Below are 230,686 nucleotides of genomic sequence, written 5' to 3'. Positions count from 1 at the left end.
CCAGCGTCCGTCCCCACAACGTATAAGCTCACAGGTCCCAAATTCCGGACAAGAACGCACTCTTCCGGCAATCCTTGGATGGTCATCACACGCGCTGCGTCTTCTTCCAACTCATCAGGCAGGTCGATCACCAATTTCACTTTATCCTGATCCGCCCCGCTCAAAGAATCGTATCCATCCACATACAAGTTCACCGGCCGGCTGATTGTGATTCGGCCATCCGACAGGGTCTCTGCAGAAACTTGGATGGTATCATCCTCACCGCCTGATTTCACCATCTTCTTTAGACCGGACAGGTTCTCAGGTTCGACTGCACTTGAAAAATCTACAACATCCCCATCATAGACGGAGACGACCATCTCTTGATGGTCACCGAAAGAACCCCCTTCGCCTTCCTCCGAAGCGAGCGTTGTCCCTGTCGCCACTGTGAGCAGAAGCCCCATACTCAAAATGGTGGCCACTGGTAATTTTAAAAAACGCATTTTCATTGCAACCACTCCTTCGATTGATCATAAGCATGGATCTATATACAAGATTTCAGCTTGCTTTCAAATTAATCGTCCTTTATTTGAGAATCTTCTGCATCATGTTCATCCGACGGTTCAACCAGATCCGCACTTTGCGAAGCCACAAGCTCCTGCGCCTCTGGTCTTTGTTGCTCCGACGTTTCCTCTGTTGGCCCTTCAAAATTTAGCATCTCAGCGTCCCCTGGCTCTTTTTGTAGTCCATCGGGAAGCGCCTCCTGCTCGGAAGGGGCCTGCTCATCGGAAGCATTTTCGGATTTTCCTTCTTTAAGCGCCTTCTTTTCATCCTGGTAAGCCCAAAAGTTTTTCAATAAACTAATGGATTCCACAAATAGGATGATCATACATGGCAACAACAAAAGGAAGAAGAAACCATTCCTGGTCTTCATAAAATTCAAAAGATAGCCCAAATATGGGATATGAAAGATAACGCGGCCAATGACATTCGTTGGCACAGCGGCCGCATCGTCACGATCCTCGTTCGCATCACCTTTTGTGATAAACATCCGGCCGTTGTTGTTATCAACCACTTGGATAATCCGGTGACTCACCACTTGTCCACTCAATGAAGTATCATTGGAGATAAAGGTGATGATGTCCCCCTCCTGTAAGGTCATCGGGTCTACTTTCTCCACAATAATTACGCCGCCAACATTTAGAGTCGGTTCCATACTTCCGCTCAACACGGTAAACATTTGGTAATTCTGCAAAAACGGCAACCCGTTCCCTTTTGAACCAATCGCAAGATACAATAGGATCACGATCAGCCCAATCAGCACGACCAGAAAAAAAGCATTTAAGATTTTACAAATAATTGACCATATTTTTTTTATACGTTCCATCATACGCAGCCTCTCTACTCAGACATTTCCTAAAAACGCTGTGTATGACCGGCAACCGATCCTTATTATTCCTGAACGGACTCTGCCTCAGGGATAGAAACATCTGCCGTGACATACAGCTGCGCGTCCTCCGTCCCCAAAATACTGAGATCCGAATCCGGAGCAGCTTTCAACTGCAATGTATAAGCAGTCGTGCTTGCATCTGCTTCCGCAGCATCAACCTTCGCAACAAAAGAGGTCCCATCCTCTGAGCGCTCCAAAGGCTCACCGTTATCGAGTATGGCGATCTCCCAATCCGCAAGCGCATCCTCAATTTCTTCGCCATCTGCATTTTTCACCAACACACGGAAATTGACCTCTGTCTGGATGTTGGAAACATTCTGCATTTTAAATGGGATGTAGGCCGTCTGGCCATCCTGCAAAGCTGCCAAATTTAAAACGCCCGGGTCGGACTCCTCGTTGTTCGCAAGGCTCAGCTTTACATTGACCAACGCGCTGGTAGCCGTCAACGGCATCTGTTTTTGATCTACCTGCCACGCAAACGTAGCTGTACATACAGTCGCCAAAATCACCAGTATCAAGGTGAGACTTAGCCACGACTCTTTAAGCAGTTTGAACAACTTGCCCTTCCCCCTTGTGAAATAAGATAGCCCGGCGCGCCGGGGCGGCTGCCCCGGTGCACCGGTGATTTGACCTCTCAATAACCGCAAAAACCCATTATATTTCGCTATTTCACTTTGCTATAAGACAAAGCTACTATAAATAATATTAGGCTTCGTCTGCGTACGTTGCATCTTTGTCAACCTGCTTTGCATTCACAGTGAAGTTGACATGGTACTCTTTGCCCTGATACTCGTTGTAAGCATCCTTATCCAGATAGGCGCCCAGAGCATATGTATTGTCGCCTGCATCTGCGCCTGCCGGGAGAAGCAGATCATTCCCGTCGCCGTCCTTCAGGACATAGCCGTCTGCGCCCTGCAGCTGGTCAAGAGTGATATCTTTAGCAACAACTTCCCATCTCCATGTCTGTTCAAAAGGAACCTTCTGGAACAGAACAACATGGAAGTGATCGTTCGTGCCACTATAGTTAGCCGCATCATAAGTAAGGTTGATATTGTTTCCGGTGTATCCGTTGTACGCCTTGCCCAACTCATTGTTGCATGCAACTGTTTCTCCCGTCTGGCGGATACCGCCGTTTCCATTGCTAACAATCTTCTTAATCGTATCATCAGCAGCCGGATCTGCTTCTTCGAAGGTGAGTTTAACCTTCACAGGCAGGGTGCCAACATTGCTGATAGCGAACTGCTGTACATACACCGGATTCGGATCATAGCCTTCACCGTCATACGGGCTGGAAGTCGTGCCACTCATCGCCAGTGTCTCCAATGCTTCTTTTTCGAAGGCCTCATACGTCATCGGACGCATGTTCACGAAGTTCAACTCTGTTCCATCAGATGCATCGTCATCGGAAACACTGATGTCCAGGATGCCGGCCTTAAAGTTTGCGTTGACCTTCTCGGTGTCGGTGAACCAAGCCATGGTAGCGCCAGCCACGAGGGTGAGAACAACCAGGATTGCTACACCGGACATTGCCAGTTTTCTCTTTGCGCTCATTTTTGTTTCCTCCTAATTGAATATATTTGGGTTTATGGACCGTCCCGGTCAAGGGACAATCCGCGCGGCCAAAATGTAGATAACGTTTTGTGGGTAAGAGTTTCCGCCTGTAAATGCCCAGGCGCCCCCACCTTTTGGCATGGCCAGTATTTGCATACCGCCGTCGTTTCGTGTGGCAGCCGTCTTCCTCATAAACTGCTGTCACACCGTTTCCACAGAAAGCCCTCTGCAATGCTTATGGCCTGCGAGTTCCCTCCTGAAAATCTCATCTTTCTTCTTGAACATCGTCCTGCTCATCTTTTTTCCCGCGGAAAAAGATACACAAGGCCCCGGAGCCTACCGCTAAAGTAGCTGAAACAGCGAGCAACGCCAAGGTATGATCGCCGGTCTTAGGCTTTCCACTTCTTCCGTCGGAATCTTCATTGATATTTCCTCCAGAGTACCCACCCGTAGAAGCACCGGACTCATCGTTGCCCTCTGGGGGCACGGTTGTCGTTCCGGAAGTATCTGTTCCGCCGCCTGCGGAGCCCCCGCCTTCCGACGGTGTCTCTGGAACGGTGGGCGGATTGCTGGAAGGATCCTCAGACGGCGTCGGGTCGGGACGGTCGTCACCGCCTCCACCTCCACCGCCGCCTCCGCCGCCATGGGAGGAATCCTCGCTGGAACTTCCGGGGTCGCTTGAAACATCCCCGCCGTCTACAACAAATTTCAAAGTGAAATTAAAATCGATACAATGCGGCATCCAGTTGAATGCATTTGGCGCCTGATAAGCAAACGCCAGATGTTCCAATGTCAATACATCGTTTTCATTTAGTACCGTACCGCCGAAAACGTTTTCTGCACTCTGTGTAGCCGCCGAGCCCGAATCCTTTTCCATGAAGTCCGCAATGCTCATTCCATTTGCGGAATCCTTCACACCGTCAATCGGAGACGTCTCTGCGTCAAACGTAAACCGCATGCAGTTGCTATAGAGGTAATGGTATCCCATTGCTAAGAGCTCCGGGTCCGTCTCCAGCATCTGATAATGGTTGTTCGGCTTAATAATGCCATATAGCTTAAATTGGTCAAACATGGGATCCGTCGTATTGGGATCGAAGCGCTCCGAAGGATCCTCCGAAAAGCTCTTAAACTCCATTTCGCCGCCCAAGACTTCCAATTTCTGCCGGTTGGTCAGATCTTCCAACGAATCCACATTGTAATACAGCTTCAAATAATCTGCATAGGTACGGTCCGCATCCGCAGAGACTGTACGCTCATGGCCGTCCGCATCGCGGAAGGAAATCGCTTCTTTGACGCGCGACTCCACCTGCACCGCTTCGGTCAGCGTAACATCATAGGGATCTTCTTTGCCGAACAGCCGCGCCATAGGCTTGTTGCTTGTCCGGACCGCCGCCACGGCAAACCGGATGTACTGGCCGTCAAACCCCAACACATCAAAGGAATTTGGAATGGTCTGGTATGCGGTGCCATACTGGATTTCATACGGATGTTCTTCCGTGCCATAATCCACCGATACAAATCCGGTGTACTGGCTGATATCCAGCGGGATCGGTCCACCCACCTGATAAGTATTGACCGTCGTAAAGTCATAACCGCCGGATTCCCAAACAAGCTTCTGGCCGCTTTCATTGACAAGCTTCACCTTTACGCCCGTATTGCTGCCGGGATGATAATTGTCCTCAATCAAAACATTCGGGGAAGCGATTGGGTCAAAACGGATGGTTGCAACGCCATCTTCAATATCCCCCGGCTTAATGGTATAGACATAATAGCCGTCCTCTTGCACGAGGGCGCCTTCATCATCCACATGCCATGCGCCGCTTCCCAGGAATTGCTCCGCTGCCGCCTGTGTTAAATATGCAGAAATCGCACAAAAAACAATCGTCAGCGAAAGGAAAACGGAAAATGCCCGCTTTTTCATATCTGCCCCTCCTGGTCTATAAAACTTCTAAACCTAACATCCTCTTGAAGAACTCTGCATTTCTCCATAGAGGGAGCTATCCAATCAAACGCCATTGAGACGAACTTTCTAATTCATATGGATTATACCATTTAATGGCAGAAAATTTATTCTTTTTAGAAAATATTAAAGATACAACCCCTGCTACTTCTTCCGAACAAGCGTTAAGCAAGCCATCAACGGCCTTTCGTTACTTTACCCTAAGTATAATGTACATCTGCAAAATTTTCAAGGTATAGATGAAAAAAGCCTATATCTTTTTAAAAATTTTATGTACAAAGATAAAAGATAGACAAATCCTAGTTTAAATAAAAAGGATTTTCAGGTAAAGTATATACCTAAAAATCCTAAATTATTTTTCTATCTATAAAATTAGAGGACGTTATCTTCCAAACTCGGCAAGCTTCAGCCCTTCATTGTGCTCCAACGCCCAGTTAATGCTCCAACTATTGGCAAAAATGAGCAGGCGGTTCCCTTTCAGATCCTGAATCCGCTTTGTGTCGGAGGTCAAGTTCAACGTTTTGGGGTCCAGATCCTCATTCTCAATCCAACGGATATGCTCATAGGGAAGCCGCTCCATGTGGATATCCACATTGTACTCATTCTTTAGCCGGTATTCCAAGACCTCAAATTGGAGGACGCCCACCACGCCGACGATCACTTCCTCCATGCCGCCGCCCAGCTCCTGGAAAATCTGGATTGCGCCTTCCTGGGCGATCTGGGAAGTCCCCTTGATGAACTGTTTGCGCTTCATGGTGTCCACCTGGCGCACCAAAGCGAAGTGCTCCGGCGCAAATGTGGGGATGCCCTCAAACCGGAACTTCTTCCCCGGCACGCTGATGGTGTCGCCGATGGAAAAGATGCCCGGGTCAAAAACGCCAATGATGTCGCCCGCATAGGCCTCGTCTACAATCTCGCGCTCCTGCGCCATGAGCTGCTGGGGCTGGGAAAGCTTCATCCGCTTATCCCCCTGCACATGCAGCACCTCCATGCCCTTTTCAAACTTCCCGGAGCAGATGCGCATGAACGCCACACGGTCGCGGTGCGCCTTGTTCATATTCGCCTGGATTTTAAAGACAAACGCGGAAAAATCGTCGTCGAAGGGATCGATCTCCCCAGCGTCCGACTTGCGCGGCAGCGGGGGCGTCGTCATATGCAGGAAGTCCTCCAAGAACGGCTCCACGCCAAAATTGGTGAGCGCCGAACCAAAGAACACCGGCGAAAGCCGCCCGTGGCGCACCGCCTCCAGGTCGAACTCATAGCCCGCGCCGTCCAGCAGCTCCACATCGTCCACCAGTATCTGCCGGTGATCCTCGCCGATCAGCTCCGCCAGGTTTGGGTCGCTGAGGTCGGCTTCGATGGCCGCCACCTGGCGCTGGCCGTTCGCCATTTCATCGTTGGCACGGAACGCGATGATCTCCTTCTTATTCCGGTCGTAAACGCCCTTGAACTCCTTGCCGCAGCCGATCGGCCAGTTCATCGGATAGGTTTTGATCCCCAGCTCATATTCGATCTCGTCCAAAAGGTCGTATGGGTTGCGCGCTTCGCGATCCATCTTATTGATAAAGGTAAAAATGGGGATGTCGCGCAATAAACAGACCTTAAACAGTTTGCGGGTCTGCGGTTCCACGCCCTTTGCCGCGTCGATCACCATGACGGCGGAGTCCGCCGCCATCAGGGTGCGGTATGTGTCCTCCGAGAAATCCTGGTGGCCCGGCGTATCCAAAATATTGATGCAATATCCCTCGTAATGGAACTGCATCACGGACGACGTGACCGAAATGCCCCTCTGCTTCTCAATCTCCATCCAGTCGGAGACCGCATGACGCGCCGCCTTTTTCCCTTTGACCGCGCCCGCCATGGCGATTGCCCCGCCGTACAGCAGGAACTTTTCCGTCAGGGTCGTTTTACCGGCGTCCGGGTGCGAAATAATCGCAAAGGTTCTTCTTTTCTCAATTTCATTTACATACTTAGACAAGGCTGTTCCTCCAACTGCTTAATTTTGTCCGGGCGCCGCACACTGCTTGAGCTCCAATGGCAAACCATCCGGGTCCATAAAAAAGGTGTACAAATCCCCTGTATAGGCGTCCAAGCGGATTGGCTCCACCTCGACGCCGCGGCGTTCCAATTCTGCGACGGCCTCGTGGATGTCGGCCACCCGGAACGCCAAATGGCGCAGGCCGCAGGCTTCCGGCCGGGTCAGGCGCTGCGGGCTGCCAGGGAAGGAAAAGATTTCGAGCTCGCAATCCCCAAGTTTGACATCCAGCTTATAGGAGCCGCGGTCAGCCCGGTAGTTTTCGCGGACCACTTCCAGCCCAAGGGTGTCCACATAAAATGCCTTTGATTTCTCATAATCGGAAACAATGATCGCCACATGGTGTACCGCCTGGAGCAACGACCCTTCCTTTGCCAACCGGCGGACAATCCCCTCATCCGCGGGACAGAAGGGCTCGCTGAGAAGTTCCGCCGGGCGCACCCATTTCATCGCCCGATGGACGTGGTTCTCCGGCTCCCCTTCGGCGATTTCCGCATTAAAAAACGCAAAGGAGAACGGTTCCGTGCCGTAGGTGTAATGCTCCTGCGCATAAAGGCCCTTGGGACGAATCACGATCCCCAGCTCCTCTTGGCATTCTCGGACCACACACTGCTCCATGGTCTCCCCGGCCTCCCGTTTGCCGCCGGGGAACTCCCAGAGAAGGGAGCAGTTTCCGCCCTCTTTGCGCTGGCAAATCAGGATTTTCCCATCCCTGCGCAAAATCGCTGCGGCTACCTCCGTCATGCGTGTGCCTCCTTCCAGGCCTCCCATTCCGCGGGACGGAACCCGATCAGGACAAAATCATCGCCCACCAGAAGCGGGCGCTTCACCAACATCCCGTTTGTCGCCAACCGTTCAAACTGCTCCTCCGGCGACATCTCCGGCAATTTCTCCTTTAAGTGCATGGACTTATACAGCAAACCGCTGGTGTTAAAGAACCGTTTCAGCTCCCGACCGCTGCGCGTGTGCCATTCCTTCAGTTCCTCCACCGTGGGGTTCTGTTCCACGATGTGGCGGTCCGTATACGGTATGCCGTTTTCCTCCAACCACTTTTTTGCCTTTTGGCAGGTGGTGCATTTTGGATATTCCACAAACAAATATGCCATCTGTTTCACTCCCATGTTTTCCAAATGTCCGGGCAATAGCCCACGGTCGCCTGCTTCCCGTTCCGGACGATCGGCGTACGGAAAAGCGCAGGGGACTCCAAAAGCTTTTCGATTTTTGCGTCTTCGCTGGCCAAATACCGAAGGAGCAGCGCCCCTTCCGCCTTTTCATCCACCAGCGGTTCCAGGCCGCCTACCGCCGCTTTGACGCTGGACAGCTCCCCTTTGCTCATGCCAAAGCGCGCTAGGTCCACCATCTGATACTTGATGCGGCGCTCCTTGAAATAGCGTTCCGCCTTCTTAGTGTCAAAGCACTTCTTCTTTCCAAAAATCTGTATGTTCACAAGTCCCTCCTGCCCTTCACATCAAACCGGAAATTACCAAACGGGTATAGTTTACCCCGATCTGGAGAACAAAGTCAATACAGCGGCGGAAGGAATCGCCAACTTCTAGCAAAAATCCCGAAACGGATGCCGGCAAACAGCAGTTTTTCCGCCATATCCACTTCAAGCAAACCAATGGATGCGCCCACAGCGGCCAGCCTGTTGCAGAGACTTCTAGGTATTTTTTACGAAATGCAAGAGAAACTAAACGGTGCCGGGGAAATGAATGGCCGCCGAAGGCAATCACAGGATCCGGCGGAAAGGAGCCTCGCCATGATGAACGATCCAAAAAACAAGCAGATGGCGCCGATGGACATGGAGGACGATTTTTTCGATTATGACACGGTCGCTTCCGCTACCGAATGCACCGGCTTGATCCAGACTCCGCCGGTGTCCGATGAGGAAGCGGAGGCATATACAGAGATCTATGCCATTCCGCAGCCGGAAAACCGGAATCCAGACGGTCTGCAACAAAAAGAGGGCAACAGCCGCACACGCTGATGCGCCGGTTTCCTCCTAAAACGTTTCTTATTTTCTCATCCGAAACGGGCACGCCGGTACATGGGAACAGACCGCTCCCATGCACGCCGGCGTGCCCGCTTTTTATCTGCGTGCCAATATCTTCCGCAAACTGACCAGCAGTTCCCCTGCGTTCAGCAGGATCATCAAGGCGGTCAGGAAAATCTCCATTGCGATCCAATAGGGCAGCTCCAAAATCATCACAAAGCTTTGCAGCAACAAAAGAATCATATTGATTGCCAAGCGGAGTTCGCTATAACGCATCCGTACAAAGCGCCGTGTGTCCACCGCGCGCAGCAGGAAGACCACGAAATAGCTGATAAAGGTGGCGAATGCCGCGCCGTTTACGCCAAAGCGCGGGATCAGCAAAAAATTTAAAATTACGTTGGTCACAGCGCCCACCGCTGTGGTCGCCAGGGACAGCATACTCTTCTTTTCCACCATATAGATGCTTCCCAGGAAATTGACAATACAAGTAAATACCGTCGCCATAACCAAAAAGGGGATGTACTGCCATGATGGATAGAATGCTTCGGACACCAAAAGCTTCGTGATCACCTTGCTGAATAGGATAATTCCAGAGCCAGTGATAAACAGCAGGGAGGTATAAGAACGGAATACCCTGGTAAAAAAGCTTCCACGTCCCTGCGTCTCTGTGATGGCGGACATCTGCCAGGCATCCATAAAAATGCCGGAGACCAGCACCACAATCGAAGGTACCTTATAGGCCACCGCATAGAGGCCGTTGGCGTCGTTTCCCAGCAGATAGGCAACCATATACCGGTCGGACACATTCGTGATCCACCAGAGGACATTGTTGGGGATCAGCGGTATGGCATATTTCAGCATCGCCTTCGATACGGTGCGGCGGAGCCCCTTGAACCGGATAAAGCGCCACAGCTGCGCATTCAACCCCAAAAAGAGCACCGAGAGCGTATCCGAGCACACAATGGCCAGGACATAACCGAATATGCCCCAATCCAGAGCGACCAGGAACAAAACATTGAATAAAATGGTCGTGAGCGTGCTGACAATGCCGTCCACGGCATAGAGCCGCACCTGGCCCCGCGCCCGCACAAATTGGGAACAGAGCGACCGCAGGCTGGACATCAGCACGAAGGCGTAGATCAGCACCGTATAGTCCGAAAGGAAATCCAACAAGCTCAGGAGCGGATACAGCAGAAGCATGACGCAAAAGCCGACCAGAATCGCGGAGAGCCCCGTTGTAAACACATCGCTCTTGCGGACCTGCCGGTCCAAGCCAAAGCGGATCACCGCATTGATAATCCCTAAGGACACCAGCGGGAGCAGGAGATTCCCTGTCTGTACGATCAGATCGGTGACGCCATATTCCGCATCCGTCAATACGCGCGTATACAGCGGCATCAATAGGAAAACCAGCACCTTCGAACTGAACGTGCCAATTGCAAAGATCACGGTATTGGAAATCAATCGTTTATATTTATCCAATGTGTACCCTCCAAAGACCAAATTCGCATCTTATTTGCGTATATCCGGGCACAACACCCTGTTACAGTTTTTCCAATTCGCTGGCAAAGCGCGTGTGGTTGGCCTTGTCGTAAAAAGAAGCATGCCACATCTGGCGTGCATTGCTGCGCAAAGCGGTCTTTTTGGCAGCGGGCGCGTCGGCATAGGCGGCGATCACCGCTGCAATCTCCTGCGGGGTTGGGTTTGCGCTGAGCAAAAAGCCGGTCCCTGCATTGATCATCTCCGGTATCCCGCCGACATCCGTCCCCACAGCGGGCACGCCAAAGGAAAACGCCTCCATAATGGACACCGGTGTTCCGCCTTCCGTCTCCGAAGCAGTGAGGAACAAATCCACATGCGTGGATTTATAATAAGCAATCACTTCCTCATTCGGAACAGCCCCCAGAAATGCATAGGAAACCTCTGGATTTCCACCCAATTTTTCCTCTGCAAGCCGGCGGACGGCTTCCTCCTGGCTGCCCCCGCCCGCATGGACCCAGCGGATCTTCCGCCCCGGGAGCAAGGAGAGCGCTTCCACCAAAAGGCCCACACGTTTGATCGGGATGATGTTGGAACAGGAGAACAGGCTGATCTCCTCCCCCCTGCCGGGCGGATTTAGGCCATTATCCGGTACGCCAAGATAGGCCAATTGGTAATGCCCATTGTCCTGCGTGGCAAAATGCTTTTTATAGTACGCACAGGCCCGGCGCGATACAAAAAACACCGCATCCATATGCCGGTCCATAAAGCGCTTGTACGGCTGGACGCCAGCCGGAGAGCGCTCGTTATAGAGATCATAGCCATGCGTGCGCGTGATGATGCGCATCCGCGGGTGGCGCTGTTTCTCCAATGCAAGCGCCATAGCCCCGTAATTGTACCAATAGGAGTAATAAATGGTATGTTCGATGCGGTCGAAAAAGCCCTCATCCCGCAGGTATTTTCGAAAGAGATGGGCGGACAGCCTGAAATTGCGGACCTCTGCTTCGCGGGCACGCCACGACCCCTTTGCATGTTCCCTTCCAAATACGCTGCGGTAGTAATTGCCGTCCAGGAGGCAGCCGAATAGGTTGCGGATCTTCTCCCCCATGGTCGCGTCTTTATGATAGTGATACAATTTCACACCAGGAGGAAGCGGATACTCCTGCTTTTCCGCGGGACTCTTACAGATGACGCTCACCTCAAAATGCTGGCACGTCACCGCGAGCTCCGGCTGGACAAACGGCAGTTCCCCCCTGGTATAAGGATAGTGATCGGTGATTAAAATGAGTCGTTTCATAACGATGCTCCTGTTTACACAGATTCGGGCAGGCTATCCAGCTTGTGAATCTTCTTTTCAAAGAGCGGCGCCTGGACCAGCCAATAGACCAGGGCAATGCTGTAGGCAAACGGCGGATAGGACGACGCCAGAAGCGAGGTCACCAGATAGCCCGGCATCAGCAACACCGGGAAAATGGCATACGCATCCCCTTTCCGGCGGCGGAAATAATACAGCAGCGCGCGGAAGCCGGACGCCACATTGATCGCAAAATAGAACAAAGCGGTAAAAATACCGCTGTCATACAAGATCTGTATGATGCAGTTGTGCGCGGTTGCCGCGACGCCATAATCATGCACATAGATCTGGCCGCGCTCATGGCCAAAGGGCTCAATGCGCTGCGCAAACGCCTCCCAAATCAAGGTGCGGTGCGTGGTCACCTGGTCGGCGGTCTTCCCTTCCGTATCCAAGCGGTCCATAGCCGCATTGATGGCATCGTCCAGTTTTGTCCCCTGCAGGCGCGGGTCGAGGTATTCATAGCCCTCCGGCAGCAAATCGTTGACCGCTGCATAGTAATACACCACATACGTGCCGCCCTTAATAAGCCAAAACGTGCCGGGAACACAGATGACAACCGCCAGGACCATCGGGACGATGTGCTGGACAGCGCGCAGAGCGATCGCTTTAAAGCCTTCGCCCCAATGCGCCACAATATAGTTTAAAACAAACCAAAGGACAAGCGTGACCGCCGCGGCGAGCAGCGCGGTACGCGAACGGCTGAATACGATCAGGGCGACCGAGGTGCCCAGCCCCAACAGGGAGGGGATCAGCTCCTTATGCATGCGGCAGACAAACGCCAGATACCGGAACCATGTGCCGGGACGGTGCGCGTCGAAACGCACCGGCGCGGCAACACGGGGTTTCTGGCCGATCTTGCGCCATGCCAGCGTGTAATTCATCATGAAGAGCGGAATGGTACAGGTCAGGTATTGGCCAAGGGAATTGGCATTGGTAAACAGGGCGCGGTACTGGCCGCCGGTGATCGGGCTGAACAGAACGCTCAGCACAAAAAAGACCAGGTTAAAGCTCACCAAGCCCTTTGTCACCAGGCGGAACAAGGTGCCGTAATCCCTGCGGTTATTCCAGATAAAATAGACGCACGGGAACACCAAAGTAAAGATGATCGATATGGCCGCCCAGTCGAGCGACGTGTAGATCGCCGATACGATAAAGAAGATACACATGCCGGCCCACAACAGCGTCATCATCGCATTGCAGCTCCTCCGCTGTAAGGGGCCCTTGATGGAACAGACTGCCACCACTGCCATCAGCACACAGCCGAGCAGGTCGAAAAAGACATATTTCACGACCGACGGCAGCGGAAGATGCTGCAAAATCAGGCTGGTGATGTTTGTGTGTTCCAAATAGATGATGACCATGATTCCAAAGAACGATGCGCTAATCAAAAAATTCTTCAAGCGGTCGCTCATCCTCTGCGCCAGCCCTACAAAGGGCTTGAGCACTGTTAAGAAGATGGTCTGCATCAAATCCGCAAGCAAATCTGCGGCCCGCTCCAGCAGATTGCCAGATTTCTCCGTATATTCGTTCATTCCGTATCCTCCAAACCGAAATTGTGTATTCCCTGTATCTTCCACATGGTTCGCCAAAACCATCCAGCTGTCCCTAAAATATAAGGGTTATTATATACCCTCCGTTTCTTTTCTGTCAACGCACCGGACGGTTTCTGCGTCGGGAAGGCTGGAGCAGAAAGCCCCCACACTGCCAAAACAACCATTTTCTGGCCATCGGATGTCCTTTGAAACAACAAATCGTTTCTTCAAACCATTCCCTGTATCAATCGCCAACGTTATACCTCTTCGGAGGCTGCGGGGGTCACATAAACGGTATTATACTTGACATAGATCACCATGCCGGGCTTCGCCCCGGATGGCTTGTTGACATTGCGGACCTGCGTGTAATCCACAGGCACCTGTGAGGAATCCCGCGCGCGGCTGTGCGCCGCCGCCAGCATCGCCGCCTCGCGGATGGCTGTCTCCGTCGGCTCGCGCCCATCCGTCACCAGGATCGTATGCGAACCGGGGATATTCTTGGTATGCAGCCAGATGTCGTTGTTGTTTGCCTGCTTCAGCGTGAGGCGGTCGTTCTGCCGGTTGTTCCGCCCCACCAAAATACGGAAGCCGTCGCTGGATGTAAATTCCAACGGCGCTGCGGCCGCTACGGGCTTCTGCTTCCCCTTTTGCGCGCGGATATACCCCTGCTCCACCAGCTCCTGCCGGATCTCGGAAAGGTCGCGTTCCACCTTGGCGCGGCTCAATTCCTCAAAGACCGTATCCAGGTATTCCAGTTCCTGCTGGGCTTGGCCGATCTGCTCGGTGAGCTTCTCCTCCGCCGTGCGCGCCTTCCGGTAGTCCTTGTAATACTTCTGCGCATTCTGGGAAGGCGTCTTCGAAGGGTCCAGCTTAATTTTGACCAGCGGAGCATCCGGTTCGTAAAAATTTTGCAGGGACACAACCGTGCTGCCCTTTTCAATCTGATAGAGGTTGGCGCTGATCAGGTCGCCGCAGATGCGCAGCTGGTCGCGCTCCGCGCACTTCTCCAACTCAGCGCGCTGGATGTTGATCTTCCGGCTCAGGCGGTCGGAGGCATTCGAGAGCACCCGCAGCAGATCCTGCGAGCGGGCGCGCATGCGCTCGATCCGGTCGCGGCCCGCATAAAAGGCGTCCAGAAGGCCAGAAAAGGTCTCCTGCCGGTTGACGACGGCCGCCGTCCCATACTGCGTGATATTCATAAACGAAAAATCCATCGGCTTTTTGGCCACGCTGACCGCCATGTAAGGCGCGCCCTCGGTCCCGCGCACTTCCCGGACCAGGCGGGCCAGGAAAAAGCGTAGACGTTCCCAGTGTTCCTCCGTCATCTCCTGGGTATACAGGTCGGCGCCGCGCCCGGTCAAATGCTGCAACTCCCGGCAGACCACCGGCGAAACGCCCTGCAAACTGGACAGCAGCGCCTTTGAGAGCTCCGTATCGGCGGGCAACGCCCGCAGGCGCGCCAAAATCTCCTCCGGCTCCGCTTCAAGCATGCAGAGCTTGTTCTGCGGCGGCGGGAGCTGATACGTCAACCCCGGCAGCACCAGGCGCTCAGAGGACATCTCCGCATCGACGCGCTTGAGCGCATCGACGATCTTGCCGTTTTCGTCCACTAAAATGATATTGCTGTAGCGGCCCATGATCTCCACCGCCAGCGTCAGGCGCACTTCGTCGCCCAATTCATTGATCGCGTCAAAATCCAAAAGCAGCAGGCGCTCCAGGCCTGGCTGCCGTACGGCGGCCAGCTTCGCGCCGGACAGCCTCTTGCGCAGCAGCATACACAGCATGGGCGGCACCTTGGGGTTCTCCGGCACATACTGGGTAAAATGGATGCGCGCGCTGTTTGCCCGTGCAGACAGGAGAAGTTTATAGTGATCGGTCCGCGTTCGCAGGGTAAACACCATCTCTTCCCGGTTCGGCTGCGCAATCTTCTCCACGCGCGCCCCGAGCGCGGCTTCTTCAAGTTCCTTTTTTAAATGTCTCAAAAATGCTCCATCCAGAGCCATTGGTATCCATCCTTTCCATCGCGGCGGGCTTTTACCGCCGGCATGGGATTAGAGGAATCGGGCCGGGCTGTGCGCCCGCACAGACTTGGCCATTTTCACCTCCGGGAAGCGGTTTTGAAGCCGCTCCATCAGCGGCGCAACCACCACGTCCTCCGTAAAGAAATGGCCTGCGTCCACCAGTGTGATCCCCATATCCTCCGCATCGAGAAGCTGGTTGTGCTTCGTGTCCGCGGTGACCATCGCCTGCGCCCCCTGCGCGGCAGCGTCCGGCGTGAGGTCCGCTCCAGCTCCCCCACAGAGGCCCACCGTGGTGATGGTCTTGCCCCCGTTCACATATTTCAGGCCGTCGCATCCCAGCATGTCTTTTACAAACGCAGCAAATTCTTCCGGCGTATAGGGGCGGCCGGTCTCCCCGATCAGGCCATCCGGCAGGCCGCTGTGCTCGTATTCCTTGAGCATCCGCACGTTTTTGAGCTGTAACCGCTCCGCCAAGCAGGTGTTCACCCCGCCCTGCGCCATATCCAGATTGGTATGGGCGCAGATGGCGGCGATCCCGTACTGTGCCAGCAGATAGGGCGCCGAGTCGGGCGAAAGGCTCTTCAAGGGGTGGAAAATAACAGGATGGTGGCTTACGATCAACTGCGCCCCCATTTCCGCCGCCTCACGCACCACCTGCGGCGTAATGTCCAGAGCAAACAACACCGAACGGACCTCCGTATCGCGCGCTCCCACAAGAAGGCCCGGGTTGTCAAATCCCATTGCGGTATGAAACGGTGCAAATGCATCGATAAAATCATAAAATTGTCCAACAGTCGCCATAACCAATCCTCCTTTTTCGTTGTTCGTCTCACAGAGCTGTTGCAGCTTCTCCAAAATCATTTGCAGGCTTGACGCCTCTTCCACATTTCCTGAGAGACGCATCCCCTGCGCTTTTTTAGAAAGCCGGCGCGCACATTTCGCTATGTAGGCGCGGCTTTCCGGCGTAAACCCATCCAGCTTGCCGATATAGGGGTACAGCTCGCCGCCGCCCGCCTGCGCGGGGCAGTACTCCACCAGCATGACGGAATAGACGTGGCCGTCCTCCTCGGCCGCCTGCTCGCGTAGGATCGCAAACCCCTCCCGCTCTAGGAACCGGCGCAGCTCCTCCGCCGACGTCATCGGCTGCAAAATCAGGCGCTTGTCACCCGCTTTCAGCCACGGCGCCTCCCCGATCAGGCGGATGATGAGTTCCCCGCCCATGCCCGCCAAGACGATGTCGCCTGCTTCGTCCGGGGATAACGCGCGCAGCCCGTCCGAAAGCCGGGTGGTAATCTGTTCCTCCACATGGTAGCGGCGGATATTCTGTTCCGCGGAACGCAGCGGCAAGGGCTTAACGTCCGCGGCGATGGCGCTGGAAATCCGCCCCTTGCGCGCGAGCCAGATGGGCAAATAGGCGTGGTCCGTCCCGATGTCCGCCAGCTTTGTCCCCTCCCGCACCATGGAAGCGCACAACGCCAGGCGGTTCCCCAGGCGAAACAACGGATGGGGCATACAATGGGCCTCCTTTTCTCCAAATATGGAACCGCCGCCCGCCAAACATGTTGACGGGCGGCGTGTAAACCGATCCGAGCTTATTTGCCCTCCATATGGGCATTGAGCTTTTTCACCATTTCCTCCGGGTCCACACCGTGTACCATGCAGGCCTGCTCCAACGTCTCCCCGCGGGAAGCCGGGCAGCCCAGGCAATGCATCCCCATCTCCATAAAGAAAGGAGCGGTGGTCTTGTCCATATCGAGAATATCGCCAATGATGGTATCTTTTGTAACAGCAGCCATGTTGGTTCCTCCTATCGTTTCGATTGCGCTTCATATATAGAAAGCAAAATTCTGGTTTTTATTATAATACCCCGTCCATCGGATTGCAATACGAAGATTTGACACATTCCCCACTGCAAAACGAAAAACGCCCCGGAACATTCCGGGGCGCTCGACTGGCAAATGAAAGAATGTATATAACTTATTCTTCCCTCATCTTTGCAAAGCACTCGCTGCAGTAAACCGGGCGGTCCTCACGGGGCTTAAAGGGAACTCTTGCTTCCTTGCCACAGCTCGCGCAGATGGCGGTGAACATTTCGCGCTCAGGCTTTGCAGCATTCTTGCGCGCATCGCGGCAGGCCTTGCATCTCTGGGGCTCGTTTACGAAACCCTTGGAAGCATAGAATTCCTGCTCACCGGCGGTGAAAACAAATTCAGCGCCACATTCTTTGCAGATGAGAGTCTTGTCTTCGTACATTTGATATACCTCGCTTCAGATTAAAGATATTTGCCCTTGCCGGATTTGCACCGCGCCTTTGCCATAAAACAACGCTCCTCTTGAGCTGGGCATATGAATGGGACTAAAACGGTTCTTTGAGCTTGCGGCGCACACGTTGCAGGGCGTTATCTGCGGCCTTCGAGGTAATGCGGAGGGAGTCGGCAATCTCCTTGTAACTATAACCGCCCAAATAAAGCATAAGCACCTGGCGTTCCATTTTAGACAAACCACGGCTGATGAACTGTTTGAGAAGATGCAGGTCTTCTTCCTCCACCAGCATTTTTTCGGGGTTGACCTCCTCCCCGGCGAATGCGCCGCAGGAAGTCCCCTCCTCATTGAGCGGGACGAAATTGTTCAGCGGAAGATTTTTCCGACCGGCCGCCCACCGGTAAGCCATAATGATGCGATTGGTGATACAAGTCCCCGCATACGTCCGGAAGCTTGCGCCCCCGTCCTCCCGGAAACTTCGGACTGCATCCAGCAATCCCAACAGCCCTTCCTGACACAAATCGTCCGCCTCCAGCATGGTGCCGTGAAACGGCGCCGCCTTTGCCCGGATGAGCGTCATATAACGGGAAGTCAATTCCAAAAAGGCATCCGGATCTCCGTCTCTCACAAGTGCGGCCAGCTGCTGATCGGGATAAGATTCCATTCGGTTGTTGTGCGTTTCTGCGGCCAAACCAAACACCTCATGAGACTCGCATTCCTTATGACTTTTTATATCATACTGCATTCTCTCTATAAAGTCAACAAATATTTACCCTTCAAAAAAAATATATTTGTTTTATTTCGTCAATGCGGAGGGCAAAGCTCTTTTCACAAAAGCCTTGAATGGTTTTTCACAAAGACTTTTCCGGTTTCCCGGATTTCTTTGTTTGCTTTACAGGCGAGGTACTTTGTGTTAAGATTTCCCTTACCGACATTGTCCGACATATATTGTATGAGAAAGAGGTGTCCCATGGTCAAATTTGGAAAAAAGGAAGAAAAAGTACATAGCTATACCCCCGTAGAAGGACGCAAGGATTCCTTTGCCCACGGTTTAAATTTCTATAAGTTATTCTTTATTTTTATGATCGGGTGTGTTGTCGGCTACTGCATCGAGATGCTCTGGTGTTACTTGCGCCTCGGGTATTTTGAGAGCCGCCAGGGGTTGATTTACGGCCCGTTCAGCCCGGTTTATGGAATCGGGGCTGTGATCTTTACGGTGGTCCTCTACCGCTTCCGGCATGCAAACGGCGTGGTAATCTTCCTCGCCAGCGGCATCATCGGCGGCGTCTTTGAATACCTGTGTTCCCTGTTCCAGGAGCTGATCTTCGGCACGGTATCCTGGGAATACAGCGACTCCCCCTTGAATGTCCAGGGGCGCACCAATGTCTTTTTTGCGGTCTGCTGGGGCATTTTGGGATTGATTTTCTTAAAGCACATGCTCCCGTTTTTCACCAATCTCATTGAGCGCATCCCCAACCGGCCCGGAAAGGTGATCGCCTGGGTGCTGCTGGTCTTTATGGTGTTTGATATTGTAATCTCTTCCGCGGCAATCCGCCGGCAGACCAACCGGCATTTGGGCATCCCCGCGAACAATCCCATAGCCGTTTTCCTGGACGAACATTACACAGACGAATATCTAAAGAAGGTCTATCCCAATATGCAGCTTGCCTAAACATCCACGCCCTGCCGTTTGGCAGGGCGTTCGTATTCCAAATAAAGTGGAAGGGAAAAATACCCTCAGAAATGCAGCAAGGAGGTCTGAAATATATGGAAAAACAGGAAATCACATTGGAAAACATCTTAGAACGATATAAAGATACGGCGGGGCCCGGCGACCAACAGGCCGTCATCGCGCTCCTGCGGGAAGTGCAGCAGCTCTACGGCTGCGTCCCCGACAGCGTACAACAGCGGGTTGCCCAAGCCGTCGATGCCGCTCCTTCCCTGATTACAGCGCTGGTGCGGCGGGTGCCGGGGCTCACTCCGGCGGCCTACCGCCACCGGATTGTAGTGTGTACCGGCCCGCGCTGCTCGGCAAAAGGCGGGACGGCCCTTCTGCGCGCTGTGGAAAATGCCCTGGGAATCGCCCCCGGCGAGACCACGCCGGACGGTTGCTTCCGGCTGGAAACCCGCAACTGCCTGAAGCAATGCGGCAGCGCGCCCAACCTGACGGTCGACCAAACGCTCTATGCATCGGTCCGCGTCGAGGACATCCCGAATCTGCTCAAGCGGTATCGCGAGCCGTCCTGTTAGGTGACCATTTGCCACCTTTTCCGCATTTCTTCGCTCCATGCCGTATAATTTGAAGAGACTTTCATGCAGGAGCGGGGGAAGGAACGATGGTGGAAAAAGTACACAGTATGGGGCTGTATGGGTTGGACGCCTTTGTGGTCGAGGTAGAAACGGATCTCTCGCGGGGCCTCCCCGCCTTCGAGATGGTGGGATTGCCGGACGCCGCGGTACGTGAAGCGCGGGACCGTGTCCGGGCGGCGCTGAAAAACGTGGGGTTTCAGTTTCCCGTCAGCCGGATCACCGTGAATCTCGCCCCGGCGGACAAGCGCAAAGAAGGTACACTCTATGACCTTCCAATCCTGATCTCCCTGCTGCGCGCCTCCGGCCAGCTGGACGCCGGGTTGGAAGACAGCGTGTTTTTGGGGGAACTCTCCCTTTCCGGGGAAGTGCGCCCCATCCGCGGCGCACTTCCCATGGCGATTGCGGCCAAGGAAGCGGGATTCCGGCGTTTTTATATCCCCGCGCAAAACGCTCCCGAAGGGGCGGTGGTGCAGGGATTGGAGGTCTACCCGGTCCCAAATCTCGCAGCACTCTTTGCACATCTAACCGGACGGCAACCGCTTGCCTCTGCAATTCCGGAGGAACATCCGACGCAAACCGGCGTCCCCTTGCCCGACTTTTCCGAGGTCCGCGGGCAGGAGGAAGCCAAACGCGCTTTAGAGGTCGCGGCCGCAGGCATGCACAATGTCCTGTTGATCGGCCCACCGGGTTCCGGAAAAAGCATGTTGGCCAAGCGGCTCCCCTCCATCCTGCCGGATATGACCTTTGCGGAATCGATCGAGACCACCAAAATTCATTCCATTGCAGGGGTACTGCCCGCCAGCGCTTCCCTCGTCCGGACAAGGCCCTTCCGTTCGCCCCATCACACGGTGTCCGCAGCCGGCCTTTCCGGAGGCGGAGCCCTGCCAAAGCCGGGGGAGCTCTCCCTCTCCCACAATGGGGTCCTGTTCCTGGACGAACTTCCGGAATTTTCCCGCAGCGCCATGGAGGTCCTCCGCCAGCCGATCGAGGACGGCCGTGTGACCATTTCCCGCGCGCAGGGGACGGTATCGTATCCGTGCAGCGTTATGCTGGTGGCCGCAATGAACCCCTGTCCCTGTGGATATTTCGGCCACCCCACCAAGCATTGTATTTGCAGCGCAAGCGCTGTTTCCCGCTATCTCGCCCGTGTGAGCGGCCCGCTGCTCGACCGCCTCGACCTTCACATCGAGGTGCCCGCTGTGGAGTTTGACAAACTGGATTCGGCGGAGCCCGCGGAATCTTCCGCGTCGGTCAAGAAGCGGGTGGACGCGGCGCGTGCCATCCAAAACGAACGCTTTCGCGGGACGGGCATCCCCTGCAATGCCCGCATCACGCCGGACCGCCTGCATACCTACTGCATTCTGAGCGACAGCGCCCGGGCGCTTCTCAAGCGCGCCTTCGAAACCATCGGCCTGTCGGCCCGTGCATACGACCGCGTGCTCAAGGTGGCCCGCACCATCGCAGACCTGGATGGCAGTGATCGGATCGAAGCCGTCCATGCAGCGGAAGCGGTCCAATACCGCGCTTTAGACCGCAAATATTGGATGCGGGAGCTATAAAATATGCAGAATACAAGGCCGAAACCCTCTGTGGTTCCGGCCTTTTGTCATTTGAACACAGGACGCTCTATCCCGCTTTCCTGATTAACGCTCTTCCCGGATAAAAATCTCGCACATCAGCCGGGCGCCCAATTGGAAACCGTGGCGAAACCCCGCGTAACAGTCCATGGTGTTTTCTTCCATATAGAGCTTGCCCAAATGCTCCAACTGTTTTCGCCCATCCTCGTTCAATAACACATGCAGATCCTTCTGCACTTTGTGGATTTCGCGTTCCAAAAGAGGATATTTGGGGTCCGTGGAAACAATCTTCTCCGCTGGATAAAGTTCCCCTTCATATAGGCGCTCTAAAATACTTCTCATGGTGTTTTTCCTTTCCAGATCATCTGTTACAGCCCCTTGAATGGCCGTCTCGCGCAGAAAGGCAGATTTGCGCGGCCGCCGATCGTGCGGCTGTCGTAAGGGAGGCATTTCCGTATGGAAGGAGCCGCCCCCATATGTATCCACAAAAAATGGATGACCCGTTTTCTTTCGCGCTGCCTGATCACCTCGCTTTATGCGCATTACATACGCTACAATGCAGTCCAGTTTCAAGTCAAGATTTCTCTTGTGAAATTTTCTCACACACCTACATAAAATGCAGAACAGCTACTACAACGGAAAAACGCCGGCAGCCACGCAAAACAGCGGGTGCTCCGGCGCTTTCGCTCGATCAAACGATTCTTTTCTAGGGACAGTTTTCCTTTGGAGACATCATCCTCCCGGCCTGGGAAGCCGGCATTTCTGGGAAATGCAGCCTTTATTTCCCCACTTGAGGTTCATCGGCTTTCTGAACCCGATCCGCCTCGGTGATGGCACGCAGGACGCGGCAAGGGTTCCCCAAGGCAATGACATTGGGGGGAATATCCTTTGTCACCACGCTTTTCGCGCCGATGACGCTCCCCTCGCCAATGGTGACCCCCGGAAGGATGGTGACGTCGGCCCCAATCCAAACATTGTCGCCAATGGTAATCGGCCTTGCCTGCTCCAAGCCCTGGTTTCGCTCCTCTGCCACAAGCGGATGGTTTGCCGTGTACATGCCGCAATTGGGGCCGATAAAGCAATGCTTGCCGATGGTGATCGGCGCACCGTCCATCAGGTAGGCATTGTGGTTTAGAAAGGTCTCCTCCCCGATCCGGCAATTGTAGCCGTAGTCCGTGTAAAACGGGGCCAGGATGGTGACACGTTCGCCCTTATGGGGCAAAAGTTGCTTCAGCAGCTCTTCCTTCCGCTCGGTTTCTTTCGGGCGCGTCTGGTTAAACGCAAAGCATAAATCTTCGGCCTGCAACCGCTCTTCCAGCAGTTCCGCATCATAATTGGCATCGTACCAGAGGCCCTTTTCCAGCTTTTCACGCTCAGTCATTGTAAAACTCCTCCCCATCATGGCATTGCCATCGATTTTCATTTTTATTCTGCCCGCCCTCTACAACCAAAGGCGGCCGCTCCGGCCTCCTGGCTTTAAAAAATCTCCACCAAAGAGTTGGTGGAGATTTTTCCATTCGGTTGCTTTGGGATTTACTGCGTGTCCAGATAGGCCAGCGCAGCGGGATAAGTATACCCATAGGTGTTCACACGGGAGGCGCTGTAGTCGTTGTAGTTGTAGACATTCGCCTCACCCAACCGGCGGTACAAGAGCCCCGCATAACTCTTTCCACCCGCTTGGTTCCAGCGCAGCATATCGGTTCCAAACGCATAAGCGTTTGTGTAATTGAGGTCATGGACCAGATTCGCACCGTTTAAGGTCACATAGCCGGAATTGATCCAGCCCGTGGAACCATTCGGCAGCGTCGCCAGATACCAGCCGTCCTTCTGGTTGCTGAAATTGGCCGATGTGACCGTGATGGCCGTTCCCTTTTCGACTTCACAGACCTGCGTCCCGGATAAGCTCGGCGTGGAACGCACCACTGTCGCCTTGCTGATCGTGGCAGACATACCCGTGCCAAAGTCCTGGGGCGGGACCACGGCATTCAAAATGATGCGCCGCAGGTCGATCTCCGACGACGTGCTGTTCCAATAGCCCGCGCCTACATTGTATCCGAAGCTCACCAGGCTGTCGAATTGACACTGGCTCATCAGCAAATTGTTCTGCGTGATAAACTTATTGACCTCTGTGGTATAGGACGCGCTGTTGACGGTGTTGACCAGCAGGGACCATGCCTCCGTCTTGGAGAGGTCGTTATAGAATGTATCGCCCTCTTTGAGCGTGAGGCCATAGCCGAGGGTCGGTACCTGGGTGGAAGTCAGCTTGTCCGCATAGACGGATGCGCTGTAGCCCTCCCAATTGGCGATCAGCTCGATCATCTTGTCGCTGGCGCGGCGCTGTTCGGAGGTGGTCACGGTGTAATCCTGCGAGGACACCACATAAGCGCTGGTTTCAAAGCTCTCCGCGCTGTAAACGCCGCCCTGCGAAGAGCTGACCGTCACACGGTAAGTCCCCTGTTCTGTGAGATTCATCGCCGCTTTCCAGACCTTTGTGCTGGTCTGGCCGGTCGTCTCCGTCGTGCTGGATGTGGCGGAAATCATCTGCGTCGTGCCGCTCGGGAACTGCACCGTAAAGCGCACCCCGTCGCGGGTGGTGTCCGTAATGGCCGTAAATGTCACCGCAGAACCCACGCCGGCAATGTTGGGCGACGCATAGGCGGTGCGCACCGGCTCCGCCGCCGTCACAGTGACCGTGCAGGTCTTGGACTGGGAACCCGATGTGGCCGTAATCACCGCTGTACCAGGGGAAACGCCATAGATATAGCCGTTGGTGACGGTCGCCACAGCGGTATTGCTGCTGCTCCAAGTCACCGACGCGGTGCTTGGATTTGCCGTCGCCTTGATATAGAGCGTCTTGCCCGCGGAAACCGTCCCGGAGGTGCGGGAAATCGTCAAAACATCCGCCGAAACGCCCGTCTGCCCATTGTAGAGGAATTGAATGTATTCGTTGCTGACATATCCCGTCAGATTGTTGGCCGTCTGCACCTTGGTCCACCCGGCATTGGAGGTGTCGAGTACCGTGAGGGTCGCGCCCTTGAGCAGGGTTGCCACCTGGTCGTACTGCGTACCCGGGCCGCTGCGCAAGCGCAGCGCATCCGCCGTTACCGTCGCCCCGGTGATCGTCTGCCCGTCCCCTGTGTTCCCGGTCCCTGGGTCGGTGCCCGTGGAGGCCGTCTGAATGTCGAGGTACTGCTTCATGCAGTACCCTTCCGTCCCATCCGACGTCCGGATTTTTGCCCAGGTCGCATGGGAATTATCCGTCACGGTGACGTTCTCCTGGGGGAAGAGCGCACGGATCACTTCATAGCTCGTCCCCGCCCCGGTGCGCATAGCAACGCTCTCCTTGGCCGTTGCGGGCAAGCTTTCATTTGCAGTGGACGATCCGCCCGCCGCATCCGACGGGTCGGACGGCGTACCCGAAGTGGAATTGGCCTGGATGTCCAAAAATTCTTTGGAACAACACCCCACCGTCCCATCCGCTGTGCGGACCCTGGCCCATGTCGGATGGGAATTGTCGATCACGGTGACGGTATCGCCCTGTTGCATGGTCTTGATGATCGCGTAGCTGGGACCCGCGCCCTCCCGCAGGTTTAAGTTTTCCTTCACGGTCGCGGTGATCTCCCCGCTGGTCCCAGAGCTGGAGGAACCGGTATTGCCGCCGGACGAGCCTCCGGAGATGGTCAAATACTGCCGGCTGCAATATCCCTCCTGGCCGGAGGTCGTGCGCACTTTCACCCACTCCGCATTGGAGTTATCCAATACGGAGACGGAAACCCCCTGTGCCAAGGTCAGTACACGGTCATAATTGGTCCCGGGACCGGTGCGCAGATTGAGATAATCCTGGGTGACCGCCGTCATGCCGGTGGAAGTACCCGAACCGGTAGAGGATGAGGAACCGCCCGTTGCGGCCGAACCGCTCAAATACTCTTTCAGGCAGTACCCTTCCAGCCCGCTGGCTGTGCGCACCTTTGCCCAGGTTGCATGGGAGCTGTCCAAAATCGTGACCGACGCGCCTTCCGCCAAGGTGGTGACAATGCCATAGCTGGTGCCCACCCCTTTGCGCACGTTGAGGTTTGCCGTGGTGACCGCTGTATCGCCCGTCGCCAAGGCCCCGTATGTAGCGGTGGAAAGGCTGCCAACCGCCGTCAAATATTCCTTGCTGCAATACCCCTCCTGGCCGGAGGCCAACCGCACTTTGGCCCATTCGCCCTGGGAATCGTCTAGGATGGTGACTTCCGTGCCCTTTGGCATGGTCAAAAGGACGGAATAGGACTGGCCGGCGCCCGTGCGCAAATTTAGATAATCCGTTGTCTGCGCCGTCGAAGCCGCCCATGCACCTGTTGGCAGCGCGGTGACTGCGAGAGAAACGGTGCACAATAGGGCGGCCGCTGCCGAGCCCATCCGCCGAAAATGCTTCCTCAAATCTGTTCACTCCTATTCCCCAACCGGCATGCCATACCGGGTTCCTGCCCCGCCTTTCGGCGGCGCTCTATATTATTCCGATAAATCAAAATAAAACACAAACAAAAAACGGCTATTTTTCCAAAATATGTTTTGATTATACCGTAAAAGCCCAAAATATTCAAGGAAAAATGCGTCAATTGTTTACATAATCTTTGTGGTTTTCTAACCGCTTTTTTATGGATTCTTGCTCCGCAACCAATATCCTAAAAAGGCACATAAAAAGTAGACGCTTAGATTGCTGCGGAAGCTGCATATTCTTTTTTCAAAATGAATCTGACCGGACCGGTTGGGCAAACCTCTGCAAAAATCAACCAAAGGTGCATAAAATAAAAAAAGCCCATGCCCTCGGCATGAGTTCTCGTTTGTCTGTCCCGCCGACCGGGCTGGTATTCCAGCCACCCGGTCAGCTTCAACAGTAGTATCATATGTATCAAAAATTGAATTTCCGTTTTGATTTTATGTTCCGGTCTCTCATCTCCTTTCCTGATGTTGTCTTTAGTATACTGGCGCAATGTGACCGTTTTTTGAAGACACTTTGAAAAGTTCGGAAATTTCACTGAAAAATCCGGTCCATCCATCCGCCATTCCATTGTATGCAGCAAAAAACGCTGCATGCCTATTTTTTGCAGGTTTGGAAGCGCGCCTTGTCTTTCTCCGGCTTGCGCTGTAAAATAGAAAGAAAACACCGTGCCCAAGGCGGACGCGGCGTCTGGAAAAGGAGCGAAACGTTTTATGGATAAAAAAATTGGATTTATCGGCTGCGGTAACATGGGGCAGGCGATGATCGGCGGGATCGTAAAATCCGGCCTTGTCCCCCCGGAGCAGGTATATGCCGCCGACCCCAGCGAACAAAACCTGAACCGTGTGCAGAAGGAATACGGCATCTGCGTCACGCAGGACAACCTGGTCCCCGCAAAAAAATGTGATATTTTGGTGCTTTCGGTCAAGCCGTATCTGTACGCGGACGTCATTGAAGAGATCCGTGACACGGTCAAGCAGGACGTGGTGATCGTGATGATCGCCGCCGGGCAGACCATCGCCGTCAATGAGGCGCGCTTTGGCCGCAACATCAAAATCGTCCGCGCCATGCCCAACACGCCGGCCCTCGTTGGCGAAGGGATGGCGGCGCTCTGTGCAAACAGCTATGTGACCGACGAAGAAAAGAACGAGGTCCGGGAAATTTTTGAAAGCTTCGGCAAGGCGGAGTTCGTCGCGGAAAACATGATGGACGTCGTCGCAGGGGTCAGCGGTTCTTCCCCTGCCTATGTATATATGTTTATCGAAGCGCTGGCGGACGGCGCCGTGTTGCAGGGGATGCCGCGCCAGCAGGCATATACCTTTGCGGCGCAGGCTGTTTTGGGCTCCGCACGCATGGTTCTGGAAACCGGCATGCACCCAGGGGCATTGAAAGATATGGTCTGCTCGCCCGGCGGCACCACGATTGAGGCGGTCGCTAGCCTGGAGCAGGACGGCCTGCGCGCCGCCGTCATCCGCGCGGTTGACGTCTGCACCGAAAAGTCCAAAGCGATGAGCAAATAATACGCATAAGCGCCGCTTCCCAGGGGACACTACTTCCATCCGTTCCATACGGCCGCATCCGTTGCGGCTGCACGTATTTTGAACAAAAGGAAGTGTTTCCATGGCAAAGGACATCAAAAAGGAGATCATCGCGGAACTGGACCGCCGCATGGACCTTCTGCGCGAGCACCAGTACGATCAGATTCAAATCACAGGTAACGAATATTCCGAGCTGAATCAAGCGCTCTCCAAGGTCATCGGCGCCCCCCTGCTGGAAGAGCTGGGCGACATCAAGGACTTTGTACAAAGCCTTTAAAAAAACGCGAGGGAAATCAGAATGGATTCTGGTTTCCCTCGTTGTTTTTCTGGGAATCCAGCGGGTGCGCATTGCGCACACAGCCGGTCATCTTTTACGAAATCCTTCATATACATGGAAAAGGTTCCCGCCCAAAAAGCCTTTGGAATAGGCCTGCTGCGCATACAATTCCGCGGCGATTTTCGGCCGTTTGCCTTTGAATTGTGTAAAATCTGTATCAAAATTTTCTTGACTTACCCCCAAAAATTTCTTATACTAAGCTTGAAAAGTACATAGGATGGATGAAGATACCGGGAGAGACCGCGCATTTGCGGCGCCGAAGGGGCTACGCCGAAAACTCTCAGGCAAAAGGGACCGGTATCCGACAAAACTCCGAAAAGCCGTATGCCTGCCGGTCCTCCGGCCAACAAGCGGCACCGAAGAAGCAATCCCGTTTTGGGAGAATCTTTCAGGTTGTATGACGGAGCGTGCAAAGATTTGCGCGCCCCGTCTTTTTTTATTTTCCTGGAATTTTGTTTATGAGGAGGATTGTTCCCATGGAAAAGAAAACACCCCTGTATGAACAACACGTTGCCCTCAAAGGGCGCATCGTTCCCTTTGCCGGTTACCTTTTGCCGGTGCAGTACCCCACAGGTGTGATCGCCGAACATATGGCGGTGCGGCAGCATGTGGGGCTTTTTGACGTTTCCCACATGGGGGAGGCGTTGATCGAGGGGCCGCAGGCCGAACAAGCGCTCAACTACATCCTCTCCAACCAGTTCACGGGGATGCCGGTCGGGAAGGCGCGCTATTCCCTGATGCTCAATGAAGCCGGGGGCGTGGTGGATGACCTGATCGTCTACCGCCGCTCGGAAACCTCCTTTTTCCTGGTTCTGAACGCGGCCAACACCGAAAAGGATCTCGCATGGCTTCGCGCACACCTGCAAGGGGAGACATCCCTCACCGATCTCTCGGACCGCGTGGCCCAGATCGCTGTACAGGGGCCGGAGGCGGACAAAGTCCTCTCCGGGCTGGCCGACCTGGAAGCGCTGCCTAAAAAGTATTATTCCTTCGTGGAGCACGTGACCGTGGCTAGTGTCCCCTGCATGGTCTCCCGCACCGGATACACGGGGGAAGACGGGTATGAGTTGTATATGGAGCCCAAAGACGCCCCGGCGGTTTGGGAGGCGCTGGTCCAGGCGGGGGCCACCCCCTGCGGCTTGGGCGCGCGCGACACGCTGCGGCTAGAGGCCTCCATGCCGCTCTATGGGCACGAATTGAACGACCACATGGACCCGCTCTGTGCGGGCTTGGGGTTTGCCGTCAAACTCGATAAGGAGGATTTCATCGGGAAGAGCGCGCTGATGCAGCTGGGAGAGCCCGCCCGCGTGCGTGTGGGCCTCAAAGCGACGGGGCGCGGGATTCTCCGGGAAGATCAGCCCATCTGGATCGACGGAAAAGAAGTGGGCGTCACCACGTCCGGCACCCATTGCCCCTATCTGGGGGTAAGCTGCGCGATGGCCTATATCGATACCGCCTGTTCCGCCCCCGGCACCGCCGTGGAAGTGGAGGTCCGCGGGCGCCGCGTTGCAGCGGAAATCGTCCCGTTGCCCTTTTACAAACGCACAAAGTCTAAATAAACATTCCATAGAAACGCATTTTTAAGGAGGATATACATATGAAAATTCCAAATGAATTGCTCTACACCCGGTCCCACGAATGGATTCAAAAGCTCGATGAGACATCCGCGCGCGTCGGTGTAACCGACTACGCACAAAACCAATTGGGCGACCTTGTGTTTGTCAATCTGCCCGAGGTCGGCGACCCGGTCACGCCGGGCGAAAGCTTTGCAGATGTGGAGAGCGTCAAAGCGGTCTCCGACCTGTACAGCCCGGTGGGGGGCACGGTTTCCGCCATCAACGAGGAGCTTCTCGACGCCCCGCAGCGCATCAACGAGGCTCCCTATGACGCCTGGTTCATCGAGGTGGGGGAAATCACGGAGTACGGCGACCTGATGGACGCCGCCGCCTACGAAGCGTTCTGCGCGGAAGAAGAGGCAAAGCATTGACGCCCTACAAAAACGATTGAGAAGGGAAGAATCGCCATGGGAAGTTACCTTCCGTCCACCGCCGGACAGAAACGGCAAATGTTGGAGGCTGTCGGCGTCTCACAGATCGAGGCGCTCTATGACAATGTGCCGGCATCCATCCGTCTGGACGGCCTAGACCTCGCCCCCGGCCTCTCGGAGATGGAAGTCTCCGCGCAGATGTGTGCGTTGGCCGATAAAAACCACGTGTTCCACACCATCTTCCGCGGCGCTGGCGCATACGACCACTATATCCCCGCGATTGTGGAGCGCGTCTGCAATAAGGAAGAATTTTTGACCGCCTACACCCCCTATCAGGCGGAAATCAGCCAGGGGATCCTGCAATCCATTTTTGAATACCAGACCATGATCTGTGAGCTGACCGGCATGGACGCCTCCAACGCCTCCGTGTACGACGGCGCCTCCGCCGCCGCGGAAGCCGTGGCGATGTGCCGCGACCGCAAACGCAATCGCGCGTTGGTCTCTGCCGCCGCACACCCGGCGGTGATTCAAACCATCCAAACCTATTGTGCGGGCGCGGATGCGGAGGTTGCGCTCATTCCAACTAAGGACGGGCGCACCGATCTGGACGCCCTGCGCGCCATGCTCTGCGATACGGACGCCTGCGTCTATCTGCAACAGCCCAATTTCTACGGCAACCTGGAGGATGCGGAGGCCATCGGCGCCGTTGCCCACGAAGCAGGGGCCAAATTCATCCTGGGCATCCACCCCATTGCGGCGGCCATACTCAAATCGCCGCGCGAATGCGGCGCGGACATCGCTGCGGGAGAAGGCCAGCCGCTCGGGATGCCGCTCGCCTTTGGCGGACCGTACCTCGGGTTCATGGCCTGTACACAGGCGCTATTCCGCAAGCTGCCGGGCCGCATTGTGGGCGAAACCGTGGACGCAGCGGGCGAACGCTGCTTTGTGCTTACGCTCCAAGCCAGGGAACAGCACATCCGCCGGGAAAAGGCCTCCTCCAACATCTGCTCCAACCAGGCCCTCTGTGCCATGCGCGCGGCCGTCTACCTGGCGGCGATGGGGCCCCAGGGGTTGCAAAAAGCAGCGCAGCTCAGCTATGCAAAGGCGCACTACCTCGCGGAAGAGCTGGAAAAGATCGGCTTCCCGCGCCGCTATCCCGGCGCGTTTTTCCAGGAATTTGTCACAGAAACGCCTCTCCCGGCGGAGCAAATTCTCGCCAAGCTGGAAGCGCATGACATCTTGGGAGGCTACCCCGTGGAGGGCGGCATCCTCTGGTGTACAACGGAAAAGAACACCAAAGCGCAAATAGACGCCCTGGTCGGCCTGTTGAAGGAGGTGTTCGCATGAACCTGCTGTTTGAAAAAAGCGTCCCCGGGAGGGCCTGTACGCTCCTGCCGGACTGCGACGTTCCAAATGCCGCGCTGCCCGAGCAATTCGCCCGCCAGCAACCCCTTCATCTCCCGGAACTCTCCGAGACGGACATCAGCCGCCACTATACGGAGCTTTCCAAGCGGGTCCACGGGGTGAACGACGGCTTCTATCCCCTGGGCTCCTGCACGATGAAATACAATCCCGCGCTCAACGAAGAGATCGCCGCCCTGCCGGGCTTCACGGGAATCCATCCGCTGCAGCCGGAGTACACGGCACAGGGCTGCATGGAGGTACTGGCCGAGGCGGAGCGCATCCTCTGCGCCGTCACCGGCATGGAAGCGATGACCTTCCAGCCCGCCGCAGGCGCGCACGGAGAATTCACCGGCCTTCTGCTCATCAAGGCCTACCACCGCTCTCGCGGGGACCTACAGCGCACCAAAATCCTCGTCCCGGACTCGGCCCATGGCACCAATCCAGCCTCCGCCACCATGACGGGATTCGAAGTGGTCAATGTGCCATCCTCGCCGGACGGCTGTGTGGACCTCGACGCGCTGCGCAAGGCCGCAGGCCCCGACACCGCCGGATTGATGCTCACAAATCCCAACACGCTGGGATTGTTTGACAAAAACATTTTGGAAATCACCCGCATTGTCCACGAGGCGGGCGGCCTGAACTACTACGACGGCGCCAACCTCAACGCCGTGATGGGGGTCGCGCGTCCGGGCGATATGGGCTTCGACGTGGTACACCTCAACCTGCACAAGACCTTTTCCACCCCGCACGGAGGAGGCGGCCCCGGTTCCGGCGCTGTGGGCGTAAAAGATCTTCTTGTGCCCTTCCTCCCCAACCGTCATGTGGTGGAAAAAGATGGCCGCTATACCTTTGAGGATGCAGAGCAGACCATCGGCAGCGTAAAGGCGTTCTACGGGAACTTCCTGGTGGTGGTCCGTGCGCTCTGTTATATGAAAATGCTCGGCGGCGATGGGATGCGGGATGCTGCGCAGACCGCTGTCCTGAACGCCAACTATTTGAAGAAGCTCTTAGAACCGCACTGCGACGCCGCAACGCCCGGTCTCTGTATGCACGAATTTGTGCTCACTATGGAGCATCTCAAGAAGGAGACCGGCGTCTCCGCCATGGACGTGGCGAAATCGATGCTGGACTACGGCATGCATCCGCCGACCATGTACTTCCCTCTGATCGTCCCGGAGGCGCTGATGTTTGAACCGACGGAAACTGAATCCAAGGAGACGTTGGACTGGGCGGCGCAGACGATCGCTGAAATCCTGGAGCGCGCCCACACCGACCCGGAATCGCTCCACGCCGCGCCCACCCGCACGCCCATTCGCCGGCCGGACGAGGTGCGCGCTGCGCGCACCCCGAAACTGCGGTATTCCTTCGATGCTTAATACCCTGTATATCGCCACAGCCAGCGGTACCAATCCATACGCCAATTTAGCCCTGGAAGAGGCCCTGCTAAACGCTGTCCTCCCTGGGGAATGTATCCTCTACCTCTGGCAAAACCAAAACACGGTTGTGATCGGCCGCAACCAAAACAGCCGCCGGGAATGCCGCGTGGAAGCCCTGGAACGCGACGGGGGCTTTCTGGCCCGCCGCCTTTCCGGAGGGGGCGCGGTATTCCACGACCTGGGCAACCTCAATTTTACCTTTTTGGTCCACAGGGAGGATTACAGCGTACCACGCCAGTTGGACGTGATCCTCCGGGCGGTGCAGGCGCTGGGGATTCAGGCGGAGAAATCCGGCCGCAACGACCTGACAGCGGGCGGCCGCAAGTTCTCCGGAAACGCCTTCTATTCCAGCGGCGGCCGGTGCTATCACCATGGGACCATTCTGATCGATGTGGATGCGGAAAAGATGTCCCACTACCTGCATGTTTCCGCCGGGAAACTGCAATTCAAAGGCGTTCCCTCTGTGCGGTCCCGCGTGGTGAACCTCGTGGAACTGGTCCCGGGGATCACCGTGGAAACGGTCCGGCAGGCGCTCACCGCCGCTTTTGGCGAGGTCTACCATGGGACGCCTCTTCCCTTTCCCACCGAACGCCTGGCTGGGGAAGAATTGCGCCGTCTGGAAGAAAAATTTGCCTCCTGGGAGTGGCGCATGGGGAAAGAGGCGGACTTCACCTATGCGCTTTCCCGGCGATTTTTTTGGGGCGAAATTACGATCCAATTTCACGTCTCCGCCGGACGGGTGGAGGAAGCGGCTGTCTATACCGACGCGATGGATGTTTTCTATGCACAACGTGTCCAACAAGCCTGGAAGGGCCTTCCTTTTACTTGCGGCTCCCTGTGCGCCGCGGTCAAAGCCCTTCCCATGGAAGATCAAGAACAAGCGCAGATGTCTCGGGACATCCGGTCGCTTCTGGAGGAATGCATGTTATGAATGGTTTTGATTTGATTGTCATCGGCGGAGGACCCGGCGGCTATGTGGCGGCCCTGGAAGCGGCCAAGCTGGGGAAAACCGTGGCGGTGGTAGAGCGCGACGCGGTGGGCGGCACCTGTTTAAACCGCGGCTGTATCCCCACCAAGGCGCTTTTGCGCGCCTCCCGTGTCTTTCGAGAGGCTACCTGTTCCGAAGAATTGGGAATCCACGTGCAGAACGCCTCCTGTGATCGGGCGGCGATGTATGCGCATGTCCAGAAGGTAACGGCGCAGCTGCGCAGCGGGATCGAACTGCTCTTTCAAAAGGGGAACATCACCCTGTTGCACGGTTCCGCCCAGATCGAAGCGCCGGGACGCGTCCTGGTGGATGGAACCCCCTATGAGGCGCAAAACCTTTTGATCGCCACGGGTTCCCTCCCAGCAATGCCTCCCATCCCCGGGATTCATCTCCCCGGCGTGGTAACGAGCGACCAGCTCTTGCAGGGGGACGGTGTGGACTGCAAGCGCCTGGCCATCATCGGCGGCGGTGTGATCGGGGTGGAATTTGCGCAGATTTACAGTGACCTGGGGTGCGCGGTCACCATCTTGGAAGCCCTGCCGCGCCTGCTTCCCACCATGGACCGCGAAATCAGCCAAAACCTTTCGATGATCCTCAAAAAGCGCGGTGTGTCGGTCTACACAGGCGCCTCTGTGCAGGAGATTGCCTCCGGGGACGGCGAACTCCTCTGCCGCTTTTCGCAAAAGGGCGGCGATCTGGAAACCGCGGCGGATTGCCTGCTGGTCTGCACGGGCCGCAGGCCCAACACGGAAGGGCTCTTTGCCGCATCGTTTGATTTCCCGCTGGAGCGCGGCTATATCCCGGTGGACGAACAGTATCGGACTCAAATCCCCGGAGTTTACGCGGTGGGGGACGTCGTATCCGGCGGCATCCAGCTGGCCCATGCAGCGGAGGCAGAGGCCAAAAATGCGGTTCACGCCATGTTTGGAGGCGCTCCGGTGAAGAATGTATCCGCCATCCCCGCCTGCATCTTTACAGAGCCGGAGATCGCCTCTGTGGGGCTGACGGCGGATGCCGCCAAAGCGGAGGGACGCAAGGTGACCGTGCGCAAATCGTTGACCTCTGCCAACGGAAAAGCGGTGGTGGAGGGGGCGGAACGCGGCTTTGCTAAGCTTGTGTTTGACGCAGACACGGACGTCCTTCTTGGGGCACAACTCATGTGTCCCCATGCCTCTGAGATGATCGGCGGACTGACTGCCTCTGTGAACGCCGGGTTGACGGCGGAGCAGCTCTCCCAGACCATCTTTCCGCATCCCACGGTGAGTGAAATCTTGAGCCTTTAACCTACGCAACAGAGGTAGGCTTTTTTACAAATCTAACCCGTTTTATGCTACACAAAACGCTCCCGACTGCATGGGGATTTGACCCTAAGCGATCGGGAGCGCTTTCCTTTGCTCTGCTCGGAAAATAAAAAGGACCGTATGGCACACCAACAAGGGCTTGTCCATACGGTCCTTTTGGAGCTACTGGGCAGACTCGAACTGCCGACCTGCTGATTACGAATCAGCTGCTCTACCGACTGAGCCACAGTAGCATATTTAGTACGGCTGACTTTGATAGTATACAAAATTTTTATTCAAACGTCAAGGGCTTTTCGAAAAAAAAGTACATTTTCTATAAACTTTTCTCTATATCCGCGGATACTATTTTTATCGCCTCTAATTCCGTGAAGATTATTGACATAATAATCCGAAAATCATGTAACTATATTATAATATAGCATATAGATCTAGAATTTATAAGAAAGATGGGAATAGGCCTTGACTAACAAAAAGCTTTGCGATAAGTTGCGTACTTTGCGGGAGAATAATGGATTCAAACAGATGGAAATCGCGAAAATTTTAAATTGCTCGCGTTCCACCTATACCTATTACGAAACCGGAAAAACCACACCTTCTATTTCCGTTTTAAAGCTGCTGGCGAAGATCTATAACGTTTCCCTGATGGAGCTGTTGATGGACGAGTCGGAGGCAGGGCAATTGCGGGATTCGAGTAGGAGCGATAGTTTTGACCACATCAAATACATCTATGACCTTTCGGCAGACGAACGGTTGCTGGTTGGCATTTTCCGTTCTGCCACGCCGGAAGAGCAGGAAGAAATCTTACAGAGTGCCAACGACATCTGCGGTCTGAAAAAATAAAACCCCCTCTTTCGTCTTGCAAGGCGCCGTACCATGTGTTAAACTAATAAAGAAGAAAAACAAAGTCAAAGCGTACCTGTCCAAAAGGGGGACGAGTGGCTTTGGCTTTTTTGTAACGCATAGCCCTTACCTGGGGACTTTGCAAGGTTTCGGGCATGTGGTTGTCGCGGCGTCCGCAAGGACAAAGGGAGGATTTCTCATGGAATTTGATGCTTTTACCGGCGGAGTCGAGCCGGGGGGGCTCCGCACCAAAAATCAGATCCGGATCTTAATCTGCTATCTGCTCTCCAGCGTGGACGCTCCTCTTTCCCGACAAGACATCATCGGTATTATGCAGGATAACGGGCTTGCCAATTATTTTGAAGTGACGGACGCATTAGCGGAACTTTTGGGCAATGGCAATATTACCGCCGATGAAGAGCATCCCGATCTGCTTTCCGCCACACGGCAAGCGCGCATGATCGCCAAACAATTGGATGCGGCTGTGCCGCTCTCCGTTCGTGAACGGGCGGTTTCCGCAGCGGTCAACCTATTGGCCGCCGCAAAGCGCGAGCGGGAAAACAAGGTGGAAATCAACCGGACAGAGCGCGGATACAATGTGACCTGCCACGTTTCCGGGGGCGACATGGAGCTGATGAACTTTACACTCTATGTCCCGGACCTCTTTCAGGCCCGCATGGTAAAGCGCAACTTCCACCGCGCCCCGGAAAACGTCTATCGCATGATGCTGGCGCTGGTCACCAATAACCGGGATATGGTTTCCGACCTTTTAAAGGAAATGAAGGGCTGAACCGTCATCCTTCAAATTGCTCCAGCACGCGCCGTGCTGCGGCGATTTCCCGCTCATCGGTTTCAAAAATGGTATATTCACTCATCATAGGCAGTCCCATATGCACATCGGATTTCCGATAGGCCATGGCACTGTCTTTTTCTTTTTTGGCGGACAAATGGAAGCTTTTTGCGCCCGTCTTGGCGGCAAGCTGCGCCATATTGGCGGAATGGACGCCGCTGCCCACAAGAATGTCCACTTTCCCGCCGGCAGCCTGTACCAAATCATGCAGGAGCGCCGCTCCTTCGAGCGCGCTGTCCCTCTGCCCGGAGGTTAGGATGGTATTGACCCCTAGTTCCTTTGCTTCTTCCAGCGCGCGGAACGGATCTGCGCAGACGTCGAACGCGCGGTGCAGCGTCAAGTGGCGGTCCCCGCAGAGTTCCCGGATCTGCCTCATGCGGGAAAGGTCGAGATTCCCATCCGGCTGCAAAAATCCCACGACAATTCCATCCGCACCCGCCTCCACAAAGGCTTTCGCGTCCTCCGCCATCACTGCGAATTCCTCTTCCGAATAGCAAAAATCTCCGAACCGCGGGCGGATCAGCACATGCACACGCATCCCTGTGCGTTCTTTGACCTGCCGGAAGAAGGAAAGCCCCGGCGTCAAACCGCCAACGACCAATCCGCTGCAAAGCTCCAGGCGGTCCGCTCCGCCGCGGTGGGCTGCTTCCGCCGAAGCCGTGCTGTCCACGCAAGCTTCCAAAAGAAAATCCTTCATAAGTGACCTCCCATATTTTTCTTTTTCCGATTGTATCACATCCCGGTGGAAAAATCCAGATAAGCGGTGATCCCTTCAAAATAAAGCTCTGGATGCTCAGGCCCTTCGTTAAGCATCATCCATTTTTGAAACGGCTGGCAATCCTTCTTTCCTATACAAAGATCAGGTTTAGCAAAAGCAAGAGCGTCACCCCTGGGATTCCCGCTGCGCCGGACACCCCGATCGCCAGGGGGCTGAGTGGGATGGAGACCCCGGTAAAAACGCCTGTCAAATTGACGGCAACCAAAGCGCATAGGCCCATCACAATCCCTCCTATGGCGCGCTGGACTGGATGCGCTGCCCGTACAATAGCCTGCAAAAGCACCAACAGGGCAAAAACGCCCAATCCAATCAAAAGCATCGTCCAATGATTCATGTCCCTTTCCCCTTTCCCATAGCAATCTGAAACATCTGCCCATTACACCGCGGAAAATGGCCCGGAAGATGGAACGCTTGGTGCGGCCGGGCTTCTTTTTCTCACATCACTCCTTTTCCAAAAACTCCCCGTAAAACAAGGGAAGGGACAAGCCCACCATGGACTTATCCCTCTGCCCTCTTCGGTTGAAACGGTTCGCAGCTGATCCCTTTGCGCCGCGCCGTCCCCAACAGATAACGGTACCGCGCCTGTAACGCCTCGCGCTGGTAGATGCATGCTTCGATCAAATTTTCATCGCACTCCAGCTGGAACCAAAGGTCGTTGCAGGCCATGAGCCGCGCAACCTCCCGGAGTTCCTCCAGGAGCTGCCGTTTCTCCTGTTCCTGCTTTTTATCTGTCTCCCGGCTGTCCACACGTTGTATCAGTTTCAACACCGTTTCCATACGCACACCACTTTCCATTGCCGTCCTCATGCATTAGGAAAAGGTGCTTCCTCAATGCATGAATCTTCCGCGTGTATTTTTATTTCTATGTGAATATGGTGGACATTTATTCCATCCTTTATACCAATTTGCGGTAAAAAGCTTTAAAAAATGAAAAAGCCCGAAAGGGACTCTGAAACAGAGCGCGCTCTCCGGGCATTGCCGATTATACATTTTCAGGCGTAGGCTCCACCGGGAGGAAATCAATCCGCCCGCTTGCGACGTCCGCCGCCACAGCCTTGACGCGCAGCGGCTGGCCGATGGTCAGCTTCCGGCCGGTGGTGGCGTCGTATTGCGTAATCATTCCATCAAATTCAAAATGGGCCCCTTCAAAGGAGGTGATGGGGACAAACCCTTCCACTGTATTGGGGAGCTCGACAAATACCCCCCGCATGGTTACGCCGCTGATGACACCAGTGGCCTCTTCCCCGATATGCTGCCGCATATATTCCGCCATGTAGCAATCCTCTGCACTGCGCTCCGCCGCCATCGCCCGGACCTCGCATTTGGAGGAATTCGACGCTGCTTCGCGGGCAAACTCCGTATAATGCGCGGCAATCTGCTTATCTTTCGCAAGGTACGCGGACAGGATGCGGTGGATCGCCGTGTCCGGGTACCGCCGGATCGGGGAGGTAAAATGGCAGTAGTCCTCCAAAGCCAAGCCGAAATGGCCGACCGGCTGGGTGTCATAGCGCGCCTTTGCCATGGTGCGCAGCAGCTGATGGGAAATCACCTTCTGCGCAGGCGTCCCTTCCGCCTGCTCCATAATGGCCGCAAAATCCGCCGTCTTGACGCTTGCACTGTGCCGCAGGGAGACCGGATTCAGGCCCAAGGCCCCTACCAAATCGGCCAGGGACTCCACACGGTCCGGGGCCGGCTGTTCGTGGATACGATATACAAAGGGGAGGTTGGCGCGTTTCGCCAATTGCGCCGCCGCCTGGTTTGCGGTAATCATCAATTGCTCGATCATCTGCTCCGCCTCTCCGCTCTCGCGGGGCTGCACATCCACGCAGACGCCCTGCCCGTCCAATACAAAGCGGGACTCTGTGCTGTCCAATTCCACCGTGCCACTGCGCTTCGCGCGCGCCTTCAGGATCTCCGCAAGCTCCCGCGCCGCATGGAGCGACCGGATGACCGGCGAATATTTTTTGCGCAGCGCTTTATCCGCCGTCCCGTTGAACAGCTGATTGACCTCGCCGTAAACGCCGCGCACCTTCGAATTGATGATGCTCTTCCGGAATCGGAACGAAAGGATCGTCCCCTGCTTGTCCAATTCGATGATGGCGGAAAACGTGAGTTTATCCTCCCCTGCATTGAGCGAACAAACGCCGTTGCTCAGCGCTTCCGGCAGCATGGGGATGACGCGGTCCGCAAAGTAGACCGACGTGCCGCGTTCCCTCGCCTCCAAGTCGATGGCGCTTCCCGCCTTGACATAATGCGACACGTCCGCAATGTGCACGCCCAGGCGATACCCCAACCGCGTGCGGCTGACGGAGATCGCGTCGTCCAGGTCCTTGGCATCCGGCCCATCGATCGTACAGATGCCGAGCCCGCGCAGGTCGAGGCGCCCTTTGCGGTCTTTCTCTGTGATCTTTGACTTTCGGATCTTTTCCGCCTCTGCGAGGACCTCTTCCGGGAATTCCGTCCGAATCCCATTCTGGTCAATGATGGCGTCCGCGCAAATCTTTGCGCTGTCTGAATTGCCATAAACCTTGATTACGCGGGCAGTCAGCCGGTCCGTCCCGGGGATCTGCTGGATCTCCGCCTGCGCTTTCACATGCGGGCGGAGATGTGGCAAGCTTTTCCTGGAAAGAGGAAGGTTGTAACGGATGGCGTCATCCGGCGCAAATTCCAGCCCCTCTTCGCCCTCCACCAATGTCCCAGTGAGCAGACGGCTCGCCCGTTCGGTGATCTGTTCCACATCTGCGGAAAGCCCCTTGCCGCTGCGCTCCAAATGGTTCAACACAACGGTATCCCCGATGAAGGCGGACTTCAGATGATCCGCATGGATGAACAAATCCTCCCCGCCGTCCTCCGGGCGGGCAAAGGCAAACCCCTTGCTCAGGGAGACAATCACCGCCCTTTTGACCCCGTCGATCTTCTCCACCGGACCGCGCAATTTTTCGCGGAGTGTGCCGCTGAAAGGCCGCTTTTCCCTTGGGGAACCCGCCCGTTTCGAACGCGCGGAAGACGCGGCAAGGCGCACGCGGTGCTTTTTATTGACCTGCAAAACCCCTTGCTGCCGCAGCTGGTCCATCGCCCGATAAAATAATTTTGGATCTTTTACACGCATTTTCTTCATCAGACCACGCGAAGTCATCGCCTGCGGCGTCTTTTGCACAAACTTCAAAATCTGATCTTTCATTTCTTCCAACATACTCGATACTCCTATTGCGCCATTACACAGCGCTTCTCAACAAAAATTCTTCCCAGTTCCTGTGCAATTTATCGCTTTCTCTTTTGGATTCTTTGCAGAAAAAAGCCCCGCTTATACAAGCGGGGCTTTTCGCGTCTTGATTTACGGGGCAAAGAACACAAGCGCATTCAGACCGATGACAAGGACAAAGAATCCAATTGCAAACACCTTTGTCCACCGGGCAAGGAACGCGTCAACTGTGCGGGCCTGGTTCTTCGCAAGGAATGTATCCGCACCGCCTGTAATTGCTCCGAGCCCTGCCTGATGGCCTTCCTGCAACAGAACAACAACAATGATGGCGACGGAGAACAGAATCAGGACAATCCCCAAGATAATCTGCCAAACGCCCATAGTGCACCTCCGAAAATAGAACTGGGACGATTCTCCCAATCCGCTTTTTAGCTTAGAATATAATAGCACAAACACGCCTGTATTGCAAGCATCTTTTCTCAGGCAGGCAGCATGTTTTCCGAAAATGGATATAGCGCCAACATGCGAAAGACGATTTCCCTGAAAATTCTTATGTGAAATATATTTACATTTGGAAAACAATCTTGTTATTTTTATTGACAACAAATTCTAAATCATTTATTCTTTATTTGGAAAGAAAATATTTGCAATACATGCTATTCGAACACGGTTAAAGCACTGCGACGCTTCTCCCTCTGACCTGTATCCTGGAATATATGTTTCCCATGAAAGGGTGGATGCTTATGAAACATGCCGTTTTTTGCTTCGCAATCTGTGCTTTGGTATTTACATTGTGTGCTTGCAAAAATGGCGAGAAAACCGATTTATCTCATAGCTCAAATGGTATGAGTTTGGAAGAACGGATCGCATCTATAGAGTTGACTACGGACTCCTCAACCGAATATGCCAAGGTCATTCAAGGCTATTCGCTTCAGGACATCGGTTTGACGGTGGACACATCCAAAACGTTTCACGATCCCAATCGGAACGCCGATGGCCTCTGGGGAGCGGAACACACGGCAGTCTCCGACTATTGGAACAGCGGCGAATTTTACGGAAACGTGACCCGCATCCATGTGGATACCAGCGAGCGGATGGTCGACTTTACGCCTAACAACATGTTTATTCTGCAATGTTTTAAAGAGAGCGAATGCAACGATGGAACTTGCGTCCTGCTAAACGAGCAATCCATCCCCACCGCAGACGTCCGGAAAACATGCATAGTGGAAAAAAACGGCTATTTGATTTGCGACGTGACAGGCTTTTTCTATCCGGACGAGAGCTTCGAAGACCGAATCCATGAACAGAAAGACCTCTTTCCCGACTATGATTTCGAATGGGCCCGTTCCGTCTACGATTATGTCTCCGAAAACCTGTTGGATCTCATCCAGCCCGAGGCCGCATGAAGTCCCGTGCTATTTTCCAATCTGATGCACAGAATCACGTATAAACCGAACCGGATTCGGACATTCTAACAAAGGAATTCCGGGATGTATGCGTTTGCCGTTTCGGAAACCGCTTCGGGCGCTGGCGGCTACTGGCCGCCGGCGCCCGTTTGCTTTTGTAACACATCGCAAAGCGGTAAGAAACGGTATGGATTCGCCACCCAGCGTACAAACAAAGCGGGAGAACCAATTCTTCGGTTCTCCCGCTCCATCTTTCGATTGCTATATGCCGGTTTCTGCCCCGGCGATCCTTCGCCTGCATCCGGTCTCCACAAGCGGATGCGCTGGCAAACATCACAGCGTCAACTGTTCCCCTTCGGTCTCCTCCGGGGTGGGCAGCGCGCCCAGTGCAGGGATATTCTTGCGGTAGCGGTCCGGCTTTTTCAGCATCCCCTCGGCATACGGCACCGCCCGCAGCAGACGCCCGCCCTTGCGCAGTGTCATCGCCGCAACGCCCTGCGTATTGCGCGTCGTCTTAGGCTGTATGGCGCCCGTATGCATCAGGAGCATCCGCCCCTGTGCGCTGGTGAGAAGGAACTCACAGTCCTCCTGGATATACGCGATGGATGCCGCCGGGGATTTATCGCTGTACGCGCCGAGCAGCTTCCGGCGGTTCGTCTTGGTCGCGTAGGATTCCATATTGACCTTGGCAACTTTGCCATTCTCAAAGAAGAACAGCATGTACCCGCTGTAGTCCTTTGTCACCGCCATATAAATGGCGTTTTCGCCCTCGTCCATTCCGAGCTTTGCAGGGATGTATTCGCCCAATACGCTGGCCTTGGTGTCCCCAAAATCGGAGGCCTTCGCCTTGTACACCTGCGCCCGGTCCGTAAAGAACAGAAGGTCCACATTGTTGGTGCTCTCCAATTGCTGCACCACCTCGTCGCCCTCTTTGAGCTTCTGCTCCCCGCTCATGCGCAGCGACTGCGGCGTGATCTTCTTGAAATACCCATCGCGGGTGAAAAACAAATGCACGGGATAATCGGGGATCTCCTCCTCTTCCCGGTACTCCTCCAACTCGTCGGAATAGAGCAGCATCGTGCGGCGCGGCTGGCCGTATTGCTTTGCCACCGCCTGCAATTCCTTGATGATGATCCCCTTGACCTTTGCCTTGCTGTCCAGAATCCCCTGGAGCTCCGCGATGTCCTTTTCCAGCTGGCCGACCTCTTCCGTGCGCTTGAGGATGTATTCCCGGTTGAGGTGGCGCAGTTTGATCTCGGCCACATATTCCGCCTGCACCTCGTCGATGCCGAAGCCGATCATCAGGTTCGGGACCACCTCGGCCTCCTCTTCCGTGTTGCGCACAATGGCCACGGCCTTGTCGATGTCCAGCAGGATCGCTTGAAGGCCCTTGAGCAGATGGAGCTTGTCGCGCTTTTTGCTCAGGTCAAAATGCGTGCGGCGGCGCACGCATTCGATGCGGAACGCCACCCACTCCTGCAACAGGTCGCCCACGCCGAGCACGCGCGGGACGCCCGCGATCAACACGTTGAAGTTGCAGGAGAAGCTGTCCTCCAAGGGCGTAAACTTAAACAGGCGCTGCATCAGGCGGTCCGGGTCTACGCCGCGCTTCAGGTCAATGGTGATCTTCAGCCCATCCAGGCCCGTTTCATCGCGGATGTCGGAAATCTCCTTGAGCTTGCCGTGCTTTACCAGATCCACCACTTTTTCGACAATCGCTTCCACCGTGGTTGTAGGGGGAATCTGCGTGATGTCGATGCAGTTGACGGATTTGTCGTAGCTATACCGCGCGCGCACGCGGAAGCTGCCGCGTCCGGTCCGGTAAATCTCCTGGATGGACTTTGCATCGTAAACGAGCTGGCCTCCGCCGGGGAAGTCCGGCGCCAGCAGGGTGGTGGCGATGTCGTGCTCCGGGTCGCGCATCAGGGCAATCGTCGTCTGGCAGACCTCCGCCAAGTTAAATGGGCAGATGGAACTCGCCATGCCAACCGCGATGCCCGTGTTGGCATTGACCAGCACGGACGGGAAGCTCGCGGGCAGCAGGGTGGGTTCCTTTAAGGTGTTGTCGTAGTTGTCTACGAAATCCACGGTGTCCTTGTCAATGTCGTTGAAGAGCTCCTTGCAGAGGTCGTCCAGACGGGCCTCTGTGTAACGGGAGGCCGCCCACGCCATGTCCCTGGAATAAAATTTGCCAAAGTTTCCCTTGGAATCGATGTATGGGTGCAGCAGCGCCTCATAGCCCCGGCTCAAGCGCACCATGGTATCATAGATGGCGGCGTCGCCGTGGGGATTCAGCTTCATCGTCTGCCCCACGATATTGGCCGATTTGGTGCGGGTCGGGCCGAGCAAGCCCATCTTATACATGGTGTACAGCAGCTTCCGGTGCGCCGGTTTGAAGCCGTCGATCTCCGGGATGGCGCGGGAGAGAATCACGCTCATCGCATAGGGCATGTAGTTCTCTTCCAGCGTGCGGGTGATCCGCTGTTCCACCACCTCGCCCGCACCTTCAATCACGCCGTTCGCCTTGGGACGGGCTTGGGGCGGGTCTTTGCGTTTTTTCGGCATCTGTTTCCCCTCCTTAGCTCACGTCCGCCGTATCGATGTAGCGGTATCCATTCTCTGCGATGAAATCCTTCCGCCCGGAGAGATTGTCCCCCAAAAGGAGGTCAAACATCTCCGCCGTCCGCGCCGCGTCCTCCGGCATGACCTTAATCAGGCGGCGTGTCTCAGGGTTCATCGTGGTCAAATTCATCATATCCGGTTCGTTCTCGCCCAACCCCTTGGAGCGCTGGATGGTGTACTTTTTCCCCTCCAGCTGCTTGAGGAAATCGTCCTTTTCCTTCTCCGTATAGGCGAAATACGTCTCATTTTTCGTCGTGATCTCAAACAGCGGGGACTCCGCGATGAACACCTTTCCCTCGTTGATGAGGGTCGGCGTCAACCGGTACAGCATGGTCAGCAGCAGCGTGCGGATCTGGAAGCCGTCCACGTCCGCGTCCGTGCAGAGGATGACTTTGTTCCACCGCAGCAGCGACAGGTCAAAAGTGGAAAGCTCCTTGTTGGCCTTTGCTTTGACCTCCACGCCGCACCCCAGGACCTTCAAAAGGTCCGTGATGACCTCGCTCTTAAAGATCTTATCGTAATCGGCCTTGAGGCAGTTCAAAATCTTGCCGCGGATCGGCATGATCGCCTGGAAATTCGGGTCGCGCGCCTGTTTGCAGGCGCCCAGGGCGGAATCGCCCTCCACGATAAAAATTTCCCGCTCGCTCGCGTCGCGGCTGCGGCAATCCACAAATTTGGCCACGCGGCTCGTGACGTCCATGGTGCTAGTAAGCTTTTTCTTGATATTCAGGCGGGTTTTTTCCGCATCTTCGCGGCTGCGCTTATTAATGAGCACCTGCGCGGCGATTTTGTCCGCCTCCATCGGGTTTTCAATAAAGTAGATTTCCAGCTGATGGCGGAGCATCTCGGTCATCGCCTCCTGGATGCCCTTGTTGGTGATGGCCTTCTTCGTCTGGTTCTCATAGGAGGTCTGGTTGGAGAAGGAGGAAATCACCAGGACCAGGCAGTCCTCCACATCGGCAAAGGTGATCTTGCTCTCGTTCTTATTGTATTTCCCCGTCTGCTTCAAATACGCGTCGATCTGGTAGACAAACGCATTGCGCACCGCCTTGTCCGGCGCGCCGCCGTGCTCCAGCCAGCTGGAATTGTGGTAGTATTCAATCTGCTTATTGCGGTTGGAAAAGGCCAGCGCCACATTGATCTTGGTGCGGTATTCCGGCTTGTCGGCGCGGTCGCGCACCTTGCGCTCCGTCTGCCAGAACTGCACCGAGGTCAGCGCATCCTCCCCCACCATTTCCTTCACATGATCGACAATGCCGTTTTGGTACAAAAATTCCGTGGTCTCAAATTTGCCGTTCACCTGGTTGCGGAACACAAATTTGATGCCGTCGTTGACAATGGCCTGCCGCTTGATGGTATCCAGATAGTACTCCACAGGGATATGGATATCCGTAAAGACCTGGATATCGGGCTTCCAGCGAATCTTGGTCCCGGTTGCCTTTCCGCTGTACGGTTCTTTTTGCAGGCCGCCCACATTTTCGCCGCGCTCAAAATGCAGGGTATACCGGAACCCGTCGCGGCACACCTCCACATCCATATACTCGGAGGCATACTGCGTGGCGCACAGGCCCAGGCCGTTCAGCCCCAGGGAATACTCATAGCTCTCTGCGGAGGCGTTGTTGTATTTGCCGCCCGCATACAGCTCGCAGAAGGCCAGCTCCCAGTTGTAGCGCTGTTCTTTCTGGTTATAATCCACCGGGCAGCCGCGCCCGCGGTCAATCACTTCCACCGAATCGTCGGCAAAGCGTGTGATGGTGATCTCCTTGCCATAGCCTTCGCGCGCTTCGTCGATGGAGTTGGATAAAATTTCAAAGATCGAATGCTCGCATCCCTCGATCCCGTCCGAGCCAAAGATCACAGCTGGACGGCGGCGGACCCGGTCCGCCCCCTTCAGGGAGGAGATGCTCTCATTGCCGTAAACCGGTTTTTTTGCCATTTTTGCCCTCTCCTCAATCACTCAAAAAGTCCAAATCATATACAACACGTAATTATATGTCAAAACAATACAATTTGCAAATAAAATTGTCCGCCGCTGACTGGCAAAAAAAGGACGCTGCGCAATGCAACTTCTGCATTGGCAGCGACCCCTTTGACACACATTCTATAAACAACAATCAATGTTTCTCTGTATCGAAATCGCTGACGAACGAATCGGACTGCGGCTTTTCCTCCTGGGGCTTTTCCTCCGGAGGCTGATAGGTCCCTTCCATCACGGCGCGGAATTCCTCGCCGCTCATCTTTTCGTTGTGGAAAAGGAATTCGGCCACCTTCTGCAGTTGATCCATATGCTCGGTCAGGATGCGTTCCGTCTTGTGATATGCATCCTCCACCAACATCTTGATCTCGTTGTCGATCGCGGAGGCAGTCTCCTCGGAATAATTGCGGATATGCCCCATGTCCCGGCCGAGGAACGGTTCGCTGTCGTCCGTGCCATACTGGATCGGTCCCAGCTTGTCGCTCATGCCGTACTTGGTCACCATGGAACGTGCGACCTTGGTAGCACGCTCGATGTCGTTGGAGGCGCCCGTCGAGATGTCGTCCAACGTCAGGGCTTCGGCCACACGGCCGCCCAAAAGCACCACCAGGTCCTCCTTCATCTCCTTGCGGGACTGATAGGAGCGGTCCTCCGTCGGCAAATGCATGGTATAACCGCCCGCCATACCGCGCGGGATAATCGAAATCTGATGCACCGGGTCCTGCGTGGGGCAATAGTAGGTCGCCACGGCATGGCCGGCCTCGTGGTATGCCGTCAGCTTCTTTTCGCGGTCCGTCATCACGTGGCTCTTCTTCTCCGTGCCCACCACGACCTTGATCGTGGCCTCTTCGATTTCCGCCATGGTGATCGCCTTCAAATTCCGGCGTGCCGCCAACAGTGCGGCCTCGTTCAGAAGGTTTTCCAAATCGGCGCCGGTAAAGCCCGCGGTCGATTTTGCGATTGTCTTGAGATTCACGTCCGGGGCAAGCGGCTTGCCGCGCGCATGGACCTTGAGGATCTCCTCGCGCCCCTTGATGTCCGGATAGCTCACCACCACCTGGCGGTCGAAACGGCCGGGCCGCATCAAAGCCGGGTCCAAAACGTCCGGGCGGTTCGTGGCCGCGATCATAATCACGCCTTCGTTCGCGCCAAAGCCGTCCATCTCCACCAGGAGCTGGTTCAACGTCTGTTCGCGCTCGTCGTGGCCGCCGCCCAATCCTGCGCCGCGCTGACGGCCCACCGCGTCGATCTCATCGATAAAGATGATGCAGGGGGAATTCTTCTTCGCCTGTTCGAACAGGTCGCGCACACGGGAGGCGCCAACACCGACAAACATCTCCACAAAGTCGGAACCCGAAATGGAGAAAAACGGCACGCCCGCCTCGCCTGCGACTGCACGGGCCAGCAGCGTTTTACCGGTTCCCGGAGGGCCCACCAACAAAACGCCCTTGGGGATGCGCGCGCCGAGCTCGTTGTACTTCTTCGGATTCTTGAGGAATTCTACGATCTCGCGCAGTTCCTCCTTTTCCTCGTCCGCACCGGCTACATCGGCAAAGGTCGTCTTGCGCTTTTCGTCGGCCATCTGCTTAATCTTGGCCTTGCCGAAGTTCATCTGCTTGCCGGCATCCCCCATGGTGGAATTCAGACGTTTCATCATAAACCACCACAGGAAAACGCCCAACCCCAGCACGATCAGCATGGGCAGCATGCTCACCAGCCAGGAGGTCTCGGGAGCGCGCTGGATGTCGCGCTGCATGCGCGCATTTCCCGGATGGTTGGCGTTGTATTCATCCACATAGGGCTGAATTTCCTGCAACAGATAGGTCGAATTCGGCGCCGTATAGTTGATGATCGTCTTGCTCTCGTCGTTGAGCTGCAGGCGCATCTCGCCCGTGCCCATATTGATCGAAAAAGCCGTGACCTGCTGATCTTCAAAGTAATTCACGATGTCCGAATAGACATAGCTCTTCTCGGTGGGGCGGCTGCTAAACAACAGGCCGATCACCAAAAACAGCGCAATCGGAATGCCGAGATAGATCAGCAGACGTTTCATTTTGTCTCTATTGTCCAAGTTATCCACTCCTTCACAGAGGGACGGTCAGCCGCCGTACACCTCCGGCTTTAAAATGCCCACAAAGGGAAGATTCCTATATTTCTCATCGTAATCCAGCCCGTAGCCCACAATAAAGGCGTCCGGGACCGTTGTGCCAACATAATCTGCGGTTATGTCTACGGTGCGACGCTCCGGCTTATCGAACAGCGTGCACAGCCGGATGCTCCGGGGACCACGGGATTGCAGGAGCTCCAGTATGTAGCTCAGCGTCATGCCGCTGTCCAGGATGTCTTCCACCACCAACAGGTCGTAGCCAGCCAGCGGAATGTCCAGATCTTTGACAATCTTGACGACGCCGGAGGTTTTCACGCCCGAACCGTAGCTGGACACCGACATAAAATCCACCCGGCAGGGAACGGAAATGGCCCGCATCAGATCCGCCATAAAGACGACGGAACCCTTCAGGACGCTCACCATCAGCAGATTCTTGTCCTTATAATCCTCGCTGATTTGTTTCCCCATCCGCTGGACAATGTTGGCCAGATATTCTTCGCTAAAAAGCACCTCTTTGATGTCGTTTAACATGTTCTGCCCGTTCCTTTCCTCATGAATTGTCTGAAACACGTTGATCCGCTGCTTCCTCCGGCTCCCATACGGTAATCAGAAGCATCTGCTCCGCATCCTTTGGCACACGGGCACGCTCCGACGGACCAAAGCCCTCCATCCATAGAATTTCCTTCCCATCCTCCAATAGGAGGATACGGTCCCGCAGCAGAGGCTCTATTTTGGCCTCATTAAACAACTTTTTTAACGATTTCGAAACGCCGCGCTTCGCCGGACGGAAGCAATCTCCCTCCCGGCGGTTTCGAAAGAACAGTTTAGATGTAATTGTATCATAGTTGATGCAATTATGAAATAACAAATTTTTAAATTTATTTTGGTTCTCCAGGTCTTTCTTGTGGATTTTCCTTAAAGCGGCCATGCGGCCGTCCGGCAGGCGGGTCGTTTCCCCTGTGACGGGCAGACTCCAAGGGGGAAGCGGCTTCTGCGCCACAAAGAGAGTATTGCCCTGCACGGCGAGTTGTATTCCACCCGGCGCGCTCAGGCTGCCGCGCCCCGCGCGGACCATCGCCGCCGCCTGTTCCAGATGGATTCCCTCCGGCTGGGCGCCTCCCGCACGCCGGAGGATTCGCTCCAGCGCCCGGACCAAAATGGCCGTGGGCAGCGCCGCAAGTTCCGTGCGGGAATAGCCGTTGGGGGTTTTTGCCCGTTCGACCGCCCGCTGTGCTTCCTCCTGCAAATAGGCCTCGTCGCGGGCAAGACGCGCTGTCATCCCCGCAATCTCCCGTTCCAACGCTGGGTTGACTGCTTTGAGCGCGGGCGCCACGTCCAGCCGGACCCGGTTGCGGGCAAACCCGCGGTCGGCATTGGTTTGATCCGTCACGTATGGCAGATGGTAAAACCGGCAATACGCCTCCACCTGTTCCCGCGTGACGCGCAAAAACGGGCGCACAATCTTCCCCCGCACCGGCGGGATTCCACACAGCCCGCGCAGCCCCGCGCCGCGCGTCAGATGCAGCAGCACGGTCTCCACCTGGTCCGAAAGGGTGTGCGCTGTGGCGATGCGGTCCGTCTCGCGGTCCGCCAGCTCCTGAAAGAAGGCATACCGCACCTCGCGCCCGCATTCCTCAAGGCCGAGATTGCGCTCCCGCGCCTGCTGCTTTACATCCGCATGCAGGACGCGCAGAGGGATTCCGTTTTCTTCGCACCAGCGCCGGACCACCTCTTCGTCCTGATCGGCCGCGCTCCCGCGCAAGCCGTGGTTGACATGGGCCGCCAACACCTGCAAATCGGTGTGATAAACGAGAAAATGGGTAAGCGCCATCGAGTCGGCCCCACCGGACAGGCCGACAATCACCCTGCCCTGCGGTGGGAAAAGGCCAAACTCGGCGATTACCCCTTTGATTTGGCCTAGGATCTGCTGCATCTCCTCATTCATGACGCAGCACCTCCTGGGCGGTAAAACGCATAAATTCACCCTGCCAATGCAGCGGGACCGTCTTTGTCTCGCCATGGCGGTTCTTTGCAACAATACACTCGCCGCTGTTGCGGTCCTCCGATTCGCCCGGCGCATCCGCAGAGGCATAGTAATCTTCGCGGTACAAAAACAGGACGATGTCCGCATCCTGTTCGATAGAACCGGAATCGCGCAGGTCCGAGAGCATGGGGCGGTGCGTGGTGCGCTGTTCGCTCGCACGGGAGAGCTGGGACAGCGTCAGCACCGGGACGTTGAGTTCCTTTGCCATGATCTTCAAATTTCGCGTGATCTCGGAAATCTCCTGCACACGGTTTCCGTCCCCGCTGCGCTTGGTGGAACCGGACATCAACTGCAAATAGTCGATCACCACGAGGTCCACGTCCTTGAGGCGGCGCAGCTTTGCCTTCATCTCCGGGACCGTGATGCCGGAGCTGTCGTCAAAATACATCTGCGTTTTCGAGAGGATGTCGCCGCCCTCGATCAAGCGGACCCATTCCTCCTCCGTGAGCTTGCCGGTGCGCAATTTGGTGCCGCCCACCAGGGCCTCCGTGGAGAGCAAGCGCGAAACCAGCTGCTCCTTGGTCATTTCCAATGAAAAAAAGGCGACGCGCTTGTCCGCCTTGACCGCCGCATGGCGCGCGATGTTCAGCGCAAAGCTCGTCTTGCCCATGCCGGGGCGGGCCGCCAAGAGGATCAAATCCGAGCGGTTCAGCCCCGTGATGGTGTCGTCCAGTTCCTTGATGCCGGTGGGCACGCCCTTATATTGGTCACTGTCCGGCGAATTGAGCAGATCCAGCCGGTCGAGCGTCTGGATGATGATCTCGTCAATCCGCTGCAACCCCTGCATATTCTTCCCGCGCCGGATGTCGAAGATGCGTTGCTCCGCGGAATCCAACAGGGTCGCTGCATCCGCCGTCCCGTCCGCTGCCTCTTCCATGATCTCCCGCGCGGTGGTGATCAGCGTGCGGATGTCGTACTTGTCCCGGACAATCCGGGCGTACGACTCCACATTGCTGATGGACGGCACGATCTGCGCCAATTGCAGCAGATACGTCTTCCCGCTCGCCTCGTCAAACTCCCGGCTCTCTTTGAGCTTCTCCAGGACCGTGACAAAGTCCACCGGCTTGCCCAGGGTAAACATATCCAGCATCGCGCCGTAGATCAGGCCGTTATTCGTCTGGTAAAAGTAATCGGGCCGCGGCAAAATCTCCGCCACGCGGTCCAGGCAGGAGGAATCCAGCAGGATCGCGCCCAGCACGGACTGCTCGGCCTCCGGGCTGAACGGCAAATTCAAAGCGCTATAGCCCGTTGAAAGATTGTCCATCCCGGAACCTCCTCCTTACTTCTGAATATGCAAAATCCAAAATTACTCCGCTTCGGAAACCACCGCATAAATCTTCGCGCTGATCCCTGTATAGAGCTTGATCTGGCATTCATATGTGCCAAACGCTTTAATATCGCCGTCAATTTCGATCTTGCGCTTGTCGATGTCGATGTGATAGACCTTCTTGATCTCCTCCGCGATCTCCTTCGCCGTGACGGACCCAAACAGGCGGCCGCCCTGCCCGCCCTTGGCGTACAGCTTGATGCTCTTGCCCTCGAGCTTTTCCGCGGCGTCCTTCGCATTGGCCTTCTCCACTTCGATCTTGTGCGCCTTCGCAGCCTCTGCGTTCTTCAATTCGTTCATCGCCTGCGCATTGGCCTCTTTCGCCAGCTTGCGCGGGAACAGGAAGTTGCGGGCATAGCCGTCCGAAACGCTGACGAGCTCCCCTTTCTTACCGGTCCCCTTAATATCCTGAAGCAATACGACTTTCATGATTGTTCCCTCCATCTTAAAAAAACTGTTCCAGTCCCTGATGGAAACCAGAGACGGACCGGAACCACGGAGAAAGGCAGGAAACGCCCTGTCTTTCTCCGTGATTCCGATGCAAAAAACCCTTTATTTCTGCCCAGCCGGGAGCTGCGCTTTTTCTTTGATCGCTGCCACCAGCTTAGTCCTTGCCTGTTCAATGGTCAAATTGGGAAGCTGGGTTGCCGCCATCGTGAGATGGCCTCCGCCCCCCAACACCTCCATCACCAGCTGGACGTTGATGTCCCCCAGGGAGCGCGCGGAAATATTCATCACATTCCCCGTTGGGTAGATGACAAAGGACGCCTTAACGCCCCGGATGGAAAGCAGCTCGTCCGCCGCCTGCGAGGAGACGACCCGGATGTCCGGGAATTCCTTATCGGCGCAGGCGATGGCGCAGTTCTGTTGAATCTCGGCCCCGGAGACAATTTTATACTTCGCCTTATAGCTGTCGATGGAATCGGCAAACATGCGCTTGACCTCCACCGTATCGGCTCCACGGCGGCGCAGGTAGGCGGCCGCCTCAAAGGTCCGCACGCCCGTCTTGAGCACAAAGCTCTTTGTATCCAGCATAATTCCCGCCAAAAGCGCTTCGGCCTCGTGCTGGGTGAGTGTGCTGTCCCCGATGTATTGCACCAGTTCCGCCACCATCTCCGAGGCGGAGCTGGCATAGGGCTCGTGGTAAAAGACAATGGCATTGTCAATGCGCTTGACCATCAGGCGATGGTGGTCGATCACCACCACGCGGCTCACATGGTTGAGCAACTCGCGGCTTTCCACAAAGTCCGGGGAATGCGTATCGACCACAATCAACAGCGTCCGCGGGGACAACTGCTCCATCGCGTCCATCGGGGAAAGGAACACCACGCGGTCGCCCGAATTGGCATCGATCCGTTCCACGATCTGCCCCGCAAGCGTTTGCTGGCGGTCCACCACGACAAAAGCGGGTTTGTGAAGCGCCTTTGTAATCACGCTCCACAGGCCGACCGCCGCACCCATCGAGTCGAGGTCAGAAAAGCGGTGCCCCATAATCAACACGTTTTCCGACTCTTTGATGTGGTCGGAGAGCGTCGCAGCGATGACCCGCGTGCGCACCTTGTCGCGCTTTTCCACGCCCTTGCTCAAGCCGCCAAAAAACTCATATGTATCGTTTTTCTGCTTGACGGCCACCTGGTCCCCGCCGCGCCCCAGCGCCATTTCCAGCGCTTTGCGCGCCCATTGTTCCGCCTCTTGCAGAGATTCCGCCCCGCGCGCCACGCCGATCGAAACCGTCGCGCTGCGGCGCTCCCCCGCCTTGATTTCCCGGATCTTGTCCAGGACTTCAAAGCGTTTCTCCATGGCCTGCCGGATATGAATTTCATCCGTCAGGATCAAAAAGCGCCCGCCGGAGAGCCGCCGGAGAAAGCCGCCCATGCTCTGCGCCCATTCGGTGAGCACCTGCTCCACCTCCGAGGCAATGCGCGCGTCCTCGCTGCCGCTGGAATCGCGCGCCAATTCCTCCCGGTTATCAAAATGCGCCAGCGCTACTACCGGGTGCTTTTCCACATATTCCCGGTTGATCGCCTTATAATAGGTGTCGTCCACCAAGCAGAGGATATGCCCCTGCTCCGTCTTTGACGCAAATGCAGTAAACTGCCGGTCCCCGATGGTCACATCCGTCCCTTTGGCCGCCACCACCTGCTGGATGGTGTGCGGGTACAGGAACTTCATCACATTTTCCCCGCGGCAATCGCGCGCCCTACCCGCGCTCTCTAAAAAGGCGGCGTTGGCCCAAACAATGTCCCCCGCCTCCCCCACGATCGCCATGGGCATGGTAAACTGTTCCAGAGCATCGTACTCTTTTCCGAAGAGCACCTTCTTGGCCGCTTTGACAGAGGTGTATACATAGCTCTGGAAGCGGATATGCACAATGGCAATGGCGAGGATCGCTACAACGGCTACCACCGCCTCGATGAAAAAAACCATCTTGTGGCCGGTAAACCAGCTGATCAGCGCCATAATCAGCATCGCCGCCGCCAGTACAAAGCAGATCGGCGATGCCACCCAAACCTTTTTTTTCACGGTTGATCTCCTTCAACACTCCCGTGCTTCTTGCGCATGGCAGGGCCTCAGACCTCCATAATGATGGGGAGGATCATCGGGCTGCGGCGCGTGCGCTCATACAGGAACCGGGAAAGTTCATCTTTGATGCGCGTCTTGAGCGTGCCCCAATCGTGGATATGGTGCTCGGAACAGCTCTCCAACGCCGCGGCGACGCGCTTTTTGGCCTCGTCGATCAACGGCTCCGCCTCACGCACATAGACAAATCCGCGGGAGACCACATCCGGGCCGGCCACGATCTGCCCGTTGTCGTCGATGGTACATACCACGACAATCAGGCCGTCCTCTGCCAGATGCTTGCGGTCCCGCAGCACAATGCTCCCCACGTCCCCTACGCCGAGGCCGTCCACCAGGATACGCCCGGCGGGTACGGAGGTGAGCTTCTTCATATACTCCTGATTGATCTCCAACACATCGCCGATGTCGCCGATATAGACATTGGCGGGGTCCATTCCCATAGAGATGGCCAGCCCTGCATTTTTACGCAGGTGTTTTTGCTCGCCATGGAACGGGATGAAATATTTCGGCTTTGTGATGCCCTGGATGATTTTGAGTTCCTCCTGGCAGGCGTGGCCGGACACATGCACTTCATACATGGATTCGTAAATCACTTCGCAGCCCCGCTTTAAGAGCTCATCGACCACCGCGCCCACGGTCTTTTCGTTGCCGGGGATCGGCCTTGCCGAAATAATGATAAAGTCCTCCGGGCCGACCTCCACCTTCCGGTGGTCGGCAAACGCCATGCGCGTCAAAGCGCTCATCGGCTCCCCCTGGCTGCCGGTTGTAATCAAGACCACTTTCTCGCGCGGGTACCGATTGAGCAGGTCGATGTCGATCAACACGCCGTCCGGAACCTGTAAATAGCCCATTTCCACCGCGATACCCATGACGTTCAGCATGCTTCGGCCCGAAAGCGCCACCTTGCGGCCATAGCGCACCGCACAGTTGATAATCTGCTGCACGCGGCTGATGTTGGAGGCAAATGTCGCGATGATAATGCGCTTCTTCTCCGCCTTCTTAAACAGGCTTTCGAAGGTATTGTCCACCATTTGCTCGGTCTTGGTGTAACCGGGACGCTCCGCGTTGGTGGAATCGGCCAGCAATGCCAAAACGCCCTCGTTTCCCAGCTCTGCAAAGCGGCCCAAGTCGATCATCTCGCCCCAGGCGGGCGTGCAATCAATCTTAAAGTCGCCGGTGTAAACCACCGTGCCAGCGGGCGAGTGGATGGCAAAGCCCACAGAATCCGGGATCGAATGGTTCACATGGATGAATTCCACATCCATGCAACCCAATTTCACCGTCTGGCCCGGCTTGACCACATTCATCTTGACCTTCCCGGAAAGGCCGTGCTCTTTGAGTTTCCCATCGACCAAACCAAGGGTCAGCATCGTGCCGTAGATGGGCAAATTCACCCTTTTGAGCAGATACGGCAATGCACCGATGTGGTCCTCGTGCCCATGCGTGAGCACAATCCCGCGGATCTTATCCGCATTGCGCTCCACAAAGGTGAAATCCGGCAGCACCAGGTCTACGCCCAGCATATCGTCGTCTGGGAAAGACATGCCGCAGTCGACGATCAGCATATCGCCCTCACACTCGTAGAGGGTAAAGTTTTTCCCGATCTCATTCAGGCCGCCCAAAAAGTAAATCCGGATGGACGGCTTCTTCGCTCCGCTGTTCTGCCCGCGCTTTTTTCCCCGCGGGGCCGCAGTCTTTGTTTCCTTGCTGTTCTGGTGCTGTGCCTTTTCCGGCTCCGCCTTTTTCGGAGCACGGCGCATCGTGCGGCGCTTTGACGGTTCCGCTTTCGCCGCCGGCGCCTCCGCCTGGATGGGCTGTTCCGGCCGCTGCGGCAGCGTCACTTTCCCATAAAGCGCAGGGTGGATGCCCGCCGCTATACCCATCTCGTTTTTCTCAGGCGGATTGGATGTTCCTTCATGATTCCTATTTTGTTCTATCAAAGTACAACCTCCATTGTCTCTTGGATACGCCGATAAAACGCCCGCCTGCAAACGGTGCCTGGCGGCGTTGGCCCTCCAAAAATCATAATGATATATTTTTAATCCGCACTCCATTGCCCCGCGCTGTGCCTTCCCACACGCCCCGGAACCGCGCGCATTAATTGCCAAAACAAAACCTTAACGTACACAACAGCAAAGAGGCCCGTTCCCCGGCGCCTCCTAATCGCTCTGCCTCAATTGTATGCCGACCGCGGGCTGGATGTCCATTTGGATTCGTCAGGCCCACCAGTTTTAATTGTCATTATTGTACCTTGATTCCGTATAGCTGTCAAGGTATGAACCGCCGGCCGGAATCCCTGTCGTTATCCCTATTATTGCCCCTTGCAATTTTCTTCAAACATTTCATAGGCCAAAATCGAAAAAACTCTTCTGCAAAATTATGATATAATGAGGACGATCCATACCGGCGCAGCCAGCGCTGCCATGCTTCCTGCCAGGGTCCTCCCAAGCATTTCTCAGGCTTCTCGCCTCTTTTAAGTGGACGGGACTCGGAAAAGCTTGTATGGGATACGCAATCAACCGCATAAGCGGAAACAAAGGACGGAAACTATGAAACACGTAGAAATCTTTACGGACGGCGCCTGCCAGGGCAATCCCGGCCCCGGCGGATGGGGGGCTATCCTGCGCTTCAACGGCGTAGAAAAAGAAATCAGCGGGGGCGACCCGGACACCACCAACAACCGCATGGAGCTGATGGCGGTGATCCGCGCGCTGCAATGCTTGAAAGAACCCTGCGCCGTCACGCTTTGCAGCGATTCGCAGTATGTCTGCAACGCGATCGAAAAGGGTTGGGCGGTCAAGTGGCGGCAAAATGGCTGGCGGAAAGCAGACAAATCCCCCGCCCTGAACACCGACCTCTGGGAGATCCTCCTGCACTTGCTGGAAATCCATCGCGTGGAGATCGTCTGGGTGCGCGGGCACAATGGGCATCCGGAGAACGAGCGGTGCGACCGTTTGGCCGTTGCGGGCGCCGAACGCGCCAAAGCCGCCGGTGCAGTCGTTTGACCCTTGGCGATGCAAGCGTGTGTGCCCCCTCTGTCTACACGGGCCTCCTGCAAGGATTCTCCCCTATTTTGCCATCCTTCAACAACCTTTGCCACTTTGAAACTTTTTTGCAAAAAGGGCTTGCAAAGTATACTGGAATAGTGTATATTCAATTCATAGTAAATTAGTAAGGATTAAATATTCCTGTACCGGCAATCCCTGGTACGGGGTATGGAAGTACCAATCACATTTTGGAAAGGAAAGGTGCGTATCCATGGCACGTTTTGTTTATGCGGACAACGCCGCAACTACGCCGGTTTCCCCTACCGTCTTTGCGGCCATGAAACCGTTTTATACCGACCTTTATGGCAATCCCTCCAGCCTATATTCCGTGGGCCGGGAGGCCAAAAAGCACCTGGAACTGGCCCGCGCAGACGTCGCGGCCTGCCTGAACGCCGAACCCAACGAGATCTTTTTTACATCGGGCGGAAGCGAAGCGGACAACTGGGCGATCAAAGGGATTGCCCATCAGCTTGCCAAAAAGGGGAAGAAGCACATCATCACATCCAAATTTGAGCATCATGCGGTGCTTCATACCTGCGCATCGCTGGAAAAAGAGGGCTTTTCCGTCACCTATTTGGACGTCCACGCTGATGGACTCGTCCGGCCGGAGGAATTGGAAGCGGCGATCCGCGAGGACACGGCCCTGGTGACGGTCATGTATGCGAACAACGAAATCGGCACGATCCAGCCGGTTTCGGAAATCGGCGCCATCTGCCAGAAGCACGGCGTTTTGTTCCACACCGATGCTGTACAAGCGGCCGGCACACTGCCGGTCGACGTCAAGGAGCAGCACATCGACCTGCTTTCGCTCTCCGCGCACAAGTTCCACGGGCCGAAAGGCGTGGGCGCGCTGTTTATCCGCAAAGGCATCTCGCTTCCCAATTTGGTCGACGGCGGCGCGCAGGAGCGCGGACGGCGTGCCGGCACGGAAAACGTGGCCGGGATCGTCGGATTGAGCGTTGCGCTCAAAGAGGCCTGTGCTACCATGGCGGAGCGCACCAAGCGTTTGACCGCTATGCGGGACCGGCTGATCGACGGGGCATTGCAGATCGAGCGCACCCGCCTGAACGGCGACCGGACCAAACGCCTGCCAGGGAACGTCAACCTGTGCTTTGAGGGCATCGAGGGGGAGTCCTTGTTGCTGCTGCTGGACTTAAACGGCGTATGCGGTTCGTCCGGCTCGGCCTGTACGTCCGGTTCCCTCGACCCCAGCCATGTGCTTCTCGCAATCGGCCTCCCACATGAAATTGCGCACGGCTCCCTGCGCCTCTCCTTCAGCGACCAAAACACGGAGGAAGACGTCGATTACATCTTGGAAGTACTTCCCGGCATTGTGGAACGGCTGCGCTCCATGAGCCCCCTATGGGAAGAGATCGTGAACGGGCAAAAGGCCGATTGAATCAAAACACCAGGACAGAGAAAAGAGGTTGTTTTTTATGGCATACAGTGAGAAAGTAATGGACCATTTTGCAAATCCCCGCAACGTTGGGGAGATGAAGGACCCCAGCGGCGTCGGCGAGGTGGGAAATTCCCGCTGCGGCGACATCATGCGCATGTACATCAAGGTGGAGGGCGACACCATCACCGATGTGAAATTCAAGACTTTTGGATGCGGCGCGGCGATTGCCACCAGCTCCATGGCAACCGAGCTGATCAAAGGGAAAACGATCGAAGACGCGCTCAAGCTCACCAATCAAGCGGTGATGGAAGCACTGGACGGCCTGCCGCCGGTCAAAGTCCACTGTTCGGTTTTGGCGGAACAGGCCATCAAAGCAGCGGTCGCCGACTACTACAAACGGCAGGGGATTGACCCCACCCCGCTGGTGGGGGAACTCGCAGAGTGCGAAGAATGCGCCTGCGGCCTGCACGAATAAGAATACGCAAAAAGGGGCTGTCCGTTCAGATCAAAGAATGGACAGCCCCTTTGTTTTTTATTTTTGCCGAGGAAAAACTCACGCGCCCTGCGCAACTTCCAGCGCAGAGATTCTTTGCTCAATATAGGCGGGTACTTCATCAAACGAGATGCCCAATGCGACGGACAGCTCTTCGTGTAGCAATTCTTCCGCACGTTTCCGATATTGTTGATCCGTTTTGCCCGGTTTCTTTCCGTTTTGGACCAGCTTTTTGCTCTTCCGGTAAACCGTCTTAATCAAGCGGATGAGATCCTCGCACTCATGCGTTTGCAGGGATGTGCGGTAATGCTCTGCCAACATGCGCGGGTCGCGGCACTCAAAAGAATCCTCCGAAATTTCCGGGATGCGGTCGATCAGGTGGTCCGCCGCTTCCTTTGTCATCACCGGACGCATAAACACACTGGTGTCCACCGGCGTATAAATCGTGCTGGCACTTCGAACCGGGACCAACTTATAATACAGCTTCTCCTTATCGACCCCGGGGAGGCTCTCCGGCGTGCCAACCTCTTCTACACGGCAAATTCCCGTGTTTCCATAAACAATCAAATCGCCCTTCTGAAACATTTTCTCGCCCTCCAAAAAAACAACCAACGTATCCTTTCACAACGTCAGCAAATGGGCGAACTCTGCGTTCATTCTCGTCGGGGTGGTCAAGGGAACATACCCACCGGCCATCCCACTCGCACCATGCATTCACCATTTGCTAAAACAGGCAGCGCCATCTTTGAAGCTAAGGGACTCCTTATCAAACGTTCACGCTGTATCTTTATTTTAGCACAATATTGGATGAAAATGTAAGAAAAATTTGAAAATGTTTAAAAAGAGCGCCGGTTTGGAGGGCTATTCGCTGGCCGCAAAGCACCGCTAACCTGTTGAATCACCTCCGCTAGGGAACAAAGATCCGCTATATTTCCTGCGGTTCGAAGCAGCGCTCTCGTTTGAAACACCTGATTTTGGAGTCTTTGCACAGCCAAGACGGTCCTGTGCGCAGCGTCTAATTGCCAAAGCAACTGCTGTGGATGCATACAAGTCCCTCCCTCTCCTTTATGGTATTCCAAGAAATCCGATAGGTGTCTCTTTACGGGATATTGCCTATGAAGTAAAATATGGTATACTGAACACATAGATTGGGGGAGAACTTGTAATGAAACGCAGATGTCATCACCGGAAAATCGATCGGGACCTGGAACAACTCAACCAAAATTTAAACACCATCATTCAAAATCAGAATGAACTCTATTGCAAGCTGGAGCAGCTATATGCCATCGTTACGTCTTTGGATAGCCTCGACGGCACAGACAAGCATAAAACCGGGGATTCTTAACCCTAAACAAAGAAAGGACCCTGCATCTTTCTTCCGATGCAAAAGTCCTTTCTCTTTTTTGAATTATTCTTGAATTTGCCGGCACTCCATGTAAAACCGCTTATCCCACGCATGGCCCATTGAAAAGGTCTTCCGCGGCAATGCGCCGTCGAGCACAACCGTTTTGAAGAGTTCTTTTTTCGGCATGGCTTCCAACAGGAATCCGATGTTTCCCTCCTGGGCGGAGAGCTCTTCGACGACTTCCTCTCCATGGATATAATCGACCCGTCCGCCGTTTTCTTCTATGTAGGCGTCTAAGAACTTTTGAAGCGTCCCCACCGGAAGATTGGACGATGCTTGGGAGAAATACAGCTCGGTTTTCTCTTTTCCTTTGCATACGACCACACGCTGGCCGTCCGGCGCACCGCATTGGGCCTTCAGCGCTTCCAGCAGCTTTTTCTCATCCACGCCGAATACCACCCGGTGGATCGGCTCAAATTCCAAAGAGGCGTCGTGCAGGTTGACCACCTCGACCAGCGCATACCGCGCCGGATGCACGCGGGCTTCCTCGGGCGGGAGGACTTTCTTCAAATTCTCATAGCAGGTCTTTGCCGTCGCCAAGGAATGGTTGCCGTCGCCTACGGCGAAAAGCAGGGGGGCCTTCCCGGTGAGATCATACCGGGCATTAAAGGCCTCCGGGTCTGCCAGCTCATCCAAAGCGGCCAAAATGCGCCGCGCCTCGGAATCATCGCAGAGGATTCCCTCCAGCGACCCGCTGTCCTGCATAAGGTCGAACTGATACACCTGTTCCAATTCGCCCGCGCGGTCTTCCACTGGCTCGATCACCGTCTTCATCGGATCGTCGATCAGCAGCATAATGTGCGGGCACTCCAACGCAGCGTTCTCGCGCACCTTGACGCGCGGCGGGATGCGCTCCAACACCGTCCCCTCCGTTGCGCGGATCAGGGACTGGGACCCCTTTGTGAAATCATACTTTTCCAGGTCGACCACACCGATCAGCCCGCGGCGGATTTTCCCATCGCGGAGCGTCCTGCGCACATAGATAAAATTCTCTACCGTGCGAAAGATCCCGTCTGCCAAATACCGGTCCATCGCTGCATTCACCGCCGCAATCCGCTGCTCAACCCCTGGCTGCTCCAGGTAAAGCTCAGGTACGATCATGCGCAGGGTGGAGGGGGCGTCCCCCACAAACGATTCCACCTCTTGCCAATAATCAGGCTGTGACGTGTATTGATCGCACGCGACAACGCTCCACTTGGTGAGGTCTGTTTCGGTGGGCAGCAGGACATTTGCCGGATAAAATCCCAAACTGTTCATTCAATGATTCTCCTCATGTTGGATTTCCCGCGCGGCGGCGGGGCTCGCCTTCCGGGAAGGGGACGTTCCCTCCGCCGGTATAACAGGCATATTGTATCGCGTTCTGTCGAAAAAGGCAAGTTTCAGCGCGCTGTATTTTCAAGGAGCCTCTTGCATTGCACAAAGGGCAAAAACTTCCTATAATGAGGGAGAAAACGCGAATTTTGTCAAAAACAGGTGAACGAGATGTATATTGCAGATTTACATATCCATTCCAAATATTCCCGCGCCACCAGCCGGGAATGTGTCCCCGAATATCTGGACCTCTGGGCAAGGCGCAAAGGTATCGATATCGTCGGCACGGGGGACTTTACGCACCCGGCGTGGCGCGAAGAATTGAACGAAAAGCTGGTTCCCGCGGAAGAAGGGCTCTATACCCTCCGGGAGGAATACCGCCTGCACGACGCCTGTACGGACGGGCTGCGGCGTCCCCGCTTTGTGGTGACGGGCGAAATCAGTTCCATTTACAAAAAGGGCGGCAGGGTCCGCAAGGTACACAACGTCATCCTTCTTCCCAGCTTAGAGGCGGCGGAAACGCTCGCACAAAAGCTGGAGGCGATCGGCAACATTCACTCGGACGGGCGGCCGATTCTGGGCTTAGATTGCCGTGACCTGCTGGAAATCACCTTGGAGGCGTGCCCGGACGCGGTCTTCATCCCGGCGCACATCTGGACGCCGCACTTCTCGCTGTTCGGCGCGTTCTCCGGGTTTGACACCATTGAGGAGTGTTTCGAAGACCTGACGCCCCATATCCACGCCCTGGAAACCGGCCTTTCTTCGGACCCGCCCATGAACTGGCGGCTTTCTGCGCTGGACGCTTACCATCTGGTCTCCAATTCCGACGCGCATTCCCCGTCCAAGCTGGGCAGGGAGGCCAATCTGCTGGATATTTCACTCTCCTACCCCGCCCTTTCCCACGCCCTACAGACCGGGGAAGGGCTTGCGGGGACCATTGAGTTCTTCCCAGAAGAAGGAAAATACCATTACGATGGGCACCGGAACTGCAACCTCTGCCTAAGTCCCGCGGAGGCGGAGCGTTACGGAGGGATATGCCCCGTCTGCGGGCGTAAGCTGACCATCGGTGTGCAGCACCGGGTGGAACAGCTCGCGGACCGGGGCGAGGATGCCCGTGCGCCGGGCGCAAACCCATTCGAAAGCCTCGCCCCTCTGCCGGAGGTAATCGCAGGCTCGACCGGTTTATCGGCCACCGGGAGCAAGGTCGCCGCACAATACGAATCCATGCTGCGGCAGCTCGGCCCGGAATTTCCCATCCTGCGCGAAATCGCGCCGGAGGACATCGAGCGCGTCGCCGGCCCCTGTGTTGCGGAGGGGATTCGCCGCCTACGCGCCGGGAAGGTCGAGCGTTCCCCCGGATACGACGGTGCATATGGAAAAATCCAACTGCTTCGGCCGGACGAAATCGATGCGCTGAACGGGCAGATCAGCTTCTTCCTCGGACAAACGCTCGCGAAAAAAGAACCTGCTAGAAAGCCCCAAAAGCGCGCCGCCGCAAAGGTGGAATCTGCCCCAGCCGAATCCACACCCACCGTCCCTTCTGGTCCCCTCGACGGCCTGAACGAGGAACAGCTTGCCGCTGTAACCGCGCCGGAACGCGCGGTATCGGTGATCGCTGGGCCAGGCACGGGAAAAACCAAGACACTCGTCTCGCGCATCGCCTATCTCATCCAGAACCGCGGCGTCAAGCCTTCGGAAATCACCGCTGTAACCTTCACGAACAAGGCCGCCGTGGAAATGCGCGAACGCCTGGAAAAGCAGCTCGGCGGCAAACGTGCGGTCCGCGCCATGACCATCGGCACGTTCCACGCCATTTGCCTCCAGCTTTTGACTGAACACACGCAGGGCGTCAATCTGCTGGACGAATACGAAGCGCGGGAAATTGCGGACGAAATCGGCAAAGCGCACGCCTGCAAGCTCTCCCCCTCTGCCTTCCTGCAAGAGGTCTCCCGCCGGAAAAACGGGTTGGAACCATCGGAAAGCGCGCTCTCTTCCGAGGCATTCGACGCGTATCAGGAGCGCTTGCACACGGCGAATGTCCTGGACTTTGACGATCTTCTCCTACAAGCCGTTGCGATGGCAGAAGCGGAGACGGAAAAAAACGCCAAATGGGCCAAACGGTTCCACTATCTTCTCGTGGACGAATTTCAAGACATCAACGCCCTGCAATTCCGGTTGGTGCAGGCGTGGAACCGAAACGGAAAAAGCCTGTTTGTGATCGGCGACCCGGACCAGTCCATCTATGGATTCCGCGGGTCGGACGCCCATTGCTTTGCCCGCCTGGAAGAGAGCTTCCCGGCTATGCGCTCCATCCATCTATTGAAAAACTACCGTTCCACGCCGGAGATTCTGCGCTGCGCGCTCCCGGTCATCTCGGAAAACGAAGGATCGCAGCGGCTTTTGGAGGCACAGCACCCCAGCGGAGCGCTTGTGCGCTGTGTCACGGCGGAGAGCGACCTGTCCGAGGGGATTTACATCGCCAAGGAGATCAACCGCATGGTGGGTGGCATCGATATGCTGGACAGCGACGCCGGGTTCTCCCATGCGGAGGATGCGCCGCCGCGCAGTTTCTCCGACATCGCCGTTTTATACCGTACCCACCGGCAGGCCGACCTGGTGGAAAAATGCCTCCGCCGGGAGGGGATTCCCTGTGTAATCGCCGGGCGCGACGACTTCTTGGCGGATGACGCCGTGCGTGGAGCTGTAAGCTTTTTCCACTTTCTGTTGGATGTGCAAAACGATCCCGCCCTGCGCGCCTGTTTAAAGCTCGTTTGGAACTGTCCCGCGGACTTAATCGGCAGCCTTGCACAATTTTTTGCGCAGGCGGCAAGTGGGAATCCTTCCCAGGAAGCCTTGGACGCCGCTGCAACCGAATACGCGGATGTGGCGGTCCTACAGCCCTTCTTTGCGCAGGTGGAGGAATTCCGGCAGCGCGTGGGAAAGGAAAAGCCGCGCAAGCTCTTGGATGCATGGGCCAAAGCGCAGGGACTCACCGCCTCAGAACCTTTCCAGCGCCTGCTGAACACAGCGGTATTCCACAAAGACATGGCCTCTTTCCTGCAAAACTTACTTCTCGGCCAGGAAAGCGACTTGATGCGAAGCGCAACCGGAAAACTCTACGAAGCGGGCGCGGTCACCCTGATGACCCTGCACGGTTCTAAGGGCTTGGAATTCCCCGTGGTTTTCCTCGCCGGCGTCCGACAGGGAAAAATTCCGCTGGAATCTCCCAAGCATCCGGCAAATGTGGAGGAAGAACGCCGCCTATTTTACGTAGGGATGACCCGCGCGCAGGAGGAATTGATCCTGTTGACCTCAAACGAGCCCTCCTGCTTTTTGGATGCGATCCCGGCGGACTGCCTGCATAAGACTACCACCGGAGGAAAAAAGCGCGCTTCGGAGATGAAGCAGTTGAGCTTGTTTGATTGATTCCCATCCGGGTCATTTGGCTTGTAATATGTTTTTTATTAGAAACGGATTTTCGATCGAACTTGAAAGCGCTCCCCATTGCAAAAGGCAATGGGGAGCGCTTTTTCTTTATCTGTTGGAAACAGCGGATTCCAGCGGGCCGTACTTGGGATAACAGCAATTGTCGGGCCGACTATATGAATTTCCATGGCAGCTTGCCAAAAAATACGATCTGAAATGCGTTTCTAGGGCGAAAATGGGAACCCTATCTTCCATGTGGCTTCCTACAAAATCGCTGTGGAAAGCCCAAAACGAGGTCTACTTTATTGGATTGGGGGTAAGGGATTGGAGCCATTCGCCGAATATTTGGAACGAGTGGAAAATCCGCAGTACCGGGATAGGCTACAGAATATATTCCACTGGATTACCGCCACGTTCCCCACACTGAGGCCCAAAATTGCTTGGAACCAGCCGATGTTTACCGACCACGGTACGTTCATCATCGGTTTCAGCGTTGCCAAAAAGCATCTGGCCGTCGCCCCAGAACGGGCGGGCATCGAGCGTTTTTCGGATGACATCCTACAGGCCGGCTATACGCACAGCAAAGAAATTATCCGCATCGGATGGGCACAGCCGGTGGACTTCCCCCTGCTGGAACGGATGATCCGCTTTAATCTGGAAGAGAAGGCAAACTGCCAAACCTTTTGGCGGAAAGAGCATCTCCTCACGGAGGAACTGCCGGATCACGCAACCGAGAGGCACTGATCCGAAAGACCACTCCTCCACAAATACGCACAGGAGGCCCTAAATGAATGCCCCTGTTGCGTATCCCCTAACGCGCCACAGGCTTTATATGAAAAACCTTGCATCCTTCCTATCGGGCATAAGAATTATACATCCCAGTTTGTGGAGTGTGCTATGCAAAAACAGCAACTTGCCGTTGGGAAATGTTAACAAAAAATACCCGCGATAAACGCGGGCTGAAACGCTTCAAATAGAGAAAACCTGCGGTGCGCGACTTGCTCACCGCAGGTTTGGAGCGGCTGATGGGAGTCGAACCCACCTCCGAAGCTTGGGAAGCTTCTATTCTACCGATGAACTACAGCCGCGTAAATACATCTTCTATTTGTGTAGCTTTATTATTTTACCATAAACTTGCCGCAGTTGCAAGCCTCTTTTTGCAGAAAAAATTCTTTTTCATTTCCGTAATCATTACTTTACATAATCTTTACATTTCTCCCCCTCTCCCATTCTGCAAGAATTATAGTATTCCACATTTTCCACTAAGTTTTCCACATGAACGGGCGGCATTTTCCCCTATTTCCTCCTACTTTTCCACCACCTTATAAAATCGAGCTGTGCAATTCCGTGGAAAAATCGCAAAAAAATTACTTTACATAATTTTTGAGACAAAATGCGAACCTTTCCTGAAAGCACACAAAAGGCGCTGGGAAACCCATCCATAAAAACATGTTATGGTTGGGTAAAATCCCAGCGCCTTTTAGCTTTGCCAATATTTAATTTTTGCGGAAAGGTTGGCCTACGAATGCATCAATCGCGGGCTTTCTCCGCCACTTCCCGCTGTGCCTTTTCAATGAAGGATTCCAGCGTCATCGCGCCCAAATCGCCGTCCTTGCGGCTGCGCACGGAGAGATTCCCCTCTTCCATTTCCTTATCGCCCACGACGAGCATATAGGGAATCTTGTGGAGCTGCGCCTCGCGGATCTTATAGCCGATCTTCTCGCTGCGCAGGTCGTTTTCTACGCGCAGCCCTGCATCCGTGAGGGCCTTTTCCAACTTCGCGGCATACTCGTGATGGCGCTCTGCGATCGGCAGAATCTTCACCTGTACCGGCGCCAGCCACATCGGGAACGCACCGGCAAAGTGCTCGGTCAGGATGCCGATGAAGCGCTCGATGCTGCCGAACACCACGCGGTGAATCATGATCGGGCGGTGCTTTGCACCGTCTGCACCGGTGTACTCCAATTCGAAGCGCTCCGGCAGCTGGAAGTCCAGCTGGATGGTGCCGCACTGCCAGGTACGGCCAAGGCAGTCGGTCAGATGGAAGTCCAGCTTCGGGCCATAGAATGCGCCGTCGCCCTCGTTGACCTCATAGTCATAGCCCAGTTCGCTGATCGCATCGCGCAGGGCGTCGGTCGCCGTGTTCCAATCCTCCAAGGCGCCCATGTGGTCCTCCGGCATGGTGGACAATTCGATATGATATTTGAACCCAAAGGTGCTGTACACCTTGTCGATCAGGCGCACAACGCCTTTGATCTCATCTTTGATCTGCTCCGGCGTCATAAAGATGTGGGCGTCGTCCTGCGTAAAGCAGCGTACGCGCATCAGGCCGTGGAGCGCTCCGGAGAGCTCATGGCGGTGCACCAAACCCAACTCGCCGATGCGGAGGGGCAGGTCGCGGTAGGAGTGCAGCTTTGTCTTATAGACCAAAATCCCGCCCGGGCAGTTCATCGGCTTAATCGCGTAATCCTCGTCGTCAATTACAGTGGTATACATATTCTGCTGGTAGTGATCCCAGTGGCCGCTGCGCTCCCAGAGCTTCCGGCTCAGGATGATCGGCGTAGAGATCTCCTGGTATCCCGCCTCGCGGTGAATCTCACGCCAATAGTCGATCAGCAGGTTTTTCAGCACCATGCCCTTTGGCAGGAAGAACGGGAATCCGGGCCCCTCTTCCATGATGGTGAAGAGCTCCAGATCCTTGCCAATCTTGCGGTGGTCGCGCTTTTTCGCCTCTTCCAGCATCGTGACGTATTCGTCCAGCTGGGACGCCTTCGGGAAGGAGATGCCATACACGCGCTGCAACATCTTGTTGTTCGCGTCCGCACGCCAATAAGCGCCCGTGCAGTTCAACAGCTTGACCGCCTTGACGCAGCCGGTGGACATCAGATGCGGGCCGGCGCAGAGGTCTGTAAAATCGCCCTGCTTGTAGAAGCTGATCTTCTCGCCCTTGCCGGAGTGTTCTTCGATCAATTCCACTTTATAGACCTGGTTGTTCTTCGCCATCATGTCCTTGGCTTCGTCCGGGTCAAGCTCAAATTTTTCCAGCGGAAGGTCCTGCTTGATGATTTTCTTCATCTCCGCCTCGATCTTTTCGAGGTCTTCCGGCGTGAGGGTACGCGGCAGGTCCATGTCATAATAGAATCCATTTTCAATGGCCGGGCCGATGGCAAACACTGCGTCCGGGAACAAATGCTGAACCGCCTGCGCCATGATGTGGGAGGTGGTGTGCCAATAGGCATGTTTCCCTTCGGCCGTATCAAAGGTTAGGATCTCGACGGAGCAGTCCTTCGTCACAGGGGTGCGCAGGTCCACAGCCTCCCCGTCGATTTTGCCGGCGCAAGCGGCCTTATACAGGCCCGCGCCGATGGATTTTGCAATTTCAGCGATGGTTGTGCCGGCCTCATACTCCCGCACATCGCCTTTGAGCGTTACTTTTACCATATTCTCGTCTCCTTTTTCAATTTCAACAAACAAAAAACCCGCCCCTTCTCAACAAAGGGGCGGGTTGTATAACCCACGGTTCCACCCTGATTCGACAGGAATCCTGTCCTTTCAGCGGCCTATAACGCGGCCATACGGCACGCCTTCTGCACAACGCGTTCGGCGCACGCTCCGAGGTGGTGGCCTTTGCAAATCCCGCCTGCCGCCCGCGCTTCCAGCTACTGCGCGTGCTCTCTGTTGCTGGGGATTTACGGCGTCCTCATCAACGCTTTCAACCTTTTGATCTGGTTTTATCTTATCATTCCCCCCACTGGTTGTCAAGCGGGATTTTTCTTGTGATTGTTTCAAAGCATTCCATCACATTTTATTCATAATTTATACATATTGACATCAAAATTCTTGACATCCGGGTATATATCGTAATACAATTATAACCGTGATGATTGTTTCACAGTGGATGCATTGCATCCGTAGTTTCCAAGATTTTAATTTCAAATGCAGGGTGATCGGGAATCCCGGCCACCCCATGGGGAAACGCTGAAGGAACTCGCTTTATATCAACACCGGCAAATGTTCGGCCGGATCTGTGTTAAAAATACTTTTGCTTTGTGCATGTTTGGGAAACCAATCCATATGGGAAGCAGGACCCGCTGGCGCAGTTTTTTTAGGTTGTTTGCTGCTCGGCGGTCTTTTTTCTCGGCTTTATTTATCTTGAATAACGTTTCGAACATGCCCCAGGCGTATCCGGGAAGTGTGCCAGCGGCAGAGCGTGCCTTTTCATAAATGTTGCCGCCACCTCCCATAGGGAACCGTATTTTTGCGCTTTTCCATATCGAAAGGAAGGAATCCCTGTATCCAACTACGCCCAATTGCAGGCAAAGATTCCCGGTCCTGTTTATTAAGGAAGGGCAGGCCGTAGGTTTCTTTGCGCGTTTGCGCCGTATTGGAAGGAAGCATAAAGCCCTCCCCGATGGGCTGCCACCGGATCGGTTGATCTGCGCGGTTCTGGTTCAGTGCCCCCTTGAATCAAATGGAAAACAAGGAGGTGCCAACAGAATTGTATCAAATTTCACTCCCCGTATGTATTGTCATTGCGCTGGTATGCGCTGTGATTAGTGCGGCAATTGCCTTTTTTGCTGGCGTTGCGCACCGCAAGAAGACCGCAGAATTTGCGATTCACTCCGCGGAAGACGAGGCCAAACGCATTGTGAGCGAGGCGATCAAGACCGCAGAGGCAAAGAAAAAAGAGGCTGTTCTCGAAGGTAAGGACGAGATTCACCGGCAGCGCACCGAGGCGGAAAAAGAGCTAAACGACCGCCGCAAGGAAGTCCAGCGCCAGGAACGCCGCATTCAGCAAAAGGAAGAAACCCTGGACAAGAAAATCGAGAGCTTAGAGGCTAAGGACGAAATCCTAAACAACAAAAATAAGCAGGCCGACGAGCGGTTGGCCGAGGCGGAAGCGGTAAAGAAGAGCCAGTTTGAAATGCTGGAACGTATTTCCGGTTTCACCGTTGAGCAGGCCAAGGACTATTTGATGAAAAACCTGGAAGATGAGCTGACGCACGAGAAGGCGGTCAAACTCATGGAGTTTGAACAGCAGACACGCGAGGATGCAGAGGCGTCCGCCCGCGAGATCATCTCCATGGCGATTCAGCGCTGTGCCGCCGACCATGTGGCCGAAGCCACCATTTCGGTGGTGCCGCTGCCCAACGATGAGATGAAGGGCCGCATCATCGGTCGCGAGGGCCGCAATATCCGGGCCATCGAAACCCTGACCGGCGTCGACCTCATCATCGACGATACGCCGGAGGCCATCACGCTCTCCAGCTTTGAGCCGGTGCGCCGCGAAGTGGCGCGTATCGCACTGGAAAAGCTCATTGCGGACGGCCGTATCCATCCGGCGCGCATCGAAGAGATGATCGAGAAGGCGCGCCGCGAGGTGGACGCCACGATCAAACAGGAGGGCGAGCGCGCGGTCATCGAAGCCGGCGTCAATGGCATCCATCCCGAGTTGGTCAAATTGCTCGGCCGTCTGCGCTACCGCACCAGCTATGGCCAGAATGTCCTGAACCACTCCTTGGAGGTCGCCTACCTCTCCGGCGTGATTGCCTCGGAGTTGGGGCTTGATCCCACAATCGCACGCCGCGCCGGTCTGTTGCACGACATCGGCAAGGCGCTCGACCACGAAATCGAGGGTTCCCATGTGGACATCGGCGTCGATGTGGCGCGCAAATATAAAGAGAGCGAGACGGTTATCCACGCAATTCAAGCACACCACGGCGATGTGGAGGCCAAGACGGTCATTGCCTGCATTGTACAGGCCGCGGATGCCATTTCCGCCGCAAGGCCGGGCGCGCGGCGTGAAAATCTGGAAAATTACATCAAACGTCTGGAGAAACTGGAAGAGGTGGCTTCTTCCTTCGAAGGGGTCGAGCGCTGCTATGCGATCCAGGCAGGCCGCGAGATCCGCATCATGGTGAAGCCGGATGTCATCTCCGACGATAAAATGGTCCTACTTGCGCGGGATATCTGTAAAAAGATTGAGAGCGACCTCGAATATCCAGGCCAGATTAAGGTCAACATTATTCGTGAAAGCCGCGCGATTGAATACGCAAAATAAGAATTCCAAGGGCGGGCAGCAATGCCCGCTCTTTTCATACCAAAGGAGGAGGCTTTCAAATGCCGCGCTATAGGATGGTCGTCCACGGGCGCGTACAGGGCGTAGGGTTCCGTTGGACATGCCTGCAAAACGCCAAGAAAAACGGCCTGACCGGTTGGGTCCGCAATCGGGCCGACGGCGCTGTCGAATTGGAGGCGCAGGGGCCGGACGAGGCGGTGGCGGCCTTTTCCGCTGGGATCCGCCGCGGAAATGGATACAGCTTCATCGACCACATCGAAATGCGGTCGGTCGCTGAAAAGCCATCGGAATCCGCATTCCATGTGCTCTATTAGTATTTTTCCTTCGATGAACCAAAAATCTGAACAAAGAACCACTCTGGGAGGCAACTGCTATGAATATTCTCGCGATTGGCGATGTTGTGGGCAGCATCGGCTGCAAATTTTTACGGGCACATTTGCCCCAACTGAAAAAGGTTAAGGGGGTGGACCTCGTCATTGCAAACGGAGAAAACTCCGCCGATGGGAACGGGATTACGCCCACCTCCGCCCGCTTTCTGTTTGACAGCGGCGTGGATGTGATTACCGCTGGGAACCACACCTTCCGCCGCAAGGAATCCTATGAACTCTTTGATTCCTGTGAGACGCTCCTGCGCCCGGCCAATTTCCCTTCCCTTGCTCCTGGCCGTGGTTTCTGTGTTGTGGATATGGGGCGCATCCAAGTGGGCGTCCTCAACCTGATGGGGGTCGTCTACATGGAAAGCATGGATTCTCCTTTCGACGTTGCGGACCGCATCCTTGCGGAAGGAGTCCCAAAGATCACGCTGGTCGATATGCACGCGGAAGCCACTGGGGAGAAGCGCTCCCTCGCCTATTATCTGGACGGGCGCGTCTCCGCTGTCTTTGGCACGCATACGCACGTCCAAACAGCAGACGAAGGTATTTTAGACAACGGCACCGGCTATATCTCCGACCTGGGGATGACCGGACCGAAGCGTTCCGTGCTCGGCGTGAAGCCGGAGCTTGTCATCCAAAAAATGCGCACAAAGATGCCGGTGCGTTTCGATCTTGCAGATGGCGCTTGTCAAATGGGGTGCGTTCTTTTTACAATTGACGAAAAAACGGGCAAAACCACGGCAATAGAACGCCTTCTAATCGAATAAATACTGGAAATCGCAAAAAGAATTGCTAGTTATTCCTCTTTTCCGCTTGAAACTTTGTACAAAATGTTTTATCATAAAGGGGGAAAAACCTGCGATGGTTTCGTAAATTTCCAATACAAGGGACGTTGGAGGGATGGCTTTATGGAACCTTTAAAAGTGTCGTCAAAGTCCGCACCGAACGCAGTGGCCGGCGCAATCGCCGGAGTCATCCGTGAGTCTGGAAGCGCAGAACTGCAAGCCGTGGGTGCAGGCGCTGCAAATCAGGCGATTAAAGCGGTTGCCATTGCCCGCGGATATCTCGCCCCTGCCGGGATCGATCTCGTATGTATCCCGGCGTTCGCCAGTGTTGTAATCGATGGCGAAGAACGCACGGCTATCCGCTTAATTGTGGAGCAAAGATGATGAAAAAAGGGTTCCCGCGCGGGCCGACCTGCCAGAGATATGCGGCTGGTCTTCCGTGCGGGACCCTTTTTTGCGGGTTCTATCCGCTTGTTCGCCTATCTTCGCTTTTTTATGGCAATAATATCGATTGAATCCCAGTGGGGAATATGGTATAATATGCAATAAAATCCCTAAAGTAACGAGTAGAAAATTAAGCAAAGAAACACAGCCGTGGCTATAAAAATATTACCGAGGGAGTGTTCGAAGTGATCAATGGAACCGAATTGCGGGATGCCATCATTTCTGGCGCCAACAATATTGCAAAGCATAAAACCTCTGTAGACGAGTTAAATATTTTTCCTGTCCCGGACGGCGATACCGGGACGAATATGAGCATGACGATGGGCGCCGCCGCGCGGGATTTGGAAAATGCACAGGGTGGCATTGGCGAAATTGCGCACAAAGCGGCTTCCGCCCTTTTGCGTGGGGCCAGAGGGAATTCCGGCGTAATCCTCTCCCTCCTGTTCCGCGGTTTTTCAAAAGGGATAGAGGGCTGCGAAGAAATCGATGGCACAGAACTGGCAAATGCGCTTGGTATCGGTGTGGAAGCTGCCTACAAAGCCGTTATGAAGCCGACCGAGGGGACCATTCTGACGGTTTCCCGTGTAGCCTATGAAAAAGGCAAAGCGGCCGCCGAGATCGACAACGACCCGGTCTATGTGTGGAGTGCCATCTGCAAGGGAGCTGCCGAAGCATTGGAGGAAACACCGGAGCTGCTGCCCGTCTTGAAGAAGGCCGGCGTGGTGGATGCCGGCGGCAAGGGTTTGTGCCACATCTTTGACGGTATGATGTCCGTCTTTAAAGATCACAAAATAATCGTGAACGAAGCCCCGGCGGACGTTTCCAACTTGAGTGCAGACGAATTTTTCCGCAATGCTGCGGCGGAATTCGATCAGGAGATCCATTTCACCTATTGCACCGAATTTATTGTGGGACGCGACCCGGATTGCGAAAAAGATCCGCAGGAGCTTCGCCAGTATCTGGAAGGGATCGGCGACTGTGTAGTTGTTGTGGACGATGAAGAGATCATCAAAGTGCATGTGCATACGGAAGAGCCCGGCAATGCGCTTCAAGCGGCGCTTGTATTTGGCCAGCTTCTTACCGTTAAGATCGAGAATATGAAAGAGCAGCACCGCAAGGCGGCGGAAGCCAACGAAGCGGCAAAAGCAAAAGCGGCTGCGGAAAAGGAACCGCTATCCCCGGCGGAACCCACGGAGGAAATCGGATTTGTATCCGTTGCAGTGGGCGAAGGCCTCAAGACGCTCTTCACCGATCTGGGCTGCACCCACGTGGTGAGCGGCGGCCAGACGATGAATCCCAGCACGAACGACATTCTGGAAGCGGTGCTGGCGACCCCGGCAAAGACCGTCATGGTTCTTCCGAACAATAAGAACATCATTATGGCGGCAGAGCAGACGGTACCGCTTGTGAAGGACCGCAAGGTGATCGTCCTTCCGACGCGCACCATCCCGCAGGGGCTTTCTGCGATGCTGGCCTATGACCCGGACGTTTCCACAGAGCAAAACGCCGTTACCATGATGGAAGCCGCTGGAAACGTGGCAACTGGAACCGTAACGTTCGCGGCGCGCGATTCGGAATATAACGGGCATAAGATTCACGAGGGAGACATCCTCGGCCTGCGCAACGGCAAAATGGAACTGGTGGAGAAGGACATCATCCACACATGCAGCAAATTGACCCGCTCCATGGTGAACCGCAGCACGTCCTTTATCACCATCATCTATGGTGAGGAGATCACAGAAGCCCAGGCAAACGATGCATATAACCGGATCAAGTCCAAAATCAGCAACGACATCGAGGTCACTTTGGTTAACGGCGGCCAGCCCGTCTATTACTTCATCATCTCCGTCGAATAACCAAGCTGAGCTTGGAGGCAGACAGCCGGCGCGTACCTTGCTGCTGGAAAGAACCCCTGTGTTCGCCGGACAGAAAGTACCCGCTCCCGGAGGGCCGAAAATTCAAAGCCATCTAATGCATGAACCGGTGGTTTCTTTCTGCGTTTAACCATCTCCCACTGCTGAGCTTGGAGGCAAACAGCCGGCGCGTATCTTGCTGCTGAAAAGGAGCCCGGTGTTCGCCGGACAGAAAGCGCCCGCTCCCGGAGGGCCGAAAATTCAAAGCCATCTAATGCATGAATCGGTGGTTTCTTCCTGTGTTTAACCATCTCCTATTGCTGCGCTTGGAGGCAGACAGCCGGCGCGTGCCTTGTTGCTGAAAAGAACCCCTGTGTTCGCCGGACAGAAAGCACCCGCTCCCGGAGGGCCGAAAATTCAAAGCCATCTAATGCATGAACCGGTGGTTTCTTTCTGCGTTTAACCATCTCTCATTGCTGCGCTTGGAGGCAAACATGGCCGGCGCGTACCTTACTGCTCAAAAGAAGTCCTGTGTTCGCCGGACAGAAAGCACCCGCTCCCGGGATGCTGAAAACGCCAGATTTACGAATTCATAAAGAATATGTGTGTTTCAAAAGCCGGAGAAATCCGGCTTTTGTTGATTCTAGGATGGTAAGGAAGGTGGAAAGCATGTCTTTGTTTTCTATGCCGATTCAAGAATTGAAGGGTGTGGGGCCAAAGCGCGCCAAGCTGTTTGAAAGAATCGGCGCTCCCAGCGTAGGCGCTTTGCTGCGCCTCTATCCGCGCGCCTATCAAGATATGACCGCCCCCTATCCCATCCGGCAAGCTCCGCTAAACGAGCCCTGTGCCATACGGGCAACGCTGTACCGCCCGCCCACGGAAACACGGGTCCGCGGCGGGATGCTTCTTTGTAAATGCCGGGTGACCGATGGAGAAAGCGATCTGGAAATCACATTCTTTAACAATCCTTACGTCAAAGACCGCTTGATCGAGGGAGAATCGTATCTATTTTATGGGAAGGTATCCGCGAATTTTTTGAAACGCGAAATGCTGTCCCCGGAATTCTATCCAGAAGCGAGCTGCCCCGCGATCATCCCCATCTACCGGCAGACGCAGGGGCTCAGTTCCCGAATGATCGCCAACGCTGTCAAAAATGCGTTTTTGCTCCTCCCGCGGGATCTGCGCGACCCCATCCCGGAACCGCTGCGAAGGCAGCAACAGCTTTGGCCGCTCCGGGATGCCTTGGAGACGGTCCACTTCCCCCGCACGATGGACGGCCTTCGAAGCGCACGCCGCCGTATGATCTTTGAGGAACTGCTGGTGCTTCAATTGGGGCTTCTGCGCATGAAAAGCCGGAAACGCGGAGAAAGCCCCCTGCGCTTGACAAAGGACTGCACCGAAGAATTCTACCGCCTCCTGCCCTTCACACCCACAAATGCGCAAAAACGCGCTGTACGGGAGGCAATGACGGACATGATGGGGGGCAGCCCCATGAACCGTCTGGTTCAGGGGGACGTGGGCTCCGGCAAGACCGCCGTGGCCGCTGCGCTGTGCTACAATGTGATCGAAAATGGCATGCAGGCCGCGCTGATGGCGCCCACGGAAATCCTCGCGCGGCAGCACTATGCGACCCTCTCCGCCATTCTCGCGCCAACCGGCATCCCCATTGCGCTGTTAACCGGTTCCCTAGCCGCTGGCAAAAAGAAAAAGCTGGCGGAACAGCTCCAATCCGGCGAGATCCGCCTGGTAATCGGCACGCACGCGTTGCTCTCCGAGGGCGTTGCATTCCAAAACTTGGGCCTTGTCGTCACGGACGAACAACACCGCTTCGGCGTGGCGCAGCGCGCAACGCTTTCCTCCAAGGGGAATAATCCCCATCTGCTGGTCATGAGCGCAACCCCCATCCCCCGCACGCTTGCACTGATGATCTACGGCGATCTCGATCTCTCAGTCCTGGATGAACTTCCTCCCGGCCGCCAGAAGATCGAAACCTATGCCATTGACAGTTCCAAACGCATGCGCGCTTTCCGCTATATGCAGAAGCACATCGATCAGGGGTTGCAATGCTACATCATCTGCCCCACCATCGAAGAGGGCGAAAACGACATGGCAGCGGTTACGCAGTATGCGGAAAGGCTGCGCACGGAATGGATGCCCGGCAACCGCATTGGCATACTGCACGGCCGTATGAAGGCCAAGGAAAAGGAAGCGGTGATGACGGATTTCGCCGCTGGACAGTTGGACATTCTGGTTTCCACCACGGTGGTGGAGGTGGGCGTGGATGTGCCGAATGCGGTCGTGATGCTGATCGAGAACGCCGAACGGTATGGCCTGTCGCAATTGCATCAGCTCCGCGGGCGCGTCGGGCGCGGTACCCACCGTTCGACCTGTATTTTACTCTCCGACGCGCAAAATGAAGAGGCCCTCACGCGCTTACAGGTGATGTGCCGCACCTCCAATGGATTTGAGATCGCCGATGAAGACCTCCGTCTGCGCGGCCCGGGCGATTTCTTCGGTTCCCGGCAACACGGCTTGCCCGACCTGAAAATTGCAGATATGGCGCAGGACATGGAGATCTTAAAACAGGCGCAGCAGGCAGCCCACACGATTTTGACACAGGATTTCGCATTGGAGCAGCCGGAACATCGCGGCTTGCGTGCGGAGGTCAACCAACTCTTCCAGACGCTGGTAGGCGGTTAAGCGAACTCCATTGCGCTTCCATCGGCCATTCCCGCAGTTTTTATCCATGAAAACGCAATCCCCAGGGATCCATCCATCAGGACTCCTGGGGATTTTCTGTTGCTATAAACAAACTTATGCGGTTCGAATCCGGACCGTACTGCCGCCGTCCCGGTCTTTCCCAACAATAATCTGCGCTGCGATGCGGTTTTTGAGCTCGCTGACATGGGAGATGATCCCGATGGTACGCCCCATGTGCTGCAATTGCGCCAACGCCTTCATCGCGGTGTCCAGCGTCTCCTGATCCAGCGAACCGAAGCCCTCGTCGATGAACAGGGAATCCAAATGGACCCCGCCGGAGTAGCTCTGCACCACGTCGGAGAGGCCAAAGGCCAGCGACAGGGAAGCGAGAAACAGCTCCCCGCCGGAGAGCGTCTCCACCGCGCGCGCCCCACCGGTATAGGCGTCGATGACCTCCAGGTCCAATCCGCCCAAAGCATTTCCGCTGGTCGTTCCTACCACACGGCTGAGGCTGTACCTTCCAGAGCTCAATGTGGCAAAGAACTGGTTGGCCGAAGAGAGGATGTCGTCCAGCATCACGCCCAAGACGAACTGATGCAGCGGGACTTTACATGCATTTTTGCCCGACAGGAGCGCTGCCAGACGGTTGGTGCGCCCATATTCCTCCTCCAACTTTTTCCCTTTTTCCTCCAACTTGCGCAGGCGCCCCAGCGATTCCTTTGCCGCAAGAGCCGTTTGCTCCAGCTTCCCGACGGCCTGGGCGGCCTGGGCGGCGGCCTCCTGCGCCTGCGCTTGCCTTTTCCGCTGGGCATTGAGATCCGGCTGTTCCTTACCCGACAGTTCCCTCTGCAAGCGGCTGATCTGCTGGTCGGCGCTTGCTACGGCGGCGGCGTAGGCTTGTATGGTGTGTTCCAGGGATTCCATCCGCTCCGGGGAAAGCAAGAGGGAGGCATAGTCCACCTGCTGTTCGAAGCCGGATTCCTCCAGCGCCTGTTGCAGCCTCCGCGCTGCGGCGTTCTCCGCTGCTTGCGCCTCCCGATGCGCCTGTGCAGCGCTGTCGCATACGGCTTTTGCCGTTGCCGCGGCCCGCTGCGCCGCGTTCGCACGCCCTTCGATTTTGCCCGCTGCATCGGTGTTTTTCTTTTCCTGCAAACGCACCTCCGTCAGCCGTTGATCGATCGCAGGCAATTCCCGCAGCTCGCCCAGTTTGTCCAACACCTCGCGCTCTGCGGATGCCTGTGCTTGCTGCTCGCTGCGCAGGGAAGCGATCTTTTCGTTGGACTGGGAAAGATCTTCCTTCGCCTGTTCGCGCTGTTCCCGGCGCTGCTGGAGCCGTTTTTGCGCGCTTTCCAGCATGTCCGCCGCTTTGCGCGCCCGTTTGAGTGCGTCCTGGGCCTCTTGCAGCCGCTTGCTCGGCTGTGCCGGGTGGGGATGATGCACAGCCCCACAGACCGGGCAAGGTTCCCCTTCCTCCAAGTGTACGGCCAGAGCCGCTGCAGCGTCCTGATCCATCAATTGCTGTACCTGTTCCAGCAGGCGCGGCAGCAGGGAAATTTGCTTTTGTGCGTTCTCTATGTATGCATTCCCATCGGCCAGCTGGCGGTCCGCCGTTTCCAAACGCGCCTGCGCCTCTGCCCGCTGCTTTTCCAACAAAGCCATCCGCTTCGCATGTTCCGTCCGCTGTTTTTGAAGCGCCTGCCACTTGAGCGCATGCTCCCGCAGGTTGCGCAAGCGCTCCTCTTCCTTTGCCAGCTCCGGCAATTGGGAACGGTAGCGCTCCGCCAAGGGAAGCTGCGCCTGGGCCGCCTTGCATTCGGCCTCCGCTTTTACCAGATTCTGTTGCGCCGCCGCATGTGCTTGCCGTTTTGTGAGCAACTCCTTCTGCGCCGCCTGATGCGCTGTGAAATAGGGGTATACCCCCGCGGCACGGCGGGCCTGGGCCAAACGGCGGCGATTCGCTTCCATTTCTTCCTGCTTTTGTTCCAATATCTTGCGCTGGGTCTGCTGCTGCTCCAAGGCAGCAAAGCGCTCAGAAAGTGCCTCTGCCGCCCGCAAAGCTGCATTTTCGTTTTGGAATGCCTTTTCCGCGGCCTCCTGCGCCGCCTTGGCCTGAACCAACTGTTCGCGCAGGGCGGCCTCCTTCTCTTCAAGGAGTGGAAGGGTCCCTACTCCTTCCCGTTCCAAAATGGAGCGCTTTGCCGCCTCGAGCTCGCCCGCCTGTTTGCCAAGCACGGCGGCCATCTCCTTCAAATTGCGCGCCGCACGCTCCCAGCGCCCCGTTGCAAAGAGCGTTTGGAACATCTGCGCTTTATCGCGCGAACTGGACAGGAGCAGCTTTAAAAAATCCCCCTGCGGCAACACAATGACCTGGGAAAACTGCTCGCAGGTGAGGCCCAAGATTTCCTCCGCCTTCTCCCGGACGCGGGACTCCGCACCGGAAAGCAGAAGCTCCCATTCGCCGCCCTCCATCCGGTAGCAGGCGTGCGTCTCCTTTGTCTTGAGCGCGCCGGTTCCACGCGCGGCGTATTGGGATTGCGAGCGCGTAAAACGGTACGTCGTGCCCGCCAACTGGAAGATAAAATCGACCATGGTTTCCGCGCCCTTCGGAGCTGCGGCGCAGCGCATGCTGCCCCAGCTGCGCCGTCCGCCGGTCGCTTTGCAGTAGAGGGCAAAACACATGGCGTCCAGGATGGTGGTCTTTCCCCCGCCGGTCGCCCCGGTAATCAAAAAGATGGGATTGTCCCCCAGCGCGCGGAAATCCACGGTTGTCTGCTTCAAATAGGAGCCAAACGCCTGCATGGTCACAGAGATTGGTTTCATGTTTCCTCCCCCTCCCCGCGCATTGCCTGCAAAAACAGGTTCCGATCTGCCGCATCGGGGTCCAAGCCACAGATTTGCTTGAGGAACGCTTCAAAAATGGAGGCATCGTCCGTCCTATGGTGCAGCAATTGCTCCCGCAGCCCGGCGCTTTCCCCGGCCCCCGCGCGGGAAAGCCATTGCGAATTGATCCCCAAAAGGTTGGGAAAATAGGGGCGCAGACGATCCATGGGCATGTACACCGGGGAGTCGTCCAGTAATTCTACATAGAGATAATCCTCGCTGGATGCCCGTTTTCCCAGCTCCAAAAGCTCCTCCATTGTACCGGAAAGGGTCCGCAGGTCGCGCAATGGCTCCACAGGGATGGCTTCGCTTTTGACCTGCTCCTCCTCGAATGTGACCATCGTCACCGACTTTCGGTGATGCGCCTCGTCAAAAGAGTACTTGAGCGGGGAACCGGCATAGCGGCCATTTGGCCCCGCCTTCTGCGCCCGGTGAAGATGGCCCAGGGCCACATAGGAAAAGCCCTCGAAACATGCGGGGCTGACCTCGGAGCTTCCCCCGACAAAAGTAGGGCTTTCCGAGGCAGAGGTCTCCCCGCCCATCACAAAGCAGTGTGCGGCGAGCACATTGACCGCGCCAGGGACAAAGCGCTCCCGCACCCGGTCTAATACGGCACGGTAGGCCTCCTGGAACCCCCGCACGTCCACTCCCAGCACCTGCCGCGCCTGGGCGGGCTCGAAGTAGGGCAATAAATAGCAATGTACGCGCTCGGAAAGCAAAACCGGCTGAAAGGCATCTTCCAGCTTTGTGGCGATGGCCACCCCGTTCTCGCGCAGCAGAGGCGCCCCCAGCGCCATGCGGTCGGCGCCATCGTGATTGCCGCTGATGACCGCAAGCGGTACTCCCAGCCTGTGGGTCTCCTCGATAAAATGGTCAAACAGCTGGATCGCCTCCACCGGCGCAATGGGCCGGTCAAAGACATCGCCCGCCAGCAGAATCAAATCGGGGTGTTCCCGCTCCACAAGGGGCAGGAACACCCGGTCGACAAAATATGTCTGATCCTCTAAGAGGGAGCGCCCAAAGAGCATCTTTCCCAAATGCCAGTCGGACGTATGCAGAATCCTCATAGCGGTACGACCTCGTTGAACACCGCATAGGTTTTCGCCGTAATCTTGCGGTCGATATGGAGCGAACCGAAGAACCACTTGTCGTACTGGACACGCTTGACCAGCTCGTCGAAGAAGGCATCCAGCTGGTTGGTGGTGTCCTTTGGGTTGACCTTGTGCGCCGGCATCCCGGGGGCAGGTTCATGCGTGAGGATGTAGTCCACCTGAAACTGGTTGGCGCGCAGGTTATCCACCGCTGTGCGCATTTCCTCCAGGCCGGGCATCTCCTGTTCCCACCATTTTCCCGCCTCTATGTACATCTGCTTTTCCGTGCTCTCCCCGCCGCCAAAGGTAAAGATCTTCTTGCCTTCCAGCTCGTAGACCTGGCCGCGCATCAGGTGGTACAAGTTCCCGCTGATTTGCTGTACTTTCCCGCCGTTCCAATCTGTGATGGGATATTTTTCCAACAGGTCAAAATTCTCGTGCGTCCCGTCCACAAACAAAATCTGATACTTCTTACTGCCAAGCTTTTTCAGGTTCTTTTCCTCTTTCGCCCCGCCGTCCCAAAGAAAGCCGAAATCGCCGCAGACAATCAGCGTATCGCCTTTTTTCAACTTGCGTATCCGGGAATCCTCAAACCGGGCCATCTCCCCATGCATATTTCCGGTAATATAAAGCAAAGAGCTTCCCTCCTTTGTCCTCTGTCAAATTGCCAATTGTAAAGATTTTTTGATCAGCCTTTATCTTTTGCCCAATAGCTGGTATACTTTTTTATAAGGCTATTTTATGCAATCGATGATGCATGTGCGCTGCACAACGATGCTATATATTTTATTATCATATCACATTGGAGGCAAAAGTTCCATGAAAAAAAAGCTCTTTCCCATTCTGTGTTTCTTTTTGGTGCTGTGCTCTATGCTTCCAGCAGCCCAGGCGAGCGCCGCTACCTTTAATATTGATTTTGAAACCTATTCGGCTGCTATCGAGCTGGTGAACCTGGATACGGATACGATCGTCTACCAAAAAAATGCCACAGCCCGGCGGGAGCCTGCTTCTACCACCAAGATCATGACCTTTATCATCGTCAGTGAGCAAATCCAGGATCTCGACAACACCCAAGTTACCGTGACCAAGGAGGTCGTCGACCAACTGCTGGGCACGGGAAGCTCCCTTTCCGGGATTAAGGAAGGCGATGTCCTTACGGTGATGCAGCTGCTCAATTGCATGATGGTCCCTTCCGGAAATGACGCTGCCCTGGTGTTGGCGGATTACGTGAGCAACGGCAACGTTGCCGCCTTTGTTGAGCTGATGAACCAAAAGGCACAGGAGCTTGGCTGCCAGGACACCCATTTCACCAACCCGCATGGGCTGCATGACGACGAACACTATACTACCGCGCACGATCTCTATCTCATTACCAAATACGCGATGTCCCTGCCGCATTTTACGGACATCTGTGACCAGACCCGCTATACCTATACCCCGGTCGGCGGCCCGGAGGCCGGGCAAGAGCGCACGCTGGTGACCACCAACCGCCTGATCGATCCAAACCTGGACCCAGACCTCTATTACCGCTATGCACGCGGCATCAAAACCGGCTCGCATGACCAGGCGGGGTATTGCCTGGTCTCCACCGCGACGAGGGGCGGTTATAGCTATATGTGTGTTGCCTTGGGCTCGCCCAGTGTGGATGAAAACGGCAATAAAATCTCGACCCGCGGTGAGATGATCGATTCCAAGAATTTATACGAATGGGCGTTTAACAGCCTCAGCATGAAGGATGTTTTAAACAGCGAAGACGCGGTCGGGGAAATCGACCTGAAATACGCCTGGAACAAGGATAAGCTGTTGCTGGTGCCTGCCAAAAACTATTCCACCATTATGCCGGACAGCGTAGACGTATCCAGCATCATCCTGACCAAAAATGTCCCTGAGGAAATTGAAGCCCCCGTCAAGAAGGGGCAGAAAATCGGCACAGCGACCTTGAGCTACGCGGGACAGGATCTCGCCACGGTCGATCTGGTGGCAGCGGAGTCAGTGGAGCGCAGCGAGCTGTTGCATTCTGCGGATACCGTTAAGTCGATCTTTACCTCCACTTGGTTCCTCGTGATCGCCGGCATCATTCTCTTCCTACTTCTCATCTATGTGGTCCTTGCATTGATTTATAACCGTAAGAAAAAGAATCTCCGCAAAATTAAGAAATATCGCCGTATGTAATGCATATGTATTTGCTAGAAACCTTTAAAATAGTCAATAATAACTATTTTACTCTTAAATCTCCGAGATATATTTGACATTTTTGAGTAAAAATGCTATATTAATTGTGAACAAATTGTTTAAGGGAGCATGGTCTATGAAGCCAAGTCGTTCCCGTTGCTTGCGGGCGCTTGTAGGAATTGGCGCTCCCTTGGCGGCCTTGGGAGGCCTATTCTATCTTTATCATTATGGAAGCCCGTTTGTTTGCGTGTTCTACCAGTTGACGGGCCTTTACTGCCCAGGCTGTGGGGCTGGACGCGCATTGTCCTCGCTGATTCATGGGGACATCCTTGCGGCCCTCCACTATAATGCCTTCTTCTTGCTGGTTTTCCCTTTTATCGTGTATTATCTGGTAAAGCAATACATCCATTTTGTCTTTCAAAAGGACCCACTGCCGTTTTTTCGTATTCGCCTATCGGTGTACAATAGCGTTATGCTGTTGATCATTCTCTTCTGGATTCTGCGAAACATTCCTGTGTTTCCTTTTTCCTGGTTGGCGCCTTGATAATCGTCTCCGAAAAAGCGCGGGATCTCCCCTCCATGTGGAAGAAATCGATACAGGGTATACCGGTGTTCGATTCTCTGACAGAACTACAGTACATATATGGATAACCGAAAAGCTTTTTAAAAGGGAAGCAGATTGGCTGCCGCAGACATCCGGATATCCTATTTTTTCACCTTAAGATAGTACCCAAAGGCGGAAATATCCCAATCGTCTCGATGGTACCCCACACGATTGTTGGATCTGACTCTATTTTTCGCTTAGTAGGTTCCCTATCCAGTATAAGAATCTTTTATATTTTTAGCAGGAGGAAAAGAACATGAAGAATTGTCCAAAATGTGGCAGCCCATTGCCGGAAGGCGTAAAATTCTGCCCGACGTGCTCGTATGACCTGGGGAAACAGCCCGACACCGTTGAGAATACAGCCCAAACAGAACCCTATGTAAAAGCGCCCTCGGATTCCCAGCAGCCAAATAGCAATACCCCGCCTCAGGGATACAATGCGCAGCCTTCCCAGCAGCCGCCTGTCTATACCCCCTATCCGGCGGTCCCGAACAATGGCAACCCCAAAAATTATACTGGCCTGTTGGTCTGGTCCATCGTCAATTTGGTTTGCTGCTGCCTGCCATTGGGCATCGTTGGCCTGGTTTTCACGGTCACTTCCAAGAACGAAATGACGGCGGAAGCACAGGAAAAGAAACTCAAGAATGCATTTATCTGTAACCTTATCGGCACAATCGTCGGCTTTGTTGTCGAGATCATTTGGGTATTCCTCAACATTATTCTTGCGTTCTAAAACCTGTCCCCTAATTGAAAATGGGAATTTTACAGAACTGCGGCAGAATACCTCTTTAAAGGAGGGGATTCGTCTGGGAAAGTTCCCTCATAGCCAAATCCCCGGCAAAGCCGGGGATTTTTTTGCAACAAAAAACCTGTCTGTGGAGTTAATCCACAGACAGGTTTTCTTCTTGTGAAAAAGAAATTACTTTACTTCGACTTCTGCGCCAGCCTCGGTCAGCTTCTTGCTGATTGCGTCCGCATCGTCCTTGGAAACGCCTTCCTTAACAGCCTTCGGTGCGTTGTCAACAACTTCCTTCGCTTCCTTCAGGCCCAGGCCGGTGATCTCGCGGACAACCTTGATGACCGCGATCTTGTTGCCGCCAGCGCTCTTCAGCACGACGTCAAACTCGGTCTTCTCTTCAGCAGCCGGAGCAGCGCCCGCAACCGGAGCAGCAGCAACAGCAACCGGAGCAGCAGCGGAAACGCCGAACTCCTCTTCGAGAGCCTTAACGAGCTCGGAGAGCTCCAGAACGGTGAGTGCCTTAACATCTTCAATCAGCTTAACAACTTTATCAGACATGATAATACCTCCACATTTTTCAATTTAAATTTTGTGCGCCTGCGGCGCTGGACAAATAAAAACGATTATGCATTCGCAGCCTGTTTCTCTGCGATGGCATTCAATGCGACAACCAGGCCCTTCATCGTGCCATTCAAGACCGTGACGAAGCCGGTGATCGGCGCATTCAAGCCGGACAAAGCCTGTGCGACCAAGACTTCCTTGGACGGGAGCTTTGCAAGGCTCTTAACTGCCTCTACATCGATGACCTTTCCGTCTACGAAACCAGCCTTGATTTCAAACGTCTTGCTCTTATCGGCAAAATCGCACAGAGCTTTTGCGCTGCCGGTGTAGTCATCTTTGCTGAGAGCAATTGCAGTCGTGCCCTCCAGGACGGAGTCCAGACCTTCAATCCCAGCATCCTTCAAGGCCAGCTTCAACAACGTGTTCTTGACAACCTTGTACTCGCCGGTCTCACGCAGCTGCTTACGAAGCTTTGTATCCTCCGCAACAGTGATGCCCTTATAATTGACGATCACGCCGATGCAGGAGTTCTTCAGGCTCTCGGAAAGTTCCGCAACGATTTGCTTCTTTTGTTCCAATACCTTCTCGCTTGGCAAATGGATTCACCTCCGTAACCAAAATTACATTCCCATGGGGACGGAGCAAAGAAAAAGCCCTTCCCAAACCGGGAAGGGCATAAAACACATTTTTACGCTGTACAAGCCAGCAAAACATGTTCTGTAGCTCTATCCTCGGCAGGCTGGGAAACCCCATTACGCAATGCGCCTGCTGTCTTTGAATAAAGGACAGCAACGAATTCGCTTTCCAAATTGCGGGAAAGCAGTATTTATCTTAACACAGGGAATCGCCCTTGTCAAGCACCAGCGCCAACTTTGTTCGGGTTCATCTTGACGCCCGGGCCCATCGTGGTAGCGACCACACAGGAACGGATATACTGGCCCTTTGCAGCAGCCGGCTTCGCCTTGATGATGGCGCCGATGAGTGCATCGAAGTTCTCTTCCAGCTTCTGAGCGCCGAAGGAGACCTTACCAATGACGCAGTGGATGATGTTGGTCTTATCGAGGCGGTATTCGATCTTACCGGCCTTTGCGTCTGCGATTGCCTTGCCGATTTCGCGGGTAACCGTACCAGCCTTCGGGTTCGGCATCAAGCCGCGGGGACCGAGGATCTTACCGAGGCGGCCAACCAGACCCATCATATCCGGAGTCGTGATCAGCACGTCAAAATCCATCCAGTTCTCGCTCTGGATCTTCTGCACCATCTCTTCTGCACCGACAAACTCTGCGCCAGCCGCTTCCGCGTCCTTTGCAGCGTCGCCCTTGCAGATTGCCAGAACGCGCACGCTTTTACCAGTGCCGTTCGGCAGAACGATGGCGCCGCGGACCTGCTGGTCCGCATGACGGCTGTCAACGCCCAGTTTGACATGGACTTCCACCGTCTCGTCGAACTTCGCGGTGGAAGTCTTTACGCAGAGTTCCAGCGCTTCGTTCGTATCATAGAACTTAGAACGGTCGATCAGCTTTGCGCTGTCGACATATTTTTTACCGTGTTTCATTGGTTTTCCTCCCTATTGAGTGGTAAAATCGGATTTGTTCCTCCCACCCGGGTGATCAATCTACGACTTCGATGCCCATGCTGCGTGCAGTGCCCGCGATCATGCTCATGGCAGATTCGACGGAAGCAGCGTTGAGGTCGGGCATTTTCTGTTCGGCAATCTTCTTGACCTGCTCACGGGTAATCTTTGCAACCTTTTTCTTATTCGGCTCGCCCGATGCGGTTTCAATTCCGCAGGCCTTCTTGATGAGAACAGCCGCAGGCGGCGTCTTGGTGATAAACGTAAACGAACGGTCCGCATAGACCGTGATGACGACAGGGATAATCAGTCCCGCGTCTCCCTTTGTACGCTCGTTGAATTCCTTTGTGAACGCCATAATGTTGACGCCATGCTGACCGAGAGCCGGTCCAACAGGCGGCGCCGGCGTTGCTTTGCCAGCCGGTATCTGGAGCTTAATCAAGCCCGTAACCTTTTGAGCCATTATTTGCACCTCCAAAATTTGTGGTAAATGGCGGAACAGGCGTTTCACCCGTTCCTCCCACAGGGGAAGCTTCTGTTCCTGCTCCCCAGGGGACTTCGTCCCTCATAATAAGCGGTTCCCCGCATATTACCATCTTATCAGCGCGCTGGGAGCCGCCCAGCGCCCGGACCTTCCGGAAAAGGCCCTTAATCCATTGTTTCCGCCTGGTCGAGCTCCAGCTCCACCGGCGTTTCACGTCCAAACATACTCACCGTAACGCGGACGCGGTTCTTTTCCAGGTCGACTTCCTCCACGGTGCCGACAAAGCCCTCCAAAGGACCATCGACGATCTGGACGGAATCGCCTACGTCATAGTTGACTTCCACCTCGCGCTTCTCCACTCCAAGCCGCGCCACCTCTTCGTTGGTGAGCGGGATCGGTTTGGAGGACGGCCCGACAAATCCGGTACATCCGCGGATATTGCGCACAACATACCAGGACTCGTCCGTCAGAACCATTTTGACCAGAACATATCCGGGAAAGATCTTGCGTTCCACATCGCGCTTTTTGTTATCCTTGATCTCGGTAACCGTTTCCGTGGGCACGCGGATCTCCTGGATCAGATCCTGCAATTGACGGTTCTCAACCGTTTTTTCAAGGTTGGATGCCACTTTGTTTTCATACCCGGAATAGGTATGAACAACGTACCATTTTCCTTCTTCGGGCATAACCATTCCTCCGCTTCCTGCTTAGGCGATATTCATAATCAATCCCAGCAGGTTCATGAATGCGGTGTCCAAGCCAAAAATGACCAGGCCGACGACGATGATCGTCACCAGGACAACACCTGTGTTTTTAAACACAGACTTTGGGGTTGGCCACACAATTTTTTTGACCTCGTTTTTGACATCGCGAAGGAACTTGCCTGTGTTCTTGAAAAAGCGGACAAATACATTTTCTTTTTTGTTCTCTTTCTTGTCCGACTTTTCCGTCTTTGCCGGCTTTTCAGCTTTAACAGCCTGTTCGGTGTCTTTGACGGTCTTCTCGGTATTCTCTGGCATTTTCTGTCCCTCCGTCCGGCTTACTTCGTTTCCTTATGAAGCGTGTGCTTCCTGCAGAAACGGCAGTACTTGTTCATCTCAAGTCTGTCCGGATCATTCTTCTTGTTTTTCATTGTGTTGTAGTTGCGCTGTTTGCACTCTGTGCAGGCTAATACGATTTTCACTCTCATGACGGCACCTCCCGTTATACGGAACAATTTTCAAGGACCTGTGCGGCTGCACAGCTCCCCGGACCCACTTTTTACAGGTCCACAGCCTCCCTCAAAAAAGGGTACAAAAAAAGAACCCCAATTCATGAGGTAAGATTACTATACCATACCCGCGCCCGGCGGTCAAGGGATTTTTCGAAAAACCTGCGAAAATTCCGCATGTTTCCTAGAGATTTCAGGCCTGAAACAAGGCATGCGCCGCTGGGGACATTCCAAATGTAGGTCCCCAACGGCGCAATGTTTCCGTTTTAAGGCCCTGAAAACCAGGCGCCCTTACCGCAGGTCGTTCAATGTCTCTGCAGAATATTTCTTTTGTTTCTTCTTCTTTTCCGGTTTCACCGTTTTCCCGCGGTACTTTTTACCCGCGCGGTATGCCTCTTGCAGCTCCTTGCGGAACTGCGGCACCATCTTCTGCTCCACCGTTTCCGGATCGTGTATCCCGTTCAGCAATACGATCGTGATGATCGAGCGCACATCCATGTCGCCTGCGGCATACATATCCCCCAGGATATCGCAAAGGCGCTTGATCTGCTCCGGCCTTCCTGAGGATAGGAGCGATTCGATCTTGGGCAGCACGTGCTCCTTTGCAAAGGTCACGCCGCGCACCATACCGTACCAGGAGCGTTCCTCTGTGATCTCTTCGCGCAGATCCGGGAAAATTCCTACAAGGCGGTTGTAGAAGAACAACGGGTCCGCATTGCTTTCGCCGCCCTTTGCCTTGCGCTTTGCCGTCTGCACGGCAGCCACGCGGCGGGGGCCCTCGATGGTCTCGACAAAGTCGTTGGCAATGCTCTCCGCTTCGGCGAGCGGCCGCTCTTCCGGCTCAAACAGCCACCGGGAAAGGATCTTCCATTTCTCGTCGGGGCCATCGTCCGTCATTGCGCAGGCCCGCAGCTCAAACTGCTTCTTCTCTTCGTCAAAAAAGACGCTGTACGCCACGCTCTCGCCGACAAACAGCGCCGTGGTTTCATTCTCGCCGTCCTTGTCCCGCTGGAACCCCTGCGGGGTGAGCGCTGCGCCCGTCTTCTCTACAATCAGGTCAAATGCCTTCTGATCCAACAATTATCACTCCTGCTCTATCAAAGCCGGTGTTTTCCTTCCATGCTCCGGCTGTTCTGATCCGTATTTGTGTTGATTATACTACATATTTATTTTTTTGTCACCATACTATTTATCGTTCCTACACCGCTTCCCTTGGCGAATTATGGGCGAAATACCCAGCAATTTTTCTCAGCCGCCTGCGGCGTTGGCAAATGTAGTGATTGCGCAGATGGTAGCCGTGTGTTATCATATATATTCAAGGGTCCGCGTGATCAAAAGCACATTCGAAACACGCGAGTCCCCGAACAATCAGGAGGTAATATCGTATGGAAAAACGCAGGATTGCCGTGATTTTCGGCGGATGTTCCTCGGAGCATGAGGTCTCCCGACTTTCTGCAAAATGCGTTATTGATAACATTCCAAAAGAAAAATATGAAATCATTCTCATTGGCATCGACAAGGCCGGCCGCTGGTTCCTGACCGACAGCAATACGGACGACATCGCAAGCGGCGCATGGGAGCAAAACCCTCGCAACCGCGTTGCGTTCCTCTCGCCGGACCGCTCTGTGGGCGGGCTGGTTGCCCTCGACGGCGGCCATGCCTGTGAGATTATCAAGGTGGACGTTGTGTTCCCGGTTTTGCACGGCAAAAACGGCGAGGACGGAACCATCCAGGGGCTGTTCCAAATGGCCGGCATCCCCTTTGTCGGCTGCGGCACGCTGGCCTCCGCCGTCTGCATGGATAAGGCGGTCACCCGCGCCCTGTTGACCGGGGCGCGCATCCACCAGGCAAACTACCTCTGGTTCTTCGCATGCAACTACGCCGGAGAAGGCGTGGGGAAAATCAAGCGCAAGGTCGAAGCGCGCCTCGGCTATCCGGTCTTTGTGAAGCCGGCAAATGCCGGTTCCTCGGTGGGCGTGAGCAAGGTGGAATCCGAAGCAGAATTGGACGCCGCGGTCGCCAAGGCTGCACATGAAGACAGCAAGGTGGTCATCGAAGAATGCATCGTGGGCCAGGAAGTCGAGTGCGCGGTGATGGGCAACGAGGTCCCGAAGGCCTCCATCGTGGGCGAAATCGCCCCCTCCGCCGACTTCTACGATTACGACGACAAATACAAGAACGGCACCTCCCAGCTCTATATCCCCGCGCACCTGGCGCCAGAGGTTGCCGACGAGCTTCGCCACATTGCGGAGCGTGCCTACCGGCTGCTGGGCTGCACCGGCCTGGCCCGCGTGGACTTCTTTGTGCGCGGCGGGAACGAAATCCTGCTCAATGAGCTCAATACCCTGCCGGGCTTTACCTCCATCAGCATGTACCCTAAGCTCTGGGAGGCGTGCGGGGTTTCTATCCCGGAGCTGCTGGAGCAGCTGATTCAACTCGCATTTCAAAAATAAGGCCGGAAGGGATAAGGAATAACAATGGATAACCGACCAATCGGCGTATTCGATTCCGGGCTCGGCGGCCTGACCGCGGTCAAGGAGCTTCTGGAGATCATGCCGCAGGAAGACATCGTCTATTTTGGCGACACCGGGCGTGTGCCCTATGGCTCCCGCAGCCAGGAAACCCTTATAAAATACGCAGCGCAGGACATTCACTTCCTGGAAGAAAAGCAAGTGAAAATGATTGTCATCGCCTGTGGGACCATCAGCTCCCTTGTTGGACGCCTGAAAAAGCCGCAGGACCTTCCAATCATCGACGTCCTATACCCTACAGCCCTCGCCGCTTCGCTTGCTACGCACAACAAGCGCGTCGGCGTGATCGGAACCTCCACAACGATCCACAGCGGTTCCTACCGCCGGGTGCTCGCGGAAATCGACCCACAGATCCAAGTGTTTGACCGCGATTGCCCGCTTTTCGTCCCGCTGGTGGAAAGCGGCTTTATCGAAGAGGACGAACCGGTAACCCGCCTGGTGGCGGAGCGCTATCTCGGCGAACTGCGGGACGCTGGGGTGGATACCCTCATCATGGGCTGTACCCATTATCCCATCATCAGCCGGATCATCGGTTCCATCATGGGCAAGGGGGTTACGCTGATTAACAGCGGGCGGGAAACCGCGTTTTGCTGTAGGAAACAGCTGGAAGAAAGCGGCCTGCTTTCCGGCCGGACCTCCAAAGGACAGTGTTCCTATTATGTGAGCGACCGAATGGCGGATTTCTCCAAGATCGCGGGCATTTTTCTCGGCCGGGACATCGGGCAGGAGGTCCACCAGATCGACATCGACCGCTATTGACCCATTCGAGGGGGAATGTAAAGATGCAGGAAAATTATCTGATTTCTATCTTAGGCCGCCAACAGGTGGACGGGGAAACCGGGGAAGTCCAGGTGACCACGCTCGGTTCCTATGTAAAAAAAGGGAAAAACCGATATATTACCTATAAAGAATACGACAGCGAAGTCAATGGGAAACCGGTGACCTCCGTGCTCAAGGTGGAAGGGAACGACAAAGTGACCCTCATGCGCGGTGCGGGGAGCACCCGCCTGGTGCTGGAAAACGGCAAGCGCCACCTCTGCCAGTACGACACCGGCTATGGAAACATGATGATTGGGATCTTCACCAGCCAGCTTCACTCCAACCTGACGGACGAAGGCGGCAAGCTGGAGGTGCGCTATACGCTGGACATCAATTCCAACCTGTCCAGCTCCAATGAAATTTTGATTACCATCAAGGAGGCAGAAAATAAAGATGTCGAAACTCGTGCAACAGGCGACCACTGAACTGAGGAATACCATCCGCTCGGCCATGGAAAAGGCCTGCGCCAACGGCGAACTGCCGCAGGCGGATATCCCCGAATTTTCCATTGAGGTCCCCGCGGACCGGGCCCACGGCGATTGGGCCACCAACGCCGCCATGGTAAGCGCGCGTGCATTCCATGCAGCGCCCCGCAAAATCGCGGAGGCAATCACAAACAACCTGTCCCTGGACGGCACCTATTTTGACCGCTTCGAAATCGCAGGACCCGGCTTCATCAACTTTTTCCTGAGCAAGCAGTTCTATGTAGACGTGCTCAAGGATATTGAAGCGCTCGGCACGGAATACGGCCGCAGCGACTACGGGCAGGGCAAAAAGATCATGGTCGAATTTGTCTCCGCCAACCCGACCGGCCCCATGCACATGGGCAACGCGCGCGGCGGCGCCCTTGGCGACTGCCTAGCGGCTGTGCTGGATGCGGCGGGTTACTTCGTATGGCGCGAATTCTATGTAAACGACGCGGGCAACCAGATCGAAAAATTCGGCAATTCCCTGGAAGCACGCTATTTGCAGATTTATAAAGGCGAGGACGCCGTGGAATTCCCGGAGGACGGCTACCACGGCGACGACATCAAGGAGCGCGCCGCGCAGTTTGCGGAGGAATTCGGCGACCGCTATGTGGATGCAGCGCCGGAAGACCGCCGCAAGGCCCTGGTGGAGTTTGCACTGCCGCGCAACATTGCGAAGATGAAAGCTGACCTCGCCAAATACGGCATCCAATACGACGAGTGGTTCTTGGAAAGCAAGCTGCACAACGACGGCGAGCTGGAGGAGACCATTCAGATTCTGAAAGACAAGGGCCTGACCTACGACAAGGAGGGCGCGCTTTGGTATCGCGCAACCACCTTTGGCGCGGAAAAAGACGAGGTGCTGGTCCGTCAGAACGGCAACCCCACCTATTTTGCCGCAGACATCGCATACCACCGCAACAAATTCGCCAAGCGCGGCTTTGACCGCTGCATCGACGTTTGGGGCGCCGACCACCACGGCCATGTGGCCCGTATGAAGGCCGCCATGGACGCCGTCGGGCTGGACGGCAGCAAGCTGGACATTGTTTTGATCCAGCTGGTGCGGTTGGTCCGCAATGGGGAAGTGGTGCGCATGAGCAAGCGCACCGGCAAAGCCATCCAACTGGCCGACCTGCTGGACGAAGTGCCCGTGGATGCCGCGCGTTTCCTGTTCAACATGCGCGAAGCGACCTCCCAGATGGATTTTGACCTCGACCTTGCGGTCCAGCAGGATGCACAGAACCCGGTCTATTATGTGCAGTATGCGCACGCGCGCATTTGCAGCATTTTGAAGGCGCTCAAAGCCGAGGGCATTGAACCGCGCGCCTGCACCGATGAGGAGCTCGCCCTTCTGAATACGCAGGAGGAGATCGACCTCATCCGCCATCTCTCCGCCTATACGGATGAGATCGTCGCAGCGGCCAAGGACTATGACCCCGCTCGTATCACGCGCTACGTCATCACGCTGGCCAATCTGTTCCATAAATTTTACAATACCTGCCGCGTAAAGGATGAAGAGGATCACCTCCGCGCCGCGCGCATCTGCCTGTGCGAGGCAGCCGCAACGGTCATCCGGAACGTGCTGTCCCTGCTGAAGATTTCAGCGCCCGAATCCATGTGATTCCGGTTCAAACGAAGCCTTACAGGAGAACAAAACCATGGAAGATTTCCCTTATCCGTTACCTATGTTGTTGGACGGCGCCACCGGTACTGCATTAGAAGCAGCCGGTATGCCGGCAGACATATACCGCCCCGGCGGTTCCGGCGCAGAACAGTGGATTTTGCAGCATCCCGATGCCCTGCGGTCGTTGCAGAACGCATACATCGATGCGGGCTCCCAAGCGGTCCTCGCCCCGACGTTTGGGGCGAACGCCTCGCTGCTCGCCGCCTACGGCCTGGAAGGGCGCGTGGCAGAGCTCAACGCCGAATTGGTCCATTTGACCCAAAGCGTTGCAAAACCGCGCGGGGTCCTGGTGGGCGGAAGCGTCTGTCCCAGCGGCCTGTTTGTCCCACCGTATGGGGAAGCCGATTTTGACGACATCTATGATTTATACCGCCAGCAGATCCGGGCCTTGGACAAAGCGGGGGTGGATTTCATCGCCATCGAATCGCAGACCTCCCTGGCCGACATGCGTGCCGCCGTGCTCGCGGCGCGGACGACCGACCTGCCGGTGTTTGTCACGATCGCTGTGGACGAAAGCGGCCACACGGTGACTGGGAGCTCCCTGCTCCCGGTGGTCATCACCCTACAGGCCATGGGCGTGGACGCCATCGGGCTGAATTGCCTGCTGGACCCCATGCTCCCGCTGATCGAGGAAGTCCGCCTGCATACGGCCGTTCCCATCATTGCAAAGCCGGATGTGCGAAGCTCGGACGAAACGCTCCTCACGCCGGAATCGTTTGCGCAAAAGATGCGCTTATTGATGCAGGCCGGCGCGCGCATTGTCGGCGGGCATGATGATTCGACCCCGGAACATATCGCGGCCTTAAAAGAGGTCGTGCAGGAGTTTGGCGAACCGGAAATCCCGGAGGAGCCCGACTGTTACGCCGCTACCATTGAGACGGAGGCGTTCTTCCTCGGCGACGACATTGCGTTCAGCGAACCTCTGGCCTGTACCAGCCATTTGGCCGACGATCTGATCGATCTCGAAGACGACCGCTGCAACACGGCCCTGGTGGAAGTGGAAAGCCTGGACGACGCTTTGCTCCTTGCGGAAAACAGCGGTATGACCCGCCTTCCCATCGCCGTGCATTGCGACAGTGCGCCGGTCTTGGACGCCGCCCTGCGGTACTTCCAGGGGCGTTTGATCGTCGATAGCGAATGCCAGATTGAGGATGAGGTACTGGAACCTCTTGCGGCCAAATATGGCGCCATTCTTTATTAATATCGTTTACCTAAATATAATTTTCCAAAAAATACGCCCCGAAGCCGGTGAAAAAACTGCTTCGGGGCGTATCATTTTGTAAAGCAAAGCGGCGCGCGATTTTTGTTGGGCCACCGCCTCTATATTCATTTGTTCTCCGCTTCCGGGTGTTCCATGGATGGATCTGCGGAGAAGGAATCATCCTCTAAGGGCATATGCAGGGGTTCCACCGTCTCCATTTGGGCGCTTTCCTCGGACTCCCCCTGGTTTGGCAGGGATTCCCCGCCGCCCGGCGCTGTCTTTTTCCTTACCGGCGGGACTTCATTCCAGCTACAAAACGCCAAGTAGATCCCCATACACGCCAGGATAATGGCGACCACCGAACAGGCGACAGACCAGATCTCTACCCCGACGGGCCCAAGGATCATGGCGACCACACAGAAGATCATTCCGATTTCAAAAAAGATAAACGCAAGTTTATGATCGGACATCGTTGTGCCTCCCATCATTTCGACTCGATGGCACAGCAGAGAGCGGCCAGCTGCTCCATCGAAAGCTGCTCTGCACGGGCGGTCGGGGAGATTCCCGTGGTTGCGCAGGCGTTGGACACCTGCTCCTTGGGAACCGATAAGCCCGCGGACACGGCGTTCAGAATGGTCTTGCGCCGCTGGCCGAACGCCGCTTTCACCAGGGCAAAAAAGCGTCTCTCATCCGGCACATAGATCGGCGGCTGCTCCCGCACATCCAGCCGGATGACGGTGGAATCCACATTCGGCGGCGGCAGGAAGCTTCCCCGGGACACCTGGAACAGTACGCGCGGTTCGGCGTAATACTGCACCGCTACGCTTACCGCGCCGCAGGCCCGCGTGCCCGGCGGCGCACACAACCGCTGCGCGGCCTCCTTCTGCACCATCACCGTCAATGCCCGGATGGGCAACCGCTCCTCCAGCAGCCGCATGATGACGGGCGACGTGATATAGTACGGCAGATTTGCACACACCACCACGTCCATCCCCGCGAATTCTTCCTGTAAAAGCCGTTGCAGATCGACTTTGAGAACATCATCGTTCACCACTTTTGCATTTGGGTGATTGCCCAGCGTCTCGTGCAGCACGGGCAAAAGGCGTTTGTCGAGCTCAATGGAGACCACCTTTTCCGCACGTTTGGCTAGCTCGACGGTCAACACGCCGATGCCGGGGCCAACCTCCAACACGCCGGTGCCGGGGCCAGCCCCGCATTCCTCCGCCATGCGGGGACACACGGAAGGGTTGATGAGAAAATTTTGTCCCAGCGATTTGGAAAAGGTGAAGCCGTGCCTTGCAAGCAGCGATTTCACCGCAGATGGGTCGGACAACCTGTATGTCTCCTGCAAAACGATTTCCTCCGAACGCCCTTATAAGGGCAAATATTCCATGCCGTCCGGACCCTGCGAAAAGGGCGCGCCACAACTTCCATCGCCCTTCCTTTTCACCGTCAAATCCCAAACGGCCTGCGCTTCCACTTGTTCCAAGGGATACGGCTCCCCTCGGAAGCACATAAACGCATCCCTGTTTCCGATATTATAGCATAGAAATTCCTGGAATGCCATTGATTCCTGGACGAAAATCCCCTATCATAGAAGTGGATAAAAACAAGTAGAGAAAAGAGGGAACATATGATCCGAACAGATAAAGAAAATTATTACCTGGATATTGCGGAAACGGTCTCGGAGCGCGGGACCTGCTTGCGCCGCAACTTTGGGGCAATCATCGTCCAAAACGACGAGATCGTCGCCACCGGCTATAACGGTGCGCCGCGCGGACGAAAGAATTGCATCGACACCGGCGTTTGCATCCGGGAAGCGCTCGGCATCCCGCGCGGGGAACGCTATGAAGTCTGCCGCTCCGTCCATGCAGAGGCAAACGCGATCATCAGCGCCGCACGGCGGGAAATGATCGGTTCCACCTTATACCTGGTGGGAAAGGACGCCAAGACGGGCGAATATGTGGAAAATCCCTCAAGCTGCTCCATGTGCAAGCGGCAGATCATCAACGCAGGCATCGCCCGCGTGGTCATCCGGCTGAACAAGAAGGAGTTTGTCACCGTCCCCGTGTCCGACTGGATCGAAAACGACGAATCGCTCAACGGAACCTTTGGATATTAAAAATAAGACCATAAGAAAAGTGGACGAGCCGCGCGCATCGTCCACTTTTCCCTTTTATACCGAAAAAATCCTTGTAATCTGTTCCACCAGGAAAGCCGCTGCCGTCGCTCCCACGGCGACCGTGAGCAATCCCTTGTCTTTGTATGCCAGCACCAGGGCTACCAATAACCCTGCGGCCGCACTGACGACGCTCTGCACCGTCACCGCTTCCGCGGTGGAGAACAGGATCGCCGGAAAGGTCATGGCCGCCAGTACCGCATAGGGCACGTAGGCCAAAAAGGATCGGATAAACCGGTTTTGTATTTTCTTTTTAAAAATGGCCAACGGCAATACGCGGATGATATACGTCACCACCGCCATGATCGCCACGGAGAGCAGCACCCGCTGCAAGTCGAACGTCATCCCGTCCCACCTGCCTTTTCCGGCGCTGGCTCGTCATCGATCGGATAGCGCGCCGCCGCGTAAGCGGACACCACAACCGCGCAGATGATAATCACCCAGCCCGAGGAAATCTGGTTCAGGATGGGCAGCCACTTGAAGCAGCAGCTCAAAACCGTCGCAAGCAGCACCACCATGGCGATGGGCTTTGCCTTGCACGCAGGCGGGATGATAATCGCAATAAACATGCCGTAGATCGCAATCCCCAAGGCGTTGCGCAGGGAAGCCGGCAGAAGGCCCGTGGCGGTCGCGCCGAGCAGGGTCCCAAGGGCCCAGCCCACATAGGGCGTAATCACCAAGCCAGATAGGTATTTTGCGTTGACTTCCTCCTTTTGCTGGATGGCAACCGCAAAAATCTCATCCGTAATCCCAAAGGCCAACACCCAACGCTCCAGATTCGTCATCCGCGACTCCACCTTTTGCGAAAGGGACAGCGACATCAACATGTAGCGGATATTGATGATAAACGTTGTGACCGCAATCTCCACATATGTCCCGCCCGCCAGGATCAGCTGCGTCCCTGCCACCTGGCCCGCGGACGTCAAATTGGTCATGGAGATCAGCAGCGCCACCCATACCGGCAGCCCTCCTTGCGTCGCCATGATACCAAAGGCAAAGGATACGCTGAGATAGCCGAGGCAGATGGGCATGCCGTCCTTGAGACCCTTCCGGAAGGTCAAAGCTGTCTGTTCCACTCTTTCAATCGCTCCAACTCTTTCTGTGATCCCTCTCAAAGAAGGCTGCAAACCAGATCGCCCATCTCCGTGCAGCTGACGGTGCGGAGGCCCTCCGCCGCAATATCCGGCGTACGCGCCTGCTTCAACGCAGCGGAAACCGCATCCTCAATGGCCTGCGCCGCCTCCGGCTGATCCAACGAGTATTTGAGCATCATTCCAGCCGACAGGATGGTCGCCAGGGGGTTCGCCTTGCCCGTCCCCGCGATGTCCGGGGCGGAGCCATGGATCGGTTCGTACAAGCCCGCTTTTCCGGAGCCCAGGCTTGCGGACGCCAACATACCGATGCTGCCGCTGATCATCGAGGCCTCGTCGGAGAGGATGTCCCCGAAGATATTCGATGTGACGATCACGTCAAACTGCTGCGGGTTGCGCACCAGCTGCATGGCACAGTTGTCCACATACATATTGCTGAGCTCTACATCCGGGTACTCTTCCGCGCCGATGCGGGCAACCGTTGCACGCCACAACCGGGAGGATTCCAAAACATTTGCCTTGTCCACGCTGCACAGCTTCTTGCCGCGCTTGCGGGCCATGTCAAACGCCACGCGCGCAATGCGCTCGATCTCCGGCACGGTGTACATCTCGGTATCGTACGCCGCCGGGACGCCGTTGACCTCCTTGCGGCCGCGCTGTCCAAAATAGATGCCGCCGGTCAGCTCGCGGACCACCATCACGTCGAGCTTTCCGCCGATGATCTCCGCCTTCAGCGGGGAGGCATCGCGCAGTTCGTCAAAAATAACCGCTGGACGCAGGTTGGCAAACAGCCCCAGGGCGCCGCGGATTCCCAGAAGCCCTTTTTCCGGCCTCTGGTCCCCCGGCAGAGTATCCCATTTAGGGCCGCCCACTGCACCCAGCAGCGTGGAGTCCGCAGCTTTGCATTTGTCGATGGTCTCCTGTGGAAGCGGGGTTCCTGCCGCGTCAATCGCGCTTCCCCCCAAGAGGGCCTCCTCATACTGGATCGCAAAGCCAAACTTCTCCCCGGCTTTGTTCAACACTTTGACCGCCTGGTCAACGATTTCGGGCCCAATCCCATCGCCCTTCAACAATACAATTTTGTATGTATTCATTGAATGTACCTCCTAATTATATAACATCATTCGATCGTGTATATTCCAAATCGAACACACAAACGATTTTCTTTGCATCTCTGAATCTTTATCAGATTTTTCATCTGGCAAAACATCTTTTTAAGGTTTTAGCGGGGACAAACCCGTCTCCGCTTTCCTCTTTCGAACGGAGGGTACTCCTTACTTCGCTTCCCCCTCCGGGTCCTTTTGCTCGCTGCAAGCGCGGTTGATGGCGCAGATAATGCCTTTGATGGACGCCAAACTGATGTTGCCGTCCATACCCACACCAAAGACCGTCCTGCCATCCGGCGCAGTCAGCTGGATATACGAAATTGCCTTAGAGTCCGCGCCCTCTGAGACGGCGTGTTCACGGTAGGTGACGAATTTATAGTCGTGGATGCCCACGGTGCGCAGCGCCTTGAAGAATGCGTCGATCGGGCCGTTGCCCACCGCGCTGATCAGATGGTCCTCATGGCGGAAGCGCAGATTGCCTTCAAAGTGTACCACGGTCTCGCCTTCCGTGTCGTTTTCTTCATAGAGTTTGTATTTCTTGAGATTGTACGGATATTTGACGTCCAGATAATGGGCGCGGAAAATGTCGAAGATCTCGTTCGGCAGGAGTTCTCTGCCGGCTTCGTCGCAGGCGGCCTTGACCATCGCGCCAAACTCCGGATGCATGGCCTTGGGAAGTTCATAGCCAAAGCTCTGCTGCATGATGAACGCAGCCCCGCCCTTCCCGGACTGGCTGTTGATGCGGATGATCGGCTCGTATTTGCGTCCGACGTCCGCCGGGTCGATCGGCAGATATGGAACCTCCCAATACTGGGTATCGTGCTCGCGCATGTAGTCGATTCCCTTTTTGATGGCATCCTGATGCGAACCGGAGAAGGCTGTAAACACCAAGTTGCCCGCATAGGGATGGCGGTCATGCACCTTCATGCGGGTGCATTTTTCATAAATTTCACGGATCTCACGGATGTTGGAGAAATCCAGCTCCGGGTCCACGCCCTGGGAATACATATTCATCGCGACATTCATGATGTCCGCATTGCCCGTGCGTTCGCCGTTTCCAAAGAGGGTCCCTTCCACACGCTCCGCGCCTGCCAGGAGGCCCAGCTCGGTGGCGGCCGTCGCCGTACCGCGGTCGTTGTGCGGATGCAGGCTGATGATGACGCTGTCGCGGTTTTTGATATGGCGGCAGAAATATTCGATCTGATCCGCGTGATGGTTCGGGGTGCTCATCTCCACCGTGTTGGGGAGGTTCAGGATCAGTTTGTTCTCCGGCGTGGGCTGCAAGACGTCCATGACCGCCTCGCAGATGGCGACTGCATTGTCCATCTCAGTCCCGGAGAAGCTCTCCGGCGAATACTCATAGCGGATGTTCATCCCCGTCCTGGCGACCTCTTCGTCGGTGAGCTCTTTGATGAGCTTTGCGCCGTTGACGGCAATGTCGATGACGCCCTGCATATCGGTCTTAAACACCACTTTGCGCTGCAAAGTCGAGGTGGAATTATAAAAATGTACGATCACATTTTTGGCGCCCTGGATGGCCTCAAAGGTCTTTTTAATCAAGTGCGGGCGCGCCTGCACCAGCACCTGGATGGTCACATCGTCCGGGATCAGGTTGCGGTCGATCAGCGTGCGGCAAATCTCGTATTCCGTCTCGGAAGAGGACGGGAAGCCGATCTCGATCTCCTTAAAGCCGATGTCCACCAGCGTTTGGAAAAAGCGCAGCTTTTCCTCGAGGTTCATGGGGTCGATCAGCGCCTGGTTACCGTCGCGCAGGTCGACGCTGCACCAAATGGGCGCTTTTGTGATCACTTTATCCGGCCAGGTGCGATCCGGCAACGGGACCGGTTGAAAGGGAATATACTTGTGAAAGCCTTCGTACATAGCAATGTCCTCCTATATAGAATAAAAAAAGCCCCGAACTTTCCAACGAAAGTTCGGGGCGAATTTACAAATCCGCGGTACCACCCAAATTCAGCGCTTACGCGCCCTTCAGCCTCCAACAAGGCCTTTGCTTATAACGCAGCCATACGTCCGGTCCTACACAGCGGGTCAAACCGGCAGCTCGGGGATGAGCTATACACAAGCGCCTTTGCACCAGCTCGCACCACCCGCTGGCTCTCTGAAGAAAAAACGCAAGTCTTATTCCCGTCATCGCCTTTTCTCTATAGTATTAATATTAACGTTTCTTTCCGAAAATGTCAACCCTCCGGCGGCGCATTTTTTCCATCCAATTGTTGGCCTTTGTTGCGATAGGTCCGGTCCGCGGCCTCGCGCGCTAGGTCGATGATGAATTTTTCGTCGCCGCCCTTTGCGCTGCGTCCGGCCGGGATGGTGTCGTACACCTCTGCCACCATGGAACGCATCCAAAGGCCCGGCGTAATCCGCAGGGAATAGCCGCAGCCGTTCTCGGTCATCCAGTCATAGAAGCTGGCGCGCGGAAGGCCGTACGCAGAAAGGATGGACATCAGCGTGCCTCCATGGGCCACAACCACGGCCGATGTGGTGCCGGAGCGCATCAGCTCCTCCACCAGATTCTCAAAAGCGGCGCAGGTGCGCTGCACCAGCACGCCGGTGCTCTCGCCGTTCGGCGGGGCCACGCTGTGGCTGCTCTCCATCCATTGCAAGAAGCTGGGGTCTTCCTCGGCCAATTGCTTGGCGGTCTTTCCTTCCCAATCACCAAAGTCGCACTCCCGGAAACCGTCCACCAGCACGGGCTCTGCCTCTGGATACAGGATGCGCAGGGTGTCTATACAACGGCTCATCGGGCTGCAGTAATAGGCTTGCGCCTCGGGATACTCGTATTTTTCTTTGAGATCCTGTAAAGCCCGAATCCCCTCCGCGGCGAGCGGGGAGTCCGTCCGGCCGATGTACTGCCCCAGCAGGTTCCCCTCCGTGATTCCATGCCGGATCAAATGAATGGTATAGGATTTCATAAAACAGCGGCGGAGCCTATTGCCCGCCGTCCACCACCTTTCAAAATAACATTTCCATTGCTACTTGTTCTTGTGTCTTAGCGAGCAAATCACACTGCATCTAGTGGTTTACAAAATGTTGTATTTAGTATATACTTTACTATACGTTATTCTGCAAAAAATACGCTTTTTCGACGCGCACTGCGTGTGCCCCGGCCAAATAATGGGTCGAAATGGGGCTTTTGATCTACAGCGGAAACGCAGAGCATAAAGGATTTTGGAATTTTGCGGTTGCGCGGCTCTTGCTTATGATTTGATAGGATGCACTCGCTTTGGAGCGCGTCTTGAAATACTTTCCAACATAGGGGTGGAGAACAGCATGAACAGTCATTTTCCAAGGATTATCACGCTGCTGCGCAAGGAGCGCGGTTTAAGCCAAAAAAGCGCCGCGGAACAGCTGGGTGTTTCCCAGGCGTTGCTTTCCCACTACGAAAAGGGCATCCGGGAATGTGGGCTTGAATTCGTTGTAAAGGTCGCGGACTTCTACAACGTCTCCACCGATTATCTCCTTGGTCGCTCCCCACACCGCAGCGGCGCTATGATCACTGTGGAGGATCTCCCGGAACCGGACGCCGCTGGCAAGGAAAATGTGTTTAAGGGCAGCCTTTTGCCCACCTTAAATAAGAAGCTGATCGCCAATTCCCTGAATGTGATCTATGGCATTCTGCAAAAATGCAACAACAAGCACCTGACCACAGAGATTTCGTCCTTTTTGAGCGTTGCCGTATACAAGGCGTTCCGCCTGTTGTACTCGGCCAACGGGAAAAATCCGCAGGGCTTGTTCTCCGTCCCGCAGCGGTTGAGCGACGGCCGCTCCAATGCAGCGCAGGACGTCGCCATTTCCAATGCAGAGGCGCTCGCCTGTGGGGAAGATGTGGACGAGATGGAAGGGCTAAGGAAAGACCAAGCCCCGCTTCTCTCCCCGGAGCAGCTCTCGGAGGAATACCCGCTCTTTGCCTCTTCCCTGTTTAATCTAATCCAAAACGCGGAAGGCCGGATGGGCGGCGGGAAAAAGCCCGCAGAAAAAACGCACGCCCTGCATTCGATCGTCCGGAAGTGACCGCTGGAAATCAATCCCATTATAGCAGGAACCCTTCTAAAATGCAAACAATCGTTTGAACGCCGTCCCACAGAACGTGGAACGGCGTTTTTGCGTCTTCTTTATCCCTATAGAAAAAACTGAGAGATTCCCAAAACCTCCTTTTCCGCCATCCGCATCAAGGCAATCCAACTGGGCGTAAGGCGGCCTTCGCCAACGCGCCACGTTTTTCTTCAGCCGTGCTGCTCCATACGGTGGCGGGCCAACAAGCGTCGCGTCTCTTGACGGCCGCGCGGCGTCAGCTCCGCATACCCTTTGCGCAGGACGGGCAAATTGAACAGGCACCCCTCCACCGTGCGCGACGCTTCCAACGCCGTATGGCAGAGCAGTTCGTAAATTTTACTTTTATAATAGACGATATGGTCGCCCGCCACCCAAACCGGTGCGTCAAAGTCAATGGAAATCAGGCCACGTTCCTCCAAGCCGCGCAGGGCCTCCCCGCGCTTCTTGACCAGTCCCATTTCCTCCTCGGGATGTTCCATATACACATTGTCCAGTGCGGTCATAACCAGTTCTTTTTCTGCATCGTTGTGCAATTCAAACCGCGCCATGGGGAAGCGGGCTCCCCGCATGCACAAAAGCAACTCTTCCTGCATTTCTGTCAATCGCATCTATCCTACAACCCTTTCCAATTGATATTGTGTACAGCATTTCATCGCCAAAATCCGCAGCACCGATTCGTCCAGCCGTTCCTCCGTCACGGTCCCGTCTTGCACAGCAGCCAAGAGTGCGTTGTAATCCGCCTGCAAATCGGAGGATAACAGCAGGTCGTTGCCCGCGTTGATCGCCGCCGCACAGGGGTTTTCCCCTCCGGTATATGCCGGGATCGCCTCCATCGACAGATCATCGGTTAAAATCAACCCCGTAAAGCCGAGGTCCTCACGCAAAACCCGGTGTACCTCGGGCGAAAGCGAGGCCGGATGCTCCGAATCCATGCAGTTCACGATGTTGTGCGACACCAGAACCATCGGCGCGCCCTCTTCAATGCCCGCCGCAAACGGCAAAAAGTCCGATTCCATAAACGTCTCGTAGGGACGGTGATCGACCGCTATCCCCGTGTGGGTATCCACATTGTTCCCATAGCCGGGAAAATGCTTCAATGCGCAGGCCATCCGCTGCTGGTTGTACGTGGCCACGGAGTTCTTCACATAGTCTGCCGTTTCCGCCGCCCCTTGGCCGAACGTCCGCGCATACATGAAGTCGGCGGGGGTGGTGGATACATCCGCCACGGGCGCGAGGTTGACATTCAACCCGAGCGATTGAAGCAACTGCGTCTTCTGGACGGTATCGTCTACAATGGCCTGCATACCGCCCGATTGGAACACCTGTTGCGGCGATTGGAACGGTTTTGGCGCAAGGTTCGCATTGCGGCTGACGCGCACAACCGTACCGCCCTCTTCGTCCACAGCCAAAAACATCGGGATCTTGCTGGCCTGCTGGTAGGATTCCATCTCGGCACAGACCTGTTCCGCCGTCTTGCCGTCAAAATCCTTTGCAAAGAGCATAAAACCGCCGGGCTGGTACGTCTGCACCGCCGCCAGCGCATTTTCCGAAGGGCAGCGGAACAGGAATACCTGTGCCACCTTTTCCTCCAGGGTCATGTTCTCCAGCAGTTCCTGCGCCTCCGGATATCCCTCTGCAAAAAGCTCTTGCGTCGTTGCTGGCCCAGCTGGAACAGCAGATTGTCCCGAAGATGAAGCATCGCTCTCTTCGGAAGCACTGCCCTCCGGCTCTTCTGGTCGCTCCTCTGTCTCGGCCGGAGGAGCGCTGGATTCGCTTTCCGACGGAACGGACATACTGGATGATGACGAATTCGGTTCCTCCGTTTTCGCTGGGCCCGCTGCACATCCCACAGCGAAAAGCAATAGGACGGCTATCATAAGAAATAGGACGCTTCTCCGTTTCACGTTTGTCCCTCCCGGCCTTCCGGCCCTTGTAAAGCAAAAACAACCTGCCGAAAGACCCGGCAGGTTGTTTCCTTTTGCCAGAGTGTATGTTCAAACACACTCTATCACAAATTTCATTCTTTGACAAGTTCGCGGTACAAACGGATGTATTCGTTGGCGGATTTGCCCCAGCTGTTGTCGCAGCGCATGGCGCGCTCCACGAGAATTCTCCAGCCGTCGCGGTTGTAATATCCGTCGATTGCACGATGCAACGCATGGAGCATGTCGCCGCTGTTGTAGGTACGGAACGTAAAGCCGTTGCCGTAGCCGTCGCCGCTGTCCTGGATGGAGTCCTTCAGGCCGCCGGTTTCGCGTACCACCGGGATCGTGCCATAACGCAGGGAAATCATCTGCGCCAGACCGCAGGGCTCACTCTTGCTGGGCATCAGGAAAATGTCCGCACCCGCATAAATCTTGCGCGACAGCTCCGGAACAAACCCGAAGCAGGCGCACAGCCGGCCCGGGTACTTGTTCTGCATATCGCGGAAGAAGTTCTCATATTCAAAGTCGCCCGAACCCAGAATGACGAACTGGGCGTTTGTCTCCCACATCAGCTGATCCAGCGCCTCTTTGACGAGGTCAAGGCCCTTATGGGCCACCATGCGGGTGACCATACCGATCAACGGCACATCCGGGTCCTGGGCCAGGCAGAGGCGTTCTTGCAAAGCGCGCTTGTTTTCCGCCTTGTTGCTGAAATCGTCCGCCGAATAGTTGGCGTAGATATCCTTATCCGTCGCCGGGTCATAACTGACCGTATCGATGCCGTTCAGGATGCCGGTGAGCTTCCAGGAACGCTCCCGCAGGATGCCGTCCAGCTCGTGGGAGTACCACGGGTCGAGGATCTCCTGCGCATACGTCGGGCTGACGGTTGTCACGCGGTGCGCGGTTTCAATCGCACCCTTCATCAGGTTGACACAATCGTCATATTCCAGGATATGGTTCTCCGACTTCGGGATGCCGAGCACGTCTTCGACCAATTCTTTGCCATATTTCCCCTGGTACTGGATGTTATGGATGGTGATAATCGTCTTGATGCCACGGTACCACTCGTTGTTCGCATAGAAGATGCTGTAATAGATCGGCACAAGGGCGGTTTGCCAATCGTTGCAATGGATGATGTCCGGCTTAAAGTCGATATAGGGCAGCATCTCCAATGCAGCGCGAGAGAGGAATGCAAAGCGCTCCGCATCGTCATAGTGGCCGTAAAGCCCCTTGCGCTTAAAATAATACTGATTGTCGATCAAATAGTAAATCACACCGCCGGACCGCGCCTCAAACACGCCGCAATACTGACGCCGCCATGCCACCGGCACGGACAGGCTGGTGACAAAGCGCATGTTGTCGCGCAGCTCCTGCGGGACCTCTTCATACAGCGGCATCACGACGCGGCAGCCAATCAGCCGCTCGCGCAATGCCTGGGGCAAGGACCCCGCTACGTCTGCTAAGCCGCCCGTAGCGGCAAATGGCCGCGCCTCACTGGTACAATACAATACTTTCATATTTGACTGTCTCCTCCTTCTTTTCCATGCTGCACGTCGCGCGGCCGAATCAGACCACGCTTCCTTTGCTGATAAAGACCGGATAAGACTGGAATCCCATGAGGGAACGGTCGTTCTTAATGACAACGTCCTTGTCAATCACAACATAGTTGAGTTTACAGTTCGGTCCGATCTCGCTGTCCTGCATAATCACACAGTTCTCCAACTTGCTGCCCTTATCGACCTTCACCCCGCGGAACAACACGCAGTTTTCCACAGAACCTTCGATTACGCAGCCGTCCGCCACAAGGGAGTTGCTGACGTTTGCGCCGAGGCCATACCGGGCGGGCATATTGTCACGCACCTTGGTATAGATCGGGCGGTTCGGGTCAAACAGCTGGCTGCGCACCTTGGGCAGCATCAGGGCCATATTTGCCTCAAAATAGGAATTCATCGAGCAGATATTCTGCGCAAAGCCCGTGAATTCATAGGCATAAATGCGGAACTTCTCGATATTCCGCTGTAAGAAATCACGTTTAAAATTATACAAATTGCGGCTCACACACTCGGTCACCATCTGGATCAACAGGTCGCGGCGCATCAGCAGCATGCTCATGCCAAAATTGCACTCGCCGCTCTGCCGCGGGCTGATGACCATATCCCGCACACGGCCATCCGGATCGATGGTGTATACCGAAGGATTGCTGATCATCTTCGGCAGCTTCCCATAGCGGTAAATCACAGTGATATCCGCCTGGTTCTTTAAGTGGAACGCCATCACATCGCGATAATCGATGTTGCAGATTACATCACAGTCGCTCAGAATGACATATTCCTCTTGGGAATTCGTCAGAAACCGCATGCTGGATTCCAGGGACTCAACCCGGCTGTTGTTGATCAAGGACTCATGGCCGAACGGGGGAAGCATGAACAAGCCCGCGCTTTTGCGGGACAAATCCCAAGCCTTTCCGGAGCCAAGGTGATCCATCAGGGATTGATAATTGCCCTTTGTGACAACACCGACCTTGTTAATGCCAGAATTGACCAAATTTGACAGCGGGAAATCAATCAGACGGTACCGTCCACCAAAGGGTACAGAACCCATGGTGCGTTTCTCCGTCAATTCCCGGATCTTTTCCTCGTGGACATTGGCAAACAGAATTCCCAGTATATTGTTTCCGCGAATCATTTTGACCCCTCCTCTGCAAGTGTATCCGCATCAATCATCGCCTTGGGGGGTACGGTTGTGCCCGGAGCTAGGACGCAGCCGCTACCAACGACCGCAACACCCCATTCGTCCTTATTTTCCATGTCTTCCGGCCGTGCGCCGACGACGCTGCCCTTGCCGATGACCGCATTCTCTGCGACAATGGCATATTGGACAATGGCGTTCTCTTCTACGCGCGCGCCCGGCATGATGATCGAATCCTTGACCTGTGCGCCCGGAGCAATGTACACGCCGGCAAACAGGACGGCAAAGTCGATCTCGCCATAGACATTACATCCCTCTGCCACCAGGGAATTTTGCACCTTGGCGTCTTTTGCAACATAATGCGGCGGCATAACCGGGTTGCGGGAATAGATCTTCCAGCTCTCTTCGCTCAAGTCCAGATCCACATTGGGATTGAGCAGGTCCATATTGGACTCCCAGAGGCTTTCAATGGTCCCAACATCCTTCCAATACCCCTGGAACGGATAAGCGAACATGCGCTCGCCTGCGTTCAACATGGCCGGCAGGACGTCTTTGCCGAAGTCGTTGGAGGATTTCGGATTGGCCTCGTCCTCTTCCAAATATTTGCGCAGTTTGCTCCAGGTAAATACATAAATACCCATGGAAGCCTTATTGCTCTTCGGCACCTTTGGCTTCTCGTCGAACTGATAGATGGAACCGTCCTCGTTCGTATTCATAATGCCAAAACGGGACGCCTCTTCCATGGGGACTTCGATGACGGCAATCGTACACGCTGCATCGTGCTCCTTATGGAATGCCACCATCTTGGAGTAATCCATCTTATAGATATGGTCGCCGGACAGGACCACTACATAATCGGGATTATAGCGCTCAATAAAGTTGATGTTCTGATAAATCGCGTTAGCTGTGCCCTTGTACCAGTCGGACTTGCGGCTGCGCTGATACGGCGGCAGGACGCGCACACCGGCGTTCATACTGTCGAGATCCCACGGTTGGCCGCTGCCTATGTACTCGTTGAGCAACAGGGGTTGGTACTGGGTAAGGACGCCCACGCTCTCAATGCCGGAATTCACACAGTTCGAGAGCGGAAAGTCGATAATACGGTATTTGCCACCATATGGAACAGCGGGTTTTGCCAGGTTTTTCGTGAGCACGCCCAACCGGCTGCCCTGGCCGCCTGCAAGGAGCATGGCGACGACTTCTTGTTTTGGCATCATAATGAGATTCCTCCTTGGCTTCATATTTCATTGTGAAGGGATTTCCATGTATCAACGTCCGCCAAATGGCGGTCACGCTTGTGGTTCGGCCTTCTTTTTTCTGGGGCGTGTTGTTTTGGTTCCCGCCCCGGAGGAGGTCTTGGATGCAGCCGTCTTTTTTGTCTTGCTGGCCGCAGCCGTCTTGGATTTTGCCGCAGGTTTCTTGCGGCGTACTTTCTTTTGTTTGCACCGGATAAAGACAACGGACAGAGGCGCCAGGTTGAGGCAGATGCTCTGCTCCATCCCGTGCATGGGCTCGTCGTCCTGGGTTTTGATCTCAGCGCCATTGGAAAGCCCGCTGCCGCCGTAGATCACAGCGTCCGAAGAGAAGATCTCTTCATAAACCCCCGGATACGGGGCGCCAATGCAATACTTCTCGCGCAGGACCGGCAAGAAATTGCACACCACCATGAGCTCGTTGCCCTCTTTGTCAAACCGGCGGAAAGCGATGACGCTCTGGGTGTAATCGTCGTTGGAGATCCAGGAGAAGCCCTCCCAGGAGAAGTCCACCTCCCACAGCGGGGCATGCTCCAGATAGAAATGGTTCAGGTCCTTTGAGAAGCGCTGCATTTGTGCATGGCGCTCATCGCTGAGCAGGCACCAATCGAGCTCCTGCTCATAGTTCCATTCGATTTCTTGGGCGAACTCCGTTCCCATAAAGTTCAGCTTTTTGCCGGGATGCGCCATCATATAGGAGAGGAACGTGCGCACACTTGCAAACTTTTGATCCCGATCGCCGGGCATTTTATTGAACAACGAACACTTTCCATGCACCACCTCGTCGTGGGAGATGGGCAGGACAAAGTTTTCGGAGAACGCATAGAAAAAGGAAAAGGTTATGTTGTCGTGATTAAACTTGCGGTAAATCGGGTCCAAGGAAATATAGTGGAGCATATCGTTCATCCAGCCCATATTCCACTTATAATTGAAACCGAGCCCGCCGCAGAAGGTGGGCTTGCTCACCATGGGCCAGGAGGTGGATTCCTCCGCAATCATCATGACCTCTGGGAACAGCTCAAAGATGGATTCATTCAGCTTTTGCAGGAATGCGACCGCCTCCAGATTCTCTTTGCCGCCGTTCTTATTTGGAACCCATTCGCCCTCTTTCCGGCTGTAGTCCAGATACAGCATGGAAGCCACGGCATCCACACGGATTCCGTCGATGTGGTATTTCTCCAGCCAGAACACCGCGCTGGAAATCAGGAAGCTGACCACCTCATGGCGGCCATAGTCAAAGACCAGCGTGCCCCAGTCCTTATGCTCGCCCTTGCGCCAATCCGCATACTCATAGCAGGGCGTGCCGTCAAAACGCGCAAGTCCGGCCTCATCTTTCGGGAAATGCGCCGGCACCCAGTCCATGATCACGCCGATTCCCGCTTCATGGAATTTCTCCACAAAGCTCATAAAGTCCTTTGGTTCGCCATAACGGGAGGTAGGCGCGAAATATCCCATGACCTGATAGCCCCAAGAACCGTCAAACGGATACTCGGTGATCGGCATCAGTTCGACGTGCGTATACCCCATTTCTTTGATATAGGGAATCAGCTCGTCAGCAAGCTTGTCATAGGAAAAGACATTTCCATCCGCATACCGGCGCCAGGAACCGAGATGTACCTCGTAGATGTTCACAGGCTGGTTGTAATGCGGCTTTTCTTTCTTGTGCTGGTACCACGCCTGATCGTTCCATTGGAATCCCTCGATGTCATAATAGCGGGAAGCGTGTCCAATTCCCGCCTCGAAGTGGAACGCATACGGGTCGCTCTTCATCACTTTTTTCCCATCTTTGCCGGTGATGCTGAACTTATAAATCTCATACATGGGGAGGACAAACGGCAGATAACATTCCCACACGCCGTCGCTGATTTTTTCCATCGGATTTTTTTCTTCGTCCCATTCGTTGAACGGGCCGACCAGCGAGACTGCCTGGGCGTTGGGCGCCCACACCCGGCAGGACATCCCTTCTCCTCCGTCTACGGCAGCTTTATGCAAACCCATGTATTCATAGGCCTTGACATTCGTTCCCTCGTGGAATAAATATAGCGGAAAATTATTTTCTTCCGTTTTTTTCACATCTGGCATTTGAACCGCTCCCCCTGGTAACATTTTCTTTAGGTTTATCATATCACAAACTGACAAAATAGCAAGTGTTTTTGGTTGTTTAATTGGAGATTTTGCGGATATATATAAATTTTTTTGTTGACATTGTTATAAAACGCCCAAGTTTTTCGCTGCAATGGCCTTTTTCCCAAAAATCAGTATACCATAGGGTGCTTGTCAGATTTTGCTTATTCTCCCCACAGACTTCCCATTTACATTGTTCTAACAAATATAAAACAAGGATTTAAGACAAAAATTGAACACTTCCAAAGGCACAGACCCCAACGTCCCTTGGCCTACGGCAGACGCATAGCGTCTCTCGCGCCTACGGCGGGCACACAGTGTCTTTCGCGCCTACGGCGGGCACACAGTGCCTTTCGCGCCTACGGCGGACGCGCAGCGTCTTTTCGCGCCTACGGTGTTCCCTACGAAAGCAAACTGTGAGGAGTTTGCTTTCCGCTCCATAGGGGAAGCTCTACGGAAGCAAGCGAAAACCTTCCTAAAGACAGGAAGCCATCGTTCCGCATTAGATATGAAAAAGAAAGGCGTAGAATATAGAAAAGGGCCCAGCCTTGGGAAAACTCCCGGGCTGGGCCCTCGTTGCTTATTGGGAAGGACCTCCGGTCGGGACACGCCTACGGCGGACGCACGGCGTCTTTCGCGCCTACGGCGTTCTCTACGGAAGCAAACCGCAATTGGTTTTGTTTTGTGCTCCACGTAGGAAGTCCTACGAAAGCTCTTACGCAATCGTCACGGCACAATGCTTCACTGGACGTGCAACGTCTTTCGCGCCTACGGCGTTCCCTAAGAAAGCAAACCGCAAAGAGGTTGCTTTCCACTCCATAGTGGAAGCACTAAGGAAACACTTAGCCAATCGTTACTGTGCAGTGCTTTGTAGCGTTCTGGCCCGGCAGGGTGGTGTAAACGCCCGTGCTCTGGCCCGGCGTGCCGGTGGCATAGACTCTGTAATAGTAGTCGTTGCCAACCTTCGCCACGAACTGCGTCTTCAGCACATCGCCGTTGCCGACCGTGAAGCTCGGCGTCATAGCGTTGCCGTTGACCACGGTCATCTTGAAGCAATACGCCTGGCCGTGCTTCAGCGTGAAGTTGACTGTCGTGTCGGAAACCACATAGGCATTCGCTGCCACGCTCTGGCTTGCGGATACCACGCCCGCTGCGCCGTATGCGTTGCCAACGTTTGCAGACGTGCTGCCGCTGTTCTTCGAGCTCGTGGAGGTGCTCTTCTCGACCAATCCGTCGATGCTATTCTCCAGCGCCTCGACCGCGTCTGCAACCTCTTCCTCGGTCGCTTCTGCGTCGTTCAGGACTGCTTTCGCAGTGCTCAGGGCGGCCTTCATCGCTGCGACGCTCTTCGCCGTGTACTTATTGGTGTTGATCGCTTCGGCTTGCCCGATCAATGCTTCCAGCGCATCCTTATCCGGGATCAGGCGCAGGGCGGAGATCGCCGCTGCCAAATCTTCTGCTGCGGTGTCCACCGCATCCTGCGTTGCGTTTGCATCTTCCAGCACGGTCTTTGCTTCGGCCAGGACGGTCTCAAAGCTTGTCCATGCGTCGTTCTGGATGTACTGGTCTGCATTTTCGACAATGCCGTCGCCCTTGAGGACCAGCGCTTCCAGCTCGCTGATGTCTGCGCGGTAGACCAGGCCATAAATGGCGTCATACAGCGCATCGACTGCTGCGGTGATGTCCGCTTCCAGGACTTCCTCGTCGTCCAGTAGGTCTTCCGCCGCTGCATACGCTTCGTCCAGCGCTTTCAGGCTGTCCGGCGTGAACAGGTCGCGGTTGATGGACTCTGCGATCTCCATCGGGATCTCCAGCTGGCTCTTATCGCCTGCGGCAAAGCTCAGGTAGTGCAGCGCGTCGATCAAGTCGCTCCATGCGGTGTTGATCTCGTCCTGCGTTGCGGTCTTCTTGGCTTCGACGTCCTTCGCTGCCTGCAATGCCGCTTCGTACTTCTCCTGCACGGACGGTACGGCTTCCGCTGCTTCGTCCGCCCGGCCTTCTGCAATCTCAATGGCAGCGCGCAGGTTCTGCTTGTCTACCACTGTGAAGCCAAGCTCGATCGTGGTGTCCGCGTTCGGCATGGCCGCGCTGTACACATACCCGGCAGCGTCAAAGCTGTCTTCCGCAATGGCTTCGCCGTTCACGGTGACGCCTGCAATCTCTCTGCCGTCTACTCTCGGAGTGAAGGTCAGTTCGAGCTCGGTGTCCGCCATCACGTTGGCCGAATACTTGCCCAGCAGGTTGGCAATCGTCTGCTCTTGGCCGTCGATGCTCAATTTCACCGTCTTCGGGAAGGTGACGGTCAATTCCGGCTGCCCACGCAACGTGAGATCGGCATCGGTCACATCCCCGTCCGATACGGTTACGGCAACGCTGGACGCCAGATAAGCGCCTTCCACTGCGTTGACCTGGACAAGATAATCGCCCGCTTTTACATCGGTAAAGGTAAAGTTCCCTTCTGCATCGGTCGTTGTAAGATCAATCGCTTGATCCGGATTGCCGGCCGTATACAGGTACACGGGGATTCCTCCCACGTCCACACCGGTTTCGCCGGCAAGTACGCATCCAGAGACCGTATAGACCGCAGGCACTTCGTAAACCCGCAGCTCTGCTGCGCTAGCAAAGCCACCGTATCCTTCTATGGCGGTCAAGCGGACAGCCTGTGCCTCTGTCGGGGAGAATTCCACGGTTTTCTCCGCCATATCCAGCGCCCAGTCGCTCTCCGATACCTGCGTCCATGTTCCATCCGCTGCCTGGATTTCCAAGCGGTACTTTGTAATGATACCGTTGTTCTGTCCAGGGGTCTGCCGCGGTACATATACAAATTGGTTAATCTGGCGTACGGTATCAAAGCGAAGCGTGATATCCACAGGCAGCGGGTCCTGCTGCGGGTCATAGCGGCTGTGCCAAAGGGTTTGGATGTTCCCATCGATGGCAAAAGAGGCCGGCCCATCGTAGTCGTGCTGTGGATTCGTTTCGCTGCTTGCTTCCGCCGTCATGCTGCTATTGGGAACCATGTTGCCATATTGGAAATTCGCACGGACGGATTGATCGCTATTCATAATCAAATAGACTTCCGAATCCGTACCGGTCTGGCTGCCTTCCCAGCCAATGAACGTACCTGTGGTTTCAATGGCCTCTATGGTCACCCGGTCGCCCTTTGCATATTCCTGGGAATATGGCAGGGACACCAACTCGCCATTCACGGAAATCTTTCCTCCGGGCGTCCCCTCCAAATACAGCTGATAGGTGTCTTGTGCTTCGTCGATGCGGTATACACCCATCTCAGAAAGCTGGAACATATAGTTGGTGGTCGTATCGGCTGCCAGTTTGCCAATCCGATTCACCGTGACGCGGATATACCGGGCATCTTGCATTTCATCAAAGGTATAAACCGCTGGGCGGTAATACTCGGGGGCCACAACGTCGTGGTAAGTGCCGATGACCGTGTATGTATCCTCCCCATCCTTGCGCACGGAGATGGTGAAATCCTCTGGGAAGGAACATGTGCTTCCATCGGCCGCAAAATAGTCGGAGCGTGGATACAAGTGCACGCGGTTAAACTCGGTGTTTTCCCCCAGATCCACTTCAACCCAATACGGGTCTGCGGAGACATCGGGATTGGTAGTTGCCGAGCTTGTATAGCCCTTGGAACCGCTGACATCTCCCGGCGTCAAAAGGACGCCATCCGTCAGGTTCGATGTGCTCCAATCCGGCAGAGATTCAATGGTGTTCTTCGCATTCACCGCCGCATGCAGCGCCAGATTTTCGGATATTGCCAATGCCTGATTCAACACCAGCGAATGGTCGCTGTCCATCGTCAAAGAAATGGTTTCTTCATCGGAAGAAACATCGCCGCCCCAGGAGAAGAAACCGTAGTCCGCTTCGTTGAGGATGACCGGTTCAATCGTCAGCTCCTGCCCTTCACGGAATGCGCCTGTATATGGGAGGATTTTCTCATCGCCGTCATTGATGCGCACCGCTGCATAGGCCATTGGGTCATTGGAAGCGATCTGCAACATAACCACATCATCGCTATAGACTTCCAGCTCGCCAATCTGCATCAGGTAGCCGTCTGTCTCATTCGCCAAGCGGAGCTTCGTGCCCACTACGCGGATATAGCCAGCCTCAACCGGCTCGTCAAACAGAATGGCGCGGGGTTTGCTGGTGACCGTGTCTCCCTCCACCTTCTTGACCGGCGTCCATTCGTTTCCGTCCACCGAAACCAAGACTTCATAATCCACAGGCATCATAGCGCCGTCGAGATTATCCGAAGGATACAGCAGGATCTCCTGGATGGAGCATACGCCTCCCAGATCCACCTGGACCCATTCCGTGCTGTCTTCTGTCTGATTTCTGCCCGGCATGGAACTCCAGCCGTTGGTATAGGCGCCGTCCACCAGCCCGGAGATCCCCCAGCCGTCCGCCTCATAGGAACTGGACGCGGACACTGCTGCGCCGGTGGAAATGCTCATATCTTTATTGGGCGTGTCCACCACCTGAATGGAGGTCGCCGAACGGTCGGACTGGCTCAAATGGAACGCCTCATAGATGGGCTTCAACGTGCGTTCTTCGAAGGGAAGGTTCTGCTCGCCTTCCACATCTGTTCCAGGACCGTTGAACCATCCCAAAAGGGCAAAGCCCTTGGAATAGGTGTACCCAAACATGTGGTCCTCCGCGGGCATGGTCACATTGCGGATCACCGGAATGTCAAAATGGAGTGCGATTTCGTCCACGGTTGTGGGATCAAAGGAAATCTCCAAAAAGCCGTTCTCTACGTTTGCTTCTGTCTCCATCCCATCCACAGTCAAGCGGAGTGTTGTGAGATCCACATAGGATGGAATAAACAGCCGCATCGTAAGCTCCGAAGCAGTGCTGCTTTCCACGGCAAACTGCACGTCTCCATTCTCCGGATAGCCGGATGTCTGCTGCAAAACTGTCTCCCCGCCGCCGGAAGCAAACGTCAGGCGATTGTTCGAATATTGCAGCACATACAGGCGGCCCTGGGCATCGGTCATATACTGGTATCCCAATGCTTTCCCCATGCCTTCGCCGCCGCGCATCGTGCAGCACCAGGTCGCTTCATAGGAACTTACGTCCAAGGAATCGCTGGTCACACCACAGCAAGTATCGGTACCAAAGCCACCGTTGCTGCGCTGGCCTGCGCCCATGCCATTGAGCAGAATTTTCTGGGCCAATTCCAGCCATTTTACATCCTGTGTATAGCGGAACAGCTCCATGGAGGCGATATAGGAATCAATGATCGCGCACGGTTCTGTCCATTCCGGACGCTGATACCAGTTATAGTTCATATACGTCTCCGTCATGCCGGAGCTGACATATTCCTCCATGCGCTGTACCGCATAATCGAGGTACTTCTGCTCATGGGTAGCGCCGTAGAACCGCAGGATGCCGCGTGTGGCAGACAGCGTGGCGTGCGTCTGGAATTTTAGGGTGCGCACATCCTCCTGCATAAACTTTTCAATCATGATCTCGATGACCGAACGGAGCTCTTTGTTTTTCGTAATTTGATATGCGTGGGTTGCCCCGTCCAACATGATAAACACGCAGCCGGTATCTGTGGACAACTTCCAACCGGCCTCTTCCCCGATAATCTCGCCGGACTCTCCGCCGCCCTGTCCGCCTTCGATAATGGGATACCGCGCAAAGCCGTCCTTCGCCGGGATTAAAAGCTTATTCACCAAACCCTCTATAATTTCGAGCGCACGGGGATCCTGGTTCCATTCGTACAATTCGCACATCGCACGCAGGAACCAGCTGTGCCCGGCCATCAACTGCTCATTAATCATATCGGGATTCAAGGTTTCATTAAAGAAACAGCCGTCGAGCAGCTTGTCCGGCAAAGCCTGCATCATGGCTTCCAGGTTCTGCGGGGCGCGGTCTTGGTTTGCCTTTGCCTCGCTGATGATTCCCAGCAATGCCCGGCCTTGATAATCCCCCGGCCAATTGGGGTCGCCTTCCAGAACAGAAGGCAACAGATAGGGGTCGCTCTCCAACCGGTCATAATTCTTTTGGGAACGCTCATATAGGTACCCGGAAAGCATATCCACGTTGGCCATGTCCAATACGGACAGCTCCGCATCCGGATCGGCCTGTACATTATTTTTGGCTGCAAACGCGGGGGTCAGGCTTCCCAAACAGAGCAACAGCGCTAAAACTACGCTCAGTAGATTACGGACTTTTTTTTGTATCATGCAAAATCTCCTTTCCAAAATAGCTTTTTATTCCATTTGCAAGAAGACACATGAGAAGGGCCGCAAAAGCCCTTAAAATTCCGCTCCTCCCTTCTATTCCTTTTATCATATATCCTCTTTACAATTTTATATATATTACATATTTTTAACGACTAGAGTCCGACTGTTTCATTCATTAATTATACATACATTTATCAAGGAATAATATATTATGGCGAATTTTTGGAATATTTTTCTATATTTTTTTAGGAAATCCAGCAAAACACTCGAGCGCGGTTCCAAATAAAATGAAAAGCTTAACATAATCTCAATGGAGGGCAGACGCCCTTTAAACTAGGCAACCTTTTGATCTTTTGTGCGATACAACCGCTAGGTAAACAAAAAGAGCCCCTGCCCTTTGCAATGCAAAGAGCAGGGGCTCACAGCCTTTACGTTTCGGTTTTAACCGCCGGCCAAATTATTCGTGGTCAACCTTGTACATATGCTTGATGAGGTCGAGCACCTTGTTGCTGTAACCCCATTCGTTGTCGTACCAGGATACCAGCTTGACGAAATGGTCGTTCAGCATGATGCCAGCCTTCTCGTCGAAGATGGAGGTGTGCGGATCGCCCAGGAAGTCGGAAGAAACAACCGCTTCGTCGGTGTAGCCGAGGATGCCCTTCAGCTCGCCTTCGGAAGCTTCTTTGATCGCCTTGCAGATCTCTTCGTAAGTGGTCTTGGTCGCCAGGCTTACGGTGAGGTCAACAACGGAGACGTCCAGGGTCGGAACACGCATGGACATACCGGTCAGCTTGCCCTTAACGGACGGGATAACCAGTGCGCAAGCCTTAGCAGCGCCCGTGGAGGACGGGATGATGTTGCCAGCAGCTGCACGACCGCCGCGCCAATCCTTCTTGGACGGGCCGTCAACGGTCTTCTGGGTTGCAGTGGTGGAGTGAACCGTCGTCATGAGGCCTTCCACGATGCCGAACTTGTCGTTGATAACCTTGGTCAGAGGAGCCAAGCAGTTCGTTGTGCAGGAAGCATTGGAAACAACCTTCATGTCCTTGGTGTAGGTGTCGAGGTTAACACCGCAGACAAACGTGGGGGTTTCCTTATCCTTTGCAGGAGCGGAGATAACAACCTTCTTAGCGCCAGCCTGAATATGAGCGGAAGCCTTCTCGGTGGTGCAGAACACGCCCGTGGACTCCACAACGTACTCCGCTTCAACAGCGCCCCACGGAATCTGGGACGGCTCCTTCTCAGCAAAAACGCTGATCTCCTTGCCATTGACAACGAGCTTGCCGTTCTCAGCCTTTACGGTGCCATCGAAATGACCATGCATGGTGTCGTATTTCACCATGTAAACCATATAGTCGAGGTCGATGAACGGATCGTTGATGCCAACGATCTCAAAGGTCTCCGGCTGCGCAACAGCGGCACGGAATACCAGGCGGCCAATGCGGCCAAAGCCATTAATGCCAACTTTAATAGACATAGAACTTGTACCTCCTGAATTTTATAGTGGTCTATCCTGCTATTATTTTATAGCATTCGCAGCGATAATACAAGAGTTTGATATAAATTTAACTTACATTTTTTAAATATTTTTCTGGAAAACTCTTCAATTTTCTTCTTCTGGTGTTCGGATGGCAGCGCTTACGCCCGCGGGCAGCTTACGCGCGGCGAACAAAAAGGACAAAATGTAGCAAGCCATGCACAAATTGACCAGATGAAGCCCTGCAGGGAACAGCCCCGGGACGGTCCTTCCCAGAACCGCCATCAGCAGGGTCGGCACAGAGGTCAAAAGCGCCAGCAGTGCTGCCGGAAGTCCGGTCGCAGCCAACATGCGCCCGCTCTTTTCGCCCTCCACGCCGGCGAAAAATTTCGCCTGTGCAAACAGGAACAAAAGGAGCAATACCACCGCAAACATGTCGTACACATTTTCCGACACATTGACCACTGCTGTATAGGAGATAAACAGCAGAACCAGGCAAATGCATCCCCAAACCGCTGGCAAAAGCGCGACGAGCGGATGCTCGCCCACTGGGTTCGTCCCCGTGGCAAAGCCATAGGCCGCCAGAAAAATGGCGAACGCCGCCAGGATCCCGACAATCGCCATTGCCAGGCCGATCACACCGGCAGGGGTTGTGCTCTCCCCGCTGGGAGCCGTTCCATTGATCTGCACACTATAGATAAAAATATTGCTGACAGAGTTGACCAGAAGCAGTGCGCCGGTCAAACCGGACAGGACAGCCGTGGGGATGCTCCGCAAAGGCGTGTATCCCGCCGGCATCCGCTTGCTTCCCTTCGAAATGACCACGATCGCAGCAAATGCAAGCAGCAGGACAACCACCAGCACCGCTGTGGTCGCCGTACCGCCGTTTAAAAATCCAGTATCCTCTTCCATCAGGGCAAAAAGCTGATACAGGCGAACGGGAAGCACCACAACCAGCGCAACCAGAAAAACCAACCAGGCGTGTTTCATAGACATCGGATATTTCCCCTTTTTACAATAGTATCAAGCGACATTGTATTCTATTCTACACAATTGCAGCAATCTTAATTTTCTTATTTCTCATAATAGCAAAATGTTGCCGTGAATCAAAAACCGCCAGGCAGCGCTGAAACACTGCCTGGCGGTACGAAGCCTCTTATTCCCGTTCGTCAATGGGTATGTACTGCTTTTCATGCGTCAAGGAGCGGTATGCGGGGCGCATAATGCGGCCGCAGGTTTCCATTTCCTCGATGCGGTGTGCGCACCAGCCCGCAATGCGGGATACGGCGAACATCGGCGTGTACAGGTCGCTCGGAATCCCCAGCATCTCATACACCAGGCCGGAGTAAAAGTCCACATTTGCAGAGATGACCTTCCGGTCGTTCTTCACCTTTGCGAATACATCCGGCGAGAGCTTTTCCACGCGCTCAAACAGCTCAAATTTCCGCAGCATGCCGTGCTCCTCCGCCATTTTACGCGCATTTTCTTTTAAAATCACGGCGCGCGGGTCGGACAGCGTATAGACCGCATGGCCCATGCCATAGATCAGCCCGGAGCGGTCGCCGGCCTCCTTGCGGACAATCTTTTCCAAGTAGCTTCCCACTTCGTCGTCGCTCTCCCAGTTTTTCACATGCCCCATCAAGTCGTCCATCATCATCATGACGCGATGGTTCGCCCCACCGTGCCGCGGCCCCTTCAAGGAACCGATGGCGGCGGAAATTGCGGAATAAATATCCGTCCCCGTGGAGGAAAGCACGCGCGTGGTAAAGGTGGAGTTGTTGCCGCCGCCGTGCTCCGCATGCAGAATCATGCACAGATCCAGCAGCTTGGCCTCTTCATCGGTAAAGACGCGGTCCGGGCGGATGGCATTGAGGATGGCCTCCGCCGTGGAATGGTTCGGGTCCAGCGGGTGGAAAAACATGCTTTGCCGGTCAAAATGGCGGCGTTTCACCTGGTAGGCATACGTCATAATGGTGGGCAAACGCGCGATCAGCTGGATAGCCTGGCGCATGTTGTTTTCCAAGGAAGGATCATCCGGGTTGTCGTCATAGGAATACAGTGCCAATACCGAACGGCCCAGTTTGTTCATGATGTTGCGGGACGGCGCCTTGATAATCATATCCTCGGCAAAATACTCCGGCAGCTCCCGGCAGCTGTTGAGCAGCTTGCTAAAGCCCTCCAACTGCGAGCGGGTCGGCTGCTTGCCAAACAGCAACAGCCAGGCGACCTCTTCAAAGCCAAAGCGGTTTTCCCGGCGGCAGCCCTCCACAATATCCTCCACGTTGATGCCGCGGTACGTCAGGATACCCTTATCCGGGATGCGTTCCGCGTCGTCGATCAAATAGCCATGCACGTTGCAAATCAGCGTCAAACCGGCCATGACACCCGTCCCATCGGGATTCCGCAGGCCGCGTTTTACCTGATACAGGTCAAATTTTTCCGGGGGAATCTGGTTATTCGCCCGAAATTCCTCACAGAGCGCTCGAAATTCCATTTTTTGATCATTCTGCTGTGTCTCTTCCATCCTAACATTCACTCCGTTCTTTCAATCATCGGGCAAAACCGACCTGTTTCACCCACTCCCTTTTGTGCAACGATTTTATTGTAAAGGATTGCCATAGGGAAGTCAATCCTTGGAACAGAGACAAAGGCCGTAAAAATGCATGAAAAATTGTCAATTATTTCATTTTTTGTTCGAAAATGCGAATATCGTTGCAATTTACAGCATCCTTATGCATAATTCAAACATCCTCCATGTAAAAATGGAATAGCCGTAGAAATGCGGACAAGGCGCTTGTTTGCGGAGGTGTAAAAATGAAAGGTACGACGATTTTATGCTTATTGCTTTTTCTCGCCATGCTGTGCATCCCCTTCCTGGCGATCGGAGCGAACCTGTCCGGATCGCTTCCAGATTCCCCGCGGGTGACGGATTCCGGCCCCCCGGCGGATCTTGAGAACGCCTCGTTCCGCATCCGGGACGAATCCACCAACGAGGTCCTGACCGTCGGGGACCGGGACTTCCTCTATGGGGCCATCGTCACGGAAATGGCCCCCAGCGCGGAGCCGGAGGCCTTAAAAGCACAGGCGGTCGCCGCTTACACCTATTACAGCCGGCAGCGTGCGCTGGCCCGCGAGCAAAACGCGGACAGCGACTTTTCCGCCGATCCCCAAAACTGGAAGGTCTATGTCAGCAAAGAACAGATGCAGGAGCGCTGGGGAGAATCCTTTCAGGAGTATTACGACAAACTCACGGAGGTGATCGACTGCATCGCGGGCCAGACCCTTCAAAGCGATGGGGAATTGATCGACGCCACCTATTTCGCAATCTCCTCCGGAAAGACGGAGAGCTCGGAGGACGTATGGGGCGGAAAGCTGGACTACCTCGTCCCGGTTGCCAGCCCCGGCGACCTGTTTGCCAGCGGTTACCAGACCACCGCCTCGTTCAGCGCCGAAGAATTCCGGAACGCCATCCAGGAAAAGGCGCCGGACGCGGATTTTTCCGGCGACCCATCCACCTGGGTGGGCGAAGCTGCATGCACGAATTCCGGCTCGGTGAAACAGATCACCATCGGCGGGCAGCCGGTGGATGGCGACGACGTGCGCTCGGCGTTCGGCCTGCGCTCCTCCAATTTTACCCTCGCCTGCGCGGATAGCATCTTTACGTTTACGGTCCGGGGATATGGGCACGGCGTGGGCATGAGCCAGACCGGCGCGCAATTTATGGCGCAGCAGGGTTCGGATTATCAGGAAATTTTGGCGTGGTATTACCCCAACACCACGCTGGTTTCCGTATAAGAGAACGCCTCCCGTCCCAAAGGACAGGAGGCGTTCTCTTCTGCATATTGACGTTCCGGCGGGACGAGCGCCATTGTGGGAAAATACAGCTTATGTAAACAACCCCGAACAATAAGCAACGATGACCGGTAACAAAAAAAGCGCTAAGCAAAGAAGCGACAACCAGAAGGCACGCGCACGATACCAAACAAAGGGTTTCCCCGCCTCTTGGCACTGTACCTTTTCCCCTCTTAAAGCCAATACAAACATAACACCCCAGCCGATGGCCAACAGGATGTACCAAAGCCAGCGGAGCGCAGGGAATTGCCTGAGGAATGCAACCAACAGCCATGTATAGGCATAACAAGTCGTATCGAGCATGTTCAAAAACGCCGGTTCCGCCCAGCCAAGAAAACGCCGCCCTTCCTCCCGCGCTTCTTCCCGGATGGAGAAATAGGACAGCCACGCGCGGAACAGGCTGGCTGCCAAAACCGTCAATGTACAGGCGACCCAATAGACAGGCGAACTAAACCATACGATCAGCAACAACAAGATCACGACGCCCAAAGCGGCTTGAATCACGCCTGCATGGTTCCGCAAAAAAGCACCCATGATTCTCCCTCCTTCCAAGATCAATATAATATATTTTCGGCAAAATAACAAGTGGTTTTGAAGTGAAATTTCTTTACAAAATTAAAAGCTCTAATTTGTAAGAATAAATCGAATGATTTAGATCGAATCTCCGAAACAAAAAAGCCTCTACCCACATCTTTTTTGACATGGATAGAGGCTTTCGAACATCTTATGCGCAGAAGGTTCTCTGGGCGGGAAACGCAGGCGTTTAGCCCTTTTTCACCAGGTCACGGATGACTTTGAAAATCTGGATGCAAACGGTGGGCAGGATGGCAAGCAAAACGATCATGCCAACGTTTGCCAGGGTCAGCGGGGCAACCTGGAACAACGTCTCCAAGAAGGGCAGCAATAACACAGCGGCCAACAGCACAATCCCCGCTGCAAACGCCATCAGGGAATATTTGTTGCTGCCAAGGCCCAGACGAAAGATCGACTTCTCTCCCCGGCAGTTAAACCCGTGGAACAGGCGGGCAAGCGTCAAAGTAGCAAACGCCATCGTCATTGCGAGCGCTGCATTCTGCGTCGAGCCATAGCCAATGTAGAACGCCGCCATGGTCGCGATGCCAATCAACAGGCCCTGCCCAAAGATTTTCCCCAGAAGGGACCGATTCAAAATGGGTTCCTTGGGATCGCGCGGTTTGCGGTCCAAAAGGTCCTTGCGGGCAGGCTCCATGCCGATCGCAATCGCGGGGAGGCTGTCGGTCAGCAGGTTGATGAACAGCAGATGCACCGGGGCAAACGGCATCGGCAGGCCCACAATGGATGCGAAGAGCACGCAGAGGATGGCTGCCATATTGCCGGAAAGCAAAAACTGAATCGCATTTTTGATGTTTTCATAGACATTGCGCCCATTTAGGACCGCCTTCACAATGGTGGCAAAATTGTCGTCTTCCAAGATCATGGAAGCGGCGTCTTTGCTGACCTCTGTGCCGGTGATCCCCATGGCAACGCCGATGTCCGCCTTTTTCAGGGCCGGCGCGTCGTTCACGCCGTCGCCCGTCATCGAGACGATGCGGCCCTTGCGCTGCCAAGCGTCCACAATGCGGATCTTGTTTTCCGGGGAGACGCGGGCATAGACCGCGATTTTGGCGAGCTTTTGATCCAGCTCTTCATCGGACATGGCATCCAGCTCCACGCCCTCGAGTGCCATATCCCCATCGGTAAAGATGCCGATCTTGCGGGCAATCGCCGTGGCGGTCACCTTGTGGTCGCCGGTGATCATCACCGTGCGGATGCCGGCGCGCTTTGCGTCTGCAACCGCCTGCACGGATTCCTCACGCGGCGGGTCGATCATGGAGATCAAGCCCACAAAGGTCATATCGGTCTCGTCCTCCAAGGTGAGGGGGCGCACCGCATCCAACGGGCGATAGCCAAAGGCCAGCACCCGCAGGCCCTGCTCCGAAAGCGCATTGTTGACGCGCAGAATTTCCTGCTTGCCCGCTTCATCCAGGGGCAAAACCCCTTTGCTGGTGAAAATCTTCGTTGCACGGCCCAACATCACATCGATCGCGCCTTTGGTCAACAACGTGGGGGTCCCGTCGATGTCGTGCAAGGTGCTCATGAGCTTACGGTCCGAATCAAAGGCGATTTCGCCCAGACGCGGGTGCTGCTGGCGGTAGGCCACTTCTTCGACCCCGAACAAGTCGCCCAACTGCACCAGCGCCACCTCGGTCGGGTCGCCGATGTCCGCGCCGTCCACAGAAGTTGCATCGCTCGCTAGGATCGCGATTTTTAACAGCAGGCGCTGCGGGTCGTTCGGCAATTGGAGGTCCTTCCCGTCCAGCAATTGGCCGTCGGCATAGATTTTCTGGACGCACATCTTATTCTGTGTAAGCGTACCGGTCTTATCGGAACAAATGACCGAGACGGAACCGAGGCTTTCCACCGCCTTCAGGTCTTTGATAATGGCATTTTCTTTGGCCATCTTCTGCGTCCCCATCGCCAACACGATGGTCACTATGGAGCTGAGCGCCTCTGGGATTGCAGCCACTGCCAGCGCCACGGCGAACATCAGGGAGTCGAGGATGGGCATCTCCCGATACAGGGACAGGCCAAAGACCACCACACAGATCGCCAGAATGATGACCGCCAATTTCTTGCTGAAGTCGTCCAAGCTCTGTTGCAACGGCGTCTTGCGCTGCTGGGTCTGGTTCATCAGCGAGGCGATTTTGCCGATCTCCGTATGCATGCCGGTTCCCGTCACCACAACAGTGGCGCGGCCATACGTCACAAGGGAACCGGAAAAGACCATATTCTTCTGGTCGCCCAAGGCCACTTTCTCGCCGGGGATGACCTCCTCGGTCTTTTCCACTCCTTCGGATTCGCCGGTCAAAGAGCTTTCGTTCACCTTGAGGGAAAAGTTCTCAATCACGCGCCCGTCTGCAACCACCAGGTCGCCCGCTTCCAGAAACACGATGTCGCCCGGCACCACCTCTTTGGAGGGGACCTCCACCTTTGCGCCTCCACGCAAAACCTTCGCCGTTGGGGAGGACATCGCCTTGAGGCTTTCCAGGGATTTTTCCGCCTTGAAGTACTGCACGGTGCCGAGGATTGCATTGAGAATCAGAACGGCAAAGATGACAATGGTGCTCTCTCCCTGCCCGGACAGCATGGAGATGATAGCCGCCACGATCAGGATCACCACCAATAGGTCTTTAAACTGCTCCAGAAACACCTGAAGGACGCCCTTCTTCTTTCCCTCCACCAGCGCATTTGGGCCGTATTTTTTCAGCCTGTCCGCTGCCTGCGCATTGGACAAGCCTCCGGAAGAGCTCTCCTGCTCCTGCAGGACCTCCTCCACTGAACGGTTGAAAAATGTGTCTGCCATAATGTTTTCTCCTTCCATACAGTTCTTCCTGCTGCCGGCCGTATATAACAAAAAAAGACTTCCGGCCAGCTGCCCACACGTAATGCAGGACAGCCATCCAAAAGTCTTGTTAACCGATCAACGGCACACACCGCCAGATTTTTTCAAATCGGGTATGTTGACGGCATGTCTATGAAACTACTCCCTCTTGATGGATGAACAACAGAATGAGTGTTTAATTTGAGATTAGTATACCGTCAAACCGCTCGCTTGTCAACCGTCCCACAAAAAATTTACAATTTCTTTCCATATTACGCTGTGGCGTGGGTATAGACCTGCCCTGCCGTTGGAACGATGTCCCGTTTCTCCAATAGCTCGGATACTGTGACAAATTGGTAACCCTCCGCTGCCAACGCGGGGAGGATCACTTCACACGCATCCGCTGTCGCGGCGTACAGGTCGTGCATCAGGATGATATCCCCATCCTTTACCTTTTCCAAAACCTCGCTGGCAATGGCGCCGCTGCTGCGGTTCTTCCAGTCCTGCGTATCGATCGACCAGAGGACAAACGGCTTTTGTATGGTCTCTCTTGCTGCATCATTGATCGCCCCATAAGGGGGCCGCAAGAGCACCGGCGCTGTGGGAAGCAAATGCGAAATGCGTTCATCCGTCTCCTGCACCTGAAAGGCAATCTCCTGTGCATCCAGTTTGGAAAGGGATGCGTGGTTATAGGAATGGTTTCCAATTTCGTGCCCTTCCGTGTATTCCCGCTGCAATACGTCGGGGTAGCTGTCCACACGGTTTCCCAAGACAAAAAAGGTTGCGCGCGCGTTGTACTGTTTGAGCAAATTCAGGATGCGGGGCGTCACAATCGGATGGGGGCCGTCGTCAAAGGTCAGGGCAACCATCGGGCGGTCTGGATCGACGGCGACCGGCTCCGGTTCTGTGAGTTCCACCTCCGGCGCAGCCGCGACGGAGAGCAGCGGCCCCTCGGTTCGGATCCGAAGAGCGCCCGCCAGGTCTTCATAAGGGATTTCGGCCATTGGTGCTCCATCCTGTTCCGGGAAAATCTGCCCCTGCTCAAAATAGATGCGTACGGCATCCGTTGTGAGGGCAAAGTTTTGAAAATTATCCATATCCGGTGTGGTGCCCGCCAAAAACTGCTCCGTTTCGGTTGCGCTAAGGTTGCCGGACGATTCGCGGAACGATTTTCGTACCCCTTCGGAAAGGCGTTCCAGATAATCGTTCTGGAAAATGTCCCCGAGCCCCAGCTGCCTCCCCTCTAGCAGGTCAAAAACCATGGCGATCGTTCGATCCCGTGCGTTGGACCAAGTGGAAAATTGTTCCTTCACCGTGAGTACCATGGAGGCAGTCCGATCCCCGACCAGATAGGATTGATAATCCACCAGCAAATCGGATTGCACATCCGTTGTAGTGGTCTGCTGTTCCTGTCCCAACTGTTCCCGATGGCCCTTTTGCAAGTCCTCCACTACCTCCAAAACCTGTAAATCGATCGCTTGTATGCCGAAAACCGGATGGTGGATACTGACCGCATGATCTGGGTCGTTGTTTACAATGGATTCCGTCTCTCCGATCTGCTGATTTTCCGATGGATTTGGAAAATAAAGCGTCTGTGCCAACGCCTGCCGTTCCCGTTCGGACAAATTTTTGTTGTCGCCCATGTGCATAACGAAAAATATGGCTGCGGCCGCTAAAACCGTCAAAATGGCCCCGATAAAAATTGCCGCACGTGCGCTCCGCAGTTCTTTTGTGCTTCGCATGGTATCACCCTCTCGTAAGTAGTATCCCAAAGAAAGGGCGCTGCATACAGACGATAAACCATTGGCAGAAAAATTTTCCTTTTGTATTCGTAATCTTGTAAATAAAAAACCCTCCGTGGTCATACACAGAGGGTTCTCACTTGTATACAAAATGGATCGTTAGCCGCCGAGGTAGGCTTTGCGCACCTTTTCATCGCGGCTGAGGGTGTCCGCATCGCCGGACATAGAGATCGTTCCCGTCTCCAAAACGTACGCCCGATTGGCGATGGACAGTGCCTTTTTTGCGTTCTGCTCCACCAGCAGTACGGTCACGCCCGACCGGTTGACATCGTGAATAATCTCAAAAATTTCGTTTACCAACAACGGGGACAGGCCCATGGAAGGTTCGTCCAGCAACAACATCTTCGGCCTGGCCATCAGTGCACGGCCAATCGCCAGCATCTGTTGCTCGCCGCCAGAGAGCGTCCCGGCAATCTGCTTGCGGCGCTCCTTCAAGCGCGGCAGCCGCTTGAATACGGATTCATAATCCTCGTCGATGCCGCTCTTGTCCTTTCGGATATAGGCGCCCATCTCCAAGTTCTCCTGCACCGTCATCCGCGCAAAGATTCGGCGCCCTTCCGGAACCTGCGCCAGTCCGAGACGGATGATTTTATGCGGGTCCGTTGTCCGCAGGTTCTGACCGCAAAAGGTAATCTCTCCCGCTTTTGCCTTGACCAGCCCGCAGATGGCATGCAGTGTCGTCGTCTTGCCCGCGCCATTTGCACCGATCAATGTGACAATCTCCCCTTCGTTTACCTCAAAGGAGACGCCCTTGATCGCATGGATCGACCCATAGTAGACCTGCAGATCCTTCACAGAAAGCATAGCCATGTCTTCATTCCCCTCCCAGATACGCGGTAATCACGCGCGGATTGTTGCGGATCTCCTCCGGATTTCCCTCAGCGATCACCTTGCCATAATCCAGCACATAGATGCGCTCGCAGATTCCCATCACAAAGTTCATATCGTGTTCAATCAACAGGATGGCAATCCCGAACCGGTCGCGGATCAAACGGATGGTCTCCATCAGCTCTTTTGTCTCTGTGGGGTTCATCCCCGCAGCAGGTTCATCGAGCAGCAATACCTTCGGATTGGTTGCAAGCGCACGGGCAATCTCCAATTTGCGCTGCTGTCCATAGGGGAGATTTTTGGCAAGATCCTCTGCCTTTTCGTCCAGGTTGAATACCTGCAGCAGCTCATGCGCGCGTTTGTCCACCCGCTCCTCCTCCCTGCGATATGCAGGAAGACGGAAAATTCCGGAAAGAACCGAATACTTCATCTGAAAGTTCATGGCAATTTTTACATTGTCAATTACAGAGATATCTTTAAACAAACGGATATTTTGGAATGTGCGGGAGATTCCCCCCTGTGTGATCTGGTACGTCTTTTTTCCCACGATATTTTGGTTTTCAAGGGTGATGGTCCCCTCCGTAGGGACATACACATCCGTCAACAGATTGAATACCGTGGTTTTCCCCGCACCATTCGGCCCAATCAGGCCGATAATTTCTTTCTCGCCAATGGAGAACTGTACATCCTGGAGTGCGCGCAGGCCGCCAAAGGCGATTCCCAAATTCTTTGCTTCCAAAACGGCCATTTCTTACGCCTCCTTTTTTGTCTCCGCTTTTTTGCCGCGGAATTTGTTTAAGATCTTGGTCAGGGACAATTCATGCTGCCCCAACAGGCCGGAGGGCTTAAACAGCATCACGCAGATCAAAATGACGGAATAGATCAACATGCGGTACTCGGAGAAGCCACGCAGCAGCTCCGGAAGGAGCGTCAGCACAATCGCCGCCACGATGGAACCCGTAATCGAGCCCATGCCGCCCAAAACCACCATAATCAGGATCTCCACCGAATAGTTGAAGTCAAACTTGCTCGGGTCCAAAACGCCGATATGATGTGCATAGAGGCCACCGGCGATCCCGGCGAAGAACGCCGCCAGGACAAACGCGAGCAGCTTATAGTAGGTGGTATGGATTCCGGCCGCTTCTGCCGCAATTTCATCTTCCCGGATGGCAATGACCGCACGTCCATGGCGGGAATGAATAAAGGCAAAGATCACCGCAACGGTTATAATGGCGATGATAAACACATATGTGAAGGTTGTCAAAAGTGGGATGCCGGACAAGCCCGCCGCGCCGCCGGTAAACGGCATGGCCAGGATCAGCACACGGATGATTTCGCCGAATCCCAACGTCAAAATGGCCAGGTAGTCGCCCTTCAGACGAAGCGCCGGCACGCCGATGATGACGCCGAAGGCCGCCGCCACAATGCCGCCGACCAACAGCGCCAACGGGAAACTAACCACTGTGGGCAATCCGGAATACATGGTGAACAACGCCGCCGAATACGCGCCCACACTCATGAAACCTGCATGTCCCAAAACCAGCTGGCCCAAAAAGCCGGTGGCCAAATTCAAGCTAACAGCCAAAATCACATTGATGCAGACCATGGTCAAAATGCCGGAGTAATATGGATTGATGATATTCGCACTGATTAATACGGAGAGTAAAATATAGAGCGCCAGCACCAAAACAAGGATGATGACATTCGGAATCCACTTTTTCTGTTTCATGCTGCCACCCCCTTAAACTTTTTCCCGGACATTTTTTCCGAGAAGGCCCGCCGGCTTGATCAGCAGGACCAGGATCAAAATGCCAAAGACCACCGCGTCCGTGATCTGCGAGCCGCCCGCCGCCGTGGTCAAGCTCTCGGCTACGCCAAGGATATAGCCGCCGAGCATCGCGCCCGGTATACTTCCGATTCCTCCCAGAACCGCGGCGACAAACGCCTTTAGGCCCAACATGCCGCCCATATATGGGGTAATCTGGTGGAATGTGTTGCAATACAATACGGCGCCCACTGCCGCCAGTGCAGAACCTACACCGAAGGTAAAGGCGATAGTCGAGTTGGTATTGATACCCATCAGCTTCGCTGCGCCCGCATCTTCACTGGTTGCGCGCATGGCCTTGCCAATCTTGGTCTTGTTGACCAAAAGTTGTAAGGCGATCATCATGACCACTGAAGTGAGGATGTTGAGAATTGTATTGGAACTGATCTGCAACGCCCCAAGCTCCAGCATCCCATTCGGGAACATAGCAGGCATGGATTTCGCGCTGGACGAAAACAGCAGCTGCGAAAGGTTCTGCAGGAAAATGCTGACACCGATCGCTGTGATCAATAGGGAAATCCTGGGGGCGCCTTTTTTCAGAAGCCGGCTGTATGCCAGCTTCTCAATGAGCACACCAGCCACCCCGCAGAACAGGATGGAAACCAAAACCGCCGCCCAAAGCGGCATTCCTGCCATTACTAAACCAACATATGTAACATATGCGCCCACCATGATGATGTCGCCGTGGGCAAAGTTAATCAGCTGCACGATGCCATACACCATGCTGTACCCCAGTGCAACCAGGGCATAAATACTTCCAATGCCAAGCCCATTGAACACCTGCGCCAAAAGATCCATGGCTGCTCCTCCCTCAATTTCATTAGCTCTTCTTTTGAATAACCGGAAAAGAGGGTGACCGCAATCGCCCTCTTTTCCATTTTGTTCCATTCTGTTTTACAATTCGTATAAATTTGTCGAAAAATTATTTTTCGTAGTATTCGATAAACTTATACTCGCCATTATCGATCTGCGTAATTGCCGCACTCTTGACCGGGTTGCGGTTTTCGTCAAAGGTCATGTGACCCGTCAGACCGGTGAAGTCGATCGCTGCCATCGCAGATGTAATTGCGGCGGAATCCGTGGAACCCGCCTCGCTGATCGCCTGGGCGAGCATCTTCATCGCGTCGTAGCCCAATACCGCAAACTGGCTTGCATCCATGCCATAGGTTTCCTTATATTTCGACAAGAACGCCTGCAAATTCGGGTCGTCGCTCTGTGCGGAATACTGGCTGCAGAAATACGCGCCATTGACCGCATCCATATTGCTCTCGTCCACCTGGCCGATGACGCCGTCCCAGCCGTCTGCGCCCAGGAACTGCGCCTCAATGCCCAACTCCTTGGCCTGCACGGCAATCAGGGCCACGTCCTGATAATAGACCGGCAGGAAAATGACGTCCGGGTTTTTGCTCTTAATATTGGTGAGCTGTGCCTTGAAATCGACGGTGCCTTTGCCGTAGCCTTCGACCTGCACCACTTCAATACCAAGATCTCCGGCAGCCGCTTCAAACGCCTCATACAGGCCCTTGGAATAGTCGTCGGAAATGTTATAAATGATGGCTGCAGTCTTTTTCTCCAGTTTCTTGGAGGCATAGGAAGCCATCAGTTCCCCCTGGAACGGGTCGATAAAGCAGGCGCGGAAAATATTTTCGCCCGCCTGGGTGATGTTTTCCGCCGTGCCGCTGGCCGTGATCAGCGGGATCTTGTCCTTTGCCGCCTGCTGCGCAACCGCAAGCGTAGGCTTGGACGTAACGTCGCCGACAATTGCTACAACATTGTCGCTCTGCACCAGCTTATTATAAGCGTTGACCGCCTCGGTCGCATCGCCCTTTTCATCATATACGATGTACTCAATCTGCTTCCCCAGCACGCCGCCATCTGCGTTGATCTCTTCAACTGCCATTTTTACGCCGTTGTCAACCGCCACGCCATAGACGGAGACATCGCCGGTCAGAGGAGCCAAGCCGCCGATTTTAATCGTATCACCCGTTGCACCGGCATTGTTGGCATTTCCACCATCCTGTGTATTGCCGTTGCCACAGCCGACCATTGCCGTCAGCATCATGGCCGCCGCCAAAACCATTGCTAAAAAACGCTTTTTCATGATTCTGAACCCCCATTTCAAATTTGGATCAAACCCTTGCGCCAAAATCCCTCTAATATGAAAACGACCGGGTGGCCTTGCCGGACGGAACTTTCACCTACGTCCATCGCGTTTTACCGCAGGAAACTGCAGGTGATCCATTTCATCCAGCGTGAAAATGGTCACGCGGCGCCGTGTTTAATCCGTTCACATACAGTTCATTATTGTGATTATACTACGCAGGCCATCCTTTTGCAATATCAAAATAGGCAAGATGCGCGCTTTTGTGCAAGAATCGGCTGATTGCCCAATTCATTTTATGCCCTATACGCATATTGAGGATAACATTGCAATTTTTTTGCTTTTTCTTGCAAAGCGCTCTTCCTATCTTTTCCATTTTCCCCATTCATGCAAAACAAAAAGAGGCACCTCGCAAAGCAAGGTGCCTCCTCGGCTTATGTTTCAGCAGAATAGCATCTTATTCCGCTGTCTTGGTGCAATACATAAAGAACTTATAGCCCAGCGGGGAATCCCAATAGCCTTCCAGGTTCGGCTTCTTGAGATAGGTGTCCGCATAGTAGTAGATCGGGGCGCCAGGCATCTCTTCCGCCCACAGATCTTCCGCCTGATGCAAGATTTCAAAACGCTTCGCGGAATCGGCCTCTGCCTTCGCCTGGTCAATCAGGGCGTCAAATTCTGCGTTCTTCCAATGGCAGTTATTGTTGCCGTTATCGCTCTTGAAGATCTCCAAGAAGGTAAGCGGATCGTTGTAGTCTGCAATCCAGCCATCGCGGGCCACTTCAAACGTACCAGCCGGACGGGTTGCCAGGAAGACATTCCATTCCTGCTGTGCAATCTTGCACTCGATGCCGAGCGCTTCTTTCCACATGTTCTGGAGAGCTTCTGCAACACCCAGATGCAGGGTTGCGGTGTTCGTAGTATACTCAAAGGTCGGGAAGCCTTCACCGTTCGGATAACCCGCCTCGGCAAGGAGCTGTCTTGCTTCCTCAACATTCTTCTCATAATCGGCCGGATCCGTGGAGAAATAATCGCCGCCAACCTCACGGAAGGTCGAATCGCCCTCTGTAACCTTTTCTGCAACGATTGCTGCTGCCGGGACTTCGCCCTGCTTGGAAACGGTCTCAACAATGTAGTTGCGGTCGATCGCCAACGTCAGAGCCTTTCTGACTCTCGGATCATTAAAGGGTTCCTTCTCCGTCTGGAATGCGAGATAATACGTACCAATCTCATTGATGGTGCCGAAGTCCTCGCGCTCCTTCAAAGCATCGAGTTCGTCAACCGGCAGCTGGAACACATAGTCGAGCTCGCCGTTGTCATAAGCTGCCAGCTTTGCGTTGTCGTCTTCCAAAAGGATAAACTTCAAAGTGCTATCGGTAACCTTGTCCGCATCATAATAATACGGGTTCTTCACATAGGTAATGCTCTCTTTGTGGCTCCAATCGGTCAGCATCATCGGGCCATTGCCGATGAACGTAGAAGGATCCTGGGTCCAACTGTCGTTGCCTTCAACAACATCCTGGCGAACCGGATAATAGATCGGGAATGCCAAAAGCTTATCAAAGTACGGGCAGGGAGCTGCCAACTGAACGGTCATGTGGGTGTCGTCCACCTTTGTAACACCCAGCGTGGACGGATCGGCTTTGCCCTGATACACATCAGCGCCGCCCTCGATCACGTCAAACAGGTTTGCATAGTCGGAAGCCGTTTCCGGGGAAGCGGCACGCTGCCAGGAATAGATGAAATCGTCCACCGTGACCGGCTCACCATCGGACCACTTGATGTCGTCGCGCAGGGTGATGTCCCAAGTCAAACCGTCATCGCTGACGTCAACCTTTTCTGCCTGGCCAAGAATCGTGTTGCCGTTCTCATCGAACTTGTAGATGCCTTCAAACGCATGGACCGCATAGCAGGCGCCGTCCACGGACTTGTTCAGGGCCGGGTCCAAAGTCTCCGGCTCCGGGCCGATACAAGCCGTGATTTCGGGAGCAGCCGCACCGCCGTCGTCGGACGGAGTCGAAGCGGTTTCGCCACCGTTACCGCAGCCCACGAAGGTTGTCGCCAACATAGCAACTGCCAAAATGGTTGCAAGTATCTTCTTCATGAATAAATCCCTCCAGTTTTTAAAATTGGATAAATCTATTTTAATCCGCTAAATTGCGAATTAAAAGCCCAAGAACTACCGGAATTCGCAAAAAAAGCATTTGCTATTTTATCAAACTTCACCAATTCTATGACACGCTGCATAATGTCCGCCGCCGTAATCTTTAAATTCTGGTACTTCTGCGGCGCAGCGCTCTGTTGCATAGGGGCAACGGGTACGGAAGCGGCAGCCGGACGGCGGATTGACTGGGCTGGGAACGTCTCCCTCCAACACGATGCGTTTTTTCGCACGGCTGGCCTTCGGATCCGGAATCGGGATTGCCGAAAGCAGCGAACGTGTGTAAGGATGGATCGGGTTCTTATAAAGCTCGGAGCTCCCTGCCAGCTCAACCAGCTTGCCGAGATACATGACGCCGATTCGGTTGCTGATGTGTTTGACAATTGCAAGGTCATGGGCGATAAAGAGATAGGTCAAGCCCAGCTCCTGCTGCAAATCCTCAAACATATTCACAATCTGCGCCTGAATGGAAACGTCCAGTGCGGAGATCGGCTCGTCACAGACGATAAACTCCGGGTTCACAGCCAAGGCGCGCGCGATGCCGATTCTCTGGCGCTGGCCGCCGGAAAACTCGTGCGGATAGCGGTTTGCATGCTCGGAATTGAGCCCAACGCGCTCCAACAACGAAAGGATCATGTCGTGGCGCTCCTGCTTGCTCTTCGCAAGCTTATGGATATCAATGGGCTCTCCGACGATATCGCCAACGGTCATACGCGCATCCAAGGATGCATAAGGATCCTGGAACACGATCTGCATCTTTTTGCGGTATGGCGCAAAATCTACGTGGGTAACATCTTCCCCTTTGTAGATGATTTTGCCACCCGTCGGCTCATAGAGGCGTAGAATGGTACGGCCCGTCGTCGTCTTACCGCAGCCCGACTCACCTACCAGGCCAAAGGTTTCGCCCTTATCGATGTGAAAGTTGACATCATCGACCGCCTGCACATACGTTTTGTGGAACAGCCGGCCCTTGACGGGAAAATACTGCTGAAGGTGCTGTACCTCCAAAAGTTTCTCACTCATGCTTCTTTCCCCCCTTCGGCTTTCGCTTCTTCCATCTGCCTCTTCTGAATCAGCCAGCAAGCGCTGACATGTCCCTCGGAGATCTCCGTATAGGGCGGCATTTCACGCAGGCAAATTTTCATGCATTTGTCGCAGCGCGATGCAAACGGGCAGCCCGCGGGAGGGTTGAGCAAATCGACCGGCGTGCCTTCAATCGGGATCAAACGCTCATGTTCATCCTCGTGGATTTTCGGAATGGACTTGAGCAGGCCCAGGGTGTAACAATGCTGCGGGTTGTAGAAGATGTCGTCTGTTGAACCGATCTCCACAATTTTGCCCGCATACATCACCGCAATGCGGTCGCAAACGTCCGAAACAACGCCCAAATCATGGGTGATAATGATAACGGACATATTGATTTTTTTCTTTAACTCAACCATCAGTTCCAAAATCTGCGCCTGGATGGTCACATCCAATGCCGTCGTCGGTTCGTCCGCGATCAAAAGCTTTGGTTCACAGGCCAACGCCATGGCAATCATGACCCTCTGGCGCATACCGCCGGAAAACTCATGCGGATACTGCTTCATACGCTTTTCTGGTTCATTCATTCCAACCAGGTGCAATAGCTCTACCGCACGATCCCAGCATTCTTTCTTTGTCTTGGTCGTATGCAGGCGCAGCATCTCGATCAGCTGGTTTCCAATGGTATAAACCGGGTTTAAGGAGGTCATCGGGTCCTGGAAAATGATACTGATCTCGCTTCCGCGAATCTTTCGGAATTCCTTTTCCGTCATCTTTTCCATATGTTCATGACCATTAAAGGAAATTGTGCCTCCAACGATCTTGCCTGGATCTGCGATGATCCCCATCAGGGAGTAAGCGGAAACACTCTTTCCGCTTCCGGATTCTCCAACGATTCCAAGCACCTCGCCGTACTTCATGCTATAGGTTACGCTTGTAACGGCTTTGACTTCGCCAGCGGGGGTAAAAAAGGAAACATGGAGATCTTCAATATCGAGTAAGGTATCTTCTGTATTCATCTTACAAATCTCCTATTTCTTTAGCTTCGGGTCGAATGCGTCGCGCAGGCCATCGCCAAACAAGTTAAACGCCAAAATAATAATGCTGATGGCTACGGCAGGGATGAACAGACGGTATGGGAACGAGTTAATGCTGCTGATCGCATCCGAGGCGAGAGAGCCAAGGCTTGCCATCGGAGCTGCAACACCGAGCCCCAGGAAGCTTAGAAACGCCTCTGTGAAGATTGCGGAAGGAATCTGCAGCGTGGCGGTTACGATCAACGTGCCAATACAGTTCGGAAGCAAATGCTTGCGGATAATCCGGCCATTTGAAGCGCCCAGCGCCTTGGCCGCCGTGACAAATTCCTGCTCCTTCAACGTCATCACCTGGCTACGTACGATACGTGCCATACTCACCCAATACAACAAACTAAATGTGATAAAGATACTGATTAATCCGACGCCCACACGATTGAGGCCGTCAAAGATTGGGCTGCTATCAAACAGCGCCTGCAGAGGGGATTTTAAAGTAACCTGTAATAGAATGATAATCAAAATATCAGGGATCGAGTAGATGATATCCACGATTCGCATCATGATCAAGTCCACTTTTCCACCAAAGTACCCTGCCACTGAACCATAGATCGACCCAATCAGCAAAACCAGAGCACTCGCAACCAAGCCGACCAAAAGGGAAACCCTGGCGCCCGTGAGCACGCGAATCCCCAAATCACGTCCCAGCTTGTCCGTGCCAAAAATATGGGGGAAAACGCTTTCTCCTGAATCAATCAGCGCCTGCTCTTCCTCGGAATACTGCATCGGCCACAGATTTTCGCTGCCGCGGATCTGCTGGTCGTATTCATAAGGATAAAAGTTTGGGACAACAAACGCACAAATGATTACCAATAAGATCACCACTGCGGCAACCATAGCCACCTTATTCTTACTAAAACGCTTCAGCGCATCCTTCCAGAAGGTTGTGCTTTCGCGCATAATGTCCAGCTGTTTCTTCTCGTCTTCGCTTGCCGGGAGAAAATCGTCCGGGTCAAGCTGGAGGCTCAGCGGATTTTTTTTCAGCTTAATATCCACCATTAGACCGTCTCTCCCTTCTTATCTCAGTTTAATACGCGGGTCCACTATCTTGTAGAGGATATCCACGATCACATTCATCAATACCAAAAACGTTGCCAAGAAAATAGTCGTACTCATCACCATTGGATAATCACGCCCCGTGATGCAGTTGATAAATTCACGCCCAAGGCCAGGAATGTTGAAAATCTTTTCCACAACAAAGCTTCCCGACAGGGTAAAGGCCATCAAGGGGCCCGCATATGTGATAATCGGAATAATCGCATTGCGCAGCGCATGTTTAAACAACATCTTAAATTTGTTGACACCTTTCGCACGCGCTGTGCGGATATAATCCTGATTGAGGGCATCCAGCATACTGGAACGCATCAACCGTGTGATATAAGCCATTGGATAGAAAGCAAGGGTAAACACGGGGAGAATGTAATGCAGCGGCGTTGATAAGCCCATTGTTGGCAACCACTTTAATTCTACGCCAAAGATCTTCATCAAGGTGGTAGCCACAACAAAGCTCGGAACAGCGATTCCCAAAGTGGAAACGACCATAATCAACTGATCACCCCACTTTCCTCTGCACATAGCAGCGACGGAACCAAGCCCGACGCCTGCTACCAGAGCAACTAAAATCGAAATCCCACCCAAACGGGCAGATACGGGGAAAGTCGAAAAAATAATGTCGTTTGCCGTCCGGCCTTTTTGTTTCAGGGATTCGCCAAAGTCTCCATGAAGCAGTCCATTCATATAGTTCAAATACTGCTGGGGCTTTGGAACATCCAAGCCATATTTTGCCTCCAAAGCTGCTTGGGTGGCGGGAGTCACCGCTTTTTCGCTCAAAAACGGCCCGCCAGGGATCAGGTTCATCAGTGTAAACGTAATAACAGAGATCAAAAAGATGGTCAAAATTGCGTATCCCACACGTTTACATACATACTTCGCCACTGTTTGCCACTCCTTAGTCTAAAAGATTTGCTGCCTTCTTTTTGCATTCTTTCCTCGGTGCATCATACTGAACCGGTCTTCGGAAAAGCCGTCAAATCTTGTAGACTACTCCCCCCGGCAATCCCCTAAATTCAACATTTTGCACCAAAACCAATGGACATAATCCACATTTTCTACAGAAAGTTTGTCAAAAATTGGAATAAAATATTAATATTTTATTATTGTAACACATAGCCCTTGATAATTCAATAGGATTCGTAGCTATATAACGCTGAATAGGACACCTCCATCATTGGACGTGTCCTATTGATGTGATCTATTATAACAAATTTATGAACAAAATGCAAGTTCAAGTTTTTATTTTTCATTTTCCATAGCCCCCTTTGGGAGGCCAAGCAAATAGAGCCAAATAAACCCAGAAATCACGCCGTTTGCCAAACATCCCAATTGCTGATGCGCTGTTTGCGGAAGCTTGTTTATGCAAGTTTTATATTTTAAAATGCATACTTTCCTTCTATCTTAGCCAACCTAAATTTCGTAAACGAACTTGTTCTTTTTAGGATTTCCGAAAAGCCTCTGTTCATGCGCCATGCGCCTCACATTTGATATAAAGCGCCCTTGAAAGGGAGGTTCCTTTAAAATTAGGCCCTTTCCTGCTCTATGAGCTCCTGAATCCGCTTTTTCGCACGATAAATCCGTATACATACATTTTTCTCTGAAATCCCCAACAGAGTGCCAATAACCGGGTTAGGCAGCTCAAAATAATATTTCAGGACAATTACGTCCTGATAATTGGAACGCAACTTGGGCAAATAAGGAAACGATCTCTGTTCCAAATCATGCAGAATCAGATCCTGATCCTCCCCTAATGGGTTAAACATGCAATCCTTACTCTTTTGAAGAGATTTGGCAGCATTGCGGGCAATAATCAAAATGAGTGCCTTCAAATTGCTTTGCCGAAGTTTACAAATCCAACTTGCTGCACTGTAAATCCTCTCTTCTGCACAAGCAATCGCTTCCTCAACACATATGGGGTCCTGTAAAACCCTTCTAACCTCATTTTGCAAATCCATCTGATAATGTTCCAAGATCGCTTGAATTTCACCTAAACCGGTCAAGCCCCTATCTCTCATTTCCATCATGGTCTATGCATCACCTTAAACTCTGTTCTAGGGAACAATTCCTGGAAAAGATCGTTAAAAGCGCCCATTAAGAAATTTTATATGGAATGAAACCCGCTGAAACTATTTTGATCGCTTTATCAATTTATAAAATTACCATATAAAAATCTAGTTTCCAATTTCCCCCACTATTATAACATATAATTTTAATAAATAAGCCTCCGAAAACAAATTGTCTCCGGAGGCCTGTGTGAAAAATTCACTTTTTTTTGTACGTGATGACCGTTGTCTCGCCCGCAGTAGCTTCTCCCGTAATCCCTTCCATACTCTTAAGGTCGTCCATTGTCGTGATGATACAGGGAGAAATCGTCTGGAACCCTTTCGCTGCAATCGCCTCAATATCCATGTCCATCAACTTATCCCCAGCATTTACATGATCGCCAACTTTTACATGGCAAGTAAAGCCTTCGCCGTTTAACTTTACGGTGTCAATTCCCAAATGGACCAACACCTCCGTCCCATCGTCCGCTTCAATGCCAACTGCATGGAATGTGTGTGCGACCTGGGCAATCGTACCGGAAACCGGTGCCACTACAGTATTGCTGGTCGGAATGATTGCAATTCCATCCCCCAAGACCTTATCAGAAAATACTGGGTCGGGAACTTCTGTGATCGGCACAACTTTTCCCGTTTGCTGCGCTACAATTTTGCTGTCTTTCTTACCAAACAGTCCCATGGAACATACCTCCAAATTTTATTCCGGGATATAACAATCCCTGTTTCTCCATTTTAATCGAAAAAGGGACCCACCAGGTATTATTGTGCATCGTGACCGGGAAAAATCCTCAAAGCTCTGAGGCCTTAAAAGAATTTTCTTCATCAATCGACGATGCAATTGACCCCTGCATACAATCATCTGAAAACAGCAGTCTCCCTGAACTTGCGGAGGGAGACTGCTGCCATTCATACGATCACAGGAATATAATGCTGAAAATTACAGATACTTCTTCATCGCATCCACGAGAGCCTCTGCCTTCGTGCCAACGATAACCTGCGTAACCTGATCGCCAGCCTTCATGACGCCGGAAGCACCCAGAGCCTTGATTGCCTTTTCGTCAAGGTTCTTGTTGCTCTTCAGCACCAGGCGGATACGGGTGATGCAGGATTCGATTTCCTTGATGTTCTCTTTGCCGCCAAGGATGTCGACATACTTCTTTGCAAGGCCGTCATAGCCCTGGTCCTTGACCAGCTTGGAGAAACCTTCTGTTTCCTCATCGTCGTCGTCCTCACGGCCAGGGGTCTTGAGGTTGAACTTAACAATGGCGAAACGGAAGACGATGTAATAGATTACGCCAACTACGAGGCCGATCGGGATCAACAGCCACGGATTCTGTGCCAGCGGCACCCAGGAGCTGAAGAACAGATCTACAAAGCCTGCGCTGAAGTTAAAGCCTGCACGGATCGGGAGAGCCGCTACAACCGCCATGGAAATACCGGTGAGCAGGGCATGGACGACATACAGTGCAGGAGCAAGGAACATGAAGGAGAACTCCAACGGCTCGGTTACGCCGCTGACGAATGCGCACAGCGCGCCTGCGAAGAGGATACCACCGGCAACCTGCTTCTTGCTCGGCTTCGCAGTGTGATACATTGCCAAAGCAGCACCCGGCAGACCGAACATCATGATCGGGAAGAAGCCGGACATGTACATACCGGTGACGCCGGGAGTGCCCGTGCCGCCCCAGAAATTGCCGATATCATTGATACCAGCAACATCAAACCAGAACACGGAGTTCAATGCGTGGTGCAGGCCAACCGGGATCAACAGTCTGTTGAAGAAGCCGTAGATACCAGCGCCGATCGCACCCAGGCTGATGATTGCCTCGCCGAATGCAACAAGTGCATTGTAAACAACCGGCCATACGAAGAAGAAGATCAAGCCAACTACTACGCTAACCAATGCCGTCACAATAGCTACCGAACGCTTGCCGCTAAAGAAGGACAATGCCTCCGGAAGTTTCGTGTTCTTAAAACGATTGTAGCAAAGTGCACCAACAACGCCGCAGATGATGCCGATGAACTGGTTGTTTGCCTTGGAGAAAGCAGCATCTGCTTCCGCCCCAGTCAAAACTGCGACGACGCTGGGATTCAAAATCTGCTGGACCATCAACCAGGAAACCAGGCCGGCCAGCGCGGATGTACCTTCGTGATCGTCGCTGAGACCAATCGCAACACCGATCGCGAACAAAATGGGCATGTTGTCAATGATCGCTCCACCGACTTTCACCAAGAAGAAAGCGATGACATTCGGATCACCAAGACCGGACATAACGTTGGAATCGATCATGTAACCGATTCCCATCAGGATACCTGCTACAGGCAAGCAGGCAATTGGAAGCATCAAAGCTTTTCCAAGCTTTTGAAGCTTTGCAAGGACCTTTTGCATAATTTTACCTCCTCGAAAAAATTAATTAATTCATACAAACCGGGTCCCTTTCCCGGTTTCTACCTTAATCAAGCTGCTGCACCGTCCGGCGCAGCTCCAGCACAGTGCCTGGGGTAACCGAAAGCTCATTGATTCCAATGTCTACATAGAACCTTGTCAATTCGGTATCTCCAGCGGATTCCCCACAAATCCCAATCCAGATTCCCGCCTTCTTTGCATTCTCCGCTGCCATCTGAATCATGCGGAGGACTGCCGGATGGCGAGGATCGTACATCGAAGAAATCTGCGGATTCATACGGTCTACAGCAAGTGTATACTGTGTTAAGTCGTTGGTCCCAACACTAAAGAAGTCCACTTCTTTCGCCAGTAAATCACTCAAAATGACAGAAGCGGGCGTTTCGATCATAATCCCGATTTCAAAGTCCGGTGCAAACGCAACACCTTCCGCCTTCAAATCTGCTTTTACTTGGTTGAGCAACTCCTTGATTTCCTTAACCTGTTCCACCGAAGTAATCATTGGGAACATGATAGCCAGCTTGCCAAAAGCAGAAGCCCGAACCAATGCACGCAATTGGGTAACAAAAAGCTCCTTACGGTCCAAGCTGATCCGAATCGCACGATATCCCATCGCCGGATTCTCTTCCTTAGGAATATTCAAATAAGGGACCTGCTTATCTGCACCTAAATCCAGTGTGCGGATAATCACACGCTTGCCCTTCATCCCCTCCAGGACCGTTTTATATGCTTCAAACTGTTGCTCTTCTGTTGGAAAATCGTCGCTCTCCATATAGAGGAATTCACTGCGGAACAAACCAATCCCATCGGCATCGTTTTCCAAAACCATCTCTACATCGCTGGGATGCCCTATATTGGCATTGATCTCCATTTCTACGCCGCTTTTCGTCACAGCCTTTGTCCCTTTAAGCAGCTGCAAATCTTTTTGATGCTGCAGGAAAGCGTCGCGCTTTTGCTCGTATTCCTTGAGGGTAGCCTCATCCGGCTCTATAATTACGTCGCCCGCGCTGCCGTCTACAATGGTCATCGCGCCATCTTTCAAGCTTGAAAACGCATCACAAAGTCCTACTACAGCAGGAATGCTCATCGTACGGGCCAGAATCGCCGAATGCGAACTCTTTGAACCCTGCTCGGTAACAAACGCCAGGACCTTGCTCTTATCCATTTGGACGGTCTCGCTCGGCATCAAATCAGAAGCAGCAACAATCGCTTCTTCCTTTAAACTATCCAAGCCACTGTCCAAATTCGGGTCAAGGCAACTCAACAAGCGCTTCGAAATATCGACAACGTCGGCACTGCGTGCACGCATGTATTCATCGTCCATCTGGGCAAACATCGTTGAAAACTGCTGCGCTGCCTGCCAAACAGCATATTCTGCATTCACCTTTTCGTCAGAAATGCAATCTTTAATTGCATCAAAGAAATCGTCGTCCTGAAGCATCATGATATGGATCTGAAAGATCATCGAATTCTCTTCGCCTACTCGTTTTAAGGCATCCAGGTAAATCCGATTCAGCGCAGCTTCCGCCTCTTCTTTTGCGGATTCAACACGCTTAATCTCCGCCTCCACATCGGTAATCGGCTTTTTCGCAATTTTATCATCCAGCTTCACACAGAGCTTCAATTTCCCAATTGCAATACCATTGGAGGCTGCAATCCCTTTTAAGGCCTGCATTTCATCACCACTTTCTATAACCATCTCTTTTGCACACAGGAAACGTTTTAACTGTGAACAATCTGTTAATGTAATATTTATATTATAGCTTTTTCAACAAATTGTCAATATATTTAAAAAAAATCCATACTAGATTGTAAATCTTGTCCACTTCTGTGCAAAAGTAGTACGCAATTATTCTATCTCAAACCATAAATACCAAAAAAAGCATTCGGGAAATAAATAGGATTGACTGAAATCTATCGTTTGATAGTAAAATAATCTTCTGTTAATGTTTACATCCCGCTTACTGTTGTTATAATGAACAAATTTTCCTATTATAACAAGGAATTTATCAATTTGCAGTTTTTCCAGTTATTAAATGGAGCTTTTTCACACCTCCTGCACGATCTGGAAAACGGTAAAAAAGAAAAACAGCGGCCCGGGTAAATACCCGAACCGCTGCCGCGCAAATACAACTATCGAAAGATTCAAATAGCTATACTTATAAACTTAAATCGTCAATCTCGAAAGATCTTATTTCACGGTAACCGTGCAGACCTTCACGCCATTGACATACACGCCGGTGCTCTGGCCAGCGGAGCCGATTGCATAGACTGCGAAGTAGTAGTCGTTGCCATCGATCTTACCAGCCTGGGTCTTCAGAACAGCACCGTTGCCAACCGTGAAGGACGGAGCGGACGGAGCAGTGATCTTGAAGACATAGCGGTTGCCAGCTGCAAGGTTGAAGTCAACCGTCGTGTCGGAAGTCACAACAGGCTCCGTAACCTTGATGATGAAGAGCTTCACAGCGTTCTGGCCAGGAACCGTAGCATAAACGCCAGCGGTCGTGCCAACAGCGCCAGTAGCCTTGATGGTGTAGGTAGCCTGGCCGTTTGCGAACGGAGTCTTCAGAGCATGAACAGCAACATTGCCAGTGCCGATGGTAACCGGAGCCTCAACCTGGGAATTCACAACGAAGTCCTTCGTGGAGCCCTGCGGAACCTCAACAATGCCGGACAGGTCGCTGGAAACAACAACTTCCGGAATTGCAGTTACGGTGCAAACTGCGGAATCATAATCCTCGAGTGCATCGCCGTCGGAATCAACAACTGTTGCATACAGATCAAAGCTGTTGGAAGTTGCATAAACGTCGTCATACTCCTTAACCTTAATGGTCAGAGTTGCGCCGTCTGCAGTAATCTCGAACACGTCCTTGTCAGCGTCGCTGTAATCCCAAACAACGGAAGCGCCCGCCGGCAGAGAAGTGCTTGCCGGATAGTTAGAAACAGTTACAGTGTCAGAGAAGCCCTTAGCAATGGTAACTTCGCTCTTGTCCAGAGCAACACCTGCGAAGGAAACGCTCTTTACGAGGAAGGAATCAGACTTCGTATCAACAGACTTTCTTTCGAGTGTAAATCCAACACCATCGAAAGCATCGACAGAGCCAACATCCTTAGCTGCTCTATAAGCTACATCACCAACATTAACATTGGAGCCAGCAAGTCTGAGCTTTACATCACCGGAAATGCTATCAGTTACATACAGCTTATCAGCGGCAACAACCAACTTACCATCGCCAGAAATGCTTGCAACCTCGACAGTATCTCTGAATTCAATGGAACCGCCATCGGCAATATCCAAGGAATCAATGACAACCGGGCCTTCAACTACAACATTTGTATCTTCGTCGACTGTAACATCCTGAGCGTTCAAAAGGCTCGGCAGCTTACCTTCGAAGCCTTCAAAGGTAACATTACCCTTATAAGCACAATCCAACTTTGCAATACTGACGTTGTCACCCTTCAGAGTAATTTCGCCATCATCCTTCAGCAAAACATTTGCCAACTGAACCTGACCATCTTCACTGCTGGAATCAACAGTAATGTTCTGAGCCTCAATTGTGCCAGAAACAACTGTATTGATGTCATCATCTTCCGCATCAATAGTTACACTCTTATCAGTCGTAACATCTCCGCTTACTGTGCCGCCAGTAAGATCAATGTCGCCATCAGCTTCAATAGAAGTTACACGGCCATCGCTTACCGAAACATCCTCTTTAACATCTACGACACCAACAGTACCGCCGGAAATAGCAACCTTTCCACTTGCGTCGGTAATGTCACCAACCTTGGCCTTATCTTCGATGTTTACTTCGTTAGCATTTTTGATTTCGCCAACACTTGCACTGCCAGTAACGGAAACATTTGCATACTTGCCTCCGTTTTCCAGCACTCTAATGTCATAGCCAGACACATTACTGTCAGCATTCATTCCATCAGGAATAGGAGTAATATCTGTGCTGCTACCATCTTTATCGATAGTCGTATTCGCAGTAACATCAATTCTCTTCAGAACGGTTGCAGTAGTTGTATCCTCTGTTTCATTGAATTTCCATTCACCATCAGAGTTCTTACTACCGCCGCTCTTAATGGTGAACTTCAAGGTGCCAGGGCCCTTGCCCTTGTTTGTCATAGCAGTAACGGACTCGCCATCTTCAGCCTTATCCAACTCAAATCTATTGTTGGTGCTGCCCTCAATGCGAACCGGATCACCTGTCGGCTCACCTTTCTCATCATAGCCATCAACAGTCGTTACCAGCTCATAGGTAGCTCTCAAACCGTCCGTCTTGCTATCCTTTGCCTGAGCTTCCGAAGTTGCTCTATACACACCTAACTGTTTGGTATTGAGATCATTGTAAGAAACTTCCAAATTTGGAATTTTATCGCCGGTCTCATCATCTGGTTCGCCAACAATGCCAACAAACAGAGTACCATTCTTCACTACATTAACAGTAATTTCGATCTGGCCCTTCAATGTGACATCCTTATCGTCGCGGGTAATCTCGCCTTCTGCATAGACCATAATGGTTTCAGTACCAGTCTTATCGGTCTTAACTCTAGCCTTACCATCTTTAACAGAAATCAGGCTATCGCCCTTTGCATGACGGAAAGAAAGATCGTCTTCATCGGTTACTGTAATAGACTCTTCTTTATCCGCAGTCGTCAACTCTACGCCGCCGATAAAATTAATAAGATCAAACTTATAATTGTTTGCGTCATCGGTATCTTTTACCAAAGTGATCTCATCATTATCAGAGTTCACCAGCGACACGCTGCCAGCCTTCTCAGTTCTGGATGCTGCGAAAGCAAAAGTTCCCGAAAAGCTAGACGTAATCAATGCCATTGCGAGCACTGTTGCGAGAGCTTTTCCTGTAATTTTTCTCATCCTTTTTGTCCTCCTTAAAAATCGTGGTTTGCGTATTTGCGCATGCCTTAAGAGAAATGAACATAATGAACGTCACGGACATTAACAGGATTAGCCCTTGACTAAGACGGTATGGGGGAGGCCCCTCCTAGATGGCGCTAGAAAGACAACCCGCATATGCGTCCCTCATATGTTACTTGGATTATAAGATATTTATTTCGCAATGTCAAGTGCGGAAATCACAATATTTTTCGGATTTTTATGCGAAAAAGCCGCATGAATCCTAGGTTTTTGCTGTTTTGGCAGCGTTTGCTCTAAAATATTGGCAGCCTTGGCAGGCTTCTGCCAACGCCGCTTTCTTCGCCTTTTCCCGATTTATAAGCCTGACTGAACCGGGAGATCATCGCACAAACATGCGCGTTCTCCCCCGTGCGAAACAATATAAATCCCGCACGGCGCCGTTCCCTTCCGGTCGCGGCAGCGCGGGCATTTGATCGTCAATCCTGCGCCCGTGGGGAGATCGTAACAGCAGGCAACGCGGTTACAGGAACAGCCGCTCGACGCATACCAAGGGCAGGCGGCGCGGTTCGTGCAGTGCTTCACCGCGGGCAAATCCACGTATTCCGAGGCAATCTTGCCACCCTTTTGATACTCTCCGTTGCTGATCAGGATATGGGAAGCAGAAATCTCCGCCAGCCAATGGCTCCAATGGCTGGCCGTCCCATGGTGCGGCGCCTTTACAATATAATAGTCGCGGTATAGGCGGCCGGCAATGACGTCAAAGCTCTCCGGCGCCGCGTCCCCCGTCATCAGAATGTCGTCCAGGCTGGCTTCCTTTGTACGGCGGTTGTGGAAAATCACGCTGGCCGCATTCAGTTCATCGGAATAGGCTGCCGTCGTGCCCGGATCGGTCAAAATCTGTACAACGTCCGGGGCAGTCGGCAAAAGATGCAGCTCTGGAAGCAGCGCGTCAATCTGCTCCAAAAGGGCGTCCAACTGCGCGATCCCTTCCGCCCGGAGGGGGGACGATTGGCAGCAGGCGTCATACGCCTTCCCGTAGCGCGCCTTGAGCTCCAAAAAGCGGCGGGCCGCCTCCGGCAAAAACGGGGAAGCCAAGCAGACGTTTAACTGTTCCACCGCCGAAGCGAAGAGCTCCGAAAAGGGGTACCCCTCCCGGTCCGGCCAAAGTACCTCGTACGTCACGCCGTCAAACAAAAAACTGGAGCCGCCCGCAATCGGATAGACGCGGTCCGCCCCCGCACTTTTCGCAATGCGGCTAAAAATTCGCAGGGCGCTCAAATTGACCTGCGCATAATCGCTCTGCCGCGGCAAAAAGGCATAGACAAATAGAGCAAAATCCAGCAACAAATGCTGCCCGCGCGCGTCCGCCGGGGATACCGGCAAAAGGATGCGGTCAAAATACCCGCCGCGTTTCGACAGCATCTGATACAGCCCACAGAGATGGTCCCTGTGATAATGGGTCAACAAAAACTCACGCCCTGAGCAGCCGGAATAGCGCTCCATCAACGTTGGGTCCACATAGGCGCTGAAATCCAAATCCCCTTCGCGGATCTTCTGGTTGATGCTTCCGCAGTCCACCATCAGAATATCGTGATGGGAACCGCCCAAAACAATGCATTCCCCATATTCTACATTATGTAGTTCGAGCCATTGCAAAACGGCTCACCCCCATACTCCTATAATAAATCGTCCAACCCCTGCACTTTCCCGTTTTCAAAAATGCCGGTGATGACCGTCCCATTCGCCAATGTCAGCGTCCCTTTGCCATGGCGCAGGTCGTCTTTCCACTCCCCTGCGTATAGAACCGCCCCATTCCGGTATTCGGTTCCGTGCCCATCGCGTTTGCCGTCCTTCCATTCGCCCGTATATAATAGGTTGCCTTCCGCGTCGAAGGCCGTCCCGCATCCCGTCGGGATATTATCCCGCCACTTTCCGACAAAAATGGAACCGTCATGGGAGCTAAAGGAGATCCCCGACCCGTGGCGCAGGTTGTCCTTCCAGTTGCCGACGTAGCAAAGCTTGCCCGACTTATAATAATAGGTACCGAATCCGTCGCGCTTGTCCTCATGATATCCGCCCTCGTAGGCGGTATGGCCATTCGTCATCTCGGTGCGCCCATTGCCTTCGCGCATTCCATTTAAAAGATCGCCAAAGTAGGCATAACTCTCTTCCGCACTGATAATAATGCGTTTGACCGGCATAGCGGCGGGCTTTGGCGATCCATCGGCCTCCTCGCCGGTTTGCTGCGAAGCTTTTTGCTTTAACTCCGGCGCATGCACAACAATCCCGTGCCGGTTTTTCGCCGCCACCGCGTAGCGCTCCGCATGCGGCGGGCGTACGACTTCTTCGAACGCATCGTCCTCTGCCGGCTTTTCCTCCGCGGCAGGTTCCGGCTCCTTTTGTTCCTGGGCCTTGAGCTCCGCTTGCACCAACTTTAAAAGCTGGGAAAGGCCGGAATTCAACGCAGGAAGCGGAAGCTCCTTTTCTTGCCAGGAGGGCTGCGGAACGTCCAAAGTCGGCGGGCAGGCCGTACCCCACTGGGCCGGTTTTGCAGCGTCCTGGCCCGCGGAAAAAAGCTCATGGTCCGCCGCATAGTCCCCCTCTTGCGCAGCCGCAGGGGATTCTGAAGCCGGTAGCTCCGGGGAGGGTCCCTCTGCGATGGCCTCCTCGGGCTCCGCCCCCGCTGTTTCCGTCTCTGTCTCAGGAGTATCCGCATCATTGGCGATGTATGTAAACCCTGCGAAGGCGGACTCTTCCCCGCCGGTTTCCGAATCCTCCGGGCGATAAACAAGATCTTCAGGGATTGCCTCCGGCGGGCGTTCCACCAAAGAACGGCGCAACGCCGCTTCTTCCTCCGTGCAGTAGCAAAAATCCCCTTCCGAGGTCTCCGCCCAGATGCGGGGCTCTCCCAAGCGCGCATCCGCCAAGCTTTGTTCCGGCGTGCCGCGGCGCAGCGCGCAGGGGACCAGTTTGATCCGGCTGTATTTCCCGCTGTCCGGGTTCCACTCCGTCAAAAGCAGGCCGTCTGCAACCGGGGATAGCACAGCCGCCGGAAGCTGGTCCCTCCGGCCGTCCATATAATAAGCGGTGCTCTCCCAACGCAATTCCAACGAAAAACGCGCTTTGCTCACCGGCTCGCCGCGCTCCCCGAAATGAACCAGTTCAAACCCATTTTCACCGCGAAAAGCCTGCTGGACCAAAGCGCCGCCGCGCCGGACAGACCACGTGAAGCGATGCCAGCCTACTCTTCCACGATAAACCGTCTTGACGCCGGAGTTGAAGTCTTCTTCCCGCACAGACACCGTCCGGTCCTGTGTAAAGCATTCGCGCCGTGCCTGGCTCAGCAGGGAAGGCTTGGCGGCGGGGCCGTCGTAGTCCCGATGGTACACGGCATAAAAAAGGATGTCCGTTTCGCTTTGCATAGTCGATCCTTCCTTAATCAAAGAAAGCAAAGGCTTTCTATCTCTATCATTATATATAAGGTCATTATACATGTTTCGCGCTGGTTCCGCAAGGATTTCAGACGCACAGCGCCTTTTCACGGGTCCGCTGCACAAGCAAAACAAGAAACGAGGCCCCTGCCCAGGAGATTTCCTGGACAGGGGCCCCGCTGTTTCTTTGGAGCAAGATTCCTCTGCTTCCGCAGATGCAGGGAGCCATTCCCAGCATACCGCCATTTTTATGAGCTACTATCATCGCGGAGCCCCTGAAACGGCTATGGCAAAGCAATTACGCTTTAAACATATGCTCCACATTCTGCATCGCATGGCCGACTGCATGCATAGCGCGGTGTGCATCCCGGCGCAGATGGCGGTTCTTCTTCATCATTTGGCTGCCGACCGCCGCCACCGCAACACTGGCGACAATACCCGCGCCGATTCCTTTGACAAAGCCCATCGTTTCCTTATACATCATATACGACCTCCAAATTGCATTCGATTTTTCCAACAATTCGATCAGGGTGTTCCCCCGCATTAGTTTCCCCTCCTTATGGATGAATATCGATTCCGTTTGTTTCCGGTCCTTTTGCAAAATTTTGCGGTTTCTGGCGATTGATGGTATAATGGCCATGCATCTTAGCAAAACTGAAATCGGGCATGTCCCGGGGGAGAATGAAAAACATGGCAACACTCAACATTGTACTGGTGGAACCGGAAATCCCGCAAAACACCGGAAATATCGCCCGCACCTGCGCGGCCACCGGCGCCCGGCTTCACCTGGTCGGGCCGATGGGGTTTAAAATCGACGACCGGAAGCTCAAGCGCGCGGGCCTGGATTACTGGCATCTTTTGGACATCACCTATTACGATAGTCTTTCCGATTTTTTCAGGCAAAACAGCGGCAATTTCTACTATTTTTCCACAAAGGCACGGCACGTGCATTCCGGCGTCGCCTATCCGGACGGCTGTTATCTGGTGTTTGGCAAGGAGACCGCCGGACTGCCGGAAGAGCTGCTCCTTCAGCACCCGGATAACTGCGTCCGCATTCCCATGCTGAACAATCCGGACGCGCGCAGCCTGAACCTCTCGAATTCGGTGGCAGTCGGCGTCTATGAAGTATTGCGGCAGTGGAATTATCCGGATCTTCTCTGCGCCGGGCAGCTTCACCGGCTCTCCTGGGATTGACAGAAAGCGCCGGAAAACCGCCTTAGACCCTGCAAAAATCGGGTCTTCTCTCTTGAAAATAATTCCCATTTATTGTATACTGAAAATCAAGCGTAGAAGACTCTGAAAATTCAAATAAAGGAGCGCAAACGTTATGAATTACCTGAATAAAAAAACCGTCGAAGACATCGACGTAGCGGGCAAGAGAGTCCTCGTCCGCTGCGACTTTAACGTCCCGTTTGATGCAGAGGGCAACATCACCGACCCGAAGCGCATCAACGAGGCTATGAAAACCATTAAATATTTGATCGACCACAAAGCGAAGGTCATCCTCTGCTCCCATCTGGGCCGCCCGAAGGGTGAATTCAACATGAAGTATTCCCTCGCTCCGGTCGCTGAATACCTCTCCAAGGCACTCGGCCAGGAAGTCAAGATGGCGAAGGACGTTGTCGGCGAGAGCGCAAAGAGCATCGCCGCTTCCCTGCAGGACGGCGAGGTCGAGATGATCGAAAACGTCCGCTTCCATAAGGAAGAAGAAAAGAACGACCCGGCTTTCGCAAAGGAGCTCGCTTCCTTGGCGGAAATTTATGTCAATGACGCATTTGGCACGGCACACCGTGCACATGCTTCCACCGCTGGCGTTGCCGACTATCTGCCGGCTGTCTGCGGCTATCTGATCCAGAAGGAAATCTCCATCATGGGCGGCGCGCTCACCGACCCGAAGCGCCCGTTCGCCGCCATTCTGGGCGGCGCGAAGGTCTCCGATAAGATTGGCGTCATCACCAACCTGCTGGACAAGGTGGACACCCTCATCATCGGCGGCGGCATGGCTTACACCTTCATGAACGCACTGGGCTATTCCATCGGCACCTCCATCTGCGAGGGCGACAAGGTCGAGCTGGCAAAGGACACGATGGCAAAGGCCAAGGAAAAGGGCGTCAAGTTCCTGCTCCCGGTGGATAACGTTGTTGCAACCGAGTATAAGGCCGACGCAGAGAACAAGGTTGTCGATTCCGACCAAATCCCGGACGGCTGGATGGGCATGGACATCGGCCCGAAGACCTGCGAGCTGTTCGCAGACGCCATCAAGGGCGCTGGAACCGTGGTCTGGAACGGACCGATGGGCGTCTCCGAGTGGGATGCGTTTGCAAACGGCACGATCGCCGTTGCGAAGGCTGTTGCAGACAGCGGCGCAATCTCCATCATCGGCGGCGGCGATTCCGCTGCTGCGGTTGAGAAGCTCGGCTTCGCGGACAAGATGACCCATATCTCCACGGGCGGCGGCGCTTCCCTCGAGTTCCTGGAGGGCAAGGTTCTCCCGGGCATTGCCTGCTTGAACGATAAGGACTAATTTGAGCATCCGCGCCTTCGGCGGGGACTCCCGCCTGCCAGGGATTCGTTCCCGGCTGTGCGGTTCCCGCCGGAGGCTTCTTTTTTGACTATCATATAAAAGGGGATAGACATCCATGAACAAAGCACTGAGAAAAGCCGTCATCGCCGGCAACTGGAAAATGAACAAGACCCCTGCCGAGGCCAAAGAGCTGATCGAAGGCATCAAGCCGTTGGTCGCTGGCGCAGGCTGTGACGTCGTTGTTTGCGTCCCGTATGTGGATCTCGCCACCGCTCTGGAGGCAACCGCAGGCACCAACATCGGCGTGGGCGCGGAGAACTGCCACTGGGAAGTTTCCGGCGCTTACACGGGAGAAATTTCCGCAAATATGCTCACCGCAATGGGCGTAAAATACGTCATCATCGGCCACAGCGAGCGCCGCACCTATTTTGGCGAGACGGACGTCACCGTCAACAAGCGCGTGCGCGCTGCATTGGACAGCGGCCTGACCGTGATCCTCTGCGTGGGCGAATATTTGGAGCAGCGCGAACAGGGCATCACCGCCGAGCTGGTGGCTATGCAGACCAAAATCGCATTGCAGGGCGTCAGCAAGGACGAGCTCTCCCGCGTGATCATCGCTTATGAGCCGGTCTGGGCAATCGGCACCGGCAAGACCGCGACCGCAGAGCAGGCCAACGAGGTCTGCGCCATCATCCGCGAGACCGTGAAGGGCCTCTACGACGAGGCGGCTGCCAATGCGATGACGATTCAGTACGGCGGTTCGATGAACGCCAAGAATGCAGCGGAGCTGCTGGCGCAGCCCGATGTGGACGGCGGCTTGATCGGCGGCGCTTCCCTGAAACCCGCAGACTTCGCGGAGATTGTCAAGGCTGCTACGCAGGGCTAAAATTCCTTGCAATGTTTAATAGAGTAGGAGATCGAATCATACATGAATAAAAAGCCTCTGATTTTGATGATTTTAGACGGTTTTGGCATTGGCGGCGATTACGGCAATGCAATCAAGGCGGCCAACAAGCCGAACCTGGACCGCGTCTTCGGCAGCAACCCGATCACGCAGATCGGGGCTTCCGGTATGGACGTCGGCCTGCCGGATGGCCAGATGGGAAACTCTGAGGTTGGCCACACCAACATCGGCGCCGGCCGCATTGTGTACCAGGAGCTGACCCGCATCACCAAAGCCATCCAGGATGGCGATTTCTTTGAGAATTCCGCCTTCATCTCCGCAGTGGATAACGCCATTGCGAAAAAGACCGCGCTGCATCTCATTGGGCTGCTCTCCGACGGCGGCGTGCATAGCCACAACACCCACCTGTATGCCCTGGTGGAATTGGCCAAGCGCCGCGGCCTGAAAAAGGTCTATGTCCATGCATTGCTCGACGGCCGCGATGTCCCGCCGACTTCCGGCAAAGACTATGTGGCCGAGTGCGCCGAGAAGCTCAAGGAGATCGGCGTGGGTCAAATTGCCACCGTGATGGGCCGCTACTATGCGATGGACCGCGACAACCGCTGGGAGCGCGTGGAGAAAGCCTATGCAGCCATGGCGTACGGTGAAGGCATCCAGTGTGCCGACCCGGTCCAGGCAGTAGAGGATTCCTATAAAGAGAATGTAACCGACGAGTTCGTCGTTCCAACCGTCTGCGCAGAGGGCGCAGAGATCGGCGCGGACGATTCAATTATCTTCTTTAACTTCCGCCCGGACCGCGCGCGCGAAATTACGCGCACCTTTGTCGATCCGGAATTCACCGGCTTTGAGCGCAAGAAGGGCTTCTTCCCGGTCAAATACGTCTGCATGACGCAGTACGACGCTACCATGCCGAATGTCCTGGTGGCCTTTAAGCCGCAGAGCCTGAAGAACACCTTCGGCGAATACATCTCCGACAAGGGCCTGACCCAGCTGCGCATTGCAGAGACGGAGAAATACGCGCATGTGACGTTCTTCTTCAACGGCGGCGTCGAAAAGCAGTATCCCAACGAGGACCGCGTGCTGGTCAACTCCCCGAAGGTGGCCACCTACGATTTGCAGCCGGAGATGAGCGCTTACGAGGTCACCGACCGGTTGATCGAGCGCATTGAATCCGGCAAATACGATGTGATTATCCTGAACTATGCAAACTGCGACATGGTCGGCCATACGGGCGTTTTTGACGCCGCAAAGGCCGCCGTGGAAGCGGTGGATACCTGCGTTGGGCGCGTATTGGATGCGATCGCCAAGCAGAACGGCGTGGCGCTGATTACAGCGGACCACGGCAATGCGGACAAGATGTACGAGGAAGATGGCTCCCCGTTCACCGCGCATACAACCAACCCCGTTCCCTTCTGTGTGGTCGGCTATCCCTGCAAGAAGCTGCGCAAAGGCGGCCGCCTTGCGGACATCGCCCCCACCATGCTGCAGATCCTGGGCCTGCCCCAGCCTGCGGAAATGGACGGCCGTTCCCTCATCGAGGAATAAACCGGCCGTTCTTCCCATTGTGTTAGAGGGGGCGGAAGGAAACAGGCTTCCGCCCCAGCTTGTGGAACGCGGACCTACTAGCAGTTGCTGGAAGATCCCGTTCTACAATACAAATTGACAATCCGTCCTCCAAACAGGAAAAGGGCGTTTCCCTTCTCGGGAAACGCCCTTTTCCTATGTGTGGATTTCTAAAAGAAAGATTTATTTCTTGATTTCTGTTTTCCACAGGCCATGCAGGTTGCAATACGCATAAACAGCGATCAACTCGTCATCCTGCAATGCAAAAGATACCTCCGGCTTCTCTCCCGGCTGGATGGCTTTGCGCTGGCCGCCATGCGCCGTCTGCAGATATACCCAAGCAATATAATGCTCTTCCGTCGATGGATGCTCAACGCTTCCCACGCTGACCTTGACAACATTCCCATCCATCTCAACCACCGGCAGGTGCTTCTCCGTTGCGCCCTCTGTGGTGTTGGGGACCAATTCGCTCATTTTTTCCCCACAGCAAACCAGCGGCACGCCGGAATCATGAATCAACCCGACAATATTCCCGCAGTGCTTGCAAATATAAAACTTGACTTCTTTGCTCATCCTTTTGACCTCCATTCCGATTTTTCTTAGTCATAAATATTTTTTGTGGGATGCATGTTTCCCACACATTTATTATACCCTATGAAACGGGGGTTGTATAGGAGCATTTCCATTTTTTCGAATCCTTTTCGAGTGGCAATTTTTCGGTTCCATCCGGCATTGGATTACGCAAAGCTTACGTTTCTATGACAATTCTGTATCCACATTGCATTGCCCCAGAAAAGATGTTAGAATAAATGAAAAACGGGAAGGAGTGACGGAATGAAACGTTTTGCGGCAATGTTCTTGTGTGTGATCCTTTTGCTTTCTTTCGCCGCATGTGAAGAAGACGAACCCAGCAATGCAAACAAATCCTTCCAATACCATCTGGCCGCGGAGCCGGAGACGCTCGATCCGCAAATCGCCGCCGATGAATCCGGCATCATCCTCATCCAGGCCCTTTTTGAGGGATTAACCCGCCTGGACGCCGACGGCAATGCTGTGCCCGGTGTGGCGGAGAGTTGGACTTCCAACGCCGATTTTACCCAATTCACCTTCCAACTTCGTGAGGACGCGGTTTGGAACGACGATGACAATACACCCGTAACCGCAGACGACTTCGTCTATGCTTTCCAGCGTGCGCTGGACCCCGCAACCAATTCGACCACATGCAGCCCCATGTATTGCATCCAAAACGCTCGCGCCGTCCATGCCGGGGAATTGCCGGTGGAGCAGCTGGGGGTTTCCGCTTTGGATGCCCATACCCTATCGGTGCAATTGGAATATTCCTGCGAAGACTTCCCGGAGCGTACCGCTTCTGCCGTCTTCATGCCCTGTCACAAGGATTTTTTCCTCACCACAGGCGGACGCTACGGCTTGGAGCGCTCTACGTTGCTGTGCAATGGCCCCTTTGCCATCGACGGCGTGTACGGCTGGGAACACGGTTCCTACATCAATTTGCGCCGCTCTCCCAGCTATTCCGGCAATAGCAAACCGCTTCCGTCCGATGTCAAATTCAGTATTGGCAACAAAAAGGTCGATGTTTCCGACCCCGTGGCCGCTTTGACGGATGGAACCGTGGACGCCATCGCCATGCCCTCCGACCTGGTCGAAGAGGCCAAGGAAGCGGGCTGCACTGTGACCGGCTTTGAAGACACCACGTGGGGGCTGTGCTTCAACACGCAAGATGAGGTGATGCGAAACCTCAATATCCGCAAGGCCTTTACCCAGGCGTTTTCGCGTGAAAAGGTCCTGGCCCATCTTCCGGAGGGCGCAACGGCCGCGGAAAACATCATCCCGCCGGACACAAAGCTCTTCGGGCACGTCTATCGCGAATTGGCGGGCGGCGGCGCTTTCTATCCCCTACAGGATACAGCCGCGGCGCAGTATCTGGCCGCCGGTATCCAGGAGCTGGGCTTGGAGGCCCTCCCAAAGGTGACCATCCTGTGCCCGGACGATCCGGATGTCAAGCTGATGGTCAACGAGATGCTGACCGAATGGAATACACAATTTGACGACTATTTTAATATGGAACCGCTCAGCGACAACGAACTGGCGTCCCGGGTTTCTTCGGGGAATTACCAGATCGCCATCTGTTCCATTACGCCGGAATCGTCCGGCCCATTGGCCGTCCTGAACCTGTTCCGCAGCGATAATCCGAACAATCCGGCCCATCTGCGCTCCGCAGGGTTCGACGAAAACCTCGCCAATGCGGAAAATCAGAGCGGTACGGAGGCCGCTGTTTCTTGCGCCGCAATGGAGCGGTACCTCAACGAGCAATGTATCTTTTACCCCTTGTTCTACGAAAGCCACTATTTTGCCACCGCTCCTGGCGTGACGGGGATTGTGTTCCATCCCTATGGCGGAGGCGTCGATTTTATCAATGCCGGCAAGGATAGCTTATAAAGCGCTTTACGCCGGGCAGCACATCTCCATGATTCCTATGCGGCATGCGCATGTGCTTTCATCCATATCTTTCTGGGAGGCCAGTCGATGATTACCTCTTGTATGGCGTTTTATCCCTGCCTTGACCTTGCAAAAACCGAGATGTTTTATACCCAAGTGGTCGGCCTGCGCACGGTCTTCGCCTCGGATACCGTCCGTATTTTCCACGCAAAGCAAGGGTATTTTGCCTTTGTCGCCTATGGGGACGGGAAAATCCCCCGCAAACACCTGTGCTTGTCGCTCAATTGCGCCAACCGGGAGAGCGTCGATGCGGAATACCAGCGCATCTGCGCACTCGGCATTCAGCCGCAGAGCGCCCCTGCGCAGCATCCATCCCAACCGGTCTATTCGTTCTTTTTGGAGGACCCGAACGGTTACACGGTGGAATTCCAGAAAATCGATGGATTCCAGCTTACATAGCGGAGAACTTCATCTTTTATAAAAGGCCGCACAAGCGAAAGCTTTCCCGTGCTACACATGCTCTGCATTTCTAAGGGGGAATTTATGAAAACGATCGTTGTCTATAGTTCGCAATACGGCGCAACCGAACAGTATGCGCGCTGGCTGGCAGAAGCGCTGGACGCAGATCTCTATGCAGTCCGCGCGATTTCCGCCGATGTATTGGGCGGCTATGATTGTATCCTGTACGGCGGGGGCCTCTATGCCGGAGGGGTCAAAGGGCTTCCCACTTTTCTGAAGCATTTCTCCAAATGCGAAGGGAAACCCCTGATCCTGTTTACCTGTGGGATTGCAGACCCAAAGGACCCAGCGAATGTCGAACAGATCCGCAGCCAATTGCACAAGGCGCTCCCAGCAAATATCGCAGCGCAATGCACCTTTTTCCACCTGCGCGGCCGGCTGGACTATCCGCACTTAACGGTGGTACACCGGGCGATGATGGCCATGCTCCGGAAGATGCTCTTGAAAAAGGCTCCCTCTTCCCTGCGGGAGGAGGACCGCCAGCTCCTGGAAACCTACGGCAAGGACGTGAATTTTATAGACCGCTCCGAAATCGAACCGATTGTGTCCTTTGTCCGCAGAGGCGCGGAATAGGACCTCTTATCTCATTATAAAACGGAAGGGAAAAATTTTCCCTTCCGTTTTTCTTTTTTCGCAATCCTTCCCGCGCGGCACAGTACACCACTCCCCTCTCTCCTTTTCTATGAAACCCCTGAATTTCCGTTCCCCGCTAAACAAAAGAGCGGACAGGAAGTCTTCCTGTCCGCTCCAATTCGTATAAAAGTCTAAACAAATTACAAATCGTAGATTTCTTCTGCGCTCAAGATGGTAATTCCATTCTCCCTGAGCATGTTTACTGCCCGCTCGCTGTCGTCCACACGAAGAATCACAAAGGCTTTTCCATGCTCACGGCTGACAAACGCATAGATATATTCCACGCCAATCTGATTGTCCGCCAGCACGCGCATGGCTTTGGCAAATTCGCCGGGCTGGTCGTCGATTCCCATGGCGATCACGCTCGTGAGGGAAACCGTCAATCCCGCAGCCTTCAGAGCTTCTACGGCTTCCTTTGGCTTATTGACAATCAACCGCAAAATACCGAAATCGCTGGTATCCGCGATGGAAACCGCCCGGATATCCACATTTGCTGCGGCAAGCGCCTCCGTGATCTCTGCAAGGCGGCCGGACTTATTCTCCACAAAAACGGAAATCTGCTGGATCTGCATACCGATTCCTCCTTTATGGTTTGATTCTCTTTCGGTTACGCGCTTGGGCTTCCCGCATGCGGGACCGGCGCCAACCGAAACAAGCTTCGCGCTTTTTTATACGTCCGCGTTGTACCCCAGTTCAAACGCTTTGAGGTTCATATCGATAAATTTGGACGGCACCGTCTCCTTGATGGTATCGATCCAGACCTCCTTGGGGAGATCCAGTTTCTTGGCCATGGCGCCGATCAAGACCACATTGACCGCCTTGGATGAGCCGGCCTCTTCCGCCATCCCCAAAGCATCCAACGCGACCACTTTAACGCCCTGCTCGCGCACCTTTCCAAGGATGTCCTTCGGGTATTCGGCCACGCCTGTTACAACGGGCATCGGGTCCATCTGCTGGGTGTTGACCACCACGGTCCCCTCCGGCTTTAACCACGGCAGGTACCGGGCCGCCTCCAACGCTTCAAACGCCAGCAGAACGTCCGCCTCACCCTGCGCGATGATCGGGGAATACACCTTATCGCCATAGCGCACATACGTCACCACGGACCCACCGCGCTGGCTCATGCCGTGCACCTCGGAAACCTTTACATCGACGCCCTGGCTCAACATCGCGCTGCCCAGCACACGGCTGGCCAGCAGCGTTCCCTGCCCGCCTACGCCGACAATCATGACACTTTTCACGTTGCTCATGCCTGTACCTCCTGTTCTGTGATCGCGCTCTTCGGGCACAGGGTGGTGCATACGCCGCAGCCTACGCACTGCGTGCGGTCAATTGCAGCTTTCCCGCCGTGCACACTGATCGCCGGGCAGCCAATGCCCAGGCACGCTTTACATCCAATACATTTCTCCGTATCCACCACAAGGGACGGCTTATGTTTCACATATTTCAACAGCGCGCACGGACGGCGGCTGATGATGACAGAAGGCTCCTCCGCTGCCAGTTCCTCTTTCAGAACTGCCTCTACCTCTTTGAGGTTATAGGGGTCGCAGACGCGCACCCGCTTGATGCCGACCGCTTTGCACAGCGCCTCCAAATCGACCGCTGTGGTGGGGTCGCCCTTGATGTTGTAACCGGTCGTCGGGTTCTGCTGGTGGCCGGTCATGCCCGTAATCGAGTTGTCGAGGATGATGACCACGGAATTGCTCTGATTGTAGGCGATGTCGATCAAGCCCGTAATACCGGAATGAATGAACGTGGAGTCGCCGATGACCGCAACGCTCTTCTGCTCCGCGTCCTTGCCGCGGGCCTTGTTGTAGCCGTGCAGCGCAGAGACGGACGCGCCCATGCAGATGCAGGTATCGATCGCGCTCAACGGGGCGGATGCGCCGAGGGTATAGCAGCCGATGTCGCCGCTGACATAGACCTTTGCCTTCTTCAAGGCATAGAACAGGCCCCTGTGCGGGCAGCCGCAGCACATCACCGGCGGGCGGCCCGGCGTCTCCGCATCCACCTTTTTGCTCTCCGGCACCTTGCCCAGCATGCACTGGCGGATCACATTCTGCGAAAACTCATCGCAGCGCGGGAATACGTCCTTGCCATGCACGGCGATCCCGTTCTTTTTGCAGAACGACTCGATCACATCGTCGAGCTCTTCAATGACATAGAGCGTCTTGACCTTGGAGGCCAGCTCTTGGATCTTCTTGAGGGGCAGCGGGTGTACCATCCCCAGCTTTAAATAGGACACGGTATCGCCCAACGCCTCTTTTGCATACTGATATACCGCGCCGGAAGCGATCACACCGACCTCGGAATGATTATCCTCCAACACGTTGATGTCCGCTTCATCCGACCAGGCGGAAAGCTTCTGCGTGCGCTCCTCCACCTTATAGTGCTTCGGCTTCGCAAAAGCGGGCAGCATGACGTTTTTCGCAGGGTTTTTCTCGTACGGCTTGAGTGCGTGCTCCTCGCGCTCGTACAGCTCCACCGGGCTGCGGCTGTGCGCGACGCGCGTCGTCAAGCGCAGGAGCACCGGCGTATCGAACTGCTCGGAGAGCTCATAGGCCAGCTTCGTGAAGTCCCGGCACTCCGCGGAATCGGCGGGCTCCAGCATCGGGAGCTTTGCGGCAATCGCATAGTTGCGGGAGTCCTGTTCGTTTTGCGACGAATGCAGGCCCGGGTCGTCGGCCACGGCAAGCACCATGCCACCGTTCACGCCGATGTAGCTCATCGTGAAGAGCGGGTCCGCAGCCACATTCAGGCCCACGTGCTTCTGCGCGCAGAATGAGCGCGCCCCGGCAAAGCTCGCGCCGGCAGCGACCTCCGCCGCCACTTTCTCGTTCGAAGCCCATTCGCAGTAAATTTCCTCATACGTGGCGGCCGCCTCTGTGATCTCCGTGCTGGGGGTGCCAGGATAGCTGGACACCACCCGCACACCGGCCTCGTAAAGGCCGCGCGCGACCGCTTCGTTTCCCAACAGTAACTTTTTCATTTTACCTCTCCTATATATCAGACCTATCCGCCGCATGGACGGATGAAATTCCCATGTTCGCTTATTCCTCCGGCTCGTTGCGCAGGTCCAGGATGCGTTTTGCCTTGCCCTGGAAGCGCTCCAAGCTCTTGGGTTCGGCCAGCGTGACCTTTGTCTCCAGGCCAAGGACGCTCTTCAGGCGGTCGTGGATCTTATGCTGCAACGCCTCCAGCTCGCCATAGCTCTGCAACAGTTCGCCGTTGCTGAGCTCCACTTTGACCTCCAGGGTATCCAGGAAGTTCTTCTTGCGCACGATCAGCTGATAGTGCGGGCCGACATGCTCCATCCCCACCAAAACGCTCTCGATCTGCGACGGGAATACGTTGACGCCCTTGATAATCATCATGTCGTCGGTGCGCCCCATCACCTTATCCATGCGCGCGTGGGTGCGTCCGCATGCACAGGGCTCATAATTGATGCGGGTGATGTCCTTGGTGCGGTAGCGCAGGACCGGCATTCCTTCGCGCGACAGCGTGGTGACCACCAGCTCGCCCACTTCACCCGGCCCCTTGCGCTCAAGGGTATCCCGGTCGATGATCTCCGGCAGGAAGTGGTCCTCCGCGAAGTGCAAGCCGCAGCGCAGTTCGCACTCGCCGGAAACGCCCGGGCCGCCGAGTTCGGTCATGCCGTAGTTATCTGTTACAAACATATGTAGGTTCTTTTCGATCTGCGTCCGCATCTCTTCGGTGCAGCCCTCGGACCCCAGCAGGCCGATGCGCAGCTTGTATGCGCTGGCGGGATACGGGGATTCCTTGACCATCTCGCCCAGATACAGCGCATAGGACGGGGTCGCCACCAACCCGGTCACGCCAAAATCGCGGAACATCATCAGCTGCTTCTGCGTATTTCCGGAGGATGCCGGGATAACCGTCGCACCCAGCTTTTCCAAGCCGTAGTGCAGGCCCAGCGCCCCGGTAAACAGGCCGTAGCCAAAGGAAATCTGGATGATGTCCTCATCCGTCACGCCGGAAGCCGCCCCGATGCGGGCGATCAGCTCCGCCCAGGTGTCGATGTCCTTCTTGGTATACACGCCGACCGTGGGCTTGCCGGTGGTCCCGGAGGAGGCGTGGATGCGCACAATATTTTTCATTGGGCACGCCATCATGCCAAAGGGATAATTGTCGCGGATGTCATCCTTTGTGGTAAAGGGGATATATTGGATATCCGACAAGGTTTTTATCTTATCGCCGGTAACGCCGGCTTCTTGCAGCCGCTCATGATAAAACGGGATGTTATTGTAGCAATAATCCACCATCTTTTTCAGCTTTTGCAGCTGTAGCGCCTCAATATCTGCGCGGCGCATGGTTTCCACGTCTTTTTGATAAAACATGGATCGGGTACACCTCCACACAACAGCCGCTCCAGGAAAAACGGCGGGGGCCGTGCTCCGTCGTTTGGTGGAGGCGATGCTGTAAAATTTACCGCACCAAAGGCCAGCTCTGGTGCGGTTGTCTTTTGTTATTTTAACTCTTTTTCCGTCGAAATGCAACCTGCTTTTTGTGGAAGGCATACGGTTTCGAGCAATGTGTGCAGTTTCTTTAACGCTTTTTGGTGATATAGTACAAAAGCAAAGGGAAATATCACCACACACTCCTTATTTTTCCTTTTCTTTTGGTGCTAACGGCAAGCAAATCGTGAAGGCAGTCCCCTTTCCGGGCTCGCTCTCCACCCCAATTTCCCCGCCGTACAGCGCTACCAAATGCTTGACAATGGAAAGGCCCAAGCCCGTGCCGCCGATCTCCCTGGAACGGCTGGTATCCACGCGGTAAAAACGTTCGAATAAGCGCGGGAAATGCTCTTTCGCAATGCCAATCCCTGTGTCCTTCACCCGCACCACAGCGGTCTGACGCTGGCGCTGCGCCGTGATGAACACGCTGCCGTCCTTGACGTTGTATTTGACCGCATTGTCGATCAGGTTCCCAAAGAGCTGCTGTAAGCGTGTCGGCGTACAAGCCACATAGAGCTCCGGATCGGCATCGATATGCATGCGGACATGGTTCTCCTGGCCGAGCGACTTTGCGCGCTCCACACAGGCTTCCAGCGCCTCTTTCACATTGCAAGGGCGCATGGAGGGGTCGTCCTTGGCGTTCTCAATCTGGGAGAGCACCAAGAGGTCGTCAATTAAATGGGTCAGGCGGTCTGTCTCAATATCCAATACATCATAAAAATACCGGCGTGTTTCCTCATCGCGGTCCGCGCTCTTCAGAAGCTCGATGCTGCCGCGGATCGAGGTCAGCGGCGTTTTGAGTTCATGGGTGACATTGGAGACAAACTCACTGCGCATCTGCTCCATTTTCCGCATGTGCGTCACATCGGAAAGGACCACCAATGCCGAACCTGTGGGCCGCGCCTCCATCGGCGCTGCATAAACGGTATACCGCTTATCCTCCGGCAAATTGATCCATTCGTCATTGATCGGTTTTCCGGCACAGATCGTTTCTTGCAGCAGGGCGGAAACTTTTGTCAGCAGAAGGCTACCTTCCAGATGGTCCCCGACCTGCATCGACGGGCAGTGGAGCAACTTGCGTGCGCTCTGGTTGAGGAAAAGCACTTCCCCGCCCTCGTCTACTGCAAGAACCCCGTCATTCATCCCCTGGAGGACCCCTTCCAACTGTTCCTGCTTTGTCTTGAGAAGGCTCACCGCGTGTTCCGTACTGTCTGCCATCTGATTAAACGCCTGGGCCAGCTCTGCAAATTCATAGCTAAATTTCCCTTCCACCCGGATGGAAAATTCGCCGTCCGCCAAGCGGCGTGCTGCAACGCTCATCCGTTTGACTGGTTCGCTGATCCACGTGACAAAAATGCTCGACGCCATACACACCATCACAATACCAAACAGCATACCGAGCCCTGCATCCATCCACATCTGCTGGATTGTCTCCTCCAGCGCGCCTGTAGGCAACGCCGCACGCAAATAATATTGCCCTACGTGCCGCGCCTCATAGTAATATTGTGTTCCCACGCTGTTGCTCTTTCGCATATCATACCCAACACCCTCTTCACGCGCCTGTAGGATCTCCGGGCGGTCTGCGTGGTTTTCTGTGATCTCCCGCCCCTCGCTATCCCCCAGGACGTTTCCTTCCTCATCCAGGATGGTGATGCGGATGGGCAACCCCGCCTCTTGCAGCGCTTCCCCCAAAGCAGAAGCTTCTTTTTCCGGATCTTCCAAATCCTCTATCTGTGTAGAAAGCACCGCCAGCGCGGTATCCAATTGCCTGGTGAACTCCCGCTCGTATTGATTTTGTACTAGCAATGTGGCTGTCAAAAAGGCGGCTACAAAGCCTACGACAATTATGATGATGTTGCACAGCATCATCCGCTTTTTCATTTTGCTGTCCCCTCTGCTTGTCAGATAAATACGATGTAAAAAAAGTGGCACACCCCAAAAGGCATGCCAACAATTTTATTCGGAAAACCGGTACCCAACGCCGCGCACCGTCTGGATTAAGACCGGATGATCCGGGTCATCTTCTACTTTTTGCCGCAAATAGCGCACATGCACATCCACGGTACGGGTGTCTCCAAAATATTCCACACCCCAAACTTTATCCAGCAGGCTGTCGCGTGTGAGCACTTTCCCACGGTTTTTCATCAACATTGCCAGCAGGTCAAACTCTTTGGCGGTTAATTCGATTTTTGTTCCATTCTTTGTAACCGTATGGCGCGCGATGTCCACTTGCAGCGTGCCGGCTTCCAACTTCTGCTCCGGCTCCTGGGAACGCGCCGTCCGGCGCAGAACCGCCCGCACACGTGCGCAAAGCTCTTTGATCCCAAACGGCTTGACGATATAATCGTCCGCGCCGAGCTCTAAGCCCAACACCTTGTCAATCTCTTCCCCGCGCGCCGTCAGCATCAGGATCGGGATATCCCGTGTATCTGCATCGGACCGCAGCGTACGGCACACTGCCAAGCCATCCGGCGGAGGCATCATCCAGTCCAGGATAATAACATCCGGCTTCCGCGCCTTTATCCCGGCCAAAAGCGTCTCCCCATCTGCAAACTCAGCGGATTCGAAGCCGCTGTCCTTTAAGCCAAACGCAACCAGGCGGCGAATATTTGGTTCGTCGTCTGCAATATATACCAAAGGCATAAAATGCCCCTCTCTTTCTCTGCGCGCTTCCGCACAACAACTATGTATGGGGCGGCCAGGGGATGCCCTGCCGCCCTGCAAGCGAACTCAAACGACTTTTGTATTGAGGTCCGGATGCACGCCAGTCTCCATATAGATGACCCACTCCGCGATATTGGTCGCATGGTCTGCCATACGCTCCGCATACTTCGTGATGAAGATCAAATCGACGTCACACATAACATTCTGCGGGTTCTCCGTGATGATCCCGCAAACTTCCAGGACAATCTTGGAAAACATGGAATCCACATTGTCGTCCGCCTTGCAGATTTCCCGCGCCTTCTCCACGTCACGGCTCAGAAATACATCCAATGCGCCGCGGAACATATCATGCGCCGCTTCCATCATCTGTACCACATGGGACAGCGCCAAACTGCTCCGGTCAAGCTCAGCGATGGTGAGAATGTCGCAAATATCTGCGCACTGGTCAGCCTCACGCTCCATATCGGTCAAAATCTTCAAACAGGCCGCAATCGTACGCAGGTCGCTGGCGATCGGCTGCTGCAACGCAATCAGATTCATGCACATCTGCTCAATCTTATGCTCTTCGCCGTCGATCTCACCGTCGCTAGTCGCCACATATTTCGCCTTTTCCATATCGAGCGTACGCAGGGCATCGATCGTCATCTGAATGCGCCCGTCCACCTTGTTCCCTAATTCAGTCATCGAGTGGATCAGATCGTTAATCTCACGGTCAAATAGTTTTCTTGCCATAATTCCAATCTCCTACGTTTATAATACACAATAAATTTGCCTTATTTAGATATTATACAGCAAATCCGCTGAAAATGGAAGAAGAATTAACCGAAACGGCCGGTGATATAGCGCTCTGTCCGTTCGTCCTTAGGCTTATTGAACATGGACAGCGTATCGGAATATTCCACCAGTTCCCCTAAGAGGAAAAACGCCGTGCGGTCGGCAATACGGGCCGCCTGCTGCATATTATGCGTAACAATGACCACCGTATACCGGTCGCGCAAGTCATCCATCAAATCTTCAATCTTAGAAGTAGAAATCGGGTCCAGGGCGCTGGTCGGTTCGTCCATCAGGATGACATCCGGCTCCACCGCCAGAGCACGCGCAATGCACAGGCGCTGCTGCTGGCCGCCGGACAAGCCGAGCGCGGACTTCTTTAGGCGGTCCTTTACCTCATCCCACAGAGCGGCGCTCCTCAGGGATGTCTCCACAATTTCATCGAGCTTCTGACGGTTCTTGATCCCATGGACGCGCGGCCCATAGGCGATGTTGTCGTATACCGTCATCGGGAATGGATTCGGCTTTTGGAATACCATACCGGCCCTGCGGCGCAACAAGGTCACGTCCGTACGCGGGTCATAAATATCTTCCCCATCCAAGGTCACCAAACCAGTGATTTTGCAATTATCCACCAGATCGTTCATCCGGTTTAATGTCTTCAAGCAAGTGGATTTTCCGCAGCCGGAAGGTCCGATAAACGCGGTAACCTTATTGGCTGGAATTTCCATATTGATCCCTTTCAGGGCATGAAAGTCCCCATAGTAGAGGTTTAGATCCTTCATTACAATTTTACTATTTCCCATTTCCATTGTATGTTCTCAACCCTTCTTTACAGCTTTGGTAACTACTTTTGTCAAACAATTTAGAAGGAATACCAAAATCAGCAACACCGCTGCGGTGCCAAATGCAATATTCATCGCATCCGGTGTAGAAGCCTCGCGTGCTGTCTGATACAAGTGCAATGTCAGTGTCCGGCCGCTTGTCATAATCTGGCGGAAGAACCCTCTCGGCATGCTATAGCCGATACCCGAGGTAAACAGCAAAGCGGCACTTTCGCCCACAATGCGCCCGACAGCCAGGATGACCGCCGTCAATACGCCCGGCATTGCGCAAGGGAGCACAATGCCCAAGATCACACGCAATTTCCCTGCGCCAAGCGCCAGGGCCCCTTCCTTATAGCTACTCGGCACCGACAGCAAAGATTCCTCTGTTGTGCGCACGATGGTCGGAAGGATACAGATCGCCATCGTAAGGCAGCCCGCCAAGATGGACACCTGCAAACGGAATAGAATACAAAACACGGTGTAACCAAACAGGCCAAAAATGATCGATGGGATACCGGAAAGCACTTCCGTTGTAAAACGGATGGACCGGACAAGCCTGCCCTGCTTGGCATACTGGGTTAGATAAATTGCAGAAGAAATGCCGATTGGAACTGCGATCAGCAGCGTAATCACAACAATGTACAGGGTATTGATAATCATCGGCAAAATACCCTTTTGATCCGGGTTCATTTCCGAATACGGTGTGGAGATAAACTGCCAGGTGATGTAAGGGACGCCATTCACCAGGATATATCCCAGAATCCCAACCAGGACGACAACCGTAATCCCTGCCGCCAAATTGATCAGGACCTTCAAAAAAGTGTCTTTGGGGCGGCTGTGCTTGCAATAAAGTGAATTAGTTGGCATCCATCTGCACTCCCTTCTTGGAGATATACGTAAAGCTGATATTGACAATCATGATGAAGACAAAGAGCACCAGGCCGATTGCAAACAGCGCCTGACGGTGCAGGCCGGTCGAATAGCTCATCTCCATCGCAATGCCCGTGGTCAGGAAGCGTACCGAGCCCAACAGGCGCGGCATATTGGGCACATTGCCCGCCACCATAATGACCGCCATGGTTTCGCCGATCGCACGGCCTACACCCAGGATCACGCCGGAGAGGATACCGGATTTTGCCGCCGGGACAGTCACTTTAAAGATCGTCGTGGTCGGCGTAGCACCCAAAGCCAAGGACGCCTCCCGGTAAGAAACCGGAACCGCGCGCAAAGCGGTCTCCGAAACATTGACGATGGTTGGGAGGACCATAATCGCCAAAATGATAATGGCCGCCAACAGGCTGTCGCCCGTTGTATGCCCCTGGAAGGGCGGGAACGTACGGATTGCCGGCACAATCACCAACATACCGAAGAAGCCATAAATTACAGAAGGGATGCCCGCCAAAAGCTCGACTGCCGGGCGCACAATTTTTGCCAAGATCGGGTTTGCCGTCTCCGAAAGGAAGATCGCCGTCAGCAGGCCGACCGGCACACCGATGATGATGGCGCCTATCGTGCCCACAATCGACGAGAGAATCATGGGCAAGATCCCAAAAATTTCTGAACTTGCTTCCCATTCCGTACCAAACAGGAAATTGCCCACGCCGATTTCTGCCAACGCTGGGGCGCCGGAAACAATGATATAGATGGTGATGACTGCCACCGACCCCACGGACACACAGGAAAACACCTTAAAAATCGACTGCGCCAAGCGTTCTGTGCCTTGGGTCCAAAGGGACAGAATGGCACCAGCGATACCAAACGCTAATGTACAGAGGAAAGGCCAAAGGTACTGAATTTCGATCTCACTAATATTCAGGGAAGTAACCGCGGTTTGAATATTCGAAGTTGTAATCAGGGAAACCAGGGGCGTGACGCCGGCAAGGATATAAGCAACGCCAGCCCAAACCGGCTTTCTAACCAAAAGAAGCACAATGCCAGCTAACGCTAACACCACGCCCGCGATGACTGCAATGCGGGTAAGTAAAGGGATTGTTACCAATCCGCTCATCTGCGGCCCGTAAACCATCATACCACGGACCGTAGCTAGCTGCAAACCGGTCAACGGATAGGATGTATCTCGAAATACAAACCGAATGTAAGGAAAAAAGAAAGAAACAATGATCACCGCACTCAAGGCAATCGCCACAATCGTTTTGACCCGGTTGGCAATCGCTCGCTTTTGTTCAACATGTTCATCAGTCAAAGATGTCTGCATCAGCAGGTCCTCCATTCTTTATTGAGCCCCATTTGTCAAACTCCTTTGGATGCAGCAAAATGCTTCGGCACCCAAACCGAGCGCCGGAGCATTTCATACGGAGCAAGCGCTCCGGGGCTATTTTTTATTGTGCCGGTACAAGCCCTACATCCGAAATGATCTGCTGTCCTTCGTCGGAGTATACAAAGTCAAACCAAGCTTTAATCAGCTCGCTGTCAGAGCCCTTCTTATAGATCTGGATGAACGGACGCTGTGCCTTGTAGGAACCATCAATGATGTTTTCCTCTGTAGCTTCTACACCGTCAACCTTGCAAGCCGTGATGGAATCGTTTACAGAGTCGAGGGAAACGTAGCCGATTGCAGACGGGTCAGAACCGACCTTGGAGACAACCTCACCGGTGGAAGTAACTTCCGCTGCATATTTGCAGTTGCCTTCGCAACCAAAGATGGATTCGAAACCGTCTCTCGTGCCGGAAGCCGCTTCACGGCCGATCACGGTGATCGCCTGGTCATTGCCGCCGAGATCTTTCCAGTTGGTGATTTCGCCGGTGAAGATCTGCGTAATCTGCTCGCTGGTCAACTCGGTGACCGGGTTATCCTTGTTGACTGCAATCGCGATGCCGTCGATTGCGATCTGGTTGATTTCAAACTGATCCGGGTTTTCTTCATCCTTCAGGTTTCTGGACAGGTCGCCGATCAGGGCTGTGCCGGAGTTAACAGCTTCCGGTGCATCGCCGGAACCATTGCCGCTCTTCGTCACGGTCACATCCGGATATTTCGCCATAAATGCTTCGCCAAGTGCCTGGCAAACCTTCGCCATCGAGGTGGAACCATTCAGCGTGAGGTCGCCGCTCAATTCTGTGGTCGCTTCCTCAGAGGAAGGTGCTTCCGCATCGTCGCCCGCCGCATTGTCCGCTGCCTGGGAAGACGGAGTCTCGGACTGTCCCTCTACTGCAGAGCTGCATCCAACGAACGCCATACTCGTGCACATCATAGCCAGTACCATTAGAATCGAAAGAACTTTTTTCATGTTTCATTGCTCCTTACATTTTTCTTCATGGTTTCTTTAAGTACGAGCTTATTCTATCGGCGGAATGTTAAAAACAGGTTAAGCTTAGTTTAGATCAAAATAAAATTAATATGCATTTTTGAGCCATGATTTAACCAGTGGTCGTCCTGTCCAATTGCTTGAAAAATCCCTCTATTTATGTGTGAAAAATGACCGATCCTCTCCGTTCTTGGCATAAAAAAATCCCCTTGGAATCCCGGAACCACCGGTTATTCCAAGGGGTAACTATGCCATTTCTTTTTACAAAACGGTTAAACGCGCTTAACTTAATCCATCAATTCTGAGGATGGTATTCTGCGCAGGTGCACTTCTTAAACTTCTTGCCGCTCCCGCAGGGGCAGGGATCGTTCGGGCCGATCTTCTTGCCCTTGCGCACAGGCTGGGCGGTATCGGTGCCGTCGGCGCTGGTTGCAGTGGGCTTCGCCACCTGCTCGCGCTTCGGCTCCTCCTGCGTGCGCAGCTGCACGGTGAGCATCATGCGGGCGGTGTTCTCGCGGATGGTCGCGATCATCTCGTCGAACATATCGAAGCCTTCCAGACGGTATTCCACAACCGGGTCACGCTGGGCATAGGCGCGCAGGCGGATACCCTTCTGCAGCTCTTCCATCGCGTCGATGTGGTCCATCCACTCGCGGTCCACGTTCTTGAGAAGGATGACGCGCTCCAACTCGCGCATGACCTTGTCGCCATACGCCTGCTCACGCGCTTCGTACTGTTCCATGGCCTTCTTTGTGAGTTCATCCTTCACAAAGCCGGGTTCCAGCTTCTCCATCTCGGTCTCGTCATACTGCAAATCGTCCGGGCCGATCAGCCAGCCCATATAATGCTCGCGCAAGCCGTTCAAATCCCAGTCGTCGCGCAGGGTTGCAGCGGGCAAATATTTGTCCACCTGCGCCTCGATCGCCTGCTCGATCATCTTGACAATCTGGTCGCGCAAATCCTCGCCGTTGAGCACCTGGTCGCGCTGGCCATAGACGATCTCACGCTGGCGGCTCATGACGTCGTCGTACTGCAAGACGTTCTTACGGATGCCAAAGTTGCGGCCCTCGATCTTCTTCTGGGCGCCCTCGATGGTCTTGGTCAGCATGCCCGCCTCAATCGGCGTATTTTCATCGACTTTGAGCGTATTCATCATCTGCGTAATGCGCTCGCCGCCGAACAGACGCATCAGGTCGTCCTCCAGGGAGATATAGAACCGGCTCATGCCCGGGTCGCCCTGACGGCCGGCACGGCCGCGCAGCTGGTTGTCGATACGGCGGGATTCATGGCGCTCCGTACCGATGATATACAGGCCGCCCGCCTCGCGGACCTCGTCGGCCTCGCCTTTCGTCTCTTCTTTATATTTGTTGTTGAGCTCCTGGAAGGTCTTGCGCGCCTCCAAAATCTCTTCATTATCGGTATCCGAATGCGCATCCGCCTCGCTGATGAGCTCCTCCGGGTACTGCATACGGCGCATTTCCGCTTTCGCCATATACTCGGCGTTGCCGCCCAGCATGATGTCCGTACCACGGCCGGCCATGTTGGTGGCGATGGTCACCGCGCCCTTTTTACCGGCCTGTGCGACGATCTCCGCTTCCTTATCGTGGTACTTTGCGTTCAAGACCACGTGCTTGACGCCGCGGCGTTTGAGCAATTGGCTCAGCCGCTCGGACTTTTCGATGGAGATTGTGCCGACCAGCACCGGCTGGCCCTTTTCGTGGTGCTCGACGATGTCATCGATGACCGCATTGAACTTGCCCTGCTCCGTCTTATAGACGACGTCCGGCAGATCCTGGCGGATCATCGGGCGGTTGGTGGGGATCTCAATGACGTCGAGCTTATAGATCTCACGGAATTCGTCCTCTTCCGTCATTGCCGTACCGGTCATACCGGAGAGCTTTGTATAGAGGCGGAAGAAGTTCTGGAAGGTGATGGTGGCGAGCGTCTTGCTCTCGCGCGCAACCTTGACGCCTTCCTTGGCCTCGATCGCCTGGTGCAGGCCCTCGTTGTAGCGGCGGCCATACATCAAACGGCCCGTAAATTCATCGACAATGATGACTTCCCCGTCTTTGACCACATAATCGATGTCGCGCGTCATCACGCCGCGCGCTTTGATCGCCTGGTTGATGTGGTGCTGGAGGGTGATGTTGTCTGCGTCGGTCAAGTTTTCTACATTAAAATACGCTTCTGCCTTCTTTACGCCGGACGGGGTCAGCGTTGCGGTCTTGGCCTTTTCGTTGACAATATAGTCCGCGTCTTTATAGAGCTCGTCGTTGTCCTCTTTGGTATCCAGGTCGGCGACCTTGACCATATGGAGCGTCTGCGCAAATGCATCCGCAATGTTATACAGCTCGGTGGACTTGTCCCCCTGGCCGGAAATAATCAACGGGGTACGCGCTTCGTCGATGAGGATGGAGTCAACCTCGTCGACGATGGCGAAATTGTGCCCGCGCTGCACTTTGTTTTCCTTATAGATGACCATGTTGTCGCGCAGGTAGTCGAAGCCGAACTCGTTGTTCGTACCATAGGTAATGTCGGCATTGTAAGCCCTCTGGCGGGAAGCATTGTCCATATCGTGGGCAATCAGGCCGACCGACAGTCCAAGGAAGCGGTACAGCTTGCCCATCCATTCGGAGTCGCGGCGGGCCAAATAGTCGTTGACGGTAACCACGTGGACGCCCTTGCCTGCCAAGCCGTTCAAATACGCGGGGAGCGTCGCCACAAGCGTTTTACCTTCACCGGTCTTCATCTCGGCGATGCGGCCCTGATGGAGCACGATGCCGCCGATGATCTGCACCGGGAAGTGGCGCATCTGCAGCACGCGGGCGGAAGCCTCACGGCAGACGGCAAATGCGTCGGGCAGGATGTCGTCCAACGTTTCGCCGTTGGCCAAGCGTTCCTTTAAAGCAGGGGTCTGCGCCTGCAAGTCCTCGTCGCTCAGCGCTTTGTATTTTTCTTCAAGTGCGAGCACTTTGTCGCAAAGGGGCTGGATGCGCTTTAACTCGCGCTTGCTGTAGTTGCCAAAGAAGGCTTTGAGAATATTACCCATGAACGTTCACCTCAAAATGGTTATAAAAAACCGATTATTCATCTCAGTATTGAGCATACGGGTGTTATTATACCATAGGTACGGGGAAAAGGAAAGAACAAATCGTGAATTGTGACCAAAGAATTGACAGGGATTTTGCGGAAACACGTTTATAAGAAAAGATTCCAGGCGTCTGCGCTTGCTTGAAAGCGTTTCTTGATATTGCTTTTATCTTCCTTTTATTCTATTATGATCGTGAATCCTATGTTTCTTGTTAACAACACCGTGTGATGAAACAATTACTGGAGAATGTGATGCGACTATGAAAAAGCACCGAAACCGATGGGTTTGTTTTATCCTGAGCATCTTGATCGTATCTGCTGCTGTGCTCGCCTGGGTTTTTCATCAAAACCGGATGGAGAATCTCTATGGAAATGGGATAAGTCCGATTTCTGAAGAACAGGTTCCCGATTTTCTCGCGGGAAAACCTGCCTATGCAATGGGGGTCAATTCCAAAGGTATGCCGGTCTTTGAAGACCCGGACGCCGCCTTTGCGGAAGCCACCATGGATTTTCAGACGGGCATCGCCGCCATTCAGGAACAATTCGATTTGGAACCCTTCACCCCTTCAAATTGGGAACCATGCAAAACCTATGGCGCGCAGATTCCCACAGAGGATGAAACCCTGCGGGAGGAATGCATGCAAGTGTCCATTTTTTGGATTTCTATGAAAACAGCTTTCCAAATACATAAGGTCAAAAGCCTGCCCTGCTCTTTTGCAGGACAGGCTTTTCCATCCACAATGATACAATTCTCTAGGAAGCAATCTTCACAGAGTAAAAACTATACGCTTTGTCCATGTGGAAGCTCCGAAAACGCATTCCCTTCTTTGACGCCCGTGACCGTCCCGTCGTAATACGCATAAACCGCATCCCCCATTTGCGTGGTGTGCGACAGCGTCAAATCGCCTTCCAAAACGGTTCCCGTTGCGGAATCCATGTGGGTACAATGATAGACCGGTTCCACCTTTTCCGGGGAAGCATAGATATACCGATAGCCGTGCAGCTCCTTCGTGATGACCTCCGAAGGGGTTTCGATTTCCGCCACATCTTCCAAATCCCGGCTGAAAACGGATGCCTCCAGGGACATGCCGTCCTGCTTTTCAAAACGAATCTCCTGCAACGCCTGTTGCCCCTGCCCGTCCGTCAGCAACGCATAAAGGGAAAAGCCGTCCATTCCCCATGCATTTGACCCTTCCGGCCGGACGCCCTCTTCCGGCAACAGTTTCACTGGGAACTCCAAATGGATTTCCACTTCCTCCCCGCCGGCAACCTCTCTTTCCACCGGGGTTTCCAACCATTTTGTTGCATTGCAGGGAATGGTCCCATCCGGGGAAAGCTGCTGGGATGTACTCTGCCGGAGCACGCGGTTTTCTGCAAAGCCCTCTTCTACATTGTCCGAATCATCCTCCGGCAGGAGAACATACTCCACAAATTTGACATCCGGGTTTCCGGAAAGAAAAGAAATATGTTTGATCCCACTCGTCAAAGGCTCTACAGAAAAGGAGTATGCTACCTCGCCAGCGGCTTGTCCGGTTTTGCCCAGAAGCACCGGCTCCGACATTTGCGTGATTTTCAAAAGGGCACTGGGCGCTTCGTCCGATTGCTGTTCAATATCCTTGTCTCTGGGCATTTCTCCGGAAAAAGGTTCCTGGGAGTCATGGAACAGCGGAAAGGCCGCCATCACGCCCACAAGAAATGCCATGGCCACGCCAATAAAAAACCGTTTTTGTTTCATCCTAATCTCCCTGCCTTTCCAAATATAGACTTTGCCAAAGGGTGCCAAAAGATTTCAAACATTCTCTAATTAAATTATAAATTAGAATTTTAACTCTGTCAATTTCGTGTAAACAACTTTCACCGATTGTCAAGTAAAAATTTTTGTGGGGGACTCTATTCCATTGTGAATGAATCCCCATTGCCGAAAATATAATACATTTGTCGCACATCCTGTAGCACAATTGTGATGCATACAATCCCTCATTTCCATTGCATAATATTCTTATAAACAATTGCGCCGTGGGAGTCCTGTGCATGAAACGGTTTCAAATTCCCTCCATTCCATCCACTACAAACAAAAGCATCCGATTTCCAAACAATCTGATCGAACAAGTGGAAGAAGAGATCAAGGGGACAAACTGCACCTTCTCTGCATTTGTCGTCGAGGCGGTCCGCGTGGCCCTGGAAGAAACCCGGGAGGCCGATTCAAAATGATCTATCTTTCGCAAAACCTCCGCTTCCTGCGCAAGGCCTTTCATTTCCCCCAATGGCAGGTTGCACTCTGGTTAAACGTGGAGCGCTCTTCCTATACCTATTATGAGACCGGCCGTACCCTGCCGCCTCTTCTTATATTGCTCAAGCTCGCGTGGTTCTTCGAGGTCTCCCTGGACGGCCTCGTCCTGACGGACCTTGCCAAAGCCCCGCCGGACTACCTCCCCGCCTGCGTGCAACCCTCGGAAACGACCGCCGAAGTGGAATCCCAGGAGGACGCCCCGCCAAAACCGCGCCGGGGCCGGAAGCGCAAAAAGCGCACAGCCTCCTAATTCATTTGTTTATTCCTCCTTAGCCGCCTTCGGGCGGCTTTTCTTTTGCCCGTTTTCCATCCCACAGAAACGGCTCTTTCGAACGCCCATGCCTGCGCCGGTATGGGCGTTTTCTTCCACAAGTAGTTTCCCCTCTTGCATAATGCACGATGAGAGGATAGAATGGGGAAGGGAAAATGGATAAAACCAAATTACACTTTATTTTATATGGAAAGAGGGAGTTCCCATGAAAACAGTCCCAGAACGCATTGCGGCCCTGCGCGCTGCAATGAAGGAAGCAGGGGTCGACGGCTTTTTAATCCCGTCCTCCGATCCCCATATGAGCGAATATTTGCCCGATTCTTACCAAGCGCGAAGCTGGTTCTCCGGCTTTAACGGCTCGGTCGGCACGTTGGCCGTCACAGCGGACGCCGCCGCGCTTTGGGTGGATGGCCGCTATTTCATCCAGGCGGAGCGCCAGATTGCGGGCAGCGGCATCGAACTGATGCGCATCGCGCAGAAAGGCACGCCGGAAATCCCCGCATGGCTAGCAGACACGCTTCCGGAAAACGGCGTGATGGGTGTGGACGGCATGGTGACCGCCACATCGACCGTCGAAAAACTGAACAAAGCCTTTGAAAAGAAGCATATTTCGATCCGCGATATCGACTTCGTCACGCCGCTGTGGGAGGGCCGTCCGGCCGCGCCTGCAACCCCCGCGTGGCTGCTCGATGTGAAATACGCGGGCAAAACCGCGGCGGAAAAGCTGGCCCAGCTCCGCGAAAAACTCCAGGAAAAGGGCGCAAATGCCATGCTGGTTTCCCGCCTGGACAGCGTCGCCTGGCTTCTGAACCTGCGCGCGGACGACATCGCCTGCACGCCGGTCGCCATGGCCTACTGCCTGGTCCTGCCGGACAGCGCCACGCTGTTTATCAACCGGAGCCGCCTGCCGCAGGAGGCCCAGTACGCGCTGGCCAAAGAGGGGGTGCAAACTGCCGCCTATGAGGACGTTGCAAACGCCATCGCCGCGATTGACCAAATGGTGACCGCGCTCTATGAGCCCGACGGGTTGAACTATACCCTGTACAACGCCTGGAAAGCGAATCCGAACGTCACCCTTCTGGCGGGTGAGGAACCGGTTCAGCAGCTCAAGGGCGTTAAGAATGAGGTCGAGATTGAAAACATCAAGAACGCCCATGTGAAAGACGGCGTTGCCATGGTGCGCTTCCAGATGGCCTTGGAGGACAAGATGGCGCGCGGGGAAGCCGTAACCGAATGCGACGTAACGGAGATGCTTGCCACCCTGCGCCGGGAGCAGCCGCTCTGCCTGGGAGAAAGCTTTGACACCATCCCCGCCTATGGCGCCAATGCCGCGATGATGCATTACCACGCTGTCCCGGAGACCTGCGCCACGCTGGAGCCTCACGGGTTCCTGCTGGTGGATTCCGGCGGCCAATATCTGGACGGCACGACGGACATCACGCGCACCTATTCGTTGGGAGAGCTGACCGACGAGGAAAAGACCTACTACACCTGGGTGCTCAAATGCCACATTGACATCGCCAAGGTGATCTTCCTGGAGGGCTGCACCGGCGGCAACCTGGATATTATCGCGCGCAGCCCCCTGTGGCAGCACGGGATCGACTACCGCTGCGGCACCGGCCACGGCGTTGGCTTTGTCGGCGGCGTACATGAGGGCCCGCAAAACCTGCGCACAAACAACCACGCTGTTTTCCAGCCCGGCATGACCATCACGGACGAGCCCGGCGTTTATGAGGAAGGGAAAATCGGCATCCGCATTGAGAACGAGCTGGTCTGCAAGGAGTGGGACACCACAGAGTACGGCCGATTCCTCTGCTTTGAACCGATCACGTATTGTCCGATCGACACCCGCCCGGTCAAGGTGGAACTGCTGGACGACGCCGAACTGACGTGGCTGAACAATTTCCATGAGACCGTATACCGGACCCTGGAGAGTTCCCTGAACGACCGGGAGCGGGAATGGCTAAAGGCCGCCTGCGCGCCGCTCACCCGGTAAGCGCATGAATGCACTGATTGCAATCCTGCTCCTTTTTGCCCTTCTGGGCGCAGTCGATAAGATCATCGGCGGCAAACTGGGGGTTGCCGAAGAATTCGACCGTGGTCTGGCCGCCATGGGCCCGCTCTGCCTTTCCATGTCCGGCGTGTATTGCGTGGCGGTGGCCGCGCTGGGGTCCCATCCGGAGATCCTCTCCGCCTGGGGAAGCGTCCTCCCGTTCGACCCCTCGATCCTGGCGGGCGCGCTGCTCGCGCCGGACCTGGGCGGCTATCCGATCGCCAGCCAGCTTGCGGCCACCCCCGCGTTAGCTGCCTATTCCGGTGCGATGCTCTCCTCCCTGCTCGGCTGCCTCATCAGCTTTGTCCTGCCCACCTCCCTGGGAAGCTTGGAAAGCCACGAAGTGGGAGGCTTTATGCGGGGCATCCTCTGGGGGATTGTGGCCATGCCCGCCGCCCTTGCCGTGGGCGGGCTGCTGGCCGGATTGCCAGTCCCCTCGCTGCTCGCCAACCTATGGCCGGTGCTGCTTCTCTGCGCGATCCTCTGCCTGGCGCTGCGGTTTGCCCCGCGCGCCTGTATCCGGGTCCTCTCTGGGCTTGGACTGTTCGTCCGCGCTGCGGGCATCGTGCTCTTCTGCATTGTGGTGGCGGGCGTATTCGTGCCCGAATGGTCGATGGTCCCGGACACGCTCGTCTTTGAAGCGCTGACCATCGCCTTGAAATGCACGGTCGTGGTTTGCGGATCGACCGTCGCCTGCGGGCTGCTTCTGGCCCACTGCGGCGGGATCGTGGACAAGCTGGCGGGCCGCTTGGGGATGAACCGGTACGCGGTCGCCGGCTTGTTTGTCAGCGTTGCGTCCAGCCTCTCCATGCTGCCGCTGTACAGCCGGATGGACCCACGCGGGAAAGCCGCAAACGCTGCATTCGCCGCAACGGGCGCGTTTGTCTTCGGCGGGCAATTGGCGTTTGTCTCCAGCGTATCCACGGGAAACGTGGTGGCCGCTTATGTGGCCTGTAAGCTGGTGGGCGGCATATTGGCGGTATGGTTGGCCATGCATTTTACAAAAGGGGACGAGCTTCCAGCAGAAAGAGCCACGGAACCGGCGCCGGTTTGCAAATGACGTTCCATTGGCGGCTCATCAGCCATCCTATGGGCAACCCTCCAGGTTTTGATCGTTTCTGGCAGGAGGTTCCTTGCATACAAGTTTAAGCATAAAGACAGCGGCCAGTCCCGTTTGGGGCTGGCCGCCGGTTTTTATCTGTTTCCTTTTCCCGGATACAACTCCATTGCCTGGTCTTACCAAAAGAGAACGGAATGCCTATTTTTATAGTGGCCAGGAATGGAACATCCCTATACCTGTTCCTCCCATTCTTCGACTTTTTCAAAGGCAAAAAACAACTCCGCAGGAATCTTTACGGTGTCCGGCGGGACCGCTGTCTCGATCACACTCCCCCGGAGCGGAAGGCCGTGCGTTCCCGTTGCCCGATCCGGTTTTAATCTCATCCCCAGCAAAGCAGAACTCCCCCTGTGTTCTTCCGGGCGGGATCTCAAATATTCCTTGGAATAGAATTGCAGACTCATATCCTTGCTGCATTCGTATTCAATCCCGACATAACACATTCCCTTTGGACAGCTTTGTTCCAAGGCTTCAAAGCAATTGCGTTTGACCTGCTGCAATTGTTCCGGTGAAAGGCCCTCTGTATATCGCGGATGGTTGAATTGTTCTTCCAACTCGTTCCATACATCGATCAACGTAACACGATTGATATAACACGCTACTGAATCTCCGGAATGGTCCAAGAAACGGAACGAGCGGCTTTTCCCCACCGTTAACGTGACGGTTTTTTCCAGGATATGCTGGATGGGGTCCGGCCTGTGCCGGATGGTGACCGGCGTTTTCTCGGAAACGTTTGGCAACGTCTGCCGATCCGCAATCTCCAGGGTGACCAGCTGCAAACGCTCCCATGCCATGTGCTTGAGCCATTCGGGGACCACCCAGCCGGCGCTCATCATAGCAAGGAAGAGTTGGACATTGCCGTAATCCAGGAAAGAATCCATCAAAGGGCCGCTCGAGCCCCCTTGCACCTGTAACCGCTCCTTGCCCAAATAGATGTCGCTACAGTGCAAATAGCAAACATCCGGGTTTCCCTGCTCCTTGAGGATTCTTCTATGATTCCGGATTCCCTTTCTCCGACGCCGCCCATGTTCGGATTCCTCATATGGTTCCAAGATATAGAGCTTTGCTTCGTCCGCCAGGGTCATGCCAACCATGTGATATTTTTTACCCTTGCGTTCGATGGTTCTTCCAATCACCCGAATCTCTTGCCATGTTTGATGGGCTTCTTCTAAGGTTCGAAAATCCATTCTCCTATCTCCCAGCAGAATTCGATTGTCTGTGCGTTCATTGTAGCATAGCCGTTGACACCTGTCCACATGGCGCCTTTCAAGCGGAAACCGTCCGGCTTCGAAGACTGCTTTTAAGCGCCAGTGTAAAAGCCAAAGGAATTTTCGAAATCTACCGGAGTATAGTCGGACAAAAAGAGAAAACGATAAACGAAAAAAGATCCCGCCGGACATTCCTTCCAGCGGGATCTTTCAAATTTGAATCTGTTTGCCTCTATCAATCGCCGACCTGATAACCGGCGTCGCTGACCACGTTGGAAATGCCGGACAGGTCGATTTTCGACTCGTCATAGGCAACCTGGGCGGTTTTTGTTGCAAAACTCACCTTTGCCTTTTCGATCCCATCCGCCTTCAAAAGCGCATTCTCCAAGTTGGCCGCGCAATGCTCACACTTCATCCCAAGGACCGACAGCGTGGCTTCCTTTGTCGCTTTTCCTACCATTACAAACCCTCCTTTTCCTTCTGCAATCTCACAGGAACGCCATCAATAAGGCGGAACCTGCAATCAACAGTGCGCATCCCAATGCCACAATCCGAATGAAAAGCTTCCGCGTATCTGCGCGGCTTTTTTTCTTCCCCGTTGTCCGCATGGCGTTTTCCTCCTGTTCCATGATAATGAGTTGCTATAGCATTTTATTATACCCGTTGTTCTTTCAAAATTTGTTACGATATTCTGAATTCTAAGTTAAAATGCCTGTAAAAAAGCAAGACCTGTCCAAGGAAAGAAATTCCACCCGCCCAGAAATGATTGACATGCCATGCCGAATGCAATAGAATAGAGCGAGGATGCCAAATTGGGCCCTTTTGATTTGTATTCTTATTGATAAGGACAAGCCGTGTTAATTGGATGAGGAGTGACAAAATGGACAAACGAAATACGTATACGCGATCCGGTTCACGCGATATTTATTCCAGCAGCAAAGGGCCCCGGCAGTATCGAGGAGAAATCGACCGGTACAATTACGTTGACCGCGATATTTATTCCAGCAGCAATAAGCGGGCCGCTGTCAAGAGCGCCAAAAGCCGGAAAGCGGACCGCCGGCGCAAAAAGAAGCGTGGAGGGCACCGGGTCCTTGCCACAGTTTTTTCTGTAGCGCTTGTGCTTGTGCTGGGGGTCGTCGCGTATGCCGGCGTGATGGTGAGCCGTCCCAACCGTCCAGGGGTGGACACATCCCAATATGTGGAACAGCCCGAAGCCGCCCCCACATGGGATGTGATTTCCAAAGATGGGGTCACCAATATTCTATTGATCGGCGCGGACAATGGGGACGATGGGAACAGCCACCGTTCCGACACCACGATGTTGGTTTCCATCGACAACGGGACCAAAAAGCTCCGTCTGGTCTCCTTCCTGCGCGACCTCTATCTCGAAATCCCAACCGTCGGAAAGACCAAACTGAACGCCGCCTATGCCAACGGCGGCCCAGCTTTAACCATGCAGACCATTGAAAACAACTTCCGTGTGAATATCGACAAGTATGTCTCGGTAAATTTTGAAAATTTCGAAGCGATTATCGATAAGATGGGCGGCATCGATATCGATATGTCGGCCGAAGTCGCAGCCGAGGAAAACCGGAATATGGGCAGCAATTTGCACGAAGGCGTCAACCACCTGGATGGCCGCCTCGCCCTGTACTACGCCCGCATCCGTGCAACCGACAGCGATTTTGGGCGCACTGGCCGCCAACGCCAGGTTGTTGAAGCGATGATTGCCCGCATGAAGGAACTCAACCCTGTGGAATTCAGCAAATTGATGTATGACTACCTGCCCTATGTAGAAACCAACCTCAGCGACGGGGATCTGCTCGCCTTGGCTGCGATGGCCCCATCCATTATGAATTATGAGATGGAAACCATGGCCGTCCCCAATCCAAACGCCTATGAGGATCAGACGATCCAAGGCAGCGGCATGGTGCTTGTGCCCGACCTGCCGGAAAACTGCCGCCTGCTGCGGGAATTCCTCTATGGTACTAGTGGCACGGATAATGCCGGATTGTAATCTTTCCTCCGCTTATCGAAAATACGCTTCGAGAAAGGCAAGTCCCCTCGAAGCGTATTTTTTTTTGTGAATTGCCGTTAAAATCTTTCACATTCGACCTGTATTTCTTTATGCGATTGAAAACCCTCGTTAAAATGAGTATAATATGGATGTTATATCATGCAAGGCAACCTCTATATGGAGAATGTTTTTGCATATTTTCCCGGCCGATATAGTCATCGCGCGGGAAATGTGTAGACTGAACAGTAGGAGCGAAATGACATGGAGAGAAAAACGTTTTATATCACCACGCCAATTTACTATCCATCCGGTAAGGCGCATATCGGCCACAGCTATTGCACCGTGGCGAGCGACGCCATTGCCCGCTATAAGCGTCTTCAGGGATATGACGTGATGTTTTTGACCGGAACGGACGAGCATGGCCAGAAGATCGAATTAAAGGCTGCGGAAGCAGGCGTTACCCCAAAAGAATATGTGGATAAGATCGTCGCAGGCTTCCAGAGCCTCTGGAAACTTCTCAACATCAGCAACGACCGCTTCATCCGCACGACGGATGAATATCATATGCGCGCGGTCCAGAAAATTTTCCGTGCCCTCTATGAAAAAGGGGAAATTTATAAGGGCAAATACGAAGGCTGGTATTGCACCCCCTGCGAATCCTTCTGGACGGAGACTCAGCTCAAGGATGGCAAGTGCCCGGACTGCGGCCGCGAGGTCAAATGGGCGGAGGAAGAGGCCTATTTCTTCCGTCTTTCCAAATACGGCGACCGTCTCCTGAAGCTCTATGAGGAACGCCCGGAATTCATCCAGCCGGAAAGCCGCAAGAATGAGATGATCAATTTCATCAAACAAGGCTTGGATGACCTGTGCGTCACGCGCACCAGCTTTTCCTGGGGTATCCCCGTGGACTTTGACCCGGATCATGTGATCTATGTCTGGTTGGACGCGCTGACCAACTATATCACGGCATTAGGTTATAGCTCCGGCAACGACTTGATGTACCGCAAGTTCTGGCCGGCCGACGTCCATTTTGTCGGCAAGGAGATCGTGCGTTTCCACACCATCATTTGGCCTGCGATGTTGATGGCATTGGATCTGCCCCTTCCCAAACAGGTTTACGGCCACGGCTGGCTGCTGTTTGGCGACGGCACCAAGATGAGCAAGTCCAAGGGCAATGTGGTGGACCCGCTCATCCTTTGCGAGCGCTATGGCGTTGACGCCATCCGGTACTTCCTCTTGCGTGAAATCCCCTTTGGCGCGGACGGCGTCTTTACCAATGAGGCGCTCATCAACCGCATCAATTCCGACTTGGCGAACGACCTGGGCAACCTGCTCTCCCGCACCACGGCGATGGTGGAAAAATACTTCGGCGGCGCGCTTCCCCGCGAGCGCTGCGCTGCGGCGCCGGACGGCGAGCTGATCACGCTGGCTTCCATGCTGCGCGGCAAATGCGACGCCGCGATCGACAAGTATCAATTCTCCAACGCGCTGGGTGAGATCTGGAAGCTGATCGCCCGCGCCAATAAATACATCGACGAAACCATGCCGTGGGCTTTGGGCAAGGACGCTACGAAGCGCGCGCGCCTGGCGACCGTCTTGTACAACCTCTGTGAAACGCTGCGTATCATTTCGATTTTGATCGCTCCGTTCATGCCGGAAACCGCTCCGAAGATTCAGCAGCAGATCGGCGCTATTCCGGAAGTTCTCACCTACGAGTCCTCCTCCAAGTGGGGCTTGCTCCCGCCGACCGCCGTGGTCACCAAAGGGGAGACCCTGTTCCCGCGCATCGACGTGGAGAAGGAAATCGAAGAGTTGAACAAACTACTCCCCAATCGCGCAGAGCCCGAGAAAAAGCACATTGAGGGCTTAGCACAAATTGGGATCGACACATTCGAGAAAGTGGAGCTGCGCGTGGCAAAGGTCAAGGCTTGCGAGCCGATCAAACGCGCAAAGAAGCTCCTGAAGCTCACACTGGACGACGGCGAAGGGGAGCGCGTGGTCGCTTCCGGCATTGCCGCCTGGTACAAGCCGGAGGATCTGATCGGACGCAGCGTGATTTTGGTGGCAAACCTCAAGCCGGCTACGCTCTGCGGCGTGGAAAGCCAGGGCATGATCTTGGCCGCGGACGAGAGCGAGGACAGCGTCCGGGTGATCTTTGTGGATGGCGTCCCGGCCGGCTCCCGCATCCATTGATGAGGGATTCTATGTATGGAACGTCTGATTTTTGATTCACACGCACATTACGACGACGAGGCATTTGACCAAGACCGCGGGGAGATTCTTCGGAATCTCCCCGCGCAGGGTATATGCCGGATTGTCAACGTGGGCGCGGATTTGCAGGGCTGCCGCGACGCCGTGGCGTTGGCGGCAGCATATCCCTATATCTATGCAGGGGTGGGAATCCACCCTGAATGTGTAAACGACACCCCTGACGAGGCATTGAACGAAGTGGGAACCCTTTTGGACGCGCCCAAGGTCGTCGCAGTCGGTGAGATCGGCTTGGATTATCACTTTGAAGACAACGCGCCCCGCGAGGTCCAGCGGGAATGGTTTGCCAAGCAGCTCGCACTCGCCAACCGCAGAGGGTTTCCCGTCATTGTCCACGACCGAGATGCACACGGGGACACGATGGAATTGCTGTGCAAATACCGTCCCAAGGGGGTTGTCCATTGCTTTTCCGGCAGCGTGGAGATGATGCGCGAAGTGGTCCGCCTGGGGATGTACATCGGGCTGGGCGGCGCGGTCACGTTCAAAAATGCGCGCGTGCCGGTGGAGGTCGCCGCGGCGGTCCCGCTGGACCACCTTCTGCTGGAGACCGACGCGCCCTATATGGCGCCCGTCCCCTGCCGCGGAAAGCGCTGCGACTCCTCCATGATCGCCAAAACTGCGGAACGCATTGCGGAGATCCGCCAGATGCCCGTGGAAGAGCTGCTCAAAGCAACGCAGCAGAATGCGTCACGCCTGTTTGGAATTCCTTTGGAGGAGGCTTCCGTATGAGCGATTTCTATGACAATATCGCCTATGTATTGGGGCACACCCTATATTTAAACATCACAAACCGCTGCCCGTGCGCCTGCGACTTCTGCATCCGCACCCACAGCAAAAGCGTCGGAACCGGGGACAACTTATGGCTGGAGCGCGAACCGACACAGACGGAGATCATGGCCGCTCTTGCCCAGCACGATCTCAGCCAATACCGCGAACTGGTCTTTTGCGGCTACGGCGAACCGACCTGCCGCCTCGACGACCTTCTTTGGGTTTGCAATAAAGTCCGCGGCATCCGGGACATCTCCATCCGGGTCAATACCAACGGCCTGTCCGACCTCATCAACGGCCGGAGTACGGCAAAGTCCTTCCAAGGCTTGGTGGACGCCGTTTCGGTCAGCCTGAATGCTTCCACCCCGGAGAAATACGTAGAGCTTTGCCATCCCAAATACGGTCTGGATGCCTTGCCCGCCATCTTAACCTTCACAAAAGACGTGGTACAATATGTGCCGGAGGTCGATATGACGGTGGTGGACAACGGGACCCCCAAGGAGGAACTCGCCGCCTGCGAAGCGCTCTGCAAGCAGACAGGGGCGCATTTCCGTGTGCGGCGCTATATCACCACCTATGAGGAGGAAGCAAAGAAGCCCGATCCACAGATTTCTTAAAATGCTTCTCTGGAACTCCTTTTCCTCAAGATGCGCGTGTCCTTTCCAAAAGAGAGCGCCTCTTTTCAAGGGACAACCGTCCTGCGGTTCTGAAACAAGTTTGATCTTAGGGCGCCGATTTATATTTGCAAAAGGGGATGACAAGATGAAAATCGAGGGAAATCAAAAAGAATTGGACGCTATGGCTGAATTTCACAAGGGCAACCGGCAAGAGGGCTTAAAATTGCAGGAAGAATTTGCGGCGGAATTCCGGGAGGAATACAAAGACAAAGACCATTGTCCTTGCCAGAAGGCCTGCCGCTACCATGGGAATTGCAAAGAATGTGTGGCCATCCACCGGGCACACCAGGAGCATGTCCCCAATTGTATGCGGCCGATTCTCAACCAGAAGATTAAACTGCTGTCCGAATTGACGGAACACACGATTGCAAAGGAAATCGAGCCGCCCCATGAGGTTTTGCGCAAAGAATTTCAAGAATAAACTCCATGCGGATGGGTTTTAAAAAGAGCTGTAGGAAAGGTTCCCTACAGCTCTTTTTCTCTATTTAAATCTTTTTACCCGGCCTTTTCTTCGTCCTCGTCCTTGGGGATTGGCTGGGGTGTGGTCATGCGCAGCACCAGGACTGTCACATCGTCGTCGTGGCCGTCCGAACGCCTTGCCACCGCTTCCGCCACCAGTTCCTCCGCGAGATCCTGCGGCGAAAGGCCCTGCCACTGTTCCACCGTCTCGCACAGCCAATCGTCCCCGGCGGCGAGCGCGCCGTCGCTCAGCAGGACCACCAGGTCGCCGTCCCTGAGCACCGCGTCCGCCTTTGCAAAATGGGCGTCGTTTAAAATGCCGACCGGCAGCGAAGGGGCGTCGATGCGTTTGGCTTGTCCATCCTGCCGCAGGATCGTAACCGGCGCGCCCGCCTTGCGCAGCTCGACGCATCCGCTGAACAGATCCAAGACCGCCACATCGATCGTCGCAAGGGACTCGTCCCCGCTTTTAACCACCAAAGCGGAATTGACGATTTTTAATGCGGTATCAAATCCGATGCCGGCCTTTACGAGCTGCGAGAAGATGCCGCTCGCCATCGCGCCATCCACCGCAGCCCGTCCGCCCGATCCCATCCCATCGCTGATAATCGCCACTTGACGGCCGCTGCCGTCGTTGAAGCATGCGTAACTATCCCCGCAGAGCTGACCGTCCCCGCACACATGCTGGTAACATCCGGTCTGTACACGGTACACCGGACGCTCGCTCATCTGCATCCGGCATTTCCCCTGCGCCGTGCTGATACAGGGCGTCTCAAACAGCCGGCCACACGCGCGGGAAATCTCCTTCACCACCGCGCCGCGGTTCAGACGCATCCGCTCCACCTGCATGGCCTCAATCTCAATCGACATGCGGTTGAATTGATCCACCCGGCAGCTCACCTCGATGGGTGTCACACCGGCGGCCCGCAGGACCTCTGAAACCTGCTGCGCAGCGGCGAAATCAAAGCGTTCAAAGAGCTCCATTTCGCTGGCCATGTCCTCCAGCATCCGGCTGGTGGTTGTAAACTGATTGGCCACCATATTGCGCACCTGCGCGATGCGGCCCTCCGCCGCCTGGCGCACAGTAAACGCCTCGTAATTCCGGTTCACGCATTCCACCATATCGTTTAAACGGCTGCAATGCGTTGCAAAATGCGGGCTGAAATCTGTGCGGTCGATCCGCCCGCGCGTGCGCAGGCGGGCCGTCAAGTCGTTAAAGGCGTTCATGCTGTCGCCATAATTGCGCTCCCAGCAGTAAATCTTGAGCCCACATCCCATGCACACTTCGTCGATCGCCTTTTTATACACGCCGTTGATGTCCGGTGCACACGCTGCGCCAAGCTTCCGGCTGACCTCCTCCACCGACTCGGACACGCCGCCCAATGCCTTTGCCGCATAGTCCAGCTTCATGATGACGGAGCGGCGCAGGCCGTCCGACCGGGAATGGTCGTCCCCGCTGGAGAACAGCCCCACCAGTTTGCTTCCCATTCCCTTGGGGAGCGCGATATAGAGGACAGACGCCGCCATGACTTCATATAGCCCGCTGATCACGGCAGCCTGGTTTCCCACCTGGAGTGACGCGACGCCGTTCGCCACAACAAATGCCGCAGCCGAGGCCAGCCGCCCGACGGGGGAAAACACGCCCGCCATCAGCCCTCCCAGCGCATATGCGCCGGAGACATAATTCAGCCCCGTCGTCCCCAGGCTGAACAGGGTCCCCGCTGCGATTCCGGCGATGCCCCCGCCCGCTACGCCCCCATAGCGTGCGGCGAACAAAATCCCCAATACGGCCGCAATATGCCCCAGTGAGATGCTGCCGATGGTCAGATCGGCAAAGGCCAGCAGCAGGATTCCCAAGGACAGGAGCGTGCATGCAATCTCCTGCCCACTCAGCCCCGAGGCACTCCGGCGGGAACCAAGCGCTGTGCCCGCATGCGCAAAAAAGTAGGCTGCGCCGCCCGCCAGAAGCGATTCCGCCACATACATCGCCGTCCCCGAGGGCGTGGATCCATTTACAAACGCCAACGCCATCCCGGTGCAGAGCATGGGCAAAAAGGCTGTCATGGGGGCAAAGGCAGGATGCTGGCGCACGCGCACCAGGTCGTTCATCGTCCAACGGATGGCGGCGGCGGCGAGAATGGCCGCAATGTAATGGACGGGCACCGATACCTGCGACGGCAAAAGATACCCAACCGCGCATCCCAACACGGTGCTCCACATGGAATGGTACGGCATGGCGGCCACCGCTGCCACGCCAAAGGGGGCATATTTTCCAAACACCACACCGCGCGCGCACAGCAACCCTACAACAAAGAACACCGCCTGCCGTGCAACGGCCCGCATCCCCGGCAAAAGGGCCGCCAGCCAGTTTTCCAAGTCCACACGCCGGTTGGAGATTGGCGGGGCCTGTCCCTCCGGGACCTGCGCTGCTACTTTTTCCTTTGCCATTCCCATCGCTCTCCTTCTATGATTTCGTGCTTGTCCACCTTTTAGGGCGGACATGCATCCAGGCATCGAAAAGGGTTTACGGGAACATTATACAATAAGTATATGGAAAGTTTTGTCATAACTTCGTGTAATATTTTGGAAGCTCCGGTCGCAGTTTCCCTGATGCAAGCCGCCTTCCTCCTGCAAGCTATCCTCCAGAAACAAAACCATTTCCAAATCTTCCCCTCTTTTCGCACGTTTCGGCCCCCTTTCGAGCATCTTTCAACGCCTATGCCCCGCCCACGCTGGACGTTATGCGCAAAATGTGGTAAACTGAATATGAATTTATTAAACGAAAGGAACTTGCGTCATGGAATACAAAATTTCCGACCGCGTGCAGACCCTCAAGCCGTCTGCGATTCGCGAAATCTTTAAGTATGCGGCGGACCCGACCGTGGTTTCCCTCTCTGCCGGCAACCCCGCCCCGGAAGCGTTCCCCGTCAAAGAGGTCGCTGAAATCTCCGCCCGCATTATGGCAGAGCGCCCGGTGGACGTGTTGCAGTATGGATTGACCGAGGGATACCTCCCGTTGCGCCAACACCTGACCGCTTATATGAAAGAAAAGCACCAAGTTGGCCGCGACTTTGACGACATCCTCATCACCTCCGGCGCGCAGCAGGTGATGGACCTCACCACAAAATCCCTGTGCAACGAGGGGGATGTGGTGATCTGCGAGGCCCCGAGCTTCATCGGCTCCCTGAATACCTTCCGCTCCTACAACGCCCGTTTGCGCGGCGTTCCCATGGAGAGCGACGGCATGGATATGAACGAGCTGGAACGCGCCCTCAAAGAGGAGCCCCGCGCCAAATTCATCTATACCATCCCGAACTTCCAGAACCCCTCGGGTATCACCATGAGCCTGGAGAAGCGCAAACAGCTCTATGCATTGGCAAAGCAGTACGGCGTGATGATCCTGGAGGACAACCCCTATGGCGACATCCGCATCAAGGGCGAGTACATCCCGTGCATCAAGTCCATGGACGAGGACGGCATTGTGATCTATGTGGGCACCTTCAGCAAGGTGATCTCCCCCGGCATGCGTGTCGGATACGCCATTGCGCCGAAACCGCTCCTACAAAAGCTGGTGGTCTGCAAGCAGGGTGCGGACGTCCACACCAATATGTGGAGCCAGATCATCTGCCATGAATTCATGACCAAATACGACTATGAGGCGCACCTTGCCCACCTGCGCGAGCTTTACCGTGTAAAATCCGCACTGGCGCTGCGCAAGATGGACGAATGCCTTGTCCCGAATAAAATCACCTACAACCCGTTTGAAGGCGGCCTCTTCATGTGGTGCACGCTGCCGGACGGGGTCGATATGCCCGCGTTCTGCAAGGAAGCGGTTTTGCGCAAGGTCTGCGTCGTCCCGGGCAATGCGTTCCTGACCGACGAGAACGAACCCTGCCAGAGCTTCCGCATCAACTATTCGACGCCGACCGACGAGCAGCTTGTCCGAGGCATTGAACTCCTCGGCCAGCTGGCCAAGGACGTCCTGTAAGGAGGGTGCTTCCCATGGAAAATCAAACGGCCGAACGCAAAAAGATCATATTCAGCGCGATCCAACCCAGCGGCACCATCACCCTGGGCAACTACCTCGGCGCGCTGAAAAACTGGGTCGCTTTGCAGGACGACTTCGACTGTATCTTTGCCCTGGCGGACCTGCACACCATCACCGTGCGGCAGGAGCCGGCAAAATTCCGCCGCAACATCCTGGAGGCCTACGCCCTGTTACTGGCCTGCGGGATCGACGTAAACAAGAGCCTGTTCTTCATGCAGAGCCATGTCCATACGCATGCGGAATTGGCGTGGATTCTGAACTGTTACACCCAGTTTGGCGAGCTCTCCCGCATGACGCAGTTTAAGGATAAATCCGCCAAACACGCGGACAACATCAATGCGGGCCTGTTCACCTATCCGGCGCTGATGGCTGCGGATATCCTCCTTTATCAAGCGGACCTGGTCCCGGTCGGTGCGGATCAGAAGCAGCATTTGGAGCTGACCCGCAACATTGCGGAGCGCTTCAACGGCCTGTACAGCCCCACCTTCGTGGTGCCGGATGCGTACATTCCGAAGAACGGCGCGCGGATTATGTCCCTGCAGGATCCGACCAAGAAGATGAGCAAGTCCGACGAAAACGCCAACGGCTGCATCGCGCTGTTGGATAAGCCGGAGGACATCATGCGCAAATTCAAGCGCGCGGTGACGGACAGCGACGCCTGCGTGCGCTATGCCGAGGGCAAGGACGGTGTAAACAACCTGATGGGGATTTATTCCGCAGTCACCGGCCGTTCCTTCGACGAGATCGAACGCGAATTCGAAGGCAAGGGCTACGGCGATTTCAAGACCGCTGTCGGAGAAGCCGTTGTGGAGCATCTGCGCCCCATCCAGGAGCGTTATGCCGACTACAGCAAAAACAAGGATTATCTGGAACAGTGTTATCGCGCGAGCGCGGAAAAGGCGTTGGCCATCTCCCTCCGCACCCTGCGCAAAGTGATGAAAAAGATCGGTTATATCCTTTAAGAAGGATGGATCCCCCTGCCCACAGCCACTGTGGGCGGCGGCAAGGAACTCGTCCCCGCTAAAAAGAGGTCTCTGTTTCTTTCAACAAAAAAGCGTTGGTACTATGGATTTCTCCGTAGTACCAACGCTTTTTTACATTTGAACTGCTCAAGATCACTTGGCTTCTAATTTCAAAATATGCGCGTTTAACAATTCTTGGAACGTAGCATTGCGGCCCGCCGCGCCCCATCTGCCGGGACGGTCCACCGGCGTATAATAGCGGCTTTTCTTTTGTTGCCGCAGGAACGCCAACGCCTCCTCTTTCCGTCCCCGCTGGGCCATCCCATCTGCCGCCTTGATTGCATACATAGCCTGAGATGGTTCCAAACGGTATGCCTCCAAATAGTGCGAAATTGCAGCCTCCAATTTGCCGAGATGTTCCTCCGCAGCCGCAAGATCGGACACAATGCAGGCCCGGTTTGCCGCTGCTTGATTAATCAAAATTCCTTCTTCCTCAACAGTTCGCTGCGGTAGCCCCTTCCAACCGTCTGTGGACAGATAGGCAGTTGCATAGCGCTCCGTCTCTTCTGCATACGGGCCCCCTAGGAAACTATAGGCACGCGCTGTCAAATAAAGCTGTTCTGGTGTAGTGGGGGTTTTGCAGAGCTCGATTACTTTTAATAGCACCTTGGACCGGTCTCCCAACTGTTTCGCCAGCGCCCTGGCTTCCTCCTCTTGTTCATATGGGTGCGGGACAGGCCCTCCCACTAGGTCGAACAGTGCAGCGGCCAACTCTGTTTGATGAATGGATGGATGTGTCATAACGTCCCCTTCTTTCCAAAATTGGACATCCTAGTTCTATCATTTATGCGGTATCCTTCGCAGAACCATTCCGTCCTCTCTTTATCCAAGGACACGCTGCACCACTTCTGCGCGCAGGCCGTCCCGCTGGGATTGGCTCAACCGCCGGCCGCAGGCCAACGTCAGGGTTGCAGGCTGCAATTCCATCAGCAGGGCGTCGATCTTTTCCACACCAACGCCGGAAATCAGCCCAGCTGCAATTCCCAAACGTACACGGTACAGCAGGTCTGGAAGCTCCTGTTCCCCCAACATCTTCGCACTTTGCAGGACTCCAAGCGCCCGGCTTACGGCGTCCTGCATCTCCAGCTTTTCCGCCAGGGAAAGGCGCGCTGTGCGCTCCTGCACCAAAAGCTGCTGCGCAATACTCTTGAGGTTGCGCAGGGCCTCTTCCTCGTTCAGCCCCAAGGTCAACCGGTTGGAGAGCAGGTGCCGCGAGGTCTGTTCCTCTTCGTTGGATGGGTCGAAGGGTTCCTCCTCCAACACAAGGCCCAGCTTCGCCAATCCCGCCGCAATCCGACCGATCGAACCGCTTTCATGCAGCGCCGGGAGGTGCAGCAATACGGAGGCCCGCATTCCTGTGCCTAAGTTCGCGGGGTCTTGCGTCAAATAGCCGAGCTTCGGGTCAAAGGCAAAGTGCAACTCTTTATCCAAGATGGTGTCCAAATGGTCTGCCTCTGCATAGGCGCTTTCCAGCTCCATCCCGGCCCGGAACACCTGGATGCGCAGATGGTCCTCGCCGTTAACCAACAAGGAAAGGCTCTCGTCTTGGGTGACCAGGAGCCCGCCCATGCGATCCGCAGGAAAGTCCGGCTGGACAAGGCGTCGTTCCGCCAAGGAAAGGCCGTCGGTCCGGCCGATGTCCTCCATGCGCCAATAGGCGAACTGATGCCCCACCGCAGCGTTTTCGTTGGTCGCCGCCTCATAGATCATCTGCTCCACCTGCTGCCGTCCGGCGGCATTCATCCGCTTCGGATACGGATACCCCGGCAAACTGCGCGCCAGGCGGACGCGCGTGCTGATGACAACGTCGTTTTGCTCTCCCGCCTCCTGATACCACTTATGCATGGTGGCCGCCTCCTTCTTCCAACGCCTTGATCTGATCGCGCAATGCGGCTGCGTACTCAAAATTCTGTGTGTCGATTGCCTCCCGCAGCGCGCGCCTCTTCACAACCAACTGGCTGCTTTGACGCGGCTGCGGCAGGTTTGCCCCCGGCACCTTCCCGCGATGCACTGCTTCCCCGTGGATGCGCTCGATCACCGGCTTTAACCGGTCGGAGAAGGTGTGGTAACACTCCGCACAGCCGGCCCGGCCGCTGCGGACAATGTCGTCAAAAGAGGCGCCGCACACAGGGCAGTGGACGTCTACCACAACCCGCACATGGGCCGGTACCCTTTTTTTTGCTTCTTCCTGACGATGTGGCGTCATAAAACATTCCTCCAATCAACAGGGTCTATATCCCTTGCGTGCAGTTGTACCCCCTGGTTCCGCACGCCCGTTCTTCATCTATATACATCTGTACACAGGAATATTTATCGGAGAATCCTCCCGCGCCGATTTTGGTTGTAACACCTTTTGGCCTCCCGCAATATACTATACTGTAATTCGAAAGGAGGCAAACAATTATGTGTAACAACAACTTCTTAGGTGGCTGCGGATGCTCTTGGATCATCATCCTCATCATCATTCTCCTGTGCTGCTGCGGCGGTAACGGCTATGGCTACTCCAACAACAACGGTTGTGGCTGCGGCTGCGACAACGGCTGTGGCAACAGCTGCTGCTAATTTCCGCGCGAAAAGGGGCTGCAACCTGCAGCCCCTTTTCCCCCTGTCCCAATGGGACAGGCCCTCATTTTTTTTGCTGCTCTTTCGCCTGCGTCAGGGCATTGGCCAATTGATCCGGGCACGAGGTCGGCTTAAAGCCGCACCGGATGCCCTTGCACCGTGCGATGACATCGTCCACCTTCATTCCTGCGATCAAGGAACAAATCCCCTTCAAATTCCCATTGCAGCCGCCGGTAAATTTGGCCGATTTTACAACGTCTCCATCCAGCTCGAGCAAAATCTCCGACGAACAGACGCCGCGCGTCTTATAACGATATTCCATCCTGTATTTCCTCCTATATGGGTCTTCTATTCCACCCGCAATTTTTTCAGCAGGGTAAGCTGATCGTCCGGTGTGGTGCAGGTTCCCAAGGGATGCGTCACTTTGCTGTACATCCCATGGAAGTCCGTGCCCCCGGTCATAATCAGATGGTATTGCGTGGCAATCTGCATAAACCGCTCCGCATCGCCCTCGCGGTTGCGTGTATGCCAGACCTCCACGCCCTCGATTTCATGGTCGCGCGCCAGCTGCTCCAATAGGTCGTAGCTGTCGTAAATCCCCGGGTGCGCCAACACCGCGATCCCGCCCGCATCGTGAATCTGGGCGATGACGTCATGCACATCCGGGTACTCCGTCTTACAATAGGCAAAGCCGGTCCGCGGGCGGAATAATTTTTCATAGACGGCCCCATAAAAGGAATCCGCATAGCCCGCGTCAATCAATGCGTGCATAATATGTTGCTTAAAAATATTGCTGCTCCCATGGGCACGCTGTACCACCATATCCATGGTAATGGGATACAGCCGCATCACCTTTTGCAGGGACACGCTCACGGATCTCCGGCGGTTGTCCCCAATTTTTTTACAAAGTCCCTCTAACCGGTGCACGCGGACATTCCCATAACATAAAACATGCGCTTTCCGGCCGGTCGCCGGGTCCATGCAGGAAAACTCCGCCCCCGGCAGCACCTCCATCCCGATCCGGTCCCCATAACTCTTGGCGCGCAGCGCCCCTGAAAAGGTATCGTGGTCCGTCACGGCGATCGCAGAAAGCCCGGATCGCTTTGCCAACTGCACCAGCTCGTCAATCCCCACGGAACCGTCGGACATCTTTGTATGACAATGCAAATCTGCTGGCACACAATCACCCCATCCATTCAGCCAGCGGTTCTTAACCCCATAAAATCTTTGTAAATCGTTCCATTCTTATTATAAGCGATTCCGTCCGATAAAACAAGCAGCACACTTTTTCAATCTTCCAAGGGCGCGTTTAAAAATTTTTCGGGCAGGAAGGTGCGCCGGTCGTAGATCCAGAGGAAAAGGTCGCACAGCCACACAACCGCTGCTGCCAGCAATAAGACCGTAGCATTTACGCGGAACAACCCGGTAAACGGGGCGATGTACAACAGAAGAAAGGGCAGCGCAACATAGGCGACGGTCTGGAAGGACTCGATACGGCTGCTGGTCCGGTTGAACGCAAACACCATAAACACCGCCCCAAACACCATCAAGCCCGGAGAAAGCAACAAAATGATCACCAGCCAGGACCAATTCAAAAAGAAGGACATCCCCAGCATAATATCCCCGACGGAGGCAACGATTGTAAACGCGCCAAAGGAGATGGCGGTGGTTACGAACGATAAAGACAGGCAGCACGCCAGTTTCGCGCGGAAGATCTGGCGCACCCGCAGCGGCGTGAGCAACAGCGTTTCAATGGTCCTGCGCTCTTTTTCCCCTGCAAAAATGCAGGATGCAGAGACCGCGGACGCCATCAACGGGACCATCAGGAAAAACAAAGGAAACAGCGTATTGGTTAGGAGATAGAACAATCCCTGCTGCGCGTTATAATGCTGTAAATGGGAAGGCAGGAGCGAAAGCATCTCCTGGATTCCAGCGGCTTGTTCCAACGGCACCAGGCAGACCGCCGCGAGGAAAAGCGCTGGCACCACAACCACCAGCCCAATGGGGACGGCAATCAAGGTGGCGCGCGCCATCTTGGAACTCCAAATTTCCAGAAAGTCCTTGCGGATCAGTGCATGTTCAGCCAGCGTGAGCATCGGCCGTTCCCTCCTTTCCCGGGTGCTGTTCCAACGTCCGTTTATAAACGTCCTCCAAGGTCGGCTCAACCAGCCGGGCCTCCAAAACGTCATAGCCGTGTTCCACAATGCTCCGCAACAGGCGGGGCATCTCCTCCTCATCGCGCAATTCCGCGCGCCACCAGCCGTTGTGTTCCAACAGACCGGTGGCCAGGGTCTCATCCGGCCGGAACCCTTCCAGGCTTTCCCCTCCGCTCAGCCGGAATTCCGCATGCGCCCGGCATCCGGCCGCTTCCCGAAGGGACTGGAAATCGCCGGAGGCAACCAGCTCCCCGCCCTCCAAAATACCATACGCGGTGCAAATGCTCTGCGCATAGTGCATCATGGAGGTACCGAGCAGGACCGTCGTGTCTTCGCGCGCGGCGAATTGGCTCACCAGGGCATGCAATGCATGCGCCGATTCGTAGTCCAGGCCGCTCGTGGGTTCATCCAGCAGCAGGACGCTGGGATAGTTGACCAAAGCGCGCGCCAGGGAGAGCTTTTGCAGCATTCCGGTGGAGTATTCCGATACGGGCCTCTCCCGTTCCTCCCAAAGCTCCAGATCCTTCATCAATTCCGATACCCGGCGCTCGGCGGCTTTTTCCGCCATGCCCGCCGCCTGTGCGAAAAACAGCAAATTCTGCTGGCCCGTCATATGGGCGTATGGCCGGGCGCTTGCAAGCATCACACCGCACACGGCATGGACGGCCGCCGGGTCCTTTGCCGGGGAACACCCCAGCACGCTGCATTCGCCGCTGGTCGGCTTTGTGAGCCCGCAGAGCATGCGGATCACCGTTGTCTTCCCTGCTCCCTGCGCCCCCAAAAGCCCAAACACGCCCCCCTGTGGGACATGGAGGGTCAAATCCCGCACTGCTTGGACTTCGCCATATGTCTTTGTGAGCTGTACTGCTGTGACTGCTTCCAAGCCGCAGCCCCCTTTCTCCAATCCATCTTGAACATCCGTATAAAAGATAAGGGGCGTGAACCACGCCCCTTCTTGATGGGCGCAAGCGCCCCTATCCTCAATTTACCCCAATTTGCATCTGCTCATGCAGACGCCGCTGCCCTTCCAAAATCTTTTCCCTGGTAGAGGATCACACATTGTGTGGAACCACCATATTGATCTTGGAGAAGTCGTGAATCTCTTCAATGTTCTCCTTGATGCCGCGCTTATCGGCGGTTGCCAACAGCTTGGCGCGGTTCTTCAAAAGCTTCTGCATGGATTCCACGCCGCCGGGACCCGCTACGCAGCCGCCTTCGCACGCCATGCCCTCCACGATGTCCTCCTGGAGGCGGTTGGCATTCATAATCATCAAGGTCTTCTTGCATTCCTTCGCGCCGTTGCACTTGATGCAGGAGAACGGCATCTCGAAGTTTTCATCGTCCAGAACCGCTGCGACGGATGCAGCTACGCCGCCGCTCTGTGCAAAGCCCTTGCCCAGACGGCTGCCATCCTGCTCGTTTTCCGCAGCCTCGTGTACGTCGATCCCCTTGGCCTCAAAGAGCGCTGCCAGCTCCTCAAAGGTGATGACATAATCCGCCGTGTCCTCCACCTTCTTGGCTTCCAGCTTCTTTGCAATGCACGGCCCGATGAAGACCACCGTGGCGCCCGGATTGTTCGCTTTGATGTAGCGGGAAACCAGGGTCATCGGGGAACCGGTCGTGGAAATATTGGGAATCAGCTTCGGGAAATGCTTTTCAATCATCTCCACAAAGGCCGGGCAGCAGGAAGTGGTCATCTTGCGGTTGGATTCCACCGCTTCCTTCAGCTCCTGTGCTTCATGCCATGCCGTGGCGTCTGCGCCGAGGGAAACCTCGACGACATCCGTAAAGCCCAGCTTGCGGATCGCCGCCTTGAGCTGGCCGACATTTGCGTCGCCAAAGTGGCCCTCGATTGCCGGGGCAAAGGTGGCAACGACCGGCTCGCCGCTCTTGAGGGCCTCAATCACCGCGACAATGTTCGAACGGTCCGTGATCGCGCCGAACGGGCAGCCGACCACGCAGGCGCCACAGCTGATGCAGCGGCTGTAATCGATAGAAGCGCGGTTGTAGTCGTCCTTGCTGATCGCATTGACCGGGCACGCGCGGATGCAGGGACGCATGGTATCGGAAATCGCGTTGTACGGGCAGGCCGCCGCACAGCGTCCGCACTCTTTACATTTGGCCGGGTCGATGTATGCGCCCTTGCCGGTGATGGAAATCGCGCCAAAGGGACAGGCCGCCTGGCATTTTTTCGCCAGACATTTCTGGCAGTTATCTGTAACCGTAAAGCGGCTGATCGGACAGCCCTCGCAGGCAGCCGGCAAAACGCCGACAATGCCCCGTTCATCCTGGCCCGGAAGACTGACCCCCTGTGCAGAGGTGATACGCTCGCGGATAATCTCCCGCTCGCGGTAGATACAGCAGCGGAAAGTAGGCACGGGGCCAGGGATAATGTCATACGGAATCTCCTGGATATGCTTATCCAATGTTCCCTCAAAGGTATACTTCGCTACCTGGGTGAGCACTTGATATTTTAGTTGTTTCGCGTCATTATCGTATTGCATGCTTCTATCCTCGCTTTTCGAAATTACACCTGCTCCCTCAATTGGCGTTTTGGAAAACGCAGATCAGACATAGGGGACAAGCTGACGGCATTCATCCTACGTCCTGGTCCCTCCGCAGGCCAAGAGGCTCCATTCTTCCTTCGTCTAAAAGGGCTGTGACAAAAGGCGCCAAAAAGGGCTTACAAGCCCATGCTTTCGGGTACTTTGCCTTTTTTTTAACAATCCTTTTCTATCATCTTAAATCATTTCTCTTGTCCTGGCAAGGGGTATCCTTAATTTCGTGATTAATAATAAACTTTTTCGACGTTCTTTCCCAATTTCTTGACGAGTTCGCACAGTTCGTCGATCAGTTTCATTTTAATACTCAAATCCGAAGGCAGCCCCGGGTTCTGGTGCGCCGGATTGATCGCCTTTCCGATGAAGACGTGCAGGTCCGTGCATTCTTCCAGGAGCATCTTCGCAATCATGGCAGCGCCGTTTTCTTCATCCAGCCGGTGGAAGTAGAAGGAATCGGCCTCTTTATTCAGATAGTCACGCAAAATATCGACCGTGCGGCTCAGGGTGAGCACGCCTTCGGTCACCAGGTCCACGCCTTCGATCTTGCCCGTGGGCGGGATCGTCGGGTCGACATAATTGATTGAGGTTTCAATTTTCCGGTTGAGGACGCGCGCCACAATGTTCGCGCTGGTGCCGCCGCAGACCACCTTTTTCCCGTAGGAGGTGATAAAATCATGCACCATACGGTTGTCGTCCTCTTTGTTGACCGGCGGGCCGGAGAGCATATTGACCACGCTCTTCGGGGCGATACGGATCACCAGATCCGTCGAATCATCGCCGGGCTTGTCGAGATAGAGCTCGCGCACCGCCTCGGAAAGGGAAACCGCCAGGCGCGGCGCGGAGTTTTCCTTGGTGGAAGTTTTTGCCAGCCAGGACGATACGTTATCCCAGTTCCAGCCGAAGTTCAGCGCCTGGCCCACGCCGGCATAGATGACGCCGTCGCTGACGAGCGCAAGCACGTCGCCCGGCCGCACCGAAAACGTACACTCGGAGATCTGCTTGCCGCCGTACTCCTTCAGTTCGCTGCGCGACTCCAGATCGACCACTTTGCCGTTCCGCACAAAGATGCAGGGCGGGTTGTCAAACTCCACCAGATGGGCCGTGCCGTCGTCAAAAATTTGCAGCACGCTAAAGGTGGAATACGCCAGCTTCCGGACGCTGCACACCGGCAGCGTCTTTGCGATGGTCTCCACCACCTCGGCAATGCTGGCCCCTTCGTTCAGCATCGTCGATACAATGGTGCTGGTGAGCGTGGAAAGAATATTGGCCTTGACGCCGCTGCCGAGGCCGTCCGCCAGCACCGCGATGGTGGAATCGGGGGCGCGTATGATTTTCACTTTATCGCCGCAAAGTTCTTCCCCATATTTGTTGAGGCTCCGATATGCGGCATCCACATGCATTTTCATCCAATCATTCCTTTACAGCATAAATTCCGCATCGGAGGCGCTCAGTCCTCGTCGAACACGATCATATTTTTCAGCTTGGTCAGCGTGGCCTTGGTCTCCGCCGTGGTTTCACCCAACAGGCTCGCGATCTGCTGCGCTGCAACCATCTGCTTGTCGATGACCTTCTGCGCCATCTCCATTGTCTCCGCACGCAGTTTATACTGGCTCTCTATGTTGGCTTCTTCCTTGGTGATGTCCTTAAAGATGCCCATTGCGATGTTTTCCTTCGCAATGTATACGATGGTCTGTTCCATCGTAACGCCGTATTCTTTATAATGTACCTTCTTGTCGGTGATCGACTGCTTGCTGTCGAACACGAACTGGAAGTCCGAGCTGTCGATCAGCTCGTAGATGCACTTTTGCAGCGCCTCATGGCGGCTGATGCGGAACGTGCGCTCCGCCGCGGCGTTAAATTCGATGATATTCAAATCGCTGTCCACAATGATGGTGACGTTCGGCGTCTCCGAAAGCACGCAGTTGCTCAGGGACTCCGCACGCTCCTTCATGTACGGCATGCACATATGTAGCTCGGCCTTGCCCTGGTAAACGGCGATGGCCTTTGCGCGGCAGGTCGGGTAGCCGCAGGAGCCGCAGTTGAGTTCGTCCTCCGGGCCGTTCTTGCCGATCTTTGCCAGGATCGCGCGGATCGTCTCCTCGTCCGGGATGTCCTCTTTGCTGGAGCGGTCCACGAACTGCATCTGCATCGGGATGGTCTCCGGCAGGTTCGGATAGGACTCCGCATCCTCATATGCATAATCGCGGATCCGGACGCGGGAGGCAAAGCGGGAAACGGTATCCGTGCCGGAACCGGGGCCGTTGACGCAGCCGTCGCGGCACATGTTGATTTCAATGAAGCAGTGGTCGAGCTCGCCGCGTTCCATGGCGCGGCACAGGTCGATGCAGGCGCCGGAGCCGGAAACGGACAGGAGCTTCCAATCGCCGATGTCGCCCCTGGAGCGCAAGGATGCGAGGATACCCTCCTCGATCGGGTACATGCGCAGGATCTTCGAGCTCGGGTTGAGGAACGTCGCAGATTCGGCGTTGGCAAAGGAAATGTGCTCCTCCTTCAGCCAGGCGCCGAGCTCCTCAAAGGTCAGCACCGCGTCGATCTCGTTGTTGTGGCGGATGTCGGCGGCCTCGTCCTTCTTCGCAATGCAGGGGCCTGCAAACACGACGCGCGTCCCGGGGCCGTAGCTCTGCTTGAGCAGGCGGCCGTGCGCGATCATCGGGGAAACGACCGGCGCCATTTGGTCCACCAGGGACGGATAGTACAATTCAATCAAACGGTTGACGGACGGGCAGCAGGTCGAAATGATATTCTTCATGCTGTTCTCCTGCATGATGCGGTGGTACTCCGCCGTCACATACGCCGCGCCCTCCGCGGTCTCCGAAACGCCATAGAAACCGAGCGCCTTCATCGCACCCGCAAACTGATGGACATCTTCAAAATCAAAGCATCCATAGTACGACGGGGCAATCGAAAGGATGACCCGCTCGCCGCTCTTCATCATCTGCTTGACCAGGGCGACATCGCTCGCCACCGTCTTAGCGTTCTGCGGGCACTGCTCCAGGCAGGTGCCGCAGAGGATGCAGTCGCGGTCGATGATTTTCGCCTGTTCATTTTCTACCTTGATGGATTTGACCGGGCAAACCTTCACACATTTATAGCAGTTTTTGCAATTTGCTTTCTGCAAGCCAATAATACTCATTTGTCATCACCTATCCTACATACTTAGGGGGACTCCCCGTTGATACTCCTTGGAGCGTTACTTCTCCAGCCGTTTCATGACTTCGCGGTTAAAAAAGGCCTCTGTTTCCAGCGGGGTGACCTTAAAGCGTTCCCCGTCCAAACAGACGCAGACGCCGTTGTTGGTGCACTCCCCCATACAGAAGGAGCCCTTCAGGTCGATCTTATCTTCCAGATGGTTCATCGAAACCAGGCGTTGAAAGATGCTGATGACATCGCGGGATCCTTTCAGGTGGCAGGAACTGCCGATACAAATTGTTATTTCCATACTCTCATTTCCTCCTGGGGTGCTCCCCTGCTGCTTGTTTCACGCGGCAATCTTTCAAAAAGGCAAAAAAGTTCCGCCGCGTAATTTTGTCTATATTATAACATTTGGGTGGTTTTCTGACAAGAGAATTTATGCGAAATTTCATCATTTCCCCTGGAATCTGCAAAGGAAATGCATGGAAAAGGCGCGCCCGCTTTTCGCGGGCGCGCCCTCTGGGATTTTATTCTTCTGTCTCGTCCTCGCCGCTGCTTTCTTCGTCCTCCCCGGCTTCCTCATCGGACTCCCAGGCGAGGGATTCCAACAGGCGAAGCGCCTGGCGATGGGTCTTCTCCCGGGATTGGACCATGCGCTCCACCGCTTCGGCCTTCAGCCGGGCGGTCTCCGTGGCATTGTCCCCCTGCGGGATCTTTTCAATCGTGGTAAAGGCGTCTTTCAAATACGCCGTATCGTCTAAGATGCGGTCGATCCGTGCCAAAATATCCTGTGCGGAAATCTGCATATCGCTCATCGCTATATCCTCCAATGTTTCGACTGGCGGACACGCAAGGCGGATCCGGTCCGGGCCGACAAAGCGTGCCCTACCCTTTTTTACCAATTGTTTCGCCCGGCGCGGATAGGTGGATTCACAGCGATTCCCCCATCCGTCCTCCACAACAATGGTCCGTTCGATGGGTATCGTCCCCTCTCCGTGTGGGAAATGTACATGCCCTGTTTTTTGCAATGGGTGCCGTCCCCCATGTACCGCTTCCAGTATATCCCTTTCTGTGGAAAAATACAAGGGGCTGGATCAGCTGGCTTGGGCGCGCCGCCCCCGCCGGTGAAACAGGCCGCGGAACAGCGGAAAGGACAACAGGAGGAACAGCGGCGCGGCAATTTCTTGGGTCTCTGGGCAACAAAAACAGGTTGCAGCCAACAGGTTCCACATCCCGTGAAACCCGACACCCATCCAAATGCTTCCCGTGCAATATGTCAGATAATTCGCCAGGAGCCCAAACAAACACACAAACAGGAGCGCCGGGAAATCGTTCCCGCCTGCACACAAGCTGTGAGGCAACAGATAGACCGCCGCGGAGAGCAGGCTCCTCCTCCAAAAGGGCCACTCGCAGAACAAGTTCTGAAACAGGTATCCGCGGAAGAGCAGCTCCTCACAAAAGCCAACGATGAGATAGTGGGCCAGGCGGGGGATGCTGGCGCCCTGGAGCAGGGCGATCCAAACGTCATTTCGCTCCGTCAGAAGGAATGCAACCCACAGAATTCCAAGAAACCCAATCGCCGCCCAGAGCATCCCGAAGAAGAAATCGCCGGGATCGCAACGCCGCGCGGTGAGCCCCACCGCCCGGAGAGGCTTCTTTTCAAAGCCCAGCAGACAGACCAAAACCGGCAGCAGCACGGCCGCCAAAAACAACAGATCGCCATAGGCAGCAAAAAACCTGCCCGCCAGGAGGAGGGCTGCCGTCCCAAACAGCCCGACGGCCAGGCCGGTCGTGACCCCCAGCCGCGCCAGATTCAGCAAATAGCGCCGGACGTATATGGGACCGTGCATGTCGTTCCTCCTATCGTTTTGCGGGCAGGTTACTGCCAATTAACCCGAAGTTACTCCAAATTGAGCTTCTTTTTCAGCATCAGGCGGGTAATGATATAGTAGATTACACCGAACACCAGCGAGAAAACCAACCCCAAGAGCATGACCCCCTGGAAGAAGCCCATAGCCTGCTGCGGGGTGAAGGAGTCGCCCAACTCGTTGATTGTCGTTAGCCAATTCATAATCAGGGGCAGCATCACCAGGGATGCCGTCTGCATGACCACGTTAAAGCCCAGATAGACGCCGAGGCCCAAAATCAGCTTGTGGCGGGAACTGGTGCAGCCGATCACAACCGCCGCGTAAATCTGCAAGATCCCGGCGACCAGACCGATCAACATGGTCAGAAGCGTTATGGCGCAAACAGAAAATAGGTTGATCCCATACGTCGCGGCAAGCTTCTGGAGTTCTCCCACGCCAGTGACCAGGGCGCTCCAGATATCTTCATCGACCATCAGGAAAAACAGGGACAGCATGGCAATCAGGACGCTGAAGATGTTCCAAATCGTTGCGACAATCAGCTTGCTGAGGATGAGTCCGTCCTGCGATACCGGCAGGGTGAACATCAAATAGCCTTCGTCCGTCATAAAGTTCTTATAAAACCGCTGGACAGTCGCCACCATTGCAATTACAAAGATTGCAATCACAGCCACGATATAGAGCATCATGGCGAGTACCGACGGAATCTCCATGATCTCAGAATGGCTCACACTGAACTGCAGAGAAAACCGGTTGACCACCGTCAAGAGGACCAGAAGGGCAAAGAAGGGCAGATACAGGCGCGCCGTGCCCTTGAATTCGTATTTAATCAATTTGCCTAACATCTGAACACCTCCCGGAATAGTGCGTCCACGCTCTTGTCCTGCTTCTCACGAATGTCGTCCACCGAAGAGGTCAAAACGACGCTCCCTTGGTTGATAAAGATCACGTCGTCCAAAATCTGCTCCACATCCGAAATCAGGTGGGTGGAGATCAGGACCGTGGCATTTTCATTGTAATTGGCGATGATCGTATTCAAAATGTAATCGCGCGCCGCGGGGTCCACGCCGCCGATCGGCTCGTCGAGCAAATACAGCTGGGCCTCCCGGCTCATCACCAGGATCAGCTGCACCTTCTCCTTGGTGCCCTTGCTCATCGTCTTGATCCGCGCCTTGGTCTGGATATTCAGCCGCGCCAGCATGTCGCGCGCCTTTGCAATATTGAAATCCGCATAAAAATCGTTGAACAGATCCAGCATATCCTGCACTGTCATCCACTCCGTCAGGTAGGTGCGCTCCGGCAGATAGGAGACGATCTTCTTCGTCTCAATGCCCGGCTCCTTGCCATCCACCAAAATGGTGCCCTGCGTGGGGGTCAGCAGGCCGTTCGCCAGCTTAATCAAGGTGCTCTTCCCGCTGCCGTTCGGCCCCAACAGGCCAACGATCCGGCCCTTTGGCACGGTCAGGTCCACGTTGTTGAGCGCCAAGCAGTTCGGGAAGAATTTGACTAAGCCGCGGCACTCCAAAATGTTTTCCATGAATCATTCCTCCTTGCCTCCGGTCAAATGCCGGGGCGGTTCTTTTGATCGCAGCACGCCGGAACCGGCCTAGCCGATGTCTTCCGGGTGGTTCAAATACTCCGCTGCATCCTGCGGGATCTCAAAATCGAGCGACTGCCCGAGGACATGCAGCGTAACATAGGGGCTTCCATCATAAGTAGTCAGCTCCACCATTCTGTCCATCGAACCGTCCGTGCTTGTTTCGCCAAACAGGACGGTGGCCTCCTGTTGGAAGGTATAGACGACGCTCTCCTGCGCGTCCTCCGGGAGTTCTCCCAACTTCCATTCGTCGATTTGCAGTTTTTCCACAAACGCTTCGATCGCATCCCGATCGGTTGTGTCGTAGGCGGTTTCCTCTTCCCCCGCCCGGACAGCCCGGATCTCCTGCGCTTTCTCTAAATCGCCGCCCTGCCCGGCGTTTTCCTCCCCGGCCAAGGAGCACCCTCCCAACAGGGTGCAGGCGGCCAGGACCGGCAGGACCATCAATGCCATCCTTTTCATACGGCGTTCCTCCCTTCCATACCGCATCAAGCGCTGTCGCGCTTTGCGTCCTCGCCCGCCTGCAGCAGCTCAATGGCCTGCTGCCGGTCGAAGCCAAGGCGTCCCATACTCTCTAAAAATTCTTTTACCAGCCCCGCGGCGAGGCTCCGTTTCGTTTGCATAATTTTATCCACATCCTCCGTCACATATCGTCCACTGGTCCGTTGGGTGTACAAAAGTCCGTCCGTTTCGAGCTGGGAAAGCGCCCGCTGCATCGTATTCGGGTTCACGGCGGCGTCCGCCGCCAGATCCCGCACGGAGGGCAGCTTTGCGCCCGGCGGATACATGCCGGACACGATCATCAGCTCAATTTGCTCGATCAACTGCGCATAGATTGGCCGGTCCGATTTTAAGTTCCATCCCATATCTTCACCTCCATTGTACTATTGTACTAACGATCTAATACAATAGTACAGCTATTTTTTGGAATTGTCAAGGCTTCCCAACAAAAAAATCAAAAAATCCCCAAAGAGCTTTCCAACAGCTCCTTGGGGATCGCATATCTTATTTTAAAATGGGCCTGGCCGTCCCAGCACAGCAAACGAAAAAAGCCGGCACAAGCAAATTAAACTGCCCAGCAGCCTTTCCCTCATTCCATTTCCTGGGGGATGTAATACGGTACGCCCGCCGCCTCGTCCAGCAGCACGCGTGCCTGGACGCCGAACACCGAAGCGAGCAGGTCCGAGGTCAGGATGGAGGCCGGCGGACCGTCCGCAAAGACACCGTGGTCGCGCAGCACCACGACGCGGCCGGCATAGCGCGCAGCCTGATTGAGGTCGTGCAGCACCATGACGGTGGTGATGCCCTTTTCCCGGTTGAGCCGCCGCACCAGGCGTAGAATCTCATATTGGCAGCCGATGTCCAAAAAGGTGGTGGGTTCGTCCAGCAGCATGACCTCCGGTTCCTGGGCCAGCAGCATGGCAATCCACGCGCGCTGCCGCTCCCCGCCGGAGAGCGTCTCCACCGGGCGGTCGCAGAGGTGCGCGATGTTTACATCTGCAAGGGCGCGGTCCACGGCGTCAAAATCCTTCTGGGAAAGGCGGCCGCCAAAGCCCGCATAGGGATACCGCCCGCAGCAGACCAGCCGCCGCACCGTATAATCCTCCGGGGAGCGCACCCCCTGCGAGAGGATGGCCAGCCGCTGGGCCAGCTTTTTCGTGTTCTGATGGAAAATGGACGTCCCATCCAACAGGACATCGCCCTCCTGCGGGATCAGGCTGCGCGACATCGCCTTGAGCAAGGTCGATTTCCCGCACCCGTTCCGCCCGATGATTGCCGTGAGGGAGCCCGCCGCAAAGTCGAGGGAGACGTCTTTAAGGACGGTTTTTGCGCCGTAGCTGATGGTAATATGTTTTGCCTGCAACATCGCGTTTCGACCTCCCCCTCAAGACATACAGGAAAAACGGCGCGCCCAGGATCGCCAGGATAATCCCCACCGGCACCTCGATCGGCGGGGCAACCACGCGCCCCAGCGTATCGCACAACATGACCAGCGCTGCGCCGCCCAGCGCCGCCCCAGGCACGAGGTAGCGTTCGTCCGTGCCCACCAGCATCCGGATGAGGTGTGGGGCGATCAACCCCACAAAGCTGAGCAGCCCGGCGACGCTCACAGCGGCGGCGGCGAGCAGGGCGGAGACGGCGATCGCCAGCAGCCGCGTCCGCTCCACATGCAGGCCCAGTCCGGTCGCCGCTTCATCCCCCAGCAGCAGGATGTTCAGCCGTTGGGACAGCAGGACCGCAAAGAACAAACCGGCAGCCGCATAGGGAAGCAACATCCAGACGTGCCGCCACGTCACACCGGAAAGCCCCCCCACGGAAAAGCTGACAAATCCGGCCAACTGATCCGGAAAAAACACCATCAGGGCGTCCACGCCCGCACGCAGGAAAGTGGATGTGGCCACGCCCGCCAGGATCATGCGGGTGGGGTTGATGCCGTTGCGCCAAGCCAAGAGGTAAATCGCCAGGGTGGTGACCAGCCCCCCGAAGAAGGCCGCAGGCGGCAGCACCGCATACAGGTTCCCGGGAACCAGCACCATGGCCAGCATTCCAAAAAAGCCCGCGCCGGAGGAGACGCCGATCACGCTCGGAGAGGCGAGCGGGTTGCGCATCACCGCCTGCAAAAGCACGCCGGATACCGCCAGGCACGCGCCGACCATCGCCCCGGCCAGCGCGCGCGGCAGGCGGAGGTTAAAGACAATCTGCCGGCGTACGCCGCTGGTCTCCACGAACAGGGCCCGCCAAACCTCGCCCAAAGACAGGTTGACCGCGCCCGCACCGATGCTGAGAAGAAATGCCAATGCGCAAAGACCGGCCAGCAGGGTCAGCGCGGTCAGGCGCGCAGCGATCCGATGGCCGCCATCAAGATGCATCGCCATAGAGCTTTTCCGCAAAGTAGGCAAACGCCTCCGGATAGCGGGCGTTTGGCTTGAGCGTGGAGTATTCGCGCGGCACGGTGTAGACGCGGCCCTCCTGGACAGCCCGCACCTCCTGCCATGCGGGATTGTTCTGGATCTCGTCCAGGGCGTTCTGCTCCGCCTTCTCCCCTCCGTTTGCCATCTGGATGAAGAGGACGTCCGGGTTGCTCTCCAGCACCTTCTCCATGCTGTAGTCCACCATGGACTGCCCGTTTGCCGCCTCTGCGTCGATGATGTTCACCGCGCCGAGGCGGTTGAGCATGTCGCCGATCACGCTGTCCTGAACGCCTGCCTTGACGTATTTGGCCGTTGCATAGAGGATCATCACTTTTTGCTCCGGCTTGCCCTGCACCTGTTCGATCTCCGCGTCCACCTGGGCCTGGATGTCGTCCAGCGCCTCCAGGCGCTCCGGCTGGTCGGTAATGTGGGTAAACAGCTCAAACAAATCGCAGAAATCCTGGTAATCTTTATAGCGCACCGAAATATTGGGGATACCGGCCTCCTGCAAGGCGGGCTGGATCTCGCGGTTTTTCGTCAGCGTGTTCACCAGAATCACCAGGTCGGGTTCATAGCTGACGATCTTCTCCACGCTCGGCGTGCTCATGGTGCCGATGGTCGGGAGACCCTTCGCCTCCTCGGGGATGTTGTCCTCCCCTTCAATGCGCGCCACAGCGGTGCCGCCCGCCATGTACCACAGCTCCATCACGGCATTGAGCATGACCACCACGCGCTGGGGGCGCTTTTGGATGGTGACTTCCCCGGCCAGCATGTCGTCATAGGTAATGGTGTCTGCGGTCTCCGCGATAACGCCCACCGGCAGGTCCTCTTGTTCCGGAGCGGATTCCTCCGGGCTGTCCGCTGGTTCCGGCGCCGCGGCAGAGCTGGAAGATGTTTCGGGGACGGTCTGCGCCTGCGGGCCGCAACCCACAGCGGAAAAAAGAAGCGCTGCGGCGAGCAAAAGCGCTACAGCGGCTTTTCCAATCGTTCGGTATTTCATTGGTTGAACTGCTCCTTTTTCAATGTCGTTGTATGGGTTGCATCCGGCGCGGCCGGAAGGGTAACGCGGAACTCGGTATAAGCGTCTCTGCTGGATGCGGCGATCGTGCCGCCGTGCAGCTCCACAATCTCCTTGGCGATCGCCAAGCCAAGCCCCGCGCCCCCCGTCCGGCTGGAACGCGCGGAATCCAGGCGGTAAAATTTCTCAAAGATCCGCTCCAATTGCTGTTGTGGGATGCGCGCCCCGGTGTTGCGGAAAAACACATCCACCTGCGCGCCGTCCCGCCGGGCAGAAACCGCCAGCTTCGCCCCCTCTGGGCTGTAGTGGACGGCGTTGCGCAGAAGGTTGTCAAACACGCGGGCAAGCTTGTCCGCATCGCCCAACACCTCCAGGCCCTGCGGGATTTCCAATTCACAGGTGAGTCTGCTTTCGGCAAACACCGGATAGAACTCATCCGCAAGCTGGTTCAGCAGGCGCGTCAAATTGACGCGCGACCGCTCCAGCTCAATCCCCTGCAAATTGAACCGCGTAATTTCAAAGAATTCGTCGATCAGCCCTTCGAGCCGCTCGGCCTTGTCCAGGGCGATGCCCGTATATTTTTCACGGAGGGCGGGGGAAATCTCTTTTTCGTCGTTCAAAAGGCTCAAATAGCCGATCACCGACGTGAGGGGCGTTTTGAGATCGTGCGCCAGGTAGACCACCAGGTCGTTCTTGCGCTGCTCCGCCTCCTTCGCCTCATATTCCCGCCTGCGAAGCCGGTCCCGGAGCATGTTCAGCCGGTTTTCCATCGGCTTGAGCTCCTGCGGCAGGGAAATCGGCTTGCCCCCGTCGTCCAGCACCTCGTCCAACCCTTCGCTGATGAGGTTCATATACCGGCTGATGCGCGACATGGCGAGGTAGACCGCGATGGCCAGCAGGAATAAGAACCCCAAGACCAAAAAGAACGATTTATTTTGCTGGAAAATATTCCGATAGAGGGAAATGGCGAATTCTTCACTGATCCCCAAGATATTCCGGCAAAACCCGACAAAAATATCGGCAAATGGCGCTTGGAAAATCCCGTCCACCACGATATGCACCAGAAGGACCCCCAGGACAGCCGTCAGAAGGGTGACCCCGGCCAATTCCAGCACCATTTTGATCTTCAGGCGCGTGTATTTATCCCTCAATTTTGTACCCCACCCCCCAGACCGTCTTGATGAACTTTGGGTTGCGCGCGGGTTCATGCAGCTTTTCACGCAACCGGCGGATATGCACCATCACGGTGTTGTTGGAGTCCAGGTACTTCTCCCCCCAGACGCCTTCAAAGAGCTCCTCCGCGGATAGCACCTTCCCCCGGTTCTGGCACAGCATCCACAGCAGGGAAAACTCCGTTGGGGTGAGGTCAACCGGCTGGTCGTAGAGCCTGCACTCGTGCGTATCCTTGTTGATCTCCAATCCGGAAAAGTCGATCACATGGGATTCCGGCGCGGCTCCCGCATTATAGCGCGTGGAACGGCGGAGCTGCGCCTTGACGCGCGCCACCAACTCCAACGGATTGAACGGCTTTGTCACATAGTCGTCCGCGCCGATGGTCAACCCTGTGATCTTGTCCATGTCCTCGGTGCGCGCGGTCAGCATGATGACCGGATAGGTATAGGCCTCCCGGATCTTGCGGCAAAGATCAAACCCGCTGGTCTCCGGCAGCATCACGTCCAAAATCGCCAGGTCAAACGGCCGCGCCGCAATCTGCTCCAACGCCTGTGCGCCGTCGTAACATTTATATAGGGTATAGCCCTCGTTCTTTAAATAGAGTTCCACCAGGTCCGCGATCTCCTGTTCGTCGTCGACCACCAAAATATCCGGCATGTGTTTCGCCTCCGAATTACCGCTGTGCACGCACTACGGAAGTGCCTTTTTCACGCAGATAGGTGCTTTCCAGATCGGCCAGATGGAGCTTCACGGCCAACGGATAGCGGTCGTATGCCTGGCTGATGGCGAAGCTGCCGCCGCGCGCTGCATCGTCAAATCCGCCCATATGCCAACGGATGGCGATTGCCTCGCTAGTCTTGAGCCGCAGGAAGCGCTCAATCAGGAATACGGACTTTTCCCCGTGCCCATAGGGGAAGCTGTCCTCGATCATATAATAGGGCTTCTTCTCCCACGCACCGGTCTGTTCATTTTTGACGTTGCGCGTGCCCTCCTTATAGAACTGCGCCTTGCATACATCGTGCAGCAGGCCGCAGATCGCAAAGCTCTCCTCGCTGTCCGTCTCCGGGTCAAAGTACCGCTCCATCATGGTGCGGTATACGCTGACGCTGTGCTGCACCAGGCCGCAGGGACAAGCGCAGTGGAATTTGGTGCTGGCCGGCGCGGTAAAAAAGTCCGTCTTGGAAAGCCATTCCAAAAACGCCGCGCTCCCTTCCCGCGTGACCTTGCTGCGGAAAATTTCTTCGAATTCTTCTTGATAGCTCGATCCCATATATGCCCCGCCTTCCTTTTAGGGTTTTCCGTCAATCTTTTCCCATTATACTGGAAAGCCACGTGCCTGTAAAGGCGATCGGAGGCAGCGAAATTGCATATGGAAATTTGTTTCAATTTTATGTATTTTTATCTCATTTATAATTGCATCTGTTGATTTTACACAATGTCCGTGCTATTATAACCACAAGAATCGATGGAATAAAGAGTGTTTTTTATATAAAATTATACAATATCTCAAAAATCAGAAGGATTCATCAACTTTGCATTCCATCGAATCGGCTATCAATTTTTTCGGGAAGGACAGACATTGGAAAGGGGGTCCCATCCTTTTTAGAGAAGGAGAAAACCAATTTGAAAGAAAGGAAATGAAGGAAACCATGAAAAGAAAGACGGTGCGATCTTTTATCGCAGTAGCACTTGCCCTACAAATGGTTGCTGCCGGAGCAACGCCGGTACTCGCTGCACAAGCGGCCCAAGTTGTACCCGCTGCCAACCATGCGGTCACTGCTGTCATGGAAGATGAAGAAGGCGACATTGCGCTCTATCTGAGCGATATGGACCCGACAAGCTTCGAAGTCGGCTTCGGCAGCAGCTTAGGCATCGACGAAGACATCGACAGCAAGCCCTTGCGTTTGCGCAATGAAAACTTGGACATCATCGAATATGAGAAGGGTATTTGCGCACATGCTGCTTCCGAAATCGTCTATGACATTTCCAACCAGGGCGCCAAATCGTTCCAAGCGTACATAGGCGTTCAGGCGGACTCCTCATATGACGGCGAATATGGCGAGTGTGGGTTCACCGTGGAAGTTGACGGTGTAGAAAAATACCACATCGATGATCTTTCTGGGCTCGAAGCGCAGCAGTTCGTGGATGTCGAGATCCCCGAAGGCGCCCAGACCTTGACCCTGAAGACCGACAATGGCACAAACGGCTCCACCATCTGCGACCACAGCCTCTGGTGCGACGCCAAGATCCTCTGCGACCGTGAGATCCAGACCACCTTGGATTCCGCAGCAGTCACGGCACAGCAGTCTGTTTTGCCAATCGGAAAGACCACGCAGCTGACCCCGGTGGGATATTCCATCGGCGGCGCCGTGATCCCCTCGGATACGCTCAGCGCTGCTTACGCGAGCTCCGATGACGGCATTGCGACCGTATCCCCGGAAGGCGTTGTGACAGGCGTTTCTGACGGCGTTGTGACCATCACCTGCACTTTGACGCAGGGGGATATTGTCCGCGAGGCCACCGTGGATCTCATCATCGGCAAGGGCGACCCGGCCTCTTCCTGGCAGATCGCATCGCCGGACGGCAGTATTACGGCTCTCTTTGCCCTGCATGATGGGAAGATCTCCTATGCTTCCTTTAAGGACAACAACCTGGTTGTGGACAACTCCTATGTGGGGCTGACCACCAGCCTGGGCGATTTCTCTGAGCTGAGCTTTGTCGACCGCGTCGACGAGGAGATCAACGACCCGTACGAGCTGATCGGCGCCAAGGTGACGCAGGTGGAAAACCATGCGAACCAGACCACGCTCAACTTTACGAAGGAAGGCGTCGAGGGCGTCACTTTCAGCGTTATCGTGCGCGCCTATGACGACGGCATTGCCTTTAAGTATCAGATCACAGCGGAAGATGAAAGCACGCCCATCACGATTTCCTCTGAAAATACCTCCCTGCAGATCCCGCAGGGTTCCACGGCATATGTCATGCCGTATATCAACCACAACGAGCAAGTGGAAGAAGAAAAACAGCTTTCCGAGCTCAATGAGCGGTACTGCATGCCGCTGCTGTACAAGACGCCCACCGGTGAATATGCTTTGATTTCCGAAGCGGGCCTGCACGGCGAATATTGCGGCGCGGACATCATCGGCAACCCGAACGGCCGCCTCGACATTGTATTCTCCAACGAGCAGAGATCTGCTATCAACACCACCGCCCCGTTTGCGACCCCGTGGCGTTTCGCCGTCATCGGCACCAGTGCAGACATTGCTGAAAATACAATGGCGGAGAACCTGAGCCCGGCCAATGTGCTGGAGGACACCTCCTGGATCCAGCCCGGCGTCACTGCCTGGACATGGTTGAACCGCGAATCCACCAGCGACCCGGACGTTTATAAGAAATACATCGATTTTGCCGCCGAAATGGGCTGGGAATACCTGCTCCTGGACGAAGGCTGGCAGCCAAGAGGCAGCAGCCAGGGCCACAGCGAATTCGCCTACTATGGCTATTACGATTGGACCGAGGATCTGATCAGCTACGCCAATGAAAAGGGCATCGGCCTGATCGCCTGGCAGAACCACAACGATTTGAAGAAGGGCGACGAAGCGGAGCGCCGCATCAAAGAGCTGGCGGACATGGGCTTCAAGGGCATTAAACCGGACTTCTTCAATTCCCAGTCCCAGGATTATATCCAGTTCTATATCCGCCTGATGCAGCTCACAGCGGAAAACCATATGTTTATCAACATCCACGGCGCAAATAAGACCACCGGCGAGCGCAGGACCTATCCGAACGCCCTCAGCCGTGAAGGAATCTTTGGCGCAGAGCAGGACCTTTTCCGTCCCGCTGATGTGAGCGCTTACCACAACTGCATGCTGCCGTTCATGCGCTGTGCAGTTGGGCCGGCGGACTATACGCCGATGTTCTCGCACCGCACCAACACGCGCAAACAGATGACCATCGCACAGATGGGCGCTTTGACGGTCACCTATGAGAGCGGCATCCAGTGCTTTGCTGACCGTCCGGAGGCTTATCTCAACAGCCCCGCCTGCGACTTCTTCAAGAATTTCCCGACCCAGTGGGATGAGACCAAGCTGCTGGCCGGCGAGCCGGGCGAATATGTCAACACCGCGCGCAGAAGCGGCGAAAACTGGTACCTCGGCCTGATCTGCAACGAGCAGCGCACGGCGGAGTTTAAGCTGGACTTCCTCGGCGAGGGCGATTACTATGCCTTTATCTATGAAGACGGCGAGACCGTGGACGACATCACGGCCCGCGTGGAAACCGTCAACAAGGATACGGTTTTGACCATCCCGATGGCCGAGCACGGCGGCGCGATGATCAAGATCCTCCGGAACATGCCCAGCCAGGCAGAATCCATCACGCTGAGCGAAAGCGAGGTCACGATGGAGCCGAACGAGACAGCTAACCTGACCGTTACCTTCACCCCGGAGGACGTGGAATATGATACCGTCACTTGGACCTCCAGCAATCCAGAGGTTGCCACGGTCTTAAACGGCAAAATCACTGCTCTGAAGCCGGGCGTCACCACCATCACGGCTGCCACCGGCATCAACGGCAACGTCACCGCGACCTGCGACGTCACCGTGCGCCGTCCGGAATTCTCCCTGACCGGCGATTGGTCCATCATCCGCAGCGATCCGGAGAACTGGAAACTCAACGGAGAAAACTCCATCACCATCACCACTAAGCCGGGCGAGTATTACAGCAATACCGCCAATGCCGAAAACGTCTTCCTGACGCCGGTGGAGGGCGACTTCACCGCCACAACAAAGCTCACGTTTGTACCGGGCGCGGACTACCAGACGGCAGGTATCATCGTCTATCAGGATGACAAAAATCTCTATGGTGCTTACAAGCGCTATCACTCCCACTTCAACGGCAATATCTTCACCGACTTTGCTTTGAATAACGGCAGTGCTTCGGAGCACACCAAGGCGGACCCGAATAAGGATGCGGCTGTTTATCTGAAGGTCGTCAAAGAGGGCACCACCTTTACCGCATATTACAGCTATGACAATTCCGAGTGGGTGCAGATTGCCGATCCGCTGAACGTCTCCGGATTGACCGGCGACCTCAAAGTCGGCCTGTATGCGGTCGATGGCAACGGCAAGAGCGGTTCCCTGCCGGCTACCTTTGAGGACTTCACCATCAACGGCGAAGCCGTCCCGTTTGCCAATAGATACATCGAAGCCACCGGCATCACGCTCGACCAGACCGAACTGACCATGAAGCAGTACGAGACGGCTACGCTGACGGCCACTGTCACACCGGAAGGGGCCCAAGATCCGATTACCTGGGTGTCCAGTGATCCGGACATCGCAACCGTCGACGAGAACGGCAAGATTACCGCATATGAGGCTGGCACCGTGACCATCACCGCCATGACCGGCTTCAACAACGAGGTGACCGCCTCCTGCGAAGTCACGATCGAACCGGCGGATCTGGTCTTGACGGACGATTGGAGCATTATCCGCAACGATCCGGAATATTGGACGATCAATGACGAGCATTCCATCACGATCACCACGCAGCCCGGCGAATTCTATACCGGCACCGACAATGCACAGAACGTCATTCTGACCCCGGCCGAGGGCGACTTTACCGTCACCACGAAGCTCGACTTCATTCCCAATGGCGACTACCAGACCGCGGGCATCATTGTTTACCAGGATACGGACAATATCTATGGCGCATACAAGCGGTATCACAGCGGCTTTGGCGGCAATATCTTCACGGACTTTGTCATGAACAACGGCAGCTTCTCTGAGCATACCACCCCGGATGCCAATAAGGATGCCACCGTCTATCTCAAGGTTGTGAAGGAAGGCACCACGTTCTCCTCCTTCTACAGCTATGACAACGAGACTTGGACGCCGATCGCAGACCCGGTCGAGATGTCGGGCTTGAGCGGCGACCTCAAGATCGGCCTGTATGCCGTCGATGGCAATCGGAAGACCGGTTCTCTTCCGGCAACCTTCGAGGACTTTACGGTAAACGGCGAAGTGATTGCCTTTGCAGAGGCTCCCGAGAAAGAAGAGAGCACCAGCTTCACGGTCAACTATGGCACAAACGCAGAGCTCACGCTCAACGGCGAAGAGCAGACCATCGCCAACCTGCTCGGCAAGTACGCCGGCGATTTCGAAGAGGGAACGGAATTGAACCTCTCCTTTAAACCTTCTATGGATGGACGCGAGTTCAGCGAAGTGCTCCTGAACGGCGAGCCGCAGGAGATCACGGACACGGCCGAGTTCACCTATGACACGGTCAAGGGGGCGGACGCGGAATCCCTGGACTTCTCCTTCACGGTCGTGAGCAAGGGCGTTCTGAACACGCTGATCGACTATGCAGAGACCTTGGACGAGGAAGTTGCGGGCGCTGTACCGAGTGTCCAAGAGAAATTCGAAAAAGCGCTTGCTGAGGCAAAGACGGTTTCCGAGACCGTTGCAGTCACCCAGCAGCAGATCAACGACGCTTGGGGCGAATTGCTCGATGCAATCCACTACCTCGACTTCCAGGCCGGCGATAAGACCGAACTGAAAATCCAGCTCGACATTGCAGCCCAAATCATCGAAGCTTCCGAGGGCCTTGATCCTTCCAGCATCGAAGAGCTGAAGGCGGTCATGGAAGAAGCGCAAAAGGTCTATGACAACCGCGACGCCATGGAACCGGAAATCACTGAAGCGGTTGAGAACCTGAAGGAAGCGATCGACAACGTCCGCCATCAGGCAGATAAATCGACGCTTGCAACCGTCATCGCAAAGGCTGAGTCCATCGACCTGAGCGAATACATCGAGGAAGGCCAGGATACGTTCACGGCAGCTCTGGAGAGCGCAAAGGAAATCTATGACGATCCGAGTGCCACGCAGGAAGAGGTGGACGCAGCAGCCGATGCTTTGAATGCAGCCATCACCGCCCTGCGCAAGATCGCCAACAAGGACCATCTGAAGGAACTGATGGAGACTGCACAGTCCATCGACGCCAGCGACTATACCGCTGCCAGCTATCAGAACCTTGCAAACGTCATGGCGGAGGCGCAGAAGGTGCTGGATGACAATACACTGGCGGAGGACGACCCCGCAGCGGGAACTACGATCCGCAATATGGAGACCCGGCTGTCTGCTGCAATCAACAGCCTGGTTGAGAACTCCGGCAATTCCGGCAGCGGTTCTGGCAGTGGTTCGAGCAGCTCTTCCGGGAGCACAGCCTCTTCGACCTCAACCGTTACAACGCCGGACTTCACTTTGGACGACACAACCAATAGCTGTTCGTTCCGCGTTGGGGAGCGCTTTGTCTTCAATGTCCGGACGACTTCCGCAACTGCTCCGACGGTCACAGCGAACAACGCCAATGTCACGGTACAGTATGTCACCAAGACAGCAGATGGTTACAGCTTCCAGCTGAACGGCGCTGCCATGGGCGAATCCACCATCACCGTCACGTTGAACGGCGCATCCTCCACCTTTACGGCAAACGTCCAGGAGGGCTCTGTCCGCAGCGACACGACCGGCGCCCTCTCCATCAAGAAGGGGCAGGCATACACCTTCAAGATGACCGTTATTGACGGCAGCAGCGCAACGCCGCTCTTCGTCAGCGGCACGGACGGCGTATTCAAGACCCAGTTTGTACGGCAGGACGGCAACGACTACTACTTCCGCATCTGGGCCACCGGTAAAGTGGGCGATTCCTCCGGTATCTACACCACTATGCCGAACCAGAACGCAGTCCGTCACTGCGTTGCAACGATTGTTGAATAATCGTTTCTTCGTATAAGCCACGGATTCTTTGCCTCCCGGTACGTTTTTCGACGTGCCGGGAGGTTTTTGTATGGACGGCCTGTTTGGGCCTCGCGAGAAAAGCGCGCTTGGTTTTTCTCTGTATTTCCTCTATACTGAGATAAGAACCCATTGGAAATTTCCTTATCTGGAAAGGAGACCATTATGAGCTGGTTAGACCTTCATATGCATACCCATTTTAGCGACGACGGCACCTATTCCCCGGAAGAATTGATGGAGCTTTGCGCCCAAAACGGCGTGCGCGTTGCCGCTGTATCGGATCACAACTGCACCCGCGGCGTCGCACGCGCTGTGCGCCATGCGTCCTCCTTGGGAATCGAATGCATCCCCGCCGTGGAATTGGACTGTACCTACCAAGGGATCGACCTGCACCTGCTGGGCTATTGGATCGACCCGGATCACCCCGGCTTTTCCCAAACGGAACAGGCGATTCAGAAGCAGGAACAACTTGCCGGGGAACAGCGCATCCAACTTGCCTACTCGATGGGCTTTCAGTTTGATGCAGAGCCCCTCCGCAGGGAAAAGGGCGGCATTGTCACAGGGGAAATGATCGCCGAGGCAGCCCTGGTCCAGGACCCGGAAAACCCCGCCCTTCTCCCCTACCGTCCGGGCGGCGCGCGCAGCGATAACCCCTATGTCAACATCTATTGGGACTTCTTCTCACAGGGGAAGCCCGGCTATGTGCCGGTCGCCTTTCAAAGCTTAGAGGGAGCCGTGGCCCTAGTCCGTTCCGCGGGCGGGTTGCCCGTGCTGGCGCATCCGGGAAACAACATCCACGAGGACACTGCCTTGTTGCACGGCATTGTGGAGCAAGGGGTGCGCGGGATCGAAGCGTACAGCAGTTACCACTCCCCCGAACAGGTTACTTTCTATGTACAACAGGCGGAGATGCTTTCCGTAGCTGTCAGCTGTGGTAGCGATTTTCACGGAAAGATCAAGCCGGGCATCACTCTGGGCGGTTTTAACTGTGGCGGACAGGAGGCAGAGCTACTGCGTGGATTGCAGGAGGCACTGCAAAAGCTTCCACCTACAAAGCTATGAGAAAGTTGACGCCATCTATATGGATGCCGCATCCCTTTCCCCGCTAAGCAGAGTAGTCTTTTACCTAAAATCAAGAATTATTCTTAAAATTTTTAAGAAATCCCCTTGACAAAATCTCCCTTTGGCGGTAAAATATAGACATCAAAAATAATATTAATTACTATTATTAATAAATATTTCAAGGAGGATTTTGTCATGGAAAACATCAAGGGTACCAAAACGGAAGCAAATTTGATGGCTGCATTTGCAGGCGAGTCCCAGGCGCGCAATAAGTATACGTTTTACGCTTCTAAGGCGCGCAAAGAAGGCTATGTGCAGATCGCCAATCTTTTCGAAGAGACCGCCAACAACGAAAAGGAACACGCAAAGATCTGGTTTAAACTCCTGCACGACGGGGAGATCGCGGATACCGCCACGAACCTGAAGGACGCTGCCGCAGGCGAAAACTACGAGTGGACCGATATGTATGCCAGCTTTGCAGAGGATGCACGCGCAGAGGGCTTCCCCCGCATCGCCGCCCTGTTTGAGATGGTCGGCAAGATCGAAAAGGAGCATGAAGCCCGTTACCTCGCTTTGCTCAAGAACGTGGAAGAGGGATTGGTCTTTTCCAGAGACGGCGATATGATCTGGCAGTGCTCCAACTGCGGCCATATTGTCATCGGTAAGAAAGCGCCGGAAATCTGCCCGGTTTGTGCGCATCCGAAGGCCTATTTCCAGCTCTTGGCTAAGAATTATTGATAAAATCAGGTTTTTATATCCCCTTATGTCTACATAGTAAGAAGCCGCCGGAGCTTTCTCTGGCGGCTTCTTGCATGTTATATGCTTTATCATTCAATCCATTACCCGGATATATTGCGTTCCAATTTTTCTCCCAGATTGGTAACAACCAAATTCCCTTGTCTTTCCAGCCGTCTTGCGTTTTTGAGTGTCTGTGCCGCGCCTCCCCAATTTCGCTTCACAAACGCAATCAAATAATCGGATTTTTCAGGCATATAGCGATTTAGCGCCGGAATAGCAAACCTGGGCGGCACCAGTTCCAACCCTTCGGGATAGATCACTTGGTCATATCCAGACAAAAAGCTTCTTTTCCTAGCAGGTGGATAAGCGACTAGGAGCGTTAATCGAAGATAAGGATATTCTTTCTTCCTCTCTAAAACAGACGCTGAAGCCATCCGATCAAAGTTCCCATAGGTTCCAACCAAAAATTCCGTTACTCCCTTTGTAAGTATATGCCATTTTATAGACTCGTCTAATATAGGGCGTATGGTTTCTTCTGCATCTCGATGTCCGGCAAAGCAACAAACAGACATATTTTCCTCCTTGTGTGCGATATATCCCATATTATAGCACAATTTTATGATTTGGGATATATCCCACACATAATATCGCAAGCATTCATACACTAAATATGCGATATATCGAAGATGGAGGATTTGTATGAATGCAAAAGAGGCAGTTGCCAAACGAATTCAGGGACTCTGTGCAGAACACGATCTTGCAATCAACGCACTGGCCAATCAAGCTGGTATTTCCCCTTCAACCGTTTACAGCATTCTAAATACCAAAAGCCAAAATCCTGGCGTTGTCACCCTACAGAAGCTATGCGATGGAATCGGAATCACCCTTCGGGAATTTTTTGACGACGATCTGTTCGAACATATAGAACCAGAAGTGCAATAAAGGACAAAACTACCATTTGAAACGCATAAGGCCGCTGGAGAATGATCTCCAGCGGTCTCTTTCTATTTGGGCTCATTTTGCGGCGGCGGCCAGTTTCTCCTTCCAAAGCTCTTCCAGCGCTTTCACGTCCTCGCGGAACTCGCGCGCACCCTGCGTTTCGCCCTGTTCCATCGATTCCAACACTTCAAAGAAAAATGCATCCGGCCCATAGGACGCCCACTCCTTTTGAATGGACAGAACCGTGCATCCATTCGTTTGCACCATAAATTCGAAACGATTCTCCGCCCCCTGTAGATTGGGCGTTGAAAACAGATGCTTTTCTCCCGTCACGCGGTTGGTGATGCTGTAGACCCCGCCAAGGCCTTTTCGCTCTTTATACGCCGTACAAATGGCGCGCCGGTCGTTTTTGTCCATGAATCAACCACACCTATCTAAGATTTCTTTCTGATATTGCATCGCTTTCAGATGCCTCAGCCTGCGTTCCAGGGCACACTGCCCGCACATCCCAAAGAAAAAGGGAAAACCGGACAGAACCCCGTTTTCCCTTTGCTTCTCCATTTTGAAATTCTTATCTGCCATTTCCGGAGCAGAGATAGTCCAGCTCTGCGACCGCTTCCCCGCCACGATAGTAGATGCGCGGCACGCGCTTGCTCAGCAAGCAGACCAGCTCATAGCTGATGGTATGGTTGTAGCCAGCCAGTTCGTCCACCGGAAGGAATGCATCCCCGTCGTGCCCAAAGAGCGTGACCGTATCCCCTTCTTTCACGCCGGGAATATCGGTGACGTTCACCATCAGCTGATCCATGCAGACGCGGCCGATGATCTTGGCGCGCTGGCCGTTCACCAGCACGCTGGCGCGGTGGTAGAGGTGGCGCGGATACCCATCCGCATAGCCGACCGGCACGGTCGCAACCACGGTTCGTTGTTTCGTTGTGAAGCGCCGCCCATAGCTGATGCTGGTCTGCGGCTCCACGATTTTAAGCATCGAGACAATGGACTTGAGCTGCATCACCGGACGCAGATCAAGCGGTTCTTTGATCGAATGGGACGGATTTAAGCCATAGAGGATAATGCCCGGACGGACCATATCGAGCTGTGCATCCGCATAGTCCAGAACCGCTGCGGAATTGGCGCAATGGCGCAGGCGGAATGTGATGCCCCGCTGGGCCAAAAGATCGATTAGCTTTAAAAAAAGGTCGAGCTGCATAAGGGTGTAGCCACGGCCGTCGTTTCCCTCATCTGCCACGGCAAAGTGGGTGAAGATTCCTTCCGGATCCAAGCCCTCCAGCCCGCATACCTCCGCAATGTCTTCGATCGCATCCGCGTCCCGCTCCGGGTTCTGATATAGAAAACCAATCCGGCTCATGCCGGTGTCCACCACGATATGCGCGCGCACGGTGACGCCAGCCTCACGCGCGCAGGCGGCAAGGCGCTCCCCGTATTCACGGGAAAGCACCGCCTGCGCCACATCCATATGGGCCAGTTCCGCTGCCGACTCCGGCGGCGTATACCCCAAAATCAGGATTGGCAGGCTGATCTGCGCGTTGCGCAGCTGGATCGCCTCTTCCAAATTGGACACGGCAAACCAGTCCGCGCCGAGCTCCTCATATTCGCGCGCCAAAAGTTCCGCTCCGTGCCCATAGGCGTCCGCCTTGATAACACAGCATACCTTTGTGCCTGGGTTTAGCCGGTCTTTGATCTGATGATAGTTATGTGCGACGGCGTCCAGGTCGATCTCCGCCCATGTGCGCCTGAAAAAGTCATTCATCCTTCTAATTCGCTCCTACTGTTTTCGATTCTGGCGGATACCGCCCCATCCGCTTCTATATTTATTTAAAGTATGCCACGCCGGATTCAAAAATACGTGCATCTTTCTCGCCCGGCACATTGCGGTACAGGTTTTCGCCCTTGCGCTCAGAATGGCCCATCTTGCCCAGGACGCGCCCGTCCGGACTGGTGATGCCTTCGATCGCGCAAACCGAACCGTTGGGGTTCCAGGCGATGTCGCCGCTCGGGTTGCCCTCCAGGTCCACGTACTGCGTGGCAACCTGGCCATTGGCGGCCAACTGGGCCAGCGTTTCGTCGTCCGCCACAAAGCGGCCCTCGCCATGGGATACCGGCACCGTCACCACATCCCCGGCCTGTAAGCCGGCAAACCACGGGGATTTCACCGACGTGATGCGCGTATACACCATGCGGGACACGTGGCGGCCCAGCGTATTGAAGGTCAGGGTCGGCGCGGTTTCGCTCGTCTCGCGGATCTCGCCGTAGGGGACAAGGCCCAATTTGATGAGCGCCTGGAAGCCATTGCAGATGCCGAGCATCAGGCCGTCGCGGTTTTTGAGCAGGTCCATGACCGCCTCCGCGATTTTCGGGTTGCGGAAGGTGGTTGCGATGAACTTGCCGGAGCCGTCCGGCTCGTCGCCGCCGGAGAACCCGCCGGGCAGCATGATGATCTGCGCGTTGCGGATCGCCTTCTCCATGCGTTCAATTGTCGTTTCAATGTCCGCGGAGCACAGGTTGCGCACCACCAGGACGTCGGTCTCCGCGCCCGCCTTTTCGAACGCGCGGACGGTGTCGTACTCGCAGTTCGTCCCGGGGAATACCGGGATAAAGACACGGGGTTTCGCGGCTTTAATCGCCGGGGCCTGCGTATTGCGCGCCGTATAGAGCGGCACGTCCTTTGTCAAAGCGACCGCCGGGGCCTGATTCGGGAAAATCTTCTCCAATGTACCGGTCCAGCTCTCCACCAGCTTTTGCAGCGGGAGAACCTCGCCGCCAATTTGAATGGCCTGCGGTTCTACGGTTTTGCCCAAGAGTACCGCGGCCGAATTTTCAAACGGCACATCCGGCGCAAGCTCTACGATGATGCTGCCGGACAGGGGCGCAAAGAGGATTCCCTCGTCCATCGTATCGAAGTCAAAGCCGATGCCGTTGCCGAAGCACATCTTTGCCACCGCTGCGGCCGCGCCGCCCTCTTTGACGACCGATGCGGAAAGGATGGACCCATCCGCGATTTTTTCTCCAATTCTCTTATAGTAGTTCTTCAAACGCTCCCAGTTTGGCAGCATAGTCTTGGCGTCCTCCGGCAGCGGGAGCAGCACGACGCGGGACCCCGCATGCTGGAACGCCGCCGAAATCGTCTTGCTCGCCTTCGTCATTGCGACGGCAAAGCTGACCAGCGTGGGCGGCACGTCCATCTGCTCGAACGAACCGGACATGCTGTCCTTACCGCCGATGGAGGGCAGGCCCATGCCGAGCTGGGCGGACAACGCGCCCAACAGCGCCGCCGCCGGCTTGCCCCAGCGCTTCGGGTCCGTGCGGAGCCGCTCAAAATATTCCTGGAAGGTCAGGCGGCAGCTGAGCGGGTCTGCGCCCACTGCGCAGAGCTTGGAAAGGCTCTCCACAACGGCGTAGGCCGCCCCGTGGAACGGCGAGAAGCGCGCAATCCCAGGGATATAGCCATAGCTCATCGCTGTGGCGTCGTCCGTCTCCCCATGGATCACCGGCAGCTTCGCAACCATCGCCTCTTCCGGCGTCAACTGGTATTTCCCTGCGAACGGCATCAAAACCGTGGCCGCGCCGATGCTCGCGTCAAAGCGCTCGGCAAGCCCCTTTTGGCAGCAAACTTCCAGCCGCGCCAAGTTCTCCTGGAAGGCTTCGGCCAGCCGCTTCCCCTTGAGGCATTCCGGAACCTGCTTGCGGTAGTACGCATCCGGGTCCGGCGCTTCGATTTCCACATCCGTGCGCTGCGTCACACCGTTTGTATTCAAGAAGGCGCGCGCAATATTGACGATCGTATCCCCGCGCCATTCCATCTTGAGGCGCGGCGATTCGGTGACCACGGCCACCACCTGCGCGTTGAGGTTCTCCTCCGCAGCGGCGGCGCAGAAGGCCTCCACATCCTGCGGGGCCAGCACGACCGCCATACGCTCCTGGGATTCAGAGATCGCCAGTTCCGTGCCGTCCAAGCCTTCATATTTCTTCGGGACTTTGTTCAGATCGATTTCCAGGCCATCCGCCAGCTCGCCGATGGCCACGCAGACGCCGCCTGCGCCGAAGTCGTTGCAGCGTTTAATCAGGCGGGAGACCTTCGGGTCGCGGAACAGGCGCTGGATTTTGCGCTCGGTGGGCGGGTTGCCCTTCTGCACCTCGGCGCCGCACACCTCGACCGATTTCTCCGTGTGCGCCTTGCTGGAACCGGTCGCACCGCCGATTCCGTCACGGCCCGTGCTGCCGCCCAGCAGGACGATGATGTCGCCCGGCTGCGGCTGCTCGCGCACCACATTCTCCTTCGGGGAGGCGCCGATCACCGCGCCGATCTCCATGCGCTTCGCCACATAACCGGGGTCGTACAGCTCGGTGACCTGGCCGGTCGCCAGGCCGATCTGGTTGCCGTAGGAGCTGTAGCCGCTGGCCGCGCCGGTAGTGATCTTGCGGGTTGGGAGTTTCCCGTGCAGCGTCTCTTCAAACGGGACGCGCGGGTCCCCGGAACCGGTCACGCGCATGGCCTGATAGACATACGCCCGCCCGGACAGCGGGTCGCGGATCGCGCCGCCCAAGCAGGTCGCCGCGCCGCCAAACGGTTCGATTTCCGTCGGATGGTTGTGCGTCTCATTCTTAAACTGGACGAGCCACTTCTCCTCTTTGCCGTCGATTGTGACCGGCACCTCGATGGAGCAGGCGTTGATCTCGTCGCTGAGGTCGAGGTCCGGGATCTGGCCGCGCTTGCGCAGCAGCTTCATGCCGATGACCGCCATATCCATCAGGGACACCGGCCGGTCGGTATCTTCCCCGTAAACCTCCTTGCGGGCGTCATAGTATGCCTGCAACGCTTCCTCGATTGCCTCGCTCAGCGCGCCCTCTGCAATTTTGATATGCTCCAGGCGTGTGGAGAAGGTGGTGTGACGGCAGTGGTCGCTCCAATAGGTATCGATGACGCGCAGTTCCGTCACACTGGGATCGCGTTTCTCTTCGTTCTTGAAGTAGTCGCGGCAGAAGAGCAAATCCTCCATCGTCATGGCAAAGCCCATCTTTTCATAATAAGCAGCCATTTCGTCCGTATCCCAGGAGATAAAGCCCGTCACGCGCGCCACATCCGGCGGCACATCCGCCTGCATATCCAGGGACTCGGGCTTGTCCAGGGAGGCCAGGCGGCTCTCCACCGGGTTCACCAGGTAATTCTTGATCTTATCCAGCTTCTCCTTGTCCAGGTTCCCTTTGATCGCAATCACGCGGGCGGTGACCACCTGCGGCCGCTCACCCTGGGTGAGCAGCTGCACGCACTGTGCAGCGGAATCCGCCCGCTGGTCGTACTGGCCGGGCAGGTATTCCATGGCAAAAACGGAATATCCCTCGGGCAGCGGATATTCCTCGTCATAAACGGTATCGACATTTGGCTCGGAAAAGATCGTGCCACGCGCGGCCTCGAACTCTTCCCGGCTCAACCCGGAAACGTCGTACCGGTTCAGCAGTTTCAAATCTTCGACCGGCATCCCCAGGTTTTCCACCAGGTCCGCCTTCGTGTGCTGTGCTTCCACGTCGAAGCCGGGTTTCTTTTCGACAAATACTCTGATTACGTCAGACATTGTTTCCCCCGTTTCCCCACCTGCACCGTCCCACCGGCCAGGCAGATATTGATATTCATATCATAGCATATTTGCAGCGCTTAATAAAGAGGACGAACCGCGGAATTTCGTCTCTTTCCCTCTTAAAGCCATCGCAAAATCTTTACGCAAGGGAATTCCCCTTAAAACTTTCCACATTCCGAAGAACTTTATTAATATAGCTGAGGAGGTGAAAGAAATGCTTTCTCGTATGCGTGCATTGCGGATAGAATGCGGCCTTTCGCAAAAGGGCGTTGCAAAGATTTTACATATATCGTCGGAAACGTACGCCCAATACGAAGATGGAACATCCCGTGTCCCTTTAGGGATTCTTGTTCGTCTGGCAAGCTTCTACCAATCCAGCATGGACTACTTGGCGGAGCTGACGGACGAACGGGCGCCCTATCCGCCCAAAAAGAAGCACCGCCCGTGGCTTCCATAAACCAATCCGCCGGTTCTTTCGAAAACCGGCCTATGACGGCACCGGGGATTCTCGCCGTTAAACGGGTTCGCTGAAAAAGGGAGGACGCACCAGTGTGCGTCCTCCCTTTTTATGCTTTTACAGATATGCGCTATGTCTTTGGCTTCACATGATTAAAGACTTTTTGCAGCAGGCGTATAAAGATATCCCGCTCGATATCGGTTAAACCTTCGAGCTGCCCCATATTAAAGCTATCGATGATCTCCACAATCTTTGGATAGATCTCCTTCGCCTTTTCTGTGGGATACAATTCGTTGACTCTCCGGTCCTCGGCGCTGCTCTGCCGTGTGATAAATCCGCCTTGCAGAAGCTGCTGTACGGCCTTTGCCACGGTGCTCTTGTCGATGCAAGTGCTTTCCGCAACCTTCTCCTGGGAGATCCCAGGATTATCACAAATACAAAGGATGTACATAAATTGCCCGCAGGTCACGCCCAAGTCTTTCAACCGTTTCGCGCAGAAGCTTTGCGATTGCCAATAGATTACGGAAAAAATCTTGATGTAATCCCAATATGGCCCATGCATCTGTCGTCCCTCCAATAGCGAGGATCTAAAACCCTTTCATGAACTCTCCCATCAAATTTTAGCTTACCGGAAAAAGATTGTCAACGAAAATTCAGCTTTGTAACTTTTCTCCGCGCAACTCTTTCGGCGCCTCCTTCAAAAATCTACGAATTTCTTCGATCTTCCTACAACTTTTTTATTTTATATTGACAACCCCCATTTTTGTCCTTATAATTTAATTAATTGGTTATGCAACTAATTTACGTATAGAATAGGCTGATATAGCTATATATCAAGTGTTTTTTTATATATTATAGTTGTATAACCCACTAATTTTATCCTGTGAGGAGTTACAAAAGCATGAAGAAGAAAGCAATGGGAGGAGGACTGATGCAATGGGTGAATATGTACTAGAGATGAACAACATCACCAAAGTATTCCCCGGCGTGAAAGCGTTGGACGGCGTTACCTTAAAAGTGCGTCCCGGCAGCGTACATGCCCTGATGGGCGAAAACGGCGCGGGAAAATCGACTTTGATGAAGTGTTTGTTCGGCATCTACCACGAGGATGGCGGCGAAATCATCCTGGATGGGAAGAA

Annotated in this window: 195 protein-coding genes, 2 tRNA genes, 1 pseudogene, 1 riboswitch and 2 other annotated features (1 of these 201 cut by a window edge); of the genes and pseudogenes, 63 read left to right on the top strand and 135 right to left on the bottom strand. The window is 54.8% G+C overall.

Annotated elements, in window-relative coordinates; genetic code table 11:
* The 10 genes and pseudogenes from I2E77_RS00990 to I2E77_RS00950 all read right to left on the bottom strand — a co-directional run.
* Positions 1-488, bottom strand: the 5' portion of a protein-coding gene (locus tag I2E77_RS00990) for a hypothetical protein (protein WP_191521067.1). The gene continues 271 nt to the left of window position 1, outside the view; only the first 488 of its 759 coding nucleotides appear in the window; its start codon is at positions 486-488; its stop codon lies off the left edge, out of view.
* A 65-nt stretch (positions 489-553) separates the two neighbouring features.
* On the bottom strand, positions 554-1,369 hold the full coding sequence (locus I2E77_RS00985) for a signal peptidase I (RefSeq protein ID WP_087230136.1): 816 nt from the start codon (positions 1,367-1,369) through the stop codon (positions 554-556).
* Between the two features lie 62 nt (positions 1,370-1,431).
* Complete coding sequence (locus I2E77_RS00980; RefSeq protein WP_195450432.1) at positions 1,432-1,986, bottom strand: hypothetical protein; 555 nt, start codon at positions 1,984-1,986, stop codon at positions 1,432-1,434.
* Between the two features lie 148 nt (positions 1,987-2,134).
* Positions 2,135-2,980, bottom strand: a complete 846-nt coding sequence (locus I2E77_RS00975; protein ID WP_195450431.1) for a TasA family protein — start codon at positions 2,978-2,980, stop codon at positions 2,135-2,137.
* A 265-nt stretch (positions 2,981-3,245) separates the two neighbouring features.
* Complete coding sequence (locus tag I2E77_RS00970) at positions 3,246-4,901, bottom strand: hypothetical protein (protein ID WP_195450430.1); 1,656 nt, start codon at positions 4,899-4,901, stop codon at positions 3,246-3,248.
* 421 nt (positions 4,902-5,322) lie between these two features.
* The gene (locus I2E77_RS00965; protein WP_191448184.1) at positions 5,323-6,918 is read right to left on the bottom strand and encodes a peptide chain release factor 3; all 1,596 of its coding nucleotides are present in this window, start codon (positions 6,916-6,918) and stop codon (positions 5,323-5,325) included.
* A gap of 18 nt (positions 6,919-6,936) precedes the next feature.
* The gene (gene gloA2, locus I2E77_RS00960) at positions 6,937-7,335 is read right to left on the bottom strand and encodes an SMU1112c/YaeR family gloxylase I-like metalloprotein (protein WP_237967132.1); all 399 of its coding nucleotides are present in this window, start codon (positions 7,333-7,335) and stop codon (positions 6,937-6,939) included.
* Between the two features lie 78 nt (positions 7,336-7,413).
* A pseudogene (locus I2E77_RS13810) lies at positions 7,414-7,719 on the bottom strand ((deoxy)nucleoside triphosphate pyrophosphohydrolase); the annotation flags it as partial.
* On the bottom strand, positions 7,716-8,081 hold the full coding sequence (locus I2E77_RS00955) for an arsenate reductase family protein (RefSeq protein WP_191441270.1): 366 nt from the start codon (positions 8,079-8,081) through the stop codon (positions 7,716-7,718). The pseudogene I2E77_RS13810 and the gene I2E77_RS00955, both read right to left, overlap by 4 nt.
* A 5-nt stretch (positions 8,082-8,086) precedes the next feature.
* On the bottom strand, positions 8,087-8,422 hold the full coding sequence (locus I2E77_RS00950) for an arsenate reductase family protein (protein ID WP_087230117.1): 336 nt from the start codon (positions 8,420-8,422) through the stop codon (positions 8,087-8,089).
* Positions 8,423-8,737: 315 nt separating this feature from the next.
* Here I2E77_RS00950 and I2E77_RS00945 point away from each other — a divergent pair, with 315 nt between their 5' ends.
* Positions 8,738-8,962 (top strand): hypothetical protein, encoded by a 225-nt coding sequence (locus I2E77_RS00945; protein WP_237967123.1) that lies wholly within the window; start codon positions 8,738-8,740, stop codon positions 8,960-8,962.
* Positions 8,963-9,064: 102 nt separating this feature from the next.
* On the opposite strand, the gene I2E77_RS00940 is transcribed toward I2E77_RS00945, so the two are convergent.
* The 8 genes from I2E77_RS00940 to I2E77_RS00900 all read right to left on the bottom strand — a co-directional run bounded on the left by I2E77_RS00940 (position 9,065) and on the right by I2E77_RS00900 (position 18,307).
* Positions 9,065-10,450, bottom strand: a complete 1,386-nt coding sequence (locus I2E77_RS00940; protein ID WP_172749510.1) for an oligosaccharide flippase family protein — start codon at positions 10,448-10,450, stop codon at positions 9,065-9,067.
* A 61-nt stretch (positions 10,451-10,511) separates the two neighbouring features.
* On the bottom strand, positions 10,512-11,744 hold the full coding sequence (locus tag I2E77_RS00935) for a glycosyltransferase (protein ID WP_195450429.1): 1,233 nt from the start codon (positions 11,742-11,744) through the stop codon (positions 10,512-10,514).
* Positions 11,745-11,758: 14 nt separating this feature from the next.
* Positions 11,759-13,333 (bottom strand): hypothetical protein, encoded by a 1,575-nt coding sequence (locus tag I2E77_RS00930; protein WP_195450428.1) that lies wholly within the window; start codon positions 13,331-13,333, stop codon positions 11,759-11,761.
* A 257-nt stretch (positions 13,334-13,590) separates the two neighbouring features.
* Entirely contained in the window at positions 13,591-15,315 is a 1,725-nt protein-coding gene (locus tag I2E77_RS00925; protein ID WP_330608856.1) for an Rqc2 family fibronectin-binding protein, read from the bottom strand.
* Positions 15,316-15,384: 69 nt separating this feature from the next.
* Entirely contained in the window at positions 15,385-16,866 is a 1,482-nt protein-coding gene (locus I2E77_RS13805; RefSeq protein ID WP_243252481.1) for a Nif3-like dinuclear metal center hexameric protein, read from the bottom strand.
* A gap of 80 nt (positions 16,867-16,946) precedes the next feature.
* Entirely contained in the window at positions 16,947-17,150 is a 204-nt protein-coding gene (locus I2E77_RS00910; RefSeq protein WP_087230099.1) for a DUF1858 domain-containing protein, read from the bottom strand.
* A 181-nt stretch (positions 17,151-17,331) separates the two neighbouring features.
* A complete protein-coding gene (locus I2E77_RS00905) occupies positions 17,332-17,607 on the bottom strand; it encodes a zinc-ribbon domain containing protein (protein ID WP_054323897.1) in 276 nt (91 codons plus the stop codon).
* A 103-nt stretch (positions 17,608-17,710) separates the two neighbouring features.
* Positions 17,711-18,307: a sigma-70 family RNA polymerase sigma factor gene (locus tag I2E77_RS00900; RefSeq protein ID WP_237967120.1), complete on the bottom strand. Its 597-nt coding sequence runs from the start codon at positions 18,305-18,307 to the stop codon at positions 17,711-17,713.
* Positions 18,308-18,586: 279 nt separating this feature from the next.
* Between I2E77_RS00900 and I2E77_RS00895 the strand changes: the two genes are divergently transcribed.
* From I2E77_RS00895 to I2E77_RS00885, 3 genes are all read left to right on the top strand, one after another.
* Positions 18,587-19,288, top strand: a complete 702-nt coding sequence (locus tag I2E77_RS00895) for a putative ABC transporter permease (RefSeq protein ID WP_191362289.1) — start codon at positions 18,587-18,589, stop codon at positions 19,286-19,288.
* Between the two features lie 95 nt (positions 19,289-19,383).
* Complete coding sequence (locus I2E77_RS00890; protein ID WP_195450427.1) at positions 19,384-19,866, top strand: NADH-quinone oxidoreductase subunit NuoE family protein; 483 nt, start codon at positions 19,384-19,386, stop codon at positions 19,864-19,866.
* Positions 19,867-19,952: 86 nt separating this feature from the next.
* Entirely contained in the window at positions 19,953-21,485 is a 1,533-nt protein-coding gene (locus I2E77_RS00885; RefSeq protein ID WP_195450426.1) for a YifB family Mg chelatase-like AAA ATPase, read from the top strand.
* An 84-nt stretch (positions 21,486-21,569) separates the two neighbouring features.
* Here the strand turns inward: I2E77_RS00885 and I2E77_RS00880 are convergent, their stop codons facing one another.
* From I2E77_RS00880 to I2E77_RS00865, 4 genes are all read right to left on the bottom strand, one after another.
* The gene (locus tag I2E77_RS00880) at positions 21,570-21,845 is read right to left on the bottom strand and encodes a DUF6809 family protein (protein WP_191405447.1); all 276 of its coding nucleotides are present in this window, start codon (positions 21,843-21,845) and stop codon (positions 21,570-21,572) included.
* 436 nt (positions 21,846-22,281) lie between these two features.
* Positions 22,282-22,884: a sugar O-acetyltransferase gene (locus I2E77_RS00875; protein WP_195450425.1), complete on the bottom strand. Its 603-nt coding sequence runs from the start codon at positions 22,882-22,884 to the stop codon at positions 22,282-22,284.
* 152 nt (positions 22,885-23,036) lie between these two features.
* Entirely contained in the window at positions 23,037-25,925 is a 2,889-nt protein-coding gene (locus I2E77_RS00870) for an SH3 domain-containing protein (RefSeq protein ID WP_195450424.1), read from the bottom strand.
* Positions 25,926-26,197: 272 nt separating this feature from the next.
* Entirely contained in the window at positions 26,198-26,662 is a 465-nt protein-coding gene (locus tag I2E77_RS00865) for a hypothetical protein (RefSeq protein ID WP_195450423.1), read from the bottom strand.
* A 37-nt stretch (positions 26,663-26,699) separates the two neighbouring features.
* Here I2E77_RS00865 and proC point away from each other — a divergent pair, with 37 nt between their 5' ends.
* From proC to lpdA, 8 genes are all read left to right on the top strand, one after another.
* Positions 26,700-27,506 (top strand): pyrroline-5-carboxylate reductase, encoded by an 807-nt coding sequence (gene proC, locus I2E77_RS00860; protein WP_191405444.1) that lies wholly within the window; start codon positions 26,700-26,702, stop codon positions 27,504-27,506.
* 100 nt (positions 27,507-27,606) lie between these two features.
* The gene (locus I2E77_RS00855; RefSeq protein ID WP_087230072.1) at positions 27,607-27,801 is read left to right on the top strand and encodes a hypothetical protein; all 195 of its coding nucleotides are present in this window, start codon (positions 27,607-27,609) and stop codon (positions 27,799-27,801) included.
* Positions 27,802-28,082: 281 nt separating this feature from the next.
* A riboswitch (glycine riboswitch) is annotated at positions 28,083-28,168 on the top strand.
* A 169-nt stretch (positions 28,169-28,337) separates the two neighbouring features.
* On the top strand, positions 28,338-29,420 hold the full coding sequence (gene gcvT / locus I2E77_RS00850; RefSeq protein WP_195450422.1) for a glycine cleavage system aminomethyltransferase GcvT: 1,083 nt from the start codon (positions 28,338-28,340) through the stop codon (positions 29,418-29,420).
* Positions 29,421-29,458: 38 nt separating this feature from the next.
* Positions 29,459-29,848 (top strand): glycine cleavage system protein GcvH, encoded by a 390-nt coding sequence (gcvH, locus tag I2E77_RS00845; protein WP_087230065.1) that lies wholly within the window; start codon positions 29,459-29,461, stop codon positions 29,846-29,848.
* A gap of 36 nt (positions 29,849-29,884) precedes the next feature.
* Positions 29,885-31,195 carry an aminomethyl-transferring glycine dehydrogenase subunit GcvPA gene (gene gcvPA / locus I2E77_RS00840; protein ID WP_195450421.1) on the top strand — a complete coding sequence of 437 codons (1,311 nt, stop codon included), beginning with the start codon at positions 29,885-29,887 and terminating at the stop codon, positions 31,193-31,195.
* A complete protein-coding gene (gcvPB, locus tag I2E77_RS00835) occupies positions 31,192-32,628 on the top strand; it encodes an aminomethyl-transferring glycine dehydrogenase subunit GcvPB (protein ID WP_191362299.1) in 1,437 nt (478 codons plus the stop codon). Before gcvPA ends, gcvPB begins: the two co-directional genes overlap by 4 nt.
* Positions 32,621-33,619, top strand: a complete 999-nt coding sequence (locus tag I2E77_RS00830; protein WP_195450420.1) for a lipoate--protein ligase — start codon at positions 32,621-32,623, stop codon at positions 33,617-33,619. Before gcvPB ends, I2E77_RS00830 begins: the two co-directional genes overlap by 8 nt.
* On the top strand, positions 33,616-34,959 hold the full coding sequence (gene lpdA / locus I2E77_RS00825; protein ID WP_243252480.1) for a dihydrolipoyl dehydrogenase: 1,344 nt from the start codon (positions 33,616-33,618) through the stop codon (positions 34,957-34,959). The genes I2E77_RS00830 and lpdA overlap by 4 nt, the downstream gene beginning before the upstream one ends.
* 175 nt (positions 34,960-35,134) lie before the next feature.
* Here the strand turns inward: lpdA and I2E77_RS00820 are convergent.
* Positions 35,135-35,210: transfer RNA gene (locus I2E77_RS00820), tRNA-Thr, on the bottom strand.
* A gap of 226 nt (positions 35,211-35,436) precedes the next feature.
* On the opposite strand from I2E77_RS00820, the gene I2E77_RS00815 reads away from it, so the two are divergent.
* Entirely contained in the window at positions 35,437-35,817 is a 381-nt protein-coding gene (locus I2E77_RS00815) for a helix-turn-helix domain-containing protein (protein WP_087230051.1), read from the top strand.
* A 199-nt stretch (positions 35,818-36,016) separates the two neighbouring features.
* Positions 36,017-36,607: a DUF4364 family protein gene (locus I2E77_RS00810; RefSeq protein ID WP_087230048.1), complete on the top strand. Its 591-nt coding sequence runs from the start codon at positions 36,017-36,019 to the stop codon at positions 36,605-36,607.
* 4 nt (positions 36,608-36,611) lie between these two features.
* Here the strand turns inward: I2E77_RS00810 and I2E77_RS00805 are convergent, their stop codons facing one another.
* From I2E77_RS00805 to secG, 5 genes are all read right to left on the bottom strand, one after another.
* On the bottom strand, positions 36,612-37,364 hold the full coding sequence (locus tag I2E77_RS00805) for a copper homeostasis protein CutC (RefSeq protein WP_195450418.1): 753 nt from the start codon (positions 37,362-37,364) through the stop codon (positions 36,612-36,614).
* Positions 37,365-37,515: 151 nt separating this feature from the next.
* On the bottom strand, positions 37,516-37,779 hold the full coding sequence (locus I2E77_RS00800; protein WP_087230042.1) for a pro-sigmaK processing inhibitor BofA family protein: 264 nt from the start codon (positions 37,777-37,779) through the stop codon (positions 37,516-37,518).
* A gap of 164 nt (positions 37,780-37,943) precedes the next feature.
* Positions 37,944-38,240, bottom strand: a complete 297-nt coding sequence (locus tag I2E77_RS00795; RefSeq protein WP_242969614.1) for a DUF2508 family protein — start codon at positions 38,238-38,240, stop codon at positions 37,944-37,946.
* Between the two features lie 187 nt (positions 38,241-38,427).
* Positions 38,428-40,638: a ribonuclease R gene (gene rnr / locus I2E77_RS00790; RefSeq protein ID WP_195450417.1), complete on the bottom strand. Its 2,211-nt coding sequence runs from the start codon at positions 40,636-40,638 to the stop codon at positions 38,428-38,430.
* A gap of 141 nt (positions 40,639-40,779) precedes the next feature.
* The gene (secG, locus tag I2E77_RS00785; protein WP_087230036.1) at positions 40,780-41,028 is read right to left on the bottom strand and encodes a preprotein translocase subunit SecG; all 249 of its coding nucleotides are present in this window, start codon (positions 41,026-41,028) and stop codon (positions 40,780-40,782) included.
* Between the two features lie 464 nt (positions 41,029-41,492).
* On the opposite strand from secG, the gene I2E77_RS00780 reads away from it, so the two are divergent.
* Positions 41,493-42,053, top strand: coding sequence for a hypothetical protein (locus I2E77_RS00780; protein ID WP_207738151.1), 561 nt, complete (start codon positions 41,493-41,495; stop codon positions 42,051-42,053).
* Between the two features lie 333 nt (positions 42,054-42,386).
* Here the strand turns inward: I2E77_RS00780 and I2E77_RS00775 are convergent, their stop codons facing one another.
* The 9 genes from I2E77_RS00775 to I2E77_RS00735 all read right to left on the bottom strand — a co-directional run bounded on the left by I2E77_RS00775 (position 42,387) and on the right by I2E77_RS00735 (position 56,468).
* The gene (locus I2E77_RS00775) at positions 42,387-44,618 is read right to left on the bottom strand and encodes a DNA gyrase subunit A (protein WP_191362307.1); all 2,232 of its coding nucleotides are present in this window, start codon (positions 44,616-44,618) and stop codon (positions 42,387-42,389) included.
* Between the two features lie 13 nt (positions 44,619-44,631).
* Positions 44,632-46,611, bottom strand: a complete 1,980-nt coding sequence (locus I2E77_RS00770) for a DNA gyrase/topoisomerase IV subunit B (RefSeq protein WP_191362308.1) — start codon at positions 46,609-46,611, stop codon at positions 44,632-44,634.
* 178 nt (positions 46,612-46,789) lie between these two features.
* Positions 46,790-48,721 (bottom strand): ATP-dependent zinc metalloprotease FtsH, encoded by a 1,932-nt coding sequence (gene ftsH, locus I2E77_RS00765; protein WP_087230024.1) that lies wholly within the window; start codon positions 48,719-48,721, stop codon positions 46,790-46,792.
* Between the two features lie 27 nt (positions 48,722-48,748).
* Positions 48,749-49,288, bottom strand: coding sequence for a hypoxanthine phosphoribosyltransferase (gene hpt / locus I2E77_RS00760; protein ID WP_087230316.1), 540 nt, complete (start codon positions 49,286-49,288; stop codon positions 48,749-48,751).
* A 19-nt stretch (positions 49,289-49,307) separates the two neighbouring features.
* Entirely contained in the window at positions 49,308-50,702 is a 1,395-nt protein-coding gene (gene tilS, locus I2E77_RS00755) for a tRNA lysidine(34) synthetase TilS (protein ID WP_243252479.1), read from the bottom strand.
* Positions 50,695-52,065: a replicative DNA helicase gene (dnaB, locus tag I2E77_RS00750; RefSeq protein WP_087230021.1), complete on the bottom strand. Its 1,371-nt coding sequence runs from the start codon at positions 52,063-52,065 to the stop codon at positions 50,695-50,697. The genes tilS and dnaB overlap by 8 nt, the downstream gene beginning before the upstream one ends.
* A gap of 42 nt (positions 52,066-52,107) precedes the next feature.
* A complete protein-coding gene (rplI, locus tag I2E77_RS00745) occupies positions 52,108-52,557 on the bottom strand; it encodes a 50S ribosomal protein L9 (protein WP_087230019.1) in 450 nt (149 codons plus the stop codon).
* 123 nt (positions 52,558-52,680) lie between these two features.
* Positions 52,681-54,651: a DHH family phosphoesterase gene (locus I2E77_RS00740; RefSeq protein ID WP_087230016.1), complete on the bottom strand. Its 1,971-nt coding sequence runs from the start codon at positions 54,649-54,651 to the stop codon at positions 52,681-52,683.
* A 47-nt stretch (positions 54,652-54,698) separates the two neighbouring features.
* Entirely contained in the window at positions 54,699-56,468 is a 1,770-nt protein-coding gene (locus I2E77_RS00735) for a ribonuclease J (protein WP_442858911.1), read from the bottom strand.
* A gap of 789 nt (positions 56,469-57,257) precedes the next feature.
* On the opposite strand from I2E77_RS00735, the gene rnhA reads away from it, so the two are divergent.
* From rnhA to nifU, 3 genes are all read left to right on the top strand, one after another.
* Positions 57,258-57,713: a ribonuclease HI gene (gene rnhA, locus I2E77_RS00730; protein WP_087230013.1), complete on the top strand. Its 456-nt coding sequence runs from the start codon at positions 57,258-57,260 to the stop codon at positions 57,711-57,713.
* 253 nt (positions 57,714-57,966) lie between these two features.
* Entirely contained in the window at positions 57,967-59,154 is a 1,188-nt protein-coding gene (gene nifS / locus I2E77_RS00725) for a cysteine desulfurase NifS (RefSeq protein ID WP_195450415.1), read from the top strand.
* A gap of 37 nt (positions 59,155-59,191) precedes the next feature.
* Complete coding sequence (nifU, locus tag I2E77_RS00720) at positions 59,192-59,629, top strand: Fe-S cluster assembly scaffold protein NifU (protein ID WP_087230007.1); 438 nt, start codon at positions 59,192-59,194, stop codon at positions 59,627-59,629.
* 78 nt (positions 59,630-59,707) lie between these two features.
* Here nifU and I2E77_RS00715 read toward each other — a convergent pair whose 3' ends face one another.
* Complete coding sequence (locus tag I2E77_RS00715; protein WP_087230004.1) at positions 59,708-60,232, bottom strand: CarD family transcriptional regulator; 525 nt, start codon at positions 60,230-60,232, stop codon at positions 59,708-59,710.
* A 580-nt stretch (positions 60,233-60,812) separates the two neighbouring features.
* On the opposite strand from I2E77_RS00715, the gene I2E77_RS00710 reads away from it, so the two are divergent.
* A complete protein-coding gene (locus I2E77_RS00710) occupies positions 60,813-60,992 on the top strand; it encodes a hypothetical protein (RefSeq protein ID WP_191362310.1) in 180 nt (59 codons plus the stop codon).
* A gap of 63 nt (positions 60,993-61,055) precedes the next feature.
* Here the strand turns inward: I2E77_RS00710 and I2E77_RS00705 are convergent, their stop codons facing one another.
* Positions 61,056-62,309 carry a DUF1015 domain-containing protein gene (locus I2E77_RS00705; protein WP_195450414.1) on the bottom strand — a complete coding sequence of 418 codons (1,254 nt, stop codon included), beginning with the start codon at positions 62,307-62,309 and terminating at the stop codon, positions 61,056-61,058.
* A 225-nt stretch (positions 62,310-62,534) separates the two neighbouring features.
* Here I2E77_RS00705 and I2E77_RS00700 point away from each other — a divergent pair, with 225 nt between their 5' ends.
* Positions 62,535-65,789 (top strand): UvrD-helicase domain-containing protein, encoded by a 3,255-nt coding sequence (locus I2E77_RS00700; protein WP_195450413.1) that lies wholly within the window; start codon positions 62,535-62,537, stop codon positions 65,787-65,789.
* A 324-nt stretch (positions 65,790-66,113) separates the two neighbouring features.
* Complete coding sequence (locus tag I2E77_RS00695; protein WP_195450412.1) at positions 66,114-66,533, top strand: iron chaperone; 420 nt, start codon at positions 66,114-66,116, stop codon at positions 66,531-66,533.
* A 270-nt stretch (positions 66,534-66,803) separates the two neighbouring features.
* Here the strand turns inward: I2E77_RS00695 and I2E77_RS00690 are convergent.
* Positions 66,804-66,877, bottom strand: a tRNA-Gly gene (locus I2E77_RS00690).
* Between the two features lie 442 nt (positions 66,878-67,319).
* A complete protein-coding gene (thrS, locus tag I2E77_RS00685; RefSeq protein WP_191521408.1) occupies positions 67,320-69,230 on the bottom strand; it encodes a threonine--tRNA ligase in 1,911 nt (636 codons plus the stop codon).
* A gap of 1,057 nt (positions 69,231-70,287) precedes the next feature.
* On the opposite strand from thrS, the gene rny reads away from it, so the two are divergent.
* From rny to recG, 6 genes are all read left to right on the top strand, one after another.
* Complete coding sequence (gene rny / locus I2E77_RS00680; RefSeq protein ID WP_237966740.1) at positions 70,288-71,850, top strand: ribonuclease Y; 1,563 nt, start codon at positions 70,288-70,290, stop codon at positions 71,848-71,850.
* Between the two features lie 59 nt (positions 71,851-71,909).
* Positions 71,910-72,182 carry an acylphosphatase gene (locus I2E77_RS00675; protein WP_087229975.1) on the top strand — a complete coding sequence of 91 codons (273 nt, stop codon included), beginning with the start codon at positions 71,910-71,912 and terminating at the stop codon, positions 72,180-72,182.
* A gap of 59 nt (positions 72,183-72,241) precedes the next feature.
* On the top strand, positions 72,242-73,009 hold the full coding sequence (locus I2E77_RS00670) for a TIGR00282 family metallophosphoesterase (protein ID WP_087229973.1): 768 nt from the start codon (positions 72,242-72,244) through the stop codon (positions 73,007-73,009).
* A gap of 141 nt (positions 73,010-73,150) precedes the next feature.
* Positions 73,151-73,411: a stage V sporulation protein S gene (locus I2E77_RS00665; protein WP_054323577.1), complete on the top strand. Its 261-nt coding sequence runs from the start codon at positions 73,151-73,153 to the stop codon at positions 73,409-73,411.
* A gap of 245 nt (positions 73,412-73,656) precedes the next feature.
* Positions 73,657-75,327 carry a DAK2 domain-containing protein gene (locus tag I2E77_RS00660; RefSeq protein ID WP_191405350.1) on the top strand — a complete coding sequence of 557 codons (1,671 nt, stop codon included), beginning with the start codon at positions 73,657-73,659 and terminating at the stop codon, positions 75,325-75,327.
* Between the two features lie 645 nt (positions 75,328-75,972).
* Entirely contained in the window at positions 75,973-78,024 is a 2,052-nt protein-coding gene (gene recG / locus I2E77_RS00655; RefSeq protein WP_279323467.1) for an ATP-dependent DNA helicase RecG, read from the top strand.
* 114 nt (positions 78,025-78,138) lie between these two features.
* On the opposite strand, the gene I2E77_RS00650 is transcribed toward recG, so the two are convergent.
* From I2E77_RS00650 to I2E77_RS00640, 3 genes are read right to left on the bottom strand one after another with little or no spacing between them, the layout of a single operon-like run.
* Entirely contained in the window at positions 78,139-80,844 is a 2,706-nt protein-coding gene (locus tag I2E77_RS00650; RefSeq protein ID WP_195450410.1) for an AAA family ATPase, read from the bottom strand.
* Positions 80,841-81,971 carry an exonuclease SbcCD subunit D gene (locus tag I2E77_RS00645; protein ID WP_195450409.1) on the bottom strand — a complete coding sequence of 377 codons (1,131 nt, stop codon included), beginning with the start codon at positions 81,969-81,971 and terminating at the stop codon, positions 80,841-80,843. Before I2E77_RS00645 ends, I2E77_RS00650 begins: the two co-directional genes overlap by 4 nt.
* Positions 81,968-82,630: a metallophosphoesterase gene (locus I2E77_RS00640; RefSeq protein WP_087229958.1), complete on the bottom strand. Its 663-nt coding sequence runs from the start codon at positions 82,628-82,630 to the stop codon at positions 81,968-81,970. Before I2E77_RS00640 ends, I2E77_RS00645 begins: the two co-directional genes overlap by 4 nt.
* A gap of 184 nt (positions 82,631-82,814) precedes the next feature.
* Here I2E77_RS00640 and I2E77_RS00635 point away from each other — a divergent pair, with 184 nt between their 5' ends.
* From I2E77_RS00635 to I2E77_RS00625, 3 genes are all read left to right on the top strand, one after another.
* Positions 82,815-84,167, top strand: a complete 1,353-nt coding sequence (locus tag I2E77_RS00635) for a D-alanyl-D-alanine carboxypeptidase family protein (RefSeq protein ID WP_087229955.1) — start codon at positions 82,815-82,817, stop codon at positions 84,165-84,167.
* A 136-nt stretch (positions 84,168-84,303) separates the two neighbouring features.
* The gene (locus tag I2E77_RS14205; RefSeq protein ID WP_087229953.1) at positions 84,304-84,711 is read left to right on the top strand and encodes a DUF2752 domain-containing protein; all 408 of its coding nucleotides are present in this window, start codon (positions 84,304-84,306) and stop codon (positions 84,709-84,711) included.
* A gap of 316 nt (positions 84,712-85,027) precedes the next feature.
* Positions 85,028-85,504, top strand: coding sequence for a CD225/dispanin family protein (locus I2E77_RS00625; protein WP_087229950.1), 477 nt, complete (start codon positions 85,028-85,030; stop codon positions 85,502-85,504).
* 186 nt (positions 85,505-85,690) lie between these two features.
* Here I2E77_RS00625 and rplL read toward each other — a convergent pair whose 3' ends face one another.
* The 8 genes from rplL to I2E77_RS00585 form a co-directional block, all read right to left on the bottom strand.
* Entirely contained in the window at positions 85,691-86,068 is a 378-nt protein-coding gene (gene rplL, locus I2E77_RS00620; protein WP_082402120.1) for a 50S ribosomal protein L7/L12, read from the bottom strand.
* Positions 86,069-86,133: 65 nt separating this feature from the next.
* The gene (gene rplJ, locus I2E77_RS00615) at positions 86,134-86,667 is read right to left on the bottom strand and encodes a 50S ribosomal protein L10 (RefSeq protein WP_191362320.1); all 534 of its coding nucleotides are present in this window, start codon (positions 86,665-86,667) and stop codon (positions 86,134-86,136) included.
* Between the two features lie 41 nt (positions 86,668-86,708).
* Positions 86,709-86,867, bottom strand: a sequence feature (ribosomal protein L10 leader region).
* A 57-nt stretch (positions 86,868-86,924) separates the two neighbouring features.
* A complete protein-coding gene (gene rplA / locus I2E77_RS00610) occupies positions 86,925-87,626 on the bottom strand; it encodes a 50S ribosomal protein L1 (RefSeq protein ID WP_087229944.1) in 702 nt (233 codons plus the stop codon).
* 55 nt (positions 87,627-87,681) lie between these two features.
* The gene (gene rplK / locus I2E77_RS00605) at positions 87,682-88,107 is read right to left on the bottom strand and encodes a 50S ribosomal protein L11 (RefSeq protein WP_087229941.1); all 426 of its coding nucleotides are present in this window, start codon (positions 88,105-88,107) and stop codon (positions 87,682-87,684) included.
* Between the two features lie 185 nt (positions 88,108-88,292).
* Complete coding sequence (gene nusG / locus I2E77_RS00600) at positions 88,293-88,814, bottom strand: transcription termination/antitermination protein NusG (RefSeq protein ID WP_087230305.1); 522 nt, start codon at positions 88,812-88,814, stop codon at positions 88,293-88,295.
* 21 nt (positions 88,815-88,835) lie between these two features.
* Entirely contained in the window at positions 88,836-89,147 is a 312-nt protein-coding gene (secE, locus tag I2E77_RS00595; protein WP_087229938.1) for a preprotein translocase subunit SecE, read from the bottom strand.
* A 20-nt stretch (positions 89,148-89,167) separates the two neighbouring features.
* Positions 89,168-89,317, bottom strand: a complete 150-nt coding sequence (gene rpmG / locus I2E77_RS00590; RefSeq protein ID WP_054323564.1) for a 50S ribosomal protein L33 — start codon at positions 89,315-89,317, stop codon at positions 89,168-89,170.
* Between the two features lie 312 nt (positions 89,318-89,629).
* Positions 89,630-90,415, bottom strand: a complete 786-nt coding sequence (locus I2E77_RS00585; protein WP_087229937.1) for a DUF7674 family protein — start codon at positions 90,413-90,415, stop codon at positions 89,630-89,632.
* A gap of 308 nt (positions 90,416-90,723) precedes the next feature.
* Here I2E77_RS00585 and I2E77_RS00580 point away from each other — a divergent pair, with 308 nt between their 5' ends.
* Genes I2E77_RS00580 through I2E77_RS00560 form a run of 5 tightly spaced genes read left to right on the top strand, consistent with a single transcriptional unit; the run spans position 90,724 to position 96,040 of the window.
* The gene (locus I2E77_RS00580; RefSeq protein WP_195450408.1) at positions 90,724-91,791 is read left to right on the top strand and encodes a D-alanine--D-alanine ligase family protein; all 1,068 of its coding nucleotides are present in this window, start codon (positions 90,724-90,726) and stop codon (positions 91,789-91,791) included.
* A 24-nt stretch (positions 91,792-91,815) separates the two neighbouring features.
* A complete protein-coding gene (gene murI / locus I2E77_RS00575) occupies positions 91,816-92,628 on the top strand; it encodes a glutamate racemase (RefSeq protein ID WP_087229931.1) in 813 nt (270 codons plus the stop codon).
* Between the two features lie 23 nt (positions 92,629-92,651).
* Complete coding sequence (locus I2E77_RS00570) at positions 92,652-93,113, top strand: DUF1934 domain-containing protein (RefSeq protein WP_087229928.1); 462 nt, start codon at positions 92,652-92,654, stop codon at positions 93,111-93,113.
* A complete protein-coding gene (argS, locus tag I2E77_RS00565) occupies positions 93,082-94,776 on the top strand; it encodes an arginine--tRNA ligase (RefSeq protein ID WP_195450407.1) in 1,695 nt (564 codons plus the stop codon). Before I2E77_RS00570 ends, argS begins: the two co-directional genes overlap by 32 nt.
* Before the next feature lie 37 nt (positions 94,777-94,813).
* Positions 94,814-96,040: a homocysteine S-methyltransferase family protein gene (locus tag I2E77_RS00560; protein WP_191405354.1), complete on the top strand. Its 1,227-nt coding sequence runs from the start codon at positions 94,814-94,816 to the stop codon at positions 96,038-96,040.
* A gap of 125 nt (positions 96,041-96,165) precedes the next feature.
* On the opposite strand, the gene I2E77_RS00555 is transcribed toward I2E77_RS00560, so the two are convergent.
* Together I2E77_RS00555 and rsmA are read right to left on the bottom strand one after the other, a co-directional pair.
* Positions 96,166-96,510, bottom strand: a complete 345-nt coding sequence (locus I2E77_RS00555) for a hypothetical protein (protein WP_195450406.1) — start codon at positions 96,508-96,510, stop codon at positions 96,166-96,168.
* A gap of 14 nt (positions 96,511-96,524) precedes the next feature.
* Positions 96,525-97,391 carry a 16S rRNA (adenine(1518)-N(6)/adenine(1519)-N(6))-dimethyltransferase RsmA gene (gene rsmA / locus I2E77_RS00550; protein WP_191405355.1) on the bottom strand — a complete coding sequence of 289 codons (867 nt, stop codon included), beginning with the start codon at positions 97,389-97,391 and terminating at the stop codon, positions 96,525-96,527.
* Positions 97,392-97,673: 282 nt separating this feature from the next.
* Between rsmA and I2E77_RS00545 the strand changes: the two genes are divergently transcribed.
* A complete protein-coding gene (locus I2E77_RS00545) occupies positions 97,674-98,162 on the top strand; it encodes a deoxycytidylate deaminase (protein WP_087229914.1) in 489 nt (162 codons plus the stop codon).
* Positions 98,163-98,216: 54 nt separating this feature from the next.
* On the opposite strand, the gene I2E77_RS00540 is transcribed toward I2E77_RS00545, so the two are convergent.
* The 5 genes from I2E77_RS00540 to I2E77_RS00520 form a co-directional block, all read right to left on the bottom strand.
* Complete coding sequence (locus I2E77_RS00540; protein WP_087229910.1) at positions 98,217-98,564, bottom strand: AzlD domain-containing protein; 348 nt, start codon at positions 98,562-98,564, stop codon at positions 98,217-98,219.
* Positions 98,561-99,250 (bottom strand): AzlC family ABC transporter permease, encoded by a 690-nt coding sequence (locus I2E77_RS00535; protein WP_195450464.1) that lies wholly within the window; start codon positions 99,248-99,250, stop codon positions 98,561-98,563. Before I2E77_RS00535 ends, I2E77_RS00540 begins: the two co-directional genes overlap by 4 nt.
* A gap of 80 nt (positions 99,251-99,330) precedes the next feature.
* Positions 99,331-100,404: a 3-isopropylmalate dehydrogenase gene (gene leuB / locus I2E77_RS00530; RefSeq protein ID WP_195450405.1), complete on the bottom strand. Its 1,074-nt coding sequence runs from the start codon at positions 100,402-100,404 to the stop codon at positions 99,331-99,333.
* Positions 100,405-100,584: 180 nt separating this feature from the next.
* A complete protein-coding gene (gene leuA, locus I2E77_RS00525) occupies positions 100,585-102,297 on the bottom strand; it encodes a 2-isopropylmalate synthase (protein ID WP_191362326.1) in 1,713 nt (570 codons plus the stop codon).
* Between the two features lie 51 nt (positions 102,298-102,348).
* Positions 102,349-102,577 (bottom strand) — a binding site (T-box leader).
* A 37-nt stretch (positions 102,578-102,614) separates the two neighbouring features.
* Positions 102,615-103,349 carry a histidine phosphatase family protein gene (locus I2E77_RS00520; protein WP_087229901.1) on the bottom strand — a complete coding sequence of 245 codons (735 nt, stop codon included), beginning with the start codon at positions 103,347-103,349 and terminating at the stop codon, positions 102,615-102,617.
* A 358-nt stretch (positions 103,350-103,707) separates the two neighbouring features.
* On the opposite strand from I2E77_RS00520, the gene I2E77_RS00515 reads away from it, so the two are divergent.
* Positions 103,708-104,448 (top strand): helix-turn-helix domain-containing protein, encoded by a 741-nt coding sequence (locus I2E77_RS00515; protein ID WP_191395115.1) that lies wholly within the window; start codon positions 103,708-103,710, stop codon positions 104,446-104,448.
* A 212-nt stretch (positions 104,449-104,660) separates the two neighbouring features.
* Here the strand turns inward: I2E77_RS00515 and I2E77_RS00510 are convergent, their stop codons facing one another.
* The 10 genes from I2E77_RS00510 to I2E77_RS00465 form a co-directional block, all read right to left on the bottom strand.
* Positions 104,661-105,098 carry a hypothetical protein gene (locus I2E77_RS00510; RefSeq protein WP_140400310.1) on the bottom strand — a complete coding sequence of 146 codons (438 nt, stop codon included), beginning with the start codon at positions 105,096-105,098 and terminating at the stop codon, positions 104,661-104,663.
* Positions 105,099-106,394, bottom strand: coding sequence for a glycoside hydrolase family 3 protein (locus tag I2E77_RS00505; protein WP_195450404.1), 1,296 nt, complete (start codon positions 106,392-106,394; stop codon positions 105,099-105,101). It abuts the gene before it with no gap.
* 113 nt (positions 106,395-106,507) lie between these two features.
* A complete protein-coding gene (gene glgA / locus I2E77_RS00500) occupies positions 106,508-107,932 on the bottom strand; it encodes a glycogen synthase GlgA (RefSeq protein WP_087229889.1) in 1,425 nt (474 codons plus the stop codon).
* A gap of 49 nt (positions 107,933-107,981) precedes the next feature.
* Positions 107,982-109,100, bottom strand: a complete 1,119-nt coding sequence (gene glgD / locus I2E77_RS00495; RefSeq protein WP_207738150.1) for a glucose-1-phosphate adenylyltransferase subunit GlgD — start codon at positions 109,098-109,100, stop codon at positions 107,982-107,984.
* Entirely contained in the window at positions 109,097-110,320 is a 1,224-nt protein-coding gene (locus I2E77_RS00490; protein WP_087229886.1) for a glucose-1-phosphate adenylyltransferase, read from the bottom strand. The genes glgD and I2E77_RS00490 overlap by 4 nt, the downstream gene beginning before the upstream one ends.
* 72 nt (positions 110,321-110,392) lie before the next feature.
* Positions 110,393-112,438: a 1,4-alpha-glucan branching protein GlgB gene (gene glgB, locus I2E77_RS00485; protein WP_191521414.1), complete on the bottom strand. Its 2,046-nt coding sequence runs from the start codon at positions 112,436-112,438 to the stop codon at positions 110,393-110,395.
* Between the two features lie 884 nt (positions 112,439-113,322).
* Complete coding sequence (locus I2E77_RS00480) at positions 113,323-118,695, bottom strand: discoidin domain-containing protein (RefSeq protein WP_195450403.1); 5,373 nt, start codon at positions 118,693-118,695, stop codon at positions 113,323-113,325.
* Between the two features lie 457 nt (positions 118,696-119,152).
* Positions 119,153-120,172, bottom strand: coding sequence for a type I glyceraldehyde-3-phosphate dehydrogenase (gene gap, locus I2E77_RS00475; protein ID WP_087229876.1), 1,020 nt, complete (start codon positions 120,170-120,172; stop codon positions 119,153-119,155).
* Positions 120,173-120,298: 126 nt separating this feature from the next.
* A complete protein-coding gene (locus I2E77_RS00470) occupies positions 120,299-121,168 on the bottom strand; it encodes a hypothetical protein (protein ID WP_191362720.1) in 870 nt (289 codons plus the stop codon).
* 160 nt (positions 121,169-121,328) lie between these two features.
* Positions 121,329-122,666, bottom strand: coding sequence for a citrate/2-methylcitrate synthase (locus tag I2E77_RS00465; protein ID WP_237966730.1), 1,338 nt, complete (start codon positions 122,664-122,666; stop codon positions 121,329-121,331).
* A gap of 320 nt (positions 122,667-122,986) precedes the next feature.
* Here I2E77_RS00465 and spoIID point away from each other — a divergent pair, with 320 nt between their 5' ends.
* Positions 122,987-123,967: a stage II sporulation protein D gene (gene spoIID / locus I2E77_RS00460; RefSeq protein ID WP_087229867.1), complete on the top strand. Its 981-nt coding sequence runs from the start codon at positions 122,987-122,989 to the stop codon at positions 123,965-123,967.
* Between the two features lie 90 nt (positions 123,968-124,057).
* Here the strand turns inward: spoIID and I2E77_RS00455 are convergent, their stop codons facing one another.
* The 21 genes from I2E77_RS00455 to I2E77_RS00355 all read right to left on the bottom strand — a co-directional run bounded on the left by I2E77_RS00455 (position 124,058) and on the right by I2E77_RS00355 (position 152,566).
* Complete coding sequence (locus I2E77_RS00455) at positions 124,058-124,558, bottom strand: hypothetical protein (RefSeq protein ID WP_087229864.1); 501 nt, start codon at positions 124,556-124,558, stop codon at positions 124,058-124,060.
* A gap of 229 nt (positions 124,559-124,787) precedes the next feature.
* Positions 124,788-127,406 (bottom strand): cation-translocating P-type ATPase, encoded by a 2,619-nt coding sequence (locus tag I2E77_RS00450; protein ID WP_195450402.1) that lies wholly within the window; start codon positions 127,404-127,406, stop codon positions 124,788-124,790.
* Positions 127,407-127,696: 290 nt separating this feature from the next.
* Complete coding sequence (locus I2E77_RS00445) at positions 127,697-129,166, bottom strand: polysaccharide deacetylase family protein (protein WP_195450401.1); 1,470 nt, start codon at positions 129,164-129,166, stop codon at positions 127,697-127,699.
* A 159-nt stretch (positions 129,167-129,325) separates the two neighbouring features.
* Positions 129,326-130,030: an ABC transporter ATP-binding protein gene (locus I2E77_RS00440; RefSeq protein WP_442856099.1), complete on the bottom strand. Its 705-nt coding sequence runs from the start codon at positions 130,028-130,030 to the stop codon at positions 129,326-129,328.
* A gap of 10 nt (positions 130,031-130,040) precedes the next feature.
* On the bottom strand, positions 130,041-130,802 hold the full coding sequence (locus tag I2E77_RS00435; protein ID WP_191395422.1) for an ABC transporter ATP-binding protein: 762 nt from the start codon (positions 130,800-130,802) through the stop codon (positions 130,041-130,043).
* A gap of 3 nt (positions 130,803-130,805) precedes the next feature.
* Entirely contained in the window at positions 130,806-131,783 is a 978-nt protein-coding gene (locus I2E77_RS00430; RefSeq protein ID WP_087229852.1) for a branched-chain amino acid ABC transporter permease, read from the bottom strand.
* Between the two features lie 12 nt (positions 131,784-131,795).
* Entirely contained in the window at positions 131,796-132,677 is an 882-nt protein-coding gene (locus I2E77_RS00425) for a branched-chain amino acid ABC transporter permease (protein WP_191395423.1), read from the bottom strand.
* 124 nt (positions 132,678-132,801) lie between these two features.
* On the bottom strand, positions 132,802-133,980 hold the full coding sequence (locus tag I2E77_RS00420) for an ABC transporter substrate-binding protein (RefSeq protein WP_087229846.1): 1,179 nt from the start codon (positions 133,978-133,980) through the stop codon (positions 132,802-132,804).
* Positions 133,981-134,437: 457 nt separating this feature from the next.
* Positions 134,438-136,081, bottom strand: a complete 1,644-nt coding sequence (locus I2E77_RS00415; RefSeq protein ID WP_195450400.1) for a peptide ABC transporter substrate-binding protein — start codon at positions 136,079-136,081, stop codon at positions 134,438-134,440.
* 111 nt (positions 136,082-136,192) lie between these two features.
* Positions 136,193-137,161 carry an ABC transporter ATP-binding protein gene (locus I2E77_RS00410; RefSeq protein ID WP_087229837.1) on the bottom strand — a complete coding sequence of 323 codons (969 nt, stop codon included), beginning with the start codon at positions 137,159-137,161 and terminating at the stop codon, positions 136,193-136,195.
* Entirely contained in the window at positions 137,158-138,180 is a 1,023-nt protein-coding gene (locus I2E77_RS00405) for an ABC transporter ATP-binding protein (protein ID WP_087229834.1), read from the bottom strand. Before I2E77_RS00405 ends, I2E77_RS00410 begins: the two co-directional genes overlap by 4 nt.
* Positions 138,181-138,192: 12 nt before the next feature.
* Positions 138,193-139,251, bottom strand: a complete 1,059-nt coding sequence (locus I2E77_RS00400; RefSeq protein WP_442858909.1) for an ABC transporter permease — start codon at positions 139,249-139,251, stop codon at positions 138,193-138,195.
* Between the two features lie 18 nt (positions 139,252-139,269).
* The gene (locus tag I2E77_RS00395) at positions 139,270-140,187 is read right to left on the bottom strand and encodes an ABC transporter permease (protein ID WP_195450399.1); all 918 of its coding nucleotides are present in this window, start codon (positions 140,185-140,187) and stop codon (positions 139,270-139,272) included.
* Positions 140,188-140,828: 641 nt separating this feature from the next.
* Positions 140,829-141,329 (bottom strand): RNA polymerase sigma factor, encoded by a 501-nt coding sequence (locus I2E77_RS00390; RefSeq protein ID WP_087229828.1) that lies wholly within the window; start codon positions 141,327-141,329, stop codon positions 140,829-140,831.
* 238 nt (positions 141,330-141,567) lie between these two features.
* A complete protein-coding gene (locus tag I2E77_RS00385; protein ID WP_087229826.1) occupies positions 141,568-142,044 on the bottom strand; it encodes a PTS sugar transporter subunit IIA in 477 nt (158 codons plus the stop codon).
* 258 nt (positions 142,045-142,302) lie between these two features.
* Positions 142,303-143,754, bottom strand: coding sequence for an N-acetylglucosamine-specific PTS transporter subunit IIBC (nagE, locus tag I2E77_RS00380; RefSeq protein ID WP_087229823.1), 1,452 nt, complete (start codon positions 143,752-143,754; stop codon positions 142,303-142,305).
* Between the two features lie 64 nt (positions 143,755-143,818).
* Positions 143,819-145,444, bottom strand: a complete 1,626-nt coding sequence (ptsP, locus tag I2E77_RS00375) for a phosphoenolpyruvate--protein phosphotransferase (RefSeq protein WP_191362727.1) — start codon at positions 145,442-145,444, stop codon at positions 143,819-143,821.
* A gap of 516 nt (positions 145,445-145,960) precedes the next feature.
* A complete protein-coding gene (locus tag I2E77_RS00370; RefSeq protein WP_195450398.1) occupies positions 145,961-148,651 on the bottom strand; it encodes a hypothetical protein in 2,691 nt (896 codons plus the stop codon).
* 354 nt (positions 148,652-149,005) lie between these two features.
* On the bottom strand, positions 149,006-150,307 hold the full coding sequence (locus tag I2E77_RS00365; protein ID WP_195450397.1) for a hypothetical protein: 1,302 nt from the start codon (positions 150,305-150,307) through the stop codon (positions 149,006-149,008).
* A 20-nt stretch (positions 150,308-150,327) separates the two neighbouring features.
* On the bottom strand, positions 150,328-152,073 hold the full coding sequence (locus I2E77_RS00360) for a hypothetical protein (RefSeq protein ID WP_195450396.1): 1,746 nt from the start codon (positions 152,071-152,073) through the stop codon (positions 150,328-150,330).
* A gap of 307 nt (positions 152,074-152,380) precedes the next feature.
* Positions 152,381-152,566: a hypothetical protein gene (locus tag I2E77_RS00355; RefSeq protein WP_237966721.1), complete on the bottom strand. Its 186-nt coding sequence runs from the start codon at positions 152,564-152,566 to the stop codon at positions 152,381-152,383.
* 206 nt (positions 152,567-152,772) lie between these two features.
* Between I2E77_RS00355 and I2E77_RS00350 the strand changes: the two genes are divergently transcribed.
* The 4 genes from I2E77_RS00350 (at position 152,773) to gpmI (ending at position 157,055) form a co-directional block, all read left to right on the top strand.
* Positions 152,773-153,276: a tRNA (cytidine(34)-2'-O)-methyltransferase gene (locus tag I2E77_RS00350; protein ID WP_195450395.1), complete on the top strand. Its 504-nt coding sequence runs from the start codon at positions 152,773-152,775 to the stop codon at positions 153,274-153,276.
* Positions 153,277-153,409: 133 nt separating this feature from the next.
* Positions 153,410-154,606: a phosphoglycerate kinase gene (locus I2E77_RS00345; protein WP_279323466.1), complete on the top strand. Its 1,197-nt coding sequence runs from the start codon at positions 153,410-153,412 to the stop codon at positions 154,604-154,606.
* A gap of 115 nt (positions 154,607-154,721) precedes the next feature.
* A complete protein-coding gene (gene tpiA, locus I2E77_RS00340) occupies positions 154,722-155,492 on the top strand; it encodes a triose-phosphate isomerase (RefSeq protein ID WP_087229801.1) in 771 nt (256 codons plus the stop codon).
* A gap of 42 nt (positions 155,493-155,534) precedes the next feature.
* Complete coding sequence (gene gpmI, locus I2E77_RS00335; protein WP_195450394.1) at positions 155,535-157,055, top strand: 2,3-bisphosphoglycerate-independent phosphoglycerate mutase; 1,521 nt, start codon at positions 155,535-155,537, stop codon at positions 157,053-157,055.
* A gap of 201 nt (positions 157,056-157,256) precedes the next feature.
* Here gpmI and I2E77_RS00330 read toward each other — a convergent pair whose 3' ends face one another.
* Positions 157,257-157,646, bottom strand: a complete 390-nt coding sequence (locus I2E77_RS00330) for a desulfoferrodoxin family protein (protein WP_195450393.1) — start codon at positions 157,644-157,646, stop codon at positions 157,257-157,259.
* A gap of 261 nt (positions 157,647-157,907) precedes the next feature.
* Between I2E77_RS00330 and I2E77_RS00325 the strand changes: the two genes are divergently transcribed.
* The 3 genes from I2E77_RS00325 (at position 157,908) to I2E77_RS00315 (ending at position 160,622) form a co-directional block, all read left to right on the top strand.
* Positions 157,908-159,530 carry a peptide ABC transporter substrate-binding protein gene (locus I2E77_RS00325; protein ID WP_195450392.1) on the top strand — a complete coding sequence of 541 codons (1,623 nt, stop codon included), beginning with the start codon at positions 157,908-157,910 and terminating at the stop codon, positions 159,528-159,530.
* An 87-nt stretch (positions 159,531-159,617) separates the two neighbouring features.
* Entirely contained in the window at positions 159,618-159,989 is a 372-nt protein-coding gene (locus I2E77_RS00320) for a VOC family protein (RefSeq protein WP_087229791.1), read from the top strand.
* A gap of 84 nt (positions 159,990-160,073) precedes the next feature.
* Positions 160,074-160,622 (top strand): flavodoxin domain-containing protein, encoded by a 549-nt coding sequence (locus I2E77_RS00315; protein ID WP_087229788.1) that lies wholly within the window; start codon positions 160,074-160,076, stop codon positions 160,620-160,622.
* Between the two features lie 200 nt (positions 160,623-160,822).
* On the opposite strand, the gene I2E77_RS00310 is transcribed toward I2E77_RS00315, so the two are convergent.
* The 13 genes from I2E77_RS00310 to I2E77_RS00250 form a co-directional block, all read right to left on the bottom strand.
* Positions 160,823-161,254, bottom strand: a complete 432-nt coding sequence (locus I2E77_RS00310; RefSeq protein WP_191362733.1) for an ACT domain-containing protein — start codon at positions 161,252-161,254, stop codon at positions 160,823-160,825.
* Between the two features lie 96 nt (positions 161,255-161,350).
* Complete coding sequence (locus I2E77_RS00305; protein WP_087229782.1) at positions 161,351-161,932, bottom strand: indolepyruvate oxidoreductase subunit beta; 582 nt, start codon at positions 161,930-161,932, stop codon at positions 161,351-161,353.
* Complete coding sequence (gene iorA / locus I2E77_RS00300) at positions 161,929-163,671, bottom strand: indolepyruvate ferredoxin oxidoreductase subunit alpha (protein WP_191395432.1); 1,743 nt, start codon at positions 163,669-163,671, stop codon at positions 161,929-161,931. Before iorA ends, I2E77_RS00305 begins: the two co-directional genes overlap by 4 nt.
* Before the next feature lie 61 nt (positions 163,672-163,732).
* On the bottom strand, positions 163,733-165,040 hold the full coding sequence (locus I2E77_RS00295; protein ID WP_087229776.1) for a phenylacetate--CoA ligase family protein: 1,308 nt from the start codon (positions 165,038-165,040) through the stop codon (positions 163,733-163,735).
* A 264-nt stretch (positions 165,041-165,304) separates the two neighbouring features.
* Positions 165,305-167,038, bottom strand: a complete 1,734-nt coding sequence (locus tag I2E77_RS00290; protein ID WP_195450391.1) for an ATP-binding protein — start codon at positions 167,036-167,038, stop codon at positions 165,305-165,307.
* Between the two features lie 75 nt (positions 167,039-167,113).
* Positions 167,114-167,800 (bottom strand): response regulator transcription factor, encoded by a 687-nt coding sequence (locus I2E77_RS00285; RefSeq protein WP_087229771.1) that lies wholly within the window; start codon positions 167,798-167,800, stop codon positions 167,114-167,116.
* 87 nt (positions 167,801-167,887) lie between these two features.
* A complete protein-coding gene (gene phoU, locus I2E77_RS00280; RefSeq protein ID WP_087229768.1) occupies positions 167,888-168,553 on the bottom strand; it encodes a phosphate signaling complex protein PhoU in 666 nt (221 codons plus the stop codon).
* Between the two features lie 86 nt (positions 168,554-168,639).
* A complete protein-coding gene (gene pstB / locus I2E77_RS00275; RefSeq protein ID WP_087230288.1) occupies positions 168,640-169,398 on the bottom strand; it encodes a phosphate ABC transporter ATP-binding protein PstB in 759 nt (252 codons plus the stop codon).
* A gap of 15 nt (positions 169,399-169,413) precedes the next feature.
* On the bottom strand, positions 169,414-170,286 hold the full coding sequence (pstA, locus tag I2E77_RS00270; RefSeq protein WP_191521199.1) for a phosphate ABC transporter permease PstA: 873 nt from the start codon (positions 170,284-170,286) through the stop codon (positions 169,414-169,416).
* Positions 170,276-171,634 (bottom strand): phosphate ABC transporter permease subunit PstC, encoded by a 1,359-nt coding sequence (pstC, locus tag I2E77_RS00265; protein WP_087230285.1) that lies wholly within the window; start codon positions 171,632-171,634, stop codon positions 170,276-170,278. The genes pstA and pstC overlap by 11 nt, the downstream gene beginning before the upstream one ends.
* Positions 171,635-171,758: 124 nt before the next feature.
* Positions 171,759-172,664 carry a phosphate ABC transporter substrate-binding protein gene (locus tag I2E77_RS00260; RefSeq protein ID WP_087229762.1) on the bottom strand — a complete coding sequence of 302 codons (906 nt, stop codon included), beginning with the start codon at positions 172,662-172,664 and terminating at the stop codon, positions 171,759-171,761.
* Positions 172,665-172,977: 313 nt separating this feature from the next.
* The gene (secA, locus tag I2E77_RS00255) at positions 172,978-175,731 is read right to left on the bottom strand and encodes a preprotein translocase subunit SecA (RefSeq protein ID WP_191362735.1); all 2,754 of its coding nucleotides are present in this window, start codon (positions 175,729-175,731) and stop codon (positions 172,978-172,980) included.
* 822 nt (positions 175,732-176,553) lie between these two features.
* A complete protein-coding gene (locus I2E77_RS00250) occupies positions 176,554-177,507 on the bottom strand; it encodes a hypothetical protein (RefSeq protein WP_195450390.1) in 954 nt (317 codons plus the stop codon).
* 296 nt (positions 177,508-177,803) lie between these two features.
* Here I2E77_RS00250 and I2E77_RS00245 point away from each other — a divergent pair, with 296 nt between their 5' ends.
* The 4 genes from I2E77_RS00245 (at position 177,804) to eutH (ending at position 181,446) form a co-directional block, all read left to right on the top strand.
* Positions 177,804-177,983 (top strand): YlcI/YnfO family protein, encoded by a 180-nt coding sequence (locus I2E77_RS00245; RefSeq protein WP_191395435.1) that lies wholly within the window; start codon positions 177,804-177,806, stop codon positions 177,981-177,983.
* Positions 177,980-178,312 (top strand): hypothetical protein, encoded by a 333-nt coding sequence (locus I2E77_RS00240; protein WP_195450389.1) that lies wholly within the window; start codon positions 177,980-177,982, stop codon positions 178,310-178,312. Before I2E77_RS00245 ends, I2E77_RS00240 begins: the two co-directional genes overlap by 4 nt.
* 226 nt (positions 178,313-178,538) lie before the next feature.
* Positions 178,539-180,329, top strand: coding sequence for an aminopeptidase P family N-terminal domain-containing protein (locus tag I2E77_RS00235; protein WP_195450388.1), 1,791 nt, complete (start codon positions 178,539-178,541; stop codon positions 180,327-180,329).
* Between the two features lie 4 nt (positions 180,330-180,333).
* Positions 180,334-181,446 (top strand): ethanolamine utilization protein EutH, encoded by a 1,113-nt coding sequence (eutH, locus tag I2E77_RS00230; RefSeq protein ID WP_195450387.1) that lies wholly within the window; start codon positions 180,334-180,336, stop codon positions 181,444-181,446.
* Between the two features lie 230 nt (positions 181,447-181,676).
* Here the strand turns inward: eutH and I2E77_RS00225 are convergent, their stop codons facing one another.
* Entirely contained in the window at positions 181,677-182,690 is a 1,014-nt protein-coding gene (locus tag I2E77_RS00225) for a hypothetical protein (RefSeq protein ID WP_195450386.1), read from the bottom strand.
* Between the two features lie 256 nt (positions 182,691-182,946).
* Complete coding sequence (locus I2E77_RS00220; RefSeq protein WP_087229734.1) at positions 182,947-183,171, bottom strand: heavy-metal-associated domain-containing protein; 225 nt, start codon at positions 183,169-183,171, stop codon at positions 182,947-182,949.
* Positions 183,172-183,591: 420 nt separating this feature from the next.
* On the opposite strand from I2E77_RS00220, the gene I2E77_RS00215 reads away from it, so the two are divergent.
* From I2E77_RS00215 to I2E77_RS00195, 5 genes are all read left to right on the top strand, one after another.
* Positions 183,592-184,728: an LCP family protein gene (locus tag I2E77_RS00215; protein ID WP_195450385.1), complete on the top strand. Its 1,137-nt coding sequence runs from the start codon at positions 183,592-183,594 to the stop codon at positions 184,726-184,728.
* A gap of 261 nt (positions 184,729-184,989) precedes the next feature.
* Positions 184,990-186,921: a methionine--tRNA ligase gene (metG, locus tag I2E77_RS00210; RefSeq protein ID WP_087229728.1), complete on the top strand. Its 1,932-nt coding sequence runs from the start codon at positions 184,990-184,992 to the stop codon at positions 186,919-186,921.
* Positions 186,922-186,936: 15 nt separating this feature from the next.
* A complete protein-coding gene (locus I2E77_RS00205) occupies positions 186,937-187,725 on the top strand; it encodes a TatD family hydrolase (RefSeq protein ID WP_195450384.1) in 789 nt (262 codons plus the stop codon).
* Positions 187,722-188,381: a TatD family nuclease-associated radical SAM protein gene (locus tag I2E77_RS00200; RefSeq protein ID WP_195450383.1), complete on the top strand. Its 660-nt coding sequence runs from the start codon at positions 187,722-187,724 to the stop codon at positions 188,379-188,381. Before I2E77_RS00205 ends, I2E77_RS00200 begins: the two co-directional genes overlap by 4 nt.
* Positions 188,382-188,526: 145 nt before the next feature.
* Entirely contained in the window at positions 188,527-188,862 is a 336-nt protein-coding gene (locus I2E77_RS00195) for an LPS biosynthesis protein (protein ID WP_087229720.1), read from the top strand.
* A gap of 74 nt (positions 188,863-188,936) precedes the next feature.
* Here I2E77_RS00195 and I2E77_RS00190 read toward each other — a convergent pair whose 3' ends face one another.
* Positions 188,937-191,348 (bottom strand): SpoIIE family protein phosphatase, encoded by a 2,412-nt coding sequence (locus I2E77_RS00190; RefSeq protein ID WP_243252477.1) that lies wholly within the window; start codon positions 191,346-191,348, stop codon positions 188,937-188,939.
* Between the two features lie 349 nt (positions 191,349-191,697).
* Here I2E77_RS00190 and I2E77_RS00185 point away from each other — a divergent pair, with 349 nt between their 5' ends.
* Both I2E77_RS00185 and trpS read left to right on the top strand, forming a co-directional pair.
* A complete protein-coding gene (locus tag I2E77_RS00185) occupies positions 191,698-192,888 on the top strand; it encodes an aminotransferase-like domain-containing protein (protein ID WP_195450382.1) in 1,191 nt (396 codons plus the stop codon).
* A gap of 14 nt (positions 192,889-192,902) precedes the next feature.
* The gene (gene trpS / locus I2E77_RS00180) at positions 192,903-193,910 is read left to right on the top strand and encodes a tryptophan--tRNA ligase (protein ID WP_195450381.1); all 1,008 of its coding nucleotides are present in this window, start codon (positions 192,903-192,905) and stop codon (positions 193,908-193,910) included.
* Between the two features lie 153 nt (positions 193,911-194,063).
* On the opposite strand, the gene I2E77_RS00175 is transcribed toward trpS, so the two are convergent.
* The 3 genes from I2E77_RS00175 to I2E77_RS00165 form a co-directional block, all read right to left on the bottom strand.
* The gene (locus tag I2E77_RS00175) at positions 194,064-194,711 is read right to left on the bottom strand and encodes a hypothetical protein (RefSeq protein ID WP_191395442.1); all 648 of its coding nucleotides are present in this window, start codon (positions 194,709-194,711) and stop codon (positions 194,064-194,066) included.
* A gap of 81 nt (positions 194,712-194,792) precedes the next feature.
* A complete protein-coding gene (locus I2E77_RS00170; RefSeq protein WP_195450380.1) occupies positions 194,793-195,815 on the bottom strand; it encodes an ATP--guanido phosphotransferase in 1,023 nt (340 codons plus the stop codon).
* Positions 195,808-196,176: a UvrB/UvrC motif-containing protein gene (locus I2E77_RS00165; RefSeq protein WP_195450379.1), complete on the bottom strand. Its 369-nt coding sequence runs from the start codon at positions 196,174-196,176 to the stop codon at positions 195,808-195,810. Before I2E77_RS00165 ends, I2E77_RS00170 begins: the two co-directional genes overlap by 8 nt.
* Before the next feature lie 197 nt (positions 196,177-196,373).
* On the opposite strand from I2E77_RS00165, the gene I2E77_RS00160 reads away from it, so the two are divergent.
* Positions 196,374-196,532, top strand: coding sequence for a hypothetical protein (locus I2E77_RS00160; RefSeq protein WP_172749505.1), 159 nt, complete (start codon positions 196,374-196,376; stop codon positions 196,530-196,532).
* A gap of 64 nt (positions 196,533-196,596) precedes the next feature.
* Here I2E77_RS00160 and I2E77_RS00155 read toward each other — a convergent pair whose 3' ends face one another.
* From I2E77_RS00155 to I2E77_RS00060, 20 genes are all read right to left on the bottom strand, one after another.
* A complete protein-coding gene (locus I2E77_RS00155; RefSeq protein WP_191362746.1) occupies positions 196,597-196,854 on the bottom strand; it encodes a TIGR03905 family TSCPD domain-containing protein in 258 nt (85 codons plus the stop codon).
* A 26-nt stretch (positions 196,855-196,880) separates the two neighbouring features.
* A complete protein-coding gene (locus I2E77_RS00150; RefSeq protein ID WP_087229701.1) occupies positions 196,881-197,711 on the bottom strand; it encodes a PHP domain-containing protein in 831 nt (276 codons plus the stop codon).
* 110 nt (positions 197,712-197,821) lie between these two features.
* The gene (locus tag I2E77_RS00145) at positions 197,822-198,628 is read right to left on the bottom strand and encodes an ABC transporter permease (RefSeq protein WP_191362748.1); all 807 of its coding nucleotides are present in this window, start codon (positions 198,626-198,628) and stop codon (positions 197,822-197,824) included.
* Positions 198,612-199,571 carry an ABC transporter ATP-binding protein gene (locus I2E77_RS00140; protein ID WP_191448340.1) on the bottom strand — a complete coding sequence of 320 codons (960 nt, stop codon included), beginning with the start codon at positions 199,569-199,571 and terminating at the stop codon, positions 198,612-198,614. The genes I2E77_RS00145 and I2E77_RS00140 overlap by 17 nt, the downstream gene beginning before the upstream one ends.
* Before the next feature lie 169 nt (positions 199,572-199,740).
* Positions 199,741-201,192 carry a 4Fe-4S dicluster domain-containing protein gene (locus tag I2E77_RS00135; RefSeq protein ID WP_087229692.1) on the bottom strand — a complete coding sequence of 484 codons (1,452 nt, stop codon included), beginning with the start codon at positions 201,190-201,192 and terminating at the stop codon, positions 199,741-199,743.
* Positions 201,193-201,476: 284 nt separating this feature from the next.
* Positions 201,477-202,655 carry a SpoIIE family protein phosphatase gene (locus I2E77_RS00130; protein WP_087229689.1) on the bottom strand — a complete coding sequence of 393 codons (1,179 nt, stop codon included), beginning with the start codon at positions 202,653-202,655 and terminating at the stop codon, positions 201,477-201,479.
* Positions 202,656-202,696: 41 nt separating this feature from the next.
* A complete protein-coding gene (locus tag I2E77_RS00125; RefSeq protein WP_191448341.1) occupies positions 202,697-204,403 on the bottom strand; it encodes a [Fe-Fe] hydrogenase large subunit C-terminal domain-containing protein in 1,707 nt (568 codons plus the stop codon).
* Between the two features lie 57 nt (positions 204,404-204,460).
* Positions 204,461-204,709 carry a (2Fe-2S) ferredoxin domain-containing protein gene (locus tag I2E77_RS00120; protein WP_195450378.1) on the bottom strand — a complete coding sequence of 83 codons (249 nt, stop codon included), beginning with the start codon at positions 204,707-204,709 and terminating at the stop codon, positions 204,461-204,463.
* Positions 204,710-204,929: 220 nt separating this feature from the next.
* Entirely contained in the window at positions 204,930-205,430 is a 501-nt protein-coding gene (locus I2E77_RS00115; RefSeq protein WP_140400306.1) for a hypothetical protein, read from the bottom strand.
* Between the two features lie 66 nt (positions 205,431-205,496).
* Positions 205,497-206,252 carry a CPBP family intramembrane glutamic endopeptidase gene (locus I2E77_RS00110; protein WP_195450377.1) on the bottom strand — a complete coding sequence of 252 codons (756 nt, stop codon included), beginning with the start codon at positions 206,250-206,252 and terminating at the stop codon, positions 205,497-205,499.
* 50 nt (positions 206,253-206,302) lie between these two features.
* Positions 206,303-207,112, bottom strand: a complete 810-nt coding sequence (locus I2E77_RS00105) for a hypothetical protein (RefSeq protein ID WP_191441536.1) — start codon at positions 207,110-207,112, stop codon at positions 206,303-206,305.
* The gene (locus I2E77_RS00100; RefSeq protein ID WP_087229671.1) at positions 207,106-207,804 is read right to left on the bottom strand and encodes an ABC transporter ATP-binding protein; all 699 of its coding nucleotides are present in this window, start codon (positions 207,802-207,804) and stop codon (positions 207,106-207,108) included. The genes I2E77_RS00105 and I2E77_RS00100 overlap by 7 nt, the downstream gene beginning before the upstream one ends.
* 69 nt (positions 207,805-207,873) lie before the next feature.
* A complete protein-coding gene (locus tag I2E77_RS00095) occupies positions 207,874-208,326 on the bottom strand; it encodes a hypothetical protein (RefSeq protein ID WP_195450376.1) in 453 nt (150 codons plus the stop codon).
* Positions 208,327-208,352: 26 nt separating this feature from the next.
* Complete coding sequence (locus tag I2E77_RS00090) at positions 208,353-208,730, bottom strand: GntR family transcriptional regulator (protein WP_087229665.1); 378 nt, start codon at positions 208,728-208,730, stop codon at positions 208,353-208,355.
* Between the two features lie 224 nt (positions 208,731-208,954).
* Positions 208,955-209,731 carry an ABC transporter ATP-binding protein gene (locus I2E77_RS00085; protein ID WP_195450375.1) on the bottom strand — a complete coding sequence of 259 codons (777 nt, stop codon included), beginning with the start codon at positions 209,729-209,731 and terminating at the stop codon, positions 208,955-208,957.
* A complete protein-coding gene (locus I2E77_RS00080) occupies positions 209,679-210,740 on the bottom strand; it encodes a FecCD family ABC transporter permease (RefSeq protein ID WP_195450374.1) in 1,062 nt (353 codons plus the stop codon). The genes I2E77_RS00085 and I2E77_RS00080 overlap by 53 nt, the downstream gene beginning before the upstream one ends.
* Positions 210,724-211,776, bottom strand: coding sequence for an ABC transporter substrate-binding protein (locus I2E77_RS00075; RefSeq protein WP_195450373.1), 1,053 nt, complete (start codon positions 211,774-211,776; stop codon positions 210,724-210,726). Before I2E77_RS00075 ends, I2E77_RS00080 begins: the two co-directional genes overlap by 17 nt.
* Positions 211,773-212,945 (bottom strand): sensor histidine kinase, encoded by a 1,173-nt coding sequence (locus tag I2E77_RS00070; protein ID WP_087229653.1) that lies wholly within the window; start codon positions 212,943-212,945, stop codon positions 211,773-211,775. The genes I2E77_RS00075 and I2E77_RS00070 overlap by 4 nt, the downstream gene beginning before the upstream one ends.
* Positions 212,935-213,624 carry a VanR-ABDEGLN family response regulator transcription factor gene (vanR, locus tag I2E77_RS00065; RefSeq protein ID WP_087229650.1) on the bottom strand — a complete coding sequence of 230 codons (690 nt, stop codon included), beginning with the start codon at positions 213,622-213,624 and terminating at the stop codon, positions 212,935-212,937. The genes I2E77_RS00070 and vanR overlap by 11 nt, the downstream gene beginning before the upstream one ends.
* 16 nt (positions 213,625-213,640) lie before the next feature.
* Complete coding sequence (locus tag I2E77_RS00060) at positions 213,641-214,237, bottom strand: hydrolase (protein ID WP_087229647.1); 597 nt, start codon at positions 214,235-214,237, stop codon at positions 213,641-213,643.
* A gap of 379 nt (positions 214,238-214,616) precedes the next feature.
* On the opposite strand from I2E77_RS00060, the gene I2E77_RS13800 reads away from it, so the two are divergent.
* From I2E77_RS13800 to rbr, 3 genes are all read left to right on the top strand, one after another.
* Positions 214,617-220,739, top strand: coding sequence for a glycoside hydrolase family 97 catalytic domain-containing protein (locus I2E77_RS13800; RefSeq protein WP_195450372.1), 6,123 nt, complete (start codon positions 214,617-214,619; stop codon positions 220,737-220,739).
* 183 nt (positions 220,740-220,922) lie between these two features.
* Positions 220,923-221,819 (top strand): PHP domain-containing protein, encoded by an 897-nt coding sequence (locus I2E77_RS00050; protein WP_191362757.1) that lies wholly within the window; start codon positions 220,923-220,925, stop codon positions 221,817-221,819.
* Positions 221,820-222,014: 195 nt separating this feature from the next.
* Positions 222,015-222,557: a rubrerythrin gene (rbr, locus tag I2E77_RS00045; RefSeq protein WP_087229637.1), complete on the top strand. Its 543-nt coding sequence runs from the start codon at positions 222,015-222,017 to the stop codon at positions 222,555-222,557.
* 101 nt (positions 222,558-222,658) lie between these two features.
* Here rbr and I2E77_RS00040 read toward each other — a convergent pair whose 3' ends face one another.
* On the bottom strand, positions 222,659-223,129 hold the full coding sequence (locus tag I2E77_RS00040) for a hypothetical protein (RefSeq protein WP_195450371.1): 471 nt from the start codon (positions 223,127-223,129) through the stop codon (positions 222,659-222,661).
* A gap of 127 nt (positions 223,130-223,256) precedes the next feature.
* Between I2E77_RS00040 and I2E77_RS00035 the strand changes: the two genes are divergently transcribed.
* Positions 223,257-223,499, top strand: coding sequence for a helix-turn-helix domain-containing protein (locus I2E77_RS00035; protein ID WP_087229631.1), 243 nt, complete (start codon positions 223,257-223,259; stop codon positions 223,497-223,499).
* 72 nt (positions 223,500-223,571) lie between these two features.
* On the opposite strand, the gene I2E77_RS00030 is transcribed toward I2E77_RS00035, so the two are convergent.
* The 3 genes from I2E77_RS00030 to I2E77_RS00020 form a co-directional block, all read right to left on the bottom strand.
* Positions 223,572-223,913, bottom strand: a complete 342-nt coding sequence (locus I2E77_RS00030) for a GIY-YIG nuclease family protein (RefSeq protein WP_191362759.1) — start codon at positions 223,911-223,913, stop codon at positions 223,572-223,574.
* A gap of 154 nt (positions 223,914-224,067) precedes the next feature.
* A complete protein-coding gene (gene alr / locus I2E77_RS00025) occupies positions 224,068-225,267 on the bottom strand; it encodes an alanine racemase (RefSeq protein WP_195450370.1) in 1,200 nt (399 codons plus the stop codon).
* Positions 225,268-225,328: 61 nt separating this feature from the next.
* Positions 225,329-229,087 (bottom strand): phosphoribosylformylglycinamidine synthase, encoded by a 3,759-nt coding sequence (locus I2E77_RS00020; protein ID WP_195450369.1) that lies wholly within the window; start codon positions 229,085-229,087, stop codon positions 225,329-225,331.
* A gap of 217 nt (positions 229,088-229,304) precedes the next feature.
* Between I2E77_RS00020 and I2E77_RS00015 the strand changes: the two genes are divergently transcribed.
* Positions 229,305-229,547 carry a helix-turn-helix domain-containing protein gene (locus I2E77_RS00015; protein WP_191395459.1) on the top strand — a complete coding sequence of 81 codons (243 nt, stop codon included), beginning with the start codon at positions 229,305-229,307 and terminating at the stop codon, positions 229,545-229,547.
* Between the two features lie 130 nt (positions 229,548-229,677).
* On the opposite strand, the gene I2E77_RS00010 is transcribed toward I2E77_RS00015, so the two are convergent.
* Positions 229,678-230,109 (bottom strand): MarR family winged helix-turn-helix transcriptional regulator, encoded by a 432-nt coding sequence (locus I2E77_RS00010; RefSeq protein ID WP_191395460.1) that lies wholly within the window; start codon positions 230,107-230,109, stop codon positions 229,678-229,680.
* A 374-nt stretch (positions 230,110-230,483) separates the two neighbouring features.
* On the opposite strand from I2E77_RS00010, the gene I2E77_RS00005 reads away from it, so the two are divergent.
* On the top strand, positions 230,484-230,686 hold a 203-nt coding region (locus tag I2E77_RS00005), incomplete at its 3' end, for an ATP-binding cassette domain-containing protein (RefSeq protein ID WP_140400304.1).

Source organism: Anaeromassilibacillus sp. 1001302B_160321_C8, from assembly GCF_015554745.1.
Lineage (GTDB): Bacteria > Bacillota > Clostridia > Oscillospirales > Acutalibacteraceae > Anaeromassilibacillus > Anaeromassilibacillus stercoravium.
This window is presented reverse-complemented; position numbering and strand designations above follow the sequence as displayed.

Excerpts from the sequence above, each read along its gene's own strand:
- I2E77_RS00385 (WP_087229826.1), bottom strand. The coding sequence starts at position 142,044 with ATGGGACTGTTTGGTAAGAAAGACAGCAAAATTGTAGCGCAGCAAACG.
- I2E77_RS00560 (WP_191405354.1), top strand. The coding sequence starts at position 94,814 with ATGGAAGATTTCCCTTATCCGTTACCTATGTTGTTGGACGGCGCCACC.
- I2E77_RS00185 (WP_195450382.1), top strand. The coding sequence starts at position 191,698 with ATGGAATACAAAATTTCCGACCGCGTGCAGACCCTCAAGCCGTCTGCG.
- I2E77_RS00415 (WP_195450400.1), bottom strand. The coding sequence starts at position 136,081 with ATGAAGAAGATACTTGCAACCATTTTGGCAGTTGCTATGTTGGCGACA.
- I2E77_RS00285 (WP_087229771.1), bottom strand. The coding sequence starts at position 167,800 with ATGCCTTTGGTATATATTGCAGACGACGAACCAAATATTCGCCGCCTG.
- I2E77_RS14205 (WP_087229953.1), top strand. The coding sequence starts at position 84,304 with ATGAAGCCAAGTCGTTCCCGTTGCTTGCGGGCGCTTGTAGGAATTGGC.
- I2E77_RS00175 (WP_191395442.1), bottom strand. The coding sequence starts at position 194,711 with ATGACACATCCATCCATTCATCAAACAGAGTTGGCCGCTGCACTGTTC.
- I2E77_RS00905 (WP_054323897.1), bottom strand. The coding sequence starts at position 17,607 with ATGTACGAAGACAAGACTCTCATCTGCAAAGAATGTGGCGCTGAATTT.
- I2E77_RS00700 (WP_195450413.1), top strand. The coding sequence starts at position 62,535 with ATGTATATTGCAGATTTACATATCCATTCCAAATATTCCCGCGCCACC.
- I2E77_RS00480 (WP_195450403.1), bottom strand. The coding sequence starts at position 118,695 with ATGATACAAAAAAAAGTCCGTAATCTACTGAGCGTAGTTTTAGCGCTG.
- I2E77_RS00100 (WP_087229671.1), bottom strand. The coding sequence starts at position 207,804 with ATGGAAAACATTTTGGAGTGCCGCGGCTTAGTCAAATTCTTCCCGAAC.
- I2E77_RS00050 (WP_191362757.1), top strand. The coding sequence starts at position 220,923 with ATGAGCTGGTTAGACCTTCATATGCATACCCATTTTAGCGACGACGGC.
- I2E77_RS00445 (WP_195450401.1), bottom strand. The coding sequence starts at position 129,166 with ATGCGAAGCACAAAAGAACTGCGGAGCGCACGTGCGGCAATTTTTATC.
- I2E77_RS00130 (WP_087229689.1), bottom strand. The coding sequence starts at position 202,655 with ATGAAAATGCATGTGGATGCCGCATATCGGAGCCTCAACAAATATGGG.
- I2E77_RS00705 (WP_195450414.1), bottom strand. The coding sequence starts at position 62,309 with ATGAACAGTTTGGGATTTTATCCGGCAAATGTCCTGCTGCCCACCGAA.
- rpmG (WP_054323564.1), bottom strand. The coding sequence starts at position 89,317 with ATGAGAGTGAAAATCGTATTAGCCTGCACAGAGTGCAAACAGCGCAAC.
- I2E77_RS00955 (WP_191441270.1), bottom strand. The coding sequence starts at position 8,081 with ATGGCATATTTGTTTGTGGAATATCCAAAATGCACCACCTGCCAAAAG.
- I2E77_RS00570 (WP_087229928.1), top strand. The coding sequence starts at position 92,652 with ATGCAGGAAAATTATCTGATTTCTATCTTAGGCCGCCAACAGGTGGAC.
- I2E77_RS00625 (WP_087229950.1), top strand. The coding sequence starts at position 85,028 with ATGAAGAATTGTCCAAAATGTGGCAGCCCATTGCCGGAAGGCGTAAAA.
- nifS (WP_195450415.1), top strand. The coding sequence starts at position 57,967 with ATGGCACGTTTTGTTTATGCGGACAACGCCGCAACTACGCCGGTTTCC.
- vanR (WP_087229650.1), bottom strand. The coding sequence starts at position 213,624 with ATGCCGGATATTTTGGTGGTCGACGACGAACAGGAGATCGCGGACCTG.
- I2E77_RS00985 (WP_087230136.1), bottom strand. The coding sequence starts at position 1,369 with ATGATGGAACGTATAAAAAAAATATGGTCAATTATTTGTAAAATCTTA.
- I2E77_RS00855 (WP_087230072.1), top strand. The coding sequence starts at position 27,607 with ATGGCAAAGGACATCAAAAAGGAGATCATCGCGGAACTGGACCGCCGC.
- I2E77_RS00420 (WP_087229846.1), bottom strand. The coding sequence starts at position 133,980 with ATGAAAAAGCGTTTTTTAGCAATGGTTTTGGCGGCGGCCATGATGCTG.
- argS (WP_195450407.1), top strand. The coding sequence starts at position 93,082 with ATGTCGAAACTCGTGCAACAGGCGACCACTGAACTGAGGAATACCATC.
- I2E77_RS13800 (WP_195450372.1), top strand. The coding sequence starts at position 214,617 with ATGAAAAGAAAGACGGTGCGATCTTTTATCGCAGTAGCACTTGCCCTA.
- I2E77_RS00105 (WP_191441536.1), bottom strand. The coding sequence starts at position 207,112 with ATGTTAGGCAAATTGATTAAATACGAATTCAAGGGCACGGCGCGCCTG.
- murI (WP_087229931.1), top strand. The coding sequence starts at position 91,816 with ATGGATAACCGACCAATCGGCGTATTCGATTCCGGGCTCGGCGGCCTG.
- I2E77_RS00205 (WP_195450384.1), top strand. The coding sequence starts at position 186,937 with ATGGAACGTCTGATTTTTGATTCACACGCACATTACGACGACGAGGCA.
- I2E77_RS00390 (WP_087229828.1), bottom strand. The coding sequence starts at position 141,329 with ATGATGGAAATGAGAGATAGGGGCTTGACCGGTTTAGGTGAAATTCAA.
- I2E77_RS00295 (WP_087229776.1), bottom strand. The coding sequence starts at position 165,040 with ATGTTTTATCAAAAAGACGTGGAAACCATGCGCCGCGCAGATATTGAG.
- I2E77_RS00450 (WP_195450402.1), bottom strand. The coding sequence starts at position 127,406 with ATGGCAGACACATTTTTCAACCGTTCAGTGGAGGAGGTCCTGCAGGAG.
- I2E77_RS00545 (WP_087229914.1), top strand. The coding sequence starts at position 97,674 with ATGATCCGAACAGATAAAGAAAATTATTACCTGGATATTGCGGAAACG.
- I2E77_RS00305 (WP_087229782.1), bottom strand. The coding sequence starts at position 161,932 with ATGAGCAACGTGAAAAGTGTCATGATTGTCGGCGTAGGCGGGCAGGGA.
- secG (WP_087230036.1), bottom strand. The coding sequence starts at position 41,028 with ATGGGCGTTTGGCAGATTATCTTGGGGATTGTCCTGATTCTGTTCTCC.
- I2E77_RS00895 (WP_191362289.1), top strand. The coding sequence starts at position 18,587 with ATGGTCAAATTTGGAAAAAAGGAAGAAAAAGTACATAGCTATACCCCC.
- rnhA (WP_087230013.1), top strand. The coding sequence starts at position 57,258 with ATGAAACACGTAGAAATCTTTACGGACGGCGCCTGCCAGGGCAATCCC.
- I2E77_RS00260 (WP_087229762.1), bottom strand. The coding sequence starts at position 172,664 with ATGAAAAAAGTTCTTTCGATTCTAATGGTACTGGCTATGATGTGCACG.
- I2E77_RS00470 (WP_191362720.1), bottom strand. The coding sequence starts at position 121,168 with ATGTCTATGAAACACGCCTGGTTGGTTTTTCTGGTTGCGCTGGTTGTG.
- tpiA (WP_087229801.1), top strand. The coding sequence starts at position 154,722 with ATGAACAAAGCACTGAGAAAAGCCGTCATCGCCGGCAACTGGAAAATG.
- I2E77_RS00235 (WP_195450388.1), top strand. The coding sequence starts at position 178,539 with ATGAAAACAGTCCCAGAACGCATTGCGGCCCTGCGCGCTGCAATGAAG.
- rplL (WP_082402120.1), bottom strand. The coding sequence starts at position 86,068 with ATGTCTGATAAAGTTGTTAAGCTGATTGAAGATGTTAAGGCACTCACC.
- I2E77_RS00710 (WP_191362310.1), top strand. The coding sequence starts at position 60,813 with ATGAAACGCAGATGTCATCACCGGAAAATCGATCGGGACCTGGAACAA.
- nifU (WP_087230007.1), top strand. The coding sequence starts at position 59,192 with ATGGCATACAGTGAGAAAGTAATGGACCATTTTGCAAATCCCCGCAAC.
- I2E77_RS00315 (WP_087229788.1), top strand. The coding sequence starts at position 160,074 with ATGAAAACGATCGTTGTCTATAGTTCGCAATACGGCGCAACCGAACAG.
- gcvT (WP_195450422.1), top strand. The coding sequence starts at position 28,338 with ATGGAAAAGAAAACACCCCTGTATGAACAACACGTTGCCCTCAAAGGG.
- I2E77_RS00930 (WP_195450428.1), bottom strand. The coding sequence starts at position 13,333 with ATGAACGAATATACGGAGAAATCTGGCAATCTGCTGGAGCGGGCCGCA.
- rplA (WP_087229944.1), bottom strand. The coding sequence starts at position 87,626 with ATGAAACACGGTAAAAAATATGTCGACAGCGCAAAGCTGATCGACCGT.
- I2E77_RS00535 (WP_195450464.1), bottom strand. The coding sequence starts at position 99,250 with ATGCCCATCTGCCTCGGCTATCTCAGCGTATCCTTTGCCTTTGGTATC.
- I2E77_RS00580 (WP_195450408.1), top strand. The coding sequence starts at position 90,724 with ATGGAAAAACGCAGGATTGCCGTGATTTTCGGCGGATGTTCCTCGGAG.
- I2E77_RS00715 (WP_087230004.1), bottom strand. The coding sequence starts at position 60,232 with ATGTTTCAGAAGGGCGATTTGATTGTTTATGGAAACACGGGAATTTGC.
- glgD (WP_207738150.1), bottom strand. The coding sequence starts at position 109,100 with ATGATTCGCGGAAACAATATACTGGGAATTCTGTTTGCCAATGTCCAC.
- ptsP (WP_191362727.1), bottom strand. The coding sequence starts at position 145,444 with ATGCAGGCCTTAAAAGGGATTGCAGCCTCCAATGGTATTGCAATTGGG.
- gcvPA (WP_195450421.1), top strand. The coding sequence starts at position 29,885 with ATGGGAAGTTACCTTCCGTCCACCGCCGGACAGAAACGGCAAATGTTG.
- rbr (WP_087229637.1), top strand. The coding sequence starts at position 222,015 with ATGGAAAACATCAAGGGTACCAAAACGGAAGCAAATTTGATGGCTGCA.
- I2E77_RS00875 (WP_195450425.1), bottom strand. The coding sequence starts at position 22,884 with ATGACTGAGCGTGAAAAGCTGGAAAAGGGCCTCTGGTACGATGCCAAT.
- I2E77_RS00160 (WP_172749505.1), top strand. The coding sequence starts at position 196,374 with ATGTGTAACAACAACTTCTTAGGTGGCTGCGGATGCTCTTGGATCATC.
- I2E77_RS00830 (WP_195450420.1), top strand. The coding sequence starts at position 32,621 with ATGCTTAATACCCTGTATATCGCCACAGCCAGCGGTACCAATCCATAC.
- I2E77_RS00250 (WP_195450390.1), bottom strand. The coding sequence starts at position 177,507 with ATGAAACAAAAACGGTTTTTTATTGGCGTGGCCATGGCATTTCTTGTG.
- I2E77_RS00405 (WP_087229834.1), bottom strand. The coding sequence starts at position 138,180 with ATGAATACAGAAGATACCTTACTCGATATTGAAGATCTCCATGTTTCC.
- I2E77_RS00240 (WP_195450389.1), top strand. The coding sequence starts at position 177,980 with ATGATCTATCTTTCGCAAAACCTCCGCTTCCTGCGCAAGGCCTTTCAT.
- I2E77_RS13805 (WP_243252481.1), bottom strand. The coding sequence starts at position 16,866 with ATGCCCCATCCGTTGTTTCGCCTGGGGAACCGCCTGGCGTTGTGCGCT.
- I2E77_RS00135 (WP_087229692.1), bottom strand. The coding sequence starts at position 201,192 with ATGCAATACGATAATGACGCGAAACAACTAAAATATCAAGTGCTCACC.
- I2E77_RS00975 (WP_195450431.1), bottom strand. The coding sequence starts at position 2,980 with ATGAGCGCAAAGAGAAAACTGGCAATGTCCGGTGTAGCAATCCTGGTT.
- I2E77_RS00635 (WP_087229955.1), top strand. The coding sequence starts at position 82,815 with ATGAAAAAAAAGCTCTTTCCCATTCTGTGTTTCTTTTTGGTGCTGTGC.
- glgA (WP_087229889.1), bottom strand. The coding sequence starts at position 107,932 with ATGAAAGTATTGTATTGTACCAGTGAGGCGCGGCCATTTGCCGCTACG.
- lpdA (WP_243252480.1), top strand. The coding sequence starts at position 33,616 with ATGAATGGTTTTGATTTGATTGTCATCGGCGGAGGACCCGGCGGCTAT.
- I2E77_RS00910 (WP_087230099.1), bottom strand. The coding sequence starts at position 17,150 with ATGGCTGCTGTTACAAAAGATACCATCATTGGCGATATTCTCGATATG.
- rnr (WP_195450417.1), bottom strand. The coding sequence starts at position 40,638 with ATGTTGGAAGAAATGAAAGATCAGATTTTGAAGTTTGTGCAAAAGACG.
- secE (WP_087229938.1), bottom strand. The coding sequence starts at position 89,147 with ATGCCAGAGAATACCGAGAAGACCGTCAAAGACACCGAACAGGCTGTT.
- I2E77_RS00515 (WP_191395115.1), top strand. The coding sequence starts at position 103,708 with ATGAACAGTCATTTTCCAAGGATTATCACGCTGCTGCGCAAGGAGCGC.
- I2E77_RS00155 (WP_191362746.1), bottom strand. The coding sequence starts at position 196,854 with ATGGAATATCGTTATAAGACGCGCGGCGTCTGTTCGTCGGAGATTTTG.
- metG (WP_087229728.1), top strand. The coding sequence starts at position 184,990 with ATGGAGAGAAAAACGTTTTATATCACCACGCCAATTTACTATCCATCC.
- I2E77_RS00555 (WP_195450406.1), bottom strand. The coding sequence starts at position 96,510 with ATGTCCGATCATAAACTTGCGTTTATCTTTTTTGAAATCGGAATGATC.
- pstC (WP_087230285.1), bottom strand. The coding sequence starts at position 171,634 with ATGCAGACATCTTTGACTGATGAACATGTTGAACAAAAGCGAGCGATT.
- I2E77_RS00010 (WP_191395460.1), bottom strand. The coding sequence starts at position 230,109 with ATGCATGGGCCATATTGGGATTACATCAAGATTTTTTCCGTAATCTAT.
- I2E77_RS00670 (WP_087229973.1), top strand. The coding sequence starts at position 72,242 with ATGAATATTCTCGCGATTGGCGATGTTGTGGGCAGCATCGGCTGCAAA.
- I2E77_RS00880 (WP_191405447.1), bottom strand. The coding sequence starts at position 21,845 with ATGAGAAGTATTTTAGAGCGCCTATATGAAGGGGAACTTTATCCAGCG.
- I2E77_RS00095 (WP_195450376.1), bottom strand. The coding sequence starts at position 208,326 with ATGAAAAGGATGGCATTGATGGTCCTGCCGGTCCTGGCCGCCTGCACC.
- I2E77_RS00520 (WP_087229901.1), bottom strand. The coding sequence starts at position 103,349 with ATGAAATCCTATACCATTCATTTGATCCGGCATGGAATCACGGAGGGG.
- I2E77_RS00035 (WP_087229631.1), top strand. The coding sequence starts at position 223,257 with ATGAATGCAAAAGAGGCAGTTGCCAAACGAATTCAGGGACTCTGTGCA.
- pstB (WP_087230288.1), bottom strand. The coding sequence starts at position 169,398 with ATGGGAAATAGTAAAATTGTAATGAAGGATCTAAACCTCTACTATGGG.
- I2E77_RS00225 (WP_195450386.1), bottom strand. The coding sequence starts at position 182,690 with ATGGATTTTCGAACCTTAGAAGAAGCCCATCAAACATGGCAAGAGATT.
- I2E77_RS00325 (WP_195450392.1), top strand. The coding sequence starts at position 157,908 with ATGAAACGTTTTGCGGCAATGTTCTTGTGTGTGATCCTTTTGCTTTCT.
- rplK (WP_087229941.1), bottom strand. The coding sequence starts at position 88,107 with ATGGCTCAAAAGGTTACGGGCTTGATTAAGCTCCAGATACCGGCTGGC.
- I2E77_RS00170 (WP_195450380.1), bottom strand. The coding sequence starts at position 195,815 with ATGCATAAGTGGTATCAGGAGGCGGGAGAGCAAAACGACGTTGTCATC.
- I2E77_RS00795 (WP_242969614.1), bottom strand. The coding sequence starts at position 38,240 with ATGGAAAGTGGTGTGCGTATGGAAACGGTGTTGAAACTGATACAACGT.
- I2E77_RS00020 (WP_195450369.1), bottom strand. The coding sequence starts at position 229,087 with ATGTCTGACGTAATCAGAGTATTTGTCGAAAAGAAACCCGGCTTCGAC.
- eutH (WP_195450387.1), top strand. The coding sequence starts at position 180,334 with ATGAATGCACTGATTGCAATCCTGCTCCTTTTTGCCCTTCTGGGCGCA.
- I2E77_RS00200 (WP_195450383.1), top strand. The coding sequence starts at position 187,722 with ATGAGCGATTTCTATGACAATATCGCCTATGTATTGGGGCACACCCTA.
- glgB (WP_191521414.1), bottom strand. The coding sequence starts at position 112,438 with ATGCCAGATGTGAAAAAAACGGAAGAAAATAATTTTCCGCTATATTTA.
- rplI (WP_087230019.1), bottom strand. The coding sequence starts at position 52,557 with ATGAAAGTCGTATTGCTTCAGGATATTAAGGGGACCGGTAAGAAAGGG.
- nusG (WP_087230305.1), bottom strand. The coding sequence starts at position 88,814 with ATGCCCGAAGAAGGAAAATGGTACGTTGTTCATACCTATTCCGGGTAT.
- I2E77_RS00885 (WP_195450426.1), top strand. The coding sequence starts at position 19,953 with ATGGTGGAAAAAGTACACAGTATGGGGCTGTATGGGTTGGACGCCTTT.
- I2E77_RS00775 (WP_191362307.1), bottom strand. The coding sequence starts at position 44,618 with ATGCCGAAAAAACGCAAAGACCCGCCCCAAGCCCGTCCCAAGGCGAAC.
- I2E77_RS00490 (WP_087229886.1), bottom strand. The coding sequence starts at position 110,320 with ATGATGCCAAAACAAGAAGTCGTCGCCATGCTCCTTGCAGGCGGCCAG.
- I2E77_RS00935 (WP_195450429.1), bottom strand. The coding sequence starts at position 11,744 with ATGAAACGACTCATTTTAATCACCGATCACTATCCTTATACCAGGGGG.
- gap (WP_087229876.1), bottom strand. The coding sequence starts at position 120,172 with ATGTCTATTAAAGTTGGCATTAATGGCTTTGGCCGCATTGGCCGCCTG.
- I2E77_RS00945 (WP_237967123.1), top strand. The coding sequence starts at position 8,738 with ATGAACGATCCAAAAAACAAGCAGATGGCGCCGATGGACATGGAGGAC.
- I2E77_RS00090 (WP_087229665.1), bottom strand. The coding sequence starts at position 208,730 with ATGGGATGGAACTTAAAATCGGACCGGCCAATCTATGCGCAGTTGATC.
- I2E77_RS00310 (WP_191362733.1), bottom strand. The coding sequence starts at position 161,254 with ATGCAGATCCAGCAGATTTCCGTTTTTGTGGAGAATAAGTCCGGCCGC.
- I2E77_RS00125 (WP_191448341.1), bottom strand. The coding sequence starts at position 204,403 with ATGAGTATTATTGGCTTGCAGAAAGCAAATTGCAAAAACTGCTATAAA.
- I2E77_RS00320 (WP_087229791.1), top strand. The coding sequence starts at position 159,618 with ATGATTACCTCTTGTATGGCGTTTTATCCCTGCCTTGACCTTGCAAAA.
- I2E77_RS00040 (WP_195450371.1), bottom strand. The coding sequence starts at position 223,129 with ATGTCTGTTTGTTGCTTTGCCGGACATCGAGATGCAGAAGAAACCATA.
- I2E77_RS00110 (WP_195450377.1), bottom strand. The coding sequence starts at position 206,252 with ATGCACGGTCCCATATACGTCCGGCGCTATTTGCTGAATCTGGCGCGG.
- I2E77_RS00805 (WP_195450418.1), bottom strand. The coding sequence starts at position 37,364 with ATGAAGGATTTTCTTTTGGAAGCTTGCGTGGACAGCACGGCTTCGGCG.
- I2E77_RS00015 (WP_191395459.1), top strand. The coding sequence starts at position 229,305 with ATGCTTTCTCGTATGCGTGCATTGCGGATAGAATGCGGCCTTTCGCAA.
- phoU (WP_087229768.1), bottom strand. The coding sequence starts at position 168,553 with ATGGCAAGAAAACTATTTGACCGTGAGATTAACGATCTGATCCACTCG.
- I2E77_RS00245 (WP_191395435.1), top strand. The coding sequence starts at position 177,804 with ATGAAACGGTTTCAAATTCCCTCCATTCCATCCACTACAAACAAAAGC.
- trpS (WP_195450381.1), top strand. The coding sequence starts at position 192,903 with ATGGAAAATCAAACGGCCGAACGCAAAAAGATCATATTCAGCGCGATC.
- I2E77_RS00075 (WP_195450373.1), bottom strand. The coding sequence starts at position 211,776 with ATGAAATACCGAACGATTGGAAAAGCCGCTGTAGCGCTTTTGCTCGCC.
- I2E77_RS00355 (WP_237966721.1), bottom strand. The coding sequence starts at position 152,566 with ATGATGTATAAGGAAACGATGGGCTTTGTCAAAGGAATCGGCGCGGGT.
- I2E77_RS00440 (WP_442856099.1), bottom strand. The coding sequence starts at position 130,030 with ATGCTTTCTGTGAAGGATCTGCAGGTCTACTATGGGTCGATCCATGCG.
- I2E77_RS00770 (WP_191362308.1), bottom strand. The coding sequence starts at position 46,611 with ATGGCAAAAAAACCGGTTTACGGCAATGAGAGCATCTCCTCCCTGAAG.
- thrS (WP_191521408.1), bottom strand. The coding sequence starts at position 69,230 with ATGGTAAAAGTAACGCTCAAAGGCGATGTGCGGGAGTATGAGGCCGGC.
- dnaB (WP_087230021.1), bottom strand. The coding sequence starts at position 52,065 with ATGGACAATCTTTCAACGGGCTATAGCGCTTTGAATTTGCCGTTCAGC.
- iorA (WP_191395432.1), bottom strand. The coding sequence starts at position 163,671 with ATGAAAAAGTTACTGTTGGGAAACGAAGCGGTCGCGCGCGGCCTTTAC.
- I2E77_RS00675 (WP_087229975.1), top strand. The coding sequence starts at position 71,910 with ATGCCGCGCTATAGGATGGTCGTCCACGGGCGCGTACAGGGCGTAGGG.
- I2E77_RS00345 (WP_279323466.1), top strand. The coding sequence starts at position 153,410 with ATGAATTACCTGAATAAAAAAACCGTCGAAGACATCGACGTAGCGGGC.
- I2E77_RS00645 (WP_195450409.1), bottom strand. The coding sequence starts at position 81,971 with ATGAGGATTCTGCATACGTCCGACTGGCATTTGGGAAAGATGCTCTTT.
- gpmI (WP_195450394.1), top strand. The coding sequence starts at position 155,535 with ATGAATAAAAAGCCTCTGATTTTGATGATTTTAGACGGTTTTGGCATT.
- gcvPB (WP_191362299.1), top strand. The coding sequence starts at position 31,192 with ATGAACCTGCTGTTTGAAAAAAGCGTCCCCGGGAGGGCCTGTACGCTC.
- I2E77_RS00810 (WP_087230048.1), top strand. The coding sequence starts at position 36,017 with ATGGAATTTGATGCTTTTACCGGCGGAGTCGAGCCGGGGGGGCTCCGC.
- I2E77_RS00665 (WP_054323577.1), top strand. The coding sequence starts at position 73,151 with ATGGAACCTTTAAAAGTGTCGTCAAAGTCCGCACCGAACGCAGTGGCC.
- I2E77_RS00190 (WP_243252477.1), bottom strand. The coding sequence starts at position 191,348 with ATGGCAAAGGAAAAAGTAGCAGCGCAGGTCCCGGAGGGACAGGCCCCG.
- I2E77_RS00330 (WP_195450393.1), bottom strand. The coding sequence starts at position 157,646 with ATGAGCAAAGAAGTCAAGTTTTATATTTGCAAGCACTGCGGGAATATT.
- I2E77_RS00085 (WP_195450375.1), bottom strand. The coding sequence starts at position 209,731 with ATGTTGCAGGCAAAACATATTACCATCAGCTACGGCGCAAAAACCGTC.
- I2E77_RS00425 (WP_191395423.1), bottom strand. The coding sequence starts at position 132,677 with ATGGATCTTTTGGCGCAGGTGTTCAATGGGCTTGGCATTGGAAGTATT.
- I2E77_RS00120 (WP_195450378.1), bottom strand. The coding sequence starts at position 204,709 with ATGGAAATAACAATTTGTATCGGCAGTTCCTGCCACCTGAAAGGATCC.
- leuB (WP_195450405.1), bottom strand. The coding sequence starts at position 100,404 with ATGAATACATACAAAATTGTATTGTTGAAGGGCGATGGGATTGGGCCC.
- I2E77_RS00220 (WP_087229734.1), bottom strand. The coding sequence starts at position 183,171 with ATGGTAGGAAAAGCGACAAAGGAAGCCACGCTGTCGGTCCTTGGGATG.
- I2E77_RS00800 (WP_087230042.1), bottom strand. The coding sequence starts at position 37,779 with ATGAATCATTGGACGATGCTTTTGATTGGATTGGGCGTTTTTGCCCTG.
- I2E77_RS00735 (WP_442858911.1), bottom strand. The coding sequence starts at position 56,468 with ATGCGCCGTGCTCCGAAAAAGGCGGAGCCGGAAAAGGCACAGCACCAG.
- pstA (WP_191521199.1), bottom strand. The coding sequence starts at position 170,286 with ATGCCAACTAATTCACTTTATTGCAAGCACAGCCGCCCCAAAGACACT.
- tilS (WP_243252479.1), bottom strand. The coding sequence starts at position 50,702 with ATGAATGAGGAGATGCAGCAGATCCTAGGCCAAATCAAAGGGGTAATC.
- I2E77_RS00165 (WP_195450379.1), bottom strand. The coding sequence starts at position 196,176 with ATGACGCCACATCGTCAGGAAGAAGCAAAAAAAAGGGTACCGGCCCAT.
- alr (WP_195450370.1), bottom strand. The coding sequence starts at position 225,267 with ATGAATGACTTTTTCAGGCGCACATGGGCGGAGATCGACCTGGACGCC.
- I2E77_RS00215 (WP_195450385.1), top strand. The coding sequence starts at position 183,592 with ATGGACAAACGAAATACGTATACGCGATCCGGTTCACGCGATATTTAT.
- I2E77_RS00400 (WP_442858909.1), bottom strand. The coding sequence starts at position 139,251 with ATGGTGGATATTAAGCTGAAAAAAAATCCGCTGAGCCTCCAGCTTGAC.
- I2E77_RS00465 (WP_237966730.1), bottom strand. The coding sequence starts at position 122,666 with ATGGAATTTCGAGCGCTCTGTGAGGAATTTCGGGCGAATAACCAGATT.
- secA (WP_191362735.1), bottom strand. The coding sequence starts at position 175,731 with ATGGGTAATATTCTCAAAGCCTTCTTTGGCAACTACAGCAAGCGCGAG.
- I2E77_RS00060 (WP_087229647.1), bottom strand. The coding sequence starts at position 214,237 with ATGGGATCGAGCTATCAAGAAGAATTCGAAGAAATTTTCCGCAGCAAG.
- I2E77_RS00970 (WP_195450430.1), bottom strand. The coding sequence starts at position 4,901 with ATGAAAAAGCGGGCATTTTCCGTTTTCCTTTCGCTGACGATTGTTTTT.
- proC (WP_191405444.1), top strand. The coding sequence starts at position 26,700 with ATGGATAAAAAAATTGGATTTATCGGCTGCGGTAACATGGGGCAGGCG.
- I2E77_RS00080 (WP_195450374.1), bottom strand. The coding sequence starts at position 210,740 with ATGGCGATGCATCTTGATGGCGGCCATCGGATCGCTGCGCGCCTGACC.
- I2E77_RS00370 (WP_195450398.1), bottom strand. The coding sequence starts at position 148,651 with ATGAGAAAAATTACAGGAAAAGCTCTCGCAACAGTGCTCGCAATGGCA.
- I2E77_RS00650 (WP_195450410.1), bottom strand. The coding sequence starts at position 80,844 with ATGAAACCAATCTCTGTGACCATGCAGGCGTTTGGCTCCTATTTGAAG.
- I2E77_RS00540 (WP_087229910.1), bottom strand. The coding sequence starts at position 98,564 with ATGACGTTCGACTTGCAGCGGGTGCTGCTCTCCGTGGCGATCATGGCG.
- nagE (WP_087229823.1), bottom strand. The coding sequence starts at position 143,754 with ATGCAAAAGGTCCTTGCAAAGCTTCAAAAGCTTGGAAAAGCTTTGATG.
- I2E77_RS00455 (WP_087229864.1), bottom strand. The coding sequence starts at position 124,558 with ATGGGTGCTTTTTTGCGGAACCATGCAGGCGTGATTCAAGCCGCTTTG.
- I2E77_RS00290 (WP_195450391.1), bottom strand. The coding sequence starts at position 167,038 with ATGAAAAAGCGGATGATGCTGTGCAACATCATCATAATTGTCGTAGGC.
- spoIID (WP_087229867.1), top strand. The coding sequence starts at position 122,987 with ATGAAAGGTACGACGATTTTATGCTTATTGCTTTTTCTCGCCATGCTG.
- I2E77_RS00350 (WP_195450395.1), top strand. The coding sequence starts at position 152,773 with ATGGCAACACTCAACATTGTACTGGTGGAACCGGAAATCCCGCAAAAC.
- I2E77_RS00145 (WP_191362748.1), bottom strand. The coding sequence starts at position 198,628 with ATGCTCACGCTGGCTGAACATGCACTGATCCGCAAGGACTTTCTGGAA.
- I2E77_RS00890 (WP_195450427.1), top strand. The coding sequence starts at position 19,384 with ATGGAAAAACAGGAAATCACATTGGAAAACATCTTAGAACGATATAAA.
- I2E77_RS00410 (WP_087229837.1), bottom strand. The coding sequence starts at position 137,161 with ATGAGTGAGAAACTTTTGGAGGTACAGCACCTTCAGCAGTATTTTCCC.
- I2E77_RS00435 (WP_191395422.1), bottom strand. The coding sequence starts at position 130,802 with ATGGCCGTTTTGGAAGCAAAGAATTTGGGAATCGCCTTTGGCGGCCTG.
- I2E77_RS00430 (WP_087229852.1), bottom strand. The coding sequence starts at position 131,783 with ATGAAACAGAAAAAGTGGATTCCGAATGTCATCATCCTTGTTTTGGTG.
- I2E77_RS00195 (WP_087229720.1), top strand. The coding sequence starts at position 188,527 with ATGAAAATCGAGGGAAATCAAAAAGAATTGGACGCTATGGCTGAATTT.
- I2E77_RS00510 (WP_140400310.1), bottom strand. The coding sequence starts at position 105,098 with ATGCGATTGACAGAAATGCAGGAAGAGTTGCTTTTGTGCATGCGGGGA.
- hpt (WP_087230316.1), bottom strand. The coding sequence starts at position 49,288 with ATGTTAAACGACATCAAAGAGGTGCTTTTTAGCGAAGAATATCTGGCC.
- gcvH (WP_087230065.1), top strand. The coding sequence starts at position 29,459 with ATGAAAATTCCAAATGAATTGCTCTACACCCGGTCCCACGAATGGATT.
- leuA (WP_191362326.1), bottom strand. The coding sequence starts at position 102,297 with ATGTACGAAGGCTTTCACAAGTATATTCCCTTTCAACCGGTCCCGTTG.
- I2E77_RS00360 (WP_195450396.1), bottom strand. The coding sequence starts at position 152,073 with ATGCAAAGCGAAACGGACATCCTTTTTTATGCCGTGTACCATCGGGAC.
- recG (WP_279323467.1), top strand. The coding sequence starts at position 75,973 with ATGGTAAGGAAGGTGGAAAGCATGTCTTTGTTTTCTATGCCGATTCAA.
- I2E77_RS00780 (WP_207738151.1), top strand. The coding sequence starts at position 41,493 with ATGAGTTTGGAAGAACGGATCGCATCTATAGAGTTGACTACGGACTCC.
- I2E77_RS00030 (WP_191362759.1), bottom strand. The coding sequence starts at position 223,913 with ATGGACAAAAACGACCGGCGCGCCATTTGTACGGCGTATAAAGAGCGA.